209 protein-coding genes and 1 pseudogene (1 of these 210 cut by a window edge) are annotated in these 230,686 nt (G+C 53.4%); 90 read left to right on the forward strand and 120 right to left on the reverse strand.

What is annotated here, in order from left to right; genetic code table 11:
- Together K355_RS0109100 and K355_RS0109105 are read right to left on the reverse strand one after the other, a co-directional pair.
- A pseudogene (locus K355_RS0109100) lies at positions 1-305 on the reverse strand (IS3 family transposase); the annotation flags it as partial.
- Positions 306-416: 111 nt separating this feature from the next.
- Positions 417-1,160, reverse strand: a complete 744-nt coding sequence (locus K355_RS0109105; RefSeq protein ID WP_022731819.1) for an SDR family oxidoreductase — start codon at positions 1,158-1,160, stop codon at positions 417-419.
- Between the two features lie 104 nt (positions 1,161-1,264).
- Here K355_RS0109105 and K355_RS23610 point away from each other — a divergent pair, with 104 nt between their 5' ends.
- Entirely contained in the window at positions 1,265-2,188 is a 924-nt protein-coding gene (locus K355_RS23610) for an AraC family transcriptional regulator (RefSeq protein ID WP_022731820.1), read from the forward strand.
- Positions 2,189-2,322: 134 nt separating this feature from the next.
- Positions 2,323-3,105 carry an RNA methyltransferase gene (locus K355_RS0109115; protein ID WP_022731821.1) on the forward strand — a complete coding sequence of 261 codons (783 nt, stop codon included), beginning with the start codon at positions 2,323-2,325 and terminating at the stop codon, positions 3,103-3,105.
- 143 nt (positions 3,106-3,248) lie between these two features.
- On the opposite strand, the gene K355_RS0109120 is transcribed toward K355_RS0109115, so the two are convergent.
- On the reverse strand, positions 3,249-3,833 hold the full coding sequence (locus tag K355_RS0109120) for a fasciclin domain-containing protein (RefSeq protein WP_028791468.1): 585 nt from the start codon (positions 3,831-3,833) through the stop codon (positions 3,249-3,251).
- 472 nt (positions 3,834-4,305) lie between these two features.
- Between K355_RS0109120 and rpsD the strand changes: the two genes are divergently transcribed.
- Complete coding sequence (gene rpsD / locus K355_RS0109125; RefSeq protein ID WP_022731823.1) at positions 4,306-4,923, forward strand: 30S ribosomal protein S4; 618 nt, start codon at positions 4,306-4,308, stop codon at positions 4,921-4,923.
- Between the two features lie 237 nt (positions 4,924-5,160).
- Here rpsD and K355_RS0109130 read toward each other — a convergent pair whose 3' ends face one another.
- The 4 genes from K355_RS0109130 to K355_RS0109145 form a co-directional block, all read right to left on the reverse strand.
- Positions 5,161-7,365 (reverse strand): mechanosensitive ion channel family protein, encoded by a 2,205-nt coding sequence (locus tag K355_RS0109130; protein ID WP_022731824.1) that lies wholly within the window; start codon positions 7,363-7,365, stop codon positions 5,161-5,163.
- Positions 7,366-7,607: 242 nt separating this feature from the next.
- On the reverse strand, positions 7,608-7,943 hold the full coding sequence (gene grxD / locus K355_RS0109135; protein WP_022731825.1) for a Grx4 family monothiol glutaredoxin: 336 nt from the start codon (positions 7,941-7,943) through the stop codon (positions 7,608-7,610).
- Positions 7,944-8,034: 91 nt separating this feature from the next.
- Positions 8,035-8,943, reverse strand: coding sequence for an EamA family transporter RarD (gene rarD, locus K355_RS0109140; RefSeq protein ID WP_022731826.1), 909 nt, complete (start codon positions 8,941-8,943; stop codon positions 8,035-8,037).
- Positions 8,944-9,163: 220 nt separating this feature from the next.
- The gene (locus tag K355_RS0109145) at positions 9,164-9,397 is read right to left on the reverse strand and encodes a BolA family protein (RefSeq protein WP_022731827.1); all 234 of its coding nucleotides are present in this window, start codon (positions 9,395-9,397) and stop codon (positions 9,164-9,166) included.
- Positions 9,398-9,711: 314 nt separating this feature from the next.
- On the opposite strand from K355_RS0109145, the gene K355_RS23615 reads away from it, so the two are divergent.
- Positions 9,712-10,206 carry a glyoxalase superfamily protein gene (locus K355_RS23615; protein WP_022731828.1) on the forward strand — a complete coding sequence of 165 codons (495 nt, stop codon included), beginning with the start codon at positions 9,712-9,714 and terminating at the stop codon, positions 10,204-10,206.
- Between the two features lie 63 nt (positions 10,207-10,269).
- Here K355_RS23615 and moaA read toward each other — a convergent pair whose 3' ends face one another.
- The 3 genes from moaA to K355_RS0109165 all read right to left on the reverse strand — a co-directional run bounded on the left by moaA (position 10,270) and on the right by K355_RS0109165 (position 12,709).
- Positions 10,270-11,268 (reverse strand): GTP 3',8-cyclase MoaA, encoded by a 999-nt coding sequence (moaA, locus tag K355_RS0109155; RefSeq protein ID WP_022731829.1) that lies wholly within the window; start codon positions 11,266-11,268, stop codon positions 10,270-10,272.
- A 253-nt stretch (positions 11,269-11,521) separates the two neighbouring features.
- Positions 11,522-12,340, reverse strand: coding sequence for a hypothetical protein (locus tag K355_RS0109160; RefSeq protein WP_022731830.1), 819 nt, complete (start codon positions 12,338-12,340; stop codon positions 11,522-11,524).
- Positions 12,341-12,523: 183 nt separating this feature from the next.
- Positions 12,524-12,709 carry a DUF3553 domain-containing protein gene (locus K355_RS0109165; protein WP_022731831.1) on the reverse strand — a complete coding sequence of 62 codons (186 nt, stop codon included), beginning with the start codon at positions 12,707-12,709 and terminating at the stop codon, positions 12,524-12,526.
- A 364-nt stretch (positions 12,710-13,073) separates the two neighbouring features.
- Between K355_RS0109165 and K355_RS0109170 the strand changes: the two genes are divergently transcribed.
- From K355_RS0109170 to K355_RS0109200, 7 genes are all read left to right on the forward strand, one after another.
- Complete coding sequence (locus K355_RS0109170) at positions 13,074-13,682, forward strand: histidine phosphotransferase family protein (RefSeq protein WP_022731832.1); 609 nt, start codon at positions 13,074-13,076, stop codon at positions 13,680-13,682.
- A 142-nt stretch (positions 13,683-13,824) separates the two neighbouring features.
- Positions 13,825-16,494 (forward strand): hybrid sensor histidine kinase/response regulator, encoded by a 2,670-nt coding sequence (locus K355_RS0109175; protein WP_022731833.1) that lies wholly within the window; start codon positions 13,825-13,827, stop codon positions 16,492-16,494.
- 16 nt (positions 16,495-16,510) lie between these two features.
- On the forward strand, positions 16,511-17,017 hold the full coding sequence (locus tag K355_RS0109180) for a chemotaxis protein CheW (RefSeq protein WP_022731834.1): 507 nt from the start codon (positions 16,511-16,513) through the stop codon (positions 17,015-17,017).
- Between the two features lie 85 nt (positions 17,018-17,102).
- Positions 17,103-17,468, forward strand: a complete 366-nt coding sequence (locus tag K355_RS0109185) for a response regulator (protein WP_022731835.1) — start codon at positions 17,103-17,105, stop codon at positions 17,466-17,468.
- A gap of 73 nt (positions 17,469-17,541) precedes the next feature.
- Complete coding sequence (locus K355_RS26295) at positions 17,542-19,269, forward strand: chemotaxis protein CheB (protein ID WP_022731836.1); 1,728 nt, start codon at positions 17,542-17,544, stop codon at positions 19,267-19,269.
- A 9-nt stretch (positions 19,270-19,278) separates the two neighbouring features.
- On the forward strand, positions 19,279-20,697 hold the full coding sequence (locus tag K355_RS26210) for a CheR family methyltransferase (protein WP_342664634.1): 1,419 nt from the start codon (positions 19,279-19,281) through the stop codon (positions 20,695-20,697).
- A gap of 56 nt (positions 20,698-20,753) precedes the next feature.
- Complete coding sequence (locus tag K355_RS0109200) at positions 20,754-21,395, forward strand: methyltransferase family protein (RefSeq protein ID WP_022731838.1); 642 nt, start codon at positions 20,754-20,756, stop codon at positions 21,393-21,395.
- A 145-nt stretch (positions 21,396-21,540) separates the two neighbouring features.
- On the opposite strand, the gene ctrA is transcribed toward K355_RS0109200, so the two are convergent.
- Positions 21,541-22,236 carry a response regulator transcription factor CtrA gene (gene ctrA / locus K355_RS0109205; protein WP_022731839.1) on the reverse strand — a complete coding sequence of 232 codons (696 nt, stop codon included), beginning with the start codon at positions 22,234-22,236 and terminating at the stop codon, positions 21,541-21,543.
- A 417-nt stretch (positions 22,237-22,653) separates the two neighbouring features.
- On the opposite strand from ctrA, the gene fliI reads away from it, so the two are divergent.
- Positions 22,654-24,243: a flagellar protein export ATPase FliI gene (fliI, locus tag K355_RS0109210; protein ID WP_022731840.1), complete on the forward strand. Its 1,590-nt coding sequence runs from the start codon at positions 22,654-22,656 to the stop codon at positions 24,241-24,243.
- A 44-nt stretch (positions 24,244-24,287) separates the two neighbouring features.
- Entirely contained in the window at positions 24,288-24,716 is a 429-nt protein-coding gene (locus K355_RS0109215) for a flagellar export protein FliJ (protein ID WP_022731841.1), read from the forward strand.
- Here the strand turns inward: K355_RS0109215 and K355_RS23625 are convergent.
- From K355_RS23625 to K355_RS0109230, 3 genes are all read right to left on the reverse strand, one after another.
- Positions 24,709-25,281 (reverse strand): hypothetical protein, encoded by a 573-nt coding sequence (locus K355_RS23625; protein ID WP_022731842.1) that lies wholly within the window; start codon positions 25,279-25,281, stop codon positions 24,709-24,711. The two genes, K355_RS0109215 and K355_RS23625, sit on opposite strands and share 8 nt — an antisense overlap.
- A 127-nt stretch (positions 25,282-25,408) precedes the next feature.
- On the reverse strand, positions 25,409-25,888 hold the full coding sequence (locus K355_RS0109225; protein ID WP_022731843.1) for a YbaK/EbsC family protein: 480 nt from the start codon (positions 25,886-25,888) through the stop codon (positions 25,409-25,411).
- Positions 25,888-26,622: a TerC family protein gene (locus K355_RS0109230; RefSeq protein WP_022731844.1), complete on the reverse strand. Its 735-nt coding sequence runs from the start codon at positions 26,620-26,622 to the stop codon at positions 25,888-25,890. The genes K355_RS0109225 and K355_RS0109230 overlap by 1 nt, the downstream gene beginning before the upstream one ends.
- 216 nt (positions 26,623-26,838) lie before the next feature.
- Between K355_RS0109230 and K355_RS0109235 the strand changes: the two genes are divergently transcribed.
- The 4 genes from K355_RS0109235 (at position 26,839) to K355_RS0109250 (ending at position 31,098) form a co-directional block, all read left to right on the forward strand.
- Complete coding sequence (locus tag K355_RS0109235; RefSeq protein WP_028791471.1) at positions 26,839-28,068, forward strand: ABC transporter substrate-binding protein; 1,230 nt, start codon at positions 26,839-26,841, stop codon at positions 28,066-28,068.
- Between the two features lie 6 nt (positions 28,069-28,074).
- Positions 28,075-29,760, forward strand: coding sequence for an ABC transporter permease (locus K355_RS0109240; RefSeq protein ID WP_022731846.1), 1,686 nt, complete (start codon positions 28,075-28,077; stop codon positions 29,758-29,760).
- A gap of 7 nt (positions 29,761-29,767) precedes the next feature.
- The gene (locus tag K355_RS0109245) at positions 29,768-30,418 is read left to right on the forward strand and encodes an ATP-binding cassette domain-containing protein (protein WP_022731847.1); all 651 of its coding nucleotides are present in this window, start codon (positions 29,768-29,770) and stop codon (positions 30,416-30,418) included.
- Between the two features lie 125 nt (positions 30,419-30,543).
- Positions 30,544-31,098: a prolyl hydroxylase family protein gene (locus K355_RS0109250; protein WP_022731848.1), complete on the forward strand. Its 555-nt coding sequence runs from the start codon at positions 30,544-30,546 to the stop codon at positions 31,096-31,098.
- 28 nt (positions 31,099-31,126) lie between these two features.
- Here the strand turns inward: K355_RS0109250 and K355_RS0109255 are convergent, their stop codons facing one another.
- The 25 genes from K355_RS0109255 to K355_RS0109375 form a co-directional block, all read right to left on the reverse strand.
- Positions 31,127-31,528, reverse strand: a complete 402-nt coding sequence (locus tag K355_RS0109255) for a hypothetical protein (RefSeq protein ID WP_022731849.1) — start codon at positions 31,526-31,528, stop codon at positions 31,127-31,129.
- Positions 31,529-31,637: 109 nt separating this feature from the next.
- On the reverse strand, positions 31,638-33,248 hold the full coding sequence (locus K355_RS0109260) for a hypothetical protein (protein ID WP_022731850.1): 1,611 nt from the start codon (positions 33,246-33,248) through the stop codon (positions 31,638-31,640).
- Between the two features lie 6 nt (positions 33,249-33,254).
- Positions 33,255-34,043, reverse strand: a complete 789-nt coding sequence (locus K355_RS0109265; RefSeq protein ID WP_022731851.1) for a MinD/ParA family protein — start codon at positions 34,041-34,043, stop codon at positions 33,255-33,257.
- On the reverse strand, positions 34,040-35,026 hold the full coding sequence (locus tag K355_RS0109270; protein WP_022731852.1) for a flagellar biosynthesis protein FlhF: 987 nt from the start codon (positions 35,024-35,026) through the stop codon (positions 34,040-34,042). Before K355_RS0109270 ends, K355_RS0109265 begins: the two co-directional genes overlap by 4 nt.
- Before the next feature lie 57 nt (positions 35,027-35,083).
- Positions 35,084-37,237: a flagellar biosynthesis protein FlhA gene (gene flhA / locus K355_RS0109275; protein ID WP_022731853.1), complete on the reverse strand. Its 2,154-nt coding sequence runs from the start codon at positions 37,235-37,237 to the stop codon at positions 35,084-35,086.
- 89 nt (positions 37,238-37,326) lie between these two features.
- Positions 37,327-38,880, reverse strand: a complete 1,554-nt coding sequence (locus K355_RS0109280) for a sigma-54-dependent transcriptional regulator (protein WP_022731854.1) — start codon at positions 38,878-38,880, stop codon at positions 37,327-37,329.
- A gap of 88 nt (positions 38,881-38,968) precedes the next feature.
- Positions 38,969-39,763 (reverse strand): motility protein A, encoded by a 795-nt coding sequence (locus K355_RS0109285; RefSeq protein WP_022731855.1) that lies wholly within the window; start codon positions 39,761-39,763, stop codon positions 38,969-38,971.
- Positions 39,764-39,784: 21 nt separating this feature from the next.
- Positions 39,785-40,147, reverse strand: a complete 363-nt coding sequence (gene fliN / locus K355_RS0109290) for a flagellar motor switch protein FliN (protein ID WP_022731856.1) — start codon at positions 40,145-40,147, stop codon at positions 39,785-39,787.
- On the reverse strand, positions 40,140-41,606 hold the full coding sequence (locus K355_RS0109295; RefSeq protein WP_022731857.1) for a FliH/SctL family protein: 1,467 nt from the start codon (positions 41,604-41,606) through the stop codon (positions 40,140-40,142). Before K355_RS0109295 ends, fliN begins: the two co-directional genes overlap by 8 nt.
- A gap of 78 nt (positions 41,607-41,684) precedes the next feature.
- Positions 41,685-43,286 carry a flagellar basal-body MS-ring/collar protein FliF gene (gene fliF, locus K355_RS0109300; RefSeq protein ID WP_245562931.1) on the reverse strand — a complete coding sequence of 534 codons (1,602 nt, stop codon included), beginning with the start codon at positions 43,284-43,286 and terminating at the stop codon, positions 41,685-41,687.
- Positions 43,287-43,638: 352 nt separating this feature from the next.
- Complete coding sequence (locus K355_RS0109305; protein WP_022731859.1) at positions 43,639-45,378, reverse strand: flagellar hook protein FlgE; 1,740 nt, start codon at positions 45,376-45,378, stop codon at positions 43,639-43,641.
- Between the two features lie 52 nt (positions 45,379-45,430).
- On the reverse strand, positions 45,431-46,204 hold the full coding sequence (locus K355_RS0109310) for a flagellar hook assembly protein FlgD (RefSeq protein ID WP_022731860.1): 774 nt from the start codon (positions 46,202-46,204) through the stop codon (positions 45,431-45,433).
- Between the two features lie 21 nt (positions 46,205-46,225).
- Complete coding sequence (locus K355_RS0109315) at positions 46,226-47,836, reverse strand: flagellar hook-length control protein FliK (RefSeq protein WP_022731861.1); 1,611 nt, start codon at positions 47,834-47,836, stop codon at positions 46,226-46,228.
- 295 nt (positions 47,837-48,131) lie between these two features.
- Complete coding sequence (gene fliS / locus K355_RS23630) at positions 48,132-48,629, reverse strand: flagellar export chaperone FliS (protein ID WP_022731862.1); 498 nt, start codon at positions 48,627-48,629, stop codon at positions 48,132-48,134.
- Between the two features lie 57 nt (positions 48,630-48,686).
- Positions 48,687-50,459 carry a flagellar filament capping protein FliD gene (gene fliD / locus K355_RS0109325; protein ID WP_022731863.1) on the reverse strand — a complete coding sequence of 591 codons (1,773 nt, stop codon included), beginning with the start codon at positions 50,457-50,459 and terminating at the stop codon, positions 48,687-48,689.
- A 106-nt stretch (positions 50,460-50,565) separates the two neighbouring features.
- Positions 50,566-50,931, reverse strand: a complete 366-nt coding sequence (locus K355_RS23635) for a flagellar protein FlaG (RefSeq protein WP_022731864.1) — start codon at positions 50,929-50,931, stop codon at positions 50,566-50,568.
- Between the two features lie 84 nt (positions 50,932-51,015).
- Positions 51,016-52,185, reverse strand: coding sequence for a flagellin N-terminal helical domain-containing protein (locus K355_RS0109335; RefSeq protein ID WP_022731865.1), 1,170 nt, complete (start codon positions 52,183-52,185; stop codon positions 51,016-51,018).
- Positions 52,186-52,605: 420 nt separating this feature from the next.
- A complete protein-coding gene (locus K355_RS0109340; RefSeq protein WP_309471163.1) occupies positions 52,606-53,820 on the reverse strand; it encodes a flagellin N-terminal helical domain-containing protein in 1,215 nt (404 codons plus the stop codon).
- A gap of 237 nt (positions 53,821-54,057) precedes the next feature.
- A complete protein-coding gene (locus tag K355_RS0109345) occupies positions 54,058-56,355 on the reverse strand; it encodes a class I SAM-dependent methyltransferase (RefSeq protein ID WP_162142292.1) in 2,298 nt (765 codons plus the stop codon).
- Between the two features lie 16 nt (positions 56,356-56,371).
- Positions 56,372-56,842 (reverse strand): flagellar assembly protein FliW, encoded by a 471-nt coding sequence (gene fliW, locus K355_RS25075; protein WP_022731868.1) that lies wholly within the window; start codon positions 56,840-56,842, stop codon positions 56,372-56,374.
- Between the two features lie 97 nt (positions 56,843-56,939).
- Positions 56,940-58,169, reverse strand: coding sequence for a flagellin N-terminal helical domain-containing protein (locus tag K355_RS25080; protein ID WP_022731869.1), 1,230 nt, complete (start codon positions 58,167-58,169; stop codon positions 56,940-56,942).
- Between the two features lie 27 nt (positions 58,170-58,196).
- Positions 58,197-60,605, reverse strand: a complete 2,409-nt coding sequence (flgK, locus tag K355_RS0109360) for a flagellar hook-associated protein FlgK (protein WP_022731870.1) — start codon at positions 60,603-60,605, stop codon at positions 58,197-58,199.
- A gap of 17 nt (positions 60,606-60,622) precedes the next feature.
- On the reverse strand, positions 60,623-61,084 hold the full coding sequence (locus K355_RS0109365; protein WP_022731871.1) for a hypothetical protein: 462 nt from the start codon (positions 61,082-61,084) through the stop codon (positions 60,623-60,625).
- A gap of 5 nt (positions 61,085-61,089) precedes the next feature.
- Positions 61,090-61,437 carry a rod-binding protein gene (locus K355_RS0109370; protein WP_022731872.1) on the reverse strand — a complete coding sequence of 116 codons (348 nt, stop codon included), beginning with the start codon at positions 61,435-61,437 and terminating at the stop codon, positions 61,090-61,092.
- Positions 61,437-62,579, reverse strand: coding sequence for a flagellar basal body P-ring protein FlgI (locus tag K355_RS0109375; RefSeq protein ID WP_022731873.1), 1,143 nt, complete (start codon positions 62,577-62,579; stop codon positions 61,437-61,439). Before K355_RS0109375 ends, K355_RS0109370 begins: the two co-directional genes overlap by 1 nt.
- Before the next feature lie 387 nt (positions 62,580-62,966).
- Here K355_RS0109375 and K355_RS0109380 point away from each other — a divergent pair, with 387 nt between their 5' ends.
- Positions 62,967-63,407, forward strand: coding sequence for a flagellar assembly protein FliX (locus K355_RS0109380; protein ID WP_022731874.1), 441 nt, complete (start codon positions 62,967-62,969; stop codon positions 63,405-63,407).
- A gap of 150 nt (positions 63,408-63,557) precedes the next feature.
- A complete protein-coding gene (gene dksA, locus K355_RS0109385) occupies positions 63,558-63,974 on the forward strand; it encodes an RNA polymerase-binding protein DksA (protein ID WP_022731875.1) in 417 nt (138 codons plus the stop codon).
- 292 nt (positions 63,975-64,266) lie between these two features.
- On the opposite strand, the gene flgH is transcribed toward dksA, so the two are convergent.
- The 4 genes from flgH to K355_RS0109405 form a co-directional block, all read right to left on the reverse strand.
- Positions 64,267-65,040: a flagellar basal body L-ring protein FlgH gene (flgH, locus tag K355_RS0109390; RefSeq protein WP_022731876.1), complete on the reverse strand. Its 774-nt coding sequence runs from the start codon at positions 65,038-65,040 to the stop codon at positions 64,267-64,269.
- A gap of 173 nt (positions 65,041-65,213) precedes the next feature.
- Positions 65,214-66,230 (reverse strand): flagellar basal body P-ring formation chaperone FlgA, encoded by a 1,017-nt coding sequence (gene flgA, locus K355_RS0109395; RefSeq protein ID WP_022731877.1) that lies wholly within the window; start codon positions 66,228-66,230, stop codon positions 65,214-65,216.
- A gap of 112 nt (positions 66,231-66,342) precedes the next feature.
- Complete coding sequence (flgG, locus tag K355_RS0109400) at positions 66,343-67,128, reverse strand: flagellar basal-body rod protein FlgG (RefSeq protein WP_022731878.1); 786 nt, start codon at positions 67,126-67,128, stop codon at positions 66,343-66,345.
- 65 nt (positions 67,129-67,193) lie between these two features.
- Positions 67,194-67,961 (reverse strand): flagellar hook-basal body complex protein, encoded by a 768-nt coding sequence (locus tag K355_RS0109405; protein ID WP_022731879.1) that lies wholly within the window; start codon positions 67,959-67,961, stop codon positions 67,194-67,196.
- Between the two features lie 564 nt (positions 67,962-68,525).
- Here K355_RS0109405 and K355_RS0109410 point away from each other — a divergent pair.
- The 10 genes from K355_RS0109410 (at position 68,526) to K355_RS0109455 (ending at position 79,698) form a co-directional block, all read left to right on the forward strand.
- Positions 68,526-69,062 carry a flagellar basal body-associated FliL family protein gene (locus tag K355_RS0109410; protein ID WP_022731880.1) on the forward strand — a complete coding sequence of 179 codons (537 nt, stop codon included), beginning with the start codon at positions 68,526-68,528 and terminating at the stop codon, positions 69,060-69,062.
- A gap of 42 nt (positions 69,063-69,104) precedes the next feature.
- Positions 69,105-70,244: a flagellar motor switch protein FliM gene (fliM, locus tag K355_RS0109415; protein ID WP_022731881.1), complete on the forward strand. Its 1,140-nt coding sequence runs from the start codon at positions 69,105-69,107 to the stop codon at positions 70,242-70,244.
- Positions 70,245-70,247: 3 nt separating this feature from the next.
- Entirely contained in the window at positions 70,248-70,997 is a 750-nt protein-coding gene (locus K355_RS0109420) for a DUF6468 domain-containing protein (RefSeq protein WP_022731882.1), read from the forward strand.
- A 147-nt stretch (positions 70,998-71,144) separates the two neighbouring features.
- Entirely contained in the window at positions 71,145-71,861 is a 717-nt protein-coding gene (locus tag K355_RS0109425) for a MotE family protein (protein ID WP_022731883.1), read from the forward strand.
- Positions 71,862-72,081: 220 nt separating this feature from the next.
- Positions 72,082-72,468: a response regulator gene (locus K355_RS0109430; protein WP_022731884.1), complete on the forward strand. Its 387-nt coding sequence runs from the start codon at positions 72,082-72,084 to the stop codon at positions 72,466-72,468.
- Between the two features lie 35 nt (positions 72,469-72,503).
- Positions 72,504-73,145 (forward strand): protein phosphatase CheZ, encoded by a 642-nt coding sequence (locus K355_RS0109435; RefSeq protein WP_022731885.1) that lies wholly within the window; start codon positions 72,504-72,506, stop codon positions 73,143-73,145.
- An 11-nt stretch (positions 73,146-73,156) separates the two neighbouring features.
- A complete protein-coding gene (locus tag K355_RS0109440) occupies positions 73,157-74,020 on the forward strand; it encodes a flagellar motor protein MotB (protein WP_022731886.1) in 864 nt (287 codons plus the stop codon).
- Positions 74,020-74,748 carry an OmpA/MotB family protein gene (locus tag K355_RS0109445; protein ID WP_022731887.1) on the forward strand — a complete coding sequence of 243 codons (729 nt, stop codon included), beginning with the start codon at positions 74,020-74,022 and terminating at the stop codon, positions 74,746-74,748. Before K355_RS0109440 ends, K355_RS0109445 begins: the two co-directional genes overlap by 1 nt.
- Positions 74,749-74,750: 2 nt before the next feature.
- Positions 74,751-78,269 carry a tetratricopeptide repeat protein gene (locus K355_RS0109450; RefSeq protein WP_022731888.1) on the forward strand — a complete coding sequence of 1,173 codons (3,519 nt, stop codon included), beginning with the start codon at positions 74,751-74,753 and terminating at the stop codon, positions 78,267-78,269.
- 97 nt (positions 78,270-78,366) lie between these two features.
- Positions 78,367-79,698 (forward strand): SEL1-like repeat protein, encoded by a 1,332-nt coding sequence (locus K355_RS0109455; protein WP_022731889.1) that lies wholly within the window; start codon positions 78,367-78,369, stop codon positions 79,696-79,698.
- Between the two features lie 122 nt (positions 79,699-79,820).
- Here K355_RS0109455 and fliP read toward each other — a convergent pair whose 3' ends face one another.
- From fliP to csrA, 5 genes are all read right to left on the reverse strand, one after another.
- Complete coding sequence (fliP, locus tag K355_RS0109460; protein ID WP_022731890.1) at positions 79,821-80,642, reverse strand: flagellar type III secretion system pore protein FliP; 822 nt, start codon at positions 80,640-80,642, stop codon at positions 79,821-79,823.
- Entirely contained in the window at positions 80,639-81,025 is a 387-nt protein-coding gene (locus K355_RS23650) for a FliO/MopB family protein (RefSeq protein WP_022731891.1), read from the reverse strand. The genes fliP and K355_RS23650 overlap by 4 nt, the downstream gene beginning before the upstream one ends.
- 171 nt (positions 81,026-81,196) lie before the next feature.
- Positions 81,197-81,532 (reverse strand): hypothetical protein, encoded by a 336-nt coding sequence (locus K355_RS0109470; RefSeq protein ID WP_022731892.1) that lies wholly within the window; start codon positions 81,530-81,532, stop codon positions 81,197-81,199.
- The gene (locus tag K355_RS0109475; RefSeq protein WP_022731893.1) at positions 81,529-81,945 is read right to left on the reverse strand and encodes an EscU/YscU/HrcU family type III secretion system export apparatus switch protein; all 417 of its coding nucleotides are present in this window, start codon (positions 81,943-81,945) and stop codon (positions 81,529-81,531) included. The genes K355_RS0109470 and K355_RS0109475 overlap by 4 nt, the downstream gene beginning before the upstream one ends.
- 227 nt (positions 81,946-82,172) lie before the next feature.
- Complete coding sequence (gene csrA / locus K355_RS0109480; RefSeq protein ID WP_028791477.1) at positions 82,173-82,451, reverse strand: carbon storage regulator CsrA; 279 nt, start codon at positions 82,449-82,451, stop codon at positions 82,173-82,175.
- A 283-nt stretch (positions 82,452-82,734) separates the two neighbouring features.
- On the opposite strand from csrA, the gene flgB reads away from it, so the two are divergent.
- The 8 genes from flgB (at position 82,735) to K355_RS0109520 (ending at position 90,297) form a co-directional block, all read left to right on the forward strand.
- Positions 82,735-83,136, forward strand: a complete 402-nt coding sequence (gene flgB, locus K355_RS0109485) for a flagellar basal body rod protein FlgB (RefSeq protein ID WP_022731895.1) — start codon at positions 82,735-82,737, stop codon at positions 83,134-83,136.
- Between the two features lie 23 nt (positions 83,137-83,159).
- Positions 83,160-83,567, forward strand: a complete 408-nt coding sequence (flgC, locus tag K355_RS0109490; RefSeq protein ID WP_022731896.1) for a flagellar basal body rod protein FlgC — start codon at positions 83,160-83,162, stop codon at positions 83,565-83,567.
- A gap of 45 nt (positions 83,568-83,612) precedes the next feature.
- Entirely contained in the window at positions 83,613-83,939 is a 327-nt protein-coding gene (gene fliE, locus K355_RS0109495) for a flagellar hook-basal body complex protein FliE (protein WP_022731897.1), read from the forward strand.
- A 173-nt stretch (positions 83,940-84,112) separates the two neighbouring features.
- On the forward strand, positions 84,113-84,382 hold the full coding sequence (gene fliQ, locus K355_RS0109500; protein WP_022731898.1) for a flagellar biosynthesis protein FliQ: 270 nt from the start codon (positions 84,113-84,115) through the stop codon (positions 84,380-84,382).
- 102 nt (positions 84,383-84,484) lie between these two features.
- On the forward strand, positions 84,485-85,249 hold the full coding sequence (fliR, locus tag K355_RS0109505) for a flagellar biosynthetic protein FliR (protein WP_022731899.1): 765 nt from the start codon (positions 84,485-84,487) through the stop codon (positions 85,247-85,249).
- Between the two features lie 52 nt (positions 85,250-85,301).
- Positions 85,302-86,372 (forward strand): flagellar biosynthesis protein FlhB, encoded by a 1,071-nt coding sequence (flhB, locus tag K355_RS0109510; protein WP_022731900.1) that lies wholly within the window; start codon positions 85,302-85,304, stop codon positions 86,370-86,372.
- Between the two features lie 180 nt (positions 86,373-86,552).
- Positions 86,553-87,458 carry a class A beta-lactamase gene (gene bla, locus K355_RS0109515; RefSeq protein WP_028791478.1) on the forward strand — a complete coding sequence of 302 codons (906 nt, stop codon included), beginning with the start codon at positions 86,553-86,555 and terminating at the stop codon, positions 87,456-87,458.
- 223 nt (positions 87,459-87,681) lie between these two features.
- Positions 87,682-90,297, forward strand: a complete 2,616-nt coding sequence (locus K355_RS0109520; protein WP_022731902.1) for a hybrid sensor histidine kinase/response regulator — start codon at positions 87,682-87,684, stop codon at positions 90,295-90,297.
- On the opposite strand, the gene K355_RS0109525 is transcribed toward K355_RS0109520, so the two are convergent.
- From K355_RS0109525 to K355_RS0109545, 5 genes are all read right to left on the reverse strand, one after another.
- Complete coding sequence (locus K355_RS0109525) at positions 90,294-90,770, reverse strand: PIN domain-containing protein (protein WP_033368779.1); 477 nt, start codon at positions 90,768-90,770, stop codon at positions 90,294-90,296. The genes K355_RS0109520 and K355_RS0109525 overlap by 4 nt on opposite strands.
- 96 nt (positions 90,771-90,866) lie before the next feature.
- On the reverse strand, positions 90,867-91,904 hold the full coding sequence (locus tag K355_RS0109530; RefSeq protein WP_022731904.1) for a sodium:calcium antiporter: 1,038 nt from the start codon (positions 91,902-91,904) through the stop codon (positions 90,867-90,869).
- 200 nt (positions 91,905-92,104) lie between these two features.
- Positions 92,105-93,319, reverse strand: coding sequence for an NO-inducible flavohemoprotein (gene hmpA / locus K355_RS0109535; protein ID WP_022731905.1), 1,215 nt, complete (start codon positions 93,317-93,319; stop codon positions 92,105-92,107).
- Between the two features lie 139 nt (positions 93,320-93,458).
- A complete protein-coding gene (locus tag K355_RS23655) occupies positions 93,459-93,860 on the reverse strand; it encodes a group III truncated hemoglobin (protein ID WP_022731906.1) in 402 nt (133 codons plus the stop codon).
- Between the two features lie 124 nt (positions 93,861-93,984).
- Positions 93,985-94,431 (reverse strand): RrF2 family transcriptional regulator, encoded by a 447-nt coding sequence (locus K355_RS0109545; RefSeq protein ID WP_022731907.1) that lies wholly within the window; start codon positions 94,429-94,431, stop codon positions 93,985-93,987.
- A gap of 501 nt (positions 94,432-94,932) precedes the next feature.
- Between K355_RS0109545 and K355_RS0109550 the strand changes: the two genes are divergently transcribed.
- Positions 94,933-95,520 carry a type 2 periplasmic-binding domain-containing protein gene (locus K355_RS0109550; RefSeq protein WP_022731908.1) on the forward strand — a complete coding sequence of 196 codons (588 nt, stop codon included), beginning with the start codon at positions 94,933-94,935 and terminating at the stop codon, positions 95,518-95,520.
- Positions 95,521-95,537: 17 nt separating this feature from the next.
- On the opposite strand, the gene K355_RS0109555 is transcribed toward K355_RS0109550, so the two are convergent.
- Positions 95,538-96,311: a PH domain-containing protein gene (locus K355_RS0109555; RefSeq protein ID WP_022731909.1), complete on the reverse strand. Its 774-nt coding sequence runs from the start codon at positions 96,309-96,311 to the stop codon at positions 95,538-95,540.
- A gap of 211 nt (positions 96,312-96,522) precedes the next feature.
- Between K355_RS0109555 and K355_RS0109565 the strand changes: the two genes are divergently transcribed.
- Entirely contained in the window at positions 96,523-97,422 is a 900-nt protein-coding gene (locus tag K355_RS0109565) for a DMT family transporter (RefSeq protein ID WP_022731911.1), read from the forward strand.
- A 17-nt stretch (positions 97,423-97,439) separates the two neighbouring features.
- Here the strand turns inward: K355_RS0109565 and K355_RS25085 are convergent, their stop codons facing one another.
- Positions 97,440-97,973 (reverse strand): hypothetical protein, encoded by a 534-nt coding sequence (locus tag K355_RS25085; RefSeq protein ID WP_022731912.1) that lies wholly within the window; start codon positions 97,971-97,973, stop codon positions 97,440-97,442.
- A gap of 61 nt (positions 97,974-98,034) precedes the next feature.
- Positions 98,035-98,832, reverse strand: coding sequence for a DUF4198 domain-containing protein (locus tag K355_RS0109575; protein ID WP_022731913.1), 798 nt, complete (start codon positions 98,830-98,832; stop codon positions 98,035-98,037).
- A 99-nt stretch (positions 98,833-98,931) separates the two neighbouring features.
- Here K355_RS0109575 and nikR point away from each other — a divergent pair, with 99 nt between their 5' ends.
- Positions 98,932-99,411, forward strand: a complete 480-nt coding sequence (gene nikR, locus K355_RS0109580) for a nickel-responsive transcriptional regulator NikR (protein ID WP_022731914.1) — start codon at positions 98,932-98,934, stop codon at positions 99,409-99,411.
- A gap of 282 nt (positions 99,412-99,693) precedes the next feature.
- Positions 99,694-100,767 (forward strand): recombinase RecA, encoded by a 1,074-nt coding sequence (gene recA, locus K355_RS23665; RefSeq protein ID WP_022731915.1) that lies wholly within the window; start codon positions 99,694-99,696, stop codon positions 100,765-100,767.
- Positions 100,768-100,846: 79 nt separating this feature from the next.
- On the opposite strand, the gene K355_RS0109590 is transcribed toward recA, so the two are convergent.
- Entirely contained in the window at positions 100,847-101,917 is a 1,071-nt protein-coding gene (locus K355_RS0109590; protein WP_022731916.1) for a helix-turn-helix domain-containing protein, read from the reverse strand.
- A 130-nt stretch (positions 101,918-102,047) separates the two neighbouring features.
- Here K355_RS0109590 and K355_RS0109595 point away from each other — a divergent pair, with 130 nt between their 5' ends.
- The 6 genes from K355_RS0109595 (at position 102,048) to alaS (ending at position 107,363) form a co-directional block, all read left to right on the forward strand.
- Entirely contained in the window at positions 102,048-103,094 is a 1,047-nt protein-coding gene (locus K355_RS0109595; protein WP_028791479.1) for an alpha/beta hydrolase family protein, read from the forward strand.
- A gap of 299 nt (positions 103,095-103,393) precedes the next feature.
- Positions 103,394-103,534, forward strand: a complete 141-nt coding sequence (locus K355_RS0109600; protein ID WP_022731918.1) for an entericidin A/B family lipoprotein — start codon at positions 103,394-103,396, stop codon at positions 103,532-103,534.
- 97 nt (positions 103,535-103,631) lie between these two features.
- Positions 103,632-103,808 carry a DUF1328 domain-containing protein gene (locus K355_RS25360; RefSeq protein WP_022731919.1) on the forward strand — a complete coding sequence of 59 codons (177 nt, stop codon included), beginning with the start codon at positions 103,632-103,634 and terminating at the stop codon, positions 103,806-103,808.
- Positions 103,809-104,044: 236 nt separating this feature from the next.
- The gene (locus K355_RS0109610; RefSeq protein ID WP_028791480.1) at positions 104,045-104,185 is read left to right on the forward strand and encodes an entericidin A/B family lipoprotein; all 141 of its coding nucleotides are present in this window, start codon (positions 104,045-104,047) and stop codon (positions 104,183-104,185) included.
- 38 nt (positions 104,186-104,223) lie between these two features.
- A complete protein-coding gene (locus K355_RS0109615) occupies positions 104,224-104,529 on the forward strand; it encodes an NIPSNAP family protein (RefSeq protein ID WP_022731921.1) in 306 nt (101 codons plus the stop codon).
- 179 nt (positions 104,530-104,708) lie between these two features.
- Positions 104,709-107,363, forward strand: a complete 2,655-nt coding sequence (gene alaS / locus K355_RS0109620; RefSeq protein ID WP_022731922.1) for an alanine--tRNA ligase — start codon at positions 104,709-104,711, stop codon at positions 107,361-107,363.
- A 364-nt stretch (positions 107,364-107,727) separates the two neighbouring features.
- On the opposite strand, the gene K355_RS0109625 is transcribed toward alaS, so the two are convergent.
- Both K355_RS0109625 and K355_RS0109630 read right to left on the reverse strand, forming a co-directional pair.
- Positions 107,728-108,681 carry a hypothetical protein gene (locus K355_RS0109625; protein ID WP_022731923.1) on the reverse strand — a complete coding sequence of 318 codons (954 nt, stop codon included), beginning with the start codon at positions 108,679-108,681 and terminating at the stop codon, positions 107,728-107,730.
- 328 nt (positions 108,682-109,009) lie between these two features.
- Positions 109,010-110,347, reverse strand: a complete 1,338-nt coding sequence (locus tag K355_RS0109630; RefSeq protein ID WP_022731924.1) for a DUF2254 domain-containing protein — start codon at positions 110,345-110,347, stop codon at positions 109,010-109,012.
- 268 nt (positions 110,348-110,615) lie between these two features.
- Between K355_RS0109630 and K355_RS25090 the strand changes: the two genes are divergently transcribed.
- Together K355_RS25090 and K355_RS0109640 are read left to right on the forward strand one after the other, a co-directional pair.
- Positions 110,616-111,347, forward strand: coding sequence for a TetR/AcrR family transcriptional regulator (locus tag K355_RS25090; RefSeq protein ID WP_081649496.1), 732 nt, complete (start codon positions 110,616-110,618; stop codon positions 111,345-111,347).
- 70 nt (positions 111,348-111,417) lie between these two features.
- Positions 111,418-112,677, forward strand: a complete 1,260-nt coding sequence (locus K355_RS0109640) for an MFS transporter (RefSeq protein WP_022731926.1) — start codon at positions 111,418-111,420, stop codon at positions 112,675-112,677.
- Positions 112,678-112,779: 102 nt separating this feature from the next.
- Here K355_RS0109640 and K355_RS0109645 read toward each other — a convergent pair whose 3' ends face one another.
- The 7 genes from K355_RS0109645 to K355_RS0109675 form a co-directional block, all read right to left on the reverse strand.
- Positions 112,780-113,622: a tetratricopeptide repeat protein gene (locus K355_RS0109645; RefSeq protein WP_022731927.1), complete on the reverse strand. Its 843-nt coding sequence runs from the start codon at positions 113,620-113,622 to the stop codon at positions 112,780-112,782.
- Positions 113,623-113,828: 206 nt separating this feature from the next.
- Positions 113,829-115,253, reverse strand: a complete 1,425-nt coding sequence (locus K355_RS0109650) for an aldehyde dehydrogenase family protein (RefSeq protein ID WP_022731928.1) — start codon at positions 115,251-115,253, stop codon at positions 113,829-113,831.
- A 73-nt stretch (positions 115,254-115,326) separates the two neighbouring features.
- Positions 115,327-116,058 (reverse strand): MBL fold metallo-hydrolase, encoded by a 732-nt coding sequence (locus K355_RS0109655; RefSeq protein WP_022731929.1) that lies wholly within the window; start codon positions 116,056-116,058, stop codon positions 115,327-115,329.
- Entirely contained in the window at positions 116,055-117,170 is a 1,116-nt protein-coding gene (locus K355_RS26300) for an ABC transporter ATP-binding protein (RefSeq protein ID WP_022731930.1), read from the reverse strand. The genes K355_RS0109655 and K355_RS26300 overlap by 4 nt, the downstream gene beginning before the upstream one ends.
- Positions 117,167-117,958 carry an ABC transporter permease gene (locus tag K355_RS0109665; protein ID WP_028791481.1) on the reverse strand — a complete coding sequence of 264 codons (792 nt, stop codon included), beginning with the start codon at positions 117,956-117,958 and terminating at the stop codon, positions 117,167-117,169. The genes K355_RS26300 and K355_RS0109665 overlap by 4 nt, the downstream gene beginning before the upstream one ends.
- 2 nt (positions 117,959-117,960) lie before the next feature.
- Entirely contained in the window at positions 117,961-118,824 is an 864-nt protein-coding gene (locus K355_RS0109670) for an ABC transporter permease (RefSeq protein WP_022731932.1), read from the reverse strand.
- Positions 118,825-118,987: 163 nt separating this feature from the next.
- Positions 118,988-120,076: an ABC transporter substrate-binding protein gene (locus K355_RS0109675; protein ID WP_022731933.1), complete on the reverse strand. Its 1,089-nt coding sequence runs from the start codon at positions 120,074-120,076 to the stop codon at positions 118,988-118,990.
- A gap of 141 nt (positions 120,077-120,217) precedes the next feature.
- Here K355_RS0109675 and K355_RS0109680 point away from each other — a divergent pair, with 141 nt between their 5' ends.
- From K355_RS0109680 to K355_RS0109695, 4 genes are all read left to right on the forward strand, one after another.
- Positions 120,218-120,841 carry a TetR/AcrR family transcriptional regulator gene (locus tag K355_RS0109680; RefSeq protein ID WP_022731934.1) on the forward strand — a complete coding sequence of 208 codons (624 nt, stop codon included), beginning with the start codon at positions 120,218-120,220 and terminating at the stop codon, positions 120,839-120,841.
- Between the two features lie 163 nt (positions 120,842-121,004).
- Positions 121,005-122,003, forward strand: a complete 999-nt coding sequence (locus K355_RS23675; protein WP_022731935.1) for a helix-turn-helix domain-containing protein — start codon at positions 121,005-121,007, stop codon at positions 122,001-122,003.
- A 105-nt stretch (positions 122,004-122,108) separates the two neighbouring features.
- On the forward strand, positions 122,109-122,954 hold the full coding sequence (locus K355_RS0109690) for an AAA family ATPase (protein ID WP_022731936.1): 846 nt from the start codon (positions 122,109-122,111) through the stop codon (positions 122,952-122,954).
- A gap of 6 nt (positions 122,955-122,960) precedes the next feature.
- Positions 122,961-124,148 carry a vWA domain-containing protein gene (locus K355_RS0109695; RefSeq protein ID WP_022731937.1) on the forward strand — a complete coding sequence of 396 codons (1,188 nt, stop codon included), beginning with the start codon at positions 122,961-122,963 and terminating at the stop codon, positions 124,146-124,148.
- A gap of 42 nt (positions 124,149-124,190) precedes the next feature.
- On the opposite strand, the gene K355_RS0109700 is transcribed toward K355_RS0109695, so the two are convergent.
- Positions 124,191-124,607 carry an Lrp/AsnC family transcriptional regulator gene (locus K355_RS0109700; RefSeq protein WP_022731938.1) on the reverse strand — a complete coding sequence of 139 codons (417 nt, stop codon included), beginning with the start codon at positions 124,605-124,607 and terminating at the stop codon, positions 124,191-124,193.
- Between the two features lie 138 nt (positions 124,608-124,745).
- Here K355_RS0109700 and K355_RS0109705 point away from each other — a divergent pair, with 138 nt between their 5' ends.
- The 5 genes from K355_RS0109705 to K355_RS0109730 all read left to right on the forward strand — a co-directional run bounded on the left by K355_RS0109705 (position 124,746) and on the right by K355_RS0109730 (position 130,478).
- On the forward strand, positions 124,746-126,452 hold the full coding sequence (locus K355_RS0109705; RefSeq protein ID WP_022731939.1) for a M20/M25/M40 family metallo-hydrolase: 1,707 nt from the start codon (positions 124,746-124,748) through the stop codon (positions 126,450-126,452).
- A 167-nt stretch (positions 126,453-126,619) separates the two neighbouring features.
- The gene (gene glpQ / locus K355_RS0109710; protein WP_051145974.1) at positions 126,620-127,690 is read left to right on the forward strand and encodes a glycerophosphodiester phosphodiesterase; all 1,071 of its coding nucleotides are present in this window, start codon (positions 126,620-126,622) and stop codon (positions 127,688-127,690) included.
- A gap of 131 nt (positions 127,691-127,821) precedes the next feature.
- Positions 127,822-128,424, forward strand: coding sequence for an NAD(P)H:quinone oxidoreductase (gene wrbA / locus K355_RS0109715; RefSeq protein ID WP_022731941.1), 603 nt, complete (start codon positions 127,822-127,824; stop codon positions 128,422-128,424).
- A 222-nt stretch (positions 128,425-128,646) separates the two neighbouring features.
- Positions 128,647-129,510, forward strand: coding sequence for a pirin family protein (locus K355_RS0109725; protein WP_022731943.1), 864 nt, complete (start codon positions 128,647-128,649; stop codon positions 129,508-129,510).
- 185 nt (positions 129,511-129,695) lie between these two features.
- Positions 129,696-130,478, forward strand: coding sequence for a substrate-binding periplasmic protein (locus tag K355_RS0109730; protein WP_162142293.1), 783 nt, complete (start codon positions 129,696-129,698; stop codon positions 130,476-130,478).
- A 94-nt stretch (positions 130,479-130,572) separates the two neighbouring features.
- On the opposite strand, the gene K355_RS0109735 is transcribed toward K355_RS0109730, so the two are convergent.
- The 3 genes from K355_RS0109735 to K355_RS0109745 form a co-directional block, all read right to left on the reverse strand.
- A complete protein-coding gene (locus tag K355_RS0109735; protein ID WP_022731945.1) occupies positions 130,573-131,583 on the reverse strand; it encodes a TapB family protein in 1,011 nt (336 codons plus the stop codon).
- Positions 131,584-131,673: 90 nt separating this feature from the next.
- Positions 131,674-132,459, reverse strand: coding sequence for a hypothetical protein (locus K355_RS0109740; protein ID WP_022731946.1), 786 nt, complete (start codon positions 132,457-132,459; stop codon positions 131,674-131,676).
- Positions 132,456-132,980, reverse strand: coding sequence for an RNA polymerase sigma factor (locus K355_RS0109745; RefSeq protein WP_022731947.1), 525 nt, complete (start codon positions 132,978-132,980; stop codon positions 132,456-132,458). The genes K355_RS0109740 and K355_RS0109745 overlap by 4 nt, the downstream gene beginning before the upstream one ends.
- 188 nt (positions 132,981-133,168) lie before the next feature.
- Between K355_RS0109745 and K355_RS0109750 the strand changes: the two genes are divergently transcribed.
- Positions 133,169-134,038: a hypothetical protein gene (locus K355_RS0109750; protein WP_028791483.1), complete on the forward strand. Its 870-nt coding sequence runs from the start codon at positions 133,169-133,171 to the stop codon at positions 134,036-134,038.
- A gap of 276 nt (positions 134,039-134,314) precedes the next feature.
- Here the strand turns inward: K355_RS0109750 and K355_RS0109760 are convergent, their stop codons facing one another.
- Positions 134,315-135,529, reverse strand: a complete 1,215-nt coding sequence (locus K355_RS0109760; RefSeq protein ID WP_022731949.1) for an NADP-dependent isocitrate dehydrogenase — start codon at positions 135,527-135,529, stop codon at positions 134,315-134,317.
- A 427-nt stretch (positions 135,530-135,956) separates the two neighbouring features.
- Here K355_RS0109760 and K355_RS25530 point away from each other — a divergent pair, with 427 nt between their 5' ends.
- Complete coding sequence (locus K355_RS25530; protein WP_022731950.1) at positions 135,957-136,124, forward strand: hypothetical protein; 168 nt, start codon at positions 135,957-135,959, stop codon at positions 136,122-136,124.
- Between the two features lie 80 nt (positions 136,125-136,204).
- On the opposite strand, the gene K355_RS0109770 is transcribed toward K355_RS25530, so the two are convergent.
- The gene (locus tag K355_RS0109770) at positions 136,205-136,858 is read right to left on the reverse strand and encodes a TetR/AcrR family transcriptional regulator (protein ID WP_022731951.1); all 654 of its coding nucleotides are present in this window, start codon (positions 136,856-136,858) and stop codon (positions 136,205-136,207) included.
- Between the two features lie 96 nt (positions 136,859-136,954).
- On the opposite strand from K355_RS0109770, the gene K355_RS0109775 reads away from it, so the two are divergent.
- Together K355_RS0109775 and K355_RS0109780 are read left to right on the forward strand one after the other, a co-directional pair.
- Complete coding sequence (locus tag K355_RS0109775; protein ID WP_022731952.1) at positions 136,955-138,058, forward strand: HlyD family secretion protein; 1,104 nt, start codon at positions 136,955-136,957, stop codon at positions 138,056-138,058.
- Entirely contained in the window at positions 138,058-139,668 is a 1,611-nt protein-coding gene (locus tag K355_RS0109780; protein ID WP_022731953.1) for a DHA2 family efflux MFS transporter permease subunit, read from the forward strand. Before K355_RS0109775 ends, K355_RS0109780 begins: the two co-directional genes overlap by 1 nt.
- A 367-nt stretch (positions 139,669-140,035) precedes the next feature.
- Here K355_RS0109780 and K355_RS23680 read toward each other — a convergent pair whose 3' ends face one another.
- The 7 genes from K355_RS23680 to K355_RS0109820 form a co-directional block, all read right to left on the reverse strand.
- Positions 140,036-141,001: a DMT family transporter gene (locus K355_RS23680; protein ID WP_022731954.1), complete on the reverse strand. Its 966-nt coding sequence runs from the start codon at positions 140,999-141,001 to the stop codon at positions 140,036-140,038.
- Between the two features lie 180 nt (positions 141,002-141,181).
- Complete coding sequence (locus tag K355_RS0109790) at positions 141,182-142,030, reverse strand: carbohydrate ABC transporter permease (protein ID WP_022731955.1); 849 nt, start codon at positions 142,028-142,030, stop codon at positions 141,182-141,184.
- Positions 142,027-142,920 carry a carbohydrate ABC transporter permease gene (locus K355_RS0109795; protein ID WP_022731956.1) on the reverse strand — a complete coding sequence of 298 codons (894 nt, stop codon included), beginning with the start codon at positions 142,918-142,920 and terminating at the stop codon, positions 142,027-142,029. Before K355_RS0109795 ends, K355_RS0109790 begins: the two co-directional genes overlap by 4 nt.
- Positions 142,921-143,017: 97 nt before the next feature.
- Positions 143,018-144,283: an ABC transporter substrate-binding protein gene (locus K355_RS0109800; protein WP_022731957.1), complete on the reverse strand. Its 1,266-nt coding sequence runs from the start codon at positions 144,281-144,283 to the stop codon at positions 143,018-143,020.
- A 16-nt stretch (positions 144,284-144,299) separates the two neighbouring features.
- Complete coding sequence (locus tag K355_RS0109805; protein WP_022731958.1) at positions 144,300-145,433, reverse strand: ABC transporter ATP-binding protein; 1,134 nt, start codon at positions 145,431-145,433, stop codon at positions 144,300-144,302.
- Complete coding sequence (locus K355_RS0109810; protein ID WP_022731959.1) at positions 145,430-146,215, reverse strand: DeoR/GlpR family DNA-binding transcription regulator; 786 nt, start codon at positions 146,213-146,215, stop codon at positions 145,430-145,432. Before K355_RS0109810 ends, K355_RS0109805 begins: the two co-directional genes overlap by 4 nt.
- A 293-nt stretch (positions 146,216-146,508) precedes the next feature.
- Positions 146,509-147,960 carry an amidase gene (locus K355_RS0109820; protein WP_022731961.1) on the reverse strand — a complete coding sequence of 484 codons (1,452 nt, stop codon included), beginning with the start codon at positions 147,958-147,960 and terminating at the stop codon, positions 146,509-146,511.
- A 106-nt stretch (positions 147,961-148,066) separates the two neighbouring features.
- Between K355_RS0109820 and K355_RS0109825 the strand changes: the two genes are divergently transcribed.
- Positions 148,067-148,654 carry a TetR/AcrR family transcriptional regulator gene (locus K355_RS0109825; RefSeq protein WP_022731962.1) on the forward strand — a complete coding sequence of 196 codons (588 nt, stop codon included), beginning with the start codon at positions 148,067-148,069 and terminating at the stop codon, positions 148,652-148,654.
- Between the two features lie 79 nt (positions 148,655-148,733).
- Here K355_RS0109825 and K355_RS0109830 read toward each other — a convergent pair whose 3' ends face one another.
- On the reverse strand, positions 148,734-149,732 hold the full coding sequence (locus K355_RS0109830) for an NAD(P)/FAD-dependent oxidoreductase (RefSeq protein WP_022731963.1): 999 nt from the start codon (positions 149,730-149,732) through the stop codon (positions 148,734-148,736).
- Between the two features lie 250 nt (positions 149,733-149,982).
- Complete coding sequence (locus tag K355_RS0109835) at positions 149,983-150,567, reverse strand: LOG family protein (protein ID WP_022731964.1); 585 nt, start codon at positions 150,565-150,567, stop codon at positions 149,983-149,985.
- A gap of 402 nt (positions 150,568-150,969) precedes the next feature.
- Here K355_RS0109835 and K355_RS0109840 point away from each other — a divergent pair, with 402 nt between their 5' ends.
- The 4 genes from K355_RS0109840 (at position 150,970) to pssA (ending at position 155,080) form a co-directional block, all read left to right on the forward strand.
- A complete protein-coding gene (locus tag K355_RS0109840; protein WP_022731965.1) occupies positions 150,970-151,962 on the forward strand; it encodes a hypothetical protein in 993 nt (330 codons plus the stop codon).
- Positions 151,963-152,171: 209 nt separating this feature from the next.
- Positions 152,172-153,344, forward strand: coding sequence for an Ig-like domain-containing protein (locus K355_RS0109845; protein ID WP_022731966.1), 1,173 nt, complete (start codon positions 152,172-152,174; stop codon positions 153,342-153,344).
- Between the two features lie 150 nt (positions 153,345-153,494).
- Positions 153,495-154,220 (forward strand): phosphatidylserine decarboxylase, encoded by a 726-nt coding sequence (locus K355_RS0109850; RefSeq protein WP_051145968.1) that lies wholly within the window; start codon positions 153,495-153,497, stop codon positions 154,218-154,220.
- Positions 154,220-155,080 (forward strand): CDP-diacylglycerol--serine O-phosphatidyltransferase, encoded by an 861-nt coding sequence (pssA, locus tag K355_RS0109855; RefSeq protein ID WP_022731968.1) that lies wholly within the window; start codon positions 154,220-154,222, stop codon positions 155,078-155,080. Before K355_RS0109850 ends, pssA begins: the two co-directional genes overlap by 1 nt.
- Before the next feature lie 95 nt (positions 155,081-155,175).
- Here pssA and K355_RS23685 read toward each other — a convergent pair whose 3' ends face one another.
- The 5 genes from K355_RS23685 to K355_RS0109880 form a co-directional block, all read right to left on the reverse strand.
- Positions 155,176-156,081, reverse strand: coding sequence for a TIGR02285 family protein (locus K355_RS23685; protein WP_022731969.1), 906 nt, complete (start codon positions 156,079-156,081; stop codon positions 155,176-155,178).
- Positions 156,082-156,223: 142 nt separating this feature from the next.
- Entirely contained in the window at positions 156,224-157,111 is an 888-nt protein-coding gene (locus K355_RS23690) for a hypothetical protein (protein WP_022731970.1), read from the reverse strand.
- Between the two features lie 246 nt (positions 157,112-157,357).
- A complete protein-coding gene (locus K355_RS23695; protein WP_033368803.1) occupies positions 157,358-160,552 on the reverse strand; it encodes an efflux RND transporter permease subunit in 3,195 nt (1,064 codons plus the stop codon).
- Positions 160,553-160,577: 25 nt separating this feature from the next.
- Positions 160,578-161,789, reverse strand: coding sequence for an efflux RND transporter periplasmic adaptor subunit (locus K355_RS0109875; RefSeq protein ID WP_022731972.1), 1,212 nt, complete (start codon positions 161,787-161,789; stop codon positions 160,578-160,580).
- 114 nt (positions 161,790-161,903) lie between these two features.
- Complete coding sequence (locus tag K355_RS0109880) at positions 161,904-162,488, reverse strand: PadR family transcriptional regulator (RefSeq protein WP_022731973.1); 585 nt, start codon at positions 162,486-162,488, stop codon at positions 161,904-161,906.
- A gap of 396 nt (positions 162,489-162,884) precedes the next feature.
- Here K355_RS0109880 and K355_RS23700 point away from each other — a divergent pair, with 396 nt between their 5' ends.
- Positions 162,885-164,213: a helix-turn-helix domain-containing protein gene (locus tag K355_RS23700; RefSeq protein ID WP_022731974.1), complete on the forward strand. Its 1,329-nt coding sequence runs from the start codon at positions 162,885-162,887 to the stop codon at positions 164,211-164,213.
- A gap of 52 nt (positions 164,214-164,265) precedes the next feature.
- A complete protein-coding gene (locus K355_RS0109890) occupies positions 164,266-164,937 on the forward strand; it encodes a methyltransferase family protein (RefSeq protein WP_022731975.1) in 672 nt (223 codons plus the stop codon).
- Positions 164,938-164,999: 62 nt separating this feature from the next.
- Here K355_RS0109890 and K355_RS0109895 read toward each other — a convergent pair whose 3' ends face one another.
- The 7 genes from K355_RS0109895 to K355_RS0109925 form a co-directional block, all read right to left on the reverse strand.
- Positions 165,000-165,329, reverse strand: coding sequence for a hypothetical protein (locus tag K355_RS0109895; protein WP_022731976.1), 330 nt, complete (start codon positions 165,327-165,329; stop codon positions 165,000-165,002).
- A 257-nt stretch (positions 165,330-165,586) separates the two neighbouring features.
- A complete protein-coding gene (locus tag K355_RS0109900; RefSeq protein WP_022731977.1) occupies positions 165,587-165,889 on the reverse strand; it encodes a hypothetical protein in 303 nt (100 codons plus the stop codon).
- Positions 165,890-165,970: 81 nt separating this feature from the next.
- Positions 165,971-166,132 (reverse strand): hypothetical protein, encoded by a 162-nt coding sequence (locus K355_RS25535; protein ID WP_022731978.1) that lies wholly within the window; start codon positions 166,130-166,132, stop codon positions 165,971-165,973.
- A gap of 197 nt (positions 166,133-166,329) precedes the next feature.
- Complete coding sequence (gene queE / locus K355_RS0109910; RefSeq protein ID WP_022731979.1) at positions 166,330-167,121, reverse strand: 7-carboxy-7-deazaguanine synthase QueE; 792 nt, start codon at positions 167,119-167,121, stop codon at positions 166,330-166,332.
- Complete coding sequence (gene queD, locus K355_RS0109915; RefSeq protein ID WP_022731980.1) at positions 167,118-167,474, reverse strand: 6-carboxytetrahydropterin synthase QueD; 357 nt, start codon at positions 167,472-167,474, stop codon at positions 167,118-167,120. The genes queE and queD overlap by 4 nt, the downstream gene beginning before the upstream one ends.
- Positions 167,475-167,670: 196 nt before the next feature.
- Entirely contained in the window at positions 167,671-168,408 is a 738-nt protein-coding gene (gene queC, locus K355_RS0109920) for a 7-cyano-7-deazaguanine synthase QueC (RefSeq protein WP_245562932.1), read from the reverse strand.
- A gap of 177 nt (positions 168,409-168,585) precedes the next feature.
- The gene (locus K355_RS0109925) at positions 168,586-169,464 is read right to left on the reverse strand and encodes a class I SAM-dependent methyltransferase (protein WP_022731982.1); all 879 of its coding nucleotides are present in this window, start codon (positions 169,462-169,464) and stop codon (positions 168,586-168,588) included.
- A 152-nt stretch (positions 169,465-169,616) separates the two neighbouring features.
- Between K355_RS0109925 and K355_RS0109930 the strand changes: the two genes are divergently transcribed.
- Together K355_RS0109930 and K355_RS0109935 are read left to right on the forward strand one after the other, a co-directional pair.
- Positions 169,617-171,038: a hypothetical protein gene (locus K355_RS0109930; RefSeq protein WP_022731983.1), complete on the forward strand. Its 1,422-nt coding sequence runs from the start codon at positions 169,617-169,619 to the stop codon at positions 171,036-171,038.
- Between the two features lie 18 nt (positions 171,039-171,056).
- Positions 171,057-171,308, forward strand: a complete 252-nt coding sequence (locus K355_RS0109935; protein WP_022731984.1) for a hypothetical protein — start codon at positions 171,057-171,059, stop codon at positions 171,306-171,308.
- A gap of 92 nt (positions 171,309-171,400) precedes the next feature.
- Here K355_RS0109935 and K355_RS25095 read toward each other — a convergent pair whose 3' ends face one another.
- Together K355_RS25095 and K355_RS0109945 are read right to left on the reverse strand one after the other, a co-directional pair.
- A complete protein-coding gene (locus K355_RS25095; RefSeq protein WP_022731985.1) occupies positions 171,401-173,863 on the reverse strand; it encodes a DUF4062 domain-containing protein in 2,463 nt (820 codons plus the stop codon).
- 349 nt (positions 173,864-174,212) lie between these two features.
- Entirely contained in the window at positions 174,213-174,881 is a 669-nt protein-coding gene (locus K355_RS0109945; protein WP_022731986.1) for a DUF5610 domain-containing protein, read from the reverse strand.
- Between the two features lie 505 nt (positions 174,882-175,386).
- On the opposite strand from K355_RS0109945, the gene K355_RS0109955 reads away from it, so the two are divergent.
- The 4 genes from K355_RS0109955 to K355_RS0109970 all read left to right on the forward strand — a co-directional run bounded on the left by K355_RS0109955 (position 175,387) and on the right by K355_RS0109970 (position 184,909).
- On the forward strand, positions 175,387-178,389 hold the full coding sequence (locus tag K355_RS0109955; RefSeq protein WP_022731988.1) for a leucine--tRNA ligase: 3,003 nt from the start codon (positions 175,387-175,389) through the stop codon (positions 178,387-178,389).
- Positions 178,390-178,731: 342 nt separating this feature from the next.
- Positions 178,732-179,136, forward strand: a complete 405-nt coding sequence (locus tag K355_RS0109960; protein ID WP_022731989.1) for a hypothetical protein — start codon at positions 178,732-178,734, stop codon at positions 179,134-179,136.
- A 126-nt stretch (positions 179,137-179,262) separates the two neighbouring features.
- Positions 179,263-182,541, forward strand: coding sequence for a P-loop NTPase fold protein (locus K355_RS0109965; protein WP_022731990.1), 3,279 nt, complete (start codon positions 179,263-179,265; stop codon positions 182,539-182,541).
- Positions 182,525-184,909, forward strand: a complete 2,385-nt coding sequence (locus tag K355_RS0109970) for an amidohydrolase family protein (protein ID WP_022731991.1) — start codon at positions 182,525-182,527, stop codon at positions 184,907-184,909. The genes K355_RS0109965 and K355_RS0109970 overlap by 17 nt, the downstream gene beginning before the upstream one ends.
- An 84-nt stretch (positions 184,910-184,993) precedes the next feature.
- Here the strand turns inward: K355_RS0109970 and K355_RS0109975 are convergent, their stop codons facing one another.
- Complete coding sequence (locus K355_RS0109975) at positions 184,994-185,788, reverse strand: substrate-binding periplasmic protein (RefSeq protein WP_162142294.1); 795 nt, start codon at positions 185,786-185,788, stop codon at positions 184,994-184,996.
- A gap of 168 nt (positions 185,789-185,956) precedes the next feature.
- Here K355_RS0109975 and K355_RS0109980 point away from each other — a divergent pair, with 168 nt between their 5' ends.
- On the forward strand, positions 185,957-187,246 hold the full coding sequence (locus tag K355_RS0109980; RefSeq protein ID WP_022731993.1) for a nucleotide sugar dehydrogenase: 1,290 nt from the start codon (positions 185,957-185,959) through the stop codon (positions 187,244-187,246).
- A gap of 23 nt (positions 187,247-187,269) precedes the next feature.
- Here the strand turns inward: K355_RS0109980 and K355_RS0109985 are convergent, their stop codons facing one another.
- From K355_RS0109985 to K355_RS0110015, 7 genes are read right to left on the reverse strand one after another with little or no spacing between them, the layout of a single operon-like run.
- Entirely contained in the window at positions 187,270-187,635 is a 366-nt protein-coding gene (locus K355_RS0109985) for an MmcQ/YjbR family DNA-binding protein (RefSeq protein ID WP_022731994.1), read from the reverse strand.
- Entirely contained in the window at positions 187,632-189,467 is a 1,836-nt protein-coding gene (locus tag K355_RS0109990) for a glycosyltransferase (protein WP_022731995.1), read from the reverse strand. The genes K355_RS0109985 and K355_RS0109990 overlap by 4 nt, the downstream gene beginning before the upstream one ends.
- Positions 189,457-190,962, reverse strand: a complete 1,506-nt coding sequence (locus tag K355_RS0109995) for a hypothetical protein (RefSeq protein ID WP_022731996.1) — start codon at positions 190,960-190,962, stop codon at positions 189,457-189,459. The genes K355_RS0109990 and K355_RS0109995 overlap by 11 nt, the downstream gene beginning before the upstream one ends.
- Positions 190,947-191,699, reverse strand: coding sequence for a hypothetical protein (locus tag K355_RS0110000; protein WP_022731997.1), 753 nt, complete (start codon positions 191,697-191,699; stop codon positions 190,947-190,949). Before K355_RS0110000 ends, K355_RS0109995 begins: the two co-directional genes overlap by 16 nt.
- Entirely contained in the window at positions 191,696-192,850 is a 1,155-nt protein-coding gene (locus K355_RS0110005; RefSeq protein ID WP_022731998.1) for a hypothetical protein, read from the reverse strand. Before K355_RS0110005 ends, K355_RS0110000 begins: the two co-directional genes overlap by 4 nt.
- The gene (locus tag K355_RS0110010) at positions 192,843-194,057 is read right to left on the reverse strand and encodes a glycosyltransferase family 4 protein (RefSeq protein WP_022731999.1); all 1,215 of its coding nucleotides are present in this window, start codon (positions 194,055-194,057) and stop codon (positions 192,843-192,845) included. Before K355_RS0110010 ends, K355_RS0110005 begins: the two co-directional genes overlap by 8 nt.
- Entirely contained in the window at positions 194,054-195,163 is a 1,110-nt protein-coding gene (locus tag K355_RS0110015) for a glycosyltransferase family 4 protein (protein ID WP_022732000.1), read from the reverse strand. Before K355_RS0110015 ends, K355_RS0110010 begins: the two co-directional genes overlap by 4 nt.
- 147 nt (positions 195,164-195,310) lie before the next feature.
- Between K355_RS0110015 and K355_RS25100 the strand changes: the two genes are divergently transcribed.
- Both K355_RS25100 and K355_RS0110025 read left to right on the forward strand, forming a co-directional pair.
- Complete coding sequence (locus tag K355_RS25100) at positions 195,311-196,777, forward strand: WecB/TagA/CpsF family glycosyltransferase (protein WP_022732001.1); 1,467 nt, start codon at positions 195,311-195,313, stop codon at positions 196,775-196,777.
- Positions 196,774-198,987, forward strand: a complete 2,214-nt coding sequence (locus K355_RS0110025) for a GumC family protein (RefSeq protein WP_022732002.1) — start codon at positions 196,774-196,776, stop codon at positions 198,985-198,987. The genes K355_RS25100 and K355_RS0110025 overlap by 4 nt, the downstream gene beginning before the upstream one ends.
- Before the next feature lie 321 nt (positions 198,988-199,308).
- Here the strand turns inward: K355_RS0110025 and K355_RS0110030 are convergent, their stop codons facing one another.
- The gene (locus tag K355_RS0110030) at positions 199,309-200,619 is read right to left on the reverse strand and encodes an O-antigen ligase family protein (RefSeq protein ID WP_147250370.1); all 1,311 of its coding nucleotides are present in this window, start codon (positions 200,617-200,619) and stop codon (positions 199,309-199,311) included.
- Between the two features lie 122 nt (positions 200,620-200,741).
- Here K355_RS0110030 and K355_RS0110035 point away from each other — a divergent pair, with 122 nt between their 5' ends.
- The 3 genes from K355_RS0110035 to hrpB all read left to right on the forward strand — a co-directional run bounded on the left by K355_RS0110035 (position 200,742) and on the right by hrpB (position 205,719).
- Positions 200,742-201,812, forward strand: a complete 1,071-nt coding sequence (locus tag K355_RS0110035; RefSeq protein WP_022732005.1) for an O-antigen ligase family protein — start codon at positions 200,742-200,744, stop codon at positions 201,810-201,812.
- Positions 201,805-203,142, forward strand: a complete 1,338-nt coding sequence (locus tag K355_RS23720) for a prenyltransferase/squalene oxidase repeat-containing protein (protein WP_022732006.1) — start codon at positions 201,805-201,807, stop codon at positions 203,140-203,142. Before K355_RS0110035 ends, K355_RS23720 begins: the two co-directional genes overlap by 8 nt.
- A gap of 72 nt (positions 203,143-203,214) precedes the next feature.
- The gene (gene hrpB / locus K355_RS0110045) at positions 203,215-205,719 is read left to right on the forward strand and encodes an ATP-dependent helicase HrpB (protein ID WP_022732007.1); all 2,505 of its coding nucleotides are present in this window, start codon (positions 203,215-203,217) and stop codon (positions 205,717-205,719) included.
- Between the two features lie 51 nt (positions 205,720-205,770).
- On the opposite strand, the gene K355_RS23725 is transcribed toward hrpB, so the two are convergent.
- The gene (locus tag K355_RS23725) at positions 205,771-206,697 is read right to left on the reverse strand and encodes a LysR family transcriptional regulator (RefSeq protein WP_022732008.1); all 927 of its coding nucleotides are present in this window, start codon (positions 206,695-206,697) and stop codon (positions 205,771-205,773) included.
- Positions 206,698-206,795: 98 nt separating this feature from the next.
- On the opposite strand from K355_RS23725, the gene K355_RS0110055 reads away from it, so the two are divergent.
- The gene (locus K355_RS0110055; RefSeq protein ID WP_022732009.1) at positions 206,796-207,812 is read left to right on the forward strand and encodes an NADP-dependent oxidoreductase; all 1,017 of its coding nucleotides are present in this window, start codon (positions 206,796-206,798) and stop codon (positions 207,810-207,812) included.
- A gap of 83 nt (positions 207,813-207,895) precedes the next feature.
- Here K355_RS0110055 and greB read toward each other — a convergent pair whose 3' ends face one another.
- Both greB and K355_RS0110065 read right to left on the reverse strand, forming a co-directional pair.
- Positions 207,896-208,375, reverse strand: a complete 480-nt coding sequence (gene greB / locus K355_RS0110060) for a transcription elongation factor GreB (RefSeq protein WP_022732010.1) — start codon at positions 208,373-208,375, stop codon at positions 207,896-207,898.
- A gap of 93 nt (positions 208,376-208,468) precedes the next feature.
- Complete coding sequence (locus tag K355_RS0110065; RefSeq protein ID WP_022732011.1) at positions 208,469-209,374, reverse strand: LysR family transcriptional regulator; 906 nt, start codon at positions 209,372-209,374, stop codon at positions 208,469-208,471.
- Between the two features lie 98 nt (positions 209,375-209,472).
- On the opposite strand from K355_RS0110065, the gene K355_RS0110070 reads away from it, so the two are divergent.
- Together K355_RS0110070 and K355_RS0110075 are read left to right on the forward strand one after the other, a co-directional pair.
- Complete coding sequence (locus tag K355_RS0110070) at positions 209,473-209,937, forward strand: ester cyclase (protein ID WP_022732012.1); 465 nt, start codon at positions 209,473-209,475, stop codon at positions 209,935-209,937.
- Positions 209,934-210,857, forward strand: a complete 924-nt coding sequence (locus K355_RS0110075) for an NADP-dependent oxidoreductase (protein WP_022732013.1) — start codon at positions 209,934-209,936, stop codon at positions 210,855-210,857. The genes K355_RS0110070 and K355_RS0110075 overlap by 4 nt, the downstream gene beginning before the upstream one ends.
- Positions 210,858-210,931: 74 nt before the next feature.
- Here K355_RS0110075 and K355_RS0110080 read toward each other — a convergent pair whose 3' ends face one another.
- From K355_RS0110080 to K355_RS0110095, 4 genes are all read right to left on the reverse strand, one after another.
- On the reverse strand, positions 210,932-212,236 hold the full coding sequence (locus tag K355_RS0110080) for an MFS transporter (protein WP_022732014.1): 1,305 nt from the start codon (positions 212,234-212,236) through the stop codon (positions 210,932-210,934).
- A gap of 91 nt (positions 212,237-212,327) precedes the next feature.
- Positions 212,328-213,275, reverse strand: a complete 948-nt coding sequence (locus K355_RS0110085) for a LysR family transcriptional regulator (RefSeq protein WP_022732015.1) — start codon at positions 213,273-213,275, stop codon at positions 212,328-212,330.
- 106 nt (positions 213,276-213,381) lie between these two features.
- Positions 213,382-214,536: a DUF3095 domain-containing protein gene (locus K355_RS0110090; protein ID WP_022732016.1), complete on the reverse strand. Its 1,155-nt coding sequence runs from the start codon at positions 214,534-214,536 to the stop codon at positions 213,382-213,384.
- A gap of 99 nt (positions 214,537-214,635) precedes the next feature.
- Entirely contained in the window at positions 214,636-214,854 is a 219-nt protein-coding gene (locus K355_RS0110095; protein WP_022732017.1) for a SlyX family protein, read from the reverse strand.
- A gap of 113 nt (positions 214,855-214,967) precedes the next feature.
- On the opposite strand from K355_RS0110095, the gene K355_RS0110100 reads away from it, so the two are divergent.
- Positions 214,968-215,507, forward strand: coding sequence for a class I SAM-dependent methyltransferase (locus K355_RS0110100; protein WP_022732018.1), 540 nt, complete (start codon positions 214,968-214,970; stop codon positions 215,505-215,507).
- Between the two features lie 9 nt (positions 215,508-215,516).
- Here the strand turns inward: K355_RS0110100 and K355_RS0110105 are convergent, their stop codons facing one another.
- The 3 genes from K355_RS0110105 to K355_RS0110115 all read right to left on the reverse strand — a co-directional run bounded on the left by K355_RS0110105 (position 215,517) and on the right by K355_RS0110115 (position 217,337).
- Positions 215,517-215,756 (reverse strand): GDCCVxC domain-containing (seleno)protein, encoded by a 240-nt coding sequence (locus tag K355_RS0110105; protein ID WP_022732019.1) that lies wholly within the window; start codon positions 215,754-215,756, stop codon positions 215,517-215,519.
- Positions 215,743-216,627 (reverse strand): NAD(P)-dependent oxidoreductase, encoded by an 885-nt coding sequence (locus K355_RS0110110; RefSeq protein WP_022732020.1) that lies wholly within the window; start codon positions 216,625-216,627, stop codon positions 215,743-215,745. The genes K355_RS0110105 and K355_RS0110110 overlap by 14 nt, the downstream gene beginning before the upstream one ends.
- Before the next feature lie 296 nt (positions 216,628-216,923).
- Positions 216,924-217,337, reverse strand: coding sequence for a tellurite resistance TerB family protein (locus tag K355_RS0110115; RefSeq protein WP_022732021.1), 414 nt, complete (start codon positions 217,335-217,337; stop codon positions 216,924-216,926).
- Between the two features lie 386 nt (positions 217,338-217,723).
- Between K355_RS0110115 and K355_RS0110120 the strand changes: the two genes are divergently transcribed.
- Positions 217,724-220,867, forward strand: a complete 3,144-nt coding sequence (locus K355_RS0110120; protein ID WP_022732022.1) for a sensor domain-containing protein — start codon at positions 217,724-217,726, stop codon at positions 220,865-220,867.
- Positions 220,868-220,945: 78 nt separating this feature from the next.
- Here the strand turns inward: K355_RS0110120 and K355_RS0110125 are convergent, their stop codons facing one another.
- From K355_RS0110125 to K355_RS23730, 3 genes are all read right to left on the reverse strand, one after another.
- Positions 220,946-221,590 carry a Crp/Fnr family transcriptional regulator gene (locus K355_RS0110125; RefSeq protein ID WP_022732023.1) on the reverse strand — a complete coding sequence of 215 codons (645 nt, stop codon included), beginning with the start codon at positions 221,588-221,590 and terminating at the stop codon, positions 220,946-220,948.
- Between the two features lie 195 nt (positions 221,591-221,785).
- The gene (locus K355_RS0110130; protein WP_022732024.1) at positions 221,786-222,229 is read right to left on the reverse strand and encodes a DUF2946 family protein; all 444 of its coding nucleotides are present in this window, start codon (positions 222,227-222,229) and stop codon (positions 221,786-221,788) included.
- 140 nt (positions 222,230-222,369) lie between these two features.
- Positions 222,370-223,260, reverse strand: coding sequence for a DMT family transporter (locus K355_RS23730; protein WP_022732025.1), 891 nt, complete (start codon positions 223,258-223,260; stop codon positions 222,370-222,372).
- Positions 223,261-223,360: 100 nt separating this feature from the next.
- On the opposite strand from K355_RS23730, the gene K355_RS0110140 reads away from it, so the two are divergent.
- Positions 223,361-224,260, forward strand: coding sequence for a LysR substrate-binding domain-containing protein (locus tag K355_RS0110140; RefSeq protein ID WP_022732026.1), 900 nt, complete (start codon positions 223,361-223,363; stop codon positions 224,258-224,260).
- Between the two features lie 88 nt (positions 224,261-224,348).
- A complete protein-coding gene (locus tag K355_RS0110145; protein ID WP_022732027.1) occupies positions 224,349-224,918 on the forward strand; it encodes an HdeD family acid-resistance protein in 570 nt (189 codons plus the stop codon).
- A gap of 110 nt (positions 224,919-225,028) precedes the next feature.
- Here K355_RS0110145 and K355_RS0110150 read toward each other — a convergent pair whose 3' ends face one another.
- Positions 225,029-225,937 (reverse strand): MBL fold metallo-hydrolase, encoded by a 909-nt coding sequence (locus K355_RS0110150; protein WP_022732028.1) that lies wholly within the window; start codon positions 225,935-225,937, stop codon positions 225,029-225,031.
- Positions 225,938-225,993: 56 nt separating this feature from the next.
- Positions 225,994-226,632, reverse strand: coding sequence for a DsbA family protein (locus K355_RS0110155; RefSeq protein WP_022732029.1), 639 nt, complete (start codon positions 226,630-226,632; stop codon positions 225,994-225,996).
- Between the two features lie 99 nt (positions 226,633-226,731).
- Between K355_RS0110155 and K355_RS0110160 the strand changes: the two genes are divergently transcribed.
- Positions 226,732-227,643, forward strand: coding sequence for a LysR family transcriptional regulator (locus K355_RS0110160; protein ID WP_022732030.1), 912 nt, complete (start codon positions 226,732-226,734; stop codon positions 227,641-227,643).
- 45 nt (positions 227,644-227,688) lie between these two features.
- Here the strand turns inward: K355_RS0110160 and K355_RS0110165 are convergent, their stop codons facing one another.
- Entirely contained in the window at positions 227,689-230,475 is a 2,787-nt protein-coding gene (locus tag K355_RS0110165) for an ATP-dependent DNA helicase (protein WP_022732031.1), read from the reverse strand.
- Positions 230,476-230,576: 101 nt separating this feature from the next.
- Between K355_RS0110165 and K355_RS0110170 the strand changes: the two genes are divergently transcribed.
- Positions 230,577-230,686 carry the 5' end (the start) of an AraC family transcriptional regulator gene (locus tag K355_RS0110170; protein WP_022732032.1) on the forward strand. The gene runs 742 nt beyond the window's last position, so the window shows 110 of its 852 coding nt (coding positions 1-110); its start codon is at positions 230,577-230,579; the stop codon falls past the right edge of the window.

Below are 230,686 nucleotides of genomic sequence, written 5' to 3' on the forward strand. Positions count from 1 at the left end.
ATCATGCCATCAAGGACCATGACGCGGATCCGCTCATCCTCAAGCTCCCTTTCAAGACGCTTGATCTTTTGTTCCGGGGTTTCTTCCAATTTGGACATGGCTGTGTGCCTCGCTGTGGACCAGTCGAGCTTACCATGTTTGCGCAACCAGTTCAGGACTGTACTTCGTCCCTGAATGCCATAGCGGTCCTGCGCTTGCTTATAGGTCAGTTCGCCTTTTTCAACCTGATCAACAACAGCCAGTTTAAAGCCCATGTTGTAATCTCGTTGTGTGCGCTTACGACGCACTTTGCCTGAAGTAGACATTGTCATCTCCTGTAGGTGACAACGTATTTCAGGACGTGACAATCTTTTTGAAAAGGGCGGGGTAATCCCGCCCTTTTGAGTGTTTAATCTATTGCAGTTCTCGCCCAAAGATCAGGAGAGACCTGCCAGTTTGAGGGCGTCAGCCCCAGCGGGAAAGCGTAGGCGGTCTGATGCGTCGTTGACAGCCAGCCAGACGGCATTGGCGACATCGCTTGCGGTCGTCATTTCATCGGCCTGCTGGTACGCTGCTAAAATATCCTGTGCAAAGGTCTTGTATGCTTCGGGGATTAGGCCATCCATCCGCGAACCGGCATTCGCAGAGAATTGTGTGTCCGGACAATAGCCGGGCTGCACGAGTTTTACCCGAATATCAAAAGACTTTAATTCAAACTCAAGCGATGCGGTAAATCCTTCGATCGCGATTTTGCTTGCGCTATAGGCCGATACCAGTGGCATCGGAGCGAGCACTGCACTGGATGTCACATTAACGATGGTACCACTCTTACGGGATCGAAACTGCGGCAAGACTGCCTGAACCATGGCCATGGTGCCAAATGTATTGGTTTCGAATATGTCGCGTATGGTGCTCATGGGGGTGGCTTCAAAGGCTCCGAACAGCCCGATACCGGCATTGTTAACCAACGCATCAATCGGGCCGCATGTTTCAATTGTTGCCGCGATTGATGGAGGGTCCGTAACATCAAGTGCTAGCACTTTGAATCTGTCTGATATCGGAAGGGCATCTTCGTTAGGTGTTCGCATGGTGGCGATGACGCTCCAGCCCTTGGCGTGAAAGAGGTTTGCGATTTCAAGGCCATAGCCTGATGAACAGCCGGTGATCAGTATTGTTGGCATTTTTTTTCCATAGTCATTTTGATGTTTCTCTGTAGATAGAAATATCAAAATTTTCAGGACTTTCTATAATAGAAGGTCCATTTTTAATAAGAGTTAGTCCTGTTTTGAGCGATCCCCTTGTTGAGATCATTCGCCTGCTACAGCCAAAAGCCGTTTTTTCCAAAGGGATCAGCGGCGCAGGAGCATGGGCAGTGCGCTATTCACCGTTTGGGTACCCGAGTTTCGGTGTTGTGATGGATGGCAGTTGTCTACTGGCCGTGGATGGTCATGAAAGCATCCGGCTTGAAGTTGGCGACTTTATTCTGTTGCCAAAAACGCCAGCTTTTACAATGTCCGGGTTTGAGGCGGTGGAACCCGAAATTCTTAGTTCTGAAGTTGCTGCGACCAAGAACGACGAGGTACGGCATGGTCGGCAGAATGGCCCGCCGGATGTTCGCCTGTTGGGTGGTTATTTTATCTTCAATTCGCCGGATGCTGCGTTGCTGACATCTTTGTTGCCGGGGCTTGTCCATTTGCGAGGTATTGACCGACTTCTGAAGTTGGTCTCCCTGATCGTTGAAGAAACCGGGGAATGGAAGCTTGGCCGGGAACTCGTGTTGTCGCGACTGGTTGAAATCCTGTTGATTGAGGCTCTGCGATCCTCACCGGGGAAGGATGCACCTCCTGGGTTGTTAAGGGGATTGGCAGATGAGCGGATTGTGTCGGCGCTACGTCAGATCCATGGAAATTTCGGCAGTTCATGGTCGATTGCAACTCTGGCAAAGGAAGCAGCACTTTCACGGTCAGCTTTCTTTGATCGATTTGCAAGGACGGTGGGGATGGCGCCGATGGAATATTTGCTCTCGTGGCGGATGGTTATTGCTAAGAGGGAGCTCGCAAAACGAGATTGCCGGGTTGCCGATGTTGCCGAACGGGTTGGATATGGCTCGGCAAGTGCGTTCAGTATTGCGTTTTCCCGACATGTCGGGCTTCCACCGGGGCAATATGCGCGCGAATGCTGGATGGACCATGATAGCCTGAATGTCTGACAACGGATCGGGTTGTAATCAGATGATTACCAAGATTAGGAACTAGTCTTGCCGGTTGGCTTTTGCTAAAGAAACGCCAATATTGACCGAATGTCGGTACCCAGACTTTCTTTGACGACCGGAGAAACCACGCGATGAGCGACGCCCGAGGTAGTGCTATTCCCGAAACGGGTGGCATTGCCAATCCGCCAGTGATCATTCTGATTGAGCCGCAGCTTGGCGATAATATCGGCAAAGCCGCGCGTGCGATGCTTAATTGCGGGTTGGTGGATCTGCGGCTGGTGCGCCCGCGCGATGGCTGGCCCAATGAACGCGCAACTGCGAATGCGGCCGGTGCTGACATCGTGATCGACAATGCCAAGGTGTTTGAGCGCGACGAAGATGCGGTTGCCGATTTAAACCGGGTATATGTCACGACCGCACGTACGCGCGATGCGATCAAGCCGGTCTTTACGCCCAAAGGGCTGGCACCCGAGCTGCGCAGCGTTGTCGCCAAGGGTGAAAAGGTTGGCGTGTTGTTTGGGCCGGAACGGACCGGTGTGCGCAACGAACATATTGCGATGGCCGATGCGGTTATTACCGTGCCGTTGAACCCGGGGTTTACGTCACTTAATCTTGCACAGGCGGTTTTATTGATCGGCTATGAATGGTGGCAGGCTGGTGTTGACGTGCCCGATTATCAGATGCTGATGAATGATACGTTCCCAGCCACTAAGGAAGATCTGGAACGGTTGTTTGTTCATCTTGAACACGAACTTTATGAGTCTGGTTTTTACCGCGTTGAAGCCAAGCGTCCCAATATGGCGCGTAACATCCGCAATATTTTTAACCGGTCGAACCTGACGCATCAGGAAGTCCAGACCCTGCGCGGGATGATCGTTGCCATGCGTGGTGGAAAGTACAAACCAGAAGATTGATCTGTACTGTTGCGTCAGCACATAGAACATCGCCAAAATAAAACACCCGGCCTACGTGGCCGGGTGTCTTCGTCTGGGGGCTTTGCAACAGGTTAAAGCCGCGCAGTGCCAGACGATTTAGCGGTGTGATCAGGTGCGGCCAATCAGCCCGGCAGAAGGACGGTATCTACCACATGGATCACACCGTTGGACTGCATGACATTGGCGATGGTGACTTTTGACCACTGGCCTTTGGCATCGACGATATAAAGTGCACCGTCTTTCATCTCGGCGGTAATCGTGCCGCCCGATGCGGTGGTCATTTTATACATTCCGCCCATGGCCTTGGTTTTTTCCATCAGGTCGGCTGCGGTCATGGTGCCCGGCACCACGTGATAGGTCAGTATATTGGTCAGGGTCGCCTTGTTTTCCGGTTTCAGCAGGGTTTCAACCGTGCCAGCTGGAAGCTTGTCAAAGGCGGCATTGGTGGGTGCAAAGACGGTGAACGGCCCGGCACTTGCCAGAGTGTCCACCAGACCCGCTGCCTTAACCGCGGCAACCAGAGTTGTGTGGTCTGCGGAATTTACCGCGTTCTCAACAATGTTTTTGGATGGATACATCGGGGCACCCCCGACCATTACGGTCTTTTCGCCCGACATTGAGCTTTCAGATTTCATGTCATTGGCGCATGCACCCAGTGTCAGTGCAATCGCAGAAGCGGCAAATACCATCATGGATTTCTTAATCATGTAAAACGTGTCCTTGTCAGTCTGCCTGCGTGGTGCATTGTTTTTATCGGCGCACTTTTGCCACGCAACCCGGTTTTCAAATTCGATCCCAAGAGCGGATTTCGTATTGATCATTCCTGTTTTTGTGCGCGTTACGGGCGAAGGTACGCACGAGGTTGCCATCGGGTTTCAGCAGGGATGATGTTTTTTGCCAAAGGGTTATGCAAAGGCAGCCAGCCAATTGCGCGAACAGGCGATGTCGGGCATACCTATGCCGTCAGGCAAAGCGGCACAGACCGGCAGAAATGCAGGGCTTGGATGCGGTGATTAATGTTTGACTCTTGGTCAATCATCTCTATATTGCGCCTCACTTCCGAGAAAGTGGGTCGAAACAGGTGTTTTCGTCCCCGTTCCGTATGTCCTGCTGTTAAAGCGTTTGGGGTTACGGAAACTATCGGGACAATAAAGTGATCTTAAAAAAGAGAGTTATCAAATGTCGAAACGTATTGCTGCAAAGCATAAGATTGACCGCCGCCTTGGTGTGAACCTTTGGGGACGTGCAAAATCGCCGCTGAACAAGCGCGAATATGCACCGGGCATGCACGGCGCAACCCGCCGTAAAAAACCGACCGATTTCGGTATCCAGCTGTTTGCCAAACAGCAGCTCAAAGGCTACTACGGCTCCATCTCTGAAAAACAGTTCCTGCGTTACTTCAAAGAAGCATCGCGTCGTCCGGGTGATACCTCCGAAACCCTCGTTGGTATTCTTGAACAGCGCCTTGATGCTGTGATCTACCGTATGAAATTCGTTCCGACCGTTTTTGCTGCGCGTCAGTTCGTTAACCACGGCCACATTCTTGTCAACGGCAAGAAAGTAACCATTCCGTCATTCCTCGTTAAAGAAGGTGACGTTGTTGAAGTCAAACAGGCTTCACGTGAAATCCCGATGGTTATCGAAGCTGCGACCCTGAACGAACGTGACGTTCCGGAATATCTCGACGTTGACGCGAAGGCCTTCAAAGGCACCTTCGTTCGCGTACCGAAATTCGCAGAAATTCCTTACCCGGTTCAGATGCAGCCGAACCTGGTCATCGAATTCTACTCGCGTTAATCCTTACCGGATTTCGCGACGATCCATACGAAACGCCCGCTGGAAACAGCGGGCGTTTTTGTTTGTCTAAAGGGTCGGCGTCTTAGGACATGTTAGCGCTAACATCCCTTTTTTCTGAGGGGCTTGGCGATTGCGCCTTAGGGTGCGGCCAGCGGCCCCCAACATACAAAACAGCCCGGTGCAGATGGACGGCACCGGGCTGTTTTATGTTCGCGATGTTGGGATCAAACCGACTGGTTACGATTTTGACGCGTTGAGTTGTTCGGAGGCCTGCTGGGCCGCAGCCGCAACGGCTTCGTTTTTTTGTTCGGGCGTGGCATCAGGCGGTACATCGACCTTCACATTGCGCGATGCCATCTGGATGCCGTTTTCCTTGAACATCGCCAAAACGCTTTGATAAACGGTCTTGCGGATGGTGAATTGTTCGCCCGGTTTTGAGGTGTATTTCAACCCGATGACCATGTTGAACTCTTCCATCCGGCGGACACCTTGCGATTTCAGTGGCTCGATGAAGCTGTCGCCAATCAGCGGATCTTCCAGCAAATCGGCCGAGAGTTTCTTGACCAGCTTTTTGATCTTGTTGACGTCGGTTTCGAACGGCACGCGGAATTCAAGTTTGACAATCACCCAGTCGCGGCTGTGGTTGACGATGGATTTAATTTCGCCAAACGGTACGGTTTGCAAGGGGCCGCGATGATGGCGCAATTGCATCGAGCGGATCGAGATGTTTTCCACCCGTCCGCGCAGGTTTTCAACTTCGATATATTCGCCAAGCCGGAACGCATCATCAAGCAGGAAGAACACACCCGCCACAACGTCGCGCACAAGCGCCTGACTGCCAAAGCCAAGGGCGAGACCAACCACGCCAGCACCGGCAATCAGCGGGCCGATATCAACGCCCAGCGAGGACAATGTGACCATGGTGACCATGATGACGATGACCGTGAAGGAGAAGTTCTTAAGCAGCGGCAGCAGCGTCTCAATCCGCGATAGGCCGGTGCCACCGCCTTCACCGTCGCCGTGATCGCCTCCTGAGGCGTTCATGCGTTCATCAAGGAAGGCCTTGATCAGCGACCAGATCAGATCAGCAATCAGCAAGATCATGATGATTTCGGTTGAGGCATCAATGATGCGGGCAAGTATCCCGGCGTCGTTGGCCGTGGCAAGACGATCAAGACCCCAGATGCGCCACATACTGGCAAGAACAAACACAAGGGCGAGCAACCGGACACCACGTTTAAGAACCTTGGTAAAGACCGGGTGTTTTGGTTTTACCGGTTCGAAGTCTTCATCATGTTCGGTCGCATATGCCAGTGCGGCGGCATTTTTGTCGGCGGCTTCCTGATCGGCGATCAGGACTTTTTTGCGATGCTGGCTTTCGATGATATTGCGCAAGATGACGTCAAACAGGCAGGCAAGACCAATCGCCAGCAAGGCCTTTAGCATCCGTTCGGCACCAATGACGGCAACGCCACCAACCAAAACCAGCCACGCGCAGACAATGATCGGCCAAAGCCGTGCGATGGACGTTGGCAGGGCAAGCTTTTCAACATTGCCGCTGACTTTGTTCGCGGCAAAAAAGCGGCCAAGCGAAACAGCGGCCACACAAAATGAAATCACCGAAATCACCACGGCAATATCAAACAGGATGATATCGCCCAGAACCATGGTGGGCGCGGCACTAAACACACCGGCCAGGCCAAAGGAAAATAGTGAAACGCCTGCGGCCAGTGTCAGACTGCGGGTCAGGACTGCGGCAGCATCCGGATCCACATTGATCATGCGCAGGCCTTCAGCCTTGGGTGCGAACAGGAACTGAAGAACGATCATGAGAATGCGCAGCAGGAAGAACGCCATCAAAAGCGACATCAGCGCGCTTTTCATAATCGGCGGCCAGTCAAAAATCATGAACGTCCCGATCGATCCGATGGCAAACACACCAAGCGAAAGCAGCGACAGAACGCAAAGCGTGACAATCTGTTTGAGACGATCCGTAAATTTGACAGGGGACTGAGCCTCAAGATGGGCGCACATCGGAGCAGCCACCCGGCGATAGATGATTTCAGCAATCACCCCGACAGCAACAAAAACAGCGGTAAAGAGGATCAACTTCATCAGCCCGGTGCGTCCCATGTCAGACGACATGAAGGTGCCGGTGGCATCAAGTTCATCGGGGAAGGCCGAAAGGCCTTCTATGGTGCGTTCAATCCGTTCTTTGGTGCGCGCAACACCCGCGTCGAGGAAGCCATAGTAGCTAAAAGCGTCGGCTGCGACATCGTCGGTGGGGGGTGCTTGATCAAAGCTGGTTTGATCATCATCGCCCGAACCGGCCATCGCGGCAACGGCGGCCATTTGCGCATGTGCGGGGGGAGGCGGGGTGATGACACAAATGGCAAAAAGCCAAAGAGCCAGACAGATCGTTGTTTTGATTGCTGATTTCATCCCGCTCATTGTCCCCTATTACGCGCAGAATCCTACTCTGACAAAGATGGGGACATTTGGGATAAGCATCAAGAAATAGTTTCACGACACATGCGGTTATGATCGCAAAAGGTGTGGCGCTGATGCGTGAAATGATACGTAGAGCTGTAGTGAACTGGCGAAATACGTGCAATCAGGCATGAAAAAAACGCGCAGGCCAAAGCACAGCGCGTTTTAATTCTTCGCGATGTCGATCAGGTGCCTTAGGCAGCGACCGCAACGCCCTTTTCTTTGAGGTGCTGGGCCAATTCGCCCGATGCAAACATCTCACGGACGATGTCACAGCCACCAAGGAACTCGCCCTTGACGTAAAGCTGCGGAATGGTCGGCCAGTTTGAAAAGTCCTTGATGCCCTGACGGATTGCCGGGTCAACCAGAACGTTGATGTCTTTGAACTGAACACCAAGTTCTGCCATGACTTGAACAACAGCAGCAGAGAAACCACACTGCGGGAACATGGCAGTCCCCTTCATGAACACGACGATATCGTTATCGTTGATGTCCTTCTGGATACGCTCGAAAACCGGATTGTCGGTCATAATGATTGTCCTTGGCTTTGGGCGGGGATTTTTCCGCCGCGGGAATAGTTAAACTTTATGGTCGAAGATATGGCTGGAACCTGCGGTTCTGTCAACTCTTGCGGCGATTTTGGCGTGCTGTGCGCAGGTTATCCCAGCTGTAAACGCCAAGTCCGATCCAAACCAAGGTGTATGTCACCATGTGGGCTGTGGTGAAAGCCTCGCCAAAGACCATAACCGCGATGATGAACTGTATCGTCGGGTTGAGGTACTGCATCAGACCAAGGGCGGAAAACTTCATATTGCGGGCGGCAAAGGCAAACAGCACAAGCGGGATCGTCGTGCAGATGCCAAGCCCGATCAACAGTGCGTCCTGTTCAATTCCGATATTGCCAAATGCCAATTCGCCGTGGCGTTGCAGCCAGACCATATAGATAAGCGATGCCGGGGTAAGCAGCGCGCATTCAACAAAAAGACCGGCAATCGGGTCGGCTGGCACAAATTTGCGGATCACACCGTAAAAGGCAAACAGGGTAGACAGGCTGAGCGCAATCCAGGGCAGGTGGCCATAAAACACCAGAAGGTTCAAAACCCCGACGGTGCAAATCGCAACCGATAGCATCTGAATCCGGTTGAGCTTTTCGCCAAAGAAAATCCGCCCCAGAATGAGCATGACCAACGGCATGATGTAATAGCCAAGGCTGGCTTCCAGTGCGTTGCCACTGTTGATCGCCCAGATGTAAATCACCCAGTTTCCCGCGACCAGAAGGCTGCTGAGAAACAGCAAGCCCAGTGTTCTGGACGATGAAATCAACGCCCAGAGCTGTTTGCGCTTTCCCAGTGCAAACACCAGAACCAGTGTCAGGGCCGCTGACCAGACGATACGATGGGACAGGATTTCAAGCGGTCCGGCAAAACCGACCAGTTTGAAATACAGGCCAAAGGTGCCCCAGATGACAAAAGCGCCAAGCCCGGCGAGGGGGCCTGCGCCGACTAATGCTGGTTTTTCGGTTGATGACATGGGTGTTGGGCCGTGATCCGTTAATGGGGCTGTGTCCGGCTGGCAAAAACGGTCGGCCGGGATGGGTACGCAGGTCTGTTCGAGCTTCAAGACGAAGGGCGCCGAACTGTATCCGGCGCCCGTAAGCGTCTGACATATGCCCGGTCATGGTGGCGTGGGCAGATGTCGAAAATCTTCGTCATGTCGACGATGGTGGTGGCGGTGGCGGCGGTTTAGACGATTAGTCGGGGGCCGATGTTTGCAGCGCCAGCGCATGCAGATCGCCGCCCATTTTGCCCTTAAGAGCGGAATAGACCATCTGATGCTGGATCACGCGGGTTTTGCCGCGGAAGGATTCAGATACAACAATTGCCGCATAATGATCGCCATCGCCGCGCAAATCCTCGATGCGGACCTGTGCATCTGGCAGCGCTTCCTTGATCATGCTTTCAATTTCATAGGCTTCCATGGCCATGGCGTTTATTCCTTATGATAGATCGAATGGCAAATAAGCCAATTCGATGGGACTTGTTTTGTTTGGTATATGTTGTTGCCCCCGGCGCTGTCAATTTCTGCGCAGCATCGATTAAGCATCATTGGTTGAAGATGCGCTAATGCTTGTGTTGCCCGCGATAATTGGCTAAACAGCCAAACAGGGTTGCGCGCACCCGCCGTCCGCAAGGTTTATGCCTTTGGTAAAGTGACGCAGATGAAATGTATCGGACCCGTTTCCAGATCAGGCAACGGCCCGGCAACGCGGACGCCCGGCCTCCTGTATGGAGACGATGAATGACTTCAAATACCTTAAATATCAATCGTGCCGATATCGACACGGATGCCACCGAACAGTTCAAGACACAGGCAAAACGCCTGCGCAAAGCCTTGGCCGCACGCGATGTTTCGATCTCGCATGCCAGCTCGCTTGAATTGTTGGCGCAAAGTCATGGGTATCGTGACTGGAACACCGCGATTGCCATGGCACGGCGTAACATCCCGACCAATGTCGCTGATCTTGGCATTGGGAAACGTTTTGCCGGATCATACCTTGGCCACGCGGTGACCGGATTAATCCGCAGTGTGACCGCAACACCCGTTGGCGGCGTGTTTCGCGTCGAGGTGCATCTTGATGAGCCGGTTGACGTGGTGGAATCCAAACGCTTTAGCGGTTATCGCCAACGCATTGCGTCACGGATCAATGAGCATTGTGAGCCGGTCCTGACCAATGGCAGGTCTGGTCCGGGGCTTTCGATTGATTTGTTACTGCGTGATGCTGATAGCGTGTGAATAGGTTGTCGCTGAGATAAATCACCAAGCCCTCCGGCAGCTTCCAAAAGTTGCCGGAGCTGCTTAGCCACCGGTCATGCTCATATGCCGACCAACGGCTGGTTTTTGGCCTTTGCGATCGATGACGAAATCATGGCCCTTGGGTTTAAGCTCCATCGCGGCATCCAGCATTTGATTGAGGGCGCGCGGATCGCCGGTGCGAAGGGCCGCGCGCAGATCAACGTGGTCTTCCTGACCCAGGCACATGTAAAGCGTGCCGGTGCAGGTCACACGGACACGGTTGCAGCCTTCGCAGAAGTTATGGGTCAGCGGCGTGATAAAGCCAAGACGTCCGCCGGTTTCGGCCACGGTGGTATAGCGGGCCGGGCCGGGGGTGGCATATTCGGACGGGATCAGAGTGTATTCCTGTTCCAACCGTTCACGCACCACGGTTAGTGGCAAATATTGTTCTGTACGGTCGCCGTCAATGTCGCCAAGCGGCATGGTTTCGATCAGGCACAGATCAAATCCTTCCTTGCCGCACCACGCGACAAGGCGTGACATTTCGTCTTCGTTGAAATTGCGAAGGGCGACGGTATTGATCTTGATGTGAATGCCGGCCTGTTTGGCGGCTTCAAGCCCGGCCAGCACCTGTTCAAGGCGGCCACGGCGGGTGATTTCGGTGAATTTCTGTGAATCAAGGCTATCAAGCGAGATGTTAAGCCGTTTGACGCCAAGCCGGGCCAGATCATCAGCATAGGTCGCAAGCTGACTGCCGTTGGTGGTCATGGTCAATTCATCGAGTGCGCCGGTTTTAAGATGGCGCGACAAATCAGCAATCAAATCCATGATGCCACGCCGCACCAGTGGTTCACCACCGGTCAGGCGCAATTTGCGCACACCGCGATTGATAAAGGCCGTGCAGAGCTGATCGAGTTCTTCGAGCGAGAGAACCTCGGACTTTGGCAGGAACGTCATGTTTTCCGCCATGCAATAGGTGCAGCGGAAATCGCAGCGATCGGTTACCGAAACGCGCAGGTAGGAAACATGGCGGCCATACTTATCGATCAGCGGTGTTGTCATGGCTTGGGGCTCAGCACTGTTCGTTGGTTCAAAATACGATATTTGGGACGTTGACTGTTGCATAGCAGACCGGGTTTTGACCAGTCTGTTTCAATCGCGTCCGATCACCTTTCCGTCAGGTGGGATATCATCATATACCACACGACACGGGGACGAAAAAACCGCGCCCAACATATCGGACGCGGCTTTTGTAAGCTATTTGCGGGTAACCGTGGGGTAACGGCATTTCTGCCTTGGCGCGCGTCAAATGGCGTTAGCCTTCCTTTTTGAGCACGGCATAGTCGTTCTCAATCGCCTTGACCACGGTACGCAGGGTCGCGACATTTTCGCTGCCAAGCTTTGCCACCAGTTCAGCCGAATGTTCCGGCACAGAAAGGGTTTCGCGGACATCGCGGAACAGGGCATGGAGCATCAGAATGCAATGGGTTTCTGTGAAAGTCCAATTGCCGCTACCTGACGGCAGGTTGTCGTTGACCAACTGCATCAGCCATTTTTTGCGATGTTCGTAATTCTTGAAATGCAGGGCCATGCGGGCAAAGACCAGATTGATGCGCAACGCAACAGCAGGTTCCTTGGCCAGATGGTCCCAATATTCGGTCGGATCACGCAGTTCATCGTCTTCATCGGCGTGGGCTTCGATGATGGCGTGGATTTCGCCGTCAATTTCCTGAAGCATATCCATGCCGACCATCATGCGGATGACCTTGAAGAAGGGCTGCAGGATGCTGCGCGACAATGCACCATGTTCAAGGTCACCGGCCTCGCCACCTTCGAGAAGGTATTCAAAGCGGCTGACCAAAAGGCGGCCGAATGGATCGTGGCGCACCGCAGCCTTTTCGCGGGCCTTGATCGATTCCATGTCGCTTTCGAGCACGGACCATGCCCCGTCAAACAGGTTTTCCTGATCGCGCAGGCTGTCGACGGCTTTTAGAATTTGTTCTTCGGTAAGCACACCGCCGTGGTCGCGGGCATGATGCACCAGGCCCTGGGCAAAATGTTCCAGCACAGAAAAGGCGGCGACGTGGTGGCGCTGCTTAAAGCTGTCACGTGGTGGTTTGTTGACTGCAATCATAAAGCTGTCCAGACCTCGGTTAAGACGGTTGCGCAGATGAATGGTGCATTTATCTTGTCAGGATAAGCCCATTTAATACGCGGAATTCATTAATAATTTAGTGTCAGCAATTCACATGCCAAGCGGCAGCGTAATCAGGGCTTTATGATGTGCCCAAATGTGGCGATCCGGATCGGGGCTACATTATTCGTAATCGATTGCCGCCTCGACGATTTCCAGAACGACATGGCGCGGGCGAATAATCTGACGGCCGGCTTCTTCGAAATTAACCGCGATGCGATCCCCATCAACGGCCTGAATGCGGCCCAATCCCCAATCGGGTTGATTGGGATGGCGAACGATGGTGCCGGGTGTTAGTAAAAAATCCATGGGGTACTCTGTCTGTCGTGTCTATGGTTTCTATATAGGCTCATCATGCCGGGGACACAAATCAACGCATAAATCAGGGTATGATGAAAATGCAGATTGCCCAGTCTGGGCGGTAAATTTTGCCGGGTGGTGCGGTGTCGGGGATGGGCCGGTTATCAACTGCGATATTGTTGATGGATGCAGGATGCGTTCAACCTATCAAGCTGTAAATTTCGCATTGGCTAAATAAGCTCTTAACATATCAGGGGCAATCTTGGCGCTTCGTAGCAGGTCGTGTGTCCGTCGTGACCGGTTATGGAAACGGGCATTGTGTTTGGGGACGCAATGCGGTGAACAGAAAAAAACACCTTGGAGTACCGCCGCAATGGATGATGACATCGCCCTTGAGATGACGCTGATCGAGTTGATCAGTTCGCGCATTTGTCATGACCTTGTCGGGCCGGTTGGTGCGGTAAATGCCGGGGCCGAACTGATGGGCGAAGAAGGTGTTTCCGATGACGAAGCACTGGCATTGATGCGTAAAAGTGGCCTTGAAGCAGCACGGCGCCTGCAATTGTTTCGTCTGGCATTTGGTCGGGCGGGCAACAGTGTTGATACCGCCTCTATGCGCGATGCTGCCCGCCATGCTTATGAGGCGGAAGGCAAGGTGACGCTGGATTGGCACGACCTTGCATTTGATCCATCGCATGGACGTGTTGTTTTGAATATGGTCATGCTGGCCCGTGAGGCATTGCCGTTCGGTGGAACAATCTCTGTTACGCACGACTCCGGTGGTCGCACAACGGTCCGTGCAGAAGGCAAGCGCGCGGCATTACGTGCCGAAGTGATGAATGTGCTTGAAAACGAAGTATCTGCAGATGAGCTTGATCCGCGCACTGTGCATGGGTTTTTCGTCAGAAACCTGGCGAAACGTTCCGGCGGGGCGCTTTCGGTCTTGCAACAGGAAGCAAATATTGCATTGATCTATGTATAAAAAATTGACCTGCGGGTCTGGTAATCCGTTGTGGTAGCTTCTACGTAAGTAACCGACGTAATGTGTGTTTCTTGCTGTTTGGGCATTAATGGGAGTTCCGGTTCCGGCAAACGGTTGATTGTTGGAGTTTTGGAGGGGGTATATGGACGATCTTTTAAGTGAATTTCTGACCGAGACTTCGGAAAGCCTTTCGACGCTTGACGTCGAGCTGGTGAAGCTTGAACAGAACCCGAATGATCCTGATATTTTGTCCAACATTTTCCGTTTGGTGCATACCATCAAAGGGACGTGCGGATTTCTTGGCCTGCCGCGACTGGAAGCTGTTGCGCATGCGGGCGAGAACGTGCTGGGGAAAATCCGTGATGGTGAACTGATTGTCACACCGCCTGCGGTGACGCTGGTGCTGGAATCCATCGATACCATTAAATATTTGCTCGGTGAGCTTGAACAGAACGAAGCAGAGCCGGACGGCAATGACGCCGATCTGATTGCGCGCCTGAACCATTTTGCTGATACCGGCACGATCATGGGCGGGGACGCTGCACCGGCGGCGGCTGTTGAAGAAGCGCCTGCCGATGACGCGCCTGAGATGACTGACGACGAACGTTTGCAGGCCATCTTTGACGCGACAGAAGTCGACCCGGAAGTTGCCGAACCAGAAGCACCTGCGGCGGCTCCGCCGGCTGCGGCCAAGTCACAGGAAGTCGCCCCGGCCAAACCGGCCAAGGCAGCCGGTCCGAAAGCCGAAGCACCGCGTGCCGAAGTCAAGGAAAGTTCGGTTGCGGCCCAAACGATCCGCGTGAACGTTGAATTGCTTGAAAACCTGATGACGCTGGTTTCCGAGCTTGTCCTGACCCGTAACCAGCTTTTGCAGATGGTACGTGGCAAGGACGACAGCGAATTTACCGTGCCGTTGCAGCGCCTGTCACACATCACGACCGACCTTCAGGAAGGCGTGATGAAGACCCGTATGCAGCCAATCGGCAATGCATGGGCCAAGTTGCCGCGTATTGTTCGCGATCTTGCCCTTGAGATGAACAAGAAAATCGATCTGCAGATGATCGGTGCCGATACGGAACTTGACCGTCAGGTGCTTGAGCTTATCAAAGATCCATTGACCCACATGGTACGGAACTCTGCCGACCATGGCTTGGAAGACATTCCGGGCCGTCGTGAAGTTGGCAAGCCTGAAACCGGTACGGTCACGCTGAACGCCTATCACGAGGGTGGTCATATCATCATCGAGATTTCCGATGATGGTCGTGGTTTGAACCTTGAACGGATCAAGGCCAAAGCCATCACCAACGGTCTGGCGACCGAAAGTGAGCTGGAAAGCATGGGCGACCAGCAGATTCAGCAGTTCATTTTCAAAGCCGGTTTCTCGACCGCGGAAAAAGTCACATCGGTTTCGGGACGTGGTGTGGGTATGGACGTTGTTCGTACCAACATCGAAAAAATCGGTGGTACGGTCGAACTGAAATCGGTCGAAGGCCGTGGTTCGACCTTTATCATCAAAATCCCGCTGACCCTGGCGATTGTTTCGGCCCTGATCGTTGAAAGTGGCGGCGAACGTTTTGCCATCCCGCAGATCAGCGTTCTGGAGCTTGTTCGTGCATCGAACAATTCCGAACATTCCATCGAACGCATTCACGACACCCCGGTGTTGCGTCTGCGCAATCGTCTTCTTCCGCTGGTCACGCTCAAGAAAATTCTTGGGCTTGATACCACCGAGGAGGCCGATGACGGTGTTGATGAAGAAGCCTTCATCGTTGTTGCTCAGGTCGGGACATATTCATTTGGTATTATTGTCGACCGTGTGTTTGACACCGAGGAAATCGTGGTCAAACCGGTTGCACCGATCCTGCGTGATCTGTCGCTGTTCTCGGGCAATACCATCCTTGGCGATGGTAGCGTGATCATGATCCTTGACCCGAACGGCATTGCCAACCGCACCGGCGAAATCACCGTTGGGGATTCGCAAGGTGTCGAAGGCAAGGCAAAAGCTGACGCGTCCGATGGTGAAACCACCTCGATGCTGGTGTTCCGGGCCGGGGGCAATGAAGTTCGCGCAGTGCCGCTTGCGCTGGTGGCGCGTCTTGAGGAAATCGATGTCGAGAACATCGAACATTCCAATGGCCGCCCGCTGGTTCAGTATCGTGGCAAGCTGATGCCGCTGGTCTTTATTGACGGTGGCTATCAGATGAAGACCGAAGGTCGCCAGCCGACCCTTGTCTTCCAGGATCGTGAACGGACCATGGGTCTTGTGGTCGACGAGATTGTTGATATCGTCGATGACGTGCTGAATGTTGAGCTGACAGCGGATCAGGATGGTCTGGTTGGCTCGGCCGTGATTGACGGCAAGGCAACCGATTTGATTGATGCGGGTTATTATCTTGAACTGGCCTTTAGTGACTGGTTCGGGACCGAAGAAAATGGCGGTGAGAAGAAGCGTGTTCTTCTGATCGACGATAGCCCGTTCTTCCGTAACCTTCTGACGCCGATGCTTTCGGTTGCCGGGTTCCGTGTGACGGCACTTGAAAATGCCGAGCAGGCCATGGAACTTAAAAACCGTGGCGAAGTCTTTGATGCGATCATCAGTGATATCGAAATGCCTGGTATGAACGGCTTTGAGTTTGCTGAAGCATTGCAGAATGACGAGCTTTGGGGCGAGACTCCGATCATTGCCCTGTCGTCGCATACGAAAGACGAAGATTTCGAGCGCGGTCGCCAGGTTGGCTTCAGCGATTATGTGGCCAAATTTGACCGTGATGCGCTTGTCTCGACCTTGATCCAGACATTGAGCACCATTTAATCGGGAGATTTTCCAAATGAGTGACAATAAGGCACTTGTCCCGAGCCATGAACGTGGGGCAGCTCTTGATCTTCGCGGTGACACCAAGGATTTTGTCACCGCGTATATCGGCAAACAGCTTTTCGGTATTCCGGTTCTGACGGTTCAGGATGTTTTGGGGCCGCAGCGTATTACGCGCATTCCACTTGCACCGCCCGAAGTTGCGGGTTCGCTGAACCTGCGCGGGCGTATCGTTACCGCAATTGACGTGCGCAAACGTTTGGGTCTTCGTGACAAAGAAGACGAAGATCCGGGCATGAGCATCGTTGTTGATCAAGGCGGCGAACTTTACAGTTTGATGGTTGATCAGGTGGGAGAAGTTCTAAGCGTGCCTAGAAAGGCGTTTGAACAGAACCCGGCAACCCTTGATGCACGCTGGCGGGAATTTTCCGATGGAATTTTCCGGTTGGATAAAAAGCTTTTGGTTATTCTTGATGTGACGCGACTGCTTGATTTTAATGCTGCAGTAAAGCAGGCTGTCTGATCTTGGATACTGTGCCGGACGCCTTAATGCGTCCGGTGCGATGCCGTTCTTGGCTTAACGACCTAGAAACACGAGAAGGAAGTCGATGAAGAGTTGTCTCGTCGTCGATGATTCAAAAGTCATCCGAATGGTCGCGCGCCGCATCCTCGAAGAAATGAGCTTCGAGGTTGTTGAAGCAGTCGATGGTCAGGAGGCACTTGAAAAGTGCTTTGAAGATATGCCCGACGCGGTGCTGCTTGATTGGAACATGCCGATCAAAAGCGGGATTGATTTCCTGCGGGAACTTCGGGCATCCCCGGGTGGGGATGAGCCGGTGGTTGTCTTCTGCACGACGGAAAACGACCTGGAGCATATTCAGGAAGCCATTACAGCCGGTGCGAATGAGTACATCATGAAACCGTTCGACAGCGAGATCATTCAGGCAAAATTTGAACAGGTTGGTCTGATTTAGATCGCCTGTTTTGATGTTGCCGTCTTGGCAACCTGTCCTTGATCTCCTGAGAGTCTAGCGGGGATGCTGCTACGTGGAAGAAGTGCCTGTCCATTCGCCTTACAAAGTCCTGATTGTCGATGACTCCGCGATTGTGCGGGGGCTTGTGACACGCATGATGGCTGAGGACGACGAAATTAACGTCGTGGGCTCGGTCAATAATGGTGAAGAAGCCCTTGCGGTCATGGAAGGCGGTGGCATTGAGGTCGTGGTTCTCGACATCGAGATGCCGGTGATGGACGGGCTGACGGCCTTGCCAAAACTGTTGGAAATTGACCCGACAGTGCGGGTGATCATGGCTTCCACCCTGACCAAGCGGAATGCCGACATCAGTTTTCAGGCAATGACCCTTGGCGCAGTTGACTACATTCCCAAACCCAGTTCAGCAAAAGACCTCAATGTTGGGGAAGGCTTCCGGGCCGAGCTTCTCGACAAGGTAAAGGCATGGGCCGAGCAGCGTCGCAAGATGCTCGAAGTCGAGGAAGCACATGCTCTCGCCCGTGCCGAGGAAGACGCGGCATCAGAGGCGGCGGCCGAGCACCCCGCTGAAGCCGACCCGCACACCCCCCAAGTGGCAGAGACACCCCAAGATCCCGAATCTGGGGAGGATACCGGTGCCGCCGGTATTCCTACTTCGGATGACAAGCACGATAAGGATCAGGCACCGTTTCGTGCTCAAATGTCGGTTGAGCATCAGCAGATGCAAAAAGTCGGGCGTATTCAGCGCAAACGTTTTACCGCCGAATTGCGGCCGCGTCCGATGCAGCAGCATCCGCGTCCGCAACAGGTGCAAATGCGCCCAACACCGCAAACACCAGCCCAGCCTGCACCCCCGTCGCAATCACCGCAGTCTGCTCGCGCAGTCGATCCGGGCCAGCGTGCGGCGACAGTGCCGGGAAATCCGCGCGTGCAAGGTGCGCCGCGTGATCCCGGGGGGCTTATTCGCGATGCTGCCATTGCTGTTGGAAACACGGCGGGCAGGGCTGCCGTTGCCAAAGCGGCTATGCCCGGAAAACCGAGTGTTCCAGCCACGGCCAAGCCATCGGCAGCCCCGACCGCAAGAGCGCCAAGTGGGCCCGCACCCAAACAACAACGGCCAAACACAGCGCGCGGGTCTTCTGCCCCTGCGCCGACACGGGCACGTGCTGGTGGCGGTAAGGCCGTATCGTTGTTGCCGGAAAAACGTCTGAACGTTGAAGTGATTGCCATCGGCAGTTCGACCGGGGGGCCGCAAGCGTTGTTTGAAGTGTTGCGCGGGCTCGCCGGTGTGCGTCAGCCAATTTTCATTACCCAGCATATGCCTGCGACCTTTACGACGATTTTGGCCGAACATATTACCCGCCTGACTGGGCTTAAGTGCCAGGAAGGTCAAAATGGGATGCCTATTGTTGGTGGACAGGTTTATCTTGCGCCGGGGGATTACCACATGACAGTGGAAGGGCGCGGTGCGTCGCGCCATATCAAGCTGAACCAAAATCCGCCAGAAAACTTCTGCCGCCCGTCGGTTGATCCGATGTTGCGCAGTATCGTTGAAAGTTATGGTGGAAATATTCTGACCGCGATACTGACCGGAATGGGACAGGATGGTATGCTTGGTGGACGTGCTGTTGTCGGTGCCGGGGGAATGGTTGTAGCACAAGACGAACAAAGCAGTGTTGTATGGGGGATGCCAGGTGCCGCAGCGCATGCTGGTATCTGTTCTGCTGTTCTGCCGGTCGGCGGAATTGCGGCCTATATTAAAAAATTCGCGGGGGGTCGTTAACCCACAATGATGAAGCCGGAAGACTTCGATTTCGTAAGCAGACTGATAAAGTCAAAGTCCGGGCTCGTTCTGAGTGAGGACAAGACTTATCTGCTCGAAAGCCGGCTGATGCCGATTGCGCGTAAGCGCGGCATGAAAGATTTGGGCGAGTTGATCGGTGCCATGCGTGGCGGCGACCGCCAACTGGTTGAAGATGTCGTCGATGCGATGACAACCAATGAAAGCTTCTTTTTCCGCGATACCAAACCATTCGATCAGTTCCGACATGTTGTTCTGCCACACATGATCAAGGCGCGTGCGTCGAAACGTCATTTGCGCATCTGGTGTGCTGCCGCGTCTTCGGGGCAGGAACCCTATTCGCTGGCGATGATTTTGGATGAATTCAAAAGCCAGCTTTCGGGATGGCGTGTTGAAATTATTGGAACCGATATCTCGCGCGAGATTTTGACCAAGGCACGGGCAGGGATGTATTCCCAGTTCGAAGTCCAAAGGGGCCTTCCGATCAATCTTCTGGTCAAATATTTCCAGAAAAAAGAAGACCAGTGGCAGATTTCAGCCGATATCCGATCCAAGGTTCAGTACAAGGAATTCAACCTTCTGGAAGATTTCCGTCCGCTGGGGCAGTTCGATATTGTCTATTGCCGTAACGTGTTGATCTATTTTGATCAACCGACCAAAAGCGATGTTCTTGCCCGCGTTTCGGCATTGATGCCAGATGACGGTTTCCTGTTCCTTGGTGGTGCGGAAACGGTTCTGGGTATTTCAGATAAGTTCAAACCGCTCGCACGTCAGCGCGGTATTTATCAGCTCAACCGTCCGGGCGCACCGGAAGTTGATCTGACAGCACTTGAAAAAGCACAGGCCGGTGGGACTGCAGCGGCATCAAGTGGTGCTGCAACCGGAGGCCTGACCTTCCAAAAGCCAAAGCATATGCAAACTGCGGCAGGTGCGGCCACCGGGACGGCTGCCCGTCCGGCAGCACCGGGTACGGCGGGCACGACAACCACCCGCCCCACAACAAGTTCCACGACCGCACGTCCGTTTGGCACCGCCGGTACGACAGGTACGGCTGGTACAACAGCGCGCCCGACGACGACAGGGACAACCGGAACAACGGCGCGTCCGGGAACGACGGGCACTACCACCCGTCCATCTGGGACCGGTACAGGCAGTTCGTTCAGTAAGCCGTCAGGTTCGACTGGTACAGGTTCTACAGCACGGCCGGGATCAACAGGAACGACCGGGACGGGTTCGACCTATCGTCGGCCGCTTGGCTCCGGAGGAACCGGGACAACCGGGACTGGTGCCGGTGGCACGCCGCCGCGGCCCTCAAGCGGGACGGGGAATACAGGTGGTGCTGGCGGGACGACGCGCCCGTCATCGACCTATGATCGGTCCCGTTTTGGGAAACCGGACGACAAAAAATAACCGACAGCCGGTTCATTGCCGACTGTTCGGTGATGAACTGAAAGTCGGAAACGAATATGATTTCTTCTTCCACTACCGCAGCACCGCGCAAGGCGTTAACCGATCTGCAACGTCGTCGTAAGTTGGCGATCAGCTGCCTTTCTGTCCTCATGATAGGGGCATTGCCCCTGATACAGTCAAATGCTGCTGTGGGGATGTTTACCCATGAAGCTGTTGAAAGCGCCGGGGTGCTTTTGATTGCGATTGCCATTCTGGGGCGGGCATGGTGCACGCTTTATATTGGAGGCCGAAAGGCTCAGGAACTTACCGATAGCGGACCCTATTCACTAAGTCGCAATCCGCTTTATGTTTTCAGTTTTATTGGTGCGGCGGGGATTGGTGCGCAGACCGGCAGTCTTTTGATGACACTGTTGTTTGTTCTGGTGGCTATTGCTGTGTTTTTACCCGTGATCCTGCGTGAAGAACGCGCCTTGGCTGAAATTTTTGGCAATGCGTTTGTTGCGTATCAGGCTGACGTGCCGCGTTTCGGTCCACGGTTTTCAGCATGGCAAGATATGGAAACACTTAATATTCGCCCCAAACTTTTGTGGCGGACACTTTGTGATGGCTTGGTGTTTTTGATGGTGGTGCCACTGTTTGAATTGATCGACTGGCTGCAGGTAAGCGGGATCGTTCACCCGATTGTTCATCTGCCCTAAAGTCGGTCGGAGTTCGGGGCGATCTTGGGCCTCATGCAACATGGTTTAGATACAAAAACGCCCCGGTGCAGATCCGGGGCGTTTTTTGATTACGGGCACTCGTGCAACGTTTCCCAGCACCATCGTGCTTTGGGAAAGGGCAAGATCAGGCCGCAGCGCTGTTGGTGTCAGGATCGCGCAGGACATAGCCCCGGCCCCAAACCGTATGGATGTAGTTGTCGCCTTTGGTTGCAGACTGAATTTTCTTACGCAGTTTGCAGACAAAAACGTCAATAATCTTGAGTTCCGGCTCATCCATGCCACCATACAGGTGGTTGAGGAACATTTCCTTGGTCAGTGTCGTGCCTTTACGCAGCGACAGCAATTCAAGAATGCCATATTCCTTACCGGTCAGATGCAGCGGTGATCCGTCGACATCGACAGTACGAGCATCCAAGTTGACATTGAGTTTTCCGGTCGCAATCATCGACTGGGCATGGCCACGTGAACGGCGAACAATTGCCTGTACGCGTGCCAGGAGTTCGGTTTTTTCGAACGGCTTGGTAAGATAGTCATCAGCGCCGAACCCAAGGCCTTTGACCTTGTCTTCGGTTTCCGTCAGCCCCGAAAGGATAAGAACGGGGGTGTCGACGCGTGCATCGCGTAAACGTCTGAGGACCTCGTAGCCATCAATATCTGGCAGCATCAGGTCCAACAGAATAATGTCGTAGTCATAAAGTTTGCCGATCTCAAGGCCATCTTCGCCAAGGTCGGTTGTATCGATTACCATGCCTTCAGACTTGAGCATCAGCTCAATGCTGTCAGCATAGGTGTTGTCATCCTCAACCAGCAGCACCCGCATGTTTCTGCTCCGTTACCGTGTTCCGCAATAAGTCCGTGTTTATCCGGTTATTCGACAAGCGCCCCAACGATTGTCGGTCGGGAAATTTTGTCCCATTCCGTTAACGATACGTTGCTTTGCGACTCGTGGCAAGCAGGCGAGTCGCATCTTGTTAACTTTTTTTCATCTCCGAATGCGACTCGGAGGCGGAATGCGAGACTTCCCAACGGTTTGTGGCGTTAACCAACAAGGGGCGCAAATGATTTTTTTTTGCGAATTTTCCGTATACACAGCTTTTTAACGCCAATTATGCCTATATATTTGGTACGACGCGGCTCGATTTGCCACCCCAACCGGCAATTGTCATTCTGATTAATATCGGGTCACTGTCGATATGACGCCCAGTAAAAGTAACAGCAACCGGAAAAGCCCCTAAACGTGTTCCAGATCGGTCGCAACATTATCGCAGATCTTCGCCGCATCCCCGATTACCATATTGTCGGGCGGGTGACCGCTGTTTTGGGTCTATTGGTTGAAATCGGTGGTGTTGAAGGCGCGCTGTCTGTCGGTGACCGGTGTAAGGTCAAGCGTCGCGATGGCGAAGCCGTGGTCTGCGAAGTCGTCGGGTTTCGCAATGAACGCGCACTGTTGATGCCGTTTGGTATTCTGGACGGGATCGGCATTGGCTGCGAAGTTGAACTGGCCGATACCCAACCGCAGGTCTACCCCGATGAAAGCTGGCTTGGCCGCGTGGTCAATGCATTTGGTCAGCCGGTTGACGGCAAAGGACCGCTGAGCGAGGGGCAACAGGCCTATCCGATCCGCAACATGCCGCCATCGGCCCATTCACGCCAGCGCGTGGCGGGCAAGATTGATCTTGGTGTGCGGGCGATGAATACGTTTCTGACCTGTTGCCGTGGGCAACGTATGGGCATTTTTGCCGGGTCAGGCGTTGGTAAATCAAGCCTGCTGTCGATGATGACGCGCCATACCACATCCGATGTGTCCGTGGTCGGGTTGATTGGGGAACGTGGCCGTGAAGCCCGTGAATTCATCGAGGATGATCTGGGCGAAGAAGGATTGCGTCGATCGGTGGTTGTTGTGGCAACTTCGGACGAGCCACCATTGATGCGCCGTCAGGCAGCCTATATGACCATGGCGATTTCGGAATATTTCCGCGATGTCGGGCGTGATGTGCTGTGTATGATGGATTCCGTCACCCGCTTTGCCATGGCCCAGCGTGAAATCAGTTTGTCCGTCGGCGAACCGCCCGCGTCAAAGGGCTATACCCCGACCGTGTTTGCCGAACTGCCGCGTTTGTTGGAGCGTGCCGGACCCGGCGGGCCGGGGCAGGGATCCATCACCGGACTGTTTACGGTTCTGGTGGATGGCGATGATCATAACGAGCCGATTTCAGATGCGGTGCGTGGTATCCTTGATGGTCACGTGGTTCTGGACCGCTCCATCGCCGAGCAGGGCCGTTACCCGGCGATTAACATCCTGCGCAGTGTGTCGCGTACGATGCCCGGCTGTAACACCGAGGGCGAAAACCAGATCGTTTCGCGTGCCCGCCAGTTGCTGGCAACCTATGACGATATGGCCGAGCTGATCCGGTTGGGCGCCTATCGAAAGGGAACAGATCCAAAGGTTGATGAAGCAATTCATTATTTCCCGCTGATCGAGGAATTCCTCAAACAGCGCAAAACAGAATGCATGCGGCTCAATGATGGGTATCTCGATCTTGCGCGCCGTCTTGATCTGGTCGCACCACAGGATGAAGCGCCCCAGATGGCGCAAAATGGTGTGGCAGGTGGCCGTGGACCCGCGGCAACGGGGCAAATGGCACCCAATGAGCTGCCCGGTGCTGCACCGGCGCCGCCACCGTCAACAGGACCCATTCTTAAACCCCGCGAACCACGTTCCAAGGTCACCAGCAGTTCCAATCGCGGGAACGAGCAGGACCTGAACGAAGCCAAACGGGCGCTTCGCCGCGAGCAAAATAACGCCAAAGGCGGGGGTGGTGAATGAGTATTCAGCGCACCGCATGTTTTACCAGACATAGGTAACGCGCCATGGCCAAGGATTTCAAAACCCTATTGCGCATGCGTAAATGGTCGCTTGATGACAAGCGCCGTGAGCTGGGCGAGATGATGGGGGTGCTTGAAAACCTGATTTCGGAAAAAGAAGCCCTCGCACAGGCGCTGATTGCCGAACAGAAAATAGCATCCGAGAATCCCGAACTGGTCGGGTTTGCTTATGCCAGTTTTGCCAATGCGGTCATTGCCGAACGCGAAGCATTGGACGGGCACATTGCCGAACAGGAACGCAAGATTGACGCCTTTCGCGAGGAAGTGGCAGATGCCTTTAAGGACATGAAAACGGTCGAGATTGCAGAACGCAATCGGGTAGAAGCCGAACGCGCGGAAGAAGATCGCAAAGAACAGGAAGAACTCGACGAAATCGGCATGCGTTCGGCCACCCGTGATGACGGACTTATGTAGACGCGACCTTTTCTCCGGAAAGTTCGGCATCCTCGTCAATCAGCATGTCAATGAAAGCAGCTATATTGTTTTTCGCAGCACCTTCATTGGCAAGGCGTAACCGCTGAATTGCAAAGGGTGAATCACCAAAGGTTGCGGTGTGATCAGCTGGGATATTCTGATCAAAAATGGTTTTGCCACTTTGTTTGTCGATAACTTCATACCGAATGAGCGTCTTCACGGTCAAATCAAGACCAAAGATCGGCTGATCGACTTCCAGTAAGGTTACGCGCAGTTCATAGGGTGCATCGCCTTCGAGCTTTGATAGAAGACCGGTGTTCTCAAGAGAAGCAATCAAGGCCTTTTCAAAAGCCTGACTGCTAATTTCCGAGGTCCACATCGGGTTGGTTTCTTCACCGCCGTTAACGCGCGATACGGTAATGTTCCCGTGATATGCAGATGTCTCTGCTTGCGCAGTATCAACGCCTTCTGTGACGGTCATATTTTGAAATTCAGCAGGGGACGCGCAGGCACTTAACATTGCCAAGCCAATGACGGCGGCAAGTTTCTTGATGGCAGAGTTCATCTTATCGTCTTCCTCATATCCAAGTTTGAGTTTGGCTGCTGCCGTTGATATCTGGCAACACTAAACAAGAAGACGATAAAATGAGTACACGCTCAAGTAGATATTTTCTGCTTTGGGGGATGGTCTTTTAAGCTGAGATATCAACCCCGGTTTCGATCCCGGTTACGCGTCGCAATTCATCTGGTGCGAGGGCAAACACGGTTTTGGGCGTGCCTGCGGCCAGCCAGATGGTCTTTTTTGTCAAAAGCTTTTGATCAAGCAGCGTTTCAACGGGTTTGGCATGGCCAAATGGCGGCACGCCGCCGATGGCATATCCAGTCAGTTCGCGGACTTCCTGTGCAGTTGCCTTGCGCATTGGAAGACCGATCAAGCCTGCTGCGCGGTGTTCATCGACCTGATCGGCACCGTTCATGATGATCAGCACCGGTCGCCCTGGCTCGGTGATGAAGACCAGTGATTTTCCGATCTCGCTGATGTCACATCCGATTGCGGCGGCAGCATCTGCGGCGGAATGAGTGCCATCGGGAAAAGAGAACACATCGATATCGCCAAGACCATGTTCGTCAAAGGCATTCTGTAAACACTGAGGGGGAGCAACTTTTTGCATTATGTACTCTCTTGCGCGCGACGTTTGAGTTTTCGCTTCCTGTTCAGAAGGTTCAATGTCTCGACCGATAGGCTAAATGCCATTGCGAAGTAGATGTAGCCTTTCGGGATGTGGATTGCGAGCCCGTCAAGCAACAGCACGAAACCAACCAGAATGAGAAAAGACAACGCAAGCATTTTGACCGAAGGATGCTTTTCGACAAATTCTCCAATGGTCTTAGCTGCGACCAGCATCACCAGAACAGACAAAACCACGGCAATCATCATGATTGAGATGTGATCGACAAGCCCAACGGCTGTGATCACGCTGTCGAGTGAAAAAATGATATCGAGCAACATGATCTGTGCGATGGTCATGGCAAAGCCCGACACTATTTTCCCCGGACCGTGTTCTTCTGGTTCGTCAATGCTGTGATGGATTTCCTTGGACGCCTTGGCAATCAGGAACAATCCGCCGATAATCAGGATCAAATCACGCCCGCTGATGTCTTTGCCAAACGCGGAAAACAACGGCGTGGTGAGTTCCATGACCCACGCAATGCAGGCCAGAAGTGCAAGCCGCATACCCATGGCACCAATAAGACCGATCCGCCGCGCAGAAGCCTGCTGTTTTTGCGGGAGTTTGGAAACAATGACCGACAGGAAAACGATATTGTCGATCCCCAGAACAATTTCAAGCGCAGTCAGGGTCGCAAGACCCATCCACATATGAGGATCACTGATCCATTCAAACATGATTTTTTTCCCAAACAGGCATTATTGGCACATGGTCGATTGCAGATAAAATGTGAGGGCACAGCATCTAACGCAAGCGTGAATTGCTTTTGGCGTTCGAGTGTTGAAAAAATGACCATAACAAAAACAATCGGCTAACCTAACGGGCGTGCCTGTCGCGGGTGTTGCGGTTCGGTCGGTTATCAGACAAAGGGATCATTTAGGATGCGGTCAAAGATGCGCAGTTTCGTTTCAGGTTTTGCCGTGGCAGCTAGTATTGCCGCAGCGTCGACGCCAATGTCTGCTGTTGCTGACCCGGCACCTGATGTTGGAAATTGGCAATCGGTTCTTGAACAAGCGCGGGGGCAAACCGTTTATTGGCACGCGTGGGGCGGAGAACCACGCATCAATGATTATATCGCATGGGCTGGTGGTCAGGTTCTTGAACGCTATGGCGTTGAGGTTGTTCAGGTTAAATTGACCGATACTGCCGATGCGGTGACCAAGGTCTTGTCGGAAAAGACCGCAGGTGTTGATGATGGTGGTGCGGTTGATCTGATCTGGATTAATGGTGAAAACTTTGCCGCGATGAAGCGCAATGATTTGCTGTTTGGTCCATGGGTCGAGGAAACGCCAAACTTTGACTATGTCGATGTAGCGGGCAAGCCAACCGTGATTAATGATTTTACCGTCCCGACCAATGGGCTTGAAGCCCCATGGGGGATGGCACAGGTCAGTTTTTATTACGATACGGCAAAGCTTGATAGCGTGCCTAAATCAGCACAGGCATTACTTGAATGGCTGGCAAAACATCCCGGACGGTTTACCTACCCACAACCGCCAAACTATATGGGCTCAACCTTCCTCAAACAGGTTTTGACCGAGGTTGTTGACGACCCGAAAGTGTTGCAGCAGCCCGCCGACGAAGTGGACGCGCAAAAGGTTCTGGCCCCACTTTGGGGATACCTTGAAGATTTACAGCCGCTGTTGTGGCGCAATGGGCAGGCATATCCGCAAAACGGGGCGGCTATGCGCACCCTTCTGGCCGATAACGAAGTCGATATCGCGTTTTCATTTAGCTCAGGAGAGGTATCTTCGGCGATTGAGGCGTTTGAACTTCCCGATACTGTCCGGTCCTATGTCTTTGACAGCGGCACGTTGGGCAATACCAACTTTGTCGCCATTCCCTATAACGCGTCGGCCAAGGCTGGTGCGGTGGTTCTGGCAGATTTCCTGATGTCGCCCGAGGCACAATTGCGCAAACAGGACCCGCAATATTGGGGGGCGGATACCGTCCTTGCGATGGATAAGCTGCCCGCCGACATGCAAAACGCCTTTGCCAATCTTGATCTTGGGATCGCATCCTTGTCACCGGCTGAACGCGGTACGGTTCTACCCGAACCACATCCGAGCTGGATGAGCTTGGTCGAAACCGAATGGCAGAAACGCTATGGCGTGGTGCAGTAATCGCACATGCTGCGGTTTGTGCCGATCATCACCCTTTTCTTTATGGTCGGTCCGGTTTCCGCCGGGCTGATCGGGACCATTTTACCATCCTTTGGCACTCTGCCGGCCTTGGGGGGCGATGGGGCCAGTCTTGAGCCGTGGCGGACATTGCTGGCCCAGCCGGGTTTGGATCACTCCATTCGGTTGTCACTGATCAATGGCCTTGCCGCGACCTTGATATCGGTTGTGATTGTCATGCTGTTTTGTGCCGCATGGCAAGGCACACGTGTGTTTCGGATGCTCCAGCGGTTACTGTCGCCGATCTTATCCGTCCCGCACGCAACGGCGGCCTTTGGGTTGGCGTTTCTGATCGCGCCATCGGGATGGATTGCCCGATTGGTTGCGCAGGTCGCCGGGTGGGACCGCCCGCCTGATCTGGCGATTATCCATGATCCGCTTGGTCTGGCGATGATTGTCGGTTTGGTGATCAAGGAAATCCCGTTTTTATTCTTGATGACTTTGGCAGCCTTGCCACAGGCCGATACAGATCGCACCGCACAGGTTACTGCCAGCCTTGGTTATGGTCGTATCACCGGATGGTTCAAGGTCACCTTACCACGCATTTATCCACAAATTCGCCTGCCGGTTCTGGCGGTTCTGGCTTATTCGACGTCTGTGGTTGATGTTGCGATCATTTTAGCCCCGACAACCCCCGCCCCACTGGCCGTGCGTATCCTTGGTTGGCTGTCTGACCCGGATTTGTCGTATCGTTTCATGGCATCAAGCGGCGCGGTTTTGCAGTTGGGAATCGTTTTGGTCGCCATGGGTGTCTGGATTGGCGGGGAAAAGATCGTTGGTGCGCTGGGGCGTAACTGGGCTGTTGATGGCAGGCGGTTGCCCCATGACGGGTGGCTGCGGCATGGGGCGGCCATATTGGCGATTGTTGCTGCTGGTGCTGTGATCCTTGGGCTGGTGGTTCTTTTGGTCTGGAGCATTGCCGGGTTCTGGGCTTTTCCGGATGTCTTGCCGCGCAACTTCAGCCTGCGACTTTGGGCGCGTGAGTTTGACGCGCTTGGCGATAGTCTTGCCGTGACATTAATGATCGGTGTGCCCAGCGTTCTTGTTGCCATTGCACTGGTTTTGGGATGTCTGGAAAATGAAGTGCGCACCGGTTTTCGACCGCGCAAGCGTGTCATGTGGCTGATATACTTGCCGCTTTTGGTACCCCAGATCAGTTTCATGTTTGGCCTTCAGGTGTTTTTTACCCTTGTCGGGTTGGACCGCACATTGTTTTCAGTGGTGCTGGCACATCTTGTTTTTGTTCTGCCGTATGTGTTTTTGTCGCTGTCTGACCCGTTTCGCGCACTTGATCCGCGCTATGGGCAAAGTGCGCTGTGCCTTGGCGCGTCACCAAACCGGGTGTTCTGGCAGGTCCGGTTGCCGCTATTGACCCGTGCTGTCCTTACGGCGATGGCGGTCGGGCTTGCGGTGACCGTGGGGCAATATTTGCCAACACTTCTGATCGGTGCGGGACGGTTCGCAACCGTGACGACCGAGGCGGTCGCACTGGCAACAGGCGGTGATCGCCGGATGATTGGTATTTACGGGTTGTTGCAGATGATGTTGCCCTTTGCCGGTTTTGCCTTGGCATTGCTGATCCCCGCAATTCTATTTGCACGGCGCCGTGGCATGGGGGGAAACAACAGGATATGAAGGCGGCATGAGCAATACGCAGATGAAAAGCGGTCTTGAGCTGCGTGATCTATCGATCCGGTTGGGGGATCGGTTGCTGGTGGATGTTGATCTTGTGATCGCACCGGGCGAGATCGTCACCCTTATGGGGCCAAGCGGGTCGGGGAAATCCAGCCTTCTGGGGCATATTTGCGGAACATTGCCCCCGGTTTTTGATGTGCGGGGCGTCGTTCGCCTGAACGATACTGTGCTGGATGGCCTGGCGCCGCAGGATCGGCATGTCGGCATTTTGTTTCAGGATGATTTGCTGTTTCCGCATTTATCGGTTGGTGGCAATCTGGCGTTTGCGCTGCCATCCTCCATCAGGGGAAAAACAGAACGGCGTGCACGGGTTGCCGCGGCACTTGAAAGTGCGGGATTGGCCGGATTTTCTGACCGTGATCCGGCGACCTTATCAGGGGGGCAGCGCGCGCGTGTTGCCTTGATGCGGGTGTTGCTGTCTGAACCCGGTGTTTTGTTGCTTGATGAGCCATTTTCAAAACTTGATCGTGGATTGCGCGATCAAATCAGATCGTTTGTGTTTGATCTTGCACGCCAGAATGGCTTACCGACCCTGATGGTGACCCATGACCCTGAAGATGGGCAGGCGGCAAACGGCAGGGTGATTGCACTTGATTAACGTGCCTTTGCCATGTGGCAAATGTTCTGGTCAATCTGGCCGTTTGGCCCTATAGCATCCTACCGCAAAGAATTTTCTTGGGTCTTTGCCATAAAATGGCCCACGCGGCATGGAGAATGTCGTGCATGTTTCCCGAAGAAATGTATGCAATTGTTCCCGATGCATTGGACAGTGCCACCTGTGATCGTCTGATTACCGGGTTTGCCCATGAAATGGACGACGGCGGCCTTGTTCAGGGGCAAACAGCCACGCATATCCGTCGGTCAAAAATCACATGGTTTAACGAAGAACAGGAACCGGTTGTTTCGCGTCGGATCATTGATTTGGTCGCAGATGTGAACCGCAACGTGTTTGACTTCATGCTGACCGATTTTGCCGAAGATGCCCAAATCGCCTGCTATTCCGGTGATCAACGCGGTCATTATGACTGGCACAGCGATGTTGGCGCATCCGATGTGGCACGACGGCGCAAAATGACTTTGGTGATCCAGTTGTCAGATCCCGATGAGTATGAAGGCGGTTCGTTGCAGCTTAATCCGGCGGGCCATGTTTTTGATGCGCCGATGACACGCGGAACCGCGATTTTCTTTCCGAGTTTTGTTTTACATCGGGTCGCCCCGACCACGGCGGGCCTGCGCTATTCCCTGACCCAATGGGTGCATGGTAATCCATTTCGCTAGGCCGAAATGATTAGCCCCGTGATCAGGTTTAATAGCGTTCCAACCGATCCAGAAGACGCGGGTTGCCCCATTTGGGCTGGCGATCTTCTAGTGCGGTTTCATGATGGAAAATCTGATCGTTATCGGCGGTTTGTTTGTCCAGACGCAGGCTGATCCAGCGCGGCACCAGTTCGTTGTTGAAATCATCCATCAACAGAACGGCCGAGCTTTCAAAATTCTCAAACGGAATATTGGCAATCTCGGCGTAATATTCGGCCAGCGTATTGGTTCTAAGGATCAACCGGTCCGGCACATACCGCAGCGTCATGCGCGCGGGAAAGACATTGTCTGCACCGGTCAAATTGCTTTGCAGCGTCACGACATAGTCAATCTGCGGACCGGGATTGGGTTCGGTCAGGATAAGGTTTCGGCGCTGGAAGATTTCAAGCATGTCTTAATTACCATTACCGTGGTTGTGCCCTTTCAGGCAAAAATAATACGCGCCAGCACGCATCCGTAAAAGGCTTCATTTCAGAGGGTTGGCAAAAGCGTTAAGGTTATCACGCCTCAATCCCCTGATGAGAATTTGGGCTATCATCGTCTGCAATCGGGCCAATTTCAACAAAGCGTGAACCATCCTGAAACACCATATGGCCCTTGTAGCCAGAGATTTGTAATGCATCGCGGAAGATGCCGCGGATGTCGTCGCGGTTATGGGGTTTAAGCGGATTTTCGGTGCGGATGATCAGGTCAAATGTGCTGTCTTCGCCTTTGACTAGGCCATCAAGCTGGGTGTGGCCGACCTCGCTAAAGGATAGATCAAGCAGAAAGCGCGTACCGGGCTCTTCCTTTTCGCCTTTTTCGTTTTCCCGATCCCCATGGCGCCAGCCGAGCTGCAGCTGTTCAATTTTGTCGCCCATGTTGAACGGCATTGCCATAACACGCCAGCCATCGGGGCGTTCTTCTGCGGCCATGCCGCGCAGATGACCAAAATCACCTTCAAGCCTTTTAAATCCGTCAGCACCATCTGTATCGCCAAGTGCAGCAAGGCTGTTTGCTGCACGATCGCCCAGCCAGCCGCGCAAATTGCCACCCGGTCCGGTCATCGCGGCAAAGAAGAACATCATGGTCGCGGTTAGTTTCGGGCCGGCTTGTGGCAGGTTGTTCATCAAGGATGACGCCGCACCCGGATCATGTTGCTGTAATGCGCTGAGGGCCTGTTGCAGACTGCCCCAGTCGCGGGACAGGGCAGCAGTTTGACCCCGCATCATCAAATCGGCCTCGGTCATGGGCATGGATGTGGCAACGCGGCCACTGCCCGACGCATCGACACTAAAGGACAGTGTCGCACCCGTTGGGGCAGGCATCGGCAGTTTGATGCCGACAATACCTGCTGATGTGCGCAAGGCGGTAAAACCGTTTGGCAACATGCGGGCTTCGGCACTGTCGGATGGTAAAACCGTGCCGGTCAAAAGCAGGGCGGGGGCTGATTGTCCGCCAGCCTGAAGCAAAACCGTCTGGTTTGGTGCAGTCGTCATTGCAGCGGTGGCGGCACCGCCGGCGGCAGGGTTTAGGACCTGTGCGGCCTGTTGTGCGGTGACAGTTCCCTGCCCAAGAAAAATCACCTGTGTCTGACTGCCGACAGGAAGCTGGGTTCCGTTGGGCATGGTAAGGACCGATGTGGTCACCGCCGAAAACGTCTGGCCGGGGGTAAGGGTACTGCCGGTGATGTTACCGGCTGTTATGGCACTTCCGGTGGCGGTTGCACCGGGTGTCAAAGTTTGGGGAAGCAATTGCAGACGCATGCCATCGGCAGGGGTTGTTGTTCTGCCGCCTGGCATTTGCGCTGTTGTCTGGTTTGCGGTGGGAACGCGTGCCCAAATTAAATCACCCAGATTGGATGGAAGTTGAGTTGGCACCTTAACCGTGACCTGACCCAGTGCAGTCGCAAGGGTCAACTGGTTTCCCGATTGCGATTGGACCCTTGCCTGAAGCAGGGTTTCCACTGGTAATTTTGCAATGGCCGCCGCGACTTTTTGTGGCGTGTCGTTGGTGACGGTTGCTGTGACCTGTGCCGGTGTGCCCGCCTGGCCGCCTTGGCCGCTGGTGCCAGCCGAAGCCTGTCCACCGACAGAAGGGCCTGGCGATATGGCTTGCGGCGGCAGGGTCATGACAAATTATTCCTCGAGCAAGGTCTGCGCGATGGCCTCTATATCGTGGGCTGCATCGCAATTTGGATGACGCATCAAAAGCGGTGTCTGATTGCGAATGCATTCCGATACACGCGTATCTGAGCGAATAACACCCAGCAAAGGCGGGGAAATTTTCAAAAATCCCTCACAGGCTTTCAGCAGCTTATTATAGATCGCCTGACCTTCTTTTTTGTCCTTGGCCATATTGACCACAACCCGGATATCGGTTTTTGGCCGGGCCATATGGGTGATCTTGATAAAGGCATAGGCGTCCGTCAAAGACGTCGGGTCACCATTGGTGATGACAATGACGGTATTGGCAAGGCCGGTCATCTGACGCACGCCGTGATCCACCCCGGCACCAAGGTCGATCAGAACCTTGTCATAGGATTTCCCTGTCTGGATAAGGTCATCAGACAGAGCCTGAAGTCGGGTGGCCGGAAGATTGGCAAGACTGCCCGAACCGCTGCGCCCGGCAATGATGTCAAAGCCGCCATCCGGGAACTTGGTGATGGCGTCCTTAAGGCTGATGCGCCCGGCGATAACCCCGCCCAGATCATGTTTGGGCATCAGGCCAAGCTGGATGTCAATATTGGCAAGGCCAAGATCACCATCAAACAGCAATGCCTTGTGCCCTTCGAGAACCATGGCATGGGTCAGGGTAATGGAAAACCAGGTCTTGCCCACGCCGCCTTTGCCAGATGCGACGGCAAGAACATTGCGGCCTCTGGTGCGCGGGGCAGATTTTGGTGTGGCATCGGACTTGGTCGTCATTTCATGACCTCGGAGAAGCTCGGTTTCGCGGTTTTGGCGCGATGGGACGGTATGAGAAGTTTGGCTAAGGCAAGGGGACTAAGTGCTGTCAGACCATCCGCAACCTGTGCCGTCATACTTACATTACAAAGGGAAAGATTTCCTGAATCCGCCCCGTATAACGCTCCGCCAAGGCGGGCGGCGACATCGAGGCGTGATATCATCAAACGCGTCGCGCCGCCATCGGCAAAGGCATTGGCGATATCAGCAGACTCATCTGCATCAATTCCCGCAGGATTAACCAGTATTGTCTCGTTTGGTATTGTCGAAAGGAATTCACAAAGCGTGCCAATTTCACTTTCGAGATACGGATTACAGCTGGCTGTATCAATCAGGATCATATCGGCTTCGCGAATTTCACCAAACCGGGCTTTGAGTTCGTCGGCTGATTTGGCCTGAACCAGATCAATGCTTAGAATGCGGGTGAATGCAGAAAGCTGCGCCATGCCACCGGCACGTTTGTAATCAGTTGTAATCACCGCAACTTTACGTTTTTTCATCACAGCACGGGCGGCGGTTTTGGCAACAGCCAACGTTTTCCCCGACCCCGGCGGGCCAACAAAGGCCAAAGCACGGGGGGTGTTTTTTTCCGGAAGTGGCGAAAAATCGAAAATTTCATCAAGTGCCCCGGCCAGCAATTGCTGGGCAGAGGCCGCAGCAGTTTCGCGCGCCATCAGATCACATAAACGAATGCGCAGCCGTTCGGGAAAATTATGCCGGGTCAAAGCTTCTTCTGCGGAATCAAGTTGTTCCTGCAGGGCAGGGGCATGTGTTCCATCATCATGGATATCGAAATCAGGATCATGGTCAAGGGCAGCCGTCAGGCGCACGCCACTTCCCGGGATATCCTGCGTTGATACAATGATTGCATCAGATCCCATGTGTTCCTTAACCAGCGCCATGGCTTCTGTCATGGTGGGGGCAGTAAAGGTCTTAAGACGCATTTATACCCTCCTTACTGGTTGTGCCCGGCATCGGGCGTATGGATTCGGTGCGGACCATCAGATTTGCCCCAGGGTTTTAAGTTGCGCCTTGGGGTGAATCTCGTTCTGCGACATGACCACCGTGGTCGGGCGGAAACGCTCAACAATTGAACGTACATAAGGGCGAATGCCCGGACTGGTCAGAAGGACAGGTGATTCCCCCATCATGCCCAACCGTTCAAACGTGGTGCGCACCTTGTTGATGAATTCCTGAAGCTGGCTTGGTGGGATCGAAAGTTGCTTTTCCTCACCCGATCCCACCAGACTTTCGGCAAAAATCTGTTCCCATTGCGGGGACATGGTCACCAGCGGGATGACACCATCCATATTAGTGTTCACATCCGATAACTGACGTGCAAGCCGTGAACGCACATGTTCGGTCATAAAGGTCGGATTGCGGGTAAAGGCGGTTGCCTCGGCCACACCTTCAAGAATCGTCGGCAGATCACGAATGGACACGCGTTCGGTCAAAAGGTTTTGCAGAACGCGCTGAACACCGCCGACCGATACCTGACCCGGTACGATGTCTTCGACCAGTTTCTTCTGATCGTCATCAAGTTCATCCATTAGTTTCTGGGTTTCCGCATAGGACAGAAGTTCTGGCATGTGATCTTTGATGACTTCGGTGATATGCGTCGTGATCACTGTTTGCGGATCAACCACTGTATAACCGCGGAACATGGCTTCTTCCTTCATGCCCTGTTCAATCCACATGGCAGGCAGGTTAAAGGTTGGCTCCATAGTCTTTTCGCCCGAAAGCGTGATTTCCTCGCCGCGCGGGTCCATCACCAGCAACATGTTTGGGCGCAAATCACCCCGGCCGGCTTCGATTTCCTTGACCCGCAGCACATAGGTATTGGCGGGCAGTTGCATGTTGTCCTGAATTCGGACCGACGGCATGACAAAGCCCATGTCACCGGCAAGCTGACGGCGAAGTGCCTTGATCTGATCGGTGAGTTTCTGACCGCGTTCGGTACTGATCAGAGATAGCAAGCCATACCCGAGCTCAAGGCGGACATAGTCCATGCGAAGGGAGTTGGCGATGGGTTCTTCGGGCGGTGGTGCGGCGGCGTCTGCTGCGGCTTTGGATTCCTGTGCGACGACCTGATCTGCACTGTCTTTTTGTTTCTTACCCATGCGATAGGCAAGATAGCCCAAGCCAACGGCAAGGCCGAGGAACCAGACCATCGGAATCCCGGGCAGAAGCGACATGCCACCCATCAGGGCCGCGGCAACGCCAAGAGCCGCAGGATAGTTGCTCATCTGGCCGAAAACGGCCTTTTCCGTTGCCCCGTCAAGACCGCCTTTGGTGACCAGAAGGCCGGCCGCGGTCGATACAATAAGGGCGGGGATCTGCGATACCAGACCATCACCAACCGTCAGGATCGTGTATGTTTCGGTGGCTTCGGCAAGGGACAAGCCCATCTGAGCGGTGCCGATAATGATGCCGCCAACCACGTTGATGAAGGTAATCAGGATACCGGCAACGGCATCACCACGGACGAACTTGGATGCACCATCCATAGACCCGAAGAATGAACTTTCATCTTCGAGTTCTTTACGCCGCGCCTTGGCCTGTTCTTCGTTGATCAGGCCGGATGAAAGATCCGCATCAATGGCCATCTGCTTGCCGGGCATGGCATCAAGGGTAAAGCGGGCGGCGACCTCGGCGATACGGCCCGAACCCTTGGTGATCACGACAAAGTTGATGATGACCAGAATGGCAAAGACAATAATCCCGATCACGAAGTTGCCGGAGATCAGGAAACTGCCGAACGCCTCGATCACCGCACCGGCGGCATGGGTGCCTTCGTGGCCGTGCCCGAGAATTAGACGCGTGGTCGCGATGTTCAATGCCAGTCGCAACGAGGTTGCCACCAGAAGGATCATCGGGAATGAGTTGAATTCAAGCGGTTTTTGAATGAACAGCGACGTCATCAAAATCAGCACGGAAAAGCTGATCGACAGAGCGAGCATGAAATCAAGCAACCAAGGCGGCATCGGGAACATCATGACCACAAGGATCATGATGAAACCAAGCGCCATTGCGATATCGCCGCGCTTCAACGCCGAGGAAACACGTGCCTGAATACCAGCCATATTCAGCCCGCCACCGCCGGAGCCGTCAGACCCGCCTGATCCAGTCGGTGTGATGTCTTGACCTTCGGCCATTGTGTTTGCTGGTTATCCTGTTGGTTACGCGTGTTTGGTGACGGTTCTTTTACCCCTGCATATGGGGAGTGATGATCATGATTTCATGGTCAGTCGTGACCATCACCTGGGGCGGGCACAGCAAGTCCGTCGTCGGTATATTGCCGCAACTTGTTACGCAATGTCCGAATGGAAATGCCAAGAATGTTTGCCGCATGCGTCCGGTTACCAAAACAGTGTTTCAGCGTATCAATGATCAGATCACGTTCAACCGCAGCCACAGTCCGCCCAACGAGGGAGGATGTGCCCGATCCGTTTTCTGCTGTGTTTTGGGCATCGACGTTGTCTGTATTGGCATCGGCAGAGGACGTGTCATCAGACTCAACCGAATGTGGCGCGGGTACTGATGGTGCGCTTGGCTTATAGGCCGATGAGGCCGCCCCATAGGCCGCGTTGGCATTGGCATAGGCCGAACTCGCCCGGCTTGACGGCGAGGCGGTAGAAGGGGCAGGCGACGCTGGTTCAGTTGCCGCCGGCGCAGGGGAAGCAGCTGGTGCGCTTGCAGTGCTGCCCGTCAGTAAGATCGCTTCGGGACCGATTTCATCCGGGCCAGCAACCAGAACAGCGCGATGCAGAGTATTTTCAAGTTCACGCACGTTGCCGCGCCAGTGATGCGACAGTAACCGCTGGATCGCCAACTGGCTGATTGGGCGCAGCGGCATGTCGTTGGCTTCTGAATACTTTTTGACAAAGAATTCGGCCAGAACCGGAATATCGTCAGGGCGTTCGCGCAAAGACGGAATATCGAGGTTAACGACATTCAAACGGAAATAAAGGTCTTCCCGGAAATTGCCTGCGTTGACTTCGGCCTCAAGATTACGGTTCGAGGTTGCCAGAATACGCACATCGATTTTAACCGGGCTTTTGCCGCCAAGCCGATCAATTTCCTTTTCCTGAATGGCACGCAGCAATTTTGCCTGCAGGCGGACGTCCATTTCGCTGATTTCATCAAGCAAAAGGGTTCCGTTGTTGGCTTCTTCGAATTTACCGATCCGCCGCGCCTGCGCGCCGGTAAAGGCGCCTTTTTCATGGCCGAACAGTTCGGATTCCAGAAGATTATCGGGGATGGCTGCACAGTTTACCGCGACAAACGGTTTGTCCGCGCGGTTTGATTTGCGGTGGACAAAGCGTGAGATGATTTCCTTACCGGTACCACTTTCACCCGTGATCAGGATGGATGCCGAACTTTTGGCAACCTGTGTTGCCAGACGCAGGGTTTCGGCCATCTTGGGATCGCGATGGATCAGCGCATGGCTTTCTTCGGTAACGGCTTCGAAAATGGCGGCAATCAGGTCGGCTTCGGGGGGAAGGGGGATGAATTCCTGAGCACCGGCCTTAATGGCGTTTACGGCACCATTGACGTCATTTCCGACACCACAGGCAACAACCGGCACATTGATGCGTTCCTGAGAAATCGCATCAATAAGGGCTGCGACATCAAGGGTGATGTCGGCCATTACAACGTCGATACGGTTGCCTGCCCGCAGGATATTAAGCGCAGTTGTTACGCTTTCGGCCAATTGTACCGAAGCGCCGCGCGCCATAGCGATCTTGCTGGCTGCGCCGATCTGTCCGCCCAGTCCACCAACGATCAGTACCTGCATAGTCTCATCTCTTTCCGATCATTTTCAATTGGCCGCGAAAGCCGCTTTGACAAAGAGAAGTTCGGGGCCGAAAGTTCCAAGGTGTTGATCAATCAAAATAGCTCACGCGTTTCGATGGCGGCAGGATCGAGTTGATCAGCATTTCCAGACGACGGGGGTTTTCCTGACGACCGATGGATACGGCCCCCACCATGTAAACTGAATTTAGAAGTTCTTCGTCGTTCGAGTTACGTTCAAGTTTACCCGCCAGCGGCATGAAGACCATGTTGGCCAAAACTGCACCATAAAAGGTTGTCAAAAGTGCAACGGCCATCGACGGGCCGATGGAAGACGGATCATCAAGGTTACCAAGCATCTGCACCAGACCGATCAGCGTCCCGATCAGGCCCATTGCCGGGGCAACGTCACCAGCCTTACGCAGAATATTGGCACCTTTTTGGTGACGACCGATGGTGGCGTTCATGTCTTTGCGCATGATCGCTTCGACTTCTTCGGACGGGGTCCCATCGACAACAAGCGAAAGGCCCTTCCACAGGTATTCTTCGCTTTGCAGGCTGTCGAGGTGTCCTTGCAGGGACAGAACCCCACCTTTACGGGCGATTTCAGCCAATTGCAAAATCTGTAACGCGGCGTCTCCCGGATTGCGCGATTTATGGAAAATCGTACGCATCAGGATCTTGCCGGAACCAAGGAACTCACCAAGCGCAAAACTGACGGCCGTAATCGACGCAGTACCGCCAATAACAATCAGAACAGACGGGATATCAATAAAGGCGCCAGGTGAACCACCGAATACAATTGCGGCAATCACAAGTGCAAAGCCAACGACCAGTCCCCCGACTGTCGCAATGTCAAATGACGTCTTCGTCCCCCCTTCCGCCATAGTCCCGTATCCCTTCTTGCGTTAGCTTTTTTCAGACTTGATGATTTCCGTCATGGTGACACCAAGACGATCTTCCACAACCACCACTTCGCCACGAGCGACCAAACGGTTGTTGACATATATATCAATAGCTTCACCAACTTTACGGTCAAGCTCTACGACAGCACCACGACCAAGTTTCAGCAGTTGGCTTACCTGCATGGTTGCTTTTCCAAGAACCGCTGAAACCTGAACGGGAATATCATAGACGGCTTCCAGATCTTTGGACGTCTTCATCTGTTCGCTGCCGATATCTGCAGCTGCCAGAAGTTCCGTGCCTTCGCCTTCAAAATCGTTGTCGCTGTCTTCGAGATCCGAGAGTTCAATATCGTCGTCTTCAGCCATTTTCGTCTCCTGCGTCTTTGGTCGATTGCTTTACAGCAGCCCGATCATCTGCTTGGGGCGAATGTGGCGCCTGTCCATTTTCAGGATTTCCGTCCTGTTCAGCAGACGCGCCCGGGGTCGGGTTGGCAGATTGCGGTTTGGTTGGCCCGCCGGTCTCAGCGCTATGCGTCTGATGGGCGGCACCGTCGCCCTGATTGGTCGGTGGCGTTGCATCCTCGTTCGTGTTTTGCGCCAAGTCGGCGGCATCTTGTTGGGTCGGCGCAGTTACCGCTGCCTGATCATGGTTTTGTTCTATGTGCTCTGCCGATGTGGTTTCTGCGACAGGATCGACCGGTGTTTTTGGCGCATTATCAAGTTTGGGCATTGCATCATCTGGCGATGTTTGCACATTCCGCAGACTGGTGCCATCGCCTTCTTTTACTTGATGTTCTGATGGGTCGGAAGGTGCGCCGTCCTGGGATGTGTCCGAGGTAACATTTTGCGGAACCTCATGGGTAACATCCAAGGGGACCTCGCCTGCGTCATCTGCCGATAAATCCGTTGTCACAGGCGCATCATCCGCAGACGAGGATACTTGGTCCGAGGCGTTTGGTACCGGATTCGGCTCGTTGTCTTCTTCCTCTTCGGGAACCTGAGATGCTTGTTGATGCTCAGGGTCGGTAGCCGGTGCCTCATCGGGCAGGCGGGTTTCCTGAATGTCGGGATCGCCCATATCACTTTCGGCAAGGTCGTGTTCCTCGCTGTGAAGGCCGAGTGCGGTATCAATGATGTTGTTGATTTCCGCCCATACACGGCTGCTATCGCGGACAGCTGTGCCATCACCCCATGACACCATACAGTCACCGGGTGCTACATCCGGCTCTCCGACAACCACAACATTACCGGAAAAACCACGTGATAGCGCGATCTGCTGGGCGCTGTCTGAAATTGTCTGTTCAAGATCGGGATGGACCTTGATCATGACTTTGGGTGCTTCAAACAGATTGGCCAGACATTGACGGACGATGTCTTCGATTTCAGTCAGTTCATATTGTTTTGACCACGCCGGGGCCAGTTTGCGCATTACGCCCATGGCAACATGGATGGCATCTTCGTTGATCCCTGCGTTGGCGCGTTTTTGCTGTTCGTCGATCTGGGCAAGTTTTTCGCCAATGACGGCCTGACAATCTGCCGACGCTTTTTCAAGTGACGACAGGATTTCCTGGCGACCCTGTTCCAGGCCCTGTGCGTGGCCTTCTGCCAATGCTTGCTCACGAGCGGCATTTTCGGCTTCGGCGATCATTTGTGCAGATTGTTCTTCGGTATAGATCGCCGGTGGGGGAGGTGGTGCCTCCTCCTCTTTTTTCTTTTTCTTCTTTTTGCCCATTTCGTAATGCTCGTCATCGCCGCCCGATGAGCGAATGACATTGTCTGCATCATCAAAACTTAGAGCAAATGTGAACTTTTCAATGGCCGTCATATCGAACCGCTAAACCGCCTTGAGCAACATAAGGGGGCAGCCACTGGCTGCCCGTGAGACGTACAGCTGGCTGGATCATTAGCTTTCCTGATACAGCCAGTTGCGAATAATCGCGAGAGCTTCCTCAGGATGTTTTTCGACAATCTCGCCAATTTTCTTGACCGAGGATGCTTTTACGCGACCTTCGACCATGGAAAGATTGATCAGTTCTTCGCCGTCATCCATGCCCGGTGCCATTGGTACGGGTGCCGGGCCTTCGAGTGCTGGTGTGCCGTCTGCTGTCATGTCATCAGAAAGCAACTGGCGCTGTGCCATATCAGCAGCACTTGGCAGGGTTTCAAACGCACGTGTGAGCAGCGGGCGTACCACCAGCAGGATGACGAGGATCGCGACAATGGCCAGTACCAGCATTTCCGCGATGCGGAAGATTTCAGCCTTGTCGAGACCGAGGAAGGTTTCGATGTCTTCATCCGGGAACAGATCGGCAGTATCAACAAACTGCATGTTGATGACTTCGACCTGATCGCTACGCTGGGGGTCATAGCCGATGGCACTTCGCACGAGTGCGGCTATTTTTTCCAGATCCTCGGGGGTGCGTTCCTGATAGAGGCGTTCGCCATTTTCATCAGTGGTATAGGTGCCATCAACCAAAACCGCGACAGTTACCCGTGAAATCTCGCCGATTTCCTTAACCTGCGTCGTGGTGGTTTTGGAAATCTCGTAATTCACCGTTTCTTCAGACCGGGTTTCCTGACTTTGCGTACCTGAACCCGCACCGCCATTAAGGTTGGGATCGGGCAGATTATTTTGCAAGGTTACCGGATCGGCCCCCTCGGTCTCTGAATTGGTGGAATTTTCGTCAATGGTTTGGCTGGACCGTACAACCCGTTCATCGGGATTGAAGCGTTCATTGGCCGTGGTGATCTTGTTGAAATCCATTTCGACCGATACTTCGGCACGGACTTCGCCATACCCCAAGGATCGCGACAAAAGGTCTTCGATGGTGTTGCGCAGGCGGCTTTCATTGCGAATGCGCATCTCATCGGCTGACTGTGTCAGGAACGTTGAAGACTGTTGTTCGCCATCACCACGTGCGAGAAGACGACCACGTTCATCAATGATCGACACTTTGCCGGGATCAAGTTGGGGAACCGCAGCGGCGACCAGATGTTGAATGGCAACGACCTGTTCGGGTTTCAGTTCTCCACCCGACATTTTCACTGCAATAGAGGCGCTGGCTTGCTGGGTTTCGCGCGAAAACATCTGACGTTTGGGCAGAACAAGATGAACACGGGCATGCTGGATCGACTGGATTGAGGCAATAGTACGGGCCAGTTCGCCTTCAAGTGCGCGGACATGATTGATGTTTTGTTCAAAGCTTGTCGCGCCAAAGCCGTCAGCATTATCGAAAACTTCATAGCCGACGGAACCGCCTGCGGGCAGCCCGCTTTCGGCCATGGTCAGACGCATGCGGTTAACCTGATCGGACGGCACAAGAATTTCTGTGCCGTTATTGAGCAGCTGATAGCTGACTTGCTGATCTTCGAGCCGGTTGACGATTTGGCTGGCATCAGCTGGATCAAGGTCGCGGTACAGCAGTTCCATGTTGGGTGCTGAAACACGCAGGATCAGGAAAGCAAAGAAGACAAGCAGCAACACCCCGACGCCGCTCATGGCCATCAGACGTGTTGGTCCCAAAGTCTTTAGCGTTTGTAACAAGCCGCTCACTTTCGACTGCCCCGCACCTAGATTTATACTGTCCCCGGTACTGATCGCTTCACACAGAAAGGGACCAGTATCAACAACGAATAGTTCTCCATGCTGAAGAACAGGTTAACAACCGGCAATTTTTGCCGGGTTGGGTGATTCAAATTCGTCAGTGATTTGAATCGTTTGGTTGTTTTCTGACCGGGTTCGACTGCCCTTTATGTAGTGATTCTTTGCCAAAAAAGAAGCCCGGCAGTTTTGCCGGGCGAGTCTCTGTGCATTTTGCGCCCTGCAAGACGCATGATCGCGCGGCGCAGAGCATCAATTATCGTTTGATGCTGATCAGCTCATCAAGCATTTCGTCGGTTGTGGTGATCGTTTTGGTGTTTGCCGAGTAAGCACGTTGGGTCACGATCATATTGGTGAATTCTTCAGCCAGATCGACGTTTGACCCTTCAAGTGCGGAGGCGACAACGTTGCCTGCACCATTCAGGCCCGGTTCGCGCAGCAGGTAGTCACCCGACTCACGGGTTTGGCGATAGACGTTACCGGTATGGTTTTCCATCTCATCGGCGGCCTCAAAGGTCGCAATTGCCAGTTTATAGACCGGGCGTTTGACGCCGTTGGCAAATTCGATCTGCAGGAAGCCTTCTTCGGTCAGGGCATAGTTTACCATGGTGCCAGCTTGTGCACCGTTCTGATTGATGAAGTGCGTGGTATAGTCAACGTTGTTGCCGTTGGCATCTGCGCCAGCAGCAAATTGTGTGATGCCGTTGCCAAGGCCGATGGTGCCAAAATCGAGATTGATGGCACTGGCATCAGAACCATTGGTCCATTCTGCGGAGATATCGGCATCGGTCAAATCACCGGTCGTACCGACCGTGACAGCACCAATGGTGGCTGCGACACCATCAAAGGATTGCAAGTTCCCTGAACCGTCAAAGGTGATGGTCCCGGCCTGGATCAATCCATTTGGATGGTCTGTGGCATCAAGTTGACCGGCTGTGGTGTTGCCGGTCAGCTCAAAGCCCCAACGGTTCTGACCCAGTTTGACAACTTGCAGGTTGACGGTATGGGCGGAACCCAGCGAGTCATAAATCGTGACTGGCATGGTGTTGTCTTCGGCAATTGTTCCAGACGCTAAGTCACCTGCGGTGTAGGTGGCGGCCAATGTGTTGGGAAACGGCCCCGTGAAACCAAGTGCGGTTAAGGGGGTGTTGTTATTGTTGGTGATGACCACGTCGCGATCTGCAACCGAGCTGGTAATGGTCAAAGTATCATTCGTGCCTGTCGTTGTTGCCGTCGCGGTGACGCCGGTAATTGCGGAAATCTCGCTGGCGATGTCGGCAAGCGTCTCGCCGGCGTTGATCGTAACCGTGGTTGTGGTGCCGTTATAGGTGATATCGAAACTGTCACCTGCGGCGATACCAGCCTGTCCGGCAAGGGCTGCTGTGCCATCAATACCAGCGGTCGTTGAGACATTGCTTGCGCCAGCAACGGCAACTTCATCTGAGTTCAGGTTTGCGCCAAACTCAAGTGATGTTGTAGATGCGGCCGCGGTCAGGATCGAGTTGATATCAAGAACCTGAAGGTCGGTTACCGCCGAACTGTTCGATGTGGTGAGGTTGCCGCTTGTATCAAGCAGCTGACCTTCGCGATCTGTCGCCCAGCCCTGAACATAGTAGCCAGCGGTATTGCGCAGATAACCATCATCATCGGGCTTGAAATCACCCGCACGGGTAAAGAACAGCTCGTCATTAGTACCCGGTGAGGCATTGTCACGGACAATGAAGAAACCATCGCCGGAAATTGCCGCAGCCGTGGTTGAGGAGGTTGCCTGAAGCAAACCCTGTTTACTGATCAATGCCGTCGGATGGAAGCGAACCCCGCCCGGCGTATAGCGCGTATTGCTTGCGGGTTCTGTTACCAGCGTTGAAAAACGCCCAACCGTGCCTTTATAGCCGACCGTATTGAGGTTCGAGATGTTGTCTGAGATGACGCCCAAGTTCTGAGACTGCGCATTCAGGCCGGAAACACCAGAAATCATTGCACCAAAAAGACTCATTTTTCTTCTCCTACACCTATAAGGTGTTCATCAAATCCAGTTGAATGCGGCCTTAGGCTGCTTCGTCTTGTTCATCGGTATCGGAACCATCATCCGTTCCCGGATCCGTTCCGGTATCCGTACTGTTCGCGCCCAGCTTAACGTTGGTAAGGGTCGAGAACGGTACAGCGACATCGCCGATACGCAGATAAATGTCGTCATCATTAATGTCGACACTGTCGACAGAGCCAATGATGCCAATCGCCGTAGCTGCCGGTTTGCCTTTTTCGGTTTTAAACGTGTCACCGTTTGCTGCCATCGGTTTGAGAACCAGCGTGTAGGCACCTTCATCCTGCGCAACACCGTTGTTGTTCTTGCCATCCCAGTGGAAGCTCTGAAGGCCGGAAACATCGGTGAGTTCTTCGGAGTAGACAGTCGCTCCGGACTGATCCTGAACTTGCAGCTGCAGGCGCGGAACCTCGGGCGAGATGTTGTATTTGTAATTAAGCTCGCCGCCCTCCTTAAGCCAGTTGGTATCCCCAACGGCTTCAATTTCGGCACCGACATAGGACAGCGCGGAAAGCTGTCGTTGCTGACTTTGCATGGCCAACAGGTTTTCGAGGTTCTTGTTGCTCTGAATACCTTGCTCAACCTGGGCGAACTGGCTCAACTGGTCAGTGAACTTGTCACTTTCCATTGGCGATGTCGGGTCCTGATTCTTAAGCTGCGTGGTTAGCAGGGTCAGGAACGTATCAAAGTTTGCCGAAAGTTGATTGGCAGAGCTGTTTGATGCGGCGTTGGTATCATTCGTTGAAAGACCAACGTTGGTTAAGGATGAAATGGCCATGGGCTTGTCCCTCTACCTTTCCTATATCCGAATATCGACAAGGCCGTTGGGATTGATCCCATAGCCAATGCCAACATGTTCGGCGAGTTCGGCTCCGCTCAGGACATCGCCATCATCGGGGCTACTGCCCTGATTGGCTGTCATCTGAGACCGACCATTGCCATCCTGACCTTGGCCACCTTCATTCCTGTGCTCGAAGGTGAAGCTTTGACTATCTGCATTAAGGCCGGCATCTTTAAGAGCCTGCTGTAACGCACGAGAATCCTGACGCAGCATATCCAGCGTTTCACGGGTATCTGCCTGAATGACACCTTGAACACGGCCATCGTGACCGATTTCAAGTTTCACATCGACGCGACCCAGATGTTCCGGGCGAAGCTGGACCGAAATTTTATCGACACCTTCACTCGCCGCATTGCGGATTGAAACCGCGACCTGCTGCTGAACCGGCTGAGCCGGGGCCTGACGTGCTGTCTGACCTGTTAAGCCGTTGGTGCCAGCCTGATTTAGACTGTTGGTACTGTTGACCTGCCCGTTAACCGCTTGTGCAGATCCATCTGTAGCTGTTGTCGCCGTAACGGCGGTATTTCCATTAGCCGTCGCCGCCTGAGGCTGGCGCGATATATTGGTGGGCGCTTGTGCGCCTGCCGCTGCGGCCATGGCTTGTTGTGCGGCCTGTGCCGGATTGCCTGCAGACTGCTGTGTGGTGCCTGCATTGGCGCCAGCTGAGGCCGTATTGGTCGTCGAGGCGTTTGCCGGCGTTTCCGTTTTGCCTTTGCCGTCTCCACTCATGAAGTCAACAACGCGCGAGAGGAATTTGTCAGATGACAGCTCGTCTCCCGTGGCATCCCCTTCACCTGCGGCGTTCATCGCCATTTTGGCCGATGCGCCAGCGGCGGGCTGCGATAGTGCGGTTGAGCTCATCAATCCGTCGGTGGTGCCGTCAGAAGCAGCACCATTGGCCGTCATGCCAGCGGCAGGTTGACCATTATTCGCCGCTGCTGAGTTTTGTGCTGTACCAGATACTGCGACCGTCTGTGCCTTGGCGTTTGCAAGAGCAAGTGCTTCTGGCGATCCCGGAAGTGGCGCTGCCTGAACCGGTTGGTTCGGGTCGACGACTGTGTTATCGGCGACGCCGTCTGTTTTTGCCGCTTCGCCTGTACCCTGGCTCTCTTCATTGGTTGCAGTATCAGAAGATGTTTCTTTGGCGGTGCTGGCGTCATCGCCCGATGCATCGGGTTCGTTGCTTGCCTGTGCGTCCGGATCGCGCGGCGTATCGTCGTTGCGATCGGCGCTGACATCTTGATGTTCGTCGGGTTTCTGTTCGCGGACCTCGGCATGATCGTCTTTGTCGATATGGCGCGGTTCGTCGTCGCGGCGCGCGTTGCGTGCGTCGTACTCGTCAGCGGCATCATTGTTATGAAGATGCGCTTTTGCGTCTGAGCGGCTTTTCTCCCAGTTGCTCTGGGCAGATTTTGCCGCGTCATTTTTGATCTGTGCGTTACGTTCAGACCAATTATCTGTGACTGAATTCATCACGTCGCCAAAGCCAGAACCGGCACTTTCCTGCGCGCTGGCGCCAGGAATAGAGACGGTTGGCATAATGCTGTTTGTAATCGCAGAGCTGTTCATAATTTCGGTCCTCATCGAAACAGTGTCAGAACATTTGCAATTGGCGGGCCAGTTTCAAGTGTTAACAGAATCCTTATATTTTCAGTGAGTTAGTGCACATTAGGTCCTTGGGGTAAAATTTGCCGAGCGGATGCTATTCATCCAACAGGGCAAAAACGCCCTTGTGAGTGAAAGAGATACGTCTGATAGGTGAGATGGAAGATAGAAGCAGGGCAGAGGACACAATAAGAAAAAGCCCCCGGCATGATGGAGGCTTTCAAAATCTTATTTAATATGTCTAAGGTCTACTGGCTAATTAGGCCGAGATCGACAACGTTGACTTAGCAGGAGCGGGTGTTTCATCGCTTGCCTGTTTTCTTTCGCCTGTCGGCTGTGCCGGGCGACTTTGCTGTACAGCCATGATCGCTTGACGAAGTTCGCCTTCACTCTTTTCCGACAAAACATACCAGGAATCTCTGATCGGCCTGAGAAGCCCGATGACTTCTTCTGCTGCCTGAGCGTCGTTGTGGCGATCAACATCCATCAACCGAATAAGACAATGGGAATAAAGCTGTTCAAGATTGAACGCGATTTCACCCCCTTGATCCATATCGAGGGTCTTTGACAGATGGGCAATCAGTTCCTGCGCGTTGGAGTTCGCATTACAACGGGCCTGAATATCTTTACGCTCAATTGCGCTTTGGGCTTCTTGCAAGCGCGACAAAATTTTCTCATACAACATGAACACCATCTTGGCCGGTGAGGCTGTATTAACTTGCTGCTGCTTGTAAGTATGGGCGGCGTGTTCGTTCATGAGACACTCCTTAGTCTACGGCTCGTCATGCTAGTGTGCATGTATGGCGGACAAAAGTTAACTCTTTTCTTTGCCTGCAGCCATCAACTCATCGAGAGAACTCTGAATGTTCTTCATTCGCGCAAGGGCAGATTCCATCGCAATGAACTTATCCATAAGGACTTCTCGCTGTCCGGCGAGGCGTTCGTCAATCCTATCAACCTTGTCGCCATAAGATGTATTCTGCGTCTCGATTTCCGAGATTTCCTGAGACAAAAGCCCGTTTTCGTCGTCAAGAATGGAATCAAGTTCAAAGAAGAACTGAGATCCCAAACCTTTGCTGGTGGTAATGGTTGCAGTGTCTGCAGCCATTTTGTCACCACCGTAAAACAACTTAAGGCCGTCTTCGGTTGTAAAGCTTGATCCACTATTAATCGTTGCAACATTACCAAACGTTGTAACGCCATTGACCGTCTTGTCATAGGTGACACTGTTGATGTCACCAGCAGATGCATCAATGGTAAATTCGTACGTTGCGGCACTTGTCTTGCCACTAAAACTGGTCATGCTGACGTCAGAATTATCCGACTTGCCCCGGAATAGGAATAAGTCCATCACTTCGCCTGGATTGTTCAAAAGTGCTGCGTTTAAAGCAGTTTCGTCAATTTCCAGCGTTTTTGAAAGTGTCGGATCTGCATTTGCACCATAGCTAACGAAATCGATTCCAATTTCCGCAAGCACAGTATAATCGTCTTTGCCCGGTCGGTCGGTTACGCCGTCAGCGAATGAGCCAGCAATCTGTTGCAATGCGGCTTCAATACTTTTGACGGATGAGTTGCCCAGCAATATCGCATCGTCAGATGCCTTTCCTGTGGACGTATCGACAAATGTCTTTTCGTTCACAAAGGATTGAACTGCATTATAAGCTTCGACAAAATCAAGGATGGCTGTTTTGGCCTTATTAAGGTCCTGCTCAATGCCAATGGTCACCGTTGTTCCAGGTTCTGCATCGTACAGGCTTATAGATAGGCCATCTATCAGATCGGAAAATTCATTTGATCCACGGGTTACTGAAATGCCGTCAAGCTTGATCAACGCATCATTGCCATCATCAATGACATTTGCTGCATCGATGGTGGTTGCATCGGTCAAAACGCCAAGACTCTGAAGAACCGAACCCGTATCGTCGCTAAAGGACATACGATTGGCGACACCTTCTTCAGTTGACGTGAAGATGATTGTACTTTCGGTAGCGGAAACTTTGATAACAGATGCCTGTACGCCGGTGTTATCCTTGGCATTGTTGATTTTGTCTCGAATATCCTGAAGCGTATCACCAGCATTTACTGTAATGCTGGCACTGCCGGTACCACCCGTAATGGTAAATTCGCCTGTTCCGGTAAGGCCGGTAACGTCAGCGCCTGCCGCCACAGCCTGCGTGTCACTTGAAAGCTTGTGGTTGCTGGCAATTTGATCAATTTCGAAGGTATAGCTACCGGACTCGGCAGCATTTGTTGCAGTAACACCGATCAGAGATGCTGCAGTCGAACCGTCGGAAGAGGCAAAGATTTGCTTCGATTCGAAGACATTTTTGGAATTGTCATAGCTCGTGGCACCATAAAGGTTTGCCATCGAGTCCTTAAGTGTTCCCATAAGCGTCTGCAGCTCTTTGAGCGCGACAAGCTTTTCGTCATTTTTCTCAATACGAGATTCAAGATTGTCTGCCGGAATACGACGTGCTGCAATCATCTGGTCAACGGTATCGACAAAGTCGATATTCGAAGACCCACCAGATAGCTGTACGCGACCATTTTCGCCGACATAAATGTTATTTAGGTTTAAGCTACTCATTGGTTTAGCTCCCTGGGCGCTATCAGTAGGCTTCGCTGTAAGCTTGCATTTCCATCAACCAATTGGTTAACGCAAGAAGCGTGCCGACTGGTACCCAATCACCTTATTAAATTTCTTCGTCCACAACACTGCCGAGGTATTCACGCATCTGGGAAAACAGCTGCTGCAGTTCTTTGGACGGAAGTTCGCGCAGGATTTCACCGCTGGCGCGATCTGTGATTTTTGCCACGACGCGTCCGGTGTCTTGATTGAAATTCAATTCAACACGCGCATCGTTGTTTGCAATTTCCGGAATATCAAGGTTGGCAAGAGCCTGCTGAAACTTTGAAGCTGGGCCATTGTCAGTGGTCTGAGGCCGTACGGCTGCCAGATCAAGTTGTTTTGGAGCATTGCTCGTCGGCGCAGAAGGAGCCTTAACAGAAGAGCTATTGCTCTGAGTGGTGCTTGAAGTATATGTGCTAACAAGTTCCATTTGACCCTCCTATGCCATCCTGGGGCAAAGGATAAACCGGATATGGGATGAGGGTTAACCCTCATCCCAACTCGGATATCCGGATTACTGCAAGAGACGCAGCAGGTTCTGAGGCATCTGGTTCGCCTGAGCCAGCATAGCCACGCCGGACTGAACCAGAATCTGCTTGGAAGTGAACTTGGTCATTTCCGCAGCAACATCAAGGTCCATCAGTGTCGAACGAGCTGCCTCGTTGTTTTCCTGTGACGAGGCCAAGTTTTTGGCTGCGAAATCAAGACGGTTCTGACCCACACCCACGTTAGAACGTGCAGTCTGAAGTGTATCAATCGCGGTATCAAGACCTGCAATGGCCGCCTGAGCGTTGGCAAGTGTGTCAACCTGAAGGGCTGCAACACCAAGTGCGGCAGAGCTGACCGAGGTCAGGTTGAAGGTAAGACGGTCAACTGCAGCATTGTTGCCGGAACCAATCTGATAGGTCAGGGACGCAGGACCGGTCTGTGCCGCAACATCAAAGGTGTTGTTGGCGGTAATATCGGTACCGAACGCAAACGCCGAGTTCAGCGTAAGGGTGATACCAAGCGACCCGAATTCAACATCCGCAGTTTGCGCACCGGCCAAAGCCGTAACACCGATATCATCCAGATCAACCGACTGCGAGAAGTTCGCCTGGTTCGTATTGGTCAAGGTCATGGTGTTGGTAGCGTTGTCAAACGTGATCGAAATCGTGTCAGCTGCAACAAGACCAGCATCACTGTTGATTTTAAATGCAGCGATACCATCAGCGGCTTCGATGTTTGTACCAACTGCAGCAGGGTCCACACCAAAGGTGGTCTGGCCAGAAAGCAGCTGAATGCCGTTGAAGGAGGTTGAGTCAGCAACACGCGAAACCTCGGCGTCAAGCGCCTGGAACTCGTCATCAAGGAAGCCACGTTCGGTGGTCGACAAGTTGTCAGATGCTGCTTGTACGGCCAGTGTTTTCATACGAGTCAGGACATCGTTGATGGTCGACATGCCACCATCGGCGATCTGAAGCATGGAGTTTGCCTGACCAACGTTAACCGTGGCAGTCTTGAGCGCTTCTACCTGTGAGTTAAGACGTGCACCGATTGCCATCGAAGCGGCATCGTCGCGTGCGGAAACAACGCGGGTACCTGACGAAAGTTTGGTCAGCGAACGGGTCGCCATTTCGTCAGAATTGCTCAGGTTACGGTGAGCAACGTTAGCGGCATAGTTGGAAATGATATTAAGAGCCATTGTATTTCTCCTACATGGATAGCTCGGAACAGCTTACTGCCATTCGAGGACTGGCAACATTGCCAGAACTGTTTCCAAAAAGATCTTCCTGATCACATGGAAACGGGTTTGTTTCTACGTTGAAATATACGTATGTATGGTTTTGTTGTCTAGCAAAAAGTGAATAAAAAATTAATTAATAAAAACAGCGCGTTAGTTCGGGTTCTGTGCTTCGAGCATCACGTCTTGGTTCAATGTTGCTGTTTGAATTACAGCTATTTAGTTCATTTTCATCAGATTCGCGAATCGATTTGATCGACGCATGATCGCTTAATATTGTCCCCAATTATATGTCTATCTATCTATGCAGGTAAAAGTAAAGAAGGGCCCGCGAGAGCCCTTCTTTGATAATTGTTCGAAAGAGAACGCTTGTGGTGGCGGTTAGCCCTGCAGAAGACGCAGCAGGTTCTGAGGCATCTGGTTCGCCTGAGCCAGCATGGCCACGCCAGACTGAACGAGGATCTGCTTGGAGGTGAATTGGGTCATCTCCGATGCAACGTCAAGGTCAAGCAATGTTGATCGAGCGGCCTCGTTGTTTTCCTGCGAGGACGCCAGATTTTTGGCCGCGAAATCAAGACGGTTCTGCCCGACGCCGACGTTTGAACGTGCCGTCTGCAATGTGTCAATTGCTGTATCAACACCGGTAATGGCCGCCTGAGCGTTGGCAAGTGTGTCAACCTGAAGGGCTGCAACACCAAGTGCTGCAGAGCTCACCGAGGTCAGGTTGAAGGTGAGGCGGTCAACTGCTGCATTATTGCCGGAGCCAATCTGATAGGTCAGGGACGCAGGACCGGTCTGTGCCGCAACATCAAAGGTGTTGTTGGCAGTAATGTCGGTGCCGAACGCAAACGCCGAGTTCAGCGTAAGGGTGATACCAAGCGACCCGAACTCGACATCTGCAGTTTGGGCGCCAGTCAATGCTGTAACGCCAATATCATCCAGATCAACTGACTGCGAGAAGTTCGCCTGGTTCGTATTGGTGAGGGTCATAATGTTAGTAGCATTGTCGAAGGTGATCGAAATCGTGTCGGCGGCGACCAAGCCTGCATCGCTATTAATAGTAAAGGCGGCGAAACCATCAGCAGCTTCAATGTTCGTACCAACAGCAGCAGGATCAACGCCGAACGTTGTCTGTCCGGAAAGCAGTTGAACACCATTGAAAGAGGTTGAGTCTGCTACACGGCTGACTTCTTGGTCAAGTGCCTGAAACTCATCATCCAGAAAGCCACGTTCTGTGGAGGACAGGTTGTCAGAGGCTGCCTGTACGGCCAGTGTCTTCATGCGGGTCAGAATATCGTTGATGGTTGACATGCCGCCATCGGCGATTTGAAGCATGGAATTTGCCTGGCCGACGTTGACCGTTGCAGTCTTGAGCGCCTCAACCTGCGAATTCAGGCGGGCCCCAATTGCCATCGAAGCAGCATCGTCGCGTGCGGAAACAACGCGTGTACCTGATGAAAGCTTCGAAAGTGAACGGGTTGCCATTTCGTCAGAATTGCTCAGGTTACGGTGAGCAACGTTGGCGGCATAGTTGGAAATAATATTAAGAGCCATCTTTCTATTCCTACGTTGGTTGCGTGCGGCGAGTTTACACAATTCACCGGTGTTTCACTGGGCTTTGCAATTACTTAGGAATGCTGCTCAAGCCCGTTGCTCAGGAAGTCATCCCGAGCGAAGTATAGTATTTGCCAGTTAATCATTCAATAGATGTGCCAGTTTACGTCATATGTGTTGTGGAGGTTGTATTTGTTGACGTGTTAGGGTTGCCTAATGTTTTGTTTCTATGCCCTGCTGGCATCTACAGCCTGCCTTTATCCCGCAAGCAGGCAAATGTTACCTAGCAGGTTTGCGACACCAAAACTGGTACATGCCCCTGAATGTGTCAGGGAAACGTTCCTCAAAGCGGCACCATCGATCAAGTTGAAGGCTTTCCGGGCAATTCGGGTTTTCTTTCCGGAACTGGATCAGTGTTTGTGGGGTCGGAGTTTCAAATCCCAGGAACTCCAACCCTAGTTTGTCGAGGGCGCTTGCAATTTCAGGAATTGTAAAACGATGCTCTTGAACATGAAAGATCAAGTCTCTGCAAGGACTCAGGCTGTAAAAGTCACCGCGCATGCAAAGCTGTATGAGTTGCGGGTCGCCTTTTTCCGCAGCGGCAACGATATCCTGCCGACATCGACGCATTTCTGCGGCAGAAGATCCATAGCCACCTTGCTCAATAAACTTACGGGCGGCGATGATGTCGGGTCGGCCTTTTTCACTGTAAAGCCCGATTTTCATCAATCCGCCATCACGCAGGAGGTCGACCAGAACTTTCCATCCTGCCAGCGGATCCGCCATATGGTGCAGAACACCACCACATTCGATCATGTCGAATTGTTTGCCAATCTTGTCAAGTTTGAGAATATCACCCTGTATATATTCAAGATTTTTGATCCCGGCTTCACGTGTTTTACGCAGCGCATAGGAAAGACTGCCAAGACTTAAATCAACGGCAGTTACCTTTGTGTTTACAAATCGTGAGGCGGCCTGAATTGCATGTTGGCCGGTCCCGCACCCTGCAACGAGTGTCTCTGGATTTTCAGGTGCCGTGTAATCATCGAGCTTGAATGAAAGCGGCGGCTCGCAAAGCACGTCCTTTACCGGTTTGGGAATTAGATGCGAAGTGTGAATCCAGCGTGGATAAGGGTTTTCCTCATACTGAGCGCGAACGTTTTGAGAGGTTGCGTCCTCAATATCTGCTATCTGAGGAATTGACTTGCGTAATGTCTTTTCGGTCTCAGGTTCTATGATCTGAAGGCGATACACGGCCGCGCCTTCATCGTTATCTTTAGTCTGCGGGATTTGCGACTTCCATGGCATGCTATTGAGCGGCTCATAGCACGCAATCAGCAACCACAGGTCTTTGGAAGCAGTTTTTCCTTGGGCAAAGAGACCTTCGACCTTTTGTTTCAAATTCTTCAGATGTTCTTGTTCTTTCGCATCAACAGCGTAGGCGTATTCATTGATGAAACATTGCTGCGCCAATACCGATATGAAGTTTATTTGTTGATCGTTGTGTTCGCCGCAACATGCACGAGAAAGTAGGGCGCGTCTTAGATTGGTCAGCAGCCTTTCTATACGTAAATCCGCTACTGGAACCTTTGTCATCAAGCGCATGAAAAGCGTGATTTGGCTAAGACTCTTTATATCGTCTTGAATTGGAAAGTCTTCAACGATTGCTTTATCAGCATTGTCGAGAAGGCGCGAAAATTCACCACGATGCCTTAAGGCACTGATAATCGGGAACATCAGGCTGGCGGGCGACATGTCTTGCTTGTCGAGAAGTGCCAGCAATGATTGTTCCAGGCCATCACTCGTGCTGGAAAAGGACATGCCAGCGACACAGTCACGAAAAGCGTCCCAATGGCGATCGTTATCTGGCTGAAAGTTAACGGCCTGACTGTGCAGTTTGAGGGCTTCCTGGTGGCGCGACAGATATTGCAGAGCGATGCCTGTTGATGTCAGGATATCCGCGTCCGTCGGGCTTATTGCCCGGGCTTTTAGAAAGCTCTCAAGTGCTTGATCGTATTTCTGCTGTTTGATAAGAATTTCGCCAATAGCCTTGAGGCTCTCGGCGTGGTTTGGTGCAATGCTTACCGTTTTGCGGTAGCATTCAAGTCCCGCGTCAAGTTTGTCTGCGGACGCAAGGAGCGCGCCAAGGTTTTTATAGGCAGCAGCATATTCGGGTTTCAACGCTATGGCGCGACGATAGCATTCTTCAGCCGCAGCAGTATTACCAGTTGTGTTAAAAACCACACCTAAGTTGTTATATGCTTCAGGGTTGTCGGGAAAAATCGAAAGTGAACCCTGCAAGCATTCGATTGCTTTGGCATGTTGCCCAGCTTGATGAAGTGCGATACCTGCCAAGTACAGCGCCGTCGGCTGTTTGGGGTCAATTGCCAGAATATGCTTATACACCTCCAGCGCCTTCGAAAGGTTGCCGCTAGAATGGTGCTGTTTTCCTGCGGCAATAAGCTGCTGTATCTCAACAGATGGTGCTGGCATGCTCGCACGAAGGGGACGTGCCGATAATTTTGAAGAACCTGACGTGGACTTTTTTTCGTTGCGACGACGTTCACTTCTGTTCATTTGGTGCCTAGTCTTTTTAAAGGTCCATTTGTACAGGGTAGCGGTCATTGCCCATGACGTGTTGCCATGCTACTTGACGACCTGTATCAACGAGAATTGGCGCGCGCACGTTAGTGGACAGCCTGATGCCTTTGCCATCCGGTGCACTACGAATGGTGACGACCATTAAAATGGCCATGTCATCGGAATTAATAGCCAAGCTTTTATGCGCTATCATCAAATCCTTATCGTCATAAACTTCGCTTTCCATATTGTATGGTGCGACGATGAAAGACAGGTTGGCATCTGTCAGGCTTTGATAAAGCTTGAACTGATCAAGCGAACTATTCGGGATATTGGCAAGCCCAAAGACATGATGTTCCGGGAAGCCAAGTAGGCCAACAGGCATGTAAATGCCTTTTTCCCAGCTGAATTCGATATCGCCGAATCGTGTTTCTACGGTCACGAATTCAGGGGTTTCAGTCTCGGCAACGTTTTCGGTTTCCATGCCCGCTTTACTCCGACGGTCCAATGTTTTAGCTGTGCAACTGGCAAGTGATTGAACAGGAAAAACAGTTAAAGATACAAATTATTATATTAGATAATCAACGCAAATAGTTAGCTAATGATAAATCTGCAGCACGCGAAATCGAAATGAAACTTGCCTGGAGTGCCGTCTCATGCTGAGACAACTCAGCAAGGGTCAACGGCACGTCAACGGTTTCAATGTCGGAAATCGCCTGCGCGGCAAAAACTTTAAAGTCTTCGTGGCGTGCTTCGAAGCGTTCAATATTGGAGATATCAAGACCAATCTGTCCCTGTACGTTAGGCAGATTATCAATTGCATCGGAAATAAAACCAATCGCGACGACAAGAGCATCTTCATCTTCGGTTCCGGCGGCAACGCCAAGTCCTTGGATCAATTTCTTGAATGCAGGATTGTCGGCCAGAATACCATAAGACACCTCATATTGATCATCAACGCGCGCATTGAGGATGAGTTGGTCACCGTCATAATAATCTGCATCTTCCCGCGGATTGGGGATTTTTTCCATTCCCAGAACCGTAAGAAGGTTGCCAACACCGCTTTCTGAGATGGTGATCGACCCATTTCCAACATTTTCGATATTTAGGCGTGGATCTCCTTCACCGCCCAATCCCCGCATAGATGCAATTGCACCATTGGTCGTCACGCTGTTGATTGCGTCACGCAAGTCACCAATATCATCGGTTGCGGCATTATAGTTCACAGTGCTGGTAACACTGTTACCATCGACATCTGTACTGACAATCTGAATTTGCCCCGATGTAATGCCGAGCGAGGTTAGCGTGGTTGCGTCCGTCAGAGTAACATCTGCGTCGCTGATATAATTGTCCGGCGCATAAATCTTATCAAGATCAACAGCCGGTTCTTCAGAGCGGCCACCGGCAAACAGATACCGGCCGTCAAGGTTAGTATTGAGCAAGTTGGCGACTTGCTCCATGGCCTGACGAGCCTGTCCGCGAATATTAACGTCGTCGCCCTGTAGGGCAGAACTTGCTTGAATAAGAAGCGTCTTCATTTGCGTCGCAATGGTTATCATGCTGTCGACAGCTGTTTCCATGCTTTGAAGACGCAGCTTAGCTTGCGTCGTGTTGCGCAAATACTGTTCTGTGCGGGTATACTCACCCTCAAGATTAAGGAGGCGCTGGGTGCTGTCGGCAATGCCCGAATAGTCGCGTGATTTATAACCGCTCGATGCTTGGTTTTGCAGATCAGTTACGCGCGCTGCGTTTCGGAGCGCGAGATCCGAAAGCAATGTATGGTTCGTATATGTTGCGACGCGGGTTACCATGAGTGCCTCACTTTTCTAACTCGCAGTTTAAACTGCTCTGAGCAATGCATCAAACATTTCATCAACCGTCGTTATGACTTGGGCTGATGCGGTGTAGGCGCGCTGGAAGATGATAAGATCTGACATCTCTTCGTCAAGGTTAACGCCCGCTTCGTTCTGGATGCGTGTGCTCAAGTCAGTCACCAGGTTTGTCTGGAATTCATAACCACCTTGCGACACGGATGCCTTGGTTGCCGCTGTGGCAACAATGCCAGCAGCAAAATCGGTCAACGAGGTGCGTTCTCCAGAGAGGCCGCCAGCGGCTTCAAACTGGATGTCGGAGCGTTCAAAGGTGTTGCTTAGCGCTAGAGCGGAAGTGTTGTCGCCTTCGTGAACGCCAAAGCCAATCCCCAAGCCTAGAACGGTGGTGAGGCTATCTGCATTGGGTAGCCCACTATCGCTGAAATAGAAGGGGTCGCCGTCGGCATCTTTAACGCTTAGCGTGTAACCGCCAAGTTGACTGTTAAATACGACACTTGCAGTGATGTTGTTATCGGTCAGTGTTGCGCTGTTGTTGATTGCATTGGCGATATCGTCAAGCGATGTCGTGCTGTCATAATCAATGTTAACGTCGGTGAAGCCACCGCTAACGGTCAGGGTGTAGTTAAGCGGCGGTGGCACCAGCGGACCAAGGTTTGGGATGGCCGCAGCGTTGTCTACGACCGCGGTTGACGTTTCATAGGTATCGGCATTCATCTGGCCGCGCACAATACGCGATGGGTCGTTTTGGATGGCGGCAGATACGTCCATGTTGCCAGCCAGTGTCGGCTGATCTTCGGTCATGCCGATTTTACCTGTAAGTGTGCCTGCGTCCGTGATCGTCATGTTGGATGTGTAATCAAGCACAAGGCGGTACCTATTGCCATCTTCCACGATGAAGGCAGCTTCTTCTGAGGCAGCGACAGTCATGCCCGCCCCCTGAAGAGCAGTACGGATATTGTCACGCACATCTTCAAGTGAATCTGTTGCGGCATAGTTCACCGTGATACCACCAGCCAGAACACCAGATCCGGCAGAAATAGTGATTGAACTTGCTGTAGCGTTCAATGCTGTGGTCGAGCTGTTTTGTGCCGATGACGTCATCGTATCGGAACGTTTTACTGTGGCGACAAAATCATTCAGGCCAAAGTAATGTGAAAAACCTTGCTCGCGACCATCACTGGTCGTGATTTGGCCATCAAGTTCATTGATTGCGACACGGTTGCCGTCGGAGCCTTCGATCACGAGTTGATTGTCAATCAGAGACGCCGTGAGGTAACCACCTGCGTCCGAACCGTTAATAGCGTCAATGATGCCTTGCACTGTTGCCGGGGTTGTCGGCAACGTAATGTCGGCCCAGCTGTCAGCGGCGACAAGTTGACCATCGTCATCAAGTGCTGCGACCCGGAATGCACCGGTTGCTGTCAAAGGGTCGCTGGTGGCGACCATACGGTTACCAGAAAGGTTGGTCGGAGGTGGGAATGCCGTGCCTTTGTTGTGTTCTTCGTTAATCGCGTCGCGCAATTCGCCTGCGAGTTCATTGATCTGGTCATTGAGGGCGGGAATTTCGGAATCACGCATATCAAACAGGCCCTTCAATGTGCCTGTGCGCAACGTATCGGTAATGTCTTCGCCGTTAAGTGACACGCCGGATCCACCCGTGCCGGGTTCGAAACCAGCAGTCTGGGTAAAGGACAGGCTATTAGGCGTGCGGTCCAGCAGCGTGTTTGCTCCGTTGGCCGAATAGACGACGATCGACCCGTCACTCCGACTGAATGTCGTGACGTCAATGATTTTGGACAACTTGTTGAGCTTCTGATCACGTTGATCTTCAAGTTCAGTGGTCGGCTGGTCAAGGTTGTTGAGGCGTACAATGCCGGTATTGAGCTCGGAGATTTCACTTAGAAGCGTATTGGCGTTGTCGACCTCATCCGTGATTTGGTCGTCAATATCATCACGCATGTCCTGAAGCTGGTTTGACAGCTTCTCGAACGATTCCATGACTTGAAGGGCGCTCTCGATGGCTTCGACGCGCGGCGAGTTCTGATCGGGGGTAACGCCGAGTTGTTCAAAGGCATCTGCCAAGTCATTAATACGTTGGCTGATGGCGGCATCTGACTGCGGGGTGCCAAACAGGGTCTGGATCCGCTGGAAGAATTCATAGCGGACTTCTTCGCGGCCGGCTTTACCCAGTTCTCCACGCATCTCACGCTGCAGGCCTTCGTTCACGTTGCGATAGATATCAGCAACCTGTGAACCAGCTCCCTGACCATCAAGGGTAAGGGTTTCCTGACCGGCGATCTTTTTTGAATAGCCCGGGGTGTTTACGTTCGAGATGTTCGAAGACGTAATCGCAATACGAGCTTGCGCCGTGTTAAGGCCTGAGATCGCTGTGTTAAGAGCTTGGGTTAGTGACATGATGTTTGCCTTTAACCTTAAAGCGTTTCATTGACGCTAAATGAACCACCAGTCTTGTTGATGGTCCGACCATATCCGCCAATTGATGCCTTGCTGGCCTGAGCTGAGCGGTTATAGGTCGTGCAGTCGTCTTTGGATTTATCGTTCACCGCACGGACAATGGCCTGCACCACGCGTTCGTTGGTTGCCTTGGCTGCCTGAAGCACGGTCATATTGCGTCGGGCGGTCTCCTGAAAATCGGCCTGAAGGTCGCGCAGTTCGGCGCGTTCTTCTTCGGGTAGTTCCCGAAGTTCTTCGCCGCGAGCGCGCAATTTAACGACGATCTGTTCGTATTGCATCGACAGGGCAGATTTTTCCGACAGGAACTGCTCGTATTCATCGCGTGCGATGGTCCGAAGGCCCGTGGTTTCACGTTCCAGTAGGGACATCAGGTCGTATGTCACGCTTTTAAGTTCTGCAATCAACTCTTGAGTGGTCATTTTTTTCACCCCTCCTGGATCTTAAGGATTTCACGTGTGACAGCATCTGCAATTCCGATGCCACCTGCGCGGGTCATCTCTTGGGCATATTGTTCGACCAGCATGGAACGCATCATCGTTTCACCATGGCCACCACCAAACATTTCGTTGGTTTCGATGCCCGAGAACATATGATTGAGCATCTGGCCAAGAAACATGGATTCAAATTCTTCGCCGGACTTGATGGCTGCTTCTTTGGATTTAATACGGCCATCGGTCAGCGAGTTTACGCGTGCCGAGATATTGTTCTGAGCGCCGTTCTGTGCACTTGCTTGTGCTTGAGCCATAAGGGCAGTGGAGCTATCAGCCATCATCACATCACCTCGATTTCAGCCTGAAGGGCACCAGATGTTTTGATTGCCTGAAGAATGGTGATCATATCGCGTGGTCCGACACCAAGGCTATTAAGGCCGTTAACCAGTTCCTGCAGGCTAACGCCGCTATTGAGGACACCAAGCTGGTTGTCTTCGCCTTCATCGACCTCAATATTGGTGCGGTCGACAACCTCGGTATTTCCGCCTTGAGAAAATGGAGAAGGCTGTGAAACCTGAGGAGTTTCAGTAACGCGGATGGTCAGATTGCCTTGCGCAATGGCGACCCGATTAATGCGGACATTTTCACCCATCACAATTGTGCCGGTATTTTCGTCAATCACCACGCGGGCGATCTGATCTGGCTCAACACGCAGCTGTTCGATATCGGTCAGCAGTGCAACGACATCCTGATTGTAGCTGTCTGGGATGACCAGACGAACAGTGCCCGGGTCGCTGGCGCGTGCTGCAACCTGGCCCAAATAAGCATTGATGGCATCTGAAACGCGGCGTGCGGTGGTGAAATCTGGATTGCGCAGAACAACAGACATGTCTTGCATGGAATTGAGATTGAAATCGATTTCGCGTTCGACAATGCCGCCGCTGGCGATCCGTGCGGACGTTGGAACGCCTTTAACAACTGTTTCTGCGTTGCCGCCGGCCGAGAAGCCGCCAACTGCAAGGTTGCCCTGGGCGACGGCATAAACTTCGCCGTCTGCACCAACCATCGGGGTTACCAGTAATGTACCGCCCTGAAGGCTTTCAGAGGTGCCGATGGCACTGATGCTGACATCAATGCGTGATCCCTGACGTGAAAAGGGGGGCAGCGTTGCGGTTACCATGACGGCGGCAATATTATCAGAGTCAATATCTTCGATCTGATCGCGGACGTTGATCCCAAGACGCTCAAGCATGGCGACCATGCTTTGGCGGGTAAATTCTGCATCGCCCAGATCATCGCCGGTACCGTTCAAGCCAACCACAAGGCCATAACCAACCAGCATGTTGTCACGGACGCCTTCGAAATCGGCGATATCCTTGATGCGCGACTGAGCGTGGGCTGGAGCCATCTGCGTCAGGGCGAGCATACCCAGCGCGACGGCGATCGTCGCTTTGCGTGCTATGTTGCCAAGGCCTGTGATCATACTGTTTGTTCCGCTTCGACTTGGGATGCTTTGGCATCCAACAAATGGTGCGATCGATCATGTTAATCGCGTTTGTAAGCTGTTCTGCGAAAATCGTGCCAATTACCGCTTCGTGCGGGATTGACCTACAAGCTGTCGTCTTTGCCGAGTTTATCGGGCGAAAATCACGACTGTTTTTAGATATGGGGACCAAAAGTGCGGGGCCGTTTCAGCCACTCGGCATTTTTTTCCCGTTGCGCGGTTTCCCAGATTGAGGGAGACTCTATGTCATACGTATATAATGTATCGAGGCGTGGGTTTTATTCTGGAAGAATATAGCAGTTTGGGACCCAAACGTCATACGGCGTTAAATGCAAGATATTACCACAGACAGGACAGGCACGGGTCATGAAGGTTAGCGGTTCCAAGGCTGCCGGTACGAGCGGGACGACGCGTAAAAAGGCGTCTGGTGCGTCTGGCGGTGGGTTTGCAGATGCCATACGTTCGCTCGATTCTGGTGGAGAAGCCAGCGGTGCGGGAAGTGTTCACGGTGCTAGTGGTGTTAGTGCACTGGATGCGCTTCTCGCACTTCAGCAAAGTGGTGATGCACTTGATTCGCCCAAAAAAGCAGGCGTATTGCGCGCTAAAAGCGTGCTGGAACAGCTTGAAGCCGTGCGTGACGGGCTTCTAAGTGGGGCCTTGTCTGGTGCGCGTTTGCAGCAGTTGGTTGGGCTGCTTGATCAGCAACGTGAAAATATCGACGATCCGGAACTTTCCGCCGTACTCGACGAGATTGATCTGCGTGCACGGGTCGAACTGGCCAAACTGGAAGTTTCCGGGCTGATTTAAATCTGAAATTTCCAGTGTGTCGCACCTGAGAACCCCAGAGTTCTGGGGCTATTCGTATTCATTCATATTTATTTGTTCAATCATCTTGCACCGTTGGCGTGCTGCATCTATATTGCCGCGCGATCGAACAGTCCTGTATAGAGGGCATACATGACTATCACTCTGCCACCAGACTATCGTCCTGCTGAGGACGAAGAATTCATGAACCCGCGTCAGCGCGAATATTTCCGTCAGAAACTTCTGACCTGGCGGGCAGAACTTCTGCATGAATCATCTGAAACATTAGCGAACCTGCAAGATGGCGGGCTTCAAGAAGCTGATCTGAGTGACCGCGCATCTGCGGAAACGGATCGGTCACTTGAGCTTCGTACTCGTGACAGGGCGCGCAAGCTGATTTCAAAAATTGATGCTGCTTTGCGTCGAATTGAAGATGGATCTTATGGTTACTGTGAAGAAACCGAAGAGCCGATCAGTTTGAAAAGACTTGAAGCTCGTCCAATTGCGACCCTGAGCATCGAAGCCCAGGAACGTCACGAACGGATGGAGCGCACACGTCGCGACGATTGATCGCGCCGGGTGACAAAAAAAGATAAAGGACCGTGCGAATAGCCGGTCCATGCCATGTAACGTCATGGCCTTGTGGGAGATTACTGGTTAGGGATAACCAAAATCAAAAAGCCCGGTCTTTATGGCCGGGCTTTTCTCGTTTCACACAATCAGCCAAGTTTTCGACTTACATAACCAAGTTGCGATAGTGGCCTTCGGGCAAAAAAAGACCACCCGAAGGTGGTCTTTTGAGGCGGCTTGTGCGGTCTGCCGGAACCCAGAACGGAGCAGGCCGTCGATTAATATCTGTCGGTTAGAACGGCAGGATGATGTCGAGAACTTCACTGCCGTAACGCGGCTGCTGAACATCGGAGATGGTCCCGCGTCCACCATAAGAAATACGTGCTTCAGCAATCTTATCGTAATCAACTTCGTTGGCTGAGTTCAAATCGGCGGCGCGGATGACACCGGCAATCTGAACTTCGCGAACTTCACTGTTAACGCGGATTTCCTGACGCCCGTGAATGACATAGTTGCCGTTGGGCAGAATCTGAATCACGATGGCCGCAACGCGTAGGTTAATCGCCTCGGTACGATCAAGTGTGCCATTGCCTCGGTTTGATGAGTTGCTCGACATATTAAGCGCGTTGGTCGGGTCGAGACCCTCTGGCAGGACTTTTGTAAATTCGGTTTCAAGGCCAAACAGGTTTGGCACGCCAAGATCTTCCGAATTTGTACGAGAGCGCAGAGTGTTATTGGTGAGGTTCGCATTGTCGGCCATCTCAACTACAACAGTTAAAATGTCACCAACCTGATTGGCGCGCTGATCCTTGAAGAAGGACCTTGCACCCGACCGCCACAGGGAGTTCGGGTTGCTTTCCGCGACCTGCGGGGCAGGCATCGGCAGGCTGACCGGTCGATAGGCTTCTGACTGGGTCGGGTTGTCGATAGATGACAGTTTTGGCGGTTCGCCAACTTCGGAAAGGCGTTTCATCGCGTTGCAGCCAGAAAGTAAGGCTGTCGCGCCGATCATTCCTGAGACGAGCGCGATGCGCCGCCATGATATGTGTGTATTTTTTCCGGGCATGTCGTCCTCCTGGGTTCCTGCCAAACATTACGCAAGCAGCGTGCCAGTTTGAAGGTGCACCTTTGGGAAATTGATGCCGTGCGTGGGGTTGAAGAGAGACTGATTTCAATCATGTCTTTGGTCTTGTTAAGTATATTAGGTACCAAACGTATCCGGCTCAGGTTGTTTCTGGTTTATTGGGACATGGCTGGTAATGCGCGGACGTCATTTTCGCCGACGACTTCCACCTGAACGGTCTTGTTGCTTGTTTGGTTTACGACCCGGATGACGTCACCCTTTGATCCATTTTCCAATGCTTTACCGCGTGCTGTCAGTGACATGTTCTCCGTCACGAGGCGAATGATGACCAGTGCGCCGCGTCGAACAAGGATGGGATTGGTAAAATCACGGAACATAAGTGGTTCATTCGGATTGGCAGGGCGGATCACTTCCTTGCCAATCAAATCGTTTATGTCGCGGATCGCGCCGGACGGAACGCGTTCTGTACGAAAATCACGATATTCCACCTGATCGGGCCGAATGATACTTCCGCGTGAGATGGGTTCAACCAGTACCGGTACGCTTGAAAGGGGGTAATATTTGCCGCTGATGCGATATGTGCGTCTTTGTGCGGTCTGTGCGCCAGTCGTAATGCTGGCGACAAAGCGGTTCGTGCGGCTATTGATATCAAGACCCGTGACGTCAACGGTGGTTTGGGCATCAACGGGCAGGTGGATCTGGAAATTCTCGCTCGAAAGATCGACTGTAAACGGCCGTTCAACACCATGTTGCGTCAGGGCATCTTCGACAGCGTCCTGAATTTCTTCCATGGTGATGACTTGGCTTGCGCGCGTGATCATGACTTGATCGGCCGTCGTGCGAGGGCGCCAGTTTATGTTGTGGCGCTGCGCGATCCCATAAAGCCAGCGATAATCAAGCACGACCTGTTTACCTGGTTGCGGGGCATGAGCAACGGCGATGTCGGCCTGTTGCGGGTCGATCCCGGAAAATAGATCCCCAAGCGTGACATATTGCCCGTCAACCAGCGCATCAGGTTTGAGCAAGATGTTTTCATCAAGCTGCTGGCTGTTGCGAGACAGACCACTTTGTCCGTTCTGCGAACTCTGCGCAAAGGCAATCTCAGGCCCCAGTCCAGAACCGAGTGCTAGAAACGCAATCGCAAGCGTGAGGATTATTTTCTTTGTCTTCATGAGCCTACTATACCACGGAACTGTATATAGGGCGTAAACACAGTTTACGCAGACACACGTGCGGTCAGAACGTGGTCTGCGTAAATTTAGTACGATGAGTCAGGATGCGAAATTAACGTAGGTTGCTGACTGCGCTCATCATTTCATCTGTGGTGGAGATGGATTTTGAATTCATCTCATAGGCGCGCTGTGCCTTGATCAAGTTGGTAATTTCCTGAACCACGTTGACGTTCGAAGCTTCGAGGTAACCTTGTAAAACCGTACCATAGCCAACATCACCCGGCGCGCCAGCATTTGCCTGACCGGATGCTTCGGTTTCAAGGAACAGGTTGTCGCCCAGCGCATCAAGACCAGGTGGATTGATAAAGGTGGCCAACTGAATTTGACCAAGGTTCTGAAGCGCGACCTGACCGTCAATCTCGGCAAATACTTCGCCATTGCTGTTGATCGTGACGGAAGTTGCATTGTCGGGTACGGTAATGCCCGGTTGAATGGCGTAACCATCCTTGGTCACCAGCGCACCATTGGCATCGAGTTTCAACGTACCATCGCGCGAATAAGCAGTTTCACCGCTGGGCAGGTCGATCTGGAAATAGCCGCGGCCCTGAATGGCGATATCAAGTTCGTTTTCCGTCAGGCTCAAGGACCCTTGTCCCATGTAACGGCCAATTGCGGCCGTTTTCACACCAAGGCCAACCTGAACGCCGACCGGGACAATAGTGCCGGTGTCTGATGAGGGTGATCCGGCGCGGCGCATGTCCTGATACAGCAAATCCTGAAATTCGGCACGCTGGCGCTTATAGCCAGTGGTCGTCATGTTGGCGATGTTGTGTGAGGTTACATCCACGTTGGTGGATTGGGCCTGCATCCCTAGGGCGCCAATATCAAGTGACCGCATTTCTTGTCTCCTTCGTCTGCGCAGACTATGCGCCAAATTTTAATCAAGGCCGTGTTCGCAAGCCCTTAGGCGCGAATATCGCCAAGTTTGCTAATCATGTTACGCATCCGTTCGTTCTCGCTTTCGAGCGAACGGGTAACGGATTGATAGGTGCGAAGCACGTCAATCATCTGGGTCATGGCCCCGATCGAATTGACGTTTGATTTTTCAAGTGCGCCCTGAACTATGCCGGGGTTCTCGACAAGTTCCATTGCGGCATTATCCGGGTTGCCATCTGCATTATCCGGTGCGCGGTAAAGGGTGTCGCCCGTCACTTTCATTTCCTGAACGTTGTCGACGGTGACGACCTGAAGTTTGCCGACTTGACCAATGTCCGTGGAAATCGTGCCGTCGCCTTTGATTTCGATCTGCCCGTCTGCTTCGTTAAAGAATAGAGGTTGACCAGCGTCACTCAACACAGGATAGCCATCATTGGTGATAAGCTGCCCGCCCGGATCCAGGTTGAAATTGCCCGAACGGGTATACTGTGTGCCCGACGGGGTTTCGACGGCAAAAAACATGTCTGGTTGGCTCAATGCCACGTCGAGCGGGCTATTGGTATGTTCAATATTGCCGACCGTGGTGTCGCGATACTGCGAGATGTCCTGAACCAGCGAAATTTCGCGTTCGCCGCGGAATGGGGCATCCTTGTTCTTGGCCACCCAGTCTGTGAACATCATCCGCTGTTCTTTGTACCCGGTCGTGTTCATGTTCGCCAGGTTCTGCGAAATGTTGTTCATCATGCTGCGGAGCGTCTTTTGCCGCGACAGAGCGATATATGAAACGTTTTCCATGGTCGACTTCCCAGTTGGGGCAGATAGGCCGATTAAGGCTGTGAATTTCCCCAAGACAAATGCGAACGGCATGCCAGTATGGTTAATGCATTGTTTTAAAATAATAAAAATTAGATCCGGCATTTGTTGCCGGGCGCAATCATCGCGGTAATTGCAGAAAGTGCCGCGTGTCGGGGGCAAGGCGGAAAAAGTTTTCCGGTCTGGGGTGATGGTATGGTCTTAAACCCGCACCAAATCAAAGATACGCCGTCAAATAACTATGACGCTAAATTGTGGTTTGGTTGCTTGTGCAAAATTTTATGAAGACTAAGAATGCAAAGAAAACCACAGAAAAATGGCAGTTCTTAAGCCGTATCCTGTAAGGAAGGTGTGCTGGTAAGAGATTGAGCGCGTATGATGCCCTGACCCGGCAAGTTCTGACTGTCGGTCGTGGATGGCAAGTGTTACGAGCTAATGATCAGAAGAGAAACGGATTTTTAACGTGATAGCGTTATGGCTTTTAATCCGGCACAGTGTTTGCTGGATGGAAAGTCAGAAATCCAGAACGCAGGAATTTGCGAACCAATGGGCGAAGAAGCCGACGAAATCGAAATGGACGAAGGTGGCGGTGGGCGCAGCAAGAAGATGCTGGTCGTTGTCATTCTGATCGTGCTGCTTTTGCTTGGCGGTGCTGCGGCAGCCTATTTTACCGGACTGCTTCAGCCGGTCATTGACATGTTGTCGGGCGGCGATAGCGCGCCGACCGAAGAAGTGATTTCAGAAAGTTCGATCGAAGACGCACCGGGTGTTCCCGAAAACGTCGGCTTTGTTGATCTGCCTGAGATTCTGGTCAACCTGAATGCCGGGGGCGGCAAGCAGAGCTACCTTAAAATCCGGGTCAGTCTTGAAGTTGCCGATCAGGCAATGCTGCCGCAAGTCGAAGAAATGATGCCGCGTATTGTCGACAACTTTCAGGTTTACCTTCGCGAATTACGGCCCGAAGACCTGTCAGGGTCCGAGGGCATGTTCCGGTTACGTGAGGAATTGTTGATCCGTGTCAGTGCGGCTGCGAAACCAGCGAAAATTAACGACGTTCTGTTCAAGGAAATGCTGGTACAGTAACCTTGTAACAGCCCGAATGCCAAAATCAGGAACCAATTGCTGATGGCTGATGAAGACGAAGATGATGATGCACTCGCCGCCGAATGGGAAGCCATGGCCGGTGGTGATGACGAGGGTGGAGACGACGGCGGCGAGGATATGGCCGCCGAATGGGAATCCATGCTCGGCGACGATGATGAGGACGATGCAGCCGATGAAGCTGCGATGAGCAGCGGGCCATCTGCGCGTGTTCTTAATCAGGACGAAATTGACAGTCTGCTTGGTTTTGATGATGGGTCTGGTGCGGGTGATCAGTCGGGCATTCAGGCCATCATCAATTCATCGATGGTTGCCTATGAACGTCTGCCGATGCTTGAGGTGGTGTTTGACCGCCTCGTACGTATGATGTCGACGTCGCTTCGTAACTTCACATCTGACAACGTTGAAGTGTCGCTTGATAACATCCTGTCGCTGCGTTTTGGGGATTACCTTAACTCGATCCCGTTGCCTGCAATGCTGGGTGTGTTCAAGGCGGAAGAATGGGACAACTATGGTCTTTTGACCGTTGACTCGGCCCTGATTTATTCCATCGTTGATGTGCTGCTGGGCGGACGCCGAGGTACGGCTGCCATGCGTATTGAAGGGCGCCCTTATACGACAATTGAACGCAACCTTGTCGAACGCATGATCCATGTGGTCTTGGGCGACCTTTCCGCCGCGTTTGATCCGCTGAGCCCTGTGACCTTCCGGTTTGAACGTCTGGAAACGAACCCGCGTTTTGCAACGATTGCCCGTCATGCCAACGCGGCCATTGTGGCCAAGTTGCGCATCGATATGGAAGATCGCGGTGGTCGGCTTGAGCTTCTGATACCGTATGCGACACTTGAGCCGGTTCGTGAACTGCTGCTTCAGATGTTCATGGGCGAGAAATTCGGTCGCGATTCCATCTGGGAAAATCACCTCGCAAACGAGCTTTGGCAGACCCATATCAACCTGTTGGCAGTGCTCGACGAGCAGGTGATGTCGCTGGGCGATGTTATCAACCTTGAGGTTGGCAACCGTTTGATCCTTAATACCAGTCCGACGTCGCCAGTTGAGGTGCGTTGTGGTGATGTCCCGCTGTTTAAAGGGATGATGGGGCGCAAAGGCGACCGCATTGCGATCCAGGTGCGTGATCGTGCGCGCATAAACGAGGAAGATTAGCCAATGGACTTCGCGTTCTATCTGGATCTTGTGATGATTGTTTTGCTAATCGCAACGATCATCTATGCCGTGATCCTGAACCGAAAATTGGCGGCTTTTCGGCGCAGCCGCGAAGACATGCAGAACTTCCTGACGGCATTTAATGCCGCGAACGAACGCGCGGAAACCTCGATCAAGGCGCTTAAGGAAATGGCCGAGGATTCCGGCGAAAAGCTGCGCGAAGATATCGAAAAGGCTGAGGCGCTTAACGAAGACCTGACCTTTATGGTGGATCGCGGCGAAAGCATCGCCAACCGTCTTGAAAAAGCGGCAAGCGATGTCAACGCGGGGCGCCGGGGTGGAAATTCTGCGAGCGGTTCGAACCCATCACCAAAATCGGGCAACGCTGCGTCGGGCAAACACACTGCCGGGGCGTCTGATTTGGCGTCATCGGGCAAAGATCGCAACGATGTGATTGATGATCGAGACGGGTATGGCGTGGAAACACGGGCCGAAGAATTAGCCGCCCGGATGGTGCGCGATATGGAACGCGGTGGCCGCAGTGATGCCCAAGACCAGGACCCTGAACCACGGATGGGTAAACCAGCTGGTGGCTATGATGATGACGGTGGCCGATCTAGAGGCGGTTATGGCAATGGTGGTTCAGTAACTGGTAACGGCGGCATGTCATCGGATGTCTATGATCAGGATGAAGACGCCGGTCGTTCCGAGGCAGAGCGCGAATTGCTCGCGGCATTGCGATCAGTTCGATAGGGGGGGCCGAACACTGTTTGGGGCTGCCGGACTTGTTATTATGACATTCGTTTTTATCTAAAGAGTGTGATGTCATTCTGTTAGATTAAAGACAAAACAAGCGTGAAGGAGCATGGGCACAAGATGCCAAATTGCTTAGGTGAATAAATGTCTGGTGTGCGTATCCTGCCTTTGGTCGTTCTTGTCGGCCTGATGGTGTTATCAATGCGGGTGGTCAACCTGTTCTCGGAAAGTTCGGATAAAGCCGAAATCGCCGAAAACACAGGTGTGAGCATGGTGCAGATGGCGCAGGCGCAGGCCCCTGCCACCGAAGAGGCGGCAACGCCGCCTGAAACACCGGATGCCGGGGATCCCGGCTTGGATAATCCGGCTGGCCTGACCATGGAAGGTGAACCCATGGAAGAAGGCGACGTTCCGCCAACACTTGGCGGTGATCCGACCCTTTTCACACAGGAAGAAATCGATCTGCTGCAGAACCTTTCAGTACGTCGTGGCGAACTTGACCGCAAGGAACAACGTCTTGATGAACGAGAAAGTCTGATTGCTGCGGCAGAGGCCCGCATCGATGCCAAGATCGACGAAATGAAATCGTTGAAAACGGCGATCGAGGGGCTTGTCGAGACCAAGGAAGTTCAGGAAGACGACCGGATCAAAAAGTTGATCAGCGTCTATGAAAAAATGAAACCAAAGGATGCAGCCCGCATCTGGAATGATCTTGATATGAATATCTTGCTGCAGGTCGCTCTGGGCATGCGCGAGGCAAACACCGCAGCCGTGCTGTCAGAAATGACACCAGACCGCGCGCGGGCCTTGACCTCGGAACTGGCCTATAAGCAGGACATCAACATGCTGCCGTTGCAATAAGACGGCAGCTTAATTTGCACTAACGCGCGTTGCGCCTTTTTATTGAAGGGTTGGAACGTGCAATTATTCGAGTATAGTCAATGTGATGGCGCAAACTGGTAATGGTCAAAAACCTTGATTAACCATTATTAAATATGTACATCACGATTATTAGGGGCCTTACCAATATGCGCGTTTCGTGCGGTAAGGGTAAGAGATCAGATAGCTGATGGAGTTGTGAATGGCCGTCGATCCGAATATGCCGATCCTGATTGTGGATGACTACAAAACCATGTTGCGTATCATCCGTAATCTTTTGCGGCAGCTCAACTTTACGAATATCGAAGAAGCGACCGATGGTAGTATGGCGCTTCGTAAGTTGCGTGAAGCTCCGTGCAGCCTCGTGATTTCTGACTGGAATATGGAGCCGATGACAGGGCTGCAGCTTCTTAAAGAAGTCCGTGCAGATGCCAAGTTGAAGGACCTGCCCTTCATCATGATTACGGCAGAAGCCAAGACCGAAAACGTGGTCATGGCGAAAAAAGCAGGTGTATCCAATTACATCGTTAAACCATTCAACGCTGAGACGTTGAAGGGTAAAATGAAGACTGTTATTGGTGATTTCTGATCAGGGGCGCGGGACATCAGTCCCGCGATACCGTTATGTCCAAAGCGTCCAAGGACGAAATACGCCAATTGTTGAATGATCTTCATGCGCGTCTCGAAGGGGATGATCTGAAGATTGAACAACTCTCTGAACTGATGGATCAGCTGTCACGCTTTGTGGGTGACAAGCCGACCGGGGATCAGAAGCGTCTGTTTGGTGAACTTGACGAGCTTTCAGGCATCATTCGCAAGATGAAGTCTGAAATCGCGTCGTTGCGTCCGGACGATATCAAGGCTGAATACATTCCCAACGCAACAGACGAACTTGATGCGATTGTGGATGCGACAGCGGGTGCGACCCATGAAATTCTTGATGCCATGGATGCACTTGAAGAGTTCGCTCGGACGTTGCCCGCCGAACAGGCCGAGATCGTAACCAGCGCAACAATGCGTGTTTACGAAGCTTGTAACTTCCAGGATATTACAGGGCAGCGTACGACCAAGGTCATTAAGGCTCTTAAATCCATTGAGGAACGTGTTGAAGGACTGGTCGCGGCATTTGGTGATGAAATTGCCAAATACGCAGCAGCCAATCCGAAAACGAAAAAAGAGCCAGAAGGTGATGAATCACTTTTGAATGGCCCGCAGCTTGAGGGCAAAGGCGTTTCGCAGGCTGACATTGACGCGATGTTTAACTAAGTGGCGTTGATATGGCGGAGATAGAGGACGACGGACCTACACCACCAACACCTCCTGCGAATGGTGCGGTGGCGCTGTTTCTCGCTCTCTATCTGTTGCTCTTGGCGTTCTTTATTCTGCTGAATACCATTTCGACCTTTGAAGAGGTCAAAACACGCGAAGTGCAGGAAAGTCTTTCTTCTGCGTTCGCGTCTATTTTACCCCCCACGACCAGCTTGCAGACCGTTACCTCAATCGAAGGTCCGGTTGTGGCGGCTGAAGACATGCAGGACAAACTGGGGCATCTTTTCCAGACGGCCATCAAAGTGGTTCGGGTTCAGGTCATCCAGCCCGGAAAATTGATGGAAGTCATCATGCATGTGGATCAGCTGTTTGATCCCAATTCCATTCTCATTCGCGAACGTCAGTCCGAGTTCATGGACCAGCTGGCAAGGGTTTTGGCCGATGATCAGGGCTATGCGTCTTATGAAATGGAAATGGTGATGGGCAGTGAAGTCGGCTCCAAGGGGACGGTCGAAATTGAAAACAACCTTCAAATCGCCCGTGCTGGATCATTCGCCCGTGAATTGATCGACGTTGGCGCACCACAGGATCATCTTTTTGTGGGTATTGATCCCGGCGCTGATCCATTTATCGTGACCTTCCGGTTCTTCTGGAACCTGGGGCCGAAGGAACCACCTCAGCCGATTGAGCGTGAAAGTGATACACCAAATGGCGCAAATGGCGGTGCAACGCCTGCTGGTGTCGCGCCAACTGGAAACGGGAACACAGGTATCTTTGCGCCGCAAAGAATGACCATCCCGCTTCCGGGGGGAAACCAGCCTGCTGTCAATCAACCAATCCCGCTTGGACCGCAGGCAGGGGGAGGGAGCTGATGGCCGAAGAAGAATTCAAAAAGCACGAAACTCGAAGTGGTCCACCGGTCTGGATGCTCAGTCTGGCAGATTTGATTTCGTTGCTGCTGACGTTCTTTGTCATGCTGTTTGCAATGTCGAAAGTCAAAATTGACCGCTGGGACGAGGTTGTCGATTCTTTGTCGCAATCGATCAAACCATCGCCGCGCGAAGAAAATGACGAACCGATGGCCAGCCTCAACATTCCGCGCGTTTATCGCAAACCGGCAATGAACCTTGATTATCTCAGTGCCGTTATTGATGATGCGATTGATGATAACCCGGTACTTGGCGATGCACGCATGTCGCGTGATGCCGACAAACTTGTGATTTCGCTTCCGGGTGATCTGTTGTTTGTCAGTGGCAGTTCGGAAATGACCCAAAAGGCACGGCAGGCACTTTTTGTGCTGGGCGGTGTTTTGCGAAACATCGGTAACCGTGTCGGTGTGCAGGGGCACACGGATCCCAGACCGCTCAGCGGACGAGGCGTTTATGCCTCAAACTGGGAACTTTCGCTGGCCCGTGCTGCGGCTGTTGCGAACGAATTGAAAAAATCAGGTTACACAGATTACATAAATATTTACGGATTTGCTGCATCAAGATACGACCAGCTTCCTGAAACGGTCGATGAAGATACGCGCTTTGAAATGGCGCGTCGGGTCGATATCGTCATCGAACCCCATGGCGGAAGCGGGATCGGAGGCACGTAAGTATGGCAAATCTTGCTGTGCGCATCCTGCTGGCGGCTGCGATCACGGCTGCCACGGCAATTTTATTGCCCATTAGCGGAATGCGCCCTGCAATGGCTCAGGCGGTTGATCCAGTGATCATCCGTTCCGGGATGCATAGCGGCTATGGACGAATTGTTCTGCAATGGAGCAAGCCGGTCAATTACACCGCTGAAATCATCGGTGATCAGCTCGTTGTGCGATTTGACGCGCCGCTCGTCGCATCCCTGCGCGGGGTGCTTACCCCGGTTTCTGAATATGTTGCAGACGGTTTCTTTGATCCGGACGGTCGCACCGTTGCCTTTGTGTTGCGCGATGATTTCGAAGTGCGAGCCTTTAATGTCGGCAGCAACGTGGTTCTTGATATCCTTGACAAACCACAAGCCACTCCACCTGCGCCAACACCGCCGCTGCCGACCAGCAAACCTGCACAGCAAGAACAAACATCACCGCAAGTGACACCTGCACCGACCGTGCCGGTTGAAACCACAAATATTGAAAACACTGATCCCGATTTGCGCACCCTTGATGTGCGGGTTGGTCGTCACCCAACGTTCTACCGACTGGTTTTTGATTGGCCCAATCGCACCGAATATGAGTTAAGCGGCGCGCAAGGATCACAAACGGTTGCATTCGCATCCCCTGCACGTATTGACGGGGCGGCAATTTCGCGTCGTCTGCCCGAAGGGGTGCGCATTCGCCAATCGGCGATAAACCCGCTTGATGTGGCTATTGATACAGATCCACCGCGCTCGTTGCGCCATTTCCGGTCTGGTAACAAGGTTGTCGTTGATATTATGGGGGCACAGCGCGCCCCGGTCAGCACCGCCGCTGCCGACAGCCGCCCGGCAACGACAACGACCCCCAGCGCCGCAGCAACGCCGCCTGCACCCGCAGCACCTGCATCTCAAAGCAGTGCACCGGCTGCTCCAGCTGCTCCGTCAGCAACAGCAAATGCCGATTCCGTGCAAACGCCAGATGGGCCCAGTCCTGCGGCGAACGAAGGGATTGATCCGACGTCACCAGAAGCCTTGGCAGCACAGGCGCTAGCGGATGCTCAGCAAAGTGGTGCGACGGTGGGTGGGGCACAGGAACGCGAAAGTATTGGCGATCTGTCGGTTACGGTTGAGCAAACGGCAACTGAGATGTCGCTTAACTTCCCGTTCGGGCAGCCCGGTGGGGCGGCAATCTGGTCACGTGCCGGGTTTTTGTGGGCGGTATTTGATGTTCGGGCCAATCTTGACCTTGAAGCCGTCCGACAGGAAGCAGCCCAGATTGTCGGGGTGATTGAGCAGATCGACAGTCCCTATGCGACCGTTGTGCGCCTGACCATCCCCGAAGGTGTGGGGCTTTATACCACTGTCAATGATGCCGGTGATTGGCGGGTCACACTGCAACAAGGTATTCTCCAGCCGATAGAAAAACTCGGGCCCTCGATTGAGCTTGATGAACAGACCCGCGCACGTCTGATTGTGCCGCTTGATGATATCGGGCCGACCATTCCGATTGATGACCCGGAAGTGGGCGATATGCTGCGTGTTGTAACCACATCTCAACGGGGTTATGGCATCGAGGTTGCCCTGCGCTATCCGGAATTTGAAGTGCTGCCATCCGTGCAGGGTGTTGTGGTCGCGCCCATGAACGAAACTGTACAGGTCACCAGTCGTGGCGACGGTCAGGCCGTGGTTGTTACAGCCGAGGATGGTCTTAATATCTCGCCTGAAGGCGCGCGGTTGCTGGCATCCGCAACCGGGGTCCGGGCCGCAACCGGCGATGGTCGCGAAGGGTTGATCTTCGAGCTTGATGACTGGCGACGCGGGGGGCTGGATAATTATAACAACGCTATTCATAAGTTGCGCCGGGCGATTGCGCAAAGTGGTGATGAACACCGTAACAAGGCCCGACTGGAACTGGCGGAATATTATTTGGCCAACGGTCTTGGGCCAGAAGCAAATGCCATCGTTTCCGTTATGGAAGAAGACGATCCGCTGATTGCGCAGAAAGTTCAGTTCCGCGCCCTGAAGGCGGCGGTCAAATTCCTGAATCGTGATTACGCCGAAGCCGAACGACTGCTTGACGACGACCGCCTGAAGGCGATCCCGGAAATGCAGTTATGGCGGGCGGTGACCCTTGCTGCGCGTGGTCGCCCGAACGAAGGCGCACGTGATTTGCTTGAAAGTGTCCATATTCTTGATTTCTATCCGCCAGAACTTCTGGGGCGGATCGGACCGATTGCGACCGAACAGGCGCTTTTGGTTGGCAATCCCGAAGCAGGCATGGACCTGATTGAAAAAATGTTGCTGACCAGCGGGTTGTCCGAAAGCAAGATCATGGACATCCAGTATCTTAAAGGCATCTTCGAAGAGGAAGCTGGCGAACTGGAACAAGCGGTTGCGACCTGGGATCAGGTGGCCGAGGGCGAAAACCGTAAAGCCCGTGCCCATGCCATCTTTGACAGAACAGAACTTTTGATGCGTTTGGAGCGGCTGACAGCCGATGATGCGATCGAGCAGCTTCAAAAGTTGCGGTTTGCATGGCGTGGCGATGCGTTTGAGATGGCGTTGCTCAAACGTATTGGTGTACTGCAGATCGAAAACAAAGATTTCCGCGATGGATTAAATACCCTGCGTCAGGTTGCGATCTTCTTCCCGAATATGCCGGTTGCGATAGAAGCAACCGACTTGATGCACAAGACGTTTGATAACCTCTATCTGGGCGACGACATCAACAATATCTCGGCGATCAAGGCGGTTGCCCTGTATGACGAGTTCCGCGAACTGACCCCGGCCGGTGAAAAGGGCGATGAGCTGATCCGCCGTCTTGCCGATCGGATGGTCAGTGTCGAACTGTTTGAGCGCGCCGAAGAGTTACTCGAACATCAGGTTGATTTCCGTCTTGATGGGGTGGAAAAGGCGCGTGTCGGGGCACGCCTTGGTTTGGTCTATTTGCTCGACAGCAAACCTGAACAAACCATCAGTGTCATTGAAAAGACCGAAGAACCGGGCATTTCCGAAGAGCTCGATACCCAACGGCGTCACCTTAAGGCGCGGGCTCTTTTGGATGTTGATCGCGGGGCCGAAGCCATTTCATCGCTTGAAGGTGATTATTCCAAAAATGCCGAACTGCTGCGGGTCGACTACTATCGTGGAACACGTGATTTCTTGTCAGCGGCAGAAACCTTCCAGCGTCTGGTCGGAGGGGATCAAGGCGATGTGATTGACGGGTTCTCTGACGAGCGTGCGCGCTATGTCTTGAACTGGGCTGTGAACCTTGCGATGGGCGGGCAGGAGCGGACGCTTAATATGCTCAAACGTCGCTATGGCGAGGTCATGGCCGCCAGCCCGTTTGCACAAGCATTTAATCTGATTACCTCGTCACCGACACAAGGGTTGATCGATTATCGGACCTTGGCAGACAAGGTTGACGAGGTAGAGAACTTCCAGGGCTTCCTCGCAAATTATCGCGATCAGTTGGAAAAATCTCAGCTTAGTGCTATAAATTAAAGCTCGAACAATGGTGTGAGCCGCATGCGGAGCTAAAAAGCACCGATTTGCGCCCTTTTTCCGTTGATGTTTTGGTTATGGCGAAAGAGTTGCTGTGATGGATCGCGCTTTAAAGATGGTCTATTATGATGACGTAAAGGTGGAAAAAGACATCTTTGCGCAGCTTTCGCTTGCCGAAAAGCATTTTCAGGGCGCGGGAATGCCGCGTGATGAAAGTGCGACTCGACGTATCCTTGACCAGATTCACCGTCAAAGCCGTGCGTTTGCTGCGATCTGCTATGGCTACATGCGCAGCAAGGGAATCGGCGTTGCCGAGGACCTTGGCGAAGGCCAGCAATGGTACCGCGAAGCGGCGTACTGGTTTAACGAAGAAGCATCATCGGGTGAGTCTATTTCGGCCAACAATCTTGGCTATCTTTATGCCAAGGGGCTTGGCGTTCAGGAAAATGCCGAAACCGCTGCACACTGGTTTGAAGAAGCCGTTGAATTTGGCTCTGTGGCAGCGCTTTACAATCTTGGTGTGTGCTATCTGAACGGCTGGGGTGTTCCCCAGGATGATGAAACGGCAATCGAGTATCTGCAGCGCGCGAGCGCACTGAACGATCCGTCAGCAGCCAGTGTTCTTGCCTATCTTTATCTTGAAGGCCGTGGTGTCAGCCGCGACCCGTCCAAATCTTTTGAATACAACATGCGCGCGGCACGTGCCGGCAGCGTCGAAGCCGCATCGGCCCTTGGCTATGCGCTTGGCGTTGGTCTTGGTGCGGAGCGCAATGTGGCCGAAAGCATCAGTTGGTTTGAAATGGCCGCCAGCGAGGGTGACGCATACGCACAGGCCAATCTTGCGATGTATTTCTGTCATTCTTCGGATCTCAAGCTGTTTAACCGCGGCTGGACGATGTTGACGCATGCCTGTGATCAGGGCGATGTGTCGGCCAAGTATCAGATGACGCAAATCCTGATTTTTGGCGTGCCGCATCGCGAACCCGATTACGCCGCAGCACTTGATATTGCGATGGATTTGGCTGAGCTTGGCCATCCCGGCGGTTATCACCTGATTGGGGTGATGTATGAGCATGGCCTTGGCGTGCCTGTTGACATGGTGCGTTCGGCGACATGGTTTGAGCGTGCCGCACGCAAAGGGTCTGCCAACGGTCAGGCTGGCCTTGGTCGCTTGTATGCCATCGGCAGTGGCGTGGAACAGGACAATGTGCTGGCTTATTACTGGCTACGTATGTCGTCCCCTGCCGAAGGCAGTCAGGCATACCGCGAAATGGAAGCCGTTTTGGCCCGAATGAGTGAAAAAGAACGTCGCGTGGCCGAAAAGTACGTTGCCGAAAATCCCGGCCCACGCCGCGGAAGCTTTGGTCTGAAACCGCTTGAAAATGGTGTTTTCAAATCGGGTACCAAGTCCGGTAACTACAAAGCATAGCGTTTTCGTTGCGGAGATGATGGTCGGGACGAAACGTCCAACGCACTAAAAAAAGCCGCCTGCACATGCAGGGCGGCTTTTGTTTTGGGTGGGTGATTTTTGGGGTTCGGCGCTTTCGGGGGCTACCCCCCGAAACTTTCCACCAAAGACCCGGCAATCAAGTACCAGCCGTCGACCATCACAAAGAAAATCAGCTTGAATGGTAGCGAAATGATGACAGGTGGCAACATCATCATCCCCATCGACATCAGGATACTTGCAACCACCATGTCGATGATCAAAAACGGAATGAACAACAAGAAGCCGATTTCAAACGCCCGGCGGAGCTCGCTGATCATAAAGGCCGGGATCAGGGCGCGCAGCGGAATGCTTTCGGGGGTGGTGATTTCGACCTTTGCCAAATTAACAAACAATTCGAGGTCGCGGTCGCGTACCTGCGTCATCATGAAATCATGGACCGGGCTTACAGAACGCTCAAACCCTTCGAACTCATCAATGTCGCCATTGATCATCGGCTGAACGCCCTCATCCCAGACCCTTTCAAGGGTTGGCATCATGATGAACAGGGTCAGGAACATCGCCAGACTGACAAGAACCTGATTGGGTGGGGACTGCTGAATGCCAAGGGCTGTTCGAAGCAGGCTGAGGACTACGATGATACGGGTAAAGGATGTCACCATCATCAGGATGGCCGGTGCGATGCTCAGGATCGTGATCAGACCAATCAGCTGAATCATGCGTCCCGATGATGTCACCCCCGGGCCTTCGCCCAGATCAAAATTAAACGTTTGCGCATGAACCGTATCGCCACCGATCAGAATGGCAATCAGGGGCAGCAGTGACCAGATCGCACATAGCGTCAACCAGCGCGGTGCGCGCCACCGTGCGGGCGACGACGCGGTCGTGTTGTGCGACGTATCGTTGTGATCAAAAGAACGGCTCATACGGGGGCTTTCCTGTCGGTCGTGTAGATGGTCTTGCGGGTGGCAGACAGGATATCGGCATCTTTTTCCCCGGCTTCCCGGGGATCTGTAACGTCACTGTCGAGAAGGTCGGTAAAATGGGTGCCGATGTTGCGCTCAACGATCATATCGCCATTTGGCCCCAACAAGACCAGATGTTCGGTATCATCACGTTTCAGAAGAACAAGACGGCGTTTGGTGTCAACAGGAACCACTTCGACAATGGACAGGCGGCGTTTAATACCGCGCCGGTTGATGTTGCGTGCACCAGGCACAAAACGCCGTGCAATCAGGGCAAACACCCCGATAATGCCCAGAACAAAAATCAGGGCAGCAACAAACCGGAAATAAGCGCTTAGTTCCATCAGGTAGTCATCCCCGTGATCGACCCGAGACTGTCCAAAAGTGACGTCTTACCCGCAACGACCATATTTCTGTTTACCGCGACCACACCGGTCACACAAGAAGTCAAACCGATGTTCGCACCGGTAAGGCGTTTGAAATCAGCCTTTTGCCACCATGGAAATCAAAATCCCTTATCGGGTTTTGGCCGCATGGGCATAGGCGTTTGTGGCCTGTGCAGTGTTACTGATGCCCCGCAATTGACGTTGAAGGTCGGCGTATTCCTGTTCCATATTGGTTTCAAACAGGGCCAATTCATCGGTAAGGGCGGCAAGCAGCGGTGTCACATCGGTGCGTTGTTCCGGGTTCATGGAACGGGCCTGCGCACACAGATCGGCAACTTTGGTTTCAAGGGCTGAAAGCTCAACAACCTTGCCGTCTTCAAGATACCGCTGACTGGTTCGGATCAGCGACAATACGCGCTTTAGATCCTTCTTGAACTGATCGGGTTTGAAATGTTCAGGGCTCATGATTGGCCTTCCCCGTTTCGATCACCTGATGGTGCAGCCGCGACCCTGTCGGTCGGCTCGGTCTGACTGCGCGATGGATCGCCGTAAATACGGTTGATCCGGTATATATAGTTCAAAATCTCGGCGACGGCAGCAAACGCTTCAAGCGGAATTTCGCTTTCGACTTCAACCGCCATCAGTATTTCCGTCAGATCGGTGTCCTTGCGGACCTTGATCCCATTGGCAAAGGCGACTTGCAATATCTGTTCCGCAACGCCGCCTTCGCCCTTTGCACTAAGGACCGGGGCGTTGTCACGACCATGCGCATAGCGAAGGGCAACAGCCTTTTGCTCAGACGTTCCGGGCGCGGCAAATTTTTCCGTTTTGGATGCCGGTGCGTCCGTTATGTCATATGTGGGTTTTTTCCCGCTCATACTGCCCTTCAACCCGGGACGCCTTTTGCCTGAATTTCAAATCTCAGGTTCGACCATAGACCCGAGATGGTCAACAAATCGTTGTCGACCCAGTTCACCACAGAAAGTTGCAATATAAGAGGACAGATGTCCGGGCCGGATTTAGGATATCCGCGACGTTAACGGCGGGTATCGGTTAAACGGGCACTGGAAATGGTGCCGCCCGGCGCGGGGGAACGGATCAAACGTCAGCTATCATCGGCGTCCTTGCCGATGTCAGCTTCTTTTTCGACCGTTTTGGCGGATGGCGATGAAGATTGTCCGAGATGACGAATAAGGTCTTCGCTGACGGCAGCAGAACGGTTTTCTTCCTGAATGCGGTCATAAAGTTCGCGTCGCAGGACCTGAACGTCTTCAGGGAATGTGAAGCCGAGCTTAACGGTCTTGCCACGGACCTCAACGACAGTGACCTCGATATTGTCGTCAATGACAACGGAGTCGCCGACTTTTCGTGTGAGATAGAGCATACGGTGTCCCGGTTTCGCTAGATGGCAAACATAATTTACCAGATCGTGCACAATATGCCCGCTTTCAAACGCGCGGTCTAGTACCAGCCTTCATTTGCGAGAAATCTATGCGAATTCAAGGATGTTTTCGGCTCTGGCACGCTTCATGCATTTAGGTTGGCAGGATTGTTCGGCGCGGCAAAAATCGCCTCTTTGATCAAACCGGCCCCGCAAGGGCAATAGCGTTAACGTCGGCTTTACCCGCTCACCCAATACTGAGCAAAGCGCAGACAAGGAGCAGAAAATGGATATCGGCAAACTTGGCATGTTCGCCAACCTTAAAGAAAAGATGGACTGGCTGACACAGCGTCAGGAAGTCATTGCGCAGAACATCGCCAACTCCGATACGCCCAATTACCGCCCCGACGATCTGAAAAAATTCGATCCGAAGAATATCGGCCGTGATCGCCAGTTCATTCTGGCCATGAACGCGACCACGCCGGGCCACAGCCAGGGCCTGCATAAACCGCAAAACTTCAAGGACGAGGAAGTGCGCAAGAACTACGAAGTCGCACCGGGTAAAAATGCCGTGATCCTTGAAGAACAAATGGTCAAGATGAACGAAAACCAAGTCGATTATCAAACCATGACCCGTCTGTATTCCAAGCAGAAATCGATGTTCATTTCCGCCCTCGGCCGCATCTAACCCGATCGTAGAGAGTTAAAATCATGGAACTTTACAAAGCTTTTCAAATCTCTGCTGCTGGTATGCGCGCCCAGGGGACCCGTCTTCGTATTGCCGCGGAAAACGTTGCCAACGCCGATAGCCTTCCGACCCAGCCGGGACAGGACCCATATCGCCGTAAACTTCTGACATTCAAGAATGTCATGGACCGCGAAGTCGGTGTTGAAATGGTTAAGGTCAATAAGGTCGTGCCTGATCGCTCCGATTTTGGTATGAAGTACGAACCAAGCCATCCAGCAGCCAACGATCAGGGCTACGTTCAGACCCCGAATGTCGAAACACTGGTTGAAATGATGGACATGCGCGAAGCACAGCGTTCCTATGAGGCCAACCTCAATGTGATCCAGTCATCGCGCAGCATGTTGCTCAAGACCCTTGATATCCTGCAATAAGCAGTCATATCTAAAGGACCAAGACAAGTTTAAGGATCTCAACCGATGGTCTCCAGCTTCAACGATGCCATTTCTGCCTACCGCAATGCGGCTGCGGGCAAGACCGATACCGTTGCCGAACGTGTCACCGGTACGGGCAATACCGTTGATCCGGGGGAAAGTTTTGCCGACATGGTCCGCGGGGCGGCATATGATGCCCGCGATACCATGGTCAACAGCGAACAGATGACCCAAAAGGCGATTACCGGCGATGCTGAACTCCACGAAGTTGTGACGGCGGTTTCGGCGGCTGAAGTAACCCTGAGAACTGTGGTTGGGGTGCGTGACAAAGCTGTTGAGGCGTATCAAAGCATCCTGAACATGCCGGTCTGAATGCAGGCGTTATGACGTAAAGACGAAACCGCACGATAGACCGTGCGGTTTTTTGTTTTTGAAGAACCATTTGATACAACAGGAAATCATGGCAATCGGGCGGCCATATCCTGTATGAAGAATGAACCGGCGGCATGATCGCCAGCAAGAGCACGACGAGGCGGGAAGACCAGATGGATCAAGCGGAAATCATGGATGTGGCCTATGACGCAGTTTGGACGCTGCTCAAGGTGACCACGCCGCTGATGTTGATCGCACTTGGGGTCGGTCTGGTCATCGCGCTGTTTCAGGCCCTGACACAGATTCAGGAAATGACACTGACGTTCGTGCCAAAAATCCTCGTGATTTTTGTGGCTCTTCTGGTGTTGTTACCCTGGATGATGACGGAAATGGTCGAGTTTATGGGCCGGATGGTTGATCATTTCATCGGACTGCCAAATTAGCGACGGCTCGCACGAACTGTTTCATCTTTTAACCGCGACACGTCCCCGTCGTCCCGGCACCACCATTCGCTCCGTTTCTTAACCCAAGGCAGCCAAGGCAAGATGGATCTTCAGGAGTTTCTTACTCTTAACGTCTATGTCGTCCTGATGAGTTTCGCCAGGGTCGGGGCCGCCTTTATGTATATGCCCGGTATCGGGGCGAGAAGTGTCCCCGCGCGCGCGCGTCTTTTATTTGCTTTTTGGGTCGCGGTGGTGATTTCCCCGCTTGCGGGGCCTTTGTTCCCGCCTCAGCCTGCGGATGCGGCGTCTTTGCTGTTGGCTATTGGGTATGAAATTACGGTCGGGCTTTTCTTTGCCTTGTTCGCGCAAGTCATGCTGGCCGGTTTGCAAACAGCGGGGGGCATTATTGCCTACCTGTCATCGATGGCGAACGCCTTTTCATCGGACCCGTTATCAGGCGCGCAAAGCGCGGTGACCGGCAACCTGTTGATTCAGGTCGGGATTGTCTTGTTGTTTGCCACCGGGATGGACCATTTGATGATCCAGGCCTTGTTTGAAAGCTATTCGCTGTTTCCGCCCGGCGGGGCCTTGCCGGTTGGCGATATGAGTGAGTTTTTCGCCCATGCGATCAGTGACAGCTTCATGATTGCCGCCCAAATATCGGCACCGTTCCTGATTGTTGCGCTGGTATTGCAAATCGCACTCGGATTGTTAAATAAACTGATGCCGCAATTACCGGTTTTCTTCGTTGCCATGCCTGTTCAAATTGGGTTGGCGCTGCTTTTATTGACGCTGGCATTGCCATCCATGATGATGGTGTTTCTTGAATACTACGAAAACGGACTTGAGGCATTTATCAATCCGTAGGGCAGAGTGCTCCGATTGTCGGGGTGATGCTCTGGCCATGAATGGGTAGCCAATGGCAGAAGAAGACGACAGCCAAAAGACAGAAGACCCCACAAGTAAAAAGCTTGAAGACGCGCGCAAAAAGGGTCAGGTGCCGGTTTCCAAGGAAGTCGGTAACTTCATGCTGTTGTTTGGTGGCGGTCTTGTCCTGATGATGCTTGGGCCGAGCATGGCCGAAGCTGTTCGCGACCTCTCGCTTGGCTTTATTGAACATCCACACATGATTGATGTCAGCCGGGCAGGCATGCCGATCCTGTTTAAGGATGTGATGCTGGGCATGCTGTGGGTTCTGGGCATCCCGTTTGTGCTTTTGGTTTTCTTTGCAGCGGCCGGTCATCTGTTACAGAACGGCCTTGTGGTGGCCCTTGACCGGATCGAACCAAAGCCAGAAAAGCTTAATCCACTTAAAGGGCTTAAAAATCAGTTTTCGATGAAAACGATGGTTGAGTTCGTCAAGAATGTCTCAAAGCTTTTGCTGGTTGGTGTCGTTCTTACACTTGTGATCATGCCAGAACTGGTTGATGTCGAACTGTACCCCCAAATACCATTGGCCTTAACGCTTGAGCGTCTCTACGACATGATTGTGATTTTGTTGATTGCGACCATTTCACTGACGGCCGTGATTGCCGGGTTGGACTTTGCTTACCAACGGTATGAGTTCAACAAGCAGATGAAAATGTCCAAGCAGGAAATCAAGGACGAATATAAGCAGACCGAAGGCAGCCCGGAAATCAAGGCCAAGGTCCGTCAAATCCGCATGCAACGTGCTCAGCAACGCATGATGTCCAATGTGCCTGACGCCGATGTTGTCATCACCAACCCGACACATTTTGCGGTCGCACTTAAATACGACATTGATACGATGGGCGCCCCGATGTGTGTTGCCAAGGGGCAGGACAACATCGCGCTTAAAATCCGTGAAGTGGCCGAAGAAAACGGTGTCACGGTGATGGAAAACCCGCCGGTTGCCCGTGCGCTGTTTGCCACGGTCGAAATCGATCAGGAAGTTCCCCCCGAACATTACAAAGCCGTGGCCGAAATCATTTCCTTCGTCTTCCGTCAAAAAGGCAAGAAGCTGGGATAGCGGACTTATTGCCAAATTGTGAATTCCGCCCGGCTGCGGCGTTTCGACATTTTTCCACCTCAATTTCGGCATGATCCTGATTGAAAACGCGCAGCTTCTAAACAGCGTGCTCCTTTGGCATGAATGCCATACGGGGGATGCGTTGCGCCAACCAACTGAAAGTGGAAAATATTGTCGATTGTGAAGAATCATGCTGGCCGTCTTGTCGCGGGCAGTCTTGCGGTCCTGATATGTATCGCGCCCTTGTTTGTCAGGGCAGAGGACACCACGGATGACATCGTGCAAACCGTACGTGATCTTGAAGGCCGTCTTGACGCCCGGATCGGTATTGCGGTTATGGACACTCAAAACAATCAGAACTGGCATTATCGCGGGGACGAACGTTTCCCGATGACCAGCACGTTCAAGGCCCTTGCCTGTGCCGCGATCCTGTCGCGGGTTGATGAGGGGAAGGAAAACCTTGAGCGTAAGGTTGTCTTTGCAAAAAGTGATCTTGTGACCTATTCACCGGTCACGGAAAAACATGTCGGGGCGCCGGGTATGACGATTGGGGCATTATGTGATGCAACCATGTCGCTAAGTGATAATACCGCGGGAAATTTGATTCTGGATGCACTGGGCGGTCCCGATGGGGTAACGGCCTTTTTGCGTGATATCGGCGATAATACGACCCGTCTTGATCGACGTGAACCGGAACTGAACGAAGCCGTTCCGGGAGATCTGCGTGATACAACCACGCCCGATGCAATCGCCCGAACCCTGCGCGATCTGGTTTTGGGCGATGTGCTGTCCGATCCATCGCGCCAGCACTTAAAAAGCTGGCTGGTCGGCAATAAGGTTGGCGGGCCATTGATCCGGGCGGGCATGCCCGATGACTGGGTGATCGGTGATCGCACCGGTGCTGGTGGCTACGGATCGCGGGGTAATATTGGCATTATTTGGCCGACCGGGCGAAAGCCGCTGGTTGTGGCAGTTTATATTACCCAAACTGATGCGTCGTTTGATGCCCGTAATGCCGCGATTGCCGAAATTGGGAATGCCATTGCCACTGCTGTCGCGGTAAAGACCAACGAGGAGCCATTATGACGGCTCGCCGGTATATAACTTGCTGGTATAAATAGAACCCTGCGTGGGGCTGTCGGCACCTGCTGATTGCCCCGCCATATTATTTATCCTTGAGGCAAGGGGGCAGAAACCCGCCCGACGATTACAAGGTGGTGCCCGGTAAAACTTGCCGGTAGCCAGTCGTCTCATAACCAGCTAAAAGTATAGACTATTGTGATAAGTTATTGGCTTTAAAGGCGGTCGCGTGCTGTTTCGGGGGCTCATCCTTGCTGTAAGTGTCGCATTTGTTGCGTTTGTCTATGTCCTGCTTGAGGTCATGGCAAAGGCAGGTCTTGATGCGCGTCTGATGTGGATCATCGGGTCGATGGTGACCGGGGTCGCAATTGTTGCGGTCGGGGCATTGTCGCTGTCTGCGCGTTGGCGTAACGGCGGGCATGATGAACTCGGCCCTGTGATCAATGGTCTTTCGAAATCCGATATCGGCGTTGCGCTGATTGATGCTTATGGCCGGACGATCTATGCCAACCCGGCGTTCTCGCGCAAACTGGCGATCGAACCCGGGGCGGATATGCTGTCTGCCCTTGAAGCACGTCTTTCCTATCTTGATATCGGCAGTGCCGATCTGGCCGAACTTCGCACCCGTGCCATGCGCGGCGAAGGCGGGGAGATGTATATCGACCTGTCGCGATCTGAAAAGTTTGTTGCGGCTGATCATCTTGCGACCCCCGATGATGCCCAGGGCGACCGCGAAAACATAGTCAACGCAAGTGACGACACTGTGCCGGCTGCAATGGCAAATGGCGCGTGCCTGCGCATCGCGGTTACGGCGGGCAATGCCCGTTCGGGCCAAATGTTATGGACAGTCGATGGTGTTGATCCGTCTGTCATGACCGATGCCGGTGCGTCGGTATTGATGCCGTCGCATGGCGAGGATACCCCATTCCAGATTGCGGCCCAACAGGCCGACGATATGCCCACGATGTTGCCTGCTGTTGCCGGTGCGATTGCCGGCGGGCTTGAACATGCTGATCAAATGATTGAACGTCTGCCGGTCGGGGTGTGCGGGCTGGATGAAGAAGGCCGTATTCTGTATCTTAATCGCCGCTTGGCAAGCTGGCTTGGCGGCGAGCCAGAAGATTTCAACAGCGGGTCACTTGAACTGGCTGACCTGATTGTCGGTGACGGGATCAACGGCGAGGTCAAGCTTAAGGTTAAAGGCGGCGAGCCGATCCGATGCTTCGTCACCCATTCGATCAATGCCCCGGGTACGGGCCCGGTCCGCAGTCAGGCCGTGATCTTCCCCGATCCGATGCCCGCCCATGAATGGGAACATGCACTGGCAGAAACCGAGCGCCGGGTGCGCTGGTTCTTTGACGAAAGTCCGCTGTCGATTGTGCTAGCCGATATGTCGGGGACGGTGACCGATGCCAACCGGGCCTTTATCGTCACCGCCGGGCAGCGCCATGAAAATGTGGTGGGGCGGTCGATCCTTGAGTTGATCCTGCCCGAAGACCGCGACGAGGTTGCGCGTTATCTGTCCAAGGCCGTTATGGGCATGGGCAAGGGCGGACAGATCGAAGCCCGGCTTTCCGGCGCACGCGGTGTTGCAGCGCAGATTTACCTGCAACGGGTTGCCGGTCGTTCGGGCGAAGCCGGTGCGTTGCTTTTGAACTTCCTTGATACGACCGAGCAGAAGAACCTTGAGGAACAATTTGCCCAGTCCCAGAAAATGCAGGCGGTTGGTCAGCTTGCCGGTGGGGTGGCGCATGATTTCAACAATCTTCTGACCGCGATGATCGGCTTCTGTGATTTGTTGTTGTCGCGCCATGGGCCGGGTGATCCGAGCTTTGCCGACATCATGCAGATCAAGCAGAATGCTAACCGTGCGGCCAATCTTGTCCGACAGCTGTTGGCATTCTCGCGCCGTCAAACCCTGCAGCCCAAAATCATCAACATCACCGACGCGCTGGCAGAAATGTCGAACCTGCTGCGCCGCCTGATTGGTGAGAAGATTGATCTTAAGGTCAATCATGGCCGGGACATCGGGTTGGTCAAGGTTGATCCGGGGCAGCTTGATCAGGTGATCATTAACCTTGTGGTCAATGCGCGTGATGCGATGGCAGGCGAGGGTGGCGTCCTGACGGTTCAGACCAGCACCGAAATTATTGACGAGCCCAAGGCAACTGGCACCGAAGTTATCCCGCCGGGCGATTATATCGGCATCAAGGTGTCTGATAACGGCATTGGCATCCCAAAAGACAATCTGACCCGCATTTTCGAGCCCTTCTTCTCGACCAAGCAACGCGGCGAGGGGACCGGGCTTGGCCTTTCAACGGTTTATGGCATTGTCAAACAGACCGGTGGCTTTATCGCGGTCGACAGTGAAGAAGGCAAAGGCACAACCTTTACCATCTATCTGCCGCGCTATGAGGCGACCGAGGAAGAACTGGCTGAAACACAGGCCGTCGCCGAAGAAGCCCCGTCCCGCGATTTGACCGGAACCGGTGCGATCCTTCTGGTCGAGGACGAAGACGCGGTGCGGACCTTTGGCGCACGCGCACTTCGCAGCAAGGGTTATGAGGTGCTTGAGGCCAATAACGGCGAGAACGCGCTTGAGGTCTTAAACAAGACCGACAAGACGATTGATCTGGTGATTTCCGATGTGGTGATGCCCGGGATCGATGGCCCGACCCTGGTCCGCATGCTGCGTGAACAGAAACCGGAACTCAAAGTCATCTTTATCTCCGGCTATGCCGAAGATACCTATCGCGATGAACTTGACGAAGAAAACGGCGTGCATTTCCTGCCCAAGCCATTCTCGCTCAAGGATCTTGCGACCAAGGTCAAGGAAGTGCTTTAGTTAACTTGGAACAAGGTATCTCTGTATATCGCACTGTTCCGGCTATCGTTTAAGTCCAAAATTTTTATCTCGTTAGATAGATGTTTTTGGAATGCTTTGTCTAACGTAACGAGATGTGCGTCTTCTATCTTGGTGATACATGCAAATATAAGGTCTGCACCTCTCAGGCGGCCAAAACCTGCCTGTTTTACGAGGGATGACGATTTGGCAATGAGTTCCTCATCAATAGAGTAGATTATTTCATTGTCGCCCAAAATGTAGAAATCGTGCAGCATTCTTTGATGGTTTCTATTTTTTGAGGAGACAGTTGCATTTACCTCGAAGAATGCAATTGAGGGAATGATGTTCAAATACTCCGTGTCAAACGAGTTATCTGATAAATCTTTCCATAAGCTATATGCCGGGCTATAGTCATGTTCATTGCCTTCTTTCAAGTTTACGATAGCAGAACTATCCCAGACAAATTTAAGCAAAACTAGCTTCTCCTGTGCTTGGAGCTGTGACATCTTTTGCTAAGTTTAGAGCAAACTAGCTGTGTAGCTAAAGTCTGGATTAATCGGTTGAGATAGTCACTCTGCTAAATAGAACACCGATCCGCCATACAGGATGAGCATCGCAACACTTTCCCAGCCAATATTTCCGATCCCGCGTTTTTCGCGGTTAAGCATGCCAAGCAACAATACCCCGGTCATCAGGATCACCAGCCCGATGGTAAACAGGTGCTGGTCGGTAAAGGCCGCATAAATCGATCCATCGCGATAGGCAATATCGGATGCAGCGAGGAACAGCACATCAAATGCATTCCCGCCAATGATATTGCCAAGGGCAAGATTGACGGCCCCGATCCGAACAGCCGCAATGGCCGAAACCAGTTCCGGTAATGACGTGGCAACCGCCGTCAGGAAGGTGCCCACAGCGGTTTCGCTCATGCCGGTTTTCTCAACAACAGCAAGGCCGCTTTGTCCGATGGTGTGCCCTGCAACCGCCGTCACCCCGGCAAGGATGAGAAATTCACTCCAAAGGCGCAGGTTGCTTTCGGGGTGTATGTCTTCGTCGTCTTCCTTGGCATCTTCGTCTGTCACATCGGTTTTCTTGGGGTGCCACATCGGTTCGCTACGGATTTCTGCCAGCAAGGACAGCCCGAAGCCATAGATGACAAACAACAGGATCGACGCCGGATGAATGTGAAAGATCATCCATTCTGGCCCTGCATAGGCCAGAATTGGCACGGCAAGCATGCTCACCAGCAAGGTTGCCTGCGCCAGACCGGTTGCACTGGCCGCAGCATGTTCAAGGTTGCTTTTGCGATAGACAATATCGGCCGCAGCCAGAAAAGTTGTCTGTGCGGCAATCCCGCCCAGCGCATTCCCAATCGCAAGATCGGTAAACCCCTGCCACGCGGTGGTGACCGACAGCACACTGCCCGGGAGGCTAGTTGACATGCCGACAAACAGGGCACCGGCGATGATCTGCCCCATGCCAGTACGTTCGGCCAGTTTGACGGCAACGCTGGCCAGTCGTACGCCAGCAAAACCAATGATGATTGTGCAAATGGCAAATATCGTAATGATTCCGGGCAAGGGTAGCTCGGCGATGTCAAAGGGCATGCTGCGTCTTTCGAAAATGTCGGGTTCCCATGCCTTTAACTTCTGACGAAGCTTCTTGTTCCACGAAATGCTTGTCGTTCTAGAAGAAATCCGGCGCGGAAATAACCTGCAGTTCCTGTTCTGAAAACCTTCTGGTTTGCATTCATTCAAATTGGCAAAGGACGCCCGATATTATGGGGCGTCCTTTTCTTTTGCGGGCTTTATGCGGCAATTTCGTCGTCGGTCGGACCAAAGATTTCGTAATGAATCTGGTCGTGTGAAACGCCCTGTGTGTGAAGGTCATTGACCATTTTACGCAAAAACGGCTTGGGCCCGCACAGGAAGAAATCAGCCTTGGAAAACGGTGTGTTGTCCTTAAGCCAGTCGGTCGAGATATAGCCGGTCAGATCATGGGTGACACCGGGTTTATCCTGGGGTTCCGGGGCACTGTAAAACGTGGCGACAGACATGTTGCCATGCTGATGGGCGATCTTGTGAATATGGGGGCCCATCGCATGGGTTCGACTGTTTAGCGCACCATGCACATAGTGGGTTTCCACATCAGGATAACGCGCGCCGATGGTTTCAAGTATGCTGACCATCGGGGTTAATCCAACCCCCGCTGACAGCAACACCACCGGGCGTTCGGGCTCGTCGGGCAAATAGAAATCACCGGCAGGCGGGGTGATTTCAATGATGTCACCGATTTCGGTTGCTTCATGCAAGAACCGCGACCCGCCTTGACCTTTGGGTTCAAGCTTTACCGAAATTCGGTAGTCCTGATTGTTGGGCGCGCATGAGATCGAATAATTCCGCTTGATTTCAATACCATCGGCAAGACCAAGGCGCAGTGTAAGATACTGCCCCGGCCGATGTGCCAAAACCGGTAAATTATCGACCGGGGAAAGGATGAAAGAGGTAATAACCTCGCTTTCGGGGTATTTGGCCGTAACCCGAAACGGGCGCCAGCCTGTCCAGCCACCGGTCCGGCTTTCAAGGTCGGTGCGGATGTCAGCTTCGCGGCCAATCAGGATATTGGCCAAGAACCAATAGGCATCCCCCCACGCCGCGAGGATTTCATCATTGACCTTATCGCCAAGGACTTCGGCAATCGCCCCCAAAAGGGCGCGTGCGACATAGGCGTAATGTTCAGGAAGGATGTGATAACCGATATGTTTATGCGCAATGCGTTCGACGATTGGAACCAGCGTGTCCAGATTATCGATGTTGCGCGCATAAGCCAGAAGGGCCCCGGCAAGGGCATGGACCTGTGATCCGCTGTCTCCTTGGTTGGAGTGATTGAACAATGCCCGGATGTGGGCATCCTCAAACAGCTTGCCATACATGATTTTGGTGATGTCCGTGCCATAGGTTGAAAGGGCGGGGACAGTGGATTTGACCAGCGTGATGGTGTGCGGCGAAAGGGGTTTTTGCATAACCAGATCTCCTCAAAGGTGGTGTCCAGACACAGCAACACTGTTCAGCTTTTGCGAAGCTGTGCGGGACAGGGCGAAAGAATGAAAAGGCGTTAGGAACGGCAGCCGGGAACCGGGGACGGAAGGCCCGAAAACGACGTTACCCGGATATTCCCGATGGATGTAGCCCGCCGTGGGTTGGCTCATACATCACATATTTCAGCCGGTCGGCGATGCGTGCGGCTTTTATCTGCATCAGTTGGGCAACCTCAACCGGCAACAATTCGGTGGTGGTTTGTGTCCATAAATGCAGCCAGCGATCGAACATTACCGGGGTGATTTCATGGGCGTGCAGGGCATGCAGGGCCAGTGGGTTTCCCTTGTATCGGCCCGTGGTCAGCATCAGTGACGACCAGAAATCCTCAAGCCGGGCAAGATGTTCATCCCAGTCCTCAATAACGCGGGAAAAGATCGGGCCAAGTTCCGGGTCTTGCCGGACACGCTGATAAAATACGGCCAGCACTTCGGGGAGCTTGTTGGGATCAAGGGCAGGAGATGTCATGACATGGGCCTCGTTTAATAAGTATTTAAAATGCATATATATGGTTAAATAGGTATTGTAAATGCAAATTAAACTAACTCAAAAAATCATCGAGCTATGATTAACGTAGGCCATTGATATGTATTTATTTTTCGGAATTCATATCAATCAAAAGATTGAACAAACCGCGCTGCCGCGACAGCACATCGGCCAATGTCATCTTATCGAGTGTTTGGAAAAACGACTCTTCTGCTTCCTTAAGGATCACGGCCAGCCCACAGGCCGGTGCCAGACGGCATTCACCGCCGTCTTCGCGCATGCATTCAACCAGCACGGACTGGCTTTCAAGTTGGCGCACCAATGTCCCGATACAGATATCTTCGGGTTTGCGTGACAGTGCAATGCCCCCGGCACGCCCACGCACGGTTTCAAGGTATCCTTCTGCTGCCAGCCACTGGGTGACCTTGGCCAGATGATTGTATTTGGCATTGTGAATGGCGGCAATTTCGCGGGTCGACATCAAGGCACCATTTGAGGCTGCCAGATGCATGATGACCCTAAGGGCGTAATCGGTAAAACGTGTAAGCTGCATACCGTCATTCTAGTCGAAAAAGATGTATTTGAAATGCGAATAATACTGCACTGATCTGCAATGCTTTGTTTTGCGCATGGTAACGGGCTTAACACTAAAAATTACCGGGCGCCGGATTTGTCTGGTCGCCTTAAACGGGGAGGGGGCTCAGAAATTTAAACCCCTGATTTTCTATGCCGTAATAAAGTCCTGTGAACTTATCCTTCCGATGTAGCCAAATGTAATCTTACCGATTATCGTGGTGCCATACCGGATCGGAAAATAAGGTTCGGACAGGCCGCAGGTTACAATTTTCTGCGGTTGTACTGGTTGGAACGGCATATGTCCCGCAAGGGATAAGAACAAAAAAAACGAAATGCCGTGGGGTTTTAGATGGCGCGTAATCCAAAGAACAGGTTCGTTCGATCCTGTTTCGTTGCCGTAATTTTTGTAATCGCTCTTTTCCTTTCTTTCAGTTTATTGCCCGCAGCGCATGCCGCGGAAAAATGCCTGCGCATAGGCATGCCTGAAATTTACACCGACCAACGCGGTATTGAGCCCTATCGCACTGTCATGGCCGAGGCGGGGCTTTGTGTCCAACCCGTTCCAATGCCCAATGCAAGATCGGTTCTTGCGATACGCAGGGGCGACATTGACGGGCTGTTTGCTGCTGTGAACGATTTGCCCAAGCTTGCGGGTGTCGCCGTTGTGCCGGGTAAGGTTACACTGGGGAACGTCAAGGGGCTGTTGATTGTCCGCAGTGGCGATATTGCCGGGATAGGGGATCTAAAAGACGAGCTCCTTGGTATCTGGCTTGGTGAAACCTGGTCAAAAGACCTGATTGCCAGTTATCCAAACGTCATCGGGGTTCCGCGTGGCCCGCAGATGATGCAGCAAATGCTGCGCGAAGGTCGACTTGATGCCATGCTCATGGATGCCTATTCGCTCAAGATTTCTGGCGGGGTCCCCGATGGGTACAAGGGCATTCCAATTGCAGATATCGTTGTCCACAGTTGGCTGCGCGCTGAATTTGCCGAATTCCTGCCCAAGCTGGATGAAGGCACACGCGCATATCAAAAAAAGCTGCTTGCTCTATCGCGCGAGCCCTGACCCTAAAGCAACATGCTTTAACGATCCAGATGTTCGATGCTGTCTTGGCTGTTGGTTGCAATCGCCTGATCGTGGCCACGATGGGTGATGTCAATCGGATCCCCGGTATTATGTCTGGGGCGCACGCGACCAAAATAATCGGAAAGTTTCTTGGCAGCATCTTCGGGTTTGCTGACCTGACGCAGGGTAAAGCTGTGCCCCAAACGGTCGGTGATGTGCAAGTTGCCGTAATCAAAAATATTGCCGATGACACTTTTGCTGATCCGGGTCGATTTGATCGACTCAAACCCGCGATCATCCTGATCCTTGCGCAGCACGCCGCTGCGCGTAACGATGCGGTTGTTGGTGATCACACGTTCAAAGAAAAACAGATCCCGTATGGCCGTAAGCGGCAAAAGGATGCTGTCCTTTGCGGCCTGTGTCGAAATGCCAAGTGCGCGGCGCAGGATTTTCCAGACAATTGAAATCGCAGCAATGATCACGCCAAACAGGGCGATGGAAAAGACAAATTCATAGTCTTCCCAAACCTGATCAAGGGTGGCGAATGCTTCGGGCCCGGTTAGCAGGTTCCTGAATTGCGGCATCAGGAAATCGTAAATTGTGCGCCAGTGGTAGGACGCATAAATCAAAACTGCAATCCAGATGATCTTGATAACGCCCGGTACCAGAACCGATACGCCAGAAATCGGCAAGTCCATGATCACGACTTCACCATCCTGAAGATGGCGGCGAATGCCTTTGAACGGTTTTCCAGTCGTTTTGTTCTGGGGGGTGTTACGGGGGGATGCCATTGGTGTTGCGATATCCAGATTGCGGTGTGTTGAGATGAGCATACGGTGGGGTGGAAAAATCGCAAGCCATTGAGCGATTTGTTTGAGGTGCGTTTTGTTTCACGCACCAAGCGTGTAATTTGAAGTTGCAACACCGTAAAAAATCGCGCTTATCATGGCGGCCTGCTGCCACCACTGCCGGTCACAAAAACACTCTTTGGAAACGCGCCCCATGGTTCCCTTCCTCGGCGAAGCCGCCGCTTTTAGTGCCGCCCTGTGCTGGGCGACATCAAGCATGATTTTTTCCAATATCGGCGGCAAGGTCGGGGCGCAAACGGTTAATCGCGGGCGGTTGGCCTGTTCGATTTTTTGCCTGACGATCCTGCACTGGGTAATGGAAGGCCAACCTTGGCCGAATGCGGTGACATGGGAGCAGCTTGGCTGGCTATCACTGTCATCCATCCTCGGTCTTGTGATCGGCGATGCCATGCTGTTTCAGGCCTTTGTCATGCTGGGCGCGCGTCTTTCGATGCTGTTGATGTCAACCGTGCCCATCATGGGAGCGGTGTTGGCGTGGGTGTTGTTTGATGAAATCCTCATACCAATTGAAATTGCCGGTATTGCCTGTGGGGTTGGTGGCGTTTTGTTGGTGATTGTCGGTAAAAAAGGCCGTCCTGTGGGATTGGCCGGGCGCAATTATGTGGTTGGTATTCTGTTTGGTCTTGGCGGGGCGATTGGTCAGGTCAGCAATCTGATCACGGCCAAATATGCCCTGATCGGCGGGTATTCGGCATTGTCGGCAACATGGATCAGGACCATGGTGGCGGTGATTGCCATGTGGGGCTTTGCGCTTTTGCTTGGGCGGGTACGCCGGACTGTTACCGCCTGCATTGCGCCTGATGTTGGCAAATGGCTGTTTCTGGGGGCGTTGATTGGACCGGCGGTGGGGGTGTGGTTGTCGATGCTGGCGGTGCAAAACGCCAATGTCGGGATTGCCTCAACCTTGATGGCGCTGCCACCGGTGATCTTGATTGTCTATGAAGGGACGATCTTGCGCAAACCGGTCGGCTGGCAGGCGGTCATGGGCACCTGCCTTGCCTTTTGCGGTGTTGCGCTTTTGTTTATGCACTGATGTACGGCGGGCCGACCTTAGGTTGGTTTGATCCGCCGGGACCACAGGAACACACCGCCAAAAAGATTGATCAAAAGGCTCATACCAAACAGAGCACCTGCCCAAACCGGCAAATCAAACAGGGCGGATGTTCCGCGCAACGATGTATGCGGTTTCGTGGGGCTGGCTTTGGTCGCCGTTGCGTCGTTGGGGCCGAATTCGGGTGCATGGTAGGTCAGATTGACGATGTGTCCCATGCCATCGGCAACCTTGATCTGCCAGCCGTTTGACAGCGCACCGGATATATCTTCGCCGATGGTTTCCCGATCAACCCCAAAGGCAAAATGCCCAGTCCGGTCAGTACGAGCCTTTTGCCATGTTTTGCCAGTTGGCCCGATGACGATGACCTCGGCAAAGGCCATTGGCGTCCCGTCGGTATAGCCAAAGCGATAGTTAATTGTATGACTATTGTCTGTAACCTGCCATCCGGCCCCGTGGGCATGTGCGGTTGACAACCCTGCAAAAAGCAGGGCCGTCAACGCCATTACCACAGCAGGCAGCGGTTTGATCATTTGTATGACTATTCGTCTTACCATGAGTCTGACCATTCGTCTGACCTCTTAGGACATCGATTTAATCGGCGACATTAAAGGTTACGGTCGCCCGCAGGTTATGACCGTGAATGCCCTGTTCCTGATCAGAAACATCGGTGGCAACCCGCACCACCCACATGCCAGGCGCACTGATGCGAACCTTGGCAATGCCGCTGCCGCGTTCATCGGTCAGTGTTTCGCTGGCGTAGGCCCATGACGACGGCGTATCGGTAAATCCGCCGTAAGTCGCCAAGACCGTGGTTGTCAGCGGCTGCCCATCAAGCAGGATCTGGAACGTCGCATCCTGACCGATTGCAGTATCGCGGGGATCAGAAAGCGGCACAATTTCAAGTTTGTCGCCAACTGGCGTGTCGACGAAATCATCGGCGGCATCGCCGGACGCTGCGCCAACCAGATGTTTGGCAAATTTTTCATAGCGGACCGCGGCAATCGCATCGGTATGTTGATCAAGACCGCCTTCCTGCCAACCATCGGGAGTCTGTGCCCACACGACGGGCAGGCGATGTGCTGACAGCCACGCGGCCGTTTCTGGCACATCAAACGTCCCGATCAGGTTGGGGGCATCGGGGTTGATTTTGAAATCAAGGGCTGTTTTCTGATCGCGCGTAATCAAAGTCGCACTAAGATGCTTGGCGGCTTCGGCTTCTTCCGGGGTGCCAAACAGATGGCTTGAATCAAGCGTGAAAGTCGCCGTATCGCCCGGTTTGACATCGGTTGGGCTGCTGGTTGTGGTGAATTCGTGGGCGGTTGCCGCACCGCTCAAAATACAGCCAAGAGCGGCAATAATCACACCGGGTGCGAACTTTGATTGAAACATCTGCTATCCTTTGGGAAATTAGGTCTATAGAAAAGGCGGTATGAACTTTTCAAATTTGTTCATACGAGTCAAGCCGATGATTTTGAAAAGGGAATTGTGATGACCCGCGTCACCGTATCGATTGAAGATGATCTGATGGAGGCCTTCGATGCCTTTCTTAATCAGCGCGGCTATACCAACCGATCCGAAGGATTTCGCGACTTGATCCGTGAAAAACTGCAAAACACCAAGCTTGCTGAAGATGCAAACGGGGTGGGGATTGCGGTCTTGAATTATGTGTATGATCACGAAGAACGCATGCTGGCATCTCGCCTGATGAGCACCCAGCACGAACATCATAATTTAACGGTCTCGACAGTTCATTTTCACATTGATCATGATACCTGCCTTGAAAGCGTGACCTTGCGCGGCAGTCTTGCCGAAATTCGTGCCTTTGCCGATAAGGTTCTGGCCCAGCCCGGTGTGCGCCATGGTGAACTTTATTCCGTGCCCGGCGAGATGCATGTGGAATCCCATCATCACGGTGGCGATCATCATGGGCATGCGCATAAGCACGAACATCTGAAAATCACGACGTAATTTCCTTATTTTCCGCAGCATTACGGTATGGGGGGCATGAGAGGGCGGTCAATACGGGGGTGTTTGATCCAAATATTAGGACCCGCAAATGAGAACAAACTTGCAACATCGGAAATTCTATGTAAATGTTCTCATTATGTTCTCAAGCGCTCTGCTGGCGTGCGCAGGCAATTCAATCTGTTAAGGCAGCAGGCTTCTTAAGCGGTGGCGTTCCGCATTTAGGTCCGGGGAACCGCCTGCGTTGCATCCTACCCGGCCCTGTGGAATAAGAGAGTTCGAGCAATGATTCAGACCGCGCTGCATTTGGTGGATAAGGATACTATGGATAAGCAGAAGGCACTCGAAGCCGCCCTCGGGCAGATTGAACGCGCATTTGGCAAGGGCTCGATTATGAAGCTCGGCCAGCGCGATAGCGGCATTGATATTTCCGCAATTTCAAGCGGTTCGCTTGGGCTGGATATCGGGTTGGGCATTGGCGGTTTGCCGCGCGGCCGTATTGTTGAAATTTACGGTCCGGAAAGTTCGGGTAAGACCACACTGGCCCTGCACACCATTGCCGAAGCCCAGAAACTCGGCGGCACCTGTGCGTTTGTCGATGCGGAACACGCGCTTGATCCGGGATATGCCCGTAAACTGGGTGTGAATACCGACGAATTGCTGATTTCGCAGCCAGATGCCGGGGAGCAAGCACTTGAAATCGCCGATACGCTGGTGCGTTCCGGGGCGATTGATGTGTTGGTCGTCGATTCGGTTGCTGCCCTTGTGCCGCGCGCCGAACTTGAAGGCGAAATGGGCGACACCCACGTTGGCCTGCAGGCCCGTTTGATGAGCCAGGCGCTGCGTAAACTGACCAGTTCGGTTTCGCGGTCGAACTGCATGGTGATCTTCATCAACCAGATCCGTATGAAGATCGGTGTGATGTTTGGCAGCCCGGAAACCACATCGGGTGGTAACGCACTTAAGTTTTATGCGTCTGTCCGTCTTGATATTCGCCGTATCGGTCAGATCAAGGACCGTGACGAGGTCGTGGGCAACCAGACCCGTGTCAAAGTTGTTAAAAACAAAATGGCACCGCCGTTCAAACAGGTCGAATTCGATATTATGTACGGCGAAGGTATCTCCAAGATGGGCGAAATCCTTGATCTTGGTGTTAAGGCCGGCATTGTCGAGAAGTCAGGTTCGTGGTTCTCCTATAACTCGACCCGTATCGGGCAGGGCCGTGAAAACGCCAAGACTTTCCTGCGTGAAAATCCGGAAATGACCAACGAAATTGAAGCCAGCATTCGCGAGAGTGCCGGTCTGATTTCCGAGGCGATGACAAATATGAAAGAAGATGATCCGTCAAACGACGATTGATCTTCTTTGATCTACGACTAAAAAACGGGCGTGCTTTGGGCGCGCCCGTTTTTTTTGTGCCGAGGTGTCTGGGGGCTGATTACTGTGAGATGCTGGTTTGCTGCGTTACGGTCGAATGGCTTTGCCATTTGGTTGGCGTGCTGCCGGTGATACGCAGGAATTCGCGATTGAAATTTGATTTGGTATTAAAGCCACTTGCCAGCATGGCGGTGGTGACGTTCTGTCCCGTTTCCAATTCCCGGCAGGCATGTTCAATGCGCAGCTTGTTGATATAGCGCGACACATTTTCGCCAGTCACAAGATTAATCGCGGTTGAAACCTGCTTAAGCGGAAAGCCCAAACGCCGCGCCAGCCGTGCCAGCGTCAGATCAGGATCAAGATAAAGCTTCTTGCCAATGACCAGTGCTTCAAGCTGTTCCATGATGGCGTGAACGGGCACATCCTCATTGGTTTTATGAGGCGCGTTTTCCTGTCGGTGCACTCCGGGCGCGTTTGATGGGGCATCATATTCATCACCGTCCCCCTCAACAGGTTCGGTGACGATGTCGGGCGACAAGCACAAAAAACCGATCATCAAGAGCGCCACAGAAGAAAAAACACTCAAAATCAGGCCCGGCGCCCCGTGGTAGCCATAGCTGAGCGCAAGTGTGATGCAAATGTCGCTGATCGCGGATGTAATCAGCGCAATGGCAATGATCCGCCAGATCACAGCCGGGAAATGCCCCGATGCCAGCCGCGTATTGGCAAGGTCATCGCTGTGACGATGCAACATCACAAGGATCGCCACCCCATAGCCGACAAATATCACGACAAGCAAAGCGTCGATGGTAACCGGAAAGGCCAATACGGCACATGCCATCACAACCGGGATCAGAAAATGAAAAAGATCACGGGATTTGCGTTGCGATCTTATCGCGCCATCAAGGAAGGCGACCCACGCCAATGCCGGGATCAGCGATGCGGTGATCGGTTGGAGCAAGCGTAACTCGCTGACCCCGTAATATTGCACAACCGATACCGTCACACTTTGGCATGCACACGCCAAAAGCAACGCTGCCAGAAGCCGGGGCGTCTTGGTAAACAGGGTTGCGCGCAAGAACAGAAAACCCAGCAGCAGGGCAACAACCATCGGAACGGGTAAAACGATCATCGACGTTTAATCAACTTATCAATCATGTCCCAAAACCGGTTTTGCGTGTCCTAAAACCGGTTCGAGGACGCCACACCGCGCAAACCGGCGCAATTTCAAACCGTTAAACATTAAAACACGGATTGAAATCATGAAACATGTAACTTCTGCGATGCTTCTGGCCTTGGGGCTGGGTCTTTTTGCCGCCGCGACATCTATGCCTGCCACGGCCGCACAAGACATTGCCGGGTATGATCGGTTCGACGTGCAGGCTGCCCACCGGTCCAGACCACTTGCGGCATCAATCTGGTATCCTGCGGGCAGCCATATATATGTGGCCCCGGTCGGCAAAAGCGCGATCTGGCAAAGCACGAATGCCTATATCGGGGCGGCAATCGAACCGGGGAAACATCCGCTCATTTTGCTGTCGCATGGATCGGGGGGCAATATGGATGGGATCGGCTGGCTGTCATCGAAACTTGCATTGCGGGGGGCGATTGTTCTGGCTGTTAATCACCCCGGCACCACCACAGGCGACTCATCCCCGCGCCGGACGATGTATCTGGGGCAACGTGCCCTTGATGTCACAGCCGCCCTTGATCAGGTTCTCGCCAATCCTGAGTTTGCGCCCTACATCGACACCAACAACATATCTGCCGTCGGGTTCTCACTTGGCGGGACAACGGTTCTTAATCTTGCGGGGATGCAGTTTGATCGCGCTGCTTACCGCGACTATTGCGTTAAATATCAAGACAGCGCGCAAGATTGCATTTTCTATAAAAAGGGCGGGGTGGATTTCGCGCATTTGCCTGACGATTTCACAAACGGTTATCGCGACACGCGGATTAGCAAAACCGTCGCAATCGAACCGGGAATGTCCTTTGCCGTCAAACCCGACAGTCTGGCCGATGTGTCAAATCCCGTGCTGTTTATCAAGCTGGGCAAAGAGCACGGCTGGCTGGCGGGGGATGTCAGTGCGTCAGGAAGCAACCTTGTCGCAAAGGTAAAAGATGCATCCTTGGCGGTGTTTGCCCCAGCCTATCACCTGACATTTCTGGCGGAATGTGAACCCGGTGCCGCCAAGCTTCTTGAAGAAATGGACGATGATCCGATTTGCACGGACCCGGTGGGAACCGATCGCAGTTTGGTCCATCGGCAGATTGCCGACCAAATCGCGACATTCCTTGGTTTGCCATAAACAGCCAGTGGGGGGCTTGGTGTGCGCCCCATACGATCAAGGTGACTAAAGCGGGTGTGCATTGGCACGCCCGTTCTTTCTATATGTCGAAAATACGGATTAAACACCCAGAGTTTCACGTGCCCCAAAATGATCACGATTGGTGTAAGCCAATAGAAAACCTATGGTTTCACCTGCCTTAATCTTGCCAAATCAATAACTTGGCAGTGGGCTGTGGAACAAGTTTGCAACTGCCCCGTTTGTTTAGTGTGAACAGTTTAATCAATACAAACATCTGCAAGCAAACAGGAGCAAACAAGATGTCTGATATTATGAAAAAGATTTTCGCCATTGCAATGATTTCAGGTATGGGGCTCGGCCTTGCCGCCTGTGAAACTGCAGATGGCTTTGGTCAGGACGTTGAAGATGCTGGCGAAGCCATTCAGGAAGAAGCTGAGTAAGTCATTCATTCTTCCGTGCGTTGAGTTTGATCGCACCATCGGTGTGATCCCGTTCCGTTGGGGCGGGGAATAAAACGCACACAGTAAGGAGAAAGTTATGTTGGGTTGGGCAATCTTTTGTCTGGTTCTTGCCCTGATCGCCGCCGTTCTTGGTTTTGGTGGTCTGGCCGGGACATTCGTTGGAATTGCAAAGATACTGTTCTTTGTCTTTATCGTGCTGTTCCTCGTTTCACTTCTGGTCAATGCGTTGCGTGGGCGCGGCCCACCTGTCTGATCAGGTGCAAAAATAACACGAGCAAACCAGAACGGGCGTGCTACGGCGCGCCCGTTTTGCTGTGTGCCCATTGGGAAAATACCAAGTAAACAGTTGCCAGTTGCATGCTCCGGGGACAATATAACAACCTGATTTTTGCCGCTTTTAAGCATCATCAATCGTGTATAAACTTGGTTGAACACGAAGCTTCGTGGCTTCAAAATCAACATGTCGTTAAAGGCAGGAGCAAAGAAACAATGTCGGTCCTTGTAAAACGTATTTTGGCGCTGGCGCTGATTGCCGGTTTTGGTATGTCACTTGCCGCGTGTGAAACCGCAGCCGGTTTTGGCCGTGATGTTGAAAAACTGGGTGAGCAGATTCAGGAAGGCACCAACTAGGCATTCGTTGATACATACGGTTTCCAAGGGGTTTGGCCGTGATCACCTGCTATCTGAAATACATCATTGATGGCCATAAAATCCCCGAGTTCGAGGATTATGCCCGTCGCTGGATTCCCATCGTCAATCGCATGGGCGGCACCCATCACGGCTATTTCCTGCCCCACGAAGGGGCAAGCAACATCGCCTATGCGCTGTTTAGCTTCCCAAGCCTTGCTGCCTATGAGGATTATCGCAACCGCATGGCCGATGACGCCGACTGTGTCGCAACGCTAGACCTTGAAAAGCGCAACCGCAGCATCATCAGCTATGAACGCAGTTTTATGCGCCCGGTTCTTGAATAACGGTTTGCCCGCGATGGCCTGACGACGGCATATCTGCCGTATATAAATGCGGAAATTGTGACTTAAACACCGCAAAGCCTTTCCCCGACTGGACAGCGCAGGGCCGAGCCGCTAAATAGGGCAGTCCTGCCCGCGGTGTTGCGGGTGTGTTTGTTCCGCGTTTTCCGGGTTGGAGAGATATGCAGACCGTTAATGATATCCGCACCACGTTTCTGGAGTTCTTCCGCAAGAACGGCCATGAAGTTGTTTCATCCAGCCCGCTGGTGCCGCGCAATGACCCCACCCTGATGTTCACCAACGCCGGGATGGTTCAATTCAAGAACGTTTTCACCGGTCAGGAACAGCGCGACTATTCGCGCGCGACCACGTCGCAGAAATGCGTACGGGCCGGGGGCAAGCATAACGACCTTGAAAATGTCGGCCGGACAGCGCGCCATCACACCTTTTTTGAAATGCTCGGCAACTTTTCGTTTGGCGATTATTTCAAGGAAAACGCAATTGAATTTGCCTGGAACCTGATCACCAAGGAATACGGCCTCCCGGCGGATAAGCTGCTGGTGACTGTCTATCACACCGATGACGAGGCCTATTCGCTTTGGAAAAAGATCGCCGGTCTTCCTGATGACCGCATCATTCGCATTCCGACATCCGATAACTTCTGGTCGATGGGTGACACCGGCCCGTGTGGCCCGTGTTCGGAAATCTTCTTTGACCATGGCGAGCATATCTGGGGTGGTCCTCCGGGCAGTGCGGATGAAGACGGCGACCGGTTCATTGAAATCTGGAACCTTGTCTTTATGCAGTATGAACAGATGGCAAATGGGGATCGGGTTGATCTGCCAAAACCATCGATTGATACCGGCATGGGTCTTGAGCGTATTGCCGCCGTTTTGCAGGGCAAGCACGACAACTATGACATCGATTTGATGCGTGCTCTGGTCGAAGCATCGGCTGATTTCACCAATACCGATCCTGATGGGCTGCATAATGTGTCGCACCGCGTGGTTGCCGACCATCTGCGTTCCACGAGCTTCCTGATTGCCGATGGTGTTTTGCCGTCCAATGCCGGTCGCGGGAACGTGTTGCGCCGGATTATGCGCCGTGCGATGCGTCATTTACACATGGTCGGAACGCAAGACCCGGTGATGTATGAACTGGTGCCGACACTGGTACGCAAAATGGGCGGGGCTTTCCCGGAACTGGTGCGTGCACAGGCCTTGATCGAAGAAACGCTCAAGCTTGAAGAGCAGGGCTTTAAAACCATGCTCGATCGTGGGCTTAAGATGCTTGACGATGCGACCGATGGCATGGACGAAGGCGCAATCCTTTCGGGCGATGTTGCGTTCAAGCTTTATGACACTTATGGCTTCCCGCTTGATCTGACGGCTGATGCGCTCAAAGAACGCAAAATCGGCATTGACGAAGACGGCTTTAGCACCGCCATGGAAGAACAAAAGGCCAAGGCCCGTGCCGCATGGTCTGGTTCGGGCGAAGCGGCAACCGAAGAAGTCTGGTTTGATATTCAGGACCGCGACGGTGCTACAGAATTCCTCGGCTATGAAACCGAAATCGCCGAAGGTGTGGTCACGGCCCTGATCAAGGACGGTGCCGAAGTCAAATCTGCTGCCAAGGGCGATGAAATCGCGCTTGTTGCCAATCAGACGACCTTCTTTGGTGAGTCCGGTGGCCAGCAGGGCGATTCTGGCATCATTAAAACAGAAGCCGGTGCGGTGATTGAAATCACTGCGACCCAGAAAAAGCTCGGCACCTTGCATGTGCACCTTGGCAAAGTGATTGAGGGCGACGTCAAAGTTGGCGATGCGGCAGAATTCCGCGTTGATCATGCGCGTCGATCCTCGCTGCGCGCCAACCACTCGGCAACCCATTTGCTGCATGCGGTGATGCGCAAACATCTTGGCGATCATGTGACCCAGAAAGGGTCGCTAGTGGCAAATGATCGCCTGCGCTTTGACGTGTCCCATCCCAAACCGGTCACGGCCGAGCAGGCCGCGCTGATTGAAACCGATGTCAACCGCCTGATCCGCGAAAACAGTGAAGTATCAACACGTTTGATGACGCCCGATGAGGCGATTGAGCTGGGTGCCATGGCGCTGTTTGGTGAAAAGTACGGCGATGAAGTCCGTGTTGTGTCGATGGGCTTGCCTGAGGCCAACGAACATGCCTATTCGTTGGAACTTTGCGGCGGTACGCATGTCAAACGCACCGGCGATATCGGCATGTTTAAAATCGTTTCCGAAGGGGCGGTTTCAAGCGGTGTGCGCCGTATTGAAGCCCTGACCGGATCGGACGCGGCCAACTATATGGCCGCACGTGAAAACGTGCTGAGCACAGTGGCCGCCGACCTTAAAGCCGCCCCCGAAGACGTCCCGGCCCGTGTGAAGGCGCTTGTCGACGAACGGCGCCGTCTGGAACGCGAAGTTTCCGATCTTCGTAAAAAGCTGGCGACCGCAGGATCGGCTGAGGCATCGGGTGGCGATGCCTTTAAGGACGTTAACGGCGTTAAAATGGCCCTGCGTGCGCTTGACGGAATTCCGGCCAAGGAACTCAAAGGCATGGTTGATGAACTGCGCGATCAGATGGGATCAGGCATCGTTGCCCTGATTTCCAATGATGGGGGCAAGGCATCCATCGTGGTTGGCCTGACCGAAGACCTCAAAGACACATACAGTGCTGTTGATCTGGTGCGCATCGGTGTTGAAAAACTCGGTGGCAAAGGTGGCGGCGGCCGCCCGGACATGGCACAGGGCGGTGGTTCAGATCCGTCGCAGGCGGACGCCGCACTGGCCGCGATTGAAGCCCATATCGCAGGCTAAGCATTAACGCGACCGTCGTTAAAAAAGGCCCTGATCAGGGCCTTTTTTGTTTGCTGAATTCTTTGTGTACTTCAACCCGCATCTTCCAAGGCTACGGGCCTAGGGGTTGTCAATACCAGTGTTCTTTCGTCGCGATGTAAGCTACCTTTGAGCCTAACTTGGTACACATTGCCTTCGCCAGTTGGGGTAATGCAAACTAATTCCCCTTCTGTCTGATTCCTCCCTTTGTGACTGCACCCTTGTGTTTGATATTCTCGTTCCATCATTTCTTCCTCGGTTGGGATGTGGACGAAATTTTTATTTTTGTTCTTAAATTGTACCAGACTTCATCAAGGCTCGGGAAACTGAATTTTTTCTCGAGGCTTTACATGGCATTAACTGCCGTTTGGACCCGAGTAATCTGCTTTAGTGGTACAAATATGGCGTCGGCGAGTGCGAAAACAATCTGAGTGTCCCATTTTTCAATGAAAACTCCACGTGATTCACTGTCGACGGTTAAAAAACCTAATACCTCTGAATCTCTCTCCTCCATCAAGTTGCAAGAACCTTGACGTATGACGCAGGAAATTGTGCTTCGATAAGGCAATGGCCAGTTGAACATTGAGAACCGTCGTCTATGAGAATTTAGACCCGTTATTAACTCTGGTTTGTAGGCAGTCATGCTTGTTGTTTGAAAAGCGGCATCCTTTGACAGGTTATTGCTGAAATAGTGCCAGTGTGCTTCGTCGGGGCTGAATAGTTCGGCAAAACGTTTATTGCTATTCAGTGGATCGTGATTTTCCCTCACGCGTTTCCTGTCGCTGTCTCTATAGCGCCCTGAGGATGCGTGATCTCTAGCATATGTATAAAAGTACAGTTCTCCATTATGTTCATATGTTAACTTAATACTACTCCTACAGTTTGTAGACGTAAGAGATCGGAAAATATCTGACATAAAATCTAATATACTAAATATTTGAGTTTTTGCTTGCTGTAAATATGCTTCATGCTCTTCTTTAGATGCGCCGTCTTTCGGATTTTTTTCGGTTAGAAAGTTGTTCAAATCACGTATGTGATGATTTATATTATGTATGGAAGTAGTTATATTTGCATATTTTTCTTTTCTTGAGCTATTGTAGTATATTACTATAACAAATATTAGTGTCAAAGTTGCTGTGGTGTATATAAATATGTTTGCGATTATTGATAAGGTGTTTTGATCTATTGTAGCATCTCTGAATAAGTCCCATGATGAGAAAATTGATAGTACGACACCAGTTACACCGAGTAACCAGCCGCCAAACCGTCGTGCATGAAATAAGAAAGCGTCCAAAATCATAATCCCCCAAAGTAAGATACTTGTTATTTTTGATTATCTAATATTAATTTTAAGTTGAAAATGATCAACGAAAATATATTTTTGGGGTGTGGAGCGTGATCCATGTGTTGGGTCGGAGATTTAGGGGTTCCAGTGCTCTTCAACCCTAACCAAGCTCCGCTGTATATCCGTTCCCGCAGAAGCAATCAGTATGTAGACGGAGCTAATGATTCGTCGGGGCTGGGGAAAACAGCGCTACGATTGTAAAATTCGGACCTTTCGAAAGCTGCATGCCGCCGCTTTTGGCCAATTGATTGATCCTGAATATCAAACGGATCAAGCGACTAGGTCAGGCCGTTTTGTTGCGCAATACCCGGTTAACCGCCCGTTCAACGGCTTGGCGATCTTTGGTTTCGGGGATGTCACGCTCGGCTGCGCGATGGATCAATTGGGCATGACGACATAGAATATCACGCTGCTCGGTGTTTTCGGTCAAGCCAATCAGGCTTTCAAGCACTTCGGCCATCGGCAGCAAAACATCGGGCTTGGCCGTGGCGGCTTGCCGGATTTGGTTAAAGGCCGCGCCGAGCATGCCGCCAAAATCGGGAAGGTAGCCGTAAAGGCGGTTCTGATCATCGTCATCCTTCCACAACCCGACAGGGTAATGAAAAGACATTGCCTTTGGCAGGGCCCGACCCAGACGGTAAATCACGGCTATGGCGGTAAAGGGATCATTGATCCCCGGCGACAGGGCGCGCAAGGCGATTTCAACAAGTTGGCGCAGGGCAAACTCGATATCAAGCATCTCGGTGCGTTGGTTGCCGATCATGATGTGTTTGGCGGTGTCTTCCTGACAGGCCGACATATCGATGTTTGATGCGCCCTCATCGTCAGGGGATTTTATCTTACCAATGGTTTCGCCTTTAATGACGTGCTGTCCGGCGTGGACAATCAGCGCGATCGTGATGTCGTGTTTGATCGCGACATCGCGCAAATGATCGTAATCAAGTCCCTGCACATAGCCCGATTTTGCGGCGATGATAGCGCTAACATCGTTGATATCGGTGCTCTCGGGCAGGGTGCAGTGATCTTTTTGGGCGGCCTCAATCGGGCTTTTAAGTGTATCGAGGGCAGAAGAAATTGTGTCTTCAAGGTTGCTGCCAACCCGGTGAATGACTTGGTCGGCGACAATCGATCGTCCGAGGTTATGGACAAACAGGATCAGCACAAACAGGCAGATTACAAAAAGCCCGATGGCCGACATGGTTGCGATTTGCGGAACCTGATCGGTTTGGGTTGTGCTGCCCATAATTACAAGCACGCCGATGAAAAACAGGATTGATCCGACAAAGCAGCCAATCGCGTTTTGGGTTTTGGGATCACCCATGAAATTGCGAATGGTTCGGGGGCCAAGGGACCCTGCGGCCAAAGTCAGGACAACCATGGTAATCGAAAGTGCAAACGTCGTCATGGTTACAAGCGTCGCCAGCAAGGTCGATATCAAATCGCGTGCGGTTTCGGTGGTGCTAAACTGCGGCCAGAAGTCGGGCAGGCTTGCCGCAATATCCGCATCGGTAACACGCACAGAGAGCAGGGCCAGAATAACGCCGCCAAACGCATAGAGTAGCGGAGTGAACCAAAGGCTGTGGCTTAGAAATTCCCATATTCGGATGAAGCGTTGGAACATTTCGAAACAGCCCAGTTCTTTTTGCTGCAGCCCAAAGAACTGCGGGTGAGAGGAATGAGTACCTTACTTTAAACGTTCGATGAGAAAATCAGTTCCCTTGTCGGTGTATTATATACCCGACACACCTTCGTGTGCCCATCACTGAAAACAGGGGCGAATATCAGTTGGAAACCCACCTATGCAAAAACAGCGATTGTTTCAAATTAAAAAATGAACCAAATTCGATTTTACGTCATTTATGATCCAATGGATGGAAGACTAGCCTGACATGGTAGCCCAGAACCGCATGGAAAAACGCCAAAACCGCGAAGAATTAATCCTTGGTAACGCAGGGAAACTGATTTCAGAAGTCGGTTTCTTTGAGCTGAAAATATCAGATTTGGCAAAGATGTGCGGGATTTCGGTTGGGACCCTGTACGGACATTTTGCCAGCAAGGAAGACCTTCTGATTGGCTTGGCCGTCATGGCGGGCGCCAAACGGGCGCAAAAATTTGACATTGCACGCAATCATGACGGCAGTGCGATTGAAAAATACATCATCGCCAGTTTGCTTGATCTGCGCTTTTCCATCGATCATCCGCAATTGTTCGAGGCCGAATATCTGGCCTTGGCACCATCGGTCTGGAAACGGGCAACACCGGCCCGTCATCAGGCGCAGCTTGACCAGATTGGTGCTGTGACCGAGATGTTTCAGACCTTTTTGAACGCTGGGGCGGATGCACTGGGTATTTCCGGTGATCTTCCTGAGCGGACGGATCGCGCCCGGAACCTTAACCTTGGCAGTTGGGGATTGGGATACGGCATCAATGTGCTGGTTTTATCCGAAATCACCGACCGGCATTACGGGCAGGAATTGCGCAAAAATGCGGTCAATATCCTGTGTGATGCGTTGGCCGATTTGCTGATTGGTGCCGGATGGCAGGTCGATGATGCACATCAAAAGGTGCGATCCCTTGCCCGGCGGTATGCCGCCCCGGCGACCGAAATGCCCCAACCCTGATTACGCCCGCCTGATCCCACCATCTGCATCACGTTAAATACACATAATACCAAAGCCCCACGGAGTTCCCATGTCGCAGGAAAACAAGGCAATGTCGGCAGTCTTTCTGACTGTTCTTTTTGGCTTTGCCGGTTTTAGTTTGCCCTATCCTGTTTTCGGTCCGATGTTTTTAAAGCCTGAGCTTGGCTTTCTTGATCCATCTGTGCCGGAACAATATCGCACCATCCTGCTTGGGGTCGCGATGGCGCTTTATCCAATTGGGCAGTTTGTCGGTGCGCCGTGGCTGGGACGGATGTCGGACAAAATCGGCCGCAAGCCGGTTTTGCTGGCATCTCTTTTGGGGGCAGCCAGTGGCTATATCGTGGTGGCGGTTGGGGTTGCGACCGCGAACCTGCCAATGGTGTTGATCGGTCGATTTGTCTCGGGCCTTTGCGAAGGCAACATGGCCATCGCACAATCGATTGCATCAGATATCAGCACACCCGAAAACAAGGTGCGCAATTTCGGCCTTCTGACGGTGGCGATTAATGTTGGCTGGATCATTGGTCCGTTGATGGGCGGGTTCTTCTCGGACCCGACGATCCATCCATCCTTTAACGTGTCGTGGCCGTTCTTTTTTGCTGCGGGTATGTATGGCTTTAACTTGCTGGTGGTCGCAGTTGTTTTACGGATTCCTGAATATGCGCGGCGCCGGGGACGCACGCCCGACGACGGTCCGCAAACCAGTCGGACTATCTGGCAAACCTTGACCGATCCGGGGCTGTTACCGGCCTTTGTCGTATCGTTCTTTAGTTATTGCGCGATCTTTTTGTTCTTCTGTTTCTTTGGGGTGTATCTGGTTCAAAACCACGATGTGACCAGCAGCTTCCTTGGCATGTGCTCGGCGATCATTTCGATCCCGCTGATCATTGCGGGCTTAACCGTCGAACGGGCCCAACGTCCGATTGGATTGCGCGGGGTTGCCGTCCTTGGGCACTTGTTCCTTGGCATTGGGTTGTTGACCTTTATCCTGCCCGATGGGCTGGTCTGGATATTCGTGCCGATGTGTATTGCGGCATTCGGGATTGCGTGGTGTGAGGTCACCACCAGCCTGTTTATTTCCAACGGGACCGGGGCGCATGAACAGGGGCAGGCACTTGGCATTTATCGGTCCGTCCACGTTCTGGCGGAAACCGTTGCCGTCTTGCTGGGTGGGGTTCTTGCCGGAATGAACAGCAATGCCCCCTTTATCGTCGGATGTATTGCAGCCTTCATCTGTGTGGCGGGTATTCTGGCTTGGGTGAAAACCCGTTCGGTGACGCCGACCGTGGAAACTGTCGCGGTGTCTTAACCATCCAAATAAAAAAGGATGCGTCAGCTATATGCTGTGCATCCTTATGACTGTGTTATGATTTGGCAAATGCCCGTGCTGTTACACGGGCATTTGTTTTTTTTAATAGGCAACTTTGGCCAAGGCGGCACGCGCTGTCAGGGCGGCGGCCTCGGAGCTGCCTTTGCGTTTGGCATCGGGCAGTTTGGCCAGCGTGTCGGCGAGGGCGCGGATGTTGTCAAGATCATCGATGTCGGAACAGACATCCATCACCCGGTTCCAGATGGCGTCATGATCCATGCCACCCATCACCGTCAGCGTAATGGCGCGGTTTAAGGTGGCTTGCGCATGTTCTGGCTGTTGGGCGAGGATTTTTTCAAACGTTTCAAACGCTGTCATCGGATGACCTTCGCGCAGACCAATCACCGCAAGGTCATTGGCCGCCGTCATCGACGTTGGATCAATTCGCAACAGCTGTTCGACAGCACGGCGTTCGCCTTCGCCATCTTCGTTGATCCGATAACATGCAGCCATTAGCCGATGGATTTTTTCCGACCCCGGATTGTGGTGGGCTGCGGTTTGTAAACTCGCCAGGGCACTTTCGGCGTGTTCAAGTTCCAGCAGGGCCTGCGCGCGCAACGTCAGAAATTCCGGGTCGGTTGGCTTGCTGCGCAAAATGATATCAACGTGGTTCAGCGCACTGCGGGCATCCCCGTTTTGTAGCAGAGCGCGTGCAATGTGATGCAGGCAGTCTTCGTGGCCTTCATCAGATTGCAGCACCGTACGATATTCGCCAAGTGCTTCGGTGATCGAACCTTTTTCATGCAGGGCCCGGGCCAAACCAAACCGGGCATCCAGATTGTCTTCATCTTCACCAAGTGCCTGTCGCAGCATATTGATTGCCGCATCAAACTGTCGCCTTTTCAGGGCCGAAAGTCCCATTTCAGAAAAGGACATCGCGTTCATTCGTGGTCTCCCAATCCTTCGAAAATCCGTTGTCCGGATCCCTCAATTTATCGATTAACGATGGGATTATAATGCCCGGTTTGATCATTACCAGCCCTATATCATGTGGGGAGGATTGCAACCGGTTGCGCGGTATATTTTGTCACAAAATCAAAAGGCCCCGGAACATGCCGGGGCCTTGTTAGAGCAAGGTGTTTTTACCGTGATCAGGGCTTGTGCAGCATTTTGACTTCCATGAAATCTTCAAGGCCAAACATCCCGCCTTCACGGCCAACGCCTGATTGCTTAAAACCGCCAAACGGGCTTCCAGCGCGCGGGAAGGCACCATTGATGCGAACCATGCCAGCCCGCAGTTTGCGCGCAACCCGGTCGGCCTTGGCAGCGTCGGGGGTCTGGATATAGGCGGCCAGACCATAGGGCGTGTCATTGGCGATTTTGATGGCGTCTTCTTCGCTGTCAAACGGGATCATGACGACGACTGGGCCAAAGATTTCTTCGCGTGCGATGCGCATACTATTGTTCACATCGGCAAAGATGGTTGGTTTGGTGAAGTATCCTTCGTTAATGCCATCAGGTTTACCCACACCCCCGACCAGAAGTTTCGCCCCTTCGTCGATGCCTGCCTGAATAAGGGTTTGAACCCGGTCATATTGGATGTGGCTGACCAGTGGGCCGATATGATTGCCCTCAACCGTTGGATCACCGACGGATGCAGCGTCGCCAACGCGCTTGGCGACCTTGACGGCTTCGTCATAGATCGACCGTTGTACCAGCATCCGGGTCGGGGCGTCACAGGTTTGACCGGTGTTGTTAAAGACATCGAGAACGCTAAAGGTAATGCGGTCTTCGATATCGACGTCGTCAAAGACGATGTTGGGTGATTTGCCGCCCAGTTCCAAGGTGACGCGTTTGATATTTTCGGCGGCATCCTTGGTAATCGCCTTGCCCGCACGGGTCGATCCGGTAAAGGACATCATGACGATATCGGGGTGGCGCGACATGGTGGCACCGGCAACCGGACCAGCCCCCTGAATAAGGTTAAAGCTACCCGCCGGGAAGCCGGCCTCATGGATCATTTCAGCATAAAGCATCGCATTGAGTGGGGTAAATTCCGATGGTTTCAGAACACATGTACAGCCGGTCGCCAAGGCCGGAATGACTTTGAGCACAATCTGGTTCATCGGCCAGTTCCATGGCGTGATCAGGCCGCACACCCCAATTGGTTCACGCAAAAGCGTTTCACCATTATGCAGGGTTTCCTCGGTTTTAAGGTCGCGGAGGGCCTTGATGAAATCTTCAAGATGATCGACGCCGGCAGCGGCCTGTTGTTCGTGCGACATGGTCGTTGGTGCACCCAGCTCGGACGTAATGGTACCCGCGACTTCATGATAACGGCGCTTGTAAATCGCTAGCAGACGTTCAAGCATGCCAAGCCGTTCATCCACCGTTGTCTGGCTGTAGGTCACAAAGGCGCACTTGGCTGCGGCGACGGCAAGATCGACGTCTTCTTCGCTGGCCAGCGTAATCTGGGTGATGACTTCTTCGGTCGCCGGATTGATGACGTCCATCTTCTGGGACGAAATCGGATCAATCCATTTGCCATCGATATAGAATTTACCTGCGTTTTGCATCGGAAGTCTTCCTGATTATATTGGGTTGGTTGGCCGTGCCGTGGTGTTTGCGTTCAGTGCGGCGGGCCTGTTGTCAGGTCCGTTCCCGCAGCCAGTTTTTGATAATTTCGCGGTGGCGCTCACCACTGTAACTGGCGAAATGTCCGCCGTGAACCACACGGACAGGCAAGTCATAAAGCCGTTCCATGGAGCGCACGTAGTCCTTTGCATTGGCATGATAGGTGTCTTCGATCAACGGCCCATCATACACAATATCACCGGAAAACAGGATGCTGGTTTTAGCTTCCCAAAGGGCGATGCCGCCCGGCGAATGGCCCGGCGTGTGGATGACCTCAAAATGCCGATCACCCAGATCAATCACATCGCCATCCTCGACAATGCGCGTTGCCGGGGCGGCCTTCACCGCATAGGTGGTCGAGGCATAGGGGGCAGGGGGCAGCTTGGTGAAAATGTCGTCGGTGACATAGGGATCGGCAAGCGTGTTTTTGCGTGTCGGATGGGCCAGAAGATCGGCCTCGCAGCGATGGCAAATCCGGTTTTCAAATTCATGATGACAACCGATATGGTCAAAATGGGTGTGGCTGGCAACCGCCTGAACGGATCGTTCGGTCACAAGTGGCACCCATTCGGTGAGCGACACAACCCCCATGCCGCTATCGATCAGCATATCGCCATCACGTCCGCGGACGTGCCAGATGTTGCAACGATAGAACTCTTCGATGAACGGCTCCCCGATATAGGTGATGTCATCACCGACACGTTTGAGGCTGTACCAGTCTTCGGCTTTGGCGCGTTCCATACTCATGCCGCGTCCTCGGTTCTTGTGGTGTCAGGGTGCCCGGCCAGAACAACCACCGATGCCGGATCAATCGTCAGATCAATCCACGCCCCGGCTTCAATCACGGCTGATTGGGGCATATGAGCGGTGAGGACGATGTCTGGCGCGTCAACCGGTTCAAGATGGGCGCGATGATGGGTGCCAAAGAACGAACCATCGGTGACCTTGGCCTTGCCAAATGTGATACGCGGGCCGGTTCCCGTGCTGGCGCGGAAATGTTCGGGGCGAATGGCAAGGGTGACTTTTGCGCCCTTGGTCAGGTTCTCATCGCGCAGTGCGGTTTCGGCCAAGCTGACCAAACCCAGCACCGTATCAACATCGACCATACCATCATGACATTTGCCAAGGGTGCCGGGGATGAAATTGACCTCGCCCATGAAGCTTGCCGAAAACAGGGTTCTGGGACGCATATAAATGTCTTCTGGTCGTCCGACGTCCTCGATATTGCCAGCATTCATCACGACAATCCGATCGGCAATCGCCATGGCTTCTTCCTGATCGTGGGTGACGTGAACGAATGTGGTGCCGACCCGTTTCTGAATGGCTTTCAACTCATCCTGCATTTGACGGCGGAGTTTTAAATCAAGCGCACCCAGCGGCTCATCAAGCAACAAAACGTCTGGTTCGACGGCGAGGGCACGGGCAAGGGCAACACGTTGGCGCTGCCCACCCGAAAGTTCATGCGGTTTTTTATCGGCCGATGATTTCAGCCCGACCATATCAAGAAGGTCTTCGGCCTTGGCATGGCGTTCGGCCTTACCGATTTTGCGCATTTTCAGGCCAAACGCGACATTGTCACGCAACGACATATGGGGAAACAGGGCGTAATCCTGAAACATCGTGGTGGTTGGGCGTTTGGATGGGGGCACACGGCCCATATCCTGCCCGTTAATTTCAACCGTGCCGGAACTGGGCGACAGGAAGCCCCCCAGAAGCGACAGAAGGGTCGTTTTGCCACAGCCAGATGGTCCCAGCAGAACGATGAATTCACCGGCCTCAATCTCAAGGCTGACATCGTTAAGGGCGGTGAAATCGCCAAAGATTTTGGTGGCATTGCGGATGGAGACTGGGGCGGTCATTTCTTTGCCGTCCTTCTAAAGATACTCAATTCAAGAATAAGCAGCAGGGCAACCGATACAAGGAAGACAATGCTTCCGACCGCGTTTGTTTTCGGGTTCAGGCCCGACCGCAGCATGCTCCAGATTTCAACTGGCAAGGTGACGTCAAAGCGCGACAGCAGGAAGGATATGATAAATTCATCCCAGCTAAAGGTCACCGACAGGAAAAATGCCGCGAGGATTGATGGCATCAACATGGGCGCGCTGATCTGGGTCATCACCTGCCATTCCGCAGCACCCAAATCACGTGCGGCTCTTTCGATGTTTTTCTGATGGTCGCCCATGGATGCATAAATGATGGCAAAGCACAGCGGCAAATTAATCACCACATGGCCGATCGCGACTGTCCAAAGTGACAGTGATACGCCGAGCCAGTTAAAGGTGGAGAGCAAACCAAGGGCAATGATCAGGTAGCTGACCGTCATCGGCGCCACCAGAAGCCCGCGCTGAAGCCGAGATGCCGGTAACATGAACCGGGCCAGACCATAGGCAGCACAGAAACCAAGAACGCAGGCAATGGTCGATGACCCGATGGCGACCATCAATGAATTTCCAAGGGCGGACATCAGGCGGCTGTCGGCGAAAACCTCCCCATACCATTTCAAGGTCGCACCATTAAACGGCGGGACCGGCAGGCGGCCATCCTGAAACGAAAACAGCACCAGCACCACGACTGGTAAAAAGATAAAGCCATACAGCGCGATCAGATACGCCCACGACAGAACTTTGGAAAAGCGCGATGAAATCATGATCACGTCCTTTCCATTTTAAGCCAGCGGGCACAGGCGATATAGGCCAGTGTCACCACCACCATCAAAATGATCGAAAGGGTCGCGGCCATCGGGAAATCGGCGCGTCGACCAAGTTGCAGCATGATGATTTGCGGCAAAGCCAGTTCATTATTGCCACCCAGAATTTGCGGGGTGATGTAATCGCCAATGCACAGAACAAAGGTCAGAAATGCACCGACCATAATGCCCGGCAATGTGAGGGGTAACACCACATGCCAAAATACCTGAAACCCGTTGGCCCCAAGGTCGGCGGCCGCACGTCGGTAGTTTGGTGGCATCTGCACCAGATTGGCATAGATGGTTAAGGTCAACAGCATGACAAAGAAATGCACAAAGCCAATTACCGTGGCCGAGCGTGTGCTGGCCAATTCAAGCGGTTCGGCAATCAGGCCAATGTGCATCAGGGTATTGTTGATCACCCCGTTTTTGGCCAAGACCAAAAGCCACGAATAAGACCGCACCACATAGCTTGTCCAAAAGGGCAGGATTGCCATGATCAGCGCCATGCGCTGCCACTTTTGCGGGATCCGTTCGGCAATGATCCATGCCAGCGGATAGGCCAGAACAACAGAAATAAGGGTGACGGTAAAGGTGATTTCAAGTGAGACAAAAAGCCCTTTAAGCAAATGGGCCTTTTCAAAAAATGCGATGTAGTTGTCCAGATTCCACGCCATGACCAGTTCGCGGCCTTTGCGGGTGGCAAGGCTGATGGCGGCCATGACGATAAACGGGATTACGAAAAACGCGACGGTCCATAGGAGGGCCGGTGTCACAAACCCCCATGCGCGGCGATTTTCGCGTGTTTCAAGGGTGGCAGAAGCCATCACGGTATCCTTGTCTGCAACGATTAAGACCGGTAAAGGCCCGGTTGCTTTCTTTGGTGGCGTGGGAATGGGGGCGACCGTCGATCAAGCGTAACGCAAGTTCGAACCATTGCCCCGCAAAAAAGCGAGGCAATGGTGGGTGCTCAATACGCAAGGGAGCTACTTATTGTTGAAGCATCTCGACCCAGGCATCCTGCATCTGTGCATCCAGATCGGCATCCGGGATCGGATAAAGTTGCGAATTTTTAAGGTATTCTGCCTGATCATCCCAGCGAAGGGCGGCTTTTTGCGCATCCGAAAGGTTCGCACCAGCCTTGGCGTTGGCGGGCATCCCCCAATAGCATGATGAGGTCGCAAGGCGCGATTGGCCTTCGGGGCTCAGGATGTATTGAACGAACTTCAGGGCCAAGTCAGGCTTTTCGGAATCCTTCATCACCGCAATCGACTGTGCCCAGCGAAGCCCGCCCTGTTTGGGGATGACCCAATCAAGGTTCGGCTTGTCTTCGGACAGAACTGCGGTGATCCATTCACCACCACCGACAAGAATGTCGACCTCACCTGTGGCAAGGGCGGTTTGCGATGACACAACTTCACCGACCTGTTTGGAGGCCTTTTTCATGGCAAACAGCTTTTCCTTAATCGCGGGCATGTCATCCGCACCAAGATCAGCAGTATCAATACCAAGTCCAAGCCCGACCAGACCAATCACCGGCAGGTAATAGTCATAAACCGCAATGCGTCCGGCATATTTGTCCGACCAGATCACCGATATGTCTTCCATGTCTTTGGGATCGACTTTGGTTTTGTCGAACGAGATGGTGTTGTAGCCAAACTTTTCGGTGACGGCATAGGTTTTGCCATCGACCACATTGTTGTCTGCCATCACGACTTCAGGGAAAAGATCGGCTGTTGGTAAGGCGTCAGCCGGAATTTCGGCCAGAATGCCCATCTCAACCGCGCGGTGCACATCAACACCATCAATCACCATCACATCCCAGTCCCCCGGACGTGATTGTTCAATGATCGAAAGGCCCGCACCCGTGCCTTCGTATTCCTTCAGATTGACTTTGACGTCGTATTCTTTCTCAAACGGTTCGATCAAGGCCGGGTCGGTATGGTCGCACCAGACAAGCGCGTTGAGTTCTTCGGTTGCCTGCGCAGATGGAACGATGGCAAGTGCGCCCAAAAGCATGGTCGCAGCGCCGCCCAGCAGCTTATTGCGGGTTTTTCCCGTGGAAACGTGACGAAACATTGGCTCTCCCTGATTTCATATTGAGGCCTCCCTTTGTTGGGTTTTCGACACTCATGCCGGTGTCGTTGAAAAAATATTGAACGTGTTCATTTTTTGAGTCAATGTAAATTTTGAACCTGTTCAGTTTTCGTCGGAGTAAGAATGTTAGGTTTGCGTGCCCAAAAGAAAGCCGATAAGAACCGCCGTATTCTTGAGGCCGCGACGACTTTGTTTCACAAGGTTGGCTATGATGCAGCGCGCATCGAAGACATTGCCGAGATGGCCGGTGTCTCGGTCGGAACGTTCTATAATTACTATAAAAACAAGGGCGACATGCTGATGGCCACCGTCTCAATGGAGGTCGAGGAAGTCCTTGCGGCGGGGAACGGGATCATTGCGCAAAACCATGATGACGTCGGGGCGGCTTTGGCCGAACTGATCGGCACATACTACGCCCATTCGCTTACGTATCTGTCGAAAGAAATGTGGCGGACAGCGATGTCTCTTTCAATCGGGCAACCCGAAACACCGTTTTCAAAACGTTATACTGCCCTTGATTACCGCCTGTCCGAACAGGTTCGCGATCTGTTTGCAGCGTTGCAGGCACGTGGCATCATTCGACAGGACGTCGATTGCGATGCGATGGGCGAACTGATCTTTAACAACGTCAATATGATGTTCATCGAATTTGTTAAAAACGAGGACATGGATGTTGACGGGTTGCAGGCGGAAGTGGCACGGCAGAACGCGCCGGTTGCCTTACTTGTTTCAAACGTCGCACACTGATCGACAGCCCACATCCGTTGGTAAGCGCGGGTCTTTAAACCAGCGTGCGCCTCATCACAGTTGAAATCGTCGATCAATGATAACAACTTCAATAAGATAAGCTGTGATAAAGCGATCATAAAGCCGTGGACAAAAACGCGCGGTGTGACGTTGGGGTGAATGAATGCCGCAGATAAACAAAGATCAGACCCGTGATGCGTTTGACGATGTATCGGCGTACGAGCCCGATGTTGATGTCGGCGACCTGATCCTTGCCGATGGCGACCTTTTTGAATTGCCTGGTGCGCAGGGCCGATTGGAACGTCTTGATTTTGGCAACGGCATGTATCTGCACCGCGCCGAACTTTATGTCCGCGAAGATTCATATTTTAACGTCAAAAATTCTTTGCCGCCGGGATGGTTATCCGGGGCGATTAATGTGATGGGCACCCTTGAGGTTGAATGCCCGGAAGGCAAGCTGCATTCAATGTCGCCAGACGCGGCGATGGTGATGAGGGTTGATCCGCTTGGAACGCGGTATTTTCTGCCCGCCGGGCAAGTGATCCGGCATGTTGGTGTTGTTTCCACGCTTGATCCTTTGCGCGAAAGATTTGGCGACAGGTTGCCCGCGGCGATGGCGCCGTTTTTGTCGGATCGTCAAGATGTTGTCCTGGTCAAGCCTGTGCCCACCTCCAACCGCATGCGCAGCATCGTCAGTGCGATGTTTTCACCGCATGTGACCGGGCTGGGCCACAAGTTCAAACTTGAAGGCCTATCGACCCTGTTTCTCGCCGAACTTATTGACAGTTACCGCGCTTTGGTCGAGGCGGACAATGTTGCACCAGAATTAACGACTTTTGAAAAATCCGCGCATGATGCGGCGGTTTCAAAGATTGTCAGCAATCCGGGGGCGGCGATATCGGTTCCTCAACTGGCCGTTGATGTTGGCGTGTCCGAAAGCCGTTTAAACAGCTTGTTCAAGGCCGAAACCGGAAAATCCTGCGGCGAATTTATCCGCAGTGAACGCATGGCGCTTGCGCAAGAGCTGTTGATGGAGGGTGACATGACGGTTAAGCAGGTCGCCGAAAAAGTTGGCTTTAACCATGTCAGCAATTTTTCCCGGTCCTATCGCGACTGGTTTGGGGAAAGCCCGGCCAGTGCCTTGCGCCGGAAAGAGCGTTAAAGCCAACTTATCGACATCGATAATTGCGAAGTTTTTCTGATCCCTTGCTCAAAGGCGTGCAACGTCTTAGGTTAACGTAAACGTCAACCTTTACTGCAGGGCAACATGAAATTTCGAGGCACAGAAAATTACGTCGCGACCGATGATCTGATGGTGGCGGTCAATGCGGCGATCACGTTGCAACGACCGCTTTTGGTTAAAGGCGAGCCGGGTACCGGCAAAACCGTTCTGGCCGAAGAAATTGCCAAATCATTGGGTAAAAAACTGATCACCTGGTCGATCAAATCTACCACGCGTGCGCAGCAGGGGCTTTATGAATATGACGCAGTGTCGCGCCTGCGCGATAGCCAACTGGGTGATGAGCGGGTTCACAACATTGCCAATTACATCGTTAAGGGCAAATTGTGGGAAGCGTTTGAGGATGAAAGCGCGCCGGTATTGCTGATCGATGAGATTGACAAGGCCGATATCGAGTTTCCCAATGATTTGTTGCAAGAACTCGACCGCATGGAGTTCTTTGTTTACGAAACACAGGAAACGATTAAGGCGACCAACCGTCCGATCGTCATCATCACGTCAAACAATGAAAAAGAACTGCCGGACGCATTCCTGCGTCGCTGTTTCTTCCATTACATCCGCTTTCCCGATGCCGAGACGATGAACCAGATCATCGAGGTGCATTATCCCGGTATTCAGAAACGGCTGGTCGCCGAGGCGCTTAATCTGTTTTACGACATGCGCGATGTGGCGGGTTTGAAAAAGAAACCCTCAACATCGGAATTGCTTGATTGGTTGAAATTGCTGATGGCCGAAGACCTGCCACCCGAAGCCCTGCGCGCCAAGGATAGCAAAACCGCCGTCCCGCCGATGCATGGCGCGTTGCTTAAAAACGAGCAAGACGTCCATCTGTTTGAACGTCTTGCCTTTATGACCCGACGTGAAGGCCGGTAATCGGCGATGTTCACCGGCTTTTTCTATAAGCTCAAAGAAAACCGCGTTCCGGTATCCTTGCGTGAATACCTGACATTGCTTGAGGCGGTGGAACAGGGATTGGCGGGATATTCGGTTGAGGATTTCTATTATCTGGCGCGCGCAAGTCTGGTGAAAGACGAGCGCAACCTTGATAAGTTTGACCGGGTCTTTTCCGAGCACTTCAAAGGGGTGATTGATCTGGCCGACGGGATGGACGAGGTGGCTGAAACCGAGATCCCCGAGGAATGGTTGCATAAACTGGCCGAGAAATTTCTGTCTGAGGAAGAAAAGGCCGAGATCGAAGCGCTTGGCGGCTGGGAAAAGTTGATGGAGACGCTTAAACAGCGTCTTGAGGACCAAAAAGCCCGCCATCAGGGCGGTAATAAATGGATCGGCACGGCGGGGACGTCGCCGTTTGGTGCGTACGGCTATAACCCCGAAGGGGTGCGGATCGGACAAGATAAATCGCGCCATCGCCGCGCGGTAAAAGTCTGGGACAAGCGCGAGTTTAAGAACCTTGATGACAGTGTCGAAATCGGCACGCGCAACATCAAGGTCGCACTTCGTCGATTGCGCAAATGGGCGCGCACCGGGGCGGCCGATGAGCTTGATTTACCCGGCACGATCACATCAACCGCGCGTCAGGGTTGGCTTGACTTGCAAATGCGCCCCGAACGGCATAATTCGGTTAAGGTCCTGATGCTGTTTGATATTGGCGGATCTATGGATGACCATATCCGGGTCTGCGAAGAATTGTTTTCAGCGGTCAAAACCGAGTTCAAGCATCTTGAATATTACTACTTCCACAATTGCCCTTATGAAGGGCTGTGGAAGGACAATGCACGCCGGCGATCTGATCAGGTGTCGACGTGGGATGTGATCAATACCTATGGATCTGATTATAAGTTGGTGATTGTCGGCGATGCCACCATGAGCCCATATGAGATTACCTATCCGGGGGGCGCAGTTGAATATTGGAACGCCGAAGCCGGGGCGGTATGGATGCAGCGTCTGCTTGATCATTTCGACCATGCCGCATGGATCAATCCGCAAGCAGAAAATTGGTGGCCGTACCACCAGTCAATCCAGATCATGCATCAACTGATGGCGGGGCGGATGTTCCCGCTGACGCTTGATGGGCTGGATCGCATGACCGGGGAACTTAATCGTTAAAGCCCGCCCGCAGTCCATGCATGCGCACATTCTGGCTCCCGATCAGGCCGGGCCAAGAAACAGATAGCTTTCGGTTTTGGCGATGCCTTCCATGGCGCGGACTGTGGTCACTGTCTGATGGAAATCGGAAAGGGCGGGGACCTGAATTTCTGCAATCAGGTCCCATTGGCCATTGGTGGTATGCAGGGCAGAAAATCCAAGGTTCTTGCGCAAGGTTGCCACCATGGATTTGACGTTCTTGCCCGACAGCTCAATCATCATCATCCCACGAATGGTCCCATCCGCGGCATTATCACGCAGCCGGACCGTGAAACCGGCAATCACGCCCTGTTCGGTCAGGCGGTCCATCCGGGTTTTGACTGTACCAGCTGCCACCCCCAGAAGTTGGGCCAGTTTCGGGACCGAAGCCCGGGCATTGATACGCAGTTCGGCAAGCAGGCGACGGTCAAGATCATCCATAGCGGGCTCTTTGGGATTGACGATTTCAGCAATTGTTCTGATGAAAGTGTCAGTTTGTCGCGTAAAATTCCACTAAATTGACGTTTTAAATGGTTTTGGCGCGGCATATTATTGCCTCTATCATTAGGGAGTAATCACATGACCACGTCTGAAACTCCGTGGGCGCCTTATGCCCGGACTGCCGAAATTGCCGACCGACTGACCCGGTTTGGCAGTGTTACCGGCACGGCTGGCGAAGCCGACATCACCGGTCTGATTGTCGAAATTCTAAGTGAAATTCCCTATTTCTGCGATCATCCCGACGATATCGCCGTGATCGACAGCCATCCGGTTGCCGGTGGTGCGAAAATGGCAAAAAGTGTCGTGGCGCTGGTGCGGGGCACCGGGCGACAGGCATTGAGACAGACACTGGCAATGGCTGGGCATTTCGATGTGGTGTCGATTGAAAACTATCACGATCTGAAACATCTGGCTTTCAGCCCCGATCAATTGCGTGATGCCTTGATACGCGATCTGTCCGGACGGGCGACGCCAAGTGAGGCCGAAAAACTGGCACTGCGTGATTTTCAAAGCGGCGATTTCATTCCCGGTCGTGGGTTGCTGGATATGAAAAGCGGTGATGCGGCAGGCATTGCCTTTCTCGAACATTTTAGCCAGCAAGCTGAGCGACAGGGCAATGTCGTTTTGTTCCTGACCCCGGATGAGGAACGCAATTCCTGTGGGATGCGCAGTTTGCGCAATGCGTTGCCCGAGCTTTCGCGACGCTGGGATATCGAGATTGTCGGCGGGGTCAATCTCGACGCCAGCAGCGATCCGGCAAATGGTGAAATCGGCAGGGCCATTTTCCATGGATCGGTCGGAAAATTGTTGCCCTTTGCGCTGGTGGCCGGGTTGCCAACCCATGTCGGATATCCGTTTGACGGCATTTCTGCCCATGCGATGGCATCTGAAATCATGGGGGCGATTGAAGCCAACAGCGATTTATGTGACAGCGGTACGCATGAAACGGCCCCACCTCCGGTCTGTCTCGAAGCCCGTGATCTGCGCGATAATTATGAGGTCACCACGCCGGAACATGTCTGGATGGCGTTTAACTGGCTGGTGATGGGCAAAAGCTGCGCGGACCTGATGGCCGATTTTGCCGACATCGTGACCGCGGCAGGCAACCGGGCATTGGATCGGTTCGAACAAAATGCCAAGTCCTATGCCAAAGCAAACCAGCAAGACGCCCCCGCACCGATGCCGCCTTTGCGTGTTGTAACGGTGGCGCAATTGCTTGACATGGCATTTGCCGCTGGTGGGGCGGACGCGCTTGATCGGATTGATGCCGTTTCGACGGCAAGTGCGGCGGAGGGTAATCCACTGAACCGCAGCCGCAAGCTGGTCCGCGCGATGCTTGACGAGGCCCATTTGCGCGGCCCGGCCGTGGTGGTCGGGGTTGCCGGATTGCATTACCCGCCGGTCCATGTCGATCCGAACCAAGAAACTGACAGGGTTTTCCTGGATGCGATTGATCGGGCCCGGTTCACGATCGAGGCCCGGCATAAAACGGAGATTTGTCACCGTGGCTATTTCATGGGGATTTCCGATATGAGCTTTTTCGGGCATGCACCGGACGTGGGCAATACTGAAATCATCGCCGCGAACACCCCGATTGCAGAATTGGTCGATCATCCGGTGGCGGATGCGCTACGCTATCCGGTGGTCAATATCGGACCATGGGGACGTGAATATCATCAGCGTCATGAACGGCTTTACGCGCCTTATGCTTATGGTGTGCTGCCCGATTTTCTGGCGGAGATTGCGTCGGAATTTCTTGGGAGTGCAGATGCCCCCGACAGGTGATTGTGGAACTCAATCGATCACCATGCGTTGTCCCTAACGTGTAACAGTTTCATGAAGAACATAAAAACGGCGCATTGGCGCGTTTGTGTGTGATGAAGCTGAGCCTATAGTCCAGAAAACACAGCCTGAAATAAGGGCGGTGGCACATGGAATTTAAGGAATTTGGGATGCTGGTACAAAAAATGATCCGCGCGGCGCTGTTGAGTGTCGGCCTGTCGGTCGCAGGGTTTCTGATGGCGCCGGGACTGGGTGTTACACCTGCGGCGGCACAGGATATTACCCAGGAAAGGATGGTAATTGCCCATCGCGGGGCATCGGGTTATTTGCCTGAGCATACTTTGCCCGCGGTGGCACTGGCCTGTGGCATGGGGGCTGATTACATCGAACAGGACGTGGTGCTGTCAAAGGACGGTGTGCCGGTCATCCTGCATGATATTCACATTGATACCACCACCGATGTCGCAGCCAAATTCCCCGATCGCAAACGCGAAGACGGGCGGTATTACGCGATTGATTTCACGCTTGCTGAACTCAAAACCCTGAATGTCACCGAACGGTTCAAAGCCGACACCGGAGAGCAGGTCTTTGGCGGACGTTTCCCCAAGGAATTCGGGATGTTTAAAATCCCGACCCTTGATGAAGAAATCATGATGATCCAGGGGCTGAATAAATCCAACAAACGTGACGTCGGAATTTACCCGGAAATCAAGGATCCGGCATTCCATCATGCCGAAGGCAAGGACATCGCCAAGACCGTGATCACGGTGCTGGAAAAATGGGGATATAACAATCCTTCGTCCAATTCCTTTGTGCAGTCGTTTGACTGGGCGGAAACCAAGCGCATCCGTAATGAGCTTGGCTATCAGGGTAAGCTGGTTCAGCTGATTGGCGAGAACAGGTGGGGCGCGCCCGAAGGTACGGATTACGACTATCTGAAATCCGACGATGGTATCGTCGAAATGGCCGGCGTGGTCGATGGGATCGGTCCATGGTTGCCCCAGGTTATCGAAGGGCTAAGTGCGGATGGTAAGGCCATCATGACGCCAACCCTGATTGCCGCCCAGCGTGCGCAACTGATGATCCATCCCTATACCCTGCGTGCCGATCAATTGCCCAAATGGGCGGGGGATATGGATATTGCGCTCGACGCGATTTTTGATGATGCCGGGATTGATGGAATCTTCACCGATTTCCCTGATCAGGTCGTGCAATATCTGGCCGAACATCCCGCATCCTGATGTGCTGATAAACTCAAACATTTTACAGTCTGTTGCGTTATGCGCACCAGACTGTTTCTAACTTTCACGTTCCCAATGCGTGCCTGCAACGGCACTATTGCAGGCGATGAAATTCAACCAAGGAGGCGATAATGGCTAAAGTTCTCGTGCTTTATTATTCGATGTACGGACATATCGAAACCATGGCGAATGCCGTGGCCGACGGCGCGCGCGGTGTTGCCGGAACCCATGTCGATGTTAAACGTGTGCCTGAAACCATGCCCGAAGACGTGGCAAAGGGTGCAGGTGCCAAGCTTGATCAGGCAGCCCCGGTCGCCACGGTTGACGAATTGCCTGAATATGATGCGATCATCTTTGGTGTGCCGACCCGCTTTGGCAATATGCCCGGTCAGATGCGCACGTTCCTTGATCAGACCGGTGGTCTTTGGGCCAAGGGCAAACTGATTGGTAAAATCGGTTCTGTGTTTACATCCACCGGGACCCAGCATGGCGGTCACGAAACCACCATCACCTCGACCCATACGACGCTTCTGCATCAGGGAATGGTGATTGTTGGTGTGCCTTATAGCTGTGCGGGCCTGACCAACATGGATGAAATCACCGGTGGGTCGCCTTATGGCGCGGGTACGCTTGCGGGTGCGGATGGTTCACGCCAGCCGTCACAAAACGAACTCGATATCGCCAAATTCCAGGGCAACCACGTTGCCGAACTGGCCGCAAAACTGGCGGGCTGATCGCGATCAGTCGCAATCACGTAAACCACCAAAGGCAGCCTTGGGAAACCGGGGCTGCCTTTGATATGGGCTTGGGCCCAAAGGCGATCTTCAGACGTGTTTGTTGGTCATAGGGAAACAATCAGGTGCCTGATTGAACCTTGTTTGGCGACAGTTTTGTGCGAAAGTGGGGTATGACATTTGCCCGGTTTTGCGGGCGCATCAAAATACAGGAGGTCACCCATGTCCGACGCTGTTTCCAATCTGCGCAATGTCGCCAAGGTTTTACGGGCGATGGATACATCCGATGGTGCGGGTGTGTCGCTTAAACGGTCTATCGGGACGCCAGAGCTTGATATGCTTGATCCGTTTCTGATGCTGGACTCGATTTCGACCGATAATGCCGATGAATACATCGCCGGTTTCCCCGAGCATCCCCATCGCGGGTTTGAGACCGTGACCTATATGGTCGAAGGGGCGATGCGCCATCAGGACAGCATGGGCAACGAGGGCGTTTTGCGTTCTGGCGGTGCGCAGTGGATGACAGCTGGAAGCGGTATCGTCCATTCGGAAAAGCCTGAACAGGAAGGTGGCCTGTTGCAGGGGTTCCAGCTTTGGATCAATTTGCCTGCAAAGGACAAAATGATCGATCCGCGCTATCAGAACCTTGAGCCAAACGAAGTACAGGAACTGTCACCGGCCAAGGGGGTGAACCTGCGTTTGCTGGCGGGTGAAATGTTTGACAAAAGCGGCCCGATCAATGGCATTTCGACAAATCCTGTTTTTGTTGATGTCAAACTTGATGCGGGGGCCGAGGTCACCATCCCGTTGCCCAAGGGGCACACCGCCGTGGTTTATGTCTTTATCGGGGATGCCGTGGTTGCGCAGAAAGACGTCCCGACCCATCATCTGGCTGTTCTGGCCAATGGGGAGGGTGTGACGCTTACGGGTGGTGAAGATGGCGGACGAATGCTGGTGATTGCCGCACGTCCCTTGCGTGAAGAGGTCGTGCGTTATGGCCCGTTTGTCATGAGCAGTAAAAAAGACCTGATGCAGGCGTTTGACGATTTCCAGAACGGAAACTTCGTCCGCAAGGCGGCATCGTAAAGTTTTACGGTGCCACGCGCGGCAAACTATAATGCAAAAGCCCCGGTCTGTTCAGTCATCTGTTCTGGCCGGGACTTTTTGTATGTCAAAGGTTTGAAGCCCGTTTTGATATAATTGCAACCTTGAAAAGCTAGTGAGTTTTTCTAACCTATAGGATGTACGAAACAGACGGTGAAGACTGCGCAATGACATTTGCAGTACGACGCATCTTTTATACTGCCGTGATATTGGCAAGCTTGGCGGCAGCGATGCCTGTAAATGTGCCCGCAAATGCACATGACCTGCGTATGGAAATGCGTTTGGTCACGGGGGATGCTTTCCCGCCTTTTGCCGACCGGGCATATGATGGGGGCGGTATTGTTACCGAAGTTGTCCGCCGAAGTTTCGATGCCATGGGCTATCAAAATGTTTCGGTGATCTGGCGGTCATGGCTCAAAGGGTTTGAAATGACCGTTGAGGGACGGGTGGATGGCACGTTCCCCTATGCCCAGACGCCATCGCGCAAGAAACTGGTGCTGTTTTCCGAACCGATCGCCAACCTGTCGGCCTATGGCTGGTTTGCCAGAAAACACGAAAAATATGATGACAATATAGATCTTCTGGGAAAGTCGCTTTGCCTGCCGTTGGGGCACGGGGAACTTGGCCATACCGGAAAACTTTTGGCATCGGGACAGGCGAAACGTGTGTCGCCGCCCGATATGAAAACCTGTTTTAAACTGTTGGCTGCAGGACGGGTCGACAGTGTCGTGTCTCCGGTGCCAGAGGCCCTCAATGCCATGTCAGAGGCAGGCCTTTCGCCCGATGATTTCGACCATATCGGCCAGAGCCTGTCGAACATGCCGCTGTATTTCGTTGTTGGCGTCAATCACCCATCGGCACAAAGGATCATCAAGGATTTCAATGCCGGTCTTGCGGTGTTGCGTGCGAACGGTGAACTTGAGAAAATCCTGGGACAAGGGCATTACTGACGCCAGTGTGGGCTAGGATGACAATCATATCATGAGACACGAAAGGTTCCTGACGGATAACCCGCTAGGAGCCTTTTCTCAATGTCGCGTAGCGTCAGGATGCATTTGCGGTTGTCTGTGCCGCAACGTCATCTTCAAGAACCCAGCCGTCATCCGTGCGGCAGGCTGATTTTATCTGCTGACTGGTGCGGTTGCGGGCGGTCAGTTCCTGTCGGTAGGTACGACACCAGACACCTTTTTCAGTTTGAACGGTCTTAAGCGGTGTGATTGCAATCTCAAGCGTTGCCAATGATGCAGTTTGTGTTTCACCGGAATTGTTGTTTTCAAGCGCGGCCTGAACGGTTTTACTCAGGCTTTGACGATCGCGTTCGGGAATTTTTGCCGGTGCCGGACCAAAGGTGGTCAGTTCTTCGCTTTGGTCCTGTCCGGAATTCCATTTGCGTTCACGTTTGACATAAAACCCGACTTCTGGCGCGTACCACCACGTGGTTGTTTGCATCCACCACTGTTTATAGTACCGCGAACATTCCACGACAAAACTGTCAAACGTGCCCGCAGGAACCGTTACCGCCTCAGTTGCCGGGACCTTGCAGGTTAACCATTGTTCATAGGTGTTGGTTTCACCAGTATCTGGGGCCGTACTTTCCGATCTGGTTGAAACACGCACCATCTTGTCGACTTCAAGCGGCCAGATGCTTTCAGATCTTTCCTTGATCGTCGCGGTGCCGGTTCGTTTTTGGTCATCCTTATCTGTATAAGACCAATCAAGGTTGGGGCCGGTGAAGTCGGCAGTTGTTTCAAACACATAGTCGCCGCCGCCATTCCATTCAATGCGGTCACCCTTGATGTCACGGACATAAATCGCGCGCCCGCTATCATAGACAAAGGCGTCCCCAATCCCGAAATTGGGTAAGGACGCGGTGCCAAGTTCTGGACCGGTATTCGGGGTTTTTTCAGCATATTCACCCAGTCCATCGTTCATATTGTTCAGGGACTGGGAAAAATCGTTCATGGTGTTTTCAAACGTCTGACAGGCGCCAAGTGTCCCCAGGCCCGTAACGCAAGAAAGCGCCAGAAAATGGCGCAGAAGTTTTGACGTGCTCATTGTCTTGATCCTGCTCATTCTTTTTATTTAGTGCGTCCTACGATCAATCGCAGCCAACAGCCCCGCCGAACGCCGGGGCTGTCAGTTGCCTTAAAGTTTCTGTTTCGGGCTGTCGGGCGTGTCGGCATCGCGAAGCTCAACGCCGGGGATCAGGCGATACACGGTTTCCCAAATACCTTCATCGGTCCGGCAGGCGCGGCCATAAAACTCGTCAAGCCCGTCGCCATTGACCGGATTAACCGGAAAAGTAACCCGGTATTCCCGGCAGAACCGCCCGGCCTGACGGAAGGTTCGTAATGGTTCAATCTGGATTTCTTCGTTGGCACGATGATCGGGATCAAGTGCCACGTTGCGGATATTCCCACTCAGCGTTTTTTCCAATGTCTGGCTTATTTCCATGTCCAGAACCGGGTTGTTCACAGGGGAATAGGAAGCAGACTGAGCATTGGGTGTTGTGAAAGCCCCAATGTTGTCCGTGGTCATATTCTGATTAAACAAATTACCCCCGACAAAGGCGATCAGAACCGCCGCTGCTGCCCCGATGCCGGTCCAGATTGCACTGTTGCTGTTGGCAGCCTTGCGTATGACAGCAGACTGATCTTTTCTATCCGTCGAATGCACATGACCAGAGATCGGTTTCTGATCAAGGATATCCGCAATATTTTGCGAAAGCTCCGGATAGATCGCGTCATTGAGAAGTCGTTCAGACTGATTGCGCAGCATGACGGATTGTCCGGCCATGACGTTGAATTGCCGTGTTAGAACAGGACAATTGGCAATCCGGTCCTCGAGCTTGCGGCATTCCGTCGGGGCAAGTTCGCCGTCGATATAAGCCGACAGCAGGATATAGTCTTGTTCTGTGAGTGCTGTGGTCATGGCGAACCTCTTTGAATGTCGTCACTGTTGGTGTTCTGGCTATCATCATCATGCATCATCGCAAGCGCCTTGCGTGCCCGTGCGACGCGGCTCATCACTGTGCCTGCCGGGGCGTCAAGAATGTCGGCAGCTTCGCGGTAGCTGTATCCTTCAATAAGAACCAGTGTGACCGCTGCGCGCTGATCTTCGGCAAGTGCAGCAAGCGCTGCCTGCAAGAACAATCTGTCTGTCCCACCATGGCTCTGTCCGGGAAGTGTACTTTCGCGCGCATCTTCAAACGAAATGACATTGCCTCGGCGTTGTTCGCGGCGCTTTTCATCAATCCAGCTTGTCTGGATAATGCGATAAAGCCAGCTGTCGAGACGCGTGCCCTGTTCGTATTGATCAATGCGTTCGACGGCTTTGATATAGGCAGTTTGGACAAGGTCTTCGGCGGCGACAACGTCGCGCGTCAATGACCGCGCAAATCGAAGCGCGCGCGGTAAAAGGTCTGTCAGTTCCGTCTTTAGTGCGGTGTCCAATCCAACCGTCCCATTCTGGTTCTGTTGTTTATATTGTGTATAGAACGCGCGCGCGGCGCTGTTTCTTCCATCACACTTCAAAAAAAAAATGTTCGAAAAATTTTCAGGAAAGGGGAAGAAAACCACTCGCGGTTTCGTTGTTCTGCCAAATGAACGCATCTTTCCACCTAATGGACTGGAGAAAAACAATGTCGAACCAAGAGATGAAAACTCTGCGCACCAAGATTGCAACGGCAGGTATTCTGGGCTTCGGGGCCTTTGCCCTGATCGCAACGCCGGTTTCCTTCAGTTCGGACCATTTTGGCCTCACCGATAATGCCGCTTTTGCCCAAGGCAATGGTAACGGCAACGGTGGTGGCAATGGCAATGGCAACGGCGGTGGCAACGGTAACGGCGGCGGAAACGGCGGTGGCAATGGTAATGCTGGCGGTAACGGTGGCGGGAATGGAAATGGGAATGGCGGCGGTGGTGCCAACGGCGACAGTGGACCAAGCGGCCCTGATGGCCCAGGCAACAGCTCCAACGCGGGCGGTAATGGCAAGGGCAATGGCGGCGGAAATGGCAATGGCGCCGATGGTCCGGGCAACAGTGCTGCGGCGCGCTCAAACGCAAGCAGCCTTGGATTGCAGTCTAAAGGCGCACGTTCGGCATCCACCGAAACCGACGAAGAAGACGATATTAAAGGCCGTTCAATGCCACGGGGCATAACAACAGCACCGGGCCTTGCAGGTGCCTTGCCGCCGGGTATTCAACGCGTATTTGGCGCTCCAGCCGGTCCTGATGTTGATCCCGACGTCGAACAGGAAATCATTACCAAGGGCTGGAAAGAATTGACCCGTCCTGATGCTGGCGATGACACGCCCGACGATGGCGAACCTGATATCGGCGATACGGGTGATACTGGTGATACGAGCGATACTGGTGATACCGGCGACACTGGTGATACAGGTGATACAGGTGATACTGGTGATACTGGTGATACAGGTGATACTGGCGATACAGGTGACACGGTTGGGGATACCGGGGATGCTGCTGAAACGGTTGATACCGTTTCATAACCACCAACCCCAAAGCAGTTGATCCTGCTTTGTATGCTGCGGTCTGTCTCGTGGCCGTTGCAAACTCAAAACCCCGCTTGGTCTTTACCAGCGGGGTTCTTTTTTTGTCGTGGTGCGATCATCATGCTGGTCAATTCATCCGGTCTGGCTCGCACTGGCTTCGCGGGCCTTTCGATCAACCGCCCTAAGTTTAGCGTCTTTCGCATGCTGCATAAAAAACAAAACCCCGCCGGTGCATCCGGCGGGGTTTCTTGATTGGCGCAAAGCTTAGGGCAATCAGCCCATTGCAGCTTTGAGACCTTCGTCCAGTTTGTCGAGGAACTGGGTGGTGGTCAGCCATTTCTGGTTCGGGCCGATCAGAAGTGCCAAATCCTTGGTCATGAAGCCGGCTTCGACGGTGTCGACGCAAACTTTTTCAAGGGTTTCAGCAAATTTGACGACTTCTGGCGTGCTGTCGAATTCACCACGGTATTTCAAGCCCTGCGACCATGCAAAGATCGATGCAATCGGGTTGGTCGAGGTTTCTTTGCCCTGCTGGTGCTGGCGATAGTGACGGGTCACGGTGCCGTGTGCGGCTTCTGCTTCGACGGTCTGCCCATCCGGGGTCATCAGAACAGAAGTCATCAGACCGAGCGAGCCAAAGCCCTGTGCCACGGTGTCAGACTGAACGTCGCCGTCGTAGTTCTTACAAGCCCAAACAAAACCACCGTTCCATTTCATGGCGCAAGCAACCATGTCATCGATCAGGCGGTGTTCATAGGTGATGCCGGCAGCTTTGAATTTATCGGCAAATTCAGTCTGATAGACTTCTTCGAACAGGTCTTTGAAACGGCCATCATAGGCTTTCATGATGGTGTTCTTGGTCGACAGGTAAACCGGCCAGCCAAGGTTAAGACCATAGTTCAGGCTGGCACGTGCAAAGCCCTTGATGCTGTCATCAAGGTTATACATCGACATCGCAACGCCCGAAGACGGGAAGTCGAAGACTTCGTGTTCGATGGCTTCACCGCCGTCTGCCGGCTGGAATTTAATCGTCAGTTTACCTGCGCCCGGAACTTTGAAGTCGGTCGCACGGTACTGGTCGCCAAATGCATGACGGCCAATAACGATCGGCTGGGTCCAACCCGGAACCAGACGCGGCACGTTCGAGCAAATGATCGGCTGACGGAAAACGGTACCGCCGATGATGTTACGGATGGTGCCGTTTGGCGACTTCCACATCTTTTTCAGGCCGAATTCCGTAACACGTTCTTCGTCCGGGGTGATGGTCGCGCATTTAACACCAACGCGGTGTTCCTTGATGGCGTTTGCCGCATCAATGGTGATCTGATCGTCGGTCTCGTCCCGTTTCTGAACCGAAAGATCGTAGTATTTCAGGTCAATGTCGAGATACGGCAGGATCAGCTTGTTTTTGATGAAGTCCCAGATGATGCGGGTCATTTCATCGCCGTCAAGCTCGACGACTGGATTCTTAACTTGAATCTTGCTCATAGAATACTCCCTTGCTGGCCGCTGCCGGAATACAGCGCGGCTGCCATTCAAGATGATTAAATCTTTGTCTTCCGGCGCGCGAGGGAGCGCCCTGGCCGCGTCGGGAGCCCGAACATACAGGAAGCCATCAGAAAATCAAAGAGGGCGACGCAACATCATCGTTGTCGCGCATGGAAACCGAGGATTCTGTTGGGTTTGTACATGTCGAGGCCAGCGGTTTTGACCGATAAAAAGGCAAATTTGCCCGTTGTTTAGCGCAAAGCAGCGCGAAATTTAAAACAGGACGTTGCGGTGTTGAAAAAACAAAGTCACCTGACACGGATCAAGGAAAGCACATCCCAAACGGTTCTAAACTCGGACCGTTGAGCGAAAAGGACGAAGACTCCGGTGAGTGTGCAATCATTTTAAAATGGGGACTGTCAGAAACATGGCAACCGAAAACAATATCATCCTCGTCCTGTGTGTGGTCGGCTTTGGATTTTTGGCGGTGGGGTTTAACAACCGTGACCGGGGCTGGGGTCTTGCTATGATGTGGGGCGGTCTGGTGACGATGCTGGCCCCTATTGCATGGCGCTTGCTGACCCTGTTTGCGTAACGCGGTCAGCTATCTGTAAACGGGGTCGGGGGGCTGTGTTTACAGCACTTTGGGTTTGCAGCACTTTGGCGCGGTTGGTGTTAGCGGGTTTGTTGCGGATCAATCCCATACCCGCGCAGGAACATGTCCACAGCCGCAATCACATGGCTGTGCAAATCCTTGGCTTGGGGTTCCCAGTCGATATAGGACATCTGGCGAATGTCGTAGTCGGCTTTGACCAGGCTTGAGAAAAACACCGCAGCCTGTTTTGGGTCGGCCTTGGGAAAGTTTCCTTCGGCCATTTGGCGTTCGAAATAGGATGCAATGAACTTGCGCCCGGTCATCAATCCGCTTTCATAAAACACTTTTCCAAGTTTGGGAAAACGGGGAACTTCGCCCAGAAACAGCCGCATATACCGGATGGTATCGGGTGTTGTCAGAAGCGTCATCAGGGTTTCGCCGTAATGAATAAGGGCCGCGCGCAAGGGCAGGTCGGTCAACTCAAGCCCCGCCATGACGGAGGTTACCCGCCCCGTGCAATCACGGATAACGGCCTCAAAGACCCCATCTTTATTGCCAAACAGCTCATAAATTGTCCGGCGTGATCCGCCCGCTTCGGCGGTGATCATTTCAAGTGTCGTGCCCGCAAGACCGTGCTCACAAAACAGTTCTCTCGCTGCGTCGATCATGACGTCGCGGCGTTTGAGCGTTCTGGGATCTATTTTCCGTGTTTCGGACTTTTTTGCGTCGGACAAATGATCTGTTCCAATTCTGCACTTGACGTTTGGTACTGTCTGGTACCATAAAGATGTAAATGGTACTAGGCAATACCAAAAGGAATTAAGACAGTCATGAGTGTGAAGAAAATCATCCTGCCCCTGATCGCAGCGGCGGTTATCGGTGGCGGTGGATATTACGGGTTCTACTGGGTGACCGAGGGTCAGTATTTTGAAAATACCGACAATGCCTATTTGCAGGCCGACGAGGTTGCCATTTCGCCCAAGGTCTCTGGCTATGTCGGGCAATTGCGGGTTGATGAAAACCAGTCGGTCCGCAAAGGCGATCTGTTGTTGTCGATCAAGGACGAAGATTACCGTCTTGAACTGGCACAGACAGATGCGGCACTCGAAGCGCGCCGTGCGGCTGTAATCACGATGGATCAGCAGATCGTGCTTCAGGAAGCCGCGATTACGCAGGCCGATGCCAATGTGCGTATCGCCAAGGTCGAATTGGACCGCACGACCGAAGATTTCCAGCGCTATGACGATCTGGTTAAAAAGGGGGCTGCCAGCCGCCAGAAATTTGACTATGCCAAAGCCGACCGCCAGAAAGCACAGGCGCAGGTTGCGGCTGCCAATGCGACCATGGCGGTTGAAAAAGGCCGCCTTGGTGTTTTGCGGGCCCAAAAAATCGAAGCTGAACGTGCCGTCGGTCAGGCAGAATCTGCCCGCGACCTTGCCATGCAGGCATTGGACGATACCAAGATTTATGCACCGTTTGACGGCGTGATCGGCAACCGGTCGGTTCAGACCGGCGCACTGGTTCAGCCCGGTGAACAATTACTCGTCCTTGTCCCGTTGCCGGGCGTTTACATCGTGGCAAACTTCAAGGAAACCCAAATCGGCCATATGGCACGTGGCCAAAAGGTCCGGGTGGAGGTTGATGCCTTTCCCGATGCCGATATCACCGGCCATGTCGAAAGTTTCGCACCCGCCACGGGCGCACAGTTCAGTCTATTGCCGCCTGAAAATGCAACCGGCAACTTCACCAAGATTACCCAGCGCGTGCCGATCCGCATCGCACTTGATAACAGCAAATGGGCAACAGCCCTGCGTCCCGGTCTGTCGGTGGTGGTTGATGTCGATACCCGCGATGCCGACGGGACGCAGCACATCGCCGGGTCCGGACTTGTGCCCGGTGTGATTGCCAGTACGGAAGTTTCGGAGCTTAACTAATGAGCAGTACCGCCGCCAGTTCACCTGATACATCCGCCTCATCCGCGCACGGGGAAATGCCCGTGCAAAGCGGACAGGTTGATCGTATCCAGTTCATTGGCTGGGTGGCGATGGTTGTCGGTATGTTTCTGGCAATCCTTGATATTCAGATCGTCGCCAGTTCGCTTGAAAACATTCAGGCCGGGCTGTCGGCAAGCCCTGATGAAATTGGCTGGGTACAGACAAGTTACCTGATTGCCGAGGTCGTGATGATCCCGCTTTCAGGGTTCCTGTCGCGCCTGATGTCAACCCGCTGGCTGTTTGTTATTTCGGCCATCGGTTTCACGGTGATGTCGATTGCCTCGGCCTTTGCGTGGTCAATTGAAAGCATGATCTGGTGTCGGGCGCTGCAGGGGTTCCTGGGCGGGGCGATGATCCCGACAGTCTTTGCCACGACCTACATCATTTTCCCGCCGGAAAAACGCAACACCGCCTCGGTGATGATTGGCCTGATTGCCACCATGGCCCCAACTGTCGGTCCGACATTGGGCGGGTTTTTGACCCAGTCCCTGTCGTGGCACTGGCTGTTTTTGATCAACGTCATTCCGGGGGTTTTGATTGCCACGGTGGTTGGCATGACCCTTCGGATTGATAAGGGCGACAGATCCCTGCTTAAGGGGTTTGACCTTAAGGGCCTGATTGCCATGGCGGTGTTTCTGGGCAGTTTGGAATATGTGCTCGACGAGGGGCCGAAAGACGACTGGTTTGATGAAACTGCAATCGTTTACGGGACCATTGTCTGTGTGATTGCCGGGATTTATTTCTTCTGGCGGATGTTTCGCTATGACAAGCCGATTGTTGATCTGAAATCCTTTGCCGATCGCAATTTCACCATGGGCTGTGTATTCAGCTTCACCCTTGGCATCGGCCTATATGGCAGTGTCTATATCATGCCGTTGATGCTGGGCCGTATTCGCGGCTATGACAGTCTTGAGATTGGCATTGTCATGGCGGTGACCGGCATTTCACAGTTCCTGTGTGCCCCGATTGCCGGGAAAATGACGGCGAAATATCCGCCGCGTGTCGTGCTGGGCATTGGATTGATCATGTTTGCGATTGGTCTTGCCATGCATGGCTTTAATACCAGCGAAGTGTCCTTTAACGAATTGATCTTCCCGCAAATCGTGCGCGGAGCGGCCTTGATGTTCTGCATGTTGCCGGTGACCAATCTGGCACTTGGTACTTTACCGCCTGAAAAGATCAAAAACGCCAGCGGGCTTTATAACCTGATGCGCAACCTTGGCGGTGCAATGGGCATGGCGGGGATCAACACGTTGCTCGATAAGCGGATTGATTATCACTTTTCGCATCTGGCCGAGCACATCAACCCGGCCAGTACCGCCTTTAAGCAATATCTTGCCACCATCATGGCGCGTTATTCGGACATGGGTATTGCCGATCCGCATGCGGCGGCGATGAAATTCATCGTCAACCTTGTCACGCGCGAAGCATCAATGATTTCGTTTAACGATGTCTATCTTGCCATGGCGGCAACATTCTTTATTGCGTTCTTGCTTTTGCCCCTTGCACGTCCGGCGCGCCAAACGTCGGCTGGTGGCGGAGGGCATTGAGTTAATTGAGTTAATATCGAGCTTGTCAAAACCGAACGGTCACGACAGCGAGACGAGCCGCACACAGTCCCCCCCGACCCCGCAAGCGTATGCTTGAGTGCGGCTTGGCCGGTCCCCGTCCCCCGGGGGCCGGCATTTTTATTGTGAAATGAAAAAACGAAACGCCCGGGGAAAATCCCGGGCGTTTCTGGTTTCCGGCAGGGAGGTTGCCGGAAGACGACAAGGTGGGGTGACATTCCAACCACAAGATCGGGGGACGGTTGAAATGTCGCTCCCCCGGGGAAAGGGAACCACACCTTGTCTGGAATCGCTTACATCGGTGACATCGGTGACATCGGTGACATCGGTTGATCGATGTGCTTGGTGATCAGGTTTCGATCCGTATTGGTTCTGTGCCAAGGGCCCGAAGTTTTGCTGAATGACGTTGTTTTGAAACGGTAATCTGGACTATCCCGATCATCACCAGAAGGGAAGAGATCCAGAACACACTGTCATGTGCGGGCGTCGGGGCCAGGCCAAAACGCGCTGCGATCATCTCAAGCCCCAGCAGGATAAAGGGCAGGACCGATGTCGACAGGATGTATTTTTCAATCCCGGCAGTTTTGATCGATCGCAGCGATAACACCATGGCAGGCCCGCGAAACAAAACACCAATCAACAGTCCGGCAATCAGCGTTTCGGTGCCAAACAGACCGGCTGTCGAGATATAGGGGATCGGCACCGGACTGATCAGGTCAACCAGCGGCGGAACCGCCAAAAAGATCGATGCTGTGATCAGTAACAACACCCCGGTAAAGCGCAAATGCGCCCAGGCGTCCTTGATTTGATTATCGGGATGCTTTTCTGCGAGAACCGACGATGAAATGGCCGTAACTTCGGATGCCAGCATCAGCAGTACGGCAGGATTGGTAAAACCGCCGGGCAGATGCCATGCCAGCCAAGCCGCCCCGGCAATCAAGGCGGCATGACCCAGCCATTCAGACCGTCCGGGTGGTCTGCCCAGAATAAAGGTCGCGGCAAGGGCCGCCAGTGGCATGCCGGTTTGTGATAAAATGCCGCTTTGAGGTGCGCTGATATAGACAAGTGCAGCGGTCCATGTCACCCCGGTTATCACCCGCAAAATACCATAGGCCCAATTGATCGGCAGGGTAAATTGCCGCCACGGAATGCGCCTGCCTGGCGCCATCAGCACAAGTGCAATCCCGCCAAACACCAACTGCCAGCAGGTCATGGCATAGGGATCAATGTCAAAGCTGGTCAGCGCAATTCGGTTGCATACCAGCAACATCGCCCAAAACAAGGTGGTGGTGAAAAGCAGGACCAATACGGGCATATGATAAATTCATAAAAGTTATGATTGATCAAACATTCTGCACCCGTTCCGCCAAAATGACGACCAGATTTTTGCGATAAACATCTGAAATTAATTCATGAAACCAAAACCCCGCCGCAAGGGGTTCTCGGGGCGGGGTGCATCAAAGGATGCTGATTTTCGGTGTGTGTGTATTGCGGCTTAGCGAATGCCTGCGCGCAAAAACGCCTGAATGAATTGGCGCTGGAAAATCATGAAGGCGATAAGCAATGGCAAGATCGTCGTGAGGGTCGCAGCACTGATCACTGAAATATCCACCCCGGTTTCCGGTGCGCCGAATAAGGATAACCCAACTGTCAGGGGGCGGGTATCGGGTGAATTGGTGACAATCAGCGGCCACAGGAAGTTGTTCCAGTGTGTCGCGATCGACACCAGCGCATAGGCCAGATAAACCGGCTTGGCGGCAGGCACATAGACCTTCCACAAAACCCCCATCCAGCTGCAACCCTCAATCCGGGCGGCTTCCTCAAGCTCAATCGGAACCGATTTAAATGCCTGTCGCAACAGAAAAATGCCAAAGGCGCTGGCCATATAAGGCAGTCCAATGCCAAGGGCGGTATCAAACAGGCCAAGTTTTGAAACAATGGCGTAGTTTTCAACAATCAGCACTTCGGGCAGGATGAAAAGCTGCAAAAGAACAAGGATAAACACCGTATCGCGGCCCTTGAATTCAAACCGGGCAAAGGCAAATCCGGCCAGCGTACAGAGCACAAGCTGCCCCGCCAGAATAAGTGTCACCAGCACAACGGTATTGGTGAAATAGCCAACCCATGGCACCGCGTTCCAGACATAGACAAAATTCTCAAACGTCAGCGGGCTTGAAAAATCCATGCCAAGGGCCGTGCCTGATGGCTGCAATGCCGCCCATGTGGCAAACAGCAACGGCGAAATCCAGACAATCGCCAAAACCCACGCCCCGACGGCATCGAAAACTTTATCAAGGTCGGGCAGGCGGCGTTTGGGTGATATTGATGTAACAATCGTGTTCATCGGTAATGGGTCCGTTTTTCCACCAGCCGGAACTGAATGACGGCAACAATGCCAAGGGTCAGAAGGACAAGGATGGTCATGGCCGCGGCGTGCGGGCTGTCGAAATAGGCAAATGCCATTTCCCAAATCCAGTACAGGATCAGCTTGGACGCATTGTTCGGCCCGCCCTTGGTCAGGATGAACAGATGGTCGATCAGCTTGACCGAATTGATCATCGCATTGACAAAAACAAAGATCGTCGTCGGCATCAAAAGCGGCAATAAAATCCGCCGGGTATAGGTCCAGCGACCCGCCCCCTCAATCCTCGCTGCTTCGCGCAGGTCCGGCGGAATGGTCTGAAGGGCGGCGAGATAAAAGATCATGAAAAATCCGGATTCTTTCCAGATCGTCACGATAATGATCGATGCCAGTGCGGTTTCAGGCTGACCGAGCCAGTTGGTCGGTTCCGCCCCGAAAAAACCGGTGATCTGATCAATGACGCCAAGATCAGGGGTATAGAAAAACAGCCACAAATTGGCCGCAGCAATCATCGGTAAAATGGTCGGCGTGAAATAGGCACTGCGCACAAAGCTGCGTGCGGGAATATGCGCATTGGCCCAAAGCGCCATCGCCAACGCAAAGAAAATCGACACCGGAATGGTGATGCCAGCATAAATCAGATTGTTAGACGCCACTGTCCAAAAGGTCGGATCGGCAAACAGATCGCTATAATTATCAAGCCCGGCAAACACCGACGGACGGCGCGTGGTGCCGCGCGTAAACAGGCTATGCCACAAGGTCGCAATGGCCGGGTAAAAGGCAAACAGGCTCATTAATGCCAAGGCCGGGGCCGCCAGCATCCAGCCATAAAGCGCCAGTCGGCGCTTTTGAAGTTGGGCCATCTCGTTCATGGTCGGCACGTCCTGAAATCAGAAAACTGAAAGTCATCAAAGAAAAAAGGTGCCGAAGCGGGCATTGGGACCCGCTTCGGCGTGCAGACGGGCAATCTTAGTGGAAGGCCCGAAGAAGACGGTTTGCTTCGGCCTGTGCGCCTTCAAGGGCTTCTTTTGGCGTTTTCTCGCCGGTCAAAGCCGCCTGAATGGCGTTGTTCAAACCATCGCGGACACGTGCGGTGTCATAAGTGGAGAATTCCGGGATCGCGACTTCAAGCTGATCACGGGCGACCAATGCCTGCGGGAAGTCAGCCGCATAGGATTTAAGCGCATCGGTTTCGTATGCTTCTGGCGTCACACCAACATAACCGGTTGCAATCGACCATTCCGCGGCACGGTCCGGTGCGGTCATGTATTTGATCAGGGCAAGCGATGCTTCTTTCTGTGCATCGGTTGAATCTTTGAACAGATAGAAGTTACCACCACCGGTCGGCGACCCCGATTGTTTGTGTTTTGGCAACATCGCCACACCGAAATCAAATTTGGCTTCGCGCTTAACCGCCGACAGGTTGCCGGTTGAATGCCACATCATGGCTGTCTGACCCTGAACAAAGGCCTGACGCAGGGTTCCCCATTCAATCGTGCCTTCGGGCATGATTTTTTCATCCGTCGCAAGTCCGCGCCAGAATTCAAGCGCCTCAACCACGGCCGGATCATCGAAATAGGTTTCCGTGCCATCATTGCTCATAAGCTCTTTGCCATTCTGAACGGCAAAGCACTGGAACATCCAGTAAGGATACCCGGTTGATGGCACCATCAGGCCCCATTTGCCGTCTTTGGCAAGCGCCTTGCCATCGGCAACCAGTTCTTCCCATGTTTGCGGCGGGTTTTCCGGATCAAGGCCGGCTTCGCGGAACATGTCCTTGTTGTAGTACATAACAATGGTCGAACGCTGGAACGGGATGCCCCAGGTTTTGTCATCGACTTTGCCATTGGCCATCAGGGCCGGGTAAAAACCGTTCAGCCATTCTTTGTCTTCGGCGGTTTTGACAACGTCATCAAACGGGACAATCAGGTCCTGCTCGATCAGGTCATAAACGTCGATGGAAAACATGACCGAAAGCTGTGCCGGATCGCCGCTTTTGATGGCGGACACAGCACGCAGGCGGGTGTCGTCATAATTGCCAGCATAGATGGCATTGACCTTGACGTCCGGGTGTTCGGACTCAAAACCGTCAATCATGCCGTCGATCACGTCGGTCAACGGGCCGCCAACGGCGACGGGATAATACATGGTGAGCTCAGTCGCAGCAAAGGCAGGTGTCGCCGCCGTTGCCATCAATCCGGCGGCAAAAGCAGCACGGGTTACGATGTTACGCATGAAGATATCTTCCCTGTTAGAGTGTCGAAACTGTCGAAGGTGAAGTTTGAAATTCTGTCGTCTGTGATGTTTCCTGCGCTGCTATATCGGTCGTCGCCTGTGCATGACGAAGACCGGTTTCGCGATCAAACCAGTGGGCCGCAGCACGCACCCAGCTGAGCGAGACTTCCGTCCCGGGCGAAATGTGAACACGTCCCGGAAGGCGGGCGGTGGCCCCATCCGTTCCGGCGATCGCGACATAAACAAATGTTTCCGCACCCAAAAATTCACTGCCCGTGACGGTGGCGGAAATACCCCATGCCTCACTCGCCGGATCGGTTGAAAGGTTGAGGTCCTCGGGGCGGATACCAAACGTGAGGTCCTTGGGGGGAAAGCCACTTGGCAAAACGTCATTTGGCAACGCCGTGGCAGGCAAAAGTGCCATCGGCGGGCTGCCGACAAATCCGGCGGCAAAGGCGGTTGCGGGCTGAAGATAAAGCTCTGCCGGGTCGCCTGCCTGCTCAATACGGCCATCCTTCATCAGGATAACGATGTCGGCCATGCTCATGGCTTCGGTTTGGTCATGGGTGACATAGACCACCGTAATGCCAAGGCGCTGTTGCAAATCGCGGATGTCCTTGCGCACGGCATGGCGCAATTTGGCATCAAGGTTGGAAAGTGGCTCATCCATCAGACACAGCGGATGGCCCGCGACAATGGCGCGCGCAAGGGCAACACGTTGACGCTGCCCACCCGACAGCTCCGACGGTTTGCGGTCTTCACATCCTTCAAGGCCGGTCACACTCAGGGCCTCGGCAAGGCGGGTTTTGATTTCCTCCTTGTCGGTTTTACGTACCTTCAGGCCAAAGATGATGTTTTCAGCAACGCTTAAATGCGGAAACAGCGCATAGGATTGAAACACCATGGATAATCCGCGCTTGGACGGCGGGGTATTGGTGACATCCTTGCCATCAATCCGGATCAAACCCTGATCGGCTGTTTCAAGCCCGGCAATCAGACGCAGGGTGGTTGACTTGCCACATCCCGACGGGCCCAGCAGAACGACAAAACTGCCGCGTGGAATATCAATGGAAAGATCATGCACCCCGTTGCCGCCGTTAAAAACGCGCGATACGGAATGGATCTCGATAAAGGGGGATTGGGCCGTCATTTCAGAACTTCGCTTTTTGCAAGTTGAAGGCGCACACGGACGTCCTGGCGTTCAAACAAGGGATTGAAAGGTCCGCCGGGAATGCGGTCGATAACCACAACATCCGGGTCGGTGATGTGCCCGCCCTTGGCCGGGGCCGGGCGACCGAATTTCGATTGATCGGCAACCAGAATGGAATTGCGGCAATTCTCGGCAATGGCTTGGCGTAAAGACACTTCGCGATGGTCAAAATCGGTCAAGGTGCCATCGGGTTCGATCCCGCCGACGCCAAACAGGCCGTAATCGACCTTGTAATTGTGAAACATTGCCTCGGCTTCGGGGCTGATGATGTCACGGTCGGGCAGGCGCAATGTGCCGCCGGGCACCACAATCCGGTTACCGGTATTGTTGCCCAGCGCCATGGCGGCATTCATATTGTTGGTGATCACCGTCAGATGGCGATGATTGACCAAATTCAACGCGACAAGTTCCAGTGTGCTGCCAATCCCGATCAGGATCGACGCCCCATCGGGGATCAGGTTGGCGACATGCAGGGAGATGGCGTGTTTGGGCGCAATATTGGTGACCTGACGACTTTCATACGACAGGTTCATGCCCGGTTCCCCGGCATATTCCACCCCGCCGTGACGCCGCCGGACAAGGTTGGAATCATTAAGGATATTAACGTCGCGTCGCACAGTTTGCGGCGTTACATCAAAATGATCGGCCAGCGCATCGATGGAGGCAAATCCATCGCGCCGCAGGATGTCGATAATGTCACGCTGTCGCGTTGATATATTCATTTGATCGTTCAATTTGTTGTTTTGAACATGAAAACGATCATACGCGGCTTCGTTGTCACTAAGATTTCAGAAGCATGACATTCAGATGAATGTTGGTCCGGGTGGTGAAAGTCGCAGAAAACCTTGCTTTGGCGGTGGATGTTTTTCCGAATGCTGCTGAAAATACCGCTCAAAAGGGCTGTTTTGTGACAAAAAATGCCGCCCCAAGGCGCGGGGCGGCAGATGTCAGATGGGTAGATGACGGGGCGAGTTTGGCCATCAACCCAGTAGTGGCGCACGTAATGTGACCTTGGTTATTTCCCTGCCCAGATTTCTGGTTTCCGTTCGGTCCAGGGGGCCGCCCGTTCCAGCTGTCCAGCCAATTCAAACAGAGTTGTTTCATCACCAAAGGGGGCGGTGAACATAGAGCCGACCGGAAGATGGCTATGGTTGTCTTGTGCCAGTGGTACCGACATCGACGGAACACCGGTCACATTGGCAAGGGCAGTATAGGGCGACTGGTCAAACACATGGGAAATCCAGCCATGCCCGTCGCATTCGCTCTGGATATTGTTATATTCACCTATGCGCAGAGGCAAGGTTGGCAGGGTCGGCGTCAGAAGCAGGTCATACTTCTGAAAATAGGCACCGACTGCGCGTGTCACAGTGTTGCGCAGGCCAAGGGCTTCGACCATATCGGTACCGCTGACTGTTTTGCCATGGTGATAGACCGCAAGACTTGCTGGTTCAAGATACGCATCCGAAATGTCGCGACCGGTAAGCGATGCGATCAGATCAATCCATGCTGCCGTATTGACGTTCCATATGCGTGCATTGGCTGTGACGAAGGCCTGCCAGCTGATGCCGGGATCAAGGGGGGCATGCTCAACATCATGACCAAGGTCGGCGCAAAGTTTCATCGTATCTTCGAAAGCCTTGCGGATTTCGGGGGCAACATTACCACCGTTAAGCGGTGCCATCATCGCCCCGATCCGTAGTTTGCGGGGGTGGGTTGTGACCGATGCGGCAAAGCTCCGGTGTGGAGCTGCAATATAATAGGGCTCGCCAATTTGCGGGATACTGATGGCATCAAGCAAAATAGCACTGTCACGAACAGACCGGCTGACGCCAAGTTGGGTCACCATCCCGTTCCAGCCTTCGTCAATTGCCGGGCCGTTTGAGACCCGCCCACGTGTCGGCTTCATCCCAAATAGGCCGTTGACCGACGCCGGAACGCGGATGGAGCCGCCACCATCTGTTGCATGGGCCAGTGGGACCATGCCCGCCGCAACAGCAGCACCGGCACCACCGCTTGATCCGCCTGAATTGTAATCGGGGTTCCATGGATTGCGTGTCGGGCCATCAAAAACGGCTTCTGTTGTGGTGCTTATAGCAAGTTCCGGTGTTGTGGTGCGGCCGAGTGTAATCAGACCGGCCTTACGAAACAGCGTCATCAAATGGGAATCCGCATCCGCAATCATGCCTTGGGCAAGGCGGCTGCCTAGTTCACTTGGCTTGCCGATCATGCTGACGGCCAGATCCTTGATCAGAAACGGGACGCCCTTGAAAACGGTGCCGGGATCTTGTGATGAGCTGCCCGCTTCGGCCGCTCTCCAGTGATTGTTCACTGCATTGATTTTGTCGTTGGTTGCGATGATTGCCCGCGTGGCGGCATCTGCGACCTCAGGGGCGGAAACATCGCCCTTGTTGATCAGTTCGGCCAGCCCGGCGCCGTCATAAGAAACATAATCCCGCAATTCCATCATTGCTCGTCATCCTTTGTTCTGGATAAAATGGGAGATACATTGATGCATCAATGATACGTTGATGTATCAATGATGCATTCGAGTATCATGTCAAGGGATTCTTCGCGTGGACCAGCAACCGATGTTCAAAACAGCCGCCCGTATTTCCCTGCGCGAGCGGATCACACAGGCGGCTTTCGAATTGTTCGAACAAAATGGAATCAACCATGTGACGCTTGAAAACATTGCCGTTCATGCGGGTACGACGCGTATGGGCGTTTATCGTCATTTCACGACCAAAGATGATTTGGTCGAACTTTGGGTAACAACCTGGATTAACAGTTACCGTGCTGTTCTGGATGGTCTCGAAGCCGATTATCCCGACGATGCTAATGCACAGCTCAGAGGCTGGATTGATTATGTGGTAAATTCACTCACCGACATTTCGCATCGCGGCTGTAACTTCATCAACACCATAGCTGAGATTCCCGACCCGGAACACCCGATCCGTGGTGCAATCGAAACCCACAAACGCACCCAGTCGCACCGGATGCTGGAACTGTGCCGCAAGGCTGGTTTGGCTGAACCAGACCTTGCTGCGGCTGAGTTCAATTTCCTGCTAGAAGGGGCGCAGGTTGCCGTCCAGATCGGTAGCAACGACGATGTCGACAAATATGTTAAACGCATTGCCGAGCGCATTCTTGATAACCGCTAGCGGAATGTGCTTGGAAAAATGTGACGGGCCCCAAAAAACATTGCGTGGCCCGTCGCATTGAGTGGTTTCGAAAACGCGGTCAGCCAAAAATCAGTGATTGATGCACTCCGACCCCGGCCATGACACCTGCTGCTGAGGCCAGTGTCGCATTATGGCGGGCGGTGGCGGCGTCACCAGCGGCGAAGATGCCCGGAACGCTGGTTTCCTGCGAACTGTCGACGGTAATAAACGGGCCTTGGGGTCCGTCGTCAAAGGCACAGCCCAGCATTTCCACCACGGGTGACGGCATGGTGACTTTCGGCCCGGTAAAGATCGCCGTCATTGGCAAAATACGGCCGTCGGCCAAACGCACCGCATCAAGGGACGGGGCGGTGCCCAGAAGTTCAACCACCGGACTGTTTTCAACCACAATACCGCGCTGGATCATTGCGGCCTGTGTCTCGGCATCAGGAAGATAGATGCCTTGGGTAAAATAGGTGGTTGGTCCCCAGTCGGGCAGCATCATTGCCTGATGGCTTGAATGGGACATGGTGGCGATGACGCCGATCTGCTCATCGCGCACTTCATAGCCGTGGCAATAGGGACAATGTAAAACCGTAGTTCCCCAACGGTCCGTCATGCCGGGAATATCGGGCAGGATATCGCGGACACCGGTTGCCAGAAGGATGCGCCGTGCGGTGATGACGTCGCGGTCGTTGATTGTGATGTCAAACCGCATATCCCCGTCATCCGTTCCGGCGGTGGACCGGGCACTGGATTTGGCACTCGGGCTGGCATGACTTACCCACCCGTCGCGGACGGTCACGGTTGGATAGGCCCGAAGTTGCGACATGGCGATATCGCGAATGTCCATGGGGTTTTTACCATCCAGACCAAAGAAACCGTGTGAGGTGGCGGCAAACCGATTGCGTGGTTGGCCCGCATCAATCACGCAAATCTTGCGCCGTGCACGGGCAAGCTGCATTGCCGCTGAAAGTCCGGCAAAACTACCGCCGATGATGGCAACATCAAAGGGCGGGGTATCGGGTGACGCGTTGGCATTTGCATTGGTGGCGGTGGCGGCGATGTGGTCGGTCATGGTTGGGGTCCTGCCTGTTTGAATGACACGCGATGGTATTGTTCATGTAACTTTATAAGTATCATGACGGATCGATGTCAATTATCTTGTAACTTTTAGTGTTACAGAAAGGCTGGAAAATGCGCCAAACAGGAGGAGGCAAAAGAAAACCGCCCTTGTGACAGGGCGGTTTGTCGACGTCGTCATGGCCTTAAAAGGCCCTGCGACATTGGGATGTCATGCTTGATTTAGCGGTGTGGCACGTCGAAAATCAGAACAGCTTTTCGCGCGGATCGAATTTCGGGGCCGGTTCGGCGGCAAGTTGCTCAAAGATTTCGTCGAGCGTATCGGCCACCGTAAACAGGTTCTTGTGGCTTTCACGTGCAAAGCCATCGGCAATGATGCCGTCAATCATCGCAAGGCACTTGTCCCAATACCCAAGGGCGTTGAAAAACACCATTGGAGTGTCATGAATGCCAAGCTGGCGCAGCGTCATGGCTTCAAACGCTTCGTCAAGGCTGCCCAATCCACCGGCAAGGGTGACAAACGCGTCCGAGCGCTTGAACATTTCGACTTTGCGTTCATGCATGGATTTGCACACAATCAATTCCGAAAGTCCGGTATGCCCGACTTCGATGTCATCAAGATGTGCCGGGATGATCCCGACAACCTTACCGCCATTTTTCATAACAGCATCGGCAACGGCCCCCATCAGGCCAATGCGCCCGCCGCCATAGATCAGCGTGATGCCGCGTTCGGCCATCATCTTGCCAAACGCAATGGCGTTTTCCATATGGCGGGGGTCTTTGCCGTCCGAAGCACCGCAGAAGACACAGATTGATTTTACATTTGTCATGGCGACCTGCCTTTTGTTTCTTGTTTCGCAGGTAGCGGGACGGCACCGGGATGTGCCGGGTATCCGCCCCGTACGGGGGCTGTACGCGACGTAACTTCGTGCGTACATTGGTGACCATAGCCGATGACAGGCAGGCAGGGCCAAGATTTTCCGTGCCGCAGTATATTAAATCTGGGTTCTGACCCTAAATGACGCGCGACTGCCGCAATTTGGTTGCTTTTGCCTGCACGATAGGAGACCTGAAACGCGCGCATCGGAATTTCGGCCGTACTGTCAGATTAATCGGCAAAGTTTCGCGCGATGGTTAACAAGTTCTGAACCTGATTGTGGGAAGGGTAGTTCCGTGCGAGCTCCTTCTCGCATCACATAATATCAAACGAAAAGAAGGCAGGATCGCCCAACGTGTTTGTCGACAATCCTTTTTGGCTGGCCATTTTGGTGTCAGCCGTCATTGCCGCTGTATTGATGCTGGCCTTATGGCTTGGTCTGGACCGTGCGATTGCGCGGCGTATTGTGCTGGGCGCGGTTATTCCCGCTGTTGCGGTGGCGGTCCCTGCGGCCATCGGGCTGCCTGAAACCGCACGCGGCGGTATTGGTGCGGCCTTGCTGATGCTGGTTCTGGGCGGGGTTTGCGGCGCGATCCTTGATTTTTCAAAGATTTCCGAACGTATTTGTCTGGGGATCGCGGCGGTTTTACTGCTGCTTGGGGCGTGGATGGTGTTGGCCGCCCCAATAAGCGGGCTTGCCTATCACCCGACATCGATCAAGGTTCTGGCGTGGCTTGCCTATGTGATTGTCGGTGGATGCTTCCTGTGGGTAACGCGGCCCGACTTTTCACAAGACGATATCGCCGATGCCCCGAAAGGAAAGAAAACCAAGACCCGTTCCACCAAATCGACCAAAACGGTCAAGGCTGGCAAAGCCGCGTCTTCTGTCAGTGACGGTGATGTTGCCGGTTTTGCAACACCGGGACCGGTTGCGGTATTGATGACCCTGTCACTGGGGCAGGGCATCATTGCCGATCAGTTTGGCTTAAACGATTTTGTTGTGTTTCAGGCCGCATTGACCGTGGCCTTGCTGGTGGCGTTGGTATCGGAAAAGGCTGCACCACAATATCGCGCGGCAGTTTGGCTGGCGGTGGTATGTGCGCTGATGGCCAGTGCGACCGGCGTTATGATCTTGATGCCCGCGTCGTGCTTTGCGGTGGCTGTCTTGTTGCTGGTGGTCTCTGCCGGTCCGGCGGCGGCCCGGATTTCAGTCATTTTACCACAAGATAATCCGGCACAAACGGCACTGCTTGGTGCGGTGATCCGCGTCGGGGTTTTGGGGTTGCCCTTGGTGATGGCGGCATTGGTGGCTTATGTCGGGGCAATGATGCGCGTCAGTGCGTATTAGGAAAACAGCAAACAGACTGATTCTATTCATCTTTACCTAACGGTTGCAAGATATCGTAAGTTCGTTACGGTATGGAAACCGAGGGACGAAAGTAGTACAAGTCTCTACTTCACGCGTCCAAGGCGGTTGTTTGGGGGGAATATGACAAGCAAATTCAAAGCATTGGTCGCGTCCGTAAATAACATAAACATCGTTCAAGGATATTTCCGGTGAAACGACCCTATATCCTCGTCATTATCGGCGTTGTACTGATCCTGGCCGCGATTGTGCTCAACTACATGTTGACGCAAACCGCCGACGAAGATCTGGCGACGACCGCACCGCAAGCACCGCCAACGGTTTCAAGCACCGAAGAACCGACGCCCCCGGCAGAGCCATCTGACGGATCGGACCCTGTTGCGCCGAAAATCAAAAATCCAAGTTTTGATGTCGTGCGCATTGGCCCGGATGGCAATGCGGTGATTGCCGGTCGTGCGGAACCCAACAGCAAAGTCCGCATCCGCGAAGGCGAAGAAGTCATTGGCGAAGCAACGGCCGATGAACGTGGCGAATGGGTTGTCCTGCCGGGTAAGCCGCTGACAAGCGGTGACCGTGAACTTTCGCTTGAAGCCGAAGACGACACCGGAACCGTCAGCAAGGCCGACGACAAGATCGTTGTCCTGATCCCGGATGAAGCGCCAAAGAAAAATGAGGCTGCTGAACCGACGGATGCACCGGTGCCGGCCACTGACATGGCGACCGCGGATAGCAGCGACACTAAAGATACCGGCGACGCTGCCGATACCAGTGCAGATAAAAAAGATCAGCCGATCATTGCCCTGAAAGTCCCGAATGAAGGCGGTGCTGTCACCGTGATGCAGGGACCGGCAGCCGAAAAAGCCGCTGAACCCAAACAAGACAGCAAAGACGCGGCTGAAAAAATGCCGCGCCTGTCGATTGGGGTTGTTGATTATGACACCGAAGGCCGCGTTGCGATGTCGGGCAATGCCGACATGGACCATGACGTTCAGGTATATCTTGATAACAAGCTTGTCGGGACCGCACCGGCCGATGAAAGCGGCAATTGGTCGCTAACTATTGGTGAGCCGATTGAACCGGGCAATTACACCATGCGTGCCGATCAGCTTGATCCGGCGGGCAAGGTGACCGCACGTGTTGAAATTCCGTTTGAACGGGCCCGCCCGGAAGAAATTCTTGAGCCGGGATCGCGTTATGTGGTTCAGCCGGGCAACAGCCTGTGGCGGATCGCGCGCAGCACCTATGGCGAAGGGCTGAAATACTGGGTTATCTATGCGCAGAATCGCAAACAGATCCGCGATCCTGACCTGATTTACCCGGGGCAGATTTTCGCCCTGCCGACCACGGAAAATGCAGCGGAGTAACAGCTGTTCTTTGCGAGGGGCAAAACACATGATAAGTGTGTTTTGCCCTTTTCTTTTTGAAAAGAAGAACAGTTTTGTCCGGGTTGCGTTGCCCTGTATCATCACTAGATGCTAAGAACGCGCCCGAACGGTACCAATCGTACCAATTTGATGTGCCCAACCCATGGCAACCAGGGAATTAAGACTTTGAAATCCGTTCTTGTGCCGATCAATCCAGAAGGCTGGAAATTCGTTGCGATCTTCGCGGCGATCACTGTGATCCTGTTTTTGATCGCCGAACCACTGGGGTGGGCCGGTGTGATCCTGACGCTGTGGTGCGCGTATTTCTTCCGCGACCCGGATCGTATTACCCCGACCGACGAAAACCTTGTCATTTCCCCGGCAGATGGCCGCGTATGCATGATCTCGCAGGCGCCACTGCCCAAGGAACTTGAACTTGATGACAAAACGCCGCGCACGCGCGTTTCGATCTTCATGAATGTGTTCAATGTTCACGTTAACCGCTGCCCGATCAATGGCGAAGTGGTGGGCGAGGCCTATGTGCCCGGAAAGTTTGTGAATGCCGAACTTGATAAGGCATCAGACAACAACGAACGTCAGATCCTGCTTGTCCGTGACAAGGAAGGCCGCGAGTTTGGTGTTGTCCAGATTGCCGGTCTGGTGGCACGCCGCATCCTGTGTGACGTTGGCACCGGATCGCAGCTTAAGGCCGGTGAACGTTTCGGCCTGATCCGGTTTGGTTCGCGCGTTGATGTCTATCTGCCCGAAGGTGTCTCGCCGAACGTGATTGTCGGTCAGACCATGATTGCCGGTGAAACCATCCTTGCCGATGTGTTGGTCAAGGGTAAGGAAGCCGCCATCGGGGAGATCCGTTAATGGCTGGCGGCATCCGACCGATCAACCGTCCGCGCAGGTTCAAGGCCCTGTCCTTGACCCGCCTTGTGCCCAATGTCGCAACCCTGATGGGGATGTGCACGGGCCTGACGTCGATCCGCTTTGCCATGCAGGATCGCTGGGAAGCCGCGGTTGCCGCCATTCTGATTGCCGGGATCATTGATGGTCTTGATGGCCGTCTGGCCCGTATGCTGAACGCCTCAAGCCGCTTTGGCGCCGAACTCGATAGTCTTTCGGACTTTGTCTGCTTTGGCGTCGCACCTGCGATGATGCTGTATTTCTGGTCGCTGCATGAATTGGGGCCAATCGGTTGGGCCTTGTCGCTTTTGTTTGCGGTCTGCATGTCGTTGCGTCTGGCGCGGTTTAACACCCAGATGCTGGGCGAACCGGAAATGCCGACATGGGCCTACCGCTTTTTTACCGGGGTTCCGGCCCCGGCGGCGGCCGCCCTTGCAATGTGGCCGATTGTCCTGACCCTGCAGTTTGGCGAAGGCATTTTTGACAGCCCCTATATCGTTGCACCTTATGGTGTTTTGATTGCCTGTCTGATGGTGTCGCGTTTGCCGACCTATTCATTTAAAAAGGTCAAAATCCCGCGTGCATGGGTCTTGCCCTTGATGCTGGCATTTGGGGCGTCGGTGGCGTTTCTGGTGTCCTCACCGTGGCTGACACTGTCGGCGATTGCGGCGATTTATTTGATCAGCATGCCGCTGTCTTATCGGTCCTACCGCCGTATGGGCGTTGAAAATCAGCACGAGATGGACAAGGCAGACGAAGAAGACGATGACGGGGAATCTGACGAAGACCCCGAAGAGGGACTTAATCGCGTTCATCAGAACTGACTTTAATATGTGGTGATCTGTTACGCAAAAGCCGGCATCACGTGCCGGCTTTTTTGTGTTTGCAGTCATGTCCGCGTGTGACACGGCAAGACCGGTTACTCTGTGATGTCGTCTTTGTGCGCCTGCCAGAAACGGACTTCACGGGCATACCGTTTGCGGTCGGACTGCGACAGTGACGCGGTATAGAATGTGACCCACGGCATTTCGGGGTGTTCAACAACCAGTGCATTGATGTCATTGACGACCGCGTGCCCGGTCTGGGTTTTAGTGCAGGCAATCGATGCTGGAATAACATGATCATTCCCCGCAATCGGCCAGGTGGTAAAGCGGGTGTCGGGTGTTTTTTGACGCCGGTGATATTCAAGCTCGGCCGGGAAATAGAGCGTCCAGTCAATGCGATCCAATGTGATCATCGGGAGAAACTGCTCATCCGTTCCGATGACGGTCATGGTCGGATTGCCCGAAAACGATTTAAGGATCGGGTCAACGACCGCGCCATAGGACCGTTGGGCGCGAATGGCACCATTGAGTTTCCCGCTTTTGATCAGGCGCACCAGATCAACATGGTCGTCATCATCAAGATACGGCGTAAGGCGATCATCATTCTTTGTCTGTGTCACCAGACTGACGGGGAGATGGGGTAAAACGGCATCGGAAAAAATCAGGATCTGTTCGCGTTCCGGGGTCTTGTTCATGCCGATGTTGCAAAGCGTCCCGCCTTCGGTAAGCGACTGCATCAAGCGCGGAAGCGGCACGATTTCCTTTTTGTGACGATAGGCCGGCAGGCGATCAATAAACCAGTCAAGCGTATCGACCCCATAACCAACAATCTTGCCGTCTTTTTCGACCATCGCCGGGGGCAATGGCGTCAGGGTCCAGACAATTTCATTGACGGGCTGGGCCAGCACCGGAGTAATAAATGCTGGTCCACATAATGCCGGGGCAAACAATCCCAGTGCCATCCATCGGGCGCGCTTAAGGCAGGAACGAAATAACAGCATCAACACCAAGCCGGTTGTTCATTAAAATCTATTCTACCCTTAGTAATAAGTGTACTGCAGATGGAATTTGCAAATTTTTTCTGATTTTAATCAGATGCTTGCTCAGATGAACGATCCAGCTTGAGGGGAAGTTGGACCAAGGTTAGAAAATGCTGGCACTGATAAATTGCTGGCGGGCCTGCTCAAACCATTCGCGGTCCTTGGTATTAAGCCATGCGGCGTAAAAGTCGGTCCAGGGCATGGTTGGGTTGGCATCAATAATCGCATTGATCCGCGCGATGACTGTGCGTCCCGCCGGTGTGTTGGCACAGCCAATCGTTGCTTCAAGCAAATTGGTGTTGCCTTCAATCGGTAATGCCATGATCGCCTGATCGGGGGCTGACTGGCGGCGGTAATATTCTGCTTCGGACGGGAAATACAGGCTCCAGTCGATCCGTTTTAACGCCAGCATCTTTAAAAGTTTGGTGTCATCGACAACTTCCATCACCTGATCGGAGGTGCGATAGCGTGCCAGATGGCTGTCAACCAGCCCGCCATAAGCGCGCTTAAGGCGCACCGCACCTTGAAAATGAACGTTCGACAGCAACTGCCACAAAAGAATGTGGCCCTGATCATTCATGAACGGTTTGTAACGATCAAAATCTTCTTGGCGGATAACAATCGAAATCGGCAGATGCAAAAGAACCGTTTTCGCAAAGACGATGAATTCGCGCCGATCCGGGGTCGGGATCAGGGTGGTGCTGCACCGGATGCCATCGGCCGTATTGCGCATTTCCGCAAGCAGGCGTGACAAAGGAATGTGCAGGACAGTGTGGTCGTAATCGGTCAAACGCTTCACGAACCAATTTTGGGTATCGGCGGCATAGCCTGTCAGGTTTGACTGATCGGTGATGAAGGCCGGCGCAAACGGGGGAACCGCCCATGTTAGCATTTCTTTTGCCAACGGCGCGGCAGGCCTTGCAAAGGCGCACATCACAAACGCACCAACAAACGCGATGCACCTCAGCCACTTTTTAACAGCTGTTTTCATTCGATCTTCCCACACGGACTATTCTTATGTGTCTTCTTCTTAGTGCTAAGGATAAGCCAGAAACCCTTATCAAAATATGTATGTAAGGCGATACGCATCTTAAAGAGGGGGCTGCTGTGGGGATAAACCGTTCGGGCAGTGTCGTGGGCCGTGATCCTAAAGATAACCAGCCCCCAAACGGGGAAGTTTGGGGGCTGGTCTAACCGCGCGGCGGGGTCGGGGGGGAAGTGTCGCGCGGCTATTGGGTTAACGTGAGGTCGCGGGTCTGATCTTTCCCATTACCTCGGACGTTTTTTGTCCAATCCATGGTTTAAGCCGCCTGAAACCACCGCCCATCTTGTGACGCATCATCAGCGCACAGGGAGTAAAGATCAGGGTCAAGACCGTGGCAAAGGCCAGACCAAACGCAATGGAGGTTGAAAGCTGCACCCACCATTGCGTGGAGGGCGCACCGATGCTGACGTCACGGGCGACGAAATCGATATTGATCTGAAGCACCATCGGCACCAGACCCAGAATGGTCGTCACCGTGGTCAGCATCACCGGACGCAAACGTTGCGCACCGGTCTGAAGAATGGCCGCCTCGATACTGCCAGCGGTATGTTTAAGCCGGTCAAACGTATCAATCAGAACGATGTTGTTGTTCACAACAATACCCGCCAGTGCCACCACCCCGATGCCATTCATCACGATGGAAAATGCCTGCCCGGTGATCATTAGGCCAACGAACACACCGGCTGTCGACATGACGATCGCAATCATGATCAGAAGCGAACTTGAGATGCTGTTAAACTGCGTCACCAGAATAATGAACATAATGAACAGCGCTACCGTAAAGGCATTCATCAGGAAGTCCGCCGATCTTTGCTGTTCTTCGTCCTGACCTTTGAATTCAATCGATACACGCGGATCAATATCAAGGTTGCTCATCCATGCCTTGACTTCACCAAGCTTGGTATCGACCAGAACACCATCGGCAACGTCGGCCTTAACCGTCAGCGCCCGGCGGCTGTCAACACGGGTCAGTGTACCGGTTTTAAGCTTCGGCGTGCGTTTGACAAAGTTCGCCAGCGGCACCAACCCCTTTTCGGTGGCAATCTGAAGGTTGTTAAGCTCATCAAGGGATCGATATTTGGCCGGGAACCGCCCGACAATGTCGATCTCCTCGGTGGAATCATCGGGGCGATAGGTCGAAAAATCGATCCCGTTGGTCACCAGTTTAATCACATTGCCAATCTGATTGATGTCGGCGCCAAATTTAAGCGCCTGTGCGCGATCAACGCTAAATTCCCAATCAATACCGGGTGGTGATTTACCATCCTCATAATTGTACATTCCGCCGATTTCCTGCAATCCGGCAATCAGTTTGCTGGCGGTTTCGTCAAGAAGCTCGGGATAGAACGACCGCAACTGGATCTGGATATCCTTGCCTTGCGGCGGGCCTGCTTCCTCGGCACGGACTTCGATCTGAATGCCCGCCAGATCGGCGGTTTCGGCCAAAATACGTTTTTCAATTTCGCTAGCTGTGGGGCGTGTTTGCCAATCGGCATATTCAAGTTGAACCACACCAATGACGTCTTCCGGGGCCTCGTTGCCGCCTGCACCGTTGCCTGAACGGGCATAGACCGTATCAAACCAGTTCTCACCTTCATGATGGGTATCAAGGGCCAGGATGCGGTCTTCAACTTCTTTAAGCAACGCATCCTGTTCGTAATAGGACATGTTGCCGCGCGCACGGACCTGAACAATGGCGACTTCCGGTTCAACTTCGGGGAAAAACTCAACCCCCTTGCCGAGGATACCAAATGATGCCCAAACAGAAGCAAGGATCACAAACGCCGCGGGCACCACGGCCCAGTAATAGCGAAGCGACCCGCGCAGCATGCGGATATAGAACCCGGTGCCACCTCTGACCTTATCAATGTCATCGGCATGGTCGGCGGCAATGGCTTGGAGGCTTTCATTCGAAGTTGCACCGGGTTTGCCAAACCATGCGCCAACGGTCGGTACAAAGATCAATGCCATGGCAAGCGATGCGGTCAGGGTAAACAGCACCGTAATCGGCAGGAACTTCATGAATTCGCCAACAACATCGGGCCAAAATGCCAGCGGCAGGAAGGCCGCAAGTGTCGTTGCCGTCGATGCAATGATCGGCATTGCCATGCGTTTGGCCGCCAGTGGATAGGCTTTGCTACGATGCAGGCCATCGATCATTTTACGATCGGCATATTCGGTGACAACAATTGCCCCGTCGACCAGCATCCCGACCGCCAAAATCAGGCTGAACAGCACGACCATATTAACCGTCATGCCGAGCGCCCACAGGACCAGAATAGCAGTCAGGAAAGATCCAGGGATCGCAAGACCTACCAGCAAGCCTGACCGCCAGCCAATGGACCAGATCACGACAACCATCACCAGCAGGATCGCCAAGATGACACTGTTTTGCAGGTCATTAAGCATCATTCGGATGTCAGATGATTTGTCCTGCGAATAATTGATGGTCAGGTTGGGCGGAAACGCTTGTTGTGCTTCGGCCGTGGTGGCCTTGATGGCATCAATCACCTCGATGATATTTTCACCAACGCGTTTGGAAACTTCAATTGCGATGGCGGGTTGACCATTGAGCCGGGCAAAGCTTTGGGCGTCTTTGAACGTCCGGCGAACTTCGCCGATATCGCGGAAACGAATGACGGAATCGCCATCGACAATCAACGGCATATCAAGGATGTCATTGACCGATTCAAACAGGCCGGGAACCTTGATGTTAAAGCGCCCCGTACCGGTATCAACCGCACCCGCAGCCACCAGCGCGTTCGAATTGCGCACAAGCGATACGATGTCGATGCCATTAAGCCGATAGGCCTCGATCTTCATCGGATCGATGATGAACTCAACCAGTTCTTCGCGGTCCCCTGCAAGATTGGCTTCAAGAACGGCAGGCAATCCTTCGATGGAATCTTTCAGGTCGCGCGCCATACGCAGCAATGCGCGTTCGGGCACATCCCCCGACAGGGTGACAACCAGAACCGGGAACAGCGACAGATTGATCTCGTGAACTTTGGGCTCGTCTGTTTCTGCGGGTAATTCGGATTTGGCGATATCAACCCGTTCGCGCACATCGGCAAGCGCTTCGTCGATATTAACATCGGAATAAAATTCAAGCGTGACAGACGCCCCGTCCTGATAGGACTGGGAACTCATTTCCTTCACACCTTCGATGCTGCGCAGTTCCTGTTCCATCGGACGCAGCAAAAGCCGTTCGGCATCTTCGGGCGATACGCCGTCATGATGCATGGTGACATATAAAACCGGGATCTGAACATCTGGATCGGCTTCTTTGGGGATGGTGTTATAGCCAATCCAACCGGTCGCCAGCAACAGGATCAGAACCAGAATAACAGTGCGTGATCTGTGTAATGCGTGATCAATCAGGGACATTTTCATTGCTCCTCATGTCCACGCATCAGCGCGCGACTTTTTCCGACAGGGTGGTCGCACTTTGGTCATCGGCATCCGTCTCGGCATCTTTCACCTGGGTCGGGATCGGCAGGCCGTTTTCATCTGTTTCCAGATGCACAACGCCGACAGTCGCCCCTTCCTTGACCCAGTCATGGCCGACAACGATCAGTTCGAACTTTTCGGGCAGGCCGCCAATCCAGACCCGTTCACGATTGCCGCCCTGAAGCTCGACGGGCAGGAAATCGACCTTGTTGCCGTCAACCACCGAGCGCACGCCAAGTTTTCCGTCGTCATTCAGGGTCAAGACCGATGGCAGAACCTGATGGGCGCGTTTGGTGCCAACCGGAATTTCCATCTCGGCGGTCATGCCATCGGGAATGGAAAGATCGGTGTTGTCGATTTCAACTTCGACCCGGAAGGTGCGGGTGCTGTTGTCAGCAACGCGCGCCGCATACCGCACGATACCGTCATATTCAGTCCCGTCATACAGCCGCACATGGGCAAGCTGGCCCAGATCAATTGCCCGGATTGAATGTTCGGGAACATGGGCGACCACCAACATCGGGTCTGCCTTGATCAGGGTTGCAACAGGATCACCAATCGACATCAGATCGCCGATGTCTGCGGGCAGGTTTTCAACAATGCCGTCAAACGGGGCGCGGATTTCGGTGTGGTTCAATTCGGTTTGGGCGATTTTAAGGTCGGCACGTGCCTCTTCGAGCAATGCCAGCGTTTGGGCAACACCGGTTTTCGACCGGTAGTTCTTTTCGGCCAGACTTTCGGCCGCCTTGCTTTCAAGTTCACGCTGGGCCACAAGCGCACGCGCCTTTTGGACCTGTGCCATGCGGCCATCAACGGCCAGCTTGGCAATCAGATCGCCTTTGTTGATGGGCTGGCCTTTGGCAATGCCAAGTTCAACAACGCTTGCTTCGGTTTCTGCCCGGATTTCAACGGAAATGACCGCTTCTGTCCGTCCCGATACTCTCAGAAAATCAACATGATCAACCGCATTGCTGGTGATGGTGCGGACACTGGCGCGTGTGGCCCCATCGGTGCCGGGGGCATTCGCGGCACCTGAGGCACCTGTCGTGCTGGCGTCATCAGCCTGTGCCATGGCGGCGTCATCGGCAGTATCGTCTCCGACCAGATAGGCCGAGCCAATCCATATGACGGTCCCAACGACCAGAAAAATGGCAATAAGCCGTGATGCATTCATGTTCTTGTTCCCTCAAATATTCCGGTGGCGGAATGCGTCTTTGACATCATCGTAGGCACGTCTTTGGCGTGGTGATCAGATGTAGTCCGGGGCCGTTCGGGGCTTGCCGTCTGATCAGGATTTGTTGGACTTGAAGGTCTTCAAATCTTTGATCAGGTCCTGTTTGTTGTCTTTGATGAATTTCACCGTGGCATCGCACATTGCCTGACCCAATCCGGCAACGAACTTGCAACCGGGCTTGATATTGCCGTCATCATCGCGGCCGGGACCCGATGCACAGTCATCTTTGTCCGGGTTGTTCGGATCAATCAGGTTGTTCATGGTTTCATAGCGAACGGAAAATTCATCTATCAGCGCCTCGGTCAGCTCAATCGGAAGCTCTTCGGCAAAGGTCAGCGTGAACAGAATATCGGAACGGTATCGATCTTCCGCCGGACGGTTTTGCAACAGGGTGCGGATGAATTTCTGTCGACCATCAGACGTCAGTCGATAGATTTTCTTGTCCGGGCGGTTTTCCTGTTCATGTTCGACAAACGTCACAAGCCCGTCTTGTGTCAGTTTGGTCAAAGCCGGATAGATCGAGCCAAGCGACGCGATTTGAAAATGGCTAAACGGGCCATCTTCAAACATCTTGCGGATTTCATATCCGGTCGCTTCCCCGCCCATCAGGGCGCCCAGGCAAAGTGTACGTACATCCATATTCTGTTCAGTGTCCTTTTTGACTTCCCCCGAACTGACGACGTGCTGGCGGGGGAAGATGCCAGAACGACTATATCAGTTCGATATATGCTGAATTGTCATATGTCGAACTGATATAGTCAATAGAATATGAGCGAAAATTTTGTAACGGCTTTTCCATCAGGACGATCCAAGATGGTGCGATGTTACAGACAGCCCGCAAAACTCTATGGCCGCACATCAAGGGGATGTTGATCGGTTGCCGCCAAATTGTCTTAAAATGCGACATCCTGCGTCCGTTTGTGCATAGTCGGACGCTTTTCACGTCCGACTATGCCTATTGAAACGATATAGTTGGACTGATGGGGCAAAACGGACCAACGCAGATGCAATATAAATGAACAGGAGCACGCCGGAATGGCAAGTTGGACGGACTATGTAAGTGTCGTGGTTGCGGTGATCGGATTGGCGCAGGCGGTATTCTTATGTCTGCTGCTACGCTCCGAAGGCGGACGTGCGTTTGGCGCGAACCGCTGGATGATCCTGTTTATCATCACCATCGCTTTTAATCTGATCGAAGACGTCGCCGATATCTTCGTCATTGGTGACAGTGAAAGGCTACTGAACCTCTTTTTCGGGCCAATCAATTTCGTGATCGCACCCGCTGTCTATCTGTACTTCCGTGAAATATCGGGAAACCCTTCACGCCGACCATGGGTGCATTTCATTCCTGCCCTGATTGTTTTCAATCTGATGGGCTGGACGGTTTTCCGTCAGGAAGAGCAGACCGGGGCTCTTTCGATGGCCGAGGTCGTCGATGCAATTTGCTGGGGTGCCATTTTCGTTCAGATATCGGCCTATATAGCACTTCTGTGGCGTGTGGCGTGTCGTTACTTCCGCCAGACACAAGTACAGCTCGGCGCGGATAGGAAGGCGATGCAACGCTGGATGTGGGTTATTCTGGGCGGCGTGACGTTTGCTTTTATTTCCGTGGCCGTGGGGCGGATTATCGGACTTTATATGCCTGACAGTACGGACATGTTTGGCACCGAAATCGCCTTTACCCTCGCGCTGTTTGCCATGAGTTATGAAACCGCGACCCGCCCGGTTCTGTTTGTCATGCCCGACTGGCCATCCGACTTTGAATCTGACGACATCAGGGGCGGCGGCGACCTTGCCCGTCCATCAAATGTTTCAAACCTGCCCAATCGTAACATGTCCAATGCGATTGCCGGCTCAATTACCGGTGTGACGGCACGAAGCACGGATGCGACAGACAAAGAAGCACGTCCGGCAACAACCGAGCCGACAGGCGTGCGGCCGTTGCTCGATGAGGACGGGGTTGAACGGGTGGTCGCCTTACTGGGTGATTTTCAGCGGCGTGGGGACATCCTGAACGATCCGCTGGTGTCGATGCCAAAGCTTGCACGTGCAGTTGGCGTATCGCCCAATCAGTTGTCTTATGTGCTTAATCACCATATCGGGCAGAATTTCTTTGATTTCGTCAATAGTGCCCGGATCGAGGAAGCCCGATCGGTTTTGCTGCTGGAGCCTGATCGCACCATTCTTGATGTGGCGCTCAGTGTCGGGTTCAATTCGAAATCGACGTTCAATCTGGCGTTTAAGAAAATGACCGGTGAAACCCCAAGTGCGGTGCGCGAGGCGGCAAAGAAGGCGGAAAATCAACAACCCGACGCGTCCGATGTAGCACCCGAACGACCAGATGCGCAGCATAGGACGCCATAACAGTAATTTGACGATAGAGCTTCTGCAGTTTTTAGTGCAGGAGCTCGAGAAAATGTATCGCCAGTCTAAGGCCCATTCTCCCAATAAAGGGACAAAAACCGTAGCACCGACGGTCGATGATCTGCGACAGATACAGCGTCGTCGAAAATTGGTTCTGCGGATTGGGGTCGTGATGCTCTTGGTCTTGGTGGCCGGAAGTCAATCGATGGCTGCCCGCGAAGGCTATGTTCACCAGATGATCACGACGACTGGAATTGTTGCGATTGCAATCTGTATTTTCGGTCGGGGGTGGTGTTCGCTTTATATTGGCGGACGCAAGAGAACCGAACTGGTGACGCGTGGTCCATATTCAATCTGTCGTAACCCGCTTTATGTTTTCAGCTTTATTGGTGCTTTCGGGTGTGGGGCACAGACCGGCAGTGTGGTGATGGGGTTTATCTTTGCTCTGGGATGCTGGCTGGTGCTTCGAAGCGTCGTTTTGCGTGAAGAGGCAATGTTGGCTGAACGGTTCGGCGTGGTCTTCACGCGCTATCAAAACACGGTCGCACGCTTTCGGCCGACCTGGTTCCGCTGGCAGGATGAAAACAAACTGATCTGCCAACCATCATTATATCTTGCCACCACACGCGATGCCCTGTGGTTCCTAATCGCAATCCCGGCGTTTGAAGGTGTGAAGCTCTTGCAGGATCATGGCTGGCTGATGCCACAGATCAGGTTGCCGTAACATAAACGGGTGGGGGCAAGGTTGGGGGTGAGCGGCCTCTATCGGGTTTGGCTAAGGCTTTCTCAGGCCGCATCATCCTCTGGCTGGCCACCATGCGATATGATCATTTGCTTGCGATCAGAGGCCCGCAGCGGATCAGAATCAAGGGCGAGGGCCGCCTCAAGCTTCTGCGGATCAACGGTCAGGATGTTGGTGGCTTCGCTTTTGTCTTTTTCCGACCAGATATGGACACGACATTCCAGCGCTATGTAGCGGCGCATGGGGGCGTCAAGATCAAGCTTTTCAAGCGTATCGATCTCATATTCACCTGCGGGCAGCAATCCGTCATGACCGGGCAGGTGGGTTGGATGAAAGAACGTCACCGTGCGATGGGTTGTGCGGGTAATGCTCATGATCATGGCTCCTTCGAGCAACCGGCGCTTCGCGATGCGATCTATTGATACGCAAAGCGTTCCGGCAGTTTGACAGGGCCCGTGTTCCTGATTTTAAGTCCCGATCTTTCGGGGCATCCTGTTGCGGGCAGGGACCCTGAAACAACATGCGTGCTATTTTGCAAGTTAGACGCGAAATAGCTTATAGCTATAATATGGTAAGGTTGCCGCGAATGTGCAATTCCATACCCGCCATGTATTTGGAATTACGCATGTTTTTAGTGGTTTAGAATGTCGGTCGGGGTGGATGGGGTACCCAAAAAGGCTGCATCCTTGGCAAGGGCTGCATCCAGATCCGTCGGAGTGACGCTTAAAATCCGTTCGGACATCATGCCGTTGATTTTGGTCCGCAGGTGCAGTTCCGTCGACACCCGGCGATAGGCCGTGATCGAGACGCTTTCGATCAGCTCCTCGGTGGTGTCGACCACGTATTTCCCCGCCGGAAAAAGGTCTTTAAACCCGCTAAGCTGAAACGGATGGCGGAACGTCACTGTCTGGTTGGATGTGCGCGAAATGGTCATGGCTTTGGTGCCCTGTAACGTTGGCGAACGGCAAAACAACGACGGAGGGGCATGCCCCTCCGTCCATGCAAAGATCAAAGATCAGTCGTTCGCACCTTGATGCGGGGCGGGCATCGGGGCGTGTTCTGCGGCCGATTTATCGGGCAGCGATCCGGGCGCATCGCGTGCGACGCCGTCCAATGGCTGAATGGGGATGTTTTTGACCGTCTCGGGATGGGTTTTGGAAAAATCGCGAAATGACATGATCTGTACTTTCCATGGTGAAGCACAAAATGCGCTTCCTTCTTGGAAATGTAGAGGATCGGCGCAATAGCAAATCGCTATGATCGATCCAGTGGCACCGGCAACCGCCATCCCCATGATAAGGATCAGCAATTTGGGATAAAATATATTTTCATATCATCTGATGAAATAAAACCAGTGCACCCAACCGCCGATCTCTATACCCCGCGCAGATTGCCCCAGACATGCACATGCCATTGCGGCAATACACGCACATCAAACCATTTGCGTTTGGCCACCTCATCGACCAGCCAGCGATAGCGCGCGGTCAGCGCGTCAAGATCAACACCGTCCGCGCCATCGGGATGCGGGGCGGCGGGCGTTGTGTTGACCGGCTGCACACAGACCGGAATGCCGGTGTGAAGTTTTCGCACGTGATCGGCAAACAGAAGGTCGGCCTCATCGCGCACCGGGAATTTCAACGTGATCGCCGGGCCGGAAAGCATCCCCTTGGCATTGGCCGCATCAATGCACGCGTTAAGCGCATCGGCGTCAAAGCTGGTCGAGGCACTGGGCGGCTTGGGGCTGATGGTCAGGTAATTAAGATCGGCAAACCAGTCCTTGGCAATACTACCCTGGGTTTCTAAGGCAAAGCTGAATCCTTCTTTCTGACCGAGCTCAATCAACCGGCCCAGCGGCTGGATCGCCGGATTGCCGCCCGACAGCGTAATCAGGATCGGCGCACCACCGGTCAGTTTTTTAACTTCATCAAGTACGGCCTCTGCGCGCATCGGTTTCCAGTCGGCGCGAAAGGCCGGATCAACCGCATAGAGCGTATCACACCACGAACAACGGAAATCACAGCCGCCCGTGCGCACAAACACGGTCGGGATGCCGATCAGCGTTCCTTCGCCCTGCACGGTGGGGCCGAAAATCTCCGATATGCGGATTTTGCCGTTTTTATCCTGTGTGTCTGAAAGTGCGGCAAGGTTTGGATCATGCGCGCTCATGGACGATATTCCGCCCATGTTTTCGGCGTTTCCGAAACCCGCACAGCCGATACTTCCGGCCAGCGATCATGGGCCCAGTCATAGAAAAACAGGGCCAAATTCTCCGCCGTCGGATGGTCATGACCCAGAACTTCATTAAGGTGCCGATGATCAAACTCATCATCAATCATGCGCTTAAGCGGCCCAAGTTCGCGGTAATCACGCACGAACCCGCGCGCGTCAAGTGTGGCATCCTTAAGCTCCACCTCGACAATATAGTTATGGCCATGCAGGCGCGAGCACGGGTGGTCGGCATCAAGCCCGGCCAACTGATGGCTGGCGGAAAAGGCGAATTGTTTGGTGATGGTAAACATCGGTTTTCTTTCGGTGTTTCTATGGCGCGGCGAACTTGCGGCGCGAGATCCCCATACCGCGCCTTCGCGGGCACAGGCTCTTCGCGGGGATGACGATGTGTTCCCTTAATTTAAGGAAGTCCCGTCATGACAGCTTCGGCGGGCATCCATGGTCCATGCCGCTGCACATAAATTGTATGAGGATTTCTTTGCCGCGTTATCCCGGTGCGTTCTGACGGCCAAACTTGCGCGCCACATGCTCGGCGTGGGCCTGTTTCCAGTACTCGCGATCCTCATAAACCGTCGGATCTTTCACACACGCCAGTTCAAGCGCTTCGCGCCGCTCGACACAGGTGCCACACCGTCCGCAATGGGTGTCATGGCCCTTGTAACACGACCATGTCAGGTCAATCGGCACGCCAAGGCGCCCGGCTTCAAGGGCGATGTCGGCCTTTGATACATGGACAAACGGCGTATAAAGCGAAATGTCCTTAACGCCTTCAAGCGCATGGTTTTGCATCGCCCCAAACGCGTTGATGAAATCGGGTCGGCAATCGGGATAGATGAAATGATCGCCGCCATGTACGGCGGTCGCCACCGCGTCCGCCCCGGCACTTGCCGCAGCACCAAAGGCCACGGCCAGCATGATGGCATTGCGGTTGGGCACAACAGTAATGCGCATGGTTTCTTGCGCGTAATGGCCATCGGGCACATCAATCTCATCACTGGTCAGCGACGATCCACCCAAAAGCGCACCGACCGAGGTCAAATCCACAATGTGATGTTTAACCCCAAGATCACGTGCAGTACGGGCGGCGTAATCAAGTTCCTTTTTATGGCGTTGGCCATAATCGAACGAAATCAGGGAATGGAGCTTATGCTCGGCCGCGACCTTATAGGCCAGCGTGACGGAATCCAGCCCGCCAGAGCAGACGACAATCGTCTTCATAGTCATATGTCTTTCGTGTTTTTAACCTGGTGCTACGACAGGGGAACGTTACATCGTTCCAAGGCTGCGCGGTGTGCCACGCCATCGGCCAAAAGGCAAGAAAAAACCCGCGCATCTCCACCATGTCACATTGGCAGGGATGCTTGGTTTTTGATCAAAATATCGGGGGTGCCAAACGCCGCCTTACCCGTGCGTTCCGCTAAGCACATGAAAACAAATCGGAACCTGAAAATGGCCGTCTTCGATATAGGGTGAAAGTGTTTCAAACATCGCCGCATTAAGTGCGCCCATCTCCATATCCGATGCTTCGCGCAGGATATGGCCAAACAGCATGTCCATCTGCGGTTTCCAGAAGGCCACCGTTTCGGGAATGCGCCCGGCCGGGCTGTGGGTGGTGGCCTGAATGCCCCGAAACCCGGCACTTTCAAGGCGCATCATCGACTGATCGACATTGCCAAAGCTAAACGGATCAAGCCCGGCCTTATCAAACCCGATGCCAAGGATATTGCCCAGCACCGCATCCATCGCGGCAAAAAGCGGATTATCGACCAACGGCGCCCAGACCATAAAGACCGCCCGGCCGCCAGCCCGCAACACCCGATGACTTTCACGCAAGGCCAAATCTGGATCACCACAAAACATCACGCCAAACCGGCACGACACCACATCAAACGATTGGTCGTCAAACGGCAGTTTTTCCATATTGGCGGGCATGACGGTGATGTTGGCAATGCCGTCTTCTTGGGCGCGTGCGCTTAATCCATCGCACATTTCGGGCACGATATCGGTGGCGGTGACATGGCCGGTAATACCGGGTGTGTTAGCGCTAACATCGCGCTGCCCCGACAGGGCCCGGGCAAAGGTAAAGGCCGGTTCACCCACCCCGGATGCCAGATCAAGTACCGCCAAATCCGCCCCGCCTCGCGCATGGGCAAGGGCGGGCAGATCAACCGCCTCAATCATATGACGATTGATTTTCCCGGCTGCGGGGGCAAGGCGATCCGCCCAGTTGATCCAGTCAGCGGAAAGGTTGTGCCACGTCGTTTGGTCCTGATGGGTCATGATCATCCGAGCTGTCGGTTTAAAGATGCGACGACAATAGGGGGAAAGATAGGGCGAAAGAAAGACCGATTTCCCCCAACGCGCCCCTCACATGTGTGATGGCCACACGTCAATAAACCGATGCCCGCATAAATTGCGACGTGAGAGGCACCATGTCCCTTCAGAAAGAGAGCAACACAGCACTCGCACGCCTTGGCAGTGCCGGGATTCTGATGAGCCTTGCCTGTGTGCTGTATGTTGGATTTGTTGTCACCCTGTTTGCCGGGTTCACCGCCGATATTCAGCGCGACATGCTCAGCCGTGAAATCGCCACCTCCGCGCCCGGTGATCTGGAACGCATGATCCGCCAAAGCTTTTACGAGGCCGAACTTCACGAAGAAATCAAACAATTACAAAGCGATATTCGCAAAACAAATACTGCCGCACTTGAAAAATTCCGCATCGGACTGACCCTTCGCAAAGACGCGATGGCGGCCTTCTGGCAGGCCTATGATGGTGCCGCCGCCCTAAGCACAACCGTAACGCAAAACCGCGCAACGTTTGAGGATGATTTTGTTGCCGCCTACCTTGACGCCATGACGATGGCACATGATTTTGTCGCCCGCTTTCAGGCGCAAAAGCAAAGCCCGTCTTCTGATCAAAATCCGCTTTCTGATGAAAACAAGGACGACACGCAGACATCCGGTGGACTGCACGCAGATAACGGGGCACGGGTCGTTGCGGCCCTTCGCGCTGCTCTGGCCAAATTGGCCTTTGCAGGCGCGACAGGCGATATCGGTTTAACGGTTGTGAGCACGTTTGAACAAGGGGTCTATGACACGGTTGATCAGCTTGGCAACACGTTTCGACACTTTGATGATCAAAACATCCAGTCGCGGGTCGTGTGGGAAAACATCCGGGCGGAGCAACGCCAGGTCGACAAGATTTTACGCAATATGCAGGCCCAGATTGACGAGATCGAAGCAGAGCTTGCGCAGAGCAAGACCAAAAAGGAGATCGATCTTTCCGCCCTTGTCGCCCTGTTTCAGAACCCGATTGGCGGTTTTCTGTCCATTCTGGTGCAATTGCCCACCATCATGCTGACCCTGCTGGTCACGGTTGCGGCCGGGGGATTGGGGGCGGTGGTTGCCTTCACCCGTCAGAACTTTGGGCACAGGTCAAAAGAGACGCAGCCAAACACAGACCCCGGCCCCCCTCAACCCGGTTCAGATCAACCAAGTTCAGACCAACCCGACCCAGCAGCACATGCGCCCCTCACGCCCCATACACCCTTTGACACTGCACCGGATGACACCGCGTATGGCCTCATGGCCTCGGCCCGTCTTTTGATGATGACGGGGGAGGGGATCGCCGCCGCGATTGCAATCTTCCTGTTCTCGGAAGCCGGGATGTTGATGCTGACCCAAGGCGGCCCGAATGGCAGCGGTCAGGTCGATATCAGCCCGTATCTTGTGACCTTCATGGCGTTTGTCTCGGGCTTTATGGCCAAGGACGCCTTTAGCAAAATTCAGGATGCCGGGCACAAGATTTTCAAAATCCGCGATAATGACGATGCGTCTGGTATGGGGCTTTGAGGCTGGTTTGATACGGGCGTGATCGGCAAGGGGATCGCGGCTGCAATTGCGATCTTCCTGTTTTCAGAAGCCGGGATGTTGATGCTGACCCAAGGCGGCCCGAATGGCAGGGGGCAGGTCGATATCAGCCCGCATCTTGTGACCTTCATGGCATTTGTCTCGGGCTTCATGGCGAAAGACATCTTGAGCCGCATTCAGGACGCAGGCCGAAAACTATTTCGGCGGCATATGGATGGCGGTGGTTCCGGTTCAGCAGTGTCGGGTGGATAGAGGCATGGGTGGTTCATTCCGCCCAGATGCCAGATCAAGTGCCGCTAAATCCGCCTCATTGATCCAGTCAGGGGAGAGGTTGTGCCAAGTGGTCATAGATATCTCTTTTGTAACTCTTTCTGGGCACACGATTTCGCAATTTTTCTACTGAATGAACAACCTAGGTCGAGCCATTGGCAGGTGTCATAATAAATTTTTTGTGACTCTTCCGAATACTGCTTTGTTACCGTTTTTATCTGAGAGGTACTCATACTTCTAACGACTTGGAGTGCTGAGGCAATACGAACATTTCCGTCATTATGTCTTAACAGCGTCTCTATCATCTCATTTTGCAGTTCCGCAAAATTTCTAATCGGAATGTTTGCAACTAGATATGGGATTACGCTTTCCCGAATAGAGCCGTTGAGTAAATCACCAATTCGATCACGACCAAGCTTGTAATAAAGTTTCCCGAGTTCGCGGTCAGTGCTTTGCGTTATGTCTATCTGTAGGGCTAATGTTATTCCCTCAGATCTAAGTTGTGCCTTTTCTTCCATCAGAGCGATGTCGTCCCAACACCCATGTTTCTCAAAGTAATTTAGAACGTCTCTCGATACCTTGATGTTGGGTTTCCTGATGAGCTCACGAATCTCTTCCAAATCGTTTTTGTTGTTAAACGAGCATAATGTATTGATAGCCGATTGACACAGGGCATAGTTTGCCTCTGAGTTTTCCATAAATTTGGGGATAGTTAGTCCTAATAGATCGCTGGCGCTTGGACGGGGGAACACACTCCTGACGGGTTTGATTAGAGATGATCGTTTGTGAATCGTCTCTATCAATTCTTTTTTTGAAGATGTTCTCTTCTTCTTGAATCGAACTATAGTTGCAATCCAGTTGTCATCTCTTTCAGCTATTTCAAGTTCAGAAACTTCAAGATGAAACAAGTATTCAGTAATAATTAAATTTATTTGAGAGCGAGAGGTTATATCCGACTGGTATGTTTGCCAGCAAATCGGTGTGTTGATTTCATTGTTGTCTAAAGAGTTCAGCGTTTTTGATACTGAATCACTGTTTATCTTAACTCCTCGTTTTTTTGCTGCGATAAAGCCTGTGATGCTCACTGTAGGAGAGGGGTCGCTGGAAATGGTTTGTATTTCATCTATAGATAGAGCGTTTCTAGAAACAAGTGTTCTTGCTGCCATGTGGCGCAAAATTCGTGATGGGCATTGCAAGCATGCTCTGAGAGTTTCGGTTTGAACAACCGCTACTTTCTCAAATAGGCCCCTAACCAGCGTATTGTTTAGTTCTTCAATATCGGGTTCAGTTGCTCGCTTGAGAGCATGATCAATACTATTTCTACTGAGGATTTGGATCGTAGCAGTTGACGCAGCTTCACGAATTTTTCGAGATTCATTTGTAAGTAAATATTTTAACTCGCCAACATCTTCTGGTCTTCCAAAGTTCGCAAGGTGGTAGATAAGTGCGCAGGTGTCTTCTTCTTTTTCATGCTCTAGGCTGATCCGGATTGTTTCAGCTCTCGATACATCATTACCTAAATATGAAGGAAAGCGCAGTTCCAAGTTTAGTATTTCTAGAATACGCAGTGCATTCCGACAGACTACACCTTTCTTGAAAATAGCTAAGGCGGAAAGTTTATCCTGACAATCGGTGGTTTTGGAAAGCCAGTACCAGAGTGGAAAGTACGAAGACCAATACTTTGCAATTCCGGTTTCAAGTAGCTTTGCTACTTCCTGTTTTGAGAGGGTGATGTCTTCTTTTGCTAAGAAAATGAGAAAGGCGTCGTGTATGCCGATATCACTATCATCATTCCCTACGCGTCGAAGGGACGCTGCAAGTAACCGGAAGCGCGCAATTTCGATTGAAGTTGTGGCATCCCAAGCATTGTCCTTGGCGCAAATAGTTTGGATGAGTTCGTATGCAATACTGTCGAACAACTTTCCTTTTTGCTGCGCGCCAGTAACTTGGAGTGTGGTAGAATTATTTTCGGTTGTTATACTTGAAGGGTCTTCTGTCGTTTCTTTTTCGATTATGCTGTATATGTATTGACTGATAGTTTTTGATAGTTTTCTTTCAAACTCTTGAGTTTCGTCAAATTCTTGAAAAATAAGTCTCTTTTTGTCTATTTCATTCTGTCGGAAATCTAGAACTTTTTTAAGTTCCACACCAGGATCTCTCAGTAGGTCGGGGTGAACTTTCTTGAACATGAGAGAAATAAAAGGCTTCTTCGTTTGTTCCATTCGATCAGTAGCTCGAACAAACTCCTCCTCAAAGCCTGACGTGAAGTGACCGTCGTTATCTGGTGGCGTGCCCCATCTCTTCCAGAGCATGCCAATAAACAGTTCGCATTGATCAAGCTCTCTGTTGATGATCTCTTGTGGACGGCCATACTGAGAAATAGTGTCCTCCCAGCCAAACAGTTCTAGGTTGCATTTCCAGTAGGCTGAGTGCGTTTTGTTTAGCTCGTTAACAACTTCAGAAGCTATTTTACGTTCGTTTGATAAATCTCCTGGGGATGCCAAAAATATTCTAACAATTCTTCTGTTGTCTGACATGTAGACCCTCAAAAAACTCTATTCTAGAAAATTAGTGCGAACACTGGGCAATTTTTGATTGGTAATCAGGGCTAATTTTACGTGAATAGGTGGAAATTTTGAATGAGATTAAAGCTAAATGTTAGGGTGTTGCTACACTTTGTTTTGGAGCAGCGTTAGTTGTTAAACGCAATGAGTGTAGTTGAGGCTCATAAGCCTTATGATCTTTTAAATGTATTGATGTCAGTAAATCAGGCATTGCAAGCCTGAATATGTGCCTGATTGAAATATAGTGGCATACGTAACCAACAAAAAAACCGGAGGCCTTGGCCCCCGGTTTCTAATGTGTGCGAACAAGATGTTCGAATGATCAGCCGTTCGTCCCATACCGTGGCGCATTGCGCTGGGCGTTGGTGGCGGACTCGGCATAGGCTTGGCTGGCCTGTGCGGTCTGGGTGACCTGCGATTGCAGGACCTGCTCGTCACGTTCCGGGGTTATGTCGGCGGCTTCTTCTGACGGGCTGCTGTTATAAAGCTCGGTCAGGCGCTGCTCGATGGATTTAAGGCCTTCGTTCAGGCGGTCTTCGGTCTCGGTGATGTTGCCGTTGATTTGCTCATTCAGCGCACCGAGGCCCTCAAGGAACTCACGCGCATCATCAAGGCCGCGCTTAATGCCTTCGCTGGCCTTTTCGAAAATCTCGCGGGCTTCGCCTTCGGTATCGGAATTCGCCGCAATCAAATCACCGACACGGGCCAGAATACGGTCAGCCACGGCTTCGGGGGTGTAATCACTGGGATCAACACCCTGAATGGAAATGCCGGTTGACGACAGGCTTTCATTGATTGCTGCGACGATCTTATCAGCCGATAAAAGATTGGCCGATTGAGAGGACAGGGAAACCGATGTCGCGGCCGCAAAGGCCGATGTGCCGTTGTTCCCGGTTTTGTCCGCGTCACTTTGACCGGGCAAATACGATTGCGCCGAGCGCGAAGAAGCGCCGGTTTGCTGGGACGTCAGGCCGCCAATGGTGATATCCATATTCGTCCTCCCTGGACGAGAGCGTTGAAAGCTGTGCCACACGACGGCACGTGGACCCAAGCACCAATGCACACGCCAAATCCGTGCACAATCAACGACTTGGTAAATACCAATCCCTAATATGGCATGGATGGGGGTAAAAATCCAGTGGTGTTGCGAAATTTCGGGTTGATCATCGTGTCGGGGGACGCTGCGTTTGCGGTGGGGATGGGGATGGGGATGGGGATGGGGATGGGGATGGGGATGGGGATGGGGCATGTGTTGCGATGAGATTCCCGCCTTCGCGGGAATGACGATGTAGTATGAACCAGAACAGTCTGGGCCAAGGGGCAAATTGACAGTATTTGCGCCGATTTCATGTGATCTGATGTTGCACAGCGGCCAAAGCCCGCTTATGAACACAGGTTCAGATTTATATGTAACCCAATTTGGTATGGCAGGCGCGCTTTTATGATCCGCGCCCGAGGCCAACAAACGGGCCCCGATAGGCAGGAGTTGAGTGAGCGTGGCGAACTATCAGGAAAGTGCGCAGGAATTCGAAAAGCGCTGGCAGACATATTGGCGCGAAAACGATACCTATCGCACGCCAAATCCCGGCGATGCCGATTTTGACGCGACCAAAAAGAAAAGCGTCATCCTTGATATGTTCCCCTATCCAAGCGGGGTTGGCCTGCATATCGGCCATCCGCTGGGCTATATCGCGACCGATGTGAAGGCACGGTTCGAACGCATGCGTGGCTATAACGTGCTTCATTCGATGGGGTTTGATGCCTTTGGCCTGCCGGCTGAACAGTTCGCCATTCAAACCGGTCAGCACCCGCGCATCACCACCGAAGCCAATATCGAAAACATGCTGCGTCAGCTCCAGGTCATCGGGCTTGGCCATGATCCGCATCGTCGTTTTGCCTCCACGGACGTTGATTATTACAAATGGACGCAGTGGATTTTCCTGCAACTTTTCAACAGCTTCTATGACTCGACGATTGAGTGGAAAGGCCCGCAAGGCCAGACCATTTCAGGCCGGGCCCGCCCAATTGCCGAGCTGCGCCCGCTTTTGGAAAGTGGTGAATGGTTGCTCGATGAAGATGGCGTGCCGCAACCCAAAGCCGTGATTGGCGATGGGACCAAGGCCGAGGGATCGGAAGTTGACCGGGCGATTGATCGCGGGCGTCTGGCCTATGTCGATGAAGTGCCGGTTAATTGGTGCCCGATGCTGGGCACGGTGCTTTCGAACGAAGAAGTCACCAACGACGGCAAGTCCGAACGTGGTGATTATCCGGTGTATAAACGCCCGCTCAAACAGTGGATGTTGCGCATTACCGATTATGCCGACCGTCTGGTTGGTGATCTGGAAGGGCTTGATTGGCCCAACGGCGTTGTTGAAATGCAAAAGGGCTGGATCGGCCGTTCGGTTGGCGCACGTGTGAACTTCCCGGTCACCCGCACCGATGGCATCGAGGATAAAATCGCGGTCTATACCACGCGCCCCGATACCATTTTTGGCGCGACCTATATGGTTCTCGCCCCGGAACATCCGTTGGTCGATAAACTGACCAGCGCCGACGCATCGGCCGCGGTCGCGGCATACCGTGAACAGGTCAAACTGGCCGGGCCGGTATCGTCGAAGGATGAAGCCAACCGCGAAAAAACCGGCGTGTTTATTGGCGCACATGCCACCAACCCGGTGACCGGCGAAGACATCCCGGTCTGGATTGCCGATTACGTCCTGATGGGCTATGGCACGGGTGCTATCATGGCGGTTCCGGCGGGTGATCAGCGCGATTTTGAATTTGCCCATAAATTCAACCTGCCGATCAAGGCAACGACCAAGCCATCCGATGGCTGGCTGCGCGCCAATGCACCGGCGGACACCGATGACCTTGATGATGCGGCATTGCTGGCGCTTTATGAAACGGCACCGGGTCAATTTAAGGTCGCACAGACCGACACCGGCGATACGATCAATTCCGCCAATGACGACGTTTCGCTGAACGGGCTTTCGACCCCGGATGCCAAGGCGGCGATCATTGACTGGATGGAAGCCAAGAACATTGGCCGGGGCCGCGTACAGTATAAACTGCGCGACTGGCTGTTTTCGCGTCAACGCTATTGGGGCGAGCCGTTCCCGGTGCTGTTTGATGAAAAAACCGGGCAGGTGCACGGTGTGGCCGAGGCCGCTTTGCCGGTTGTCCTGCCCGAAATGACCGATTTTAAACCGCAATCAAACGAAGACCCCAATTCAGAGCCGGAACCACCGTTGGCACGCGCCAAGGACTGGATGGCGGTGACCGGGATTGTGCTTTCCGATGGGTCGGTTCTGCCGGTTGATGCGGCGGTTGGTTCGACCCATACCCACGACGGTGCGGAGTATGAAGTACGCGCGTTTAAACGCGATGCCAACTCCATGCCGAACTGGGCGGGCTCCTGCTGGTATTACCTGCGCTATTTCGATGCGAATAATAATGATGCCTTTGCATCTGATGCGGCTGCGGCTTATTGGGCCAACACCACCGATGACAAGGGTAATCCGAAACCCGGTGCGGTTGACCTTTATGTTGGCGGGGCGGAGCACGCAGTCCTTCATCTGCTGTATTCGCGGTTCTGGCATAAGGTCCTGTTTGACCTTGGCCATGTCGGCACGCCCGAACCGTTCCAGAAGCTGTTTAATCAGGGCATGATTACGGCGGATGCCTATACCGATGCGCGCGGCGTTTATGTTGATATTCACGACGTTGAAATGCGCGATGTCGATGGCAAAAAGGCACCGTTTAACGCCAAAACCAACGAGGCCCTGACCACGGTTCCGGGCAAGATGGGCAAGCGCTATAAAAACGGCATTCCGCCCGAAGAAATTTGCGATCAATACACGATCGATACCTTCCGGACCTATGAGATGTATATGGGCCCGCTTGACAGCTCCAAACCGTGGCAGTCCGATGCGATTATCGGCATGATGCGGTTCCTCTCCAATGTCTGGAAAGTCACGACCCAGATGGAACGCACCGATGCGGTGGATGGCAAGATCGAAACGATCCTGCATAAAACCATCGCCAAGGTGACCAAGGACGTGGCCGAGCTTCGCCATAACACCGCGATTGCCGCCCTGATCGAGCTCACCAATGCGTTGACCAAACAAAATGCCGTGCATGACGACCATGCCAAGGCATTGGCATTGATGGTGGCCCCGTTTGCCCCGCATCTGGGCGAGGAACTGATGAGCCGACTGGCCGCCGACGAGTTCGGGGTCAAAAAATCGGTGATCAAGTTTGACTGGCCGGAATTTGATGCCGAAAAAGCCAAGGACGATGAATTTGAAGTCCCGGTTCAGATCAATGGCAAAAAGCGTGCGTCGGTGATGGTGGCTGCCGATGCCGATCAGGCAACGGTCGAAGCACTTGCCAAGTCGGATGAAAACATTGCCCGCCACCTTGAAGGCAAGGAAATCGTCAAGGTGATTTACATCGCCAAGCCGACCCCGAAATTGCTTAATATCGTGGTGAAGGGCTGATAGGGGTGATCCTTGTGTGATCTCCTGCGTAAAACAATGTTAACGGTTCAGGAGCACTGTTGTCAGGCAGGGGTGTTGAAATTTGGTGCTCGGGCCTGCTTGTGCTGCGGAAGCTTGTAATCATATAACTTTTTGTGTAATTTAACTGCGAGTTTTATCACGGTGACGCTAGTTTTGCCGTCTATGACATGCGTTACAGTTCTTATGTGATGCAGAAAAGTGAGGTGGGATGATAGGAATCGGTTGGATTACCAATCTGATTAGACCGCCAAAGTTGTTTGTGTGGATGCTGTTTGGATGGCGTCACGTGGTTTTTGTGTTTGCTGATTGAAAGAGTTGTACATGGCTGTGCTGCAGAGGAAAGCTTTGGGTAGAGTTAGGCAGAATGACTTAAGTGCGCGCGGGTCTGAGAGAACCGCTACGGCCAAGATTTCTGTGCGTACAAAAAATATCATCGTGGTTAGCGAAGACGAAGTTTTGTACAGGAAAGCTTTGGTCGAGTATCCACGAGAAAGGGGGTACCGCGTGCACCGTGTCTGGAACCCACTTGATGCAGCCAGCGCGGTGGAATATTACCGTGCCACTTTCGTTGTTATGGATCGAGTTTTCCCCAAAGCCCATCAGACGAGTCGCGAGATAACCAAGCAGATTCATCGCGTGAAACCAAATGCGCGGGTGTTTGTCGCCCCAGACAAAAGTATTAAGAGTTTGAAAACCGGTTTGGTGTCTGCAGGGGTACTGGGGTAGCTATATCTCAGCCGTTCCAGCGAGTTTAAGCCGACAGCATATTGCTGTCGGCTTTTTTATTGTTGTCTTATATGCGGTTTCTGTTTCAATCTGTAATTGTGTGAAACGATATAGCAGGGGGCGATAATGCGTAGTGGCTATTCGCAGGATAATGAGAACGGGTCTCTTAACGGCATGGGGGGTGGAGCAACCCGTTTCCAAACTGTTGAAAGCTTGTATCAGCAGCAGGCTGATGCTTTACGAAAAGTCCTGTATGGTATCCAGACGATCGCTTACGAAAGTGAGGTGAAAGAGCCTACGGCTAATGGCTCAGTTAGTGACCCTTCTCTTGAAACAGACCCCATTTGGCGGTCAGAGAGACTTTCCTATGATCGGCCTCACCAGGTTTTTGTAATCGACGGCGCACGCGGTACGGGCAAAACAAGCCTTCTGATTACCCTGATTGATCTGTTGAGTTCACAAAATATGACTGGGCAGAATCCTGATCTGGCTAGTTTCCTCCGTGTGCAGGAAGATGGGGGCGATCATCGCAACCAATATGACGTCAAAAAGAGTGTTTGGGAAAAATGGGTTCCCCAGCGTGTCGGGGTAGGTCGCCGCGTTGAACGCAAGGTGGCTTTGGTTTTACCGGTGATCTTCCCTCATGACCTGAGAGACAATGAATCTCCGATGGAGGCCATTTTCGCGGAAATTCAGGACGTCTTGCAGCGCGAGCGTAAGAAGGTTTCGAGTGGCGATACCGATAAGCAAAGAAAGATAGAAGAACTGATAAAGGAGCTGCAAAACGAAGTTGCGATGGGGTGGATATTTAACGAACCAAACGGCAGCAGCGTTTTATCAAACGACGCATATGACTATAAAGATTATGCGAGGCTTTATATCAAATCGGTCAGGCAAGGGTATAAGCGTATAGAAGCATGGCGCGGGTTTGTTGAGAAGCTGCTCGACGTGCTTGGTTATCAAATTCTTGTGCCAAGTTTTGACGATACAGATTTGGGTTCAACCTTGGAGAAGGGGATCGTTGAAACGATCCGGCATTATCTTACGCATCCGCGTATCGTAACGGTAATGGCAACAAGTTTTTCGGATCTTGTGAAGCGAATAAAGATTGAAGAAATTGAGAACAATCAAAAGGCATTAACTGCTCTTCGAAATAATAATCTTGATAAATATCATTACGCAAATTTGTTGGAGGAGCGGGTAGAGCAATCTTTGGAAAAAGTGTTCCCTGCTGTTTTCCGTACGAAAATTGGCTTGTTTAGCCGCACGAATCTTGATGAAATTTCCGACCCCACTTTCACAGAATATTGTGTGCGTCATTTCTTTTATGCCGATAGAAACCTTGTTCACATTGATGAACAGAATACGGCCGATTCACGCGAAAAGTTCTCTGAGGATAAGAAAAATGCCGATTCCGACAGCATGGCGAGCCAGCATCGCTTAGATATGACGAGGGAGGTATTGCAAAATCTGCTCGATGAAGAGCGGTTGTCTTGGTGGCTCTTGAACGCCCCCTACAATGAGTTGGTTCGTGAAAGTGTTCGTGGGCACCTAGCTTTTCGGCATCAAGTCTCGGCAAGAGAGGGGCTTGATCTGCTTAAAAAGGTACCTAATATTGCTTGCGGAATCTCGCAAAATGCACTGCCTGCTCAGCTAATAGCAAATTTGGCAAAATATCACGATTTGACCAATCACTTTGTGCAAGGTCTTGGGGATATAGGCATTTCAATTGCAACAGGTAAGTTGACCAAGCTCTGGGAGTCTTCCCCGCCTGCAATTGAGGTTGATGAAGGTTTGCCAAGCGAGTGGGGGCTACTTCATTCTGAAGCGGAATATGCGACGGTGGTAGATGGCTCTGATACCCCAACGTCTTGGTACAAGCTTATTGAGTTTTGGTTAGATTTACAAATTGCAAAAGCCAAACTCAAATGCGGAAACGATCCAGTTATTTCAGCTTGGTTGCCGAGAGCGTTTGCTAAAACTTTAACTCTATCGAATATGTCTCAGTTTAAGCGGCTTGGTGTTGGGCAATGCTTTCCAAATAGATTCATCCCGTTGAACTGTGTTTATTTCTATCAGTTCAACGTTATTGAACCATATCTCGGCAACGGAGCAAAATTCGAAGACATCAATGCCAAAGTTATCCCTGCTTTAGGGGATAATGGAGATGAGTTGCAGGCGCTTGCAGCCGCGTTTCGTAAAGCAGTTGATAATTTCGACGATTTCCAAGACGCTAATTGGCTACCTGAAAATTACGAGTTCTATGTAACGGTTTTCAGGCTCTTTTGTGCTCGGGAAGGAAGGCGTCATGAAAAGTCCATTTTTGAGTTCATGGCAAAGTTCCTTGAATTTCGTACAAGGTCAAATTTTGATTATTATCAAGACATTGAGCAGTATGGAGTTTGGTCATTTTTAATTAATGATATTGAAAAGGCGTTGGAGAATCTGAATGTAAATGGTGAAGTTAATGATGATGATCTGATCGTGAAATCTTTGTATGGAGGTACGGAAAAAGAGTCCTTGAATAAAAGCGGTTTGCTTAAACTTATTGATCGGTTGTCTCTAAATTTAAAAGAGATGTTGAATTTGACGATACGATTCAATGATTTCTTGGATAAGTTCTTAGATCCAATGTTCCGGATGAATAAATCGAGATCTTTCTGCGAAGTTTACTGGACTCTTGCCGTTCGTCTCGGGCAGTTCGGGTGTAATTATGATGCAGATTTAAAACAAGTTTCCACTGAGCCTGCTCTAGTATTGCATCATGACGTGCATGGAAGATTGGAGGACTTGTTAAGGCTCTCTTCCGATCTGATCGGCAAAGAGAATTTGCGCAGCTTCAGGTCTAAATTGCTGTTTGCTTATAGTTTGGCACCGATTGTTGAGCCAATGTTCAAGTATGGGTCTGTTGGGGATAGTAGCTGGGATAATTTACGGAAAGCGTGGCAGCATCTCCACGAAGGGCTTTCCTCTTTCGCGAGGCAGATGGAAGCTGTCTTTAATACAGCTTTTTCCGACTATGACACAGCTAACGAAGCAGAGCGTTCCCAAGAAGCGCAATCTGCTATCACTGGTGTTCGTGAACACATAAGCCGTGTTGAAAAGCGGTATCGTAGCTGTCCAGAATCAGTAACAATCGACAGGGGCTCTTCCAAAGGAATGAGCGTTTCTGAAATTGTTCGTTGGTATTTCCCGGATTTCGAGAAGGAGGAGTTGTACCGAATTCTCGGAGATGTGAAGAAAACTTGTGAAAAGCTGAGCGAGCTTATTGATTTGGCGGACCAGCAGTTCGATGAAAAGTCGGAAAATCCGAACGCGGAGAAATGGGCTCAGATAGAATTGCTTGAGAGAATGACCGGCATTCAGGGATATCCGATGGTGCTTCTAAATGAAGAAATTAAGTGAGAGTGAACTTGCCCTTTGGTTTGTCACATGGCCTTCACGAAGGAAATGTGCACTAGACCTTGTTTCGAAACCGAAGGATATTCTTGCTGGAATCGATGAAACTATCGATGTCGATTACAAGCGTGATGAAAAGTTTATTGAGCAGTTTGTCGAGTTTGTTCGGCACGAAAACCGGATGTGCCATCCGGAGGATATTGACGCCACATCACGGAAGCTTTTTACCGATCATTCCACCTTCTTGGATTGGTATGATTGCATTCTTGAGAAAAGCGGCTTCGAACTCAAGATATTCGCCTCACGGCCTGTTATCGGTTTACTCGGTCTGCCTCAGTGGCGGCACGCAACAGCACATTGCGATCCGGATGCGCTGATTTGTCTGTACGCGGCCAAGCGGCTAACAGACAGCCCTTTCGGACAGGAAAGCATTGTTGAGCAGTTAAAGGGGTGGAAAACACTTATCCGTGCAGAAGACCCTGACCTCGACGATGTTCTGCGAGACGGATGTTCCGATACTCACATCCACCTTGAAGCTGCAGACCCGATTCCGGTCGCTTGGTTGCGTTTGATGGCTGGTTGGGTGCGCGTTGAAGATTTCAAGCGCTACAATAGCGATGAGATAATTGAACTTGCTAATGACAACTTTGCGGCAATTGATAGAGAGCGCGAAAAACTGGCGATTTCGGAAGCTTTAGAAATTCGGTCATCTTTACTGAGACATTGTGGGATTGCAGAAGTTGCAAATCGCGATTGGGTTGAAGATGAGCTTTCTTCTGAAGCATATCTTGCGGAGGAAAGAGAGTTTCTGTTTGCCGCTTGGAGAATACTGCTCATCGGTGACAGAAAATTGGCGTCAGGGCTTAGTCGATACTTGTATGGGAAAAATCTTTTTTTGTACCGGCATCAACAGTTTCCTGGCAGCGGGATCGGTCTTAATGTTTTCAGGGACTACCTTGATCGGGGGGAGACCATTATTGAAAATAGACTTAAAAAATCCTCCAAACGAGCACAGGAAAATCGGATATTCAGGTTGTCATCTTGTGCGTTTGAACCAGAAGTTATCAAGCATATTGAGTTTCGTATCGCCCCGCAAAAAACAAAGAAAAAATATTATCAGTTCTTCGATCTATGGGAGAAGAGAGTTCTACCAAGACTGAAGCTTGATGAGAAGGATCGCAGCGCAGCCTTCGTTGTGCATTTCATACGTAACAATATGTACGGGGGGGGACGTAAATTAGACGAAGGCGTGCCTTTTGAGAAAGTCCGCAAAGACTTGGATAAGCAAACAGTCGAACTTCATATGTTCAGGCGAGAACAACCGGTGCTAAGTCGGAATATTGTGGGTATTGATGTTGCCAATATCGAAAGGGGATGTCCGCCTGAAATATTTTCTCCTTTCCTCAAGCTGCTTCGTGGAGAAGTGTCTCTTGCGGATAACCGGCGGGAGTGGGGACAAGCTCACGTCCCCAAGTTCTGGCGACGCCTTAAAGAGGAGTTTCGCGGGAATCTGCATCGACATCCTTATGGTTTGCCAAGGCTAGGACTTACATACCATGCCGGAGAAGATTTTTACCATCTAACTGATGGACTTCGCCAAATAGACATGTTGAGCAATCACTTGTTGTCGGAAGGGGACAGAATTGGACATGGTCTTGCATTGGGCATTGACCCCAACGATTTCCAAAGTGGTTTTTCCAGAAATAGACAAGCCCCTGCCGGGGTGCTTTTAAGCAACTTTATTTGGTTATTGCGTATGGGGGATGAAAACGGCTTATTAAGCTCTGCTTTGCGTCATACTCTGAAAAACGCAGTATTTCGTTTGGCGGAGAGAGCTTATGGGACTGACTTGAGACTTGATGCGCTCAATTCCTTGCAGTCAATCAGATTTGACTTCTTACCTGATCAAAACGCCGAACCAACAACACTCGCAGGGAAACTATATTGGCGTGAGACATATAAAAAAACGGTACGTGAAACGCTTAACAGTGCTTCCGACCCCTCCGATTTTGCCATATTGAACGAATGCTCGGAGTTGTTACGTTCGGTTCAAGAGCTTGTAATTAGAAAGTTACAGCGAAAGGGGATTACAGTTGAGGTTAACCCTAGCAGCAATACGGCAACAGGGGCCGTTGATGAAATGGTTAATCATCCCTTGTTCAATATCGTTGAAACCCTGGATTCTGGGGCAGGTATTTCCGTAAATACGGACGACCCTGGTGTTTTCTCGACGCGATTAGACAATGAGTTTGGAATGGTTTTCGGTGCGATGCTTGTGCGTTTTGACGGGGATCGCCCGAGAGCTCGAAGGTATCTTCAGCAAATGCGAGATGCGGGAAACTACAGCCGCTTCATGAAGGATCCAATCTCATGAAAATGCTCACTAGGAGTTAGTCTAAGCCCCTTACCGTGATCGGTTTTCAAGCAGGGCGCGTTGATATGACGCGCCCTGTTTTGTTTACCGGGTCTTGTTGGAGCCGGACGCAACACAGTCCTTGCGCTGGTTTTGCACCGGGATGTCGCGTTCAAGAAGCGATAAGTCGGGCACAACGTCATCTCGCCCAAAAAGGGTCGCCAAAGTTCCGTCGCACAGCATGTCATAGAGCGCCAGATTAAATGCCTTCTGGTTCTCAATGCCCTTTCGATTGGCCTGAAACAGGGGGAATATATTCTCCGTTGTGACCGAGACATCCGCGATATCAATCACATCGGAAAGACCCAACTGATCGCGCAAATGAAAGCCCGAGAACTTTTCAAGGATCGCGGCGTCAAGTCGGCCATTGGCAAGCATGCGCAAAAGCGATTGATCATTGGGGGCGCGTTCAAAATTAACGCCCGCAAGATTGGTGATGGCGGGGGGATAAGGATAGGCCGAAAGGCCAACATTGTGTCCGGCCAGATTGTCAGGATGTTGAAGGCTGTCCGCGGGAAAGTGGCCTGATTTATAGAAAATCAGGTTTTCGCGCAGGTAAAAGGGCACGGATGCCAGTGATACCGGCAGGGCGGTCAGCGACGGGAAGGCGCCCAAGGCATCATAAACGCCAGATACAAAGGCCTGAACCGCGCGACGAGGGGGCGCAACGTCAATTACGATGTCCTTATCCGTGCGCTTGGCTATTTCCTGATACATCTCGATGAAAAATCCCTCGGTCGGGCCTTCGGCCATCAGCGGGATATAGGGCAGGACAATGCGCACCGGAGCACTCTGTGCGCGGGCGCAGGGCATGGCGACGCCAAGGCAAAAAACAGCCATGAGAATGATGGAAGATAATTTTCGCATGAGCAACAGATTGATTTTCCAAAGATTTATTCTATCACATATTTTTGGGGTTCCTTAAAGCAGTTTGGGCTTTGCTCTTTTATTGACGGGTATGGCCAGTCTGGCTAGAAGTCAGTCAGACTTCATTTCAAGGGTTGAGCAATGGGCCACGGGCGCAAGATTTCGGTTATCGGTTTGGGCTATGTCGGGTTGCCGGTTGCGGTGGCTTTTGGCTCGGCCATCGGGCGTACCGTTGCCTTTGATATCAATACGTCGCGCATTGAACAGCTGAAAGCTGGCCACGATGCTACGGGTGAAGTGGACGCGCATGAGTTGGCGGCAGCCGATCTTTTGATCAGTGATGATCCGCAGGATCTGGCGAAGGCCGATTTTCATATCGTCACCGTGCCAACCCCGATTGACAGTTCCAACCGCCCCGATCTGTCCCCACTTCGCTCTGCCTCAAAAACCGTTGGCGCCATTCTTAAAAAGGGCGACATCGTTGTGTATGAAAGCACGGTTTATCCCGGTGCCACCGAAGAAGTCTGCGTGCCGATCCTTGAAAAGATGTCGGGGCTGAAATCGGGCACTGATTTCACCGTCGGCTATTCCCCCGAACGGATCAATCCGGGCGACCGTGAGCATCGCTTTACCACCATCACCAAGGTTGTTTCCGGCCAGAATGCCGCGACGCTTGATATCGTTGCCGATGTCTATGGCAGCGTTGTCACGGCTGGTATTCACAAGGCACCGACGATCAAGACCGCCGAGGCCGCCAAGGTGATTGAAAACACCCAGCGTGATTTGAATATCGCGCTGATGAATGAATTGTCGCTGATCTTTGACCGGGCGGGGATTGATACCCGTGATGTGCTTGAAGCAGCCGGGACCAAGTGGAACTTCCTGAAATTCACGCCGGGTCTGGTTGGCGGGCATTGCATCGGGGTGGACCCTTATTACCTGACGCATAAATCCGAAGAACTTGGCTATTACCCGCAGGTGGTTCTGGCCGGGCGTCGGGTGAATGATGGCATGGGCGAGGTTGTCGCCAATAAAGTCATCCGCGCGTTGCTGCGTGAAGGGGCGACCAAAAACCCGACCGTGACGGTGCTGGGCCTGACCTTTAAGGAAGATGTGCCCGACATCCGCAATACCCGAGTGATTGACATTATCCGATCGCTGGAAGATGCCGGTATCACGGTTCAGGTCCATGATGTGCACGCCAATAAAGATGAAGTGGCGCATGAGTTTGATGGCCTGGAGCTTTATGGCGACAATGACCTCAAACCGGCCGATGCGTTGGTGCTGGCGGTTTCGCACAAGGAATATGTCGCCAAGGGCTGGCCGCTGGTGCAAAGCCTGCTGAAAGACGGCAGGGGTTTTGTTGCTGATGTGCGTGCTGTTTTGCCGCGTGATGCGGTGCCCGCTGATATCGACCTTTGGCGTCTGTAGACCGATATAATCGGCCTGATTATTCACTTTTGGTGAAGAGTAAGTTCTCGCTGCAGTTTCTTGGTTAGTCCTTTGAAAACAATGCGGTGCGAACTTTCGATGTGACTTTTAAGGTCGTCATCGGCAAGGCCGGGTATGTCGTAATGCTGAATCCATTTCATCCCACGCGACGCCAGATAGGGCGCCGGGCGCAAGCCGGGTTGATCCTTTAGGACTTCATAGCCGATTTCGGATGTTTTAAACGTGATGCCCAGCGTATCGGTTTTGGTCCAGCCGCCAATGGCAAAAACCTTGCCGCCCACCTTCCAGACATCCGCACCACCCCATTGCACCACATGTGTTGCATGGGGCAGGGATTTGCAAAAATCGTTGAATTCATCGCGGGTCATTTTTTGTCGGGTCCTTCTTTTGGGGCAGGTTCGATTTTACAGACTCTACCCATAACGCCGCAGATATCACGTGCAAAACGATCCATGGTGAAATCGGTTTGGCACATCAACTGCGCGGCCTGTGCCATGGCATATGTTTGGTCGGGGCTGTTGATGGCCTGCTTGATCGTGTGTGCCAATTTGTCAGGGGCATCGGGCTGACATAACCGCCCGGTTTCACCGTCATGGACAAATTCGGGCAGGGTGGCGATATTGCTGGTGATGACCGGCACACCGGCGGCCATGGCCTCCAGCACAACAAGCGGCTGGGCCTCGTTGGGGTAATTGCTGGGAAAGACAAACAAATCTGACATTTCAAAAAGTGCCATACGGTGATGCGCATTGACGGCCCCGTGATAGGTCGCGATGTGCGCAATCGCATGTTCGGACAGAAGGTGCTTGAGTTTCTGTGCGGTGATATCGCCCGGTGCACCGGCAATGTCGAGTGTCACCGCAACACCGTCTTTGATCAGTCGTGCGGTGGCTTTGAGCAGGGTTTCTATGCCCTTGGCGCGAAACAGGTTGGACAGATAGAGCAGTCTTACCGGTTGGTGTGCAGTCCGCTTTGCGGTGCCTTGGGGCGCAAGGGTACTAGTGGGTAGGGCGTTTGGGATGATGACTTTGGTGCAGGGCAGGCTTTCGACTTCATCCATCAATCTTGAGCCGAGCACAATCGCGGTTTGATTGGCAAAAACCCACCGTTGCAGTCGGGCAACCCCTCGGTTTTGACGCATGCTTGACAAGCCCCGTCCGTGCAGATGCAAGATCGCCGGAACGCCAAACAGCTTGGCCAGCAGGACATACAGACAATCGCGGTAAAAGGCGGCACCTGACGGGGCAAAGCAGATGTAAAATGCCTTGGCGCGGGGCAGGCGAAAGCCAAGTTTAACCAGAAGCCACACGGCAATGGCGACTTTGCGCAGTGAGAATTTGGCAATGTTGCCAAGCTCTTTGCCAAATCGCATTTCAAGGACGGTTAAGTCCGTGCAACGCGTAAGTGCATTAACCGCATGCAGGTTCATCGCCGCGGCACCATGCATCGGCGGGGGCAATTGCACCATGGCAATGCATTTTGGTTTGGCGGTCGGTTCTGACAACGGCAGGGTGTCGATTTTATCGCGATAGCGTGCCAGCACCTGATCACGGGTCTGGTGATAGATCTCTGGTTTGATTTGGGCAAAGAAGCGGTTTTGGGGGGCAAGGTTGCGGTCAACGATCTTGCTGCGCAACTGGATCATTTTTGCCCCGGCTGAGGTCACGGCCCGCAGATAAAAATCAAGATCAATGCAACAGGCAAGATCAGGATCATATCCACCGGCACGCTGCCAAACTGATTTATCAAAGGCCAGTGTTGAATGGTGCAGCGGGTTGCCGCGATAGAGGCGTTTGGCGAAAATATGTCGCTGCGTCATCGGCCAGAGCCAAGGTCGATCAGATGTGGCGCAGCCAAACAATAAGCAGTCGGGATGGGTCATGAGAAATGCTGTTTGGGTAGCCAACCGACCGGGCCGGGAAAGATCATCAACATCCTGAATGGCAATCAGTTCGGTTGGCGCGGCTTTGATGGCGATGTTCAGCGCTGCCCCGCGCCCGATCTTGCCGGGATTAAGCAGTATAATGCGTGGGTCTTGCGCGAGATATTCAGGCAAGCGCACTGGATGTTGTGAGCCATCATCGACGATAACGACAAAGTCCTGGTCGCGTAAGGTCGCGGCAAGGTTTTCAAAAAACCGATCACGAAAACCGTCGCCATCGCGGATGGTGGTGATGACGGTAATGGCATCAATCATCATCCGTCCCCCAGCATATGCGCAACGTGACGTGATCGGTGTGGGGCGCGATAACCCTGCGGGCAAGCCCAGCAGTGGTGAAGTGGTTTGCACCTTCTATGGCAAGGTCTTGATCCGCCTTGAACGTGATGCCCAAATCCGGGGCGTGAAGCTGCTGTTTTGTGGTCTGGGTCAGGTATGCTTCGTGATGTACCAGCAGTCGAAGCAGATCGCATTTGGTGGCGATCTGGTCCGTGATGGTGATTTGGGTGTCCTCAAACGTGATGGTGCGGTTTCCCGAAATTCCGGCCAGTGTGAAATCAACATGGACGGTATTTTGGCATCTAGTTGCTTTGCGAATTTGCGCGAAATCTTTGCCATCCGAAGTGGCCGGAAGGGGGATGGACGCCGGGCCATACAGGCTGGGTGCATCTTCTTCGCCGCCAGTTGGTGCGAACAGCAAGGTCGCGATGTTACCCGAGCCAGACAGCACAACCGGGCAGGGGGTAAGATCGAAACTATGTTTGCCGCCAAGACACATCTGCGCCTGATAGGCGGGGGTTGAGAATATTGCGATGGGTGCCGCTTTTAACTTTGGGGTCGTTGGCTGAGGTCTTGGGGTTGTCGGGTTGGTCGCAATCTTCAAAAGCCAATAGCCCGCAAAGGCGAGGTAATCATCATGACGGTTATAGCTGTACCAGCCGGGTGTCTTCGGGTTGGCTGGTCCCGGATCATCGGGCAGGTCTGCGGTGGAAAACAGATTAAGCGGCAATGTCCCGGTCGTGAGAAATGCGTTTTCAAGTCGAAACAGGACCGCGTCGGCTTGGGTGTGAAACCCGTGTTTCGAGAGCGCATATAACGCACACACCGCACCAAAACTTTGCCCGGCCCCGCGTCCCAGAAGGTTTGCATAGCCATGATTACCAGAGAGTTTGGCAATTAGCGCGGTTGCCTTGTCGGCAATGATACGGTGGGCGGCCTCGGGGCTGTCGGTCAGAAGGGCGGCGCAAAAGGCATGATATTGACCGGAAAAACAGGTCGGTCGATCCCAGAAAAGCGGGGTGCGCCAATAGCGCAGGCGGATGAAGGCCCAATGTAGCCAGTTGATGAGTTTCCGGTTTTTGCCACCACCCTTTTTTAGCGAGAGATGCCGGTTGATCATGCCAAGCACCTGCCAATTGGCAACATCTGGCGATTGGGTGGGGGCGGTGCGCAGGATGGCGTTAAGGCGTTTATCAGAAAGGCCCGGTATTTGCCGGAGGCCATACTCGATAAATTCGCGGTGGTAGCGCGGGGTTTGCTGTTCGGCCTCAAGCGCGCATAACGCGGCTTCGATCTGTTGGGCGTAAAGTGCCGGGTCCAGTTGCGCCCAAAGGGCCGCGGCAAAGGCGGGCGCGTAGAAGCTGTGCTGGGTAAAGGTGCCATCGAGATTTTGACGTTTGGCAAGTTGATCTGCCACCAACCTTGCAAGACGGTTGCTGCGTTCGGCAATGCTGGTGCGTGTTACAGGAAGCGACATGTCACCCCCAGCGACAGCGTTTGACCGGCCAAAACAGTGTTGAGCGGGACGGCCTGAATTTCGGGGCAGTGCCGCCCCAACCGTTCGCGCAATCGCCAGAGCATTTTTTGACCGCCGGGCATGTCCCACAACGCGCGGGCCAATGGATCCGGCGCAGACAGGGTGAAAAACCGATTGGCCCAGCGCAGCCAGACGTGATCGACGGGATCAACCGGCAGAAGTCTGGCATGGACAATCCAGTGATCACCGCGATCACGCAGATACAGATACGGCGCAAAGCGACCCGCGCCGTCAAACGTATCGAGCGTGATGATGATTTCACAGCCATCGGTGCCAACGAGGCGGACGTCGCGCGTGTCGCTGATTGGGTAAAGCCGGTACTTGTCACTGTCGCGGTGCTCAAAGGTTTTTCCGGCGACTGCGCCGTGAGCAATGTCATGCTTGTCAAACACCATGCGCAAAACGGCGTCTTGTAACGGGGCGTCGTCAAGTGCGGTGACTTGGGCGTGGGCGACAATCGATGTTTGATTGGTCTGGGTTGTTTGTAGGGTGGCCTGCCAGCGTCCTTGCGATAGGTGCCAAGTGCCATCGGTAAACGTGGCGTTTCGCGGTGTGTCGGTCAGGGTGGCGAAGGAATGGCGATCCGAAAATTCGATCCCCCACTTGCCAAACGTCATAGTGCCAAAGCGCCCGGATATCAGACGGTGATTGCGGATATCTGTTTGAAGCTGGGTCATGATGGCAGCGCCCGCCGCAGGTATTTCAGCCCACTGACATAAAATAGCGCAAGGACCAAAGCCAAACGCACCTGCATCAAGATAAGGATATCGCTTGGTTCTGCCGGTGCCGGGAGGAGGGCCGCGCTTAAGATCATACCGCACAGGCACAGCCAGCCGACCCACATAGCGGAGGGGTGTTCCTGCAATATTAAAATCTGCCGACTGAGCAAAGCCAGCAGGATCGGCCAAAGTGTACCGGTTTGAAGAATGGTGATGAGCGCGTCGCTTGGTTTGGTATAGATCAGCGCGGCAACGCCATCGGGCCATATCCAGAGGACCAAACTTGCCGCCGCCATTGGTGCGATTAACCAGATATCGCGCAGATGTCCGGGTTGCTGTTTGGCAAAAAGTGCACCGGAGATGGCCGCCAAAAATGCTGCACAGATCAGGAAAATGCGCTGGGCGAGAAACAGCGTGGTGTCGGAACCCAGCAAGACAAAATCGAGATTGGGTAAAACGCCCGCAAGCAGGGTAAAGCCGATCATGCCAAAGCAGGATTGTTGTGACAGAGCCGCATGTTCGGGAGGCTCGGTTGTGCGATCCTTTGCCGGGTTAAAGGCAAAAATGATTGAGGAAATCAAGCTTGCGACCGATATGGCTGGGGCAACGGCAAACAGCAAATCCGGGTTGCTCGCGTGTGCCGCCCATGCCGCCATTCCAATCCCCACCATCTGGGCCATTACAGCAATCACACTGATCCGGGAAAATTCGGTCCGGGCGGAGATGATCCAGTCTGGTGACAAGGCCGCCGTGATCGGCATCAGCAAAAGTGGCCAGTATTGCGAAAGGGTGTCGGTGCCCATTTCAACGACGATCCAGAGGATGGCACCCAGAGAAATTATCGCGCGTAAGACAACACAGGCGATGGCCCACCGGAGATTTCCGGCTTGCTGTAATCGGATTAAAAGCGGCCCGGTTCCGGCCTGTGCCGCCGTAACGCCAAGCCCGACCACAGCCAGCATCGCGAAATAATAACCAAGCTGGTTGGCGGCAAACCCATGACCAAGGATCAAAAGAATGATCATGCCGCCCGCGCGTGCGGTTAGATTGGCGGCAATCAGCCACAGCGGATACAAAAGCGGATACAGGCTGTGCGCGATCCTATCCATGGCGGGTCAGCAATGTGTCATAGGCCATCTCGACCCGGTTGCCATAGCCGGTTTCAAGCATGTTTTTGATCTGGCTGCGAGCTGCCTGGGCAATGTTTCGTCGCATCGCGGGGTTGGTGATCAGGGCCGAGACCGCGGAGGTAATTGCGCCGGGATCACGCGGGGGCACGATCAGACCGCTTTGCTGGTTGATCACCGGGCTTCCGGCGTTAAAGGTGGTGACAACGGCACAGCCTGCGGCCATGGCTTCAAGGGTTGCCAAGCTGCTGCCTTCTGACAGGCTGGGAAAGACAAAAATATCCGCACCGAGAAAATGTTTGGCAACTGCGTGTGAGGACAGGCGCCCAAGCCAGTCACAGCCTTCAGGAAGATCTTTGACCAACGCCTGTGCGCAGGGCTGGACCGGACCAATAAGGGTCAAACTGATCCGACCTCGAAACTCTGCGTGCAATGCCCGCCATGCGTCCAGCAACGCCGCGATGCCTTTGGCGATGGAAATATTGCCAACATACAGCAGCCGGACAGTTGCATCCGGTTGCGCCGGACGTTCCTGATTAACAAGCGTCTGACAAAGGGGCGACATAAAGGGGATATGAAAGATTTTATCGGGGGAGATGCCACACTTCAGAAGCCCGTCGATCACCGCATCTGACGGGGCAAAAACCGCATCGGCGAAATGAGCCTCGGCAACCCGGCGACGTGCAAGAAACCGGGAAATCTCGTGATATGTGCGGCCATGAGCTTGATATTCAATGGCAAGCTGTTGCGCGCGGATCGGGGCAAGCTGGCCGGTCACATCGGCGATTGTGATCATGCCGTTTTGCTGGGCGCGTCGCATGGCGGGCAGGCTGTAATTCCCCTGACCGTGCAGGATGCGTGCCTTTGGCACATGTGATGCGGCCAATAACGATAGGGGGATATCAGAATAAAGGTTATGGGCCGGCAAGTGCAGTGTTCGCGCCGCTTTGCCCAAAAGATCGGGGATGAGATGCCGTCCGGGAATATCGGATAAAACCGTATCCAGCTCACGTGCGGGCGGACGTATGATGCCCTGCCCATCATGGCGCCAGAAACTGTCCCACCGCACCAATCGGTTGTTTTGGGCCAGATGGGTGGCAAGAACGGCAAACTGATCGACCCGCCCGATCATCCAGATATCGGGGTCGGTGTGGCGGCGGCGTTGAACCGGTTTTGGGGTGTTTATCATGCCGTATCTCGCGACCGGCTTCGTGCGGCAAGGACAGCCTGCCAGATCGAGCGCGCGTGATGGTCGGCTGTATTGGTGGCAATGCTGGCCGATTGTGCGGTGCGTATGAGATCCCATTTTCCGGGGTTGGTGAGTAATTCCTCGCAGGCTGTAGCCCAATTTGAAGCGGTGTCGGGTGGAAGGATTTGGTCAGATGCCAAAACATCCGGTGCACAGCCGACCGCATCGCTCGCAAGGACGAGGGCACCACATGAAACCGCCTCGACCACGCCAACGCCGTAAGCATCATTGTGGCTGGGAAACAGGCAGATTTTTGCCTGTGTCAGGAAACTGGGCAAGCGTTCTGGCGGTAATAGCGGGTGAATGTCGGTGATGTCCAACAGCCCATGTTCGGCGACCTTTCGTTTGACCTTTGAGATGTTGAGCGCGCCGACAATTCCGATCTTTGTGATGGCCTGCCGGGATTTGAGTATCCGGGCTGTTTGAAGAAACGTTTCAAAGCCCTTTGCGGAGGTCGTGCGCCCGCACCACAGAATGTCAAACGGGCGGTGGTTAAAATCAGGGATGGCTTTTGGTGGGGCAAAGGATGTTGGGATCGGGCTAACCGTGATCAGGTCCGGGGGAACGCCAAATGTTTCGAACCAGTTTTTGCCGCGGGAACTGGCGGCGATAAAACCGCTGGCTTGTTTGATCAGACTTTGGCGCAAGGCCCGCCGAACCCTGTTGTCATAGGCGGCATCGGATCCCCGCCAGCCATCAAACAACACAACGGTTGGTATGGCGTGGTTTTTTGCCCAGCGTTGTGCGCGCCACATGGCCGGGCCAAAGCCCGACAGGATAAGAACATTCGGGGCGGTGCGGGCAAGTTCACGCGTCACGCCAAAGTTAAAAGAAAGCCTGCGGTTTTCCTCAAGCGGGATGCGAAATGCCGACAGGGGACGGCAGCTGAATTTTTCGGTTTCTTGTGCCCAAATGTGTTGGGGTTCATGGGCGTCCGTACAGATGAAATGGCATGTTCCGCCAACCGATTTGGCATGTTCCGCAATAAGGCCAAAAGCTGCCCGACGGTAAGGGGGGACAAGGTTGGTCAGAAGCGCAATCTTCACCGAACTCTTTACCCCAAGATGCTGATGTTGCTGACAACTCAATCATAAGTTATTATCCATATCAATGATTTAAACGTAGAATTTGGGACAGGTTCGCGGTCCGGATAGAACGATAAAAAATGCATCCGGGTTTCACAGGGGTGGTGAATGGTATTGGCGACGTCGGCGTTCTTTGGCCTCAAGCTTGACCTGCGCGCACAGGAAACACTGTGTGACGATATCTGTGACTGGTTGAAAAGTCGGCCCCAAGACGGATGTTTTCGCCATCAATGCCTGAACGCGGTAAAATTGCCACAGACCCAAAAACATGCCGAACTTTACCACGCATTGCAGAACGCAGATTGCCTGTCGCCGGATGGTATGGGGATCGTCTGGGCGGCGCGTTTGATCGGAATTCCCGTCGGTCAGCGTGTCACGGGGATTGACCTTATGGCCGGGTTGCTGCCCCGGTTTGCGAAGTCGGGGACGCGTGTTTTCCTGCTTGGCGCCAAGCCCGATGTTGTTGACACCCTTTGGAATACACTCCCCATTCAGTATCCCGGGCTTGTGATTGCCGGGGCTCATCACGGGTATGAGCTTGATGATGACAAGCTGGCGGCAGTCATTCGGGAAAGCGGTGCGGATGCGCTTTTTGTCGCCTTACCCTCACCGCGCAAGGAATTGTTTGTCGATAGCATCGCAGCCAAAACCGGATGTCGGTTTGCCATGGGGGTTGGCGGTGCGTTTGATGTGCTGGCGGGTGAAGTGCACCGCGCGCCGGTGATCTGGCAAAAATGCGGGTTGGAATTTTTATGGCGTATTTTGTGTCAGCCGCGCCGGATGATGCCGCGTTATGCACGGGGGTTGGTGCGGTTTACCAAATTAACGGTGCCGGTCATTTTTCGATATCAGGCCAAACGATTGGCCAAAAGGACGGCCGTTGTCCTGATGTTGGGTGGGGTTTTGGGCGCGGTCATGAACAGTTCCGATGGCAACAGCGTCTGGGCCGCGACATTTGATCCACCGGATTTAAGCGATCCGCAGGCCGCCGAAAACTGGATCAAGGATCGCATGGTGCAGGTCACGACACGCGATGACCTTAGCCAGACGATTGACGACATTGTGTCATGGGTGCTGCCCGCAGAAGGATCACGCGAAAATACGGTGGATGGTGCGGAAAATCCGATTGATTGGGATGGGGTTGATGTTTCGATCAAGGCGTTGTTGACGGTGTTTCAAACGGTCCTGAAAGTATCAGGTGCAAACAGCTTTTTGATTGAGGCGGTTATCGGCGGGGTCATTGGCCGGTTGCTTGATCTTCATCCCGACCCGGATCGGGTGGCCAGATTGATTACAATAACCGCGCCAAATTTGGCCAATGCGATATTTGGCAATCGACAGGTCTCGCTGTTTGATGCGGATCGGATATTGCCTGTTTGGGGAACTAATCTGTCCAACGTCTCTGTCATTTCACGCCAAACAGCTCCCCCTGAAAAGGACCGGTTTGTTCAACCGTTTTTGTACTGGATTGAGCCAAACACGGAGGGTTTTAAGTCTGAGGATTCTTCCTGGGGGGGCTCGGAATCTGAAGAAAGCGCGTTTGATTTTGTTTCAGAGGATGCCAGTCCGCGATGACACAACCGCCAAATCAAAGCATCCCGGCACACCCCCCACGCGGGGGCGAAAATACCCGGTTTGATCCCTCCTTGGGGGAGTTGGTTGGGATCATGTGGCAACGGCGCGGTGTGGCGCTGATCAGTTTTGCTGTGGTGCTTGTGTTGGCCGCCATCGTGATGGGGCAGTGGCAGCCACGCTACCGCGCCGTGGCGGAAGTCGGCATCACCGGCCATGTGCAAGGCGGGCAAACGGCCGATGAGGGGGCCTTGCAGGGGCGTGCCGTTTTGGTCAGTGCGCAAGAAATTGAAACGCTGATTGCGGAAATGAAAAGTCGGGATGTTTTATCCGCTGCCGCGGCGGTTCTGCGCGGCGATGGCGTTTGGGCGGGGCAGGGCGATAAAGCTTCAAATGCCATGATGGCATTTTGGGATGGTGTTTTTGGCGGTGACAATGCGGAAGCCATGTCGGCTGTATCCACGTCGGCAACGCCCGTTTCAGAAGCACAGTTGATTGACCGCCTGCGGGCTGGTCTTGAGGCCAAGCGCATTGGCAATGCCGCCGTGATTGAGGTGACGTATCAGAGTGCCTCGGCGGGTTTGAGTGCCACGGTTTTACAGGCAATTTTGGAAAGTCATGTCTGGTGGCGCGAAGGGCGGCAAAAACAATATCTGCGCCGCCAGTTACAAGAAGCAACAACGCAGTATCAAGCCGCACAAGTTGAGCTTGAGCAACACGAAGAAAGCCTGATGCGCTGGCAACGCGATGCCAGCATGTTTGACCCCGAAGAAGCCAAACTGATGTTGGCACGCATCTATGCGCTTGATGAGCAGGCCGAACAGGTCGGGCGCGAATTGGCAACAGCACGCATTGCATTGGCAGAACGTCAGGATGGGCAAAAGCTTTCTGATTTACTGGCGATGTCAGACGTGGCCCGCAATCCGATTGTCAGCCAGCTTGCCGCACGGTTTGACGGGTTGCGATCCGAATATGTCACGCTTGATCAGCGCTATGGCCCGAAACACCCGGTCATGCAAAGCAAAACCCGCGAGCTTGACGACCTGCGTGCCGAGCTTTTGAGTGCGGCGCAACGTGCGGCAGAGCGTGCAAACCGTGATCTTGAACGCGTCGCGTTGGAGGCGGCGGAGAGCCTTAAACTGCTGCGCCAGCAACGCGGTGAATGGCAAAACCGTATGGCCGCACGCCATGACCGGATACAGGGGCAGGCAGGATTGCTGCGCGCGGTCGAGGCGGCCCGGGCGCAGGTGATTGAACTGGGCCGTCAAACCCAGACGTTGCAGCGTGATCTGGTGGCGTTTCGCGGCGATGTGGAAATCCTCCGTCCGGCGATGGTCCCGGCCACGGCGGAGTTCCCCACACGCCGTGATCTTTGGCTGATGGCGGTTTTGGCGGCGATCTTTGGCGCGGTGGTTGCGGCGATGCTGCGGCATTATTTCGATCAAACCATTGATGATGATTTTCAGCCGGAAACCGGACTTGGCATCCGACTGTATGCACGTATTCCCGATATGACCGCGCCCAACATGCAGGTGGTTGGGGCAAATGCCGGGCGTGAGGCGGTCGGGCATCTGGCGGTTTTGATGCGCATCATACGTCAGGGAAAACCCCAACCCGCCGATGGTGTCGATCAGGCACAGGTCATTGCCATGGCATCCGCCGTAAGTGGCGAGGGCAAAAGCCACCTTGCCCGGTCGCTGGCGGGAGTTCTCGCCGGATTTGGCGCACGGGTATTGGTGCTTAATGCGGATTTGCATGACCCGGACCCCGATACAGATACGGCTGTTACAGGCGATATCACGGCTGTTTTGTCGGGCACCTGTGTGATTGCGGATGCGATGGGACGCGATGCTTTGCGCGGGTTTGACCATCTTGGCGCGAAGTTTCCTGTGCCGGGCAATCTTGCCACCGGGCTGATCGAAAGTGGGTTGGGCGACCTGATCGCAGCGCTTCGCCCGAACTATGATCACATCATTGTCGATACGCCGCCGATCCTGTCGGTTGCCGATGCGATGATTGTGATGCGTCACGCCGATGTGCGGCTTTTTGCTGTGCGTTGCGGACACAGTAAACGGCGCGATATGGGCCATGCGATGGATCAGTTGCGCGCGGTGGGCATCGTGCCCGACGGCGTGATTATGAATGGGGAGCGGCCAAGACCTGCTTATGGCGTTGCTCGGCCAACATCTGCGCCGACGGAGCAGATGTCATGAAGGTACGTCTTTCGGCGATCTCTCTTGGTCGGGGCTTTTTGATCGGCATGGCGGTTGTGCTTTTGGCCGGTGGGGTGGTGCGTTTGGGGAGCCAGTTTCGCGCAAGTTTGACTGTGACCAACATGGCGGACGGGTTTCGCAACGCCGATGGTTTTGGCGACCAAGTCCGTCAGGAAAGATTGCGGTATGGTCTGGTGTCTGGTGATCCGGGTCAGGTGATTGCGCAGGCGGAGGTGCAGCTTGAAAACGCCCCGTTTGATCCGGTTCTGATGGCTGTTCTGGCCCATGCCATGATTGCGACTGGGGACGAAGATTTGACGGTCAATGCGGGGATGCTTGATCAGGCACACCAGATTGCGCCGCGAGATCGGCTGGTGCAGATACTTCGTGATGATGCCCGCCTGCAGCTTCAATACAGCCAACCCAAACAAGCCCCATCGGTAGAATGAGAGCCGGTAATGTAATGACCCAGTCGACCGACCCACTGAGAACCGCGATGCTGATGCTGGCGCAAAACAGGGCTTTTAGGGGGCGCAGTTTTAGCCCGTGCCATATTTTAAAACCGGCATATCCCCCCATGGCCAGCAGAACCACCATCACAGGCAGACCCAATACGATGGCGCCATCAAGCCAGACGTTATGGCTGCTAAACCAGTGTGCGTTGGTGTTTAGGCCGGTGGTGGCAAAATGATCGATCACAAGTGCTATGCTGCCCGGTCCAAAGCCCGTCATCGGGCGTGCGATGATGGCATTTATCGCGCTGGCCCAAGCATCATCGCGCTGGACCAGGTCATATCGGGCAAGCTCGGCAAAGCGGGTGGTAAATTCCGGGGTGGCCAATGCGACAAAGACGATACCGAACATAAAGACCCCGATTGGGAACAAGATGCGGTGCCATGCCGGGTTGTCGCGCATCTGCATCACCGCAAAGACAGAGAGGCTGCAAAGCGCAATTACAAAGCCACTGCGCGAATGGCTTTGGAGCAGGGCAAAGGCAAACACCATGGCAAGGGCCAGCCACCCGCCCTTTTGATCGAGCACCTTGCCAAGACGCACTTGTTGCCGCCCGCCAAAGCAATACAGGCTGGCAATCATGCCCAGCACCATCAGGGCGGCAAAGGCGTTACGGTTGGCAAGGCTTCCGGTCCAGTCGCCAATATGGGCGGTTTTGGTAAACCAGAATGTCGTTTGCCATCCCGCGATCTGGTCCAGTGCAGCAAGCCCGACCTGAAGGGCGGCGGCACATGCCGTCGTGATGCAGACCTGTTTGATAAAGCTGTGGGGGGCTTTGCACGCAAGCAAGGACGCCAGCGTCAGGGTTGCGATAAACCACAGGATATCGGCCACTGTGCTGTGCCATGCCGTGGGGTAAAGGGCGATGTGATCGGCGTTAAACGGGGCGGCTTGCATAGGCCAGATCGGCAGGGATTGCATGATCATCCAGCCCGATGCCAAACCCGCCATCAACCAGATGACGCGCAGATAACGCGGGAGACAGATCGGCATTTTCGCGCACAATGCCAAGATGCCAATCCCGGTCAGAACCGACAAAATCCCCATGGCCCATGGCCGCGCCCCGCCCAGCAACAGCGGGGCCAGAATGATTTGGGCCAAAAGACAAAATTGTGCCACCCGAAAGACCACTGGAAACACCGTGCTGCGTCAATATGGTTTGGGAACAAGGAGGTAAGCGTATCGGAAAAAATCCATCCTGTCGCTTTTGCTGATCATCGCGTTGTTCGGTGGGCACGAGCATGACGATTGGTTTTCGCCCTGGAACACAACGTTTGGCGGCCGTGCCCCATTCGGACTTTCCGGTCTGGTGTGTGGTTTTGGGCACTGCGGTGATGGTGGTGTCCCTGTGGTTGCTGGGGGCTGGCGGGATGTCGGCCAAACTGTTGTTGCTGGGGTTCTGGGCGGTTGTTCTGGCCGGATATGGGCGGCGGGTTTCAGTATCACCCGGTGGGTTGGGCGCGATTTTCCTTCTGGTTGGCATGATCATGCTGGTGGCGTTGGGCAACGGGGTGCTGATCGAAAAACTGCGGCTGATCGGCAATCTTTTGATGTTGCCGGTTGGTTTGGTCGCAGGTTTAATGTTCGGGCGCGACTGTTTGCGCATTATGGTGCCCGCACTGGTGATTTACTTGCCGTTGGCGAGTGCGTTTTACCTGACCCATGAAGGTTTGCGGCTTAATCAGCCGTTCCTGTTTTTGGGGCTGTTTGCCCTGTGTTCGGTCGCTGAGAGGCGTGCGGGCCGTTGGATTGGCGGCGGTGCGGCGATTGCCGTGCTGATGAGCCAAACCCGAATTGCGGTCTTGGCGATGATGGTCAATGCGGTGGGGCTGCTGCGATTGTCACGAGCGAAAACATGGCTGGTGGGGGCTATTGTCTTTGCCGGATTTGCCGGGATTGCGTGGCAGGCGTTACCGCGCCTGTTGATGACCCATGACAGCGGGCGGCTGTTCTTTTGGCGCCAATTTGCCGATATGTGGATGGCGGCGTCCGATGGGCAAAAATGGCTGGGGTTTGGTGCTGGTTCGGTTGAGCAGATTTTATCGGGATATACTTCTTTTGCATCTTTTGGCGCGCTGCATAACGATCATTTCCGTATCCTGTTTGAAACCGGAATTTTGGGAGCTGGGCTTTGGCTGTCAGGATGGGGGACGATGGTGTGGCTGGTGCGCAAGTCGCGGTTGTCGGTGTGCCTTTTGATTTCTGTAGCGATCACTATGATAACCGATAATGCCTTGAATTACGGGCATTACCTGATCTGTGTCGGGATGGCGGCGGGCATGGCATCGAACCGGGATAGGGCGCATGGATAAAACGCATCTGATCAGCATCCGCGACCGGGTTTTGCGCCAGATGGCAGACAATGATTTTGCCGGGGCCGATCCGTTTGACGGGCTTGAAAGCCAGATGTTTCAGGCAACAGGATTAAACCGGTTCCGGCTTGCCCGGTTGTTGTGGGTGCAGGCGATCAAACGCGGGCCGGATATCCTGCGCACTGCCGCCCGCATTCCGAAAATGGTCAATCCGAAAACATTGGCCTTGCTGAGTGGGGCGGCGGACGGTGTGCCGCTTTGTGATGTTAAGGCGCGGTTGCTGTCCATGCAAAACGCCGATGGCGGCTGGGGCTATCCGTTTGCGTGGCAAGCCCGTGCCTTTTACGCAGCACAGAACCAAAGCAACGCGATTGTTACAAGCTTTGTGATGGATGGGCTTTTCGCAGCGGGTGTGACCGGCGATGACCCGGTGATGGGGCGTGCGGCGGGGTTTATCGAAGATCAACTTTGGCGCGATGGTTATTTCGCCTATGTCGCCAACACAGACGCCGAAATTCACAATGCCAGCCTGTGGGCGGCGTTTGCGCTCTCACGGGTACGACCGGGGAATGACAAGACCGAGCGTGCGGTGCTGCGTGTGCTCGACGCCCAGCGGGGTGATGGCAGTTGGGCCTATGGCACCTTGCACCATCACCAGTTTGTGGACGGGTTTCACACCGGCTATGTGCTGGACTTGCTGGATCGGTTGCGACGGAGCGGCATGGCGGGGTTGGACGGCGCGATTGTGCGCGGCTGGGCGTTTTACCGCGATGCCTGCTTTGATGCGGACGGTCTTCCGCGCAGCTTTTCCGGGCGGGATGGCTATTTGGATGCCCACAGCGTCGCGCAGGCGATGGCAAGTCTGTGCCGGTTTGGCGATTATGCGGGGGCAAACAGGGTTGCGCAATGGGCTGTGAAACATTTGTATGAGGAAAGGCGTGGGCTGTTTTATGCCGGGATTGGCCGGTTTGGGCCGGACCGGCGAAATTACATGCGTTGGACACAAAGCTGGATGGTCTGGGCGCTGTCGATTGTGATAGATCATATGGCTATGACAGACCCGTTTGATCCGCACATGCCGCTCTCGTTTAAGCATCCCGATCCTGACCGGGCGGCAAAAGAATCCGCCCTGCGCGCGCTGTCCGAAGAAGGGTTTCGGACGTTGTTTGCTTTGACACGCGCGTCAGCATCGCAAAAACGGGCATCGGGCGAGATGGAAGCGCTTTATGGTCTGACGCGCGGGCTTAAAACATTGCAACGGATTGGTGGTGAGCGGGGAATTGTTTTGCAGGCCCGACTGACCACGCGTGCTTCGGCCAAGGCGACGTAGTCACCGCGATGCTTGCCCTTCTGTGTTATTTGCGAAATAACCGCGACAGGCCCTTAAAACCGAAAGCCGCTGATGACTAACGCCTTTCCCGTCCTTCCGATTGATAGCGTTCTGCCAGACGTTTGTTCTGTGCTGGAACGTGGCACCAATGCGGTGCTGCAAGCGCCACCGGGGGCGGGCAAAACGACAAAGGTACCGTTGGCGTTGCTTGATGCCAAATGGCGCGGCGATCAAAAGATCATCATGTTGGAGCCCCGTCGGTTGGCCGCCCGGGCCGCCGCCCGGCGCATGGCGCATTTGCTGGGCGAAAATGTTGGGGATCGTGTCGGTTACCGCGTGCGGTTTGACAGCAAGGTCACGGCCAAAACCAAGATCGAGGTCGTCACCGAAGGCATCCTTGTGCGCATGATCCAGGATGATCCGGAATTATCGGGTGTGGGTGCCGTCATCTTTGATGAATTTCACGAACGATCGCTTGATGCCGACCTTGGACTGGCACTAGCACTCGAAACCCAAGGTGCCCTTCGCGATGATTTACGCATTGTCGTGATGTCCGCCACACTTGATGGCGATCCGATTGCAAGGCTGATGGGTGATTGCCCGGTGATCACCAGCGAAGGTCGCGCCTATCCGGTGGAAACCACATACATCGCACCGCGCGTTGATAATTGGGGCAATGTGCGGATTGACGCGGAAATGACAGCCGCCATTCGAACCGCATTGCGCGAAGAAACCGGATCAATTTTGGCGTTTTTGCCCGGACAGGGGGAAATCACCCGGGTTGAGGCGGCGCTTAAACCATCGGTGGGCAAGGACGTGATTGTCGCACCACTGTATGGGGCGATGAATGCGCAGGCACAGGACATTGCGATTGAACCGGCCCCGGATGGCATGCGCAAGGTGGTTTTGGCGACCGCGATTGCCGAAACGTCGCTAACCATTGATGGCATTCGGGTGGTGATCGATAGTGGGCTGCAACGTTTGCCGCAATTTGATCCGGCATCGGGGATGACGCGGTTGGTGACGGTGAAATCATCGCAAGCTAGTGCGGAGCAACGCCGGGGTAGGGCCGGGCGGTTGGAGCCGGGCATGTGTTATCGCCTGTGGGCGGAGGCCGAACATCGTGCCCGTCCGGCCTTTACCAATCCTGAAATTTCGGTGGCCGATCTGGCACCACTCACACTTGAGCTGGCGCGCTGGGGCGTTACTGATCCCAACAGCCTGCCGTGGCTTGATGTGCCTGATGGCGCAAAGCTTGATCAGGCGCGCGATGTTTTGCGCAGGCTTGAGGCGCTGGATGAGGCCAACCGCATTACCGCCATGGGAACCGCGATGGCCGGGCTGCCGGTGCATCCGCGCTTGGCGCATATGATGTTGCGTGGCGATATGCTCGGCTTGGCCGATCAGGCGTGTGCCTTGGCGGCCTTGTTGTCGGATCGTGATTTCATGCGCGGGCGCGGGGCGGATTTGCGCCTGCGGGTGGAGGCGATTTTAAACCGCCAAGCCCCCAAAATGATCGGGGAGGCTGCCAAGCAACTTTCGCGGCGCTTAAAAGACGCTCGCCACAAAGTCGATTTGACCGGGGATAAAGGCCGGGTGGATCGTGCTGATCAAGTCGGTTTGCTGTTGGCATTCGCCTATCCCGACCGGATTGGCGAACGGCGTAAGGGGCAGGATGCGCGGTATCGCCTGTCGGGCGGGCGCGGCGGTGTTTTGCCCAATGGCGATGGGCTGGCCGCAGAACCCTATATCGCGGTGGCGGAACTGGATGGGCAGGCGCGTGAGGCCAAGATTTACCTTGCCGCACCCCTGTCACGTGCCACTCTTGAAACGCATTTCGCCGATCAGATTTCCGAGGGCACAGAGGTGTTCTGGGATAGCCAATCAAGTGCTGTACAGGCGCGTTGGCAACGCCGGATCGGGGCGCTGGTTCTGGATGAAAAAGCCACCCATGACGCAGCCGACCCGGAGGCGATCACAACCGCAATGATCGAAGGTATCCGGCGGCTTGGCCTGGATTGTCTGCCGTGGGACAAGGCGGCAGATGGTTTGCGTGAACGGTTGGCGTTTTTGCACCGGGTTGATGGGGAAAGCTGGCCTGATGTCAGTGATGACGGGTTGCTGGCGACCCTTGAAACGTGGTTGGCCCCTTATTTAACCGGCATCACCAAACGTAATCAGCTTAAACAGATCAATATCAGCGAAGCTCTGCTGTCGGGCATTGACTGGCAACAACGACAAGATCTGGATCGTCTGGCGCCGACCCATTGGCAGGTGCCAACGGGCTCAAACATCCGCCTTGATTATAGCGGCGATACCCCGGCCCTTCCGGTGCGGATGCAGGAAATGTTCGGCGCGACCGAAACGCCGATGGTGGGTGGCGGAAAAGTGGCGGTGACGCTGCATTTGCTGTCGCCCGCCCAACGGCCCATTCAGGTGACAAGCGATTTGATCGGGTTCTGGAACGGGTCCTATGCGCAGGTCAAAGCCGAAATGAAAGGACGCTACCCCAAACATTACTGGCCCGATGACCCGCAACAAGCCGAACCGACGCGCCGGGTAAAAAGCAAGATGTGACGGGCAAAATGCTTCTGAGAGAAAACAGGCTTTTCAATCGGAACTGGGTTGCTATTCCGAAAGAGGCGTCATCTGGGCTTTAAAAGCTTTCTGCAGATAGGGCAGGAAGGCACGCACAGCGGGATTGGTGCGTCGGCTTTCTGGCCAGAGAGCCGTAATGTTTTGGCGTTTTACGGCGAAGTCCTGCAGCACAGGTTGCAGCTCACCCCGGGCGACATAAGGGGCTGCGATAAAGGTTGCACTGATACCGATGCCACCCCCTGCGGCAAGTGCTGCAACCAGTGCATCGCTTGCATCAACAATCAGATCGGAAGGCGGTATAATTTCACTAATTTGGCCGTTAACCTGAAATGGCCAGCGAAACATTCGACCTGTACTTTGGTAGCGCAGGTTAACTGTTTTATGTTTTGCTAGATCATCAGGATGGGTTGGAATGCCGTGCGTTTGCAAATAGGTAGGTGACGCAAAAGCGCAGAGTTGATGGGGGGCAAGCGGGCGCGATAACAGTCGGGAGTCTTCAAGCTCGCCGATCCGTATGGCGATGTCTATTCCCTGTTCAATGATATCAACGATCTGATCGCTCATGCGTAGATCAATGGTTACATCGGGATAGAGTGCGTTGAATGAGGGCAGGATGGGGGCAATCACGTGAATGCCAATTGGCAATGAGGCTGCAATTCGGAGTGTGCCGGACGGTTCAGAGCGCGCTTTTATTGCAGTTTGTTCTATTTCCTCCATGTCGTGCAAAAGTTTGAGCGTTCGGTCGTAAAGTTCGCTTCCTTCTGGCGTGAGCTTGAGTGACCGCGTCGTTCTTGAGAAAAGCGATACTCCAAGGTGTTTTTCCAGTCGCTGTATGCTTTTGCTGACAGCTGACGGGGAAATTGAAAGGGACCGCGCAGCGGCGGTGTAACTCCCCATTGATCCTGCGCGCGCAAACGCAATCAGGCCGGTCAATCGATCTAAGCCAATTTGTTCCATGGTGGCATAATTGAAACAACTTGCTCTATAATTGTCAACTTAAAGTCGCTCCCATACATAGGTCGTGAATAATCACCGTTTATGTATGGAGCTTCTTTATGAGTGAGATGATGAAAGCCATAGTGCAGCATTCTTTTGGGGGACCGGAGGTTCTGCAATTTGAAGATACACCTTTGCCAAGATTAAAAGCTGGTGAAGTGCTTGTTCGCGTTCATGCCATTGGCCTTAATCCGCCTGACTGGTACCTGCGTGAAGGATACAAAATGCTGCCTGCAGAATGGCAGCCGCAGGTGTCATTTCCTGTTGTTCTAGGAACTGACGTGTCGGGGGTTGTTGTGGCGGTCTCCGATACTGTCGACGAGTTCGTCGTCGGAGATGAGGTTTATGCCATGGTTCGATTTCCCGATGGTCTTGCCGGGGAGAGCCGCGCCTATGCTGAATATGTAAGTGTCCCCGTATCCCAAGTTGCTTTGAAGCCTGTTGGTGTTGATCACATGCACGCAGCCGGTGCTCCGATGTCCCTTCTTACGGCATGGCAATTCCTTGTCGCACTCGGTCATAATGAGCCCAATCCCCTTCAGGAATACAGACATGCACCGGTACCACTTGCAGGCAAAACTGTTCTGGTGAATGGTGCTGCGGGCGGGGTGGGACACTTCGCCGTGCAGGTCGCGAAACTCAAAGGAGCAAAGGTCATTGCCGTCGCGTCGGGTCGACATGAAGCACTTTTAGAAAGCCTGGGTGCCGATGAATTCGTTGATTATACGAAAACAGTTCCCGAGGAAGTTGTTCGGAATGTCGATCTGGTTGTGGATTGTGTTGGTGGTCCTGCATCGGGTCGATTTTTGCCGACGTTGAAACGTGGCGGCGCATTGTTTCCGATATATCCATTGGGGTTTGCAGATGCCAAAAAGGCCGATGAAATGGGCATTACAGTTTCGGCAACGCAAGTTCGGTCAAACGGCGCTCAGTTAGCCGAGCTCGCAACGTTGCTCAGTGATGGGACTGTCCGGGTTGTTCTCGACAGCACTTTTCCTCTTGCCGATGCGCAAAAGGCCCACGAGCGTGCGGCTGATGGTCATATTCAAGGCAAGATTGTTCTGAAAGTAATGTGAGAAGAAATCTTGTACAGGGAGGTCGCCTCGAACAGCCTCGCGGTATTTGTGTAGACTACCAGGCTGAGGAAACCGGAGTTTTGTCAGGCTGAATAACGGACCGCGAGCACTTCGAGCTCATCCTCGCCCGCCGGGGTGCGCACTGTCACCACATCGCCAACCCCTGATTTCATCAGGGCGCGGGCGACGGGGGAGACCCAGCTGATGCAGCCATTGAGGCTGTCGGCTTCGTCTTCGCCAACGATGCGGATGGTTTTTTCTTCGTCACGCGCATTCACATAGGTCACGGTTGCGCCAAAGAAAATGTGCGTATGATCGGGCTGTTCATCGGCGCGGACAACCACCGCGTCCTCGATCCGTTTGATCAGATACCGTACCCGGCGGTCGATTTCACGCAGGCGCTTTTTGCCATAGATGTAATCGCCATTTTCCGACCGATCACCATTGCCCGCCGCCCAATGGACAACGGCCACGACTTCGGGGCGTTCTTTTTTCCAAAGGTGGTCGAGTTCCTTGCGCAGGGCGTCAAGGCCTTCGGGCGTGATGTAAATCGGTTTGTCCATGCGCGGGTTTTAACTGAAATCAGGCAGGGAAGAAAGAGGGCGTATTGAGGTGTCGATCACGGCTTGGAATCCATGGCCAAACCGAGCGAAATCTTACGCCAAATCCAACCCGGCAACGAAATCGCGAAACCAGCGTTGGGCGGGATGCACATCATTGCGCCGATGCCACGCTAGCACAAAGGGAACAGGGTCAATCGCGATGGGGCATGGCGTGATGGCGAGGCTGTGCGAATGTCCAGATGCCTTAACCACGCCTTCCATCAGGGTGGCGATCAGATCGGACCGGGCGATCAAAAGCGGCGCGGCATATAAATTCGCCAAAGTCACGGCAAGGCGGCGTTTGTGGCCCATGCTTGCCAGTGCGGCATCGACCAGCCCGAACCGTTCATTTTCCGGCGATACCAGCAGATGAGACAATGACAGGAACGTGTCGAGATCAAGTGGGCCGGATGCAGCAGGGTGATCACGGCGAAGGACGCAGACAAAGCGTTCTTCGAACAAGGGGCGGGTCAGGATGCGCGCAGTTGATGTCGGGGGGACGCCAATGGTCAGGTCAGCCCGCCCTGCGTCAAGGATGCTAATGGCATCATCGCGTGCGACGAAGTTATGGATGCGAAGCGTGATGCCTGGTGCCTTTTGGCGCAAGGCATCAAGAAGGACCGGCAGCAGTTTGAAGGTCGGATGATCTGAGAGGGCGACCGAGAATGTCGCGGTTGAAACCGCCGGATCGAATGTCTGGGTGAAGGCCAGTGTGCGTTGAATTTCAGAAAGCGCGTATCCCAGTGGTTCGGCAAGATCAAGCGCGCGCGGGGTGGGCTGAAGACCATTGGGACTGCGAATAAACAACTCATCGCCAAGCAATCCGCGCAGCCGTGACAAAGCCGCACTCATGGCCGGTTGTGTGCGCCCGATCCGGATGCCTGCGCGTGTGACATTCCGTTCCGCCATCAAGGCATCAAAGGCCACCAGAAGGTTCAGATCGATACCATGTAAATCCATGAAATGGATAATGCCATATATCTTATATCGATTTCCAGTATGTTGAGCCGGGCGGTAGTGTTTTTCCATATTCAACGATCCGAAATGGAAAAACGACAATGACTGATATAACCCAACAGCCAAAAATCTTTGGCGTTTCAGAGGCGGACCGCAAAGCCATCGAGTTGCTTTACCGGTCGTTCTCTGAAAGTGCGGACCTTCTTGATGAGGCCGTCACCGAAGATTGGCAGGATATTCCACTTGCCCCCGGACAGGAGCCGGGCCGCGATGGCATGAAGCCATTGATCAACGCATTTCGGGACGCCTTTTCCGATCTGCAGATCATCATTCATGAAATGATTGGTGCACCGGGCCGGGTTGCCGTGCGGGCCGAAATCACCGGAATACATCGCGGTGAGTGGTTTGGTGTGGCGGCAACCGGCACGTCATTTTGCATGCCCATTCATGAATTTCATTATGTCGAGAATGGAAGAGTGACCCACACTTGGCATCTTGAAGACTGGCTTGGCTGGTTCTTTCAAGTTGGGGCGTTTCCTGTTGGCGAAAAGGATGCCGCACAATGAAAGCCGTAAAACTTGATGGATACAATGAGGCGCCGGTCATTCGCGACATTGCGATACCCGACATCGGGCCGGATGATGTGTTGGTCCGCGTGCATGCGGCCGCCCTTAATCCACTTGATGTCAAACTCCATAGCGGGGTTTTGCAGGATTACTTCCCGCTTGAATTTGGCTACACGCTTGGCAGTGACCTTGCCGGGACGATTGAGGCCGTTGGCGCGCATGTAACCGGCTGGTCAAAAGGCGATAAAGTCGTTGGCCGTCTTGATCCTGTCAGCGGTGGCGCATTTAGCGAATTGGCCTGCGTTCCGGCCACGCAACTGGTGACAATGCCCGATTCCATGTCGTTCGAAGTAGGGGCGGGTATTCCAACGGCCGCAGGCACCGCGTGGCAGGCATTGTTCGAGATTGGCGATCTTCAGGTCGGGCAGACGGTTCTGATCCATGCGGGGGCTGGCGGGGTTGGCAGCTTTGCCATCCAACTTGCCCGTGCGGTTGGGGCGCGGGTGATTGCCACCGCATCAGGGGATGGCATTGATATTGCCCGGACATTGGGGGCAGATCAGGTGATTGACTATCGCAACGATGATTTCGCGGAGGCGCTTTCTGATGTCGATCTGGTGCTTGACACCATCGGGGGCGAGACGCAGCAAAAATCGTTTGGCGTTTTGCGCCGTGATGGCAGGTTGCTGTCGCTGGTTGCGCCGCCCGATGAGGCACTGGCAAGTGCGCATCATGTCACGGCCAGTTTTGTTTTTCACATGTCCGATGGCGCGCGGTTGCGATCCGTTATGTCGTCCATCGCCACAAACGGACTTAAGACCCTGATCGATCAGACGGTGCCGTTGGATGAATTTGCCACGGCCTTTGCCCGTCAGGCATCTGGCCGGGCGCGCGGCAAGATCATCTTAACGATGGTCTGATCTTTCAAAAAAGCCGTGGCACCAATTTAACGGTGTCACGGCTTTTAACGATACGATGTGGAATGCACCGGCAATCAGGCGGTTGCCGCCTTGCGCAGTTCCTTGTCATCAATTGGTAAGTGAACAAGGGCGGCAAAGACGCCAAGGGCGACGGATGCCCACCACACACCATCAAAGCTGCCGGTCAGGTCAAAGACAAGACCGCCCATCCATGCGCCAAAGAACGCGCCGATCTGATGGGACAGCATGACAATGCCAAACAGGGTGGCCATATAGCGGGGCCCGAAAACCTGTGCGATCAGGCCGCTGGTCAACGGCACGGTCGACAACCAAAGCGCACCCATGGAAGCAGAAAACAGCAAGATGGTTTCAGATGTTTTGGGTGAAAAGATAAAGACAATGATGACCAATGCCCGCATGCCATAGACAAATGACAGGGCATATTTTTTCGGCCATTTTCCACCCGCCCAACCGGCCGTCAGGGTGCCGACGATGTTAAACAGGCCAATCAGTGCCAATCCTTCGGCCGCAACGGAACGCGGCAGACCGCAAAGCTCGGTAAAGGTCGGAAGATGGGTGGCAATCACCGCGATGTGAAAACCACAGACAAAGAACCCGGCATTGAGCAGGACAAAGCCGCGATGTTTGCGCGCCTCGTGGAAGGCGGCGATCAATCCTTGTGGGCCCATGTCAGGCGTGGCGTTCGGGCTGCCTGCTTCGGCCTTGCCGTTCATGGCAAAGGCGGCCGGGATGATCAGCATCGAAATGGCGGCAAGGATGGTCAGGGTCGTGACATAGCCCATCGAGCTGTTGAGCGCCTGTGACGTTGGGGCCATGACAAACTGCCCGACCGACCCGCCAGCGGATGCCAGACCAAGGGCGAAACTGCGTTTGGCTGGGGAAAATACGCGGCTGATGGCGGCAAGCACGACCGGGAAACTGGTCGCACCGACGCCAGTACCGATCAAAACACCTGCCGTGATGTGCAACTCGCCGGGTGACGAGGATGTGCCCATTAAATAAAGACCAAGCGCATAAATAAACGCCCCGACAATCAGGGTGCGCGTGGTGCCAAACCGGTCGGCAAGCGCGCCTGCGATGGGGGCGGAAATCCCCCACATCAGGTTCTGAATGGCAAAGGCCAGACCAAAGGTCGTCGCCGTCCAGCCGGTATCGGTCAGCATGTCGGGAATGAACAGGCCCAGCGACTGGCGCACGCCAAGGTTCAGCGACAGAACCAGACAGCCACACAGCAACACCAGCCACGGGAACCATTTGGTGGCGCGCAGGATGGTCTGGCGGGTGGGGCTATTATCTGGGCTGTCGGGGCGATGGGGCGGCGTTCCGGCGGTGCCGCCGGTATTTTGCGTGGGGCGCATCGATGTTCCTCCGAGGGGCGTTTATTGGCGGCGTTATCGTATTTGGTTTTTATTTTGGCGGCGGGCGCAGTATGCGTCCAATTCATTCGACTTATGATGCTGATAATAATTGTGCATGATCAGGGTTTGATATCGCACCGGCCTTGATCACGATGTCGCCAACCTTGTCGATAATGTCGCAAAGATCACCATTGGAGGCACGCCGTATCAGGGTGATTGCCATGTTCCAGTTCATGCCGGGAATATCAAGAATACGCACCCGGTCCCGCGCCGAACTGTGCATGCAAAAACGGCGCGCCATGATGCCGTATCCGGCCCCGGCGGCGACCATTTCGATTTGCAGTTCAAGGGCGGAGACTTCAAGAACGGAGGTGAATTCAACGTCGTTCTTGTGCGCCCACGCATTGCCAAGGGCGCGGAAGGTGCAGCCTTCGGGCATCAGGACCATGGGGTATTTTGCCAGTTCGGCAATGGTGGTGGGATGGTGGCGGGCCGATTTTGGGCCAATCGCAACGATCTGATCATCAAGCAATGTCTGGGGCTGCAAACTTGTCGGAAGATCGCGGCTTTGAATGCCCCCGACAATGCCGTTCGGCCCATCAAGGGAGAGCATCGCGTCAATTTCACCCCGGCGCAACAGCGGCAGGAGTTCACTTGACCAGCCACTTTTGATGGTCAGTGACATGTCGGGAAAGGTTTGATGCAGTTCACGAAGTTCGGACGCGGCCATAAGGGGGGCGACCCCGTGGCTAAGCCCCAGACGAAAAGGGCCTTGCGGGTTTTTAGCCCCTGAGATGGTGTCGTTAAACCCGTCAAGGCGGCGCAAAAGATCGCGGGCTTCTGTCAGGGCGCGATGGCCGGCTGATGTTGGTTGCAATGGCTTGGTCGTGCGGTCAAACAGCGATGTGCCGATGCGCTGTTCAAGGCGCTGGATACGCCGGGTGACCGCGGGCTGCGTCAGGCCAAGCCGACTGGCCGCACCATGAAAGGATTGCGCGTTGGCAACGGCAATCAGGGCTTCAAGTTCGCGGGTGTCCATGGCGCATTCCTGATCCGTCAGTGATCAGGGGAGTGTCTGGTAAAATCCGATGCCATGCAAGAAATCTATCGAAATTGTGGGTTGATGTGTTTCGCGCATGAGACTTCTAGCTGGCCTGGGCGCGTTTGATCTTGTCTTTATAGACCGTGGATGCCGCCGTATAGCCGCCTTCGCCACCATCGAGAAAATGGAAATGCGCATCGTTGGTGATGGAGGGCACGATACAGGTCATGATGGCGGTGCGTTGACGGTGGGTGCCAAAATGAATGTCGCCGCGCTGTTCAGCAGTTTGCAGATAGGCGTCAATTTCATCGGCCAATGCTTTGCTGCAATTGACCGTCATCCAAAGTCCATCGCCAAATTTGCGAAAATCGGTGTTGTAGCCGGTATAATCGCGGTAGCGTTTCGGATCAAAATCACCAAGTTTCCAGCCGGTCTTCATCAGGATCAGGGCAATCAGCGAAATATAAAGTGCTTTGAGCCAAGCCTTGATATATCCGCCTTCTTTATGGGCCGTGGCAATTGCTTCGAGGCGCAAGCCGGGCGGTGGAAAGGCAAAATCGGGGCCATCTTCTGGAACCGGGCTGCTGTTACGTGGGCCACCATCAAGGATTTTAAACAGCCCGGTGGTCACAGCTTCGAACTTGGCCAGATCATCCTTTGGCTGGACAATAATTGAGACGATCTTATCTGATCCCTCAGCCGTAATGGGCGACCAACGGCATGACAAGCCGGTAAGATCCGGGCGTGTCCCCGGCGGGGCTGGCTGAACCGCGTTTTTCCCATCTTTCATGCGGTCTTCTGCCCATTTCAGACCCCGACCATTGAACATGGCATAGGCGACGGGTTGAGACACCGCATAGCGGGCAACGCGGACATCGCGACCCGTCGCACGGATCGCAGCGATTGAGATCAGTGCAACGCGCAATTCAAAATCAAGGGTTTCGGCCGCCCAGGTTGCCGTGGCGGCAAGGGCTGCGCGCACCGCATCAATGTTATCGGGCGGGCAGGCAAAATTGGCCCCGTCGCCCCCAAAAATAAACGGATAATCGGAATGACCCAAGGCGTTGCTGACAGCGCAAATCACCGACGCACCAACGGTGTTTACATCCTTGAACCGGCCCTCCGCGATGGCCTTGGTGGAGCCGACAATATCGGATGTGCCAATCCACCAGTCATCGGGAAGGGAATGATAAACCGAGCGATCAAGACCCTTGGCGAAATTGTCAAATACCGGAATATCAAGATAGGGATTGGTCACGTCATTCTTCCACGCTAGATGATGTCAAAAGCAATATCGGCACGTGAAAGAGAGCATGGTAAAGGCGGTTTCGACGGCCTTTAGACATATGGCACGCGATCAATAATGCGGCGGTGGTACGTCGTCTTCTGATGATGTACGCATGAAATCGCCCATCCGTTTAACGTCATCTGACATTAATCTATTTCGGCGCTCTAGAATGTCGATGCGATCCCATTGGGATTTAATCATGTCGGACAGGTCATTTATCATGGTGTCCATGTGCGCCATCTTGGTTTCAAGATCGGTAATGCGGCTTTCCGCGTCGTTGTGGCTCATGCTGGCTGGCTCATGCTGGTATCTTCTGGAAATGTGGCTCAATGGGAACTTGTAGTGCCTGCTGCCCTGTGGCAGGAGTGTGCATTCCTGACCGTAACATATTTCGCGGGCCAATGACCGATTTATCCGTACTTGTTTTTACAGGCGTTATTCTGGCCTTGATCGCGATTTACGCCATCAGGCTACGCGTCGTTCCGATGCCAAGTCTGGCCGCAGCACGGGCGGAAATCATTTCCTATATCCCCACCGACACACAGACCGTCACTGATTTTGGATCGGGGTGGGGGGATCTGGCGATCGATATTGCGCGCCATCGGCCCGACATTGCGGTGACGGGTATTGAGCTTTCCCCCGTGCCTTATGCCATTAGCCGGATGCGGGCGATGTTGGCAGCCAAGCCGAACCTGACACTGATCCGGGCGGATTTTCGCAAAATCGATCATGAGCCGGGCGATGTTGTGGTGTGTTTTCTTGATCCCCGGGTGATGGGCGATGTTGGCGATGTGCTGGATCAAAAAATGCGCGCAGGCGGCATTGTTATTTCACGCGCCTTTGCCATTCCCGGCTGGCAGGCCTTTGGCGAGGTCCCGATGAAGTCCGGTAGCGATATTCTGTATCTTTACCGTGTTGGGAAACATAAGGCCGAAGCCTGATTTTGGTTCCTAACCGCCACAGCAACCGGCATTCTTGCCATCAATCTGGACCGGCGGGCAGGGCACGGTACCAAACGAGCAAAACACACAACAATCGCCTGCCAAGGGACGCAGCACAGCGCCGCACCCCTTGCAGTCATAGAAATACTGGCAAGCGTTTGTTGGCATGGTTTCGCATTCCTGATGCCCGCATTGCGGGCAGGTCAGGACGGAAACGGTTTGAACGGTTTGGGGATCAGCCTTCTTCATACACTTTGATCAGGGCGGAATGGTCAAGATCGCCATCGCCCATGCCAATCAGTTCGTCATAGAGTTCAAGTGCTAGACGTGAGAACGGCAGTTCAAGGCCAAGTTCGCCTTCGGAGAATTCAAGCGCCTGATAGAGGTCTTTGCGCTGGGTGACGACTTTGCCGCCCGGTTCGAAATTGCGTTCGATCATGCGTTCGCCGTGCTTTTGCAAGATGGCGGAATCGGCAAAGCCGCCGGTCAGCGCACTGCGCATTTTGGCAATATCGACCCCGGCTTCGTCGGCCATCGAAAAGGCTTCTGCAACCGCGCCAATGGTGATGCCAACAATCATTTGATTGGCGGCCTTGGCAATTTGCCCTGCGCCAACATCGCCGACATGGGTGACCCGTGCGCCCAGAACATCGAACACGCGACGCACACGGTCGAAATCTTCGTCGTCGGCGCCGACCATGATCGAAAGGGTGCCGGTTTCCGCCCCATGTGTGCCGCCTGATACCGGGGCATCAATCCAGCTGCCACCGGCGTCTTCGACCGCCTCGGCAAAACGACGTGTGGCGTCAATCGCGGTTGTGCCCATGTCGATGACAATCGTGCCTTCTTCCATGCCATCAACAATGCCGTCTTCGCCCAGAAGGACGTTTTCAAGGGCATTGGTATCGGCAACGCAGATGATGACGATATCGGCATCCACGGCAGCGTCCGCCGGGGTGCCCGCCGTGGCAATGCCCAGATCCTCAAACGCATTGAGTGTTTCGGGATTGCGAGTGTTGACTGTCAGAACCGCGCCGGCCTTTTCAAGGTTCAACGCCATCGGGCGCCCCATCAAGCCAAGTCCGATAAACGCGATATTTTCCCCGGAAAGAGCGGTCATGATAGCAGTCCCTCATTGGCGGTGGTTAAACACAAACTGCGTTTAAAAAGGTGCGACATTACATGCGCGCACAAATACCTTGGCGTCTTATGACGCAAGGATGTGTCGGTAATGTGGGCAAGGCCATAACACATTGTGGCAGTGCGGGCTGTAGTCAATTGCCTACAGGCCCGAATATCGTCCCAAATAAAGCTGCGATGGCGGGGAATTTCCGGCTGCGCTTTTCTTGGGGGTGCCAAGTCAATGGTCCTGACCCCGGACGTTTTTCTGAAGAACGGAGTGCTGTTTTTGGGTGCTTAAAAGTCGCCGGGTCGGACATAGCGCGCGGCCATGGCCCGCTCAATTGCCGCACCAGCAAGGCGATCAATATCAAGTTTGTGACGCAGCAGTTCGAGTATGCGCAATTCTTCCTGACTGATTTCACCGTCCGACAGAACAATTTCGCAAGCAAAAACATAGGCCGTTTCGCGCAGTTTGCGCGGTAGGGAGTCGCGGATCATCTCAAGCGCACGATCAAGGCCGTCTTCCTCGCCCATCAATGTTGCGCAGTCGCGTGCGACACTTGTCACCGCGTCATTGTCAAAACCGGCAAAAATCGGAAGATAACGGACTCGACGGCCCATCGCAGAAAGTTCAGCATCGGTAATGTCGTTGTCCGATGCGGAAACCATAACCATTGTGTAGATCAAGGCATCATGATGCGAAATCACGTTGGTTGCTCCTTTCCAAAGCGGGTGTCTGAAACACAGTGCGGGCCATGTTTTTGACAGGGACCGTCAAGACATTTGACGGATGTCGCACATGTCTGTGACAACCTCAGGGCAGAAAAATGGTAAGCTCATAATTGTGTTCGGGCAACAGTTAACCGATTAAACTTTCTCGATTTTAATGATTACGTAGTGAAATCGCCTCATTCTTCACGTGCAGATCATATGGGGGCTTTCGCCACACGGTGGAGAAGGGTAAAGATCGGTAAAATAAAAAATGAAGCGGTTACAAAAGAATAGCGTAAACATAGTGACCGCTTGTACTTTCTGGGAAAATTTGCCTTTGCACGGTATGGGGTAGAAGTTATGGTCGCGCAGCAATAACCACAATGACGATCAAATCAGGTATGGGAGACATCAACGCAATCAATTCCGCCGGTACGCTCGCGGCATTGATCAGCAATTTGAGCATGCCATCAGGTGTCTATGACCCTGTCGGCAGGCGTCTGCTTGTCAACTCGGCATGGTCGGACTGGTCTTTCGGGGCTGGTCCTGCGGTCGGGCAAGACGGCTGGCATGCGCTTGATGACGTTGATGACCTGTCGAAAATCCTTCCTGACCTCAGCACTGAAATCCAGATGTCTGACGGCTATTACAGCCGTACGGAGACGAAAGATGGCAAGGACGTTGTTCTGTTTGGCTGGAAGCTACAGATCAGTGGCCGCGAATATGTGCGTTTTCTGGGAATAGATTCCGATATTTCATCAGGCATTGGATCGCTTATTTCGCCGTTGCCTGTTTTGATCTTTGAACGTAACGGGGCCCTGCGTTGTGCGAATAAGGCGGCCGAAAGGCTTGCCCTTGACGTTGGCTTCATAACCCCGCTATCGCTGGCCCATCCAAAGGACCAAAGAGCACTGGTTGCGCCAGACGGGCCGCAGTTCGATACCGATAGTTCGCGGACACTCCATTACGGACAACGGTTTTTCCAATGGCAATGCATGCCGTTGCTTGGGGCCGATCATGTTGTTTTATTCGGGCAGGAACGCACGCGCGAAGAAAGTTATCGACGTGCGCTTGAACATGCTGTTCACGGTATTATCGATCTTGATGCCGACGGGACGGTCACCAGCGTAAACGAAGAAACCGCAGCACTGTTTAATTTTGATACGGTGCGCGAAGTCGTTCAGGCCTACTTACGCCGCCCCGAAACATTTTATGCTCACGACAGCGACCGGGTGCAATTGCGCCGTGATCTGGCGTCGGGCATTGGCGTTCATGCGCGCGATATCGAAATGCGCCGCGCAGACGGCAGTCAAATCTGGGTACGTTTTAATGCCACGGAAATTCGCGGTGAAGGTGGCGGGTTGCTGGGCTATAGCGTGACCATCACTGACATTACCAAAAACCGGCAGGCCGAATATGACCTGCGCCGCCGTCAGGAACGCTACCGGGCGTTGGTGCAGACCGCAGGCAGCGTGATCATGTTCCTTGATTCCGAAGGTCGCATTCTGGAATACAACCGGGAATGCGAATGGACCTTTGGCTATTCCTGGATGGAAGCTGCGGGTCAGAACTTTTTCGATTTCCTACTGGTGCAGGAAGACCGTGCGCGCGTGCGCATGGCGGTGCGCCGGTTGTTATCGGGCGAAATCATCAAGGACGAGGTTTTCTCGTTCAAGCGGCGCGACGGCGAAGAACGCCTGTTGCAGTGGAATGCGCGTGCGCATTTCGGCGAGGACGGCGATATCGCAGGGGTGATTTGCATCGGTCAGGACGTGACCGAAAAGCTGTCGGTCGAACGCGCCTTACGCCACGCCGAAGAAAAATTCCGCGGTATTTTCGAAAACTCCGCCGAGGGTCTTTATCAAAGTATGCCGCTTGGCCCGGTTTTATCGGCCAACCCGGCGTTTGTTTCCATTCTGGGCTATGAAACAGTCGATGAACTGTTGACCCAGGAAAACGAACTTCAGCAGCATTACCTGAACCCGGTAAGCCGCCTGCGTCTGACCGGGCGGTTGTTGCGTGACGGTATTGTGCAGGGCTATGAAACCGAATTGCGCCGTGCGGATGGCCGGATCATCTGGGTCGAGGAAAATGCCCGGCTGGTGCGCGATGAGCGGGGACGGCCAACGGTGATTGAAGGCTCGATCACGGATGTTACCGACCGTAAACGCAGCGAAGCCCGCATCCAGTTTCTTGCCCATCATGACGGGTTGACCGGCCTTCCGAACCGTACACTGTTTCAGGAACGTCTGGCGGCGGCCGTTGAGATCTGCAAACGCGAACGCCGCAGTTTCGTTCTGATGATGTTTGATCTTGATAACTTCAAGGACATCAACGATACGCTTGGCCACCCGATTGGCGACCTACTCTTACAGGGGGTGGGGGAACGCATGCGGGTGTGTCTGCGCAATGAGGATGTGGTGGCGCGCCTTGGCGGGGATGAATTCGCGGTTCTGATCCATGAACCGGGATCGGCCGAAGAAGTGACCTTTGTCGCGCAGCGCCTGATTGAGCGCGTGTCGGAACGTTTCATGCTTGAGGGCAATGAAGTACAGGCATCGACTTCGGTCGGGATTTGCATGTATCCGCAGGACGGGCGCGATGAAAAAGATCTGCTGCGAAATGCCGACCTTGCCCTTTATTGTTCCAAGGCCGAAGGCCGCAACCGGTATCATTTCTTTGAGCCACGGCTTCAGGTCGAGGTACAGGAACGCAAGGCCATCGAACGTGACCTTGGTCATGCGATTGAAAATGACGAGCTTGAACTGTTTTATCAGCCGATCATTGATATGGGCGGGCATCGGATCATCGGGATGGAAGCACTTGTGCGCTGGTTTAGCCCGTCACGCGGTCTGGTCAGCCCGGTCGAGTTTATTCCGGTTGCCGAACGCATGGGCATTATTGCCGATATCGGCAAATGGGTTTTGAACCGGGCCTGTGCGCAAACCCGGGCATGGCGCGATGACGGTTATGGCGAATTGACCATATCGGTCAATTTATCCCCGCTTGAGCTTGCCCGTCACGAGGACCTGATTGAAAGTGTCGGTGATGTGTTGGCGCGTTCGGGCCTTGATCCCCATCAGTTGCAGTTCGAGGTTACCGAAGGTGCGGTGATGGACAACCCGCGCGAAGCCGCCATTACGCTTGGCATTTTGCGCAATCAGGGCATTCGCATTGCGATTGACGATTTTGGTACCGGCTATTCGTCGCTGGCGTATCTTAAACGGTTCCCGGTCGATAAAATCAAGATTGACCGGTCGTTCATCATTGATATCGACAGTTCGGACGGCAATGCGGCGATTGTCCGTGCGGTGGTGTTCCTTGCCCGGTCGTTTGGCATGGCGGTCAATGTTGAAGGGATCGAAACCGAAACCCAGCTTGATCACATCGCATCCGAGGGTGTTGACGAAGTGCAAGGGTTCTATTTCAGCAAGCCGGTCCCGTCGGGCGAGATGGAAATCTTGCTTAAGGCCAATATCAGCGGTGCGACCAAATTGCCGGTCAATGTTTCAGGCAAGCCGCACTGAGTTCTACTGAACGGCATCAGATACCAAGATAAAAAAAACAGGCCCGCCATGGTGTATGACGGGCCTGTTTTTTTGGTTTTACGCGGCGGATTGTTCGTGAATTTCACCCGCGCGTGCCGTGAGTTTTTCCCGGTTGATGTTGACCATCGATGCCAGAACCGGGCTTTTGGCGATGGCCCCCTGACGTTTTAAGTCGGCAATCATCCGGCTGGCGGTTTCGGTGGTGGTAGCGATGATGCTGCCCAGCTTTTCGCGGTTGGGCAGGGTGACTTCATCCTTGTTGGCCGCCCATAACAGGAACCGGCAAATCCGGCGCATGGCCGATCCGGTGCCAAAGCTTATTTTAAGCTGCTGACCGTCCATCACCTCGCTTGCCAGAAGTGACATGATCGCGGCCTGCGTGCGCGGATCATTTTGCTGTGCCATGCGCAACCGGGTGATCGAAATGCGTTTGATCACGGACGGGGCAATGGTTTCGATCACAAGCGACGGATCGGTGACAGACAGCATTTCAAGCCCGATCAGCTCGCCGGGTCGATAGACGCGACACACCTGTCGCTCGCCGTCCTCGGTATATTGGCAGCGCATGGCAAGGCCACTGACCATGACGTGAATGAACGTCCCGTCTTCGGCGTGGTGGCCAATGCAGGCATCGGCGGGCAGGGTAAGAGCAGAAGGTTCGGCAAGTTTTTCCAGAAAAATGAAGGCGTCTGCTTTGTTCATGGGTTTTCCCCCCATTGGCAAAATGGAGATACGCGGCGATTGCGGGGTCGCGTACCGACACCAGTCTATGGACCCGGCATGACGTCCGGGATCGTACCCGTATCGACGGGCAGATATGCCTGTTTCTGATCGAAAACCGGCCTTGCAGATGCACTGGTGGCGTTAAGGGCCAGGCCGATGATCAGAAAAACAGGATTAAATGGCTTTGGGGGGTGCGCGCGGCGATGCTGCGAGCGGGCAGAAGTCATGCAGCCGTGCGGTAATGTGAAGGGCGGTAACCTGATTGGACAGTTTTACGCGGTGAACCAGCGGCAGTTCGGGATGAACCGGCAAGCCAACCGCATGATTACCAAGACCGCAACTGGCACATTGGAACCCCTCATAGCTGTTGGAGCTGTGTGGGGATGTGCTGCCGTCTTCGGCAACGTCTGCCGGAACCGAGATTGTTTTGATTCCGTTTGCCGTACAGATGATCAGTGGAACATAGGTCTGGGCACTTTCCGTGCCGGTGGGAACCGCAGCAAGTGCGACAGGTGCGTGCATGAATCCGAACATCATGGCGTTCACCAGCAACAGCCACCCTACGAAAAGGGAGAGCGTGCGTCGAGCAGCCGATATGTTTTTGCGGGTTACAGACACGAGCTTCGATCCATATTGGAAAGATACGAACTTTCAATAAACCCTGAAAGACACCCTGTCAAAGCCTCGTCGTGTGAACCAGTTATCAGTATTTCTTTATAATGATTTGAAAACGCCGGGTAATGCCCGGCGTTTTGTCATCACGCGGTTGCCTTGCGGGGGGATTGGCCGGTCCAGAAACGGAAGATAACCACCCCGCCAATCGCAACACCACCGCCGATGATGGTCAGAATGTCGGGGGTAATCGCACTCAGACTCCATGCAAGCGCAATGGCAAGTGGCGGCACGAGATAGAGAAAGTTGGCCGCAAGTGCCGGACCAAAATGGCCGATGGCGAAACTCCATGTCGCGTAACCAAGGGAGGCCGAAACCAAACCAAGAAACACCATCGCAGAGATCACCGGCATGGGAGCCGTGCCAAGCTGTGCCAGTCCGTCTGGCAACCACGGTGATAGCCAGAAGGCACCAGTGATCAGGGTCCAGCAGGTGCAGGTGCCCGCCCCGTAACGCGCGATAAGACCGCGTACGAGAACAAAGTAACTTGCCGAGAGGATCGATGCCAACAGGATCAGCGAACTGCCATTACCAAAGCGCATTTCGCCCGGCTGACCCTGTGCGATCAAAAAGACGCCCGAAAAGCTGATGGCCGTGGCAATCCATGCGCGATACCCAAACCGTTCCCGCAAGAACAGGGTTGCCAGAAGGGCGGTCCAGATCGGCAGGGTATTGATGATAAAGCTGGCGGCCCCCGGCGATACGGTTTGCTGTCCGGTATTGAGAAGCCAGTTATAGATGCTGATGCCAATTGCACCGCCAAGTGACAGGCGGGCGAGGTCGCGCACGCGCGGAAGGGGCGGGCGTATGATCAAAAGCCAGATGACGGCCGGGCAGGCGGCAATGGCAAAGCGCGTAGCCGCGAGTGGCAGTGGATCAAAATGACCAAGTGCCAGCCCGATCAGGGGAAAGGAGGCGGCCCATGACAGGACCGTAACCAGTGCGGCGGTGAGGCCAAGTGTGGATCGGGAAAACATCGCATATCCTTTCAAATGCTATGCTGTGTCGTCGTTTAAGGCCGTGATAGCGCGATGAATGCTGTTGACATAGAGCACGCTCAAGGGGTCAGATGTGCATATGGCGCACAGTAATGACCTGACACTTCCTCCACTCGCCCTGTTGCCGGCGGTTCTTGCCGCGGCACGAAGCGGATCGTTTTCGGCCGCAGCAACCGAAATGAATGTCACGCACAGCGTGATCAGCCGGCATGTGTCGCAAGTCGAACAATGGCTGGGCTATGATCTGTTTGAACGCTATGGGCGCGGGGTGCGACCGACCCCGGATGGGCAGCGGTTTTTGCGTGATACGCAATGTGCGATTGATCTCTTGTCACAAGGCGCGCAGCCATGGCGCCAGCGGCGCGGGCCTGATGTCATCAAGGTCAGTTTGCTGCCGTCCTATGCCCGGATCTGGTTGCTGGCACTGGTGCCGCAAATCGAACGCGATCTTGATGTGCGGCTGGAACTGGAAATATCTGAACGGTTGGCAGATTTCACCGGCGGTCAAACCGATCTTGCCATCCGGTGCGGCAAGGGGCAGTGGCAGGGCACGCGATCAACCGTGTTGTTTTCTGATCAGTTGATCCCGTTGATTGCACCGTCGATGCTCGATGGGCGTGATCCATCGGGGCTGGACGCGGCACAGATCGCCGCCATGCCCTTGCTCCATGACAGTGACGCGACCGGATGGCGGCACTGGCTTGACGCGCATGGGGTTAAATTCCGGCAAAAACCATCAGACCGTCGATTTGAAGATTACAGTGTTGTTCTGGCGGCCGCAGAAGCCGGGTTGGGCGTGGCGCTGACGCGGTTGCCGTTTGCGCGTGCCGCCATTGCGAAACATGATCTTGTTGCCTTGCCGTTTGCCCCGGTTCAAAGCCCGCTTGCGACCTATTTGGTGCAGCCGTCTTATGAACAGCGCCCGGCCGTTCGGGACGTCGCGGAATGGTTTGTGAAGGTGGCAAGCGCCTGCAAATAGTGAGTTTTTTCTATCAGCTTTTCCCTAAATAAACTACTTTGGGTTGAAGCTTTTGATGTGCACAGAAGGCAGACAGGAGTAAGCAAACATGACGCAGGTGGTAAATGACGGCACACCGGAAATGAAGGGGTTGCTGGAAAAAGGACGCAAGCGGTTGCGCAATGTTGGTGTGATCCTGCTGGTGCTTGGGGTTCTTGCGGTGGCCTTTCCCTTTGCCACGACGATTGCCTTTAAAACCGTGATTGGCTGGCTGTTCCTGATTGGGGCGATGGGCCATTTTTACGGCGCATGGAATGCCGATACGCCCACCCGGCGCGGCGTTGATGTCATTCAGGGCATTATTTTCGGCTTGATTGGTGTGTGGCTGGCCTTCTTCCCGCTGGGCGGTATTGTGACGCTGACGGTGTTGCTGGCAATTGCCTTTATCCTGCAAGGTTTGCTTGAAATCGTGATGGCATCGCGCCTTCGCCAGTTTCCCGGTTGGAAATGGATGCTGTTTTCGGGCGGGGTGGCGATTTTGGCCGGTGTTTTGATCTTTGCCGAATTGCCAAGCTCGGCCACCTGGGCGATTGGGTTGCTGTTGGGGATTAACCTTCTGTCATCGGGCTTTAGCTATTTGATGGTGTCGTTTGCGATGGGTAAGGTTTCCAAAGTTTGACGTGACGTTGGATGACGCATTTCAGTTTCGCGCCGTACACCATATATCTGATATGACACAAGGGAGACCGTGATGGTCTCCCTTGCTGCATTAGGTTCTGACTTAGAGTCTTATCCCCATGTCATCTCGCCGGTTGCTACTTTTGATCCGATATCGAGTGCAACGCCCATCCCAAGGTTGGGGAAGCGTGTTTCCATGGCCGCTTTGAGCTCTTCTGCATTTGATGCCTTAGTCAGTTCTTCGTCGAAGGCGACCAGGTAGTTCTTGGTGTGCTCAATACCAGCGGTGTCGGTTGTGCTATCGGCGGTCATATGGCCCGCGACAACAATTTTCGGATTGCGGCGTGCAAGTTGATCAAGGATTTCAATCCAATTTTGACGGATTTCTGTGGTTGGCGTGTCGGCTGTCCATACGTGAACGCCCGAGAAAATCAAAACACCGCCAAATACAGCCTCAAGCGATGGCACCCAAAGGTAACGGCGGTTTTCCATGCCTTTGACAGACACAATTTCGATTGTTTCACCGTCAACCGTAAGGGTGTCACCGTCAAACACCTCAGGCATCACAATGTCATCCATGGTTTGAGGCCCATTTTCGCCAAGTTTCGGCCCCCAAACGGAGAGCTTTTTCGCAACATTGCCTTTGATGGCCGCAACCGTTTCGGATGCGGCAATAACTTTGGCATCCGGGAAGGCTTCGTGGATCGGGTTTAAGCTGAAGTAGTAATCGGGGTCGGACTGACTGATATAGATGGTGGTTAGTTTTTTGCCGCTTTTGCGGATGGCATCGACAATGGCGAGCCCGCCAGGATAGGAAAATCCGCCATCAATCAGCACTGCTTCGGTCGCACCCGTCAGCAGAACCGGGGCGCGATAAAAGCCGTTTGGTCCGGCTGGAAAATGTTGCCAGCTTAGGCCGTTGCCGGTTGCGGCGATTGCGCGCCCAAACGGAACCTGTGCAACGGCGGCAAAAGTTGCGGCGGCGAAAGTCGATTTGAGGAGTTCTCTTCTGGTTGGCATGGATGATGTCCTTGTGGTGTCGCGCGTTGAGAGGGCGCATTTGCAGGAGAAGGGCGTTAGGCGCAAAGCGCCTTGAGTTCCTGGGACAGGTGAGCGACATCGCCATACAATAAATTGCTGGCAACCTGCTTTGGTCCGCTTGCGGTTTCGATCAGCAGCGAGGGCACACCGTTTAGTCCGAAACGTTGCATTAGACGTTGCGCTTCTTGGGTGGTGTCCTGATAGGTCGCGTGTAGTTCGTTGGTCGGATGCGCAAACAGGTCTGCCGCGGAGGCAAGATCAAAATCACGTAAAATTTTGATCAATATGTCGTTGTTTGTATTGTCCAGCCCATCGATATACCGCGCGTTCTGGAATGCTTTGAGTACGGTAAATGTGTGTTTTGGTGCGGTCATTTGGACCGCAGTGAGTGCAAGTCCGGCAGGACCTGAATCAAACGATCGGCCCGGCGTTTTCAGAACGTTATTTTGATATGCGGTGCTGAAAACCTGCCCGGTCAGCTTGGCAATACGTTGATCGTTTTTCCACGCATAGGATGCAAAGTTTTCATCCATTACGCGCGCACCATGTCCGGCAAAAAGACCGGTCGGCAAAAGTGTGACAGAGACGTCGGGAAGTTTGCTAAGGCGGGTCATTGCAGGCAGCGCACCATAGCACCAGCCACATAGCGGATCATAAAGATAGAATAACTGCATCGTGAAACTCCTGTTTCGCGAACAATATCCCCTTTTGTATTGGGATAAAATATGGGTTAATAAAACAGACTGTATGGTTTTAGTTTACAAAGGTGTCTGGTGACAAAGGCGGGAAAGCAGTTCAATCTTAATCGGCTGGTGTATTTCTCTGCCGTTGTCGATACGGGTTCATTCACCCGTGCGTCAGATCGTCTAGGTGTGTCCAAAACCGTTGTCAGCCAACAGGTGGCCCGGCTTGAAGAAGAAATCGGGGCAAGTTTGTTGGTCCGCACAACAAGACGGGTCGAACCGACCGAGGCGGGGGTATCGCTTCATGAAAGGTGCCAGCGCATTTTGCGTGAAGTCGATGATGCTTATGGTGAGTTGGCGCAAAACAATACCGAACCGCGCGGTATGTTGCGGATTACGGCCCCGAACGATTACGGGCACTCGGTCATTGCGCCCTTAACGGCGGCATTTTGTGCCAAGTACCCATCATGCCAGATTGACCTTGTTTTGACCGACAGTCGCATTGACCCTGTTCTCAATCAGATTGATCTGGCCATTCGTGTTGGCTGGCTTGACAGTTCGAGTTTGCTTGCCCGGCGGGTTGGCGCGTTTGAACAGTTTTTGGTCGCAGCACCAGACATGGCAGAACTGCCCAATGTCACACAGCCAGAAGATATTGAAAGCCTGCCCTACATCGCCAATACCGCCCTGAAAAACCCGCTGGCATGGGACTTTTCGCACGATGAAAATGGCACGCGATCTGTGCAGGTAAAGGCAAAATTAAGTGTGAATACCACCCCTGCGGCACTGTGTGTCGCGCGTGAAGGGGGTGGGGTATCTGTTTTACCCGATTTTCTGGTCGAGAAAGAACTTGCGTCTGGTGAGCTTGTGCATGTTCTACCCGATTGGCGGTTGCCTTCGGGGGGCATTTACGTTGTCTATCCGGCGATGCGGTTTCGACCGCCAAAGGTGATAGCCTTTGTCGAGATGTTGGTCAAAAAGATCCGGCAAAAGAAACCGTGATTTTTGGGCCGGGTGGCGTGTTGGATTTAGCGAAATGTCGGGCGATTAAGACGGGTTTTCATCTGAGGGTGTTTTGGTCAGAAACGCCCGTGTCTGCTCAATCGCCTCGCGCAATCCAACCCGCTGCACATCGACGTCTTCGGGGAAGGCGCCCAAAAGCCGTGATGGCATCCGGTTATCAAGCAGGACAAACACGCCGCGATCTTCGGCGCGCCGCACAAGACGGCCAAACGCCTGTTTCATGCGCAGGCGGGTGAGCATGTCGTCGTAGCGCGCGCCGTGGAATGCCGCCTTGCGTGCGCGGTGCAAGATATCGGGGCGCGGCCATGGGACGCGGTCAAAGACAATCAGGCGCAGGCTATCGCCCGGCACATCAACACCGTCGCGCACTGCATCGGTTCCGAGCAAGCAGGCATCGCGCTCGACCCGGAAAATATCAATCAGGGTGGATACATCCATGCCGTCAATATGCTGGGCCAGCAATTGTAACCCGGCATCATCCATCGGCCCGGTCAGGCGTTCGTAAATGGCGCGCAGGCGCGTGATGGCGGTAAACAGCCCAAGTGCACCGCCGCCCGATGCCAAAAACAGTTCCCGGTACGCCGCGGCAATATGGTCGGGGTTATCACGGCCCAGATCATTGACGATGAAAACGCGGGTTTGTTCGCGGTAGTTATACGGGCTTTTCATTGCAGCCCGGATGGCGGGCAGCGGCATGTGTGATGCGCCTGTGCGGTCCTCGGCGACGTGCCAGTCGAAATCTTCATCGCCGGTGCCATCGCGAAGGGTGGCGGACGTCACCACCATGCCATGCGCGGTAGGGGCAAGGGCGGATGTCAGCGGCAAGGTTGGGTCAAGATAATGGCGGTGCATGCCAACATCAAAATCGCGGCCAAACTGGCGTTCAATGGCAAACCATTCGACAAACGCCGCCGGAGTATTTTCAACCAAGGACGCCAGCATTTCGCGCCATGCAGCAACCTGCATGATGGCGCGCCGTTCGAGCGACCGGATCGCGGCGTCAAGGCGCTGACGTTCAGCTGATTCAAGTTCATCGGCCTTTTCGTCCAACATATGTGCGATGATTTTAATCAGCAATTTTGCCGGTTTTTCCATGGCGGCAAGTGCACGGTCCAGATCGGCGGCACTGGCGAGAACTCCGTCAATGGCCGGTTTGCAATCGGTTTCAATTGAATAGCCCCGGTCGCCATCCGCCGCACGGGCCAGCACCTGTGCGCGGACATGGGCCAAAAAGGCCTCAGCCGGGCCTTTGGCATGTTCCGATCCATCATGAATGCGCAACAGCCACCCCTGTTCGGGCAAACATTGGGCGGCGACAATCACCGCATTGACCGCATCGCGCAGCTCATCGCGATCAACAATCAGGGTTTCAAGCCGTTGTTTTAAACCGCGTGCACGCGATGATCCTTTTTGCTCCGCGCCGAGCAACCAGCGGCGCAGTTCCTGCCCTTCCTGTCCTGTCAGATGGGCGGAAAAGGCCTTATCGGCGGCATCAAACAAATGATGGCCTTCGTCAAAGACATAGCGTGACGGCATGGAGGCATCATCAAGCCCGCCCAAGGCGGCCTGCACCATCACCAGCGCATGGTTGGCCACCACGATTTCGGCCGAGCGGGCACGACGCACGGTTTTTTCGATAAAGCAGCGCGAATAATGCGGGCAGGCGGCGTAAATACATTCGCCGCGCTGATCGGCAAGTGCGCCGGTAAAGCGGTTACCGATCAATTCGGTCAGCCATGCCGGGAAATCCCCGCCGACCATATCGCCGTCACGGGTATGCAGCGCCCAGCGCGCAATCAGGCCCAGCGGGGTTGCCTGATGGGGTTGCTGGTTCAGCGGCCTTTGGGCTTCTTCGAAATTCAAAAGACAGAAATAGTTTTCCCGGCCTTTGCGGACAACTGCCTTAAGCCGTTTGTCCTTGGGATCGGTATAAAGGCGGTCTAGTTCCTGATCGATCTGGCGTTGCAGGTTGCGGGTGTAAGTTGAAATCCACACCGCACCGTCGTTTTTCTGTGCCCAAAGCGATGCCGGGGCAACGTAACCCAACGTTTTGCCCGTCCCCGTTCCGGCCTCGGCCAGAACGATGTTGGGCGCGCCATCATGAAGACGCGGGCCGAATGCCGAACAGACCGATGACGCATAATCGGCCTGTTGCGGGCGTTCTTCGGCTCCGTCGCCCAGAAGTTCTTTCAGGCGTTTACGCGCATCCTTGGGATCAACTGGATTATTGGCCGGGGGCGGGGGCGGGGCATGTTCGGCCCATTCGCCAAGTTTCTTCCAGACTTTCAATCCTTCATAGACCGCATAGCGATGCGGCCCGTCACCATCTGCCCCCAAGGCGGCCAGAACCGGCACACCCCACGGCCAATGCCCGCGTGCCATCGGCCATGCGATGGCAAGGGCGGGGGCGCGTTTGTTACGATGAAGGGTGGCAAGTTCTTGTAAAAGGCGTTTCATCGCCTCGGCCAGGGCTTCGGCCTGTCCGATCAGATCGTCACAGGGTTTTTGCCCGGTGGCCAGCGCAATGCCACGCGGGGTCGGCACACAAAATTGTGCTGGGCGGACAAAGGCAAACAGTTCGAGCAAATCATGGGCCGGAAACGGATCGGTTTTCAAACGCCGCGCGCAGGCAGGCGTATGCACCAAAATCGGGCGGGTTGACCGCGCCCGTTTGGCCGCAGCCCCATGCGGGAGTTCTTCAATCTCGCCATCGGGGGATAAAAACACAGCATGGCGCAATCCCACGACCATGACCGGCGCGTTGGGTGGATTGAAACGGGGTGTGTTTTCGTCGGAACGATCATCGAACATTTGAGGCACTATAAGCATCCCTGCACGGTGGCGCCACCGGGGAAATTGACCTATGTTTGAATTTATAAAACTTGACCCTGATCACAAGAAGGCAGCCCTGCATGGCACCGCCCAATACCCGCAATCAACACTTCTGGCGCGACAACGCTTTGCCGTTCGTTGAACTGCGCCGTGTCGCGGACGGGCATGCGGTCTGTTATGAGCGCCACAG

The sequence above is a fragment of the Thalassospira lucentensis MCCC 1A00383 = DSM 14000 genome (assembly GCF_000421265.1).
Classification (GTDB): Bacteria; Pseudomonadota; Alphaproteobacteria; order Rhodospirillales; family Thalassospiraceae; genus Thalassospira; species Thalassospira lucentensis.

Excerpts from the sequence above, each read along its gene's own strand:
- K355_RS0109280 (WP_022731854.1), bottom strand. The coding sequence starts at position 38,880 with ATGCAGGTACTGATCGTTGGTGGACTGGGCGGACAGATCGGCGCAGCC.
- K355_RS23615 (WP_022731828.1), top strand. The coding sequence starts at position 9,712 with ATGACTTCAAATACCTTAAATATCAATCGTGCCGATATCGACACGGAT.
- K355_RS0109550 (WP_022731908.1), top strand. The coding sequence starts at position 94,933 with ATGCCTGAAATTTACACCGACCAACGCGGTATTGAGCCCTATCGCACT.
- K355_RS23695 (WP_033368803.1), bottom strand. The coding sequence starts at position 160,552 with ATGTCCCTGATTGATCACGCATTACACAGATCACGCACTGTTATTCTG.
- hrpB (WP_022732007.1), top strand. The coding sequence starts at position 203,215 with ATGACTAACGCCTTTCCCGTCCTTCCGATTGATAGCGTTCTGCCAGAC.
- K355_RS23685 (WP_022731969.1), bottom strand. The coding sequence starts at position 156,081 with ATGCTGTTATTTCGTTCCTGCCTTAAGCGCGCCCGATGGATGGCACTG.
- flgH (WP_022731876.1), bottom strand. The coding sequence starts at position 65,040 with ATGCCCGGAAAAAATACACACATATCATGGCGGCGCATCGCGCTCGTC.
- flhA (WP_022731853.1), bottom strand. The coding sequence starts at position 37,237 with ATGGCCGAAGGTCAAGACATCACACCGACTGGATCAGGCGGGTCTGAC.
- K355_RS0110125 (WP_022732023.1), bottom strand. The coding sequence starts at position 221,590 with ATGAACAAAGCAGACGCCTTCATTTTTCTGGAAAAACTTGCCGAACCT.
- K355_RS0110085 (WP_022732015.1), bottom strand. The coding sequence starts at position 213,275 with ATGGACACCCGCGAACTTGAAGCCCTGATTGCCGTTGCCAACGCGCAA.
- K355_RS0109675 (WP_022731933.1), bottom strand. The coding sequence starts at position 120,076 with ATGTTTCGTCACGTTTCCACGGGAAAAACCCGCAATAAGCTGCTGGGC.
- queE (WP_022731979.1), bottom strand. The coding sequence starts at position 167,121 with ATGAGCGCGCATGATCCAAACCTTGCCGCACTTTCAGACACACAGGAT.
- K355_RS0109255 (WP_022731849.1), bottom strand. The coding sequence starts at position 31,528 with ATGCTTGAAATCTTCCAGCGCCGAAACCTTATCCTGACCGAACCCAAT.
- alaS (WP_022731922.1), top strand. The coding sequence starts at position 104,709 with ATGCAGACCGTTAATGATATCCGCACCACGTTTCTGGAGTTCTTCCGC.
- K355_RS23635 (WP_022731864.1), bottom strand. The coding sequence starts at position 50,931 with ATGGAACTTGTTAGCACATATACTTCAAGCACCACTCAGAGCAATAGC.
- K355_RS0109945 (WP_022731986.1), bottom strand. The coding sequence starts at position 174,881 with ATGGATATCACCATTGGCGGCCTGACGTCCCAGCAAACCGGCGCTTCT.
- flgC (WP_022731896.1), top strand. The coding sequence starts at position 83,160 with ATGGAACTTTACAAAGCTTTTCAAATCTCTGCTGCTGGTATGCGCGCC.
- K355_RS23700 (WP_022731974.1), top strand. The coding sequence starts at position 162,885 with ATGGCAAGTTGGACGGACTATGTAAGTGTCGTGGTTGCGGTGATCGGA.
- greB (WP_022732010.1), bottom strand. The coding sequence starts at position 208,375 with ATGGACAAACCGATTTACATCACGCCCGAAGGCCTTGACGCCCTGCGC.
- K355_RS0109790 (WP_022731955.1), bottom strand. The coding sequence starts at position 142,030 with ATGAACACGATTGTTACATCAATATCACCCAAACGCCGCCTGCCCGAC.
- K355_RS0109105 (WP_022731819.1), bottom strand. The coding sequence starts at position 1,160 with ATGCCAACAATACTGATCACCGGCTGTTCATCAGGCTATGGCCTTGAA.
- queD (WP_022731980.1), bottom strand. The coding sequence starts at position 167,474 with ATGTTTACCATCACCAAACAATTCGCCTTTTCCGCCAGCCATCAGTTG.
- fliS (WP_022731862.1), bottom strand. The coding sequence starts at position 48,629 with ATGAACGAACACGCCGCCCATACTTACAAGCAGCAGCAAGTTAATACA.
- K355_RS0109305 (WP_022731859.1), bottom strand. The coding sequence starts at position 45,378 with ATGAGTCTTTTTGGTGCAATGATTTCTGGTGTTTCCGGCCTGAATGCG.
- glpQ (WP_051145974.1), top strand. The coding sequence starts at position 126,620 with ATGCTGGTACAAAAAATGATCCGCGCGGCGCTGTTGAGTGTCGGCCTG.
- K355_RS0110065 (WP_022732011.1), bottom strand. The coding sequence starts at position 209,374 with ATGGATTTACATGGTATCGATCTGAACCTTCTGGTGGCCTTTGATGCC.
- K355_RS0109760 (WP_022731949.1), bottom strand. The coding sequence starts at position 135,529 with ATGAGCAAGATTCAAGTTAAGAATCCAGTCGTCGAGCTTGACGGCGAT.
- K355_RS23730 (WP_022732025.1), bottom strand. The coding sequence starts at position 223,260 with ATGTTTTCCCGATCCACACTTGGCCTCACCGCCGCACTGGTTACGGTC.
- K355_RS0109630 (WP_022731924.1), bottom strand. The coding sequence starts at position 110,347 with ATGTTCCAACGCTTCATCCGAATATGGGAATTTCTAAGCCACAGCCTT.
- K355_RS0109235 (WP_028791471.1), top strand. The coding sequence starts at position 26,839 with ATGCGCAGTTTCGTTTCAGGTTTTGCCGTGGCAGCTAGTATTGCCGCA.
- K355_RS25090 (WP_081649496.1), top strand. The coding sequence starts at position 110,616 with ATGGTAGCCCAGAACCGCATGGAAAAACGCCAAAACCGCGAAGAATTA.
- K355_RS0109145 (WP_022731827.1), bottom strand. The coding sequence starts at position 9,397 with ATGGCCATGGAAGCCTATGAAATTGAAAGCATGATCAAGGAAGCGCTG.
- K355_RS0109345 (WP_162142292.1), bottom strand. The coding sequence starts at position 56,355 with ATGAACAGAAGTGAACGTCGTCGCAACGAAAAAAAGTCCACGTCAGGT.
- K355_RS0110055 (WP_022732009.1), top strand. The coding sequence starts at position 206,796 with ATGAGTGAGATGATGAAAGCCATAGTGCAGCATTCTTTTGGGGGACCG.
- K355_RS0109965 (WP_022731990.1), top strand. The coding sequence starts at position 179,263 with ATGCGTAGTGGCTATTCGCAGGATAATGAGAACGGGTCTCTTAACGGC.
- K355_RS0110155 (WP_022732029.1), bottom strand. The coding sequence starts at position 226,632 with ATGCAGTTATTCTATCTTTATGATCCGCTATGTGGCTGGTGCTATGGT.
- K355_RS0109410 (WP_022731880.1), top strand. The coding sequence starts at position 68,526 with ATGGGCGAAGAAGCCGACGAAATCGAAATGGACGAAGGTGGCGGTGGG.
- K355_RS0109315 (WP_022731861.1), bottom strand. The coding sequence starts at position 47,836 with ATGAACAGCTCTGCGATTACAAACAGCATTATGCCAACCGTCTCTATT.
- K355_RS0109130 (WP_022731824.1), bottom strand. The coding sequence starts at position 7,365 with ATGAAATCAGCAATCAAAACAACGATCTGTCTGGCTCTTTGGCTTTTT.
- K355_RS0109670 (WP_022731932.1), bottom strand. The coding sequence starts at position 118,824 with ATGGCTTCTGCCACCCTTGAAACACGCGAAAATCGCCGCGCATGGGGG.
- K355_RS0109375 (WP_022731873.1), bottom strand. The coding sequence starts at position 62,579 with ATGATCACAGGCCTTGGCAACATAGCACGCAAAGCGACGATCGCCGTC.
- K355_RS0109115 (WP_022731821.1), top strand. The coding sequence starts at position 2,323 with ATGAGCGACGCCCGAGGTAGTGCTATTCCCGAAACGGGTGGCATTGCC.
- K355_RS0109735 (WP_022731945.1), bottom strand. The coding sequence starts at position 131,583 with ATGAGCACGTCAAAACTTCTGCGCCATTTTCTGGCGCTTTCTTGCGTT.
- K355_RS0109820 (WP_022731961.1), bottom strand. The coding sequence starts at position 147,960 with ATGATGGAATTGCGGGATTATGTTTCTTATGACGGCGCCGGGCTGGCC.
- fliR (WP_022731899.1), top strand. The coding sequence starts at position 84,485 with ATGGATCTTCAGGAGTTTCTTACTCTTAACGTCTATGTCGTCCTGATG.
- K355_RS0110070 (WP_022732012.1), top strand. The coding sequence starts at position 209,473 with ATGACTGATATAACCCAACAGCCAAAAATCTTTGGCGTTTCAGAGGCG.
- K355_RS0109970 (WP_022731991.1), top strand. The coding sequence starts at position 182,525 with ATGAAGAAATTAAGTGAGAGTGAACTTGCCCTTTGGTTTGTCACATGG.
- K355_RS0110095 (WP_022732017.1), bottom strand. The coding sequence starts at position 214,854 with ATGAGCCACAACGACGCGGAAAGCCGCATTACCGATCTTGAAACCAAG.
- flgB (WP_022731895.1), top strand. The coding sequence starts at position 82,735 with ATGGATATCGGCAAACTTGGCATGTTCGCCAACCTTAAAGAAAAGATG.
- K355_RS0109565 (WP_022731911.1), top strand. The coding sequence starts at position 96,523 with ATGGTTCCCTTCCTCGGCGAAGCCGCCGCTTTTAGTGCCGCCCTGTGC.
- K355_RS25535 (WP_022731978.1), bottom strand. The coding sequence starts at position 166,132 with ATGTCATTTCGCGATTTTTCCAAAACCCATCCCGAGACGGTCAAAAAC.
- csrA (WP_028791477.1), bottom strand. The coding sequence starts at position 82,451 with ATGCTCTATCTCACACGAAAAGTCGGCGACTCCGTTGTCATTGACGAC.
- K355_RS0110150 (WP_022732028.1), bottom strand. The coding sequence starts at position 225,937 with ATGCCAACCAGAAGAGAACTCCTCAAATCGACTTTCGCCGCCGCAACT.
- K355_RS0109285 (WP_022731855.1), bottom strand. The coding sequence starts at position 39,763 with ATGGCGGAAGGGGGGACGAAGACGTCATTTGACATTGCGACAGTCGGG.
- K355_RS0110000 (WP_022731997.1), bottom strand. The coding sequence starts at position 191,699 with ATGACCCAGCTTCAAACAGATATCCGCAATCACCGTCTGATATCCGGG.
- pssA (WP_022731968.1), top strand. The coding sequence starts at position 154,220 with ATGGCTGGCGGCATCCGACCGATCAACCGTCCGCGCAGGTTCAAGGCC.
- hmpA (WP_022731905.1), bottom strand. The coding sequence starts at position 93,319 with ATGCAAAAACCCCTTTCGCCGCACACCATCACGCTGGTCAAATCCACT.
- fliE (WP_022731897.1), top strand. The coding sequence starts at position 83,613 with ATGGTCTCCAGCTTCAACGATGCCATTTCTGCCTACCGCAATGCGGCT.
- flgK (WP_022731870.1), bottom strand. The coding sequence starts at position 60,605 with ATGTCACTAACCCAAGCTCTTAACACAGCGATCTCAGGCCTTAACACG.
- K355_RS0110080 (WP_022732014.1), bottom strand. The coding sequence starts at position 212,236 with ATGCGCCCCACGCAAAATACCGGCGGCACCGCCGGAACGCCGCCCCAT.
- K355_RS0109370 (WP_022731872.1), bottom strand. The coding sequence starts at position 61,437 with ATGATGGCTGATAGCTCCACTGCCCTTATGGCTCAAGCACAAGCAAGT.
- K355_RS23655 (WP_022731906.1), bottom strand. The coding sequence starts at position 93,860 with ATGACATCTCCTGCCCTTGATCCCAACAAGCTCCCCGAAGTGCTGGCC.
- K355_RS0109270 (WP_022731852.1), bottom strand. The coding sequence starts at position 35,026 with ATGCGTCTTAAGACCTTTACTGCCCCCACCATGACAGAAGCCATGGCG.
- K355_RS0110025 (WP_022732002.1), top strand. The coding sequence starts at position 196,774 with ATGACACAACCGCCAAATCAAAGCATCCCGGCACACCCCCCACGCGGG.
- K355_RS0109180 (WP_022731834.1), top strand. The coding sequence starts at position 16,511 with ATGAGTGACAATAAGGCACTTGTCCCGAGCCATGAACGTGGGGCAGCT.
- K355_RS0109185 (WP_022731835.1), top strand. The coding sequence starts at position 17,103 with ATGAAGAGTTGTCTCGTCGTCGATGATTCAAAAGTCATCCGAATGGTC.
- K355_RS0109805 (WP_022731958.1), bottom strand. The coding sequence starts at position 145,433 with ATGACGGCCCAATCCCCCTTTATCGAGATCCATTCCGTATCGCGCGTT.
- K355_RS0109700 (WP_022731938.1), bottom strand. The coding sequence starts at position 124,607 with ATGGATGATCTTGACCGTCGCCTGCTTGCCGAACTGCGTATCAATGCC.
- grxD (WP_022731825.1), bottom strand. The coding sequence starts at position 7,943 with ATGACCGACAATCCGGTTTTCGAGCGTATCCAGAAGGACATCAACGAT.
- dksA (WP_022731875.1), top strand. The coding sequence starts at position 63,558 with ATGACTATCACTCTGCCACCAGACTATCGTCCTGCTGAGGACGAAGAA.
- K355_RS0109260 (WP_022731850.1), bottom strand. The coding sequence starts at position 33,248 with ATGACCCTGCCGCCGCAAGCCATATCGCCAGGCCCTTCTGTCGGTGGA.
- K355_RS0109930 (WP_022731983.1), top strand. The coding sequence starts at position 169,617 with ATGTCCCTTCAGAAAGAGAGCAACACAGCACTCGCACGCCTTGGCAGT.
- K355_RS0109295 (WP_022731857.1), bottom strand. The coding sequence starts at position 41,606 with ATGACGGCCATTGAAAAGTTCACATTTGCTCTAAGTTTTGATGATGCA.
- K355_RS0109600 (WP_022731918.1), top strand. The coding sequence starts at position 103,394 with ATGTCTGATATTATGAAAAAGATTTTCGCCATTGCAATGATTTCAGGT.
- K355_RS0109200 (WP_022731838.1), top strand. The coding sequence starts at position 20,754 with ATGATTTCTTCTTCCACTACCGCAGCACCGCGCAAGGCGTTAACCGAT.
- K355_RS0109640 (WP_022731926.1), top strand. The coding sequence starts at position 111,418 with ATGTCGCAGGAAAACAAGGCAATGTCGGCAGTCTTTCTGACTGTTCTT.
- flgG (WP_022731878.1), bottom strand. The coding sequence starts at position 67,128 with ATGCGGTCACTTGATATTGGCGCCCTAGGGATGCAGGCCCAATCCACC.
- K355_RS0109925 (WP_022731982.1), bottom strand. The coding sequence starts at position 169,464 with ATGACCCATCAGGACCAAACGACGTGGCACAACCTTTCCGCTGACTGG.
- K355_RS0109730 (WP_162142293.1), top strand. The coding sequence starts at position 129,696 with ATGACATTTGCAGTACGACGCATCTTTTATACTGCCGTGATATTGGCA.
- K355_RS0109590 (WP_022731916.1), bottom strand. The coding sequence starts at position 101,917 with ATGATCGTTTTACCCGTTCCGATGGTTGTTGCCCTGCTGCTGGGTTTT.
- moaA (WP_022731829.1), bottom strand. The coding sequence starts at position 11,268 with ATGACAACACCGCTGATCGATAAGTATGGCCGCCATGTTTCCTACCTG.
- K355_RS23650 (WP_022731891.1), bottom strand. The coding sequence starts at position 81,025 with ATGGAACTAAGCGCTTATTTCCGGTTTGTTGCTGCCCTGATTTTTGTT.
- K355_RS0109725 (WP_022731943.1), top strand. The coding sequence starts at position 128,647 with ATGTCCGACGCTGTTTCCAATCTGCGCAATGTCGCCAAGGTTTTACGG.
- K355_RS0109985 (WP_022731994.1), bottom strand. The coding sequence starts at position 187,635 with ATGACCCGCGATGAATTCAACGATTTTTGCAAATCCCTGCCCCATGCA.
- K355_RS0109665 (WP_028791481.1), bottom strand. The coding sequence starts at position 117,958 with ATGATTTCATCGCGCTTTTCCAAAGTTCTGTCGTGGGCGTATCTGATC.
- wrbA (WP_022731941.1), top strand. The coding sequence starts at position 127,822 with ATGGCTAAAGTTCTCGTGCTTTATTATTCGATGTACGGACATATCGAA.
- K355_RS23720 (WP_022732006.1), top strand. The coding sequence starts at position 201,805 with ATGGATAAAACGCATCTGATCAGCATCCGCGACCGGGTTTTGCGCCAG.
- K355_RS0109780 (WP_022731953.1), top strand. The coding sequence starts at position 138,058 with ATGAGCAGTACCGCCGCCAGTTCACCTGATACATCCGCCTCATCCGCG.
- K355_RS0109380 (WP_022731874.1), top strand. The coding sequence starts at position 62,967 with ATGAAGGTTAGCGGTTCCAAGGCTGCCGGTACGAGCGGGACGACGCGT.
- K355_RS0109645 (WP_022731927.1), bottom strand. The coding sequence starts at position 113,622 with ATGAACGCGATGTCCTTTTCTGAAATGGGACTTTCGGCCCTGAAAAGG.
- K355_RS0109775 (WP_022731952.1), top strand. The coding sequence starts at position 136,955 with ATGAGTGTGAAGAAAATCATCCTGCCCCTGATCGCAGCGGCGGTTATC.
- K355_RS0110005 (WP_022731998.1), bottom strand. The coding sequence starts at position 192,850 with ATGGATAGGATCGCGCACAGCCTGTATCCGCTTTTGTATCCGCTGTGG.
- K355_RS0109900 (WP_022731977.1), bottom strand. The coding sequence starts at position 165,889 with ATGACCATTTCGCGCACATCCAACCAGACAGTGACGTTCCGCCATCCG.
- K355_RS0110145 (WP_022732027.1), top strand. The coding sequence starts at position 224,349 with ATGACGCAGGTGGTAAATGACGGCACACCGGAAATGAAGGGGTTGCTG.
- K355_RS0109835 (WP_022731964.1), bottom strand. The coding sequence starts at position 150,567 with ATGACAAATGTAAAATCAATCTGTGTCTTCTGCGGTGCTTCGGACGGC.
- K355_RS0109810 (WP_022731959.1), bottom strand. The coding sequence starts at position 146,215 with ATGAATATATCAACGCGACAGCGTGACATTATCGACATCCTGCGGCGC.
- K355_RS0109705 (WP_022731939.1), top strand. The coding sequence starts at position 124,746 with ATGACCACGTCTGAAACTCCGTGGGCGCCTTATGCCCGGACTGCCGAA.
- K355_RS0109890 (WP_022731975.1), top strand. The coding sequence starts at position 164,266 with ATGTATCGCCAGTCTAAGGCCCATTCTCCCAATAAAGGGACAAAAACC.
- K355_RS0110105 (WP_022732019.1), bottom strand. The coding sequence starts at position 215,756 with ATGAAGAAGGCTGATCCCCAAACCGTTCAAACCGTTTCCGTCCTGACC.
- K355_RS0109850 (WP_051145968.1), top strand. The coding sequence starts at position 153,495 with ATGTGCCCAACCCATGGCAACCAGGGAATTAAGACTTTGAAATCCGTT.
- K355_RS0109335 (WP_022731865.1), bottom strand. The coding sequence starts at position 52,185 with ATGGCTCTTAATATCATTTCCAACTATGCCGCTAACGTTGCTCACCGT.
- K355_RS23675 (WP_022731935.1), top strand. The coding sequence starts at position 121,005 with ATGCCGCAGATAAACAAAGATCAGACCCGTGATGCGTTTGACGATGTA.
- K355_RS0109215 (WP_022731841.1), top strand. The coding sequence starts at position 24,288 with ATGGCCAAGGATTTCAAAACCCTATTGCGCATGCGTAAATGGTCGCTT.
- K355_RS0109430 (WP_022731884.1), top strand. The coding sequence starts at position 72,082 with ATGGCCGTCGATCCGAATATGCCGATCCTGATTGTGGATGACTACAAA.
- K355_RS0109475 (WP_022731893.1), bottom strand. The coding sequence starts at position 81,945 with ATGAGCGGGAAAAAACCCACATATGACATAACGGACGCACCGGCATCC.
- K355_RS25080 (WP_022731869.1), bottom strand. The coding sequence starts at position 58,169 with ATGGTAACCCGCGTCGCAACATATACGAACCATACATTGCTTTCGGAT.
- K355_RS0109795 (WP_022731956.1), bottom strand. The coding sequence starts at position 142,920 with ATGAACGAGATGGCCCAACTTCAAAAGCGCCGACTGGCGCTTTATGGC.
- K355_RS0109175 (WP_022731833.1), top strand. The coding sequence starts at position 13,825 with ATGGACGATCTTTTAAGTGAATTTCTGACCGAGACTTCGGAAAGCCTT.
- K355_RS25095 (WP_022731985.1), bottom strand. The coding sequence starts at position 173,863 with ATGTCAGACAACAGAAGAATTGTTAGAATATTTTTGGCATCCCCAGGA.
- K355_RS0109625 (WP_022731923.1), bottom strand. The coding sequence starts at position 108,681 with ATGATTTTGGACGCTTTCTTATTTCATGCACGACGGTTTGGCGGCTGG.
- fliM (WP_022731881.1), top strand. The coding sequence starts at position 69,105 with ATGGCTGATGAAGACGAAGATGATGATGCACTCGCCGCCGAATGGGAA.
- K355_RS0109455 (WP_022731889.1), top strand. The coding sequence starts at position 78,367 with ATGGATCGCGCTTTAAAGATGGTCTATTATGATGACGTAAAGGTGGAA.
- flhB (WP_022731900.1), top strand. The coding sequence starts at position 85,302 with ATGGCAGAAGAAGACGACAGCCAAAAGACAGAAGACCCCACAAGTAAA.
- K355_RS0109310 (WP_022731860.1), bottom strand. The coding sequence starts at position 46,204 with ATGGCCATTTCATCCTTAACCAACGTTGGTCTTTCAACGAATGATACC.
- K355_RS0109995 (WP_022731996.1), bottom strand. The coding sequence starts at position 190,962 with ATGTCGCTTCCTGTAACACGCACCAGCATTGCCGAACGCAGCAACCGT.
- K355_RS0109960 (WP_022731989.1), top strand. The coding sequence starts at position 178,732 with ATGGCTGTGCTGCAGAGGAAAGCTTTGGGTAGAGTTAGGCAGAATGAC.
- K355_RS0109160 (WP_022731830.1), bottom strand. The coding sequence starts at position 12,340 with ATGATTGCAGTCAACAAACCACCACGTGACAGCTTTAAGCAGCGCCAC.
- K355_RS0110075 (WP_022732013.1), top strand. The coding sequence starts at position 209,934 with ATGAAAGCCGTAAAACTTGATGGATACAATGAGGCGCCGGTCATTCGC.
- K355_RS0109595 (WP_028791479.1), top strand. The coding sequence starts at position 102,048 with ATGAAACATGTAACTTCTGCGATGCTTCTGGCCTTGGGGCTGGGTCTT.
- K355_RS0109975 (WP_162142294.1), bottom strand. The coding sequence starts at position 185,788 with ATGGCTGTTTTTTGCCTTGGCGTCGCCATGCCCTGCGCCCGCGCACAG.
- K355_RS23625 (WP_022731842.1), bottom strand. The coding sequence starts at position 25,281 with ATGAACTCTGCCATCAAGAAACTTGCCGCCGTCATTGGCTTGGCAATG.
- K355_RS0109170 (WP_022731832.1), top strand. The coding sequence starts at position 13,074 with ATGGATGATGACATCGCCCTTGAGATGACGCTGATCGAGTTGATCAGT.
- recA (WP_022731915.1), top strand. The coding sequence starts at position 99,694 with ATGATTCAGACCGCGCTGCATTTGGTGGATAAGGATACTATGGATAAG.
- K355_RS0109245 (WP_022731847.1), top strand. The coding sequence starts at position 29,768 with ATGAGCAATACGCAGATGAAAAGCGGTCTTGAGCTGCGTGATCTATCG.
- K355_RS0109240 (WP_022731846.1), top strand. The coding sequence starts at position 28,075 with ATGCTGCGGTTTGTGCCGATCATCACCCTTTTCTTTATGGTCGGTCCG.
- K355_RS0109980 (WP_022731993.1), top strand. The coding sequence starts at position 185,957 with ATGGGCCACGGGCGCAAGATTTCGGTTATCGGTTTGGGCTATGTCGGG.
- K355_RS0109250 (WP_022731848.1), top strand. The coding sequence starts at position 30,544 with ATGTTTCCCGAAGAAATGTATGCAATTGTTCCCGATGCATTGGACAGT.
- K355_RS25530 (WP_022731950.1), top strand. The coding sequence starts at position 135,957 with ATGGCAACCGAAAACAATATCATCCTCGTCCTGTGTGTGGTCGGCTTT.
- rpsD (WP_022731823.1), top strand. The coding sequence starts at position 4,306 with ATGTCGAAACGTATTGCTGCAAAGCATAAGATTGACCGCCGCCTTGGT.
- K355_RS0109740 (WP_022731946.1), bottom strand. The coding sequence starts at position 132,459 with ATGACCACAGCACTCACAGAACAAGACTATATCCTGCTGTCGGCTTAT.
- K355_RS0110120 (WP_022732022.1), top strand. The coding sequence starts at position 217,724 with ATGACGATCAAATCAGGTATGGGAGACATCAACGCAATCAATTCCGCC.
- K355_RS0109555 (WP_022731909.1), bottom strand. The coding sequence starts at position 96,311 with ATGGCATCCCCCCGTAACACCCCCCAGAACAAAACGACTGGAAAACCG.
- K355_RS0109800 (WP_022731957.1), bottom strand. The coding sequence starts at position 144,283 with ATGCGTAACATCGTAACCCGTGCTGCTTTTGCCGCCGGATTGATGGCA.
- fliW (WP_022731868.1), bottom strand. The coding sequence starts at position 56,842 with ATGGAAACCGAAAACGTTGCCGAGACTGAAACCCCTGAATTCGTGACC.
- K355_RS0109690 (WP_022731936.1), top strand. The coding sequence starts at position 122,109 with ATGAAATTTCGAGGCACAGAAAATTACGTCGCGACCGATGATCTGATG.
- fliQ (WP_022731898.1), top strand. The coding sequence starts at position 84,113 with ATGGATCAAGCGGAAATCATGGATGTGGCCTATGACGCAGTTTGGACG.
- K355_RS0110140 (WP_022732026.1), top strand. The coding sequence starts at position 223,361 with ATGGCGCACAGTAATGACCTGACACTTCCTCCACTCGCCCTGTTGCCG.
- K355_RS0109695 (WP_022731937.1), top strand. The coding sequence starts at position 122,961 with ATGTTCACCGGCTTTTTCTATAAGCTCAAAGAAAACCGCGTTCCGGTA.
- K355_RS0109420 (WP_022731882.1), top strand. The coding sequence starts at position 70,248 with ATGGACTTCGCGTTCTATCTGGATCTTGTGATGATTGTTTTGCTAATC.
- K355_RS25100 (WP_022732001.1), top strand. The coding sequence starts at position 195,311 with ATGGTATTGGCGACGTCGGCGTTCTTTGGCCTCAAGCTTGACCTGCGC.
- K355_RS0109875 (WP_022731972.1), bottom strand. The coding sequence starts at position 161,789 with ATGAATGCATCACGGCTTATTGCCATTTTTCTGGTCGTTGGGACCGTC.
- K355_RS0109990 (WP_022731995.1), bottom strand. The coding sequence starts at position 189,467 with ATGATGATTGATGCCATTACCGTCATCACCACCATCCGCGATGGCGAC.
- fliF (WP_245562931.1), bottom strand. The coding sequence starts at position 43,286 with ATGGCCATGAGCGGCGTCGGGGTGTTGCTGCTTGTCTTCTTTGCTTTC.
- K355_RS26300 (WP_022731930.1), bottom strand. The coding sequence starts at position 117,170 with ATGACCGCCCCAGTCTCCATCCGCAATGCCACCAAAATCTTTGGCGAT.
- K355_RS0109750 (WP_028791483.1), top strand. The coding sequence starts at position 133,169 with ATGTCGAACCAAGAGATGAAAACTCTGCGCACCAAGATTGCAACGGCA.
- K355_RS0109445 (WP_022731887.1), top strand. The coding sequence starts at position 74,020 with ATGGCCGAAGAAGAATTCAAAAAGCACGAAACTCGAAGTGGTCCACCG.
- K355_RS0109440 (WP_022731886.1), top strand. The coding sequence starts at position 73,157 with ATGGCGGAGATAGAGGACGACGGACCTACACCACCAACACCTCCTGCG.
- flgA (WP_022731877.1), bottom strand. The coding sequence starts at position 66,230 with ATGAAGACAAAGAAAATAATCCTCACGCTTGCGATTGCGTTTCTAGCA.
- K355_RS0109365 (WP_022731871.1), bottom strand. The coding sequence starts at position 61,084 with ATGACCACTCAAGAGTTGATTGCAGAACTTAAAAGCGTGACATACGAC.
- K355_RS0109830 (WP_022731963.1), bottom strand. The coding sequence starts at position 149,732 with ATGACCGACCACATCGCCGCCACCGCCACCAATGCAAATGCCAACGCG.
- K355_RS0110010 (WP_022731999.1), bottom strand. The coding sequence starts at position 194,057 with ATGATAAACACCCCAAAACCGGTTCAACGCCGCCGCCACACCGACCCC.
- K355_RS25360 (WP_022731919.1), top strand. The coding sequence starts at position 103,632 with ATGTTGGGTTGGGCAATCTTTTGTCTGGTTCTTGCCCTGATCGCCGCC.
- K355_RS26210 (WP_342664634.1), top strand. The coding sequence starts at position 19,279 with ATGAAGCCGGAAGACTTCGATTTCGTAAGCAGACTGATAAAGTCAAAG.
- K355_RS0109225 (WP_022731843.1), bottom strand. The coding sequence starts at position 25,888 with ATGCAAAAAGTTGCTCCCCCTCAGTGTTTACAGAATGCCTTTGACGAA.
- fliN (WP_022731856.1), bottom strand. The coding sequence starts at position 40,147 with ATGGCTGAAGACGACGATATTGAACTCTCGGATCTCGAAGACAGCGAC.
- K355_RS23690 (WP_022731970.1), bottom strand. The coding sequence starts at position 157,111 with ATGAAAACAGCTGTTAAAAAGTGGCTGAGGTGCATCGCGTTTGTTGGT.
- K355_RS0109880 (WP_022731973.1), bottom strand. The coding sequence starts at position 162,488 with ATGGATGTACGTACACTTTGCCTGGGCGCCCTGATGGGCGGGGAAGCG.
- K355_RS0110165 (WP_022732031.1), bottom strand. The coding sequence starts at position 230,475 with ATGTTCGATGATCGTTCCGACGAAAACACACCCCGTTTCAATCCACCC.
- K355_RS0109680 (WP_022731934.1), top strand. The coding sequence starts at position 120,218 with ATGTTAGGTTTGCGTGCCCAAAAGAAAGCCGATAAGAACCGCCGTATT.
- K355_RS0110100 (WP_022732018.1), top strand. The coding sequence starts at position 214,968 with ATGACCGATTTATCCGTACTTGTTTTTACAGGCGTTATTCTGGCCTTG.
- nikR (WP_022731914.1), top strand. The coding sequence starts at position 98,932 with ATGACCCGCGTCACCGTATCGATTGAAGATGATCTGATGGAGGCCTTC.
- K355_RS0109655 (WP_022731929.1), bottom strand. The coding sequence starts at position 116,058 with ATGAGTATGGAACGCGCCAAAGCCGAAGACTGGTACAGCCTCAAACGT.
- K355_RS0109530 (WP_022731904.1), bottom strand. The coding sequence starts at position 91,904 with ATGCCCTTTGACATCGCCGAGCTACCCTTGCCCGGAATCATTACGATA.
- K355_RS0109165 (WP_022731831.1), bottom strand. The coding sequence starts at position 12,709 with ATGGATTTTTTACTAACACCCGGCACCATCGTTCGCCATCCCAATCAA.
- fliP (WP_022731890.1), bottom strand. The coding sequence starts at position 80,642 with ATGAGCCGTTCTTTTGATCACAACGATACGTCGCACAACACGACCGCG.
- K355_RS0109545 (WP_022731907.1), bottom strand. The coding sequence starts at position 94,431 with ATGCAGCTTACACGTTTTACCGATTACGCCCTTAGGGTCATCATGCAT.
- K355_RS0109610 (WP_028791480.1), top strand. The coding sequence starts at position 104,045 with ATGTCGGTCCTTGTAAAACGTATTTTGGCGCTGGCGCTGATTGCCGGT.
- K355_RS0109650 (WP_022731928.1), bottom strand. The coding sequence starts at position 115,253 with ATGCAAAACGCAGGTAAATTCTATATCGATGGCAAATGGATTGATCCG.
- ctrA (WP_022731839.1), bottom strand. The coding sequence starts at position 22,236 with ATGCGGGTGCTGCTGGTTGAGGATGACAACACCTATGCTGACAGCATT.
- K355_RS0110035 (WP_022732005.1), top strand. The coding sequence starts at position 200,742 with ATGACGATTGGTTTTCGCCCTGGAACACAACGTTTGGCGGCCGTGCCC.
- K355_RS0109120 (WP_028791468.1), bottom strand. The coding sequence starts at position 3,833 with ATGATTAAGAAATCCATGATGGTATTTGCCGCTTCTGCGATTGCACTG.
- K355_RS0109575 (WP_022731913.1), bottom strand. The coding sequence starts at position 98,832 with ATGTTTCAATCAAAGTTCGCACCCGGTGTGATTATTGCCGCTCTTGGC.
- K355_RS23680 (WP_022731954.1), bottom strand. The coding sequence starts at position 141,001 with ATGCCCGTATTGGTCCTGCTTTTCACCACCACCTTGTTTTGGGCGATG.
- queC (WP_245562932.1), bottom strand. The coding sequence starts at position 168,408 with ATGACTATGAAGACGATTGTCGTCTGCTCTGGCGGGCTGGATTCCGTC.
- K355_RS0109230 (WP_022731844.1), bottom strand. The coding sequence starts at position 26,622 with ATGTTTGAATGGATCAGTGATCCTCATATGTGGATGGGTCTTGCGACC.
- K355_RS0109265 (WP_022731851.1), bottom strand. The coding sequence starts at position 34,043 with ATGACGACCAAGTCCGATGCCACACCAAAATCTGCCCCGCGCACCAGA.
- K355_RS0109405 (WP_022731879.1), bottom strand. The coding sequence starts at position 67,961 with ATGGAAAACGTTTCATATATCGCTCTGTCGCGGCAAAAGACGCTCCGC.
- fliD (WP_022731863.1), bottom strand. The coding sequence starts at position 50,459 with ATGAGTAGCTTAAACCTAAATAACATTTATGTCGGCGAAAATGGTCGC.
- K355_RS0109450 (WP_022731888.1), top strand. The coding sequence starts at position 74,751 with ATGGCAAATCTTGCTGTGCGCATCCTGCTGGCGGCTGCGATCACGGCT.
- K355_RS0109435 (WP_022731885.1), top strand. The coding sequence starts at position 72,504 with ATGTCCAAAGCGTCCAAGGACGAAATACGCCAATTGTTGAATGATCTT.
- K355_RS0109425 (WP_022731883.1), top strand. The coding sequence starts at position 71,145 with ATGTCTGGTGTGCGTATCCTGCCTTTGGTCGTTCTTGTCGGCCTGATG.
- K355_RS25085 (WP_022731912.1), bottom strand. The coding sequence starts at position 97,973 with ATGATCAAACCGCTGCCTGCTGTGGTAATGGCGTTGACGGCCCTGCTT.
- rarD (WP_022731826.1), bottom strand. The coding sequence starts at position 8,943 with ATGTCATCAACCGAAAAACCAGCATTAGTCGGCGCAGGCCCCCTCGCC.
- K355_RS0110110 (WP_022732020.1), bottom strand. The coding sequence starts at position 216,627 with ATGACCGCTCTTTCCGGGGAAAATATCGCGTTTATCGGACTTGGCTTG.
- K355_RS0109470 (WP_022731892.1), bottom strand. The coding sequence starts at position 81,532 with ATGAGCCCTGAACATTTCAAACCCGATCAGTTCAAGAAGGATCTAAAG.
- K355_RS23725 (WP_022732008.1), bottom strand. The coding sequence starts at position 206,697 with ATGGAACAAATTGGCTTAGATCGATTGACCGGCCTGATTGCGTTTGCG.
- K355_RS0109895 (WP_022731976.1), bottom strand. The coding sequence starts at position 165,329 with ATGAGCATTACCCGCACAACCCATCGCACGGTGACGTTCTTTCATCCA.